We start from the raw sequence: 227,413 nt of genomic DNA, 5'->3' as shown, positions 1-227,413 counted from the left end.
CCAAGGACGCCGCCGAGCAACTGGGCCTGACCGCCAAGCGCCTCATCGCGCTGGGCCTGGTCGACAAGGTAGTGCGCGAACCCATCGGCGGCGCACACCGCAACCCGCGCCAGATGGCGGTGCGCCTCAAGGCCGTGCTGCTCAACGAACTCGATGCGCTGGAGCAGCTGCCGGTCGAGGAACTGCTGGCCAAGCGCTACGCGCGCCTGCGCGGCTACGGGGCGTACGAAGCCGCCTGAGCGGCCCGACCTTGCACCCCTTCGAAGCGCCGGCACGCCCGGCGCTTTTTCGTTGCCACGTGGGCTAGAGCGACTTCAGGAAATCCACCAGGGCGCGACGGTCGTCGGCGTTCATCGCTTCGAACCGCTGCTTCGCCGCAGTGCCCTGCCCGCCATGCCACAGCACGGCCTCCTCCAACGTGGCCGCGCGCCCGTCGTGCAGGTAGCGCACGGTCGGATCGATCGTCGCGGCCAGGCCTAGCCCCCACAGCGGCGCGGTACGCCACTCGCGTGCGGTGGCGCGGCCCTCGACATAGGTGTCCGCCAGTTCCGGCCCCATGTCGTGCAGCAGCAGGTCGGTGTACGGCCGGATGGTCTGGTAACGCAGCTCGACGAAGCGATGGTTCCCGGTGCGCAGTTCCGGCGCATGGCAGGTACCGCAACGCGCGGCTTCGAACATCTGTGCACCGCGCTTGACGCGCAGTTGGCGTGCACGCGCCTGGGCATCCTGTTCCAGCGGATTGTCGAAATCGCGCTTCGGCGGCACGCCCAGCAGGCTGAGGTAGAGCGTGGTCTGGTGGATGTCGGCGGCGGTCAGCTTCGCACCGCCGGTGTTCGCCTGCGCACACGCGACGCCTTCGCTGCCGCGCGCGCACTCCAGCGACGGCAGCAGTGGCGACCCCACGCCCATGTCGGTGTTGAAGGCCAGCGAGGTCTGTTGCTCCAGCGTGGCGGCGGCGCCCTTCCATCCGAAGCGACCCACGCGGCTCACGCCGGCATCGCGCGCATCGGCGACGATCTGCAGGCGGCCCGCGATGCCGTCCGGATCGCCCTGCTGCGCGAGCGCCAGGCGTTCCAGTTGCTGCTCGGGCACCGCTTCCAGCAGGCCCAAGCCGATCAACGACGGCGCCACGCGCACCGACAGCGCCGTCGGCAGCGCCAGCGGCTGACCCGCGCGATCGCGCAGGACGTAGTTCGGCCGGCGCAACACATAGCCCGTGCCGTCGGCGTAGCGGCCAGGCAGTTCGGTATGGCCGGCGAGCACCAGCTCCGCTTCGCGGCCATCGAGATTGGCGCCCGCCTCGCGGTAGGTGCCCTGCTGCAGGCGGAGGCCGAAGCGTGCGTCCGGTGCCTGCGTGCCGTTGCCTGCCATGCCGACGAACACGCCGAGCCGGTCCAGGGGCGCGCCGACCGCCGGGGAGCTGCGGCCGTTGCCCGTGTGGCAGTCCACGCAGCGGGTCTGAGAGAAGTGCGGCGCCGTCTTGCCGGCATGCGCAGTGAAGACCGTATTGCTCTCTTCGGAGTGCCGCCCGCTGGCGAACGACGTATGGATCAGCCTGCGTCCTTCGACCCATGACTGCATGTTGTAGCCGGCGATGTTGTGCGACGCCTGCTGCAGCATGCGGTACGGCTCGCTGGACGTGTCCTCGTGCAGCGTCATCCACGGGCCCGCGCTGAGCGCCTCGGCCGGCATGGCCAGCGAATCCAGCGGCCGCTGCACGCCGTAGCCCGGCCCACGGAACCACGACACCAGGCCGTGCGAACCCGCGCGGTACACCAGCGCCTCGGCGTAGTAATTGAAGCGGCCGATGACGTCGGGATCGCCGGCCAGGAAGATGCCCAGCTCGAACTCCACCAGGTCGCCCTTGCGCAGCGTGCGATGCGCGTCGTTGGCGGCGGTCCGGATCTCCTTCACCAGCACGAAGTCGTTGCCGGGCGTGCCAGCGGGGGGTGTGTAGTTGGCGTTCGGGTCCTGCCCGAGTTGCGCATAGCCGGGGATCGGTGTCTGCGCCGCCACGCCGCCGGGCAACCGCTTCATGCCGCCGTTGTCGGCATACAGCGCCACCGAAGTCGGCTCCAGCGGGTCTTCGCTGCGCCGCCCGATGTAGCCGTGGCGGAAGTTCGTCCCGTACCAGTAGTGCTGCGGCTTCACGACGATGGTCAGGATGCGTTGCTCGCCCGAGGTACCGGGCACGGCATCGTCGTGGATGATGATCTCGTGCGTCCGCCGCTCGAAGTAGTGCGGCGGGAACACCTGGTAGCTGTCGTCGACGATGGGTTCTCGCGCATGTCGATCCCGCACGCGACCGCCCACGTGGGTCACCAGGGTGCCGTCGTCCTGGGTGTACTGCACGGGAGCGGCATCGTCCGGCCATAGCAAGGGCTGGTACGTGGCCGAGGGCGGCACCGGCGGCGGAGGCGGCAGCATCGGGTGCGATCCGTTCTGCCGTACCGGTTGCGGCTCGCCGACGCCGAGGTGGAACTGCTGGGCGGGCGCGGCCACGCAAGCGAGCTGCTCGATGGAAACGCCCACGGCCGCCGAAGCACCGACGATGCCGAGGCACTTGCCGCTGTTGACGTTGACGATGCGGTAGCGGTCGCTTGTATCGATACGCTGCAGGCGGAATCGCTGTGCGCCGCTGCCGTTGTCGTCCCACTGCTGCACGATGACGTGGTCGGCCGCGGACGCGGCAGGGATGTCGGCGGACTTCTGCGTGTGCAGATTGCGCAGGCGGTACTGCCCGGTCGTGGTTTCGGCGATGTCGAAGAACTGCCGGCGCAACGTCGCATCGCAGGCCGACTGCACCAGCGGCGTGCCGTTGGCCACGTTCCCGTCGCGAACCTCGATGCACAGGCCGCTCAGCACGCTGGCGATCCGATAGCGACCGGATGGCACCGGGTCGACATCGATGTTCTGCGGCGGCGCGACCGCGATCGGCGCGTTGCCCGCGGCGATCTGCACAGAGGCTTGCGCAGGCACGAGCAGCGGACGGACGCGGCTCCAGAACGGCGCCTCTTCTTCCGCCGTCTCCGTCTGCACGGAACAGGCGACCAGCGAGACGGCAGCGGCCGCGGCGAACGCGCGGCATCGCCACGCACGGGCTAGGCGGGGGACTTGCATCGGGGACCAACTCCTTGGGACGCGTGGGGGACGTCGGCGGGGCCGCTGCCTCACTCCCCGAAGCAGCACGGCCCGCCATCCGAGGCAGGACGCGGCATCGTCGCAGAGCGCGTGCCCTGCCACTGTGACCTTCGCCGCACAACCCGTGCCGGGCCGACGCTGGCACACGCGACGCGGATGCCCGATGCTGGGCGCCTCTGCCACTGCCTCCGGCGCCCGCCTGCCCGCATGAGCCCTCTGATCCTGCTATCCCTCGCCCTGCAGATCGCCTGTTGCGTGCACGTGGTCCGCACCGGGCGACCGCTCTACTGGGTCTTCATCCTGCTGGTGTTCTCGTTCATCGCGGTGATCGTGTACTTCATCGCTGAGATCCTTCCGGACCTGCGCCACAACCCCTCGGCGCGCCGCACCGTCCGCAACGTGCGGAACCGGATCGATCCGGATCGGGACCGGCGCGATGCCGCCAAGCTGCTCAAGGCAGCGGACACACCGGAGAATCGCCGCCGCCTGGCGGAGGAAAGCCTGCGCAGCGGCGACTACGCGCATGCGAGTGAATTGTACGAACAGGCCTTGAAAGGCCTCTACGCCACCGACCCGGATCTGATGCTCGGACTGGCGAAGGCACAGTTCGGCCTGGGCGCTTCGCAGAAGGCGCGCGCCACGCTGGATGCGTTGATCGCCGCGAACCCCTCGTTCCGTTCCGCCGACGGGCACCTGTTGTACGCACGCACGGTGGAAGACACCGGCGATGCGACAGCCGCCATCCACGAGTACGAGGCTGTCGTGCAGGGCTATCCCGGTGAGGAAGCGCGCGCCCGGTTCGGCCTGCTGCTCAGGCGTGCCGGCGAAGACGGCCGCGCGCGCAACGTGTTCCAGGAGATCCTCGACCGCTCCGACGCCGCACCGCGCTATTACCGGCGCGAGCAGCAGGACTGGATCGAGCTGGCCAAGCGCGAACTGGCCGCGCTGGCGCGCTGACCGCCCGACGGGTGGTTGATCGGAATCAATGCAAGCGGCCGCGCCGCGCAGGATGATGCAGTCAACGGACGGCCCATCAGCCGCCCAAAGGGAGGACCGTCATGGACCTGCTTTCGTTGCCCTGGTGGCTGCTGCCCGTCGTGTTGTTCACCGTGCCGGTCCTGGTCGCGCTGGGCGTCAACCGATGGCGCTTCCACCGCACCGGCATCAGCCAGCACCTGGTGCTCGGGCTGTTCGTCGGCACCTGCTGGATCGCGGCGCTGATCGTGATCCTGCAGCAGCTGCGCTGAGGCCGGCTACGCGGCCTGGCGGTTGCCGGCCAGCGCATCTTTCTGGTCGCTGAGGTCTTCTTCGGCGCGCAGATACACCCGCATCAGCGCATCGTCCGCCGCGGTCGACGCCGCGGCACCGACCAGCAGCACCAGCCCCTGCCGCTGGCCGGCCTGGCGCGCCGCCGCGCGCAGGGCGTCGATCCGCGCGGCGACGTCGCCGCCCTGCAACAGGACGACGAACTCGGCACTGTCGGTCACCCGACTGACATGGTCGCCCCCGGCAGGGTGCAGGCAGGCGTCGAAGACGGGTTCCAGGCCCTGCAGGGTCTTCTCCAGCGTACGTTCGCCCAGCCTCCTTGCCGCTTCAGCCATGCCCTGCACCTCGATCAACGCCACGCTGTAGGCCTCGGTGGCGGCAGGTGGCGCATCGTTGCCACGCAATGCCACGAGCGCCTGGCTTTCGTGTTGTACGCGGTGCGCATCCAGCAGCATCGCGGTGATCCGCGCGAGCGCGCGCAGCGAGGTCTTCTGCTGGTTGTTCAAGCGACGCGGCTGGGTGTCGACCACGCAGACCGTGCCCAACGCCTCGCCGCTGCCGGCGACCAGCGGCATGCCGGCGTAGAACCGCGCCTTCACGTCGCCAGTGACGATCGGGAAGCCCGCAAAACGCGTGTCTTCGACGAGGTCCGGGATCTCCAGCAACTCCTCCGGTTGCCGGATCGCGTGGTCGCACACCGCGGTATCGCGCGTGGTCTCGTGTCCATCCAGTCCGATGCGCGCCTTGAACCACTGGCGCTCGCGATCGATCAGCGATACGACGGCGATGGGCGTGCCGCAGACGGCGGCGGCCAACGCGACCAGGTCGTCGTAGACCGTGCTGGGCAGTGTGTCGAGGGCGTGGTAGCGGTCCAGCGCATGCTGGCGGACGCGTTCGTGATCGGCAGTATCGGTCGGCTTCACGGAGGTTCCTGTGGGACGTCAGACACCATGTTCGCGGCGTGCCGGTTCAGATTCCGTCAACGCGCGCGCGAATTCCAACGGCCATCACAGAGTCCCCGCGCGCCCACCATGTGTCCAAGCCGCTGCACGCGGCACGCATCGCCGTTAGCATGCGCGCATGGACGCCGTATCCCCGTCGCTGGACCTGCTGCTTGCGCACGCGCCGGGCCGCGTGTGCGTGGCTTTCAGCGGCGGACTGGATTCCACGGTGCTGCTGCACCGGCTCGCCCACGACGCAGCGACCCGGGACCGGGGCCTGTCCGCACTGCATGTCCACCACGGCCTGATGGACGAAGCCGACGCCTGGGCCGGGCACTGCGCGGAGGTCTGCCGCGCGCTCGATGTGCCGTTGCGCATCGCGCGGGTCCGGGTGGATCGACGAGGCGAGGGCCCCGAGGCTGCCGCGCGCGTCGCCCGCCATGCGGCGTTCGTCGATGCGATGGCGGATGGCGACATCCTCGCCACCGCGCACCACCGCGACGACCAGGCCGAAACCTTCTTGCTCCGCGCCCTGCGCGCGTCCGGCCCGGATGGCCTGGCGGCGATGCGCCCGTGGCGCGTGTTCGGCCCCGGATGGCTGTGGCGGCCGCTGCTGGACACACCGCGCGGCGACCTGACGGCGTACGCACGCGCGCACGGGCTGGCGTGGATCGAGGACCCCAGCAACGCGCAGACCGATCTCGACCGCAACTTCCTCCGCCATGAGGTGCTGCCGCTGCTGGCGCGGCGCTGGCCGCACGCCGTCGCGTCCTTCGCGCGCAGCGCAACGCTGAGCGCGGATGCCGCCGACCTGCTGGCACAACACGATGCCCGACTGCTCGCGAATGCGGCCACGGCAGACCCCGCCGCACTGCGCATCGATGCCTTGTGCTCCTCGGATGCGGTCCAGCGCGCGCGCATCCTGCGCCGCTGGATCGCTGCGTTGTCCCTGCCGCCGTTGCCCGCCGAAGGTATTGCGCAGATCGAAGCCCAGCTGCTCGGGGCACGCGCGGATGCGCAGGCCACGTTCGCCTGGCAGGGCGCCATCGTGCGGCGTTGGCGCGATCTGCTGCATGCCGAATACCTGCGTCCCGCGTTGCCGGACGACTGGCAGGCCACCTGGGACGGCATCGCACCCTGCGCGCTGCCGGATGGCGGACGACTGACGCTGGAGGGGGACGGCACGGGCTTCGGCGCGCCGCTGACGCTCACGGCACGCCAGGGCGGCGAACGGATCACGCTGCCGGGACGCACGCATACGCACGCCCTGAAGGATGTACTCCAGTCGCTCGGTGTACCTCCCTGGGAACGGCGCCAGCTGCCGTTGCTGTGGCGCCGGGACGACCTGTGGGCTGCCGGCGATCTGGTGCTTTCGGCGGAAGGCGACGCGTGGCTTCGTACGCGTGGCGCCCGCCTCGCCTGGCAGCGCGGCTGACGCCCCGCGTTGACCTGGCCGGAGTCGATCCCCACACTTGCCGCATGGCCAAGAAGAACACCCCGGACGCCTCCCCCGTCGCCCACTTCGAGCAATCGCTGGACGAGTTGGAGAAGCTGGTCGACAAGATGGAACACGGCGACATGAGCCTGGAAGAATCGCTCGCCGCCTACGAACGTGGCGTGGGCCTCTACCGGCAGTGCCAGACCGCGCTGGAGCAGGCCGAACTGCGGGTGAGGCTGCTCAGCGATCCGGAGCAGCCCGAGAACGGCGAGCCCTTCGCCCCGGCACCCGATGGCCGCTGATCCCCGCTTCGCCGCCTGGGCGGCAGGCCTGGAAGACCACCTGGACCATGCGCTGCCGGCGGCGGATGCCACGCCACAGCGTCTGCACCAGGCGATGCGCCATGCCGTGCTGGGCGGTGGCAAGCGCATGCGCGCGTTGCTCGTCTACGCCAGCGGCACGCTGGTGGGCGCCGACGAAGCCACCCTGCACGCGCCCGCAGCAGCGGTGGAACTGATCCATGCGTATTCGCTGGTCCACGACGACCTGCCCGCGATGGACGATGACGACCTGCGCCGCGGCAAGCCCACCGTCCACGTCGCCTTCGACGAAGCCACTGCGATCCTGGCCGGCGATGCGCTGCAGACGCGCGCCTTCGAAGTGCTCGCCTCCGCGCCCGCCTCCGCCGTACTCCGCGTGAACTGGCTGGCGACGCTGGCGCAGGCGTCCGGCGCGGCCGGCATGTGCGGCGGGCAGGCATTGGACATCGACGCCACCGGAACGCAGCAGACGCTGGACGCCCTGCAGCGCATGCATGCGCTGAAGACCGGCGCGCTGATCCACGCATCCGTGCGGATGGGTGCGCTGGCAGGCAGCGCGGATACCGGAACGCTGGCGCGCCTGGACGACTTCGCCACCGCGTTGGGCCTGGCCTTCCAGGTGCGCGACGACATTCTCGATATCGAAGCCAGCTCGGAACAGCTCGGCAAGACCGCCGGCAAGGACCAGGCACAGGCCAAGGCCACCTACCCCGCACTGCTGGGCATGGAGGGCGCGAAGGCGAAACTGGAAGAACTCGCCACCACGATGCAGGCCGCGCTGGCGCCGTACGACGCGCGCGCCGATGCGTTGCGCGCGTTGGGCGAATTGACGGTGCAGCGCTCGCACTGACTGACGCCACGTAAGAAAAAAAGCCCGGCGATGCCGGGCTTTTTCGTGGGCGTTGCGCGAGCTTACTTGATCAGGCGCAGCGCGAACGGGTAGCGATACGCGACGCCTCCCTTGACCTTCAACGCCGCGATGATGCAGAGGATGAGTCCCGCCAGCCACAACGCCATGTAGAGCAGGCTACCCACCATCGCCAACTTGGGCGTCAACATGACCAGCACGAACGTCACCACCCACAGCGCGACAAACCCGATCGCCCATGTGATGGCCCAGTTGAGCGCCTCCGTCGTCTGGTCCTTGGCGAACGGCCCCTTCGTCTTGAATACGGCCCAGCCGACCGCCGCTCCGACGATACCCAGGAAAGCCGTAAGCAAGTAGGTGATCAACGCGGCACTGCGTTCTTCAGCTGAAACGTTGGAGTGGGACATGGAGTTCCTTGCGTGTGAGTTGGAAAGCGCGATGTCGTCGGGATGGATTCTCCATCCATGCCCCGCCGCGGCCGGGGATTCTATGGCACCGGTTTCCACTTGACACCTAACATTAAAAAAGCCCGGCAATGCCGGGCTTTTCCATGATCGGTACGCGTGACGCTTACTTGATCAGGCGCAGGGTGAACGGATAACGGTAGGCCTCGCCGTTGCTGGCCTTGATCGTGGCGATGATGGTGAGGACCAGCCACGCGATGCCCACCAGCACCATCAGGAAGAGGCCGATCACGACCAGCATCAGGATGGCGGAGATCACGAAGGCGATCGCCACGGTGATGTTGAAGTTGAGCGCTTCCTTGCCCTGGTCGTCGACGAAGGGCAGCGTGTCCTTCTTGATCAACCAGATCACCAGCGGGCCCAGCACGCTGCCGAACGGAATGATGACGCCGACGAGCGACGACAGGTGCGCGAAAAGCGCCCATTGCTTCTCTTCGGCGCTAGGGCTGCCCGACGGCGGCGGCGGTGCGGTGACGTTCTCGAATTCGCTCATGCAAGTTTCCCCGGAATGGATGCGGTGGTCGGGCCCCGCGGCTGCGCCGCAGGTGCCCCTCGGCAAGGATAACGGTAATCCGGGGCGGTTTCGGTCAGGGCGTTCCCCAACCCGCGCCCATCACTCACCTGCCACTGTCATCCGGCCGACCAGGACCGAGCCGATGGCCACGTGCGAGCGGCGGTCGACATCGGTGCCCACGGCCTCGATGCCCGCGAATATGTCCTTGAGGTTGCCGGCGATGGTGATGCCGTCGACCGGGTAGGCGATGGCGCCCGCCTCGACCCAGAAGCCGGCCGCGCCGCGCGAGTAGTCGCCGGTCACCCCATTCACGCCCTGCCCCATCAACTCGGTGACCAGCAGGCCGGTGCCCATGCCGGCGAGCAGTTCGTCGAACCCGCCCGCGTTTGCCTGCACCTGCAGGTTGTGGACGCCGCCGGCGTTGCCGGTGGTCTGCAGGCCCAGCTTGCGCGCCGAATAGCTCCCCAGCACGTAACGCTCCAGCACGCCGTTACGGATGATGTGCGAACGCCTCGTCGCCACGCCTTCCGCATCGAAAGCGGCCGAGCGCAGCCCATGCCGCATCAACGGCAGTTCTTCGATGGCGAACCAGTCCGGAAAGATCCGCTGGCCCACATGGTCCAGTAGGAAGCTGGCACGCCGGTACAGCGCACCACCGGACACGGCGCCAAGCAGATGGCCCACGAGCGAACGCGCGACCTCTGCGGAGAACAGCACCGGATGCTGGCCGGTGGCCAGCGAGCGTGGCTGCATGCGGGCCAGCGTGCGCTCGGCGGCCTTGCGGCCGATGACGTCCGGCGCCTCGAGCGCCAGGTGCGACAGCGCCGTGCTGTACCAGCCGTCGCGCTGCATGGCGTCGCCCTGCCCGGCGATCAGCGCGCAGCCGATGGTGTGCTGGGTTTCGCGCTCGCGACCGATGAACCCATGCGAGTTGGCGTACACGGACAGGCTTTCGCCGCTGCCGATCGAGGCACCGTCCGAGTTGGCGATGCGCGCGTCCAGGTCGCGGCCCGCAGTCTCGCAGGCGAGCGCCAGGTCCACGGCCTGGTCCATGTCCAGCGCCCACGGGTGCCACACGTCCAGGTCCGGGAACTCGCGCGCCATCAGCGCCGCGTCGGCCAGACCGGCAGCTTCGTCGTCCTCGGTGAAGCGCGCGATCGCGCAGGCTTGCGCCACCGTCGCCTCCAGGCTCTCTTCGCGCAGGTCGGCGGTGCTGGCGCTGCCCTTGCGCTGGCCGAAGTAGACGGTCACGCCGATGCCGCGGTCGCGGGTGGACTCCACCGTTTCCACGTCGCCCAACCGCACGTTGACGTTGAGGCCGGTCTCCTCGCTGCAGCTCACTTCGGCCTGGGTGGCGCCGGCCGCCTTCGCACGCGCCAGCAAGCGCTGGGAGAACGATTCCAGGCGTTCGAGCCTCGCGAGGCTGTCGTCGACGGGGGTCGGGAGGGTGGCGTTCAATGCTTTATCCTTGTGTCCTGTGATCCGCGCGGAGGCGCCGGATCGGTACCCTGGTCAGGCTCCCGCGCGATGCGGGAGCGAAAGAGAGGCTTCACCATGCGCGGACGCGACCCCGAAACCGGCGAATTCCTTGGCCCGAGCCGCACCCAGCAGCGGGGCGAAGCCCTGGAGATCCGCAGCCTGGCCGAGAAGCTGGTCGCGCTGCCGGCCGCGCAACTGGCGCGCCTGCCGATTCCCGAGGAGCTGATGCCGCATATCGTGGAAACGCAGCGCATCACCTCGCACATCGCCCACAAGCGCCAGCTGCAGTTCCTCGCCAAGCAGATGCGGCGCGAGGAAGACGAGGTGCTGGAAGCCATCCGCGATGCGATGGACGAAGGCGGCGAAGCCGCGCGCCGCGAGACGGCCCTGTTGCACCGTGCCGAACAGTGGCGCGACCGCCTGCTGTCCGGTGGCGACGACGCGCTGGCCGCGCTGCTGGAGGAATTCCCGACGGCGGACCGGCAGAAGCTTCGCCAGCTGGTGCGCAACGCCAATGACGAGCGCGCCAAGAACAAACCGCCGCGTGCGTTCCGCGAACTGTTCCGCGAGTTGCGTGAGCTGCTTGCCGAGGCGAGCGCGGTGCAGGACAGCGGCGAAGACGACGCGCATTAGCCCCTCTCCCGCCGGGAGAGGGGTTGGGGTGAGGGTGCGGCGGAGTCCGTGACGTGCGTGCCGCATGGACTCCGCCACGCCCTCATCCGCCCTGCGGGCACCCTCTCCCTGAAGGGGAAGGAGAGCATCGAACGGCTCACGCCTTCGTACCACCCACCGTCAAGCCTTCGATCAGCAACGACGGCTGGCCCACGCCCACCGGCACGCTCTGCCCGTCCTTGCCGCATACGCCCACACCGGCATCGAGCGCCAGGTCGTGGCCGACCATCTTCACCTTCTGCATCGTCTCGGGACCGTTGCCGATCAGCGTGGCGCCCTTCACTGGCGCGGTGATGCGGCCATCTTCGATCAGGTAGGCCTCGGTCGCCGAGAACACGTACTTGCCACTAGTGATGTCGACCTGGCCGCCGCCGAAGTTCACCGCGTACAGACCCTTCTTCACCGAGCGGATCATGTCCTCCGGATCGTGCTGCCCGGCCAGCATGTAGGTGTTGGTCATGCGCGGCATGGGCAGGTGCGCGAACGACTCGCGCCGACCGTTGCCGGTCGGGGCCACGCCCATCAGGCGCGCGTTGAGCGAATCCTGCATGTAGCCCACCAGCACGCCGTCCTCGATGAGCGTGGTGCAGTTCGTCGGCGTGCCTTCGTCGTCGATGTTGAGCGAACCACGACGACCCGGCAGCGTACCGTCGTCGACGATGGTGACGCCCTTCGACGCGACCTGCTCGCCGATACGCCCGGCATACACGCTGGTGCCCTTGCGATTGAAGTCGCCTTCCAGGCCGTGGCCCACGGCTTCGTGAAGCAGCACGCCGGGCCAGCCGCTGCCGAGCACCACCGGCATGATGCCGGCCGGTGCGTCGATCGCCTCCAGGTTCACCAGCGCCTGGCGCAACGCTTCGCGCGCGAGGTCTTCCGGCTTTCCGTCGGCGAACAGTTCCGCATAGCCGTAACGCCCGCCCATGCCGGCATAACCGGATTCGCGGCGCCCGTTCTGCTCCACGATCACCTGCACGTTGAGGCGCACCAACGGCCGCACGTCGGCGCCGAGCACGCCATCGCTGCGCGCCACCAGCACCGTATCGATGCCACCCGCCAGGCTGACCGTCACCTGCTTCACGCGCGGGTCGGCGGCACGCACGAAACGGTCCACCGCGCGCAGCGCTTCGACTTTGGCTTCATTGCCCATCGCGTCGATGGGGTCGTCGCTGGCATACAGCGCGCGGCCTTCGCTGCGCACCAGCGTGCGCGGTGCATGCGCGGCGCCGTCGCGGGCGATGGCGCGCGCCGATTTCGCCGCACCCAGCAGGGCCTGCGCATTGATGTCGTCGGAGTAGGCGAAGCCGGTCTTCTCGCCGGAGATCGCGCGCACGCCGACGCCCTGTTCGATGGAGTGGGCACCGTCTTTCACGATGCCGTCCTCGACCGTCCAGCTCTCGCGGCGCGCATGCTGGAAATAGAGGTCGCCGAAATCGACGCCGGGCCCCAGCAGGGTGCCGAACGCACGGTCCAGGCTGGACGAGGCCAGGCCGGCAGGCAGGAGGAGACGGGATTCGGCGAGAGCGATCGGCAGGGTCATGGACATCACAATGGGGGTGAGGGACGGCGACGGCAAGGACGGCCGCGCGTCGGGCCGGTTCAGGGTGCGCCGGCAGCGTCGGTGCGGTCGTCGTTGACGACGCGCGACTGCTCGCGGCCGACGACTTCGACCTTCGGCGATTTCCAGGGCCCGGTGACGCGGTAGGTCTTGGCACCCATTTCGGCCAGCGGCTTCTTCAACACCGCATTGGCCACCGCGCCCACCGCGGCACCGATCGGGCCACCGGCCACGGCACCCACGGCAGTGAGCACGTTGGCGGACTTGGGCTTCACGTCGACGGTCTGGTCGAAGCGTTCGCTGCGCAGGTCGGTATCGCCGCGGATCTGGATCTCGGCCGCGGGCCCGTCGATCACCAGGTTGTCGCTGCGCGCCAGGCCGCCGGCGATGCGGATGTCGCCATCGATGCGGTTGAACGCGAAGCCCTTGGAGAAGAAATCGCTGAAATCCAGCATCAGCCGGCGGCGCACTTCCGCCACGCTCAGCAGGCCCAGCACACGTCCCGCGCCCGGCTCCACTTCCAGCAAGTGGCCATCGCGCGCGGAAAGTTTCACGCTGCCTTCCAGCGAGGCCAGGCGGAATGCTGCCGGACTGCCGGGCCAGCCGGCCTGCGCGGTGATCTGCCCGTGGCCACCGCCGACGCGGTCGCCCAGTCCCAGGTCGTCAAGCAGCACGCCGAAGTTCTCGCTCTTCACGTCGGCGCTGAAGCGGGTGCGGGCCGCCTCGCCCAGGCCGGTCCACTGCCCGCTCACGTCGATGTGCTGGCCCGGTGAGCGCAGCTGCAGCTGGTCGATGTGCATGCCATCGGCCTGCTGGCGCGTACGCAGCTTGGCGGCACCGAGGCTCGCATCGCCGAAACGCAGGTCCTCGATGTCCAGCGACAGCGGTGGTATCCCGGCCGGATCGATATCGTCCGTCGCGCCTTGCGCGGCCGCAGCGGTGCCGCCGGTATCGGCGGCGGGCGCTTTTCGCCAGTGCACGCGGGCCAGCTTGCCGGCGATCGCCGCACCCTTCGCATCGGGCACGAGCAGTGCGCCGGACAGCGCGTCGCCATCCAGCGACACGGCCAGCGCCTGTTGCGCGGGCGCCAACTGCAGGCGTGTATCGGGGAACACCGAGCCGATCATCAGCAGGCGCTCGGCGGTGATGTCGATATGGCGCAGCGGCAGCGAGCCGCCTTCGCCGCCGCCCTTGGCCAGCGCAACCCACTCCATCGCATCCAGCGTGCCGGCGCGACCGGTGGCGATCAATCCGGACGCAGGCGCGGCGTCCTTCACCTCATCGCTGCCCAGCACCACGCGCACGCCGGTCTGGCCGTTGCTGGCGCGCGCGCGCAGTGCGAGCAGGTCGCCGAACGCCACGTCGATCTGCCCGCTGCCCATCGGCAGCGGCGCGCGCACCGTCGTCTGCAGCGGCGCCGTCGCCGCCTTGCGCAACGGTGCCGGCAGGCTCATCGCCGTGCCCACGAGGTCGGAGGTGAGGTTGAGCTGCGTGGGTGCTTCGGGCTTGCCCGTCGCAGTGCGCGGAATGTTCACGCCCACCGTCCACGACGAACGCCCGTCCATGTACGGCTTGAGCCAGGCCACTTCGGGCGCGCGGTCGAGCAGGCGGTCGGCGTCCACGACGGCGGTCAGGTCGGCTTCGAACGCCTGGTTGCGGTCGCGCGTGCCGCTGCCCGCGCGCAAGCCGAGCACGCCCGCCTGCCCGTCGTGCACGACCTGCAACGGTCCCGAGGCGAAGCCGCCGTCGTCGTAGCGCGCCTTGCCGCGGACGCTGTCGAACACCAGGTCCCAACGTTTCTCCGCCAGCTGCGCGCCCTTCAGCTCCACGGTGCCGGCGAGCTTCCTGCGCGCCTGCCCGTCGGCGTGCAGCGGTTGCAGCAGGTCGAACGTCGCCGCCACCGGACCTTTCGCCTGCAGGTGGTCGAGCGTGTCGCCGTAGGTCTTATGCAGCGGACTCTGCCGCAACATCGCGAGCAATTTGCCTGCGTCGGTGTCGGTGCGCGCGGTGATCTTCAGGTCGCCTGCGCCGAAATCGGCGATGCCTGCCTCGAAGGCGGGAATCGCGACCTCGGCCAGCACACCGCGGCCCTTCAACTGGAAGCCGTTGCCGATGAAGGCGATGTCGCCATGCACCTGTTCCACCTGCGGCCAGTCGTGCTGGAACTTGAACTGCCCGCCGTCGATATGCGCCACCGCTTCGAAACGGCCGTTCTGGCGGGTGAACGGCCAGTCGTCCAGATCGCCGGTCACGATCGCGCGGCCGTCGCGGACCGTGCCACCGACCAGCGCGCTGTTCAACCAGTCCACGGCCCCCTTGGACATCTTGTGGTGGATCCAGAAGCCTTTCGCCGCCGGCACCGGTGCATCGCCGAGATCGGCGGCCAGATCGATCCACGGCCGCGTGCCGTCGCCCTGGAACCACATGCCGCCACGCACATCGGCGGCGTAGTCCTTGCCCTGCACATGCAACGCGGGGGTGCCCACGCGCCAGCCCTGGCCTTCGCGCCAGCCCAGCAATTCGCCCTGCAGCCTGACGTCGTGCACCACCGCGAACCCGCTGGGCCAATCGAAGCGCATGCGCGACGCGGGGTCCAACTTCAGGCGGAAACCGGCCGCATCGCCATCGAAGTCGCCCGCGAGTCCGCTGAGCCCCGGCGCATCGCCGACGGCGGCGAAGGAGATGTCGCGCAGCGCGCCCTCGCCATGCACCACGCCATCGGGACGGCCCGCCAGCGCGAGCCGCGCGAGCCGTGCACCCGGCTTCGCCTGCACCAGCCAGCGGCGCAGGCCCGGATCGACCTTGTCGCTCAATCCCAGCACCGCGAACAACGGCGCGGCGTCCACTTCGTCGGCCAGCAGTGCGTACTGCGCGCCGCCGGCAAGCACCAGGCCATCCAGCGTCTGCACGGCCGGTGCACTGCCTGCGCGCAGGTGCGGCGCGTCGAGGCGCCAGCCACCCTGGACGAGTCGCCAGCGCATGCGACCTTCCAACTGATCGAACGCCACGCGCGTCGGCGTCGCGGAGGCCGGCAGCGGCGCACCCCGCAGGCCGACCTGGCGCAATTGCGCGTCGGCCGTCACCAGCACGACGCGATGCCGCCGCAATTCGGTCCACGCACGCACGCGGCCGTTGCCGCGCTCGGCCACCACGCCGGCGTAGCGCAGCAAGGGCGCCCAGGCGCCGATGTCATCGGCCACGACGTCGAGATAGGCGCGGCCATCCCCGGCCTTGCGATCGAAATCCACCGCGACGTTGAGCGGCGCCGCATCCTTGCGGATCCAGGCGCGCGTGCCCGCACGCACGCGGTCGCCCTGCACGCGCAGGCGAAGGTCGATGTCCGGCACCTGGATATCCCAGCCCAGCGACGGCGCCACGATGGCGAGCCGACCGTCGATCACTTGCAATTCGCCCAACCCTTCCAGGCTCTGCAACGGATCGTCGCCGGCCTGCTGCTGGCCCGGCAGACCGCGCACCGACCATTTGCCGTCGTCGCCGCGCTGCAGCGTCAACGCCAGCCCGCGCAACCTCAATTCGGTGAACGAACGCCCCGGCAGCAGCCCGCCGTACATCGACACCAGCACTTCCGCCTGGCCGATGCGCACGCCGGCGTCGCCTTCGCCCAGGCGCAGGCCGTCGAGCTGCAGCAGCGGCCCGCGTCGCGTCCACTGCGTCTTGACCGCATCGAAGGCCACCGGCCGGCCGGCCCGCTCACTGAGCCACGCGGCGATGCGATCCGGGTGGCGTTCGGCCAGCGGCAACACCTGGCTGGCGACGCCGAGCACCACGGCCATGCACACGAGCACGACCGCGATGCCGTAGACGGCACCCCGGCGGGCCAGGCGCAGGCGGCGGCGCAGCGGCGTGGGCATCAGGCGTGCGCCCCGCTCCGTGCGTCAGAGCAGCACGACATCGAACTGCTCCTGCAGATACTGTTCGTCCGCCTGGAAGCGTATCGACTTGCCGAGGAATTCCTCCAGCTCGGCCACCGCCGCCGATTCCTCGTCGGTGATCCGCGCCACCACTTTCGGCGACGCGATCACCAGCAGGCGGGCCGCCTCGAACTGGCGTACCGCGCGGGTGATCTCGCGGAAGATTTCGTAGGTGACGGTCTCGGCGGTCTTGATGCTGCCGCGACCGCTGCATTCCGGACACGGCTCGGACAACTGGCGCGCCAGGCTTTCCACCGTGCGCTTGCGCGTCATCTCCACCAGGCCCAACGGCGAGAACTCGTAAACCGTGGTCTTGGCATGGTCCTTCGCCAGCGACTTCTCCAGCGTGCGCAGCACCTGGCGACGATGCTCCGGATCGGTCATGTCGATGAAGTCGATGATGATGATGCCGCCCAGGTTGCGCAGCCGGAGCTGGCGCGCGACCGCCTGCGCAGCCTCCAGATTGGTGCGGTAGACGGTTTCCTCGAGGTTGCGCTGGCCGAGGAACGATCCGGTGTTCACGTCGACCGTCGTCATCGCCTCGGTCTGGTCGATCACCAGGTAACCGCCCGACTTCAACGGCACCTGCTTGTCCAGCGCGCGGCCGATCTCGTCCTCGACGCCGTACAGGTCGAAGATGGGGCGCTCGCCGGCATAGAGTTCGATGCGTTCGGCCAGCACCGGCATGTACTTGGCCACGAAGGCCTGCAGCCGCTCGTGGGTTTCTTTCGAATCGACCTTCACCTTCTCCACGTCCTTGCGGATCAGGTCGCGCACGGCGCGCAGCGGCAGGCTGAGGTCTTCGTAGAGGATGCTGCACGACGGCGATTCGCGGCCGCGGCGCTCGACCACGTTCCAGACGCGCGAGAGATACGCGATGTCCTCGGCGAGCGCTTCGGCCGGCTGGCCCTCGGCATTGGTGCGGATGATGTAGCCGTGGCCGCCGTGCAGACCGGCCAGTTCGGTGACGACCTGCTTGAGGCGATGGCGCTCGGCTTCGTCCTCGATGCGCGCGGACACGCCGATCACCTTGGATTGCGGCAGCAGCACCAGGTAGCGCGACGGGATGCTGATCTGCGTGGTCAGGCGCGCGCCCTTGCTGCCGATCGGGTCCTTCACCACCTGCACGACGATGTCCTGCCCGTCGCGCAGCAGGTCCATGATCGGCGCCGGCGGCGGCGCGGGCATCGGTGCGTCTTCGCCTTCGATCACGGCGCCGGGCGAGGACCGCACGATGTCGTTGGCGTGCAGGAATGCCGCGCGTTCCAGCCCGACTTCGACGAACGCGGCCTGCATGCCCGGCATCACCCGCTGCACCTTGCCCTTGTAGATGTTGCCCACCACGCCACGACGCCAGCCGCGCTCGATGTGCAGCTCCTGCAGCATGCCGTTTTCGATCACCGCGACGCGGGTCTCGCGCGGGGTGACGTTGACCAGGATTTCTTCCGACATCGGGGTCCTTCCCTCAGGCTGTAGCGTGGGCGGCGGTCGCCGACGACGGATGGATGCCGAATTCGCGCAGCAGCTTCGCGGTCTCGTGCAGGGGCAGGCCCATCACCGCCGAGTAGCTGCCCGCCAGGCGGGTGACGAACTGTTCGGCGCGCCCCTGGATACCGTAGGCGCCGGCCTTGCCCATCGCTTCGCCACTGGCGACGTAGGCCGCGATGTCGGCATCGTCCAACTCGGCGAAGCTGACGTCCGTGACGACCAGGGCCTGCGCTTCGCGGCCGGCACTGACCACCGACACCGCGGAGACGGCCTGGTGGGTACGGCCGGACAGCCGACGCAGCATGGCGGCGGCCTCCGCTTCGTCGGCAGGCTTGCCGAACACCTCGTCGCCCAGGATGACCTCGGTGTCCGCCCCCAGCACGACCGCGCCGGGCGTGGCCACGACCTTGAGCAGGCCGGCCCCCGCCTTCTCACGGGCGACGCGGCGCACGTAGTCGATGGCCGGTTCGCCAGGCTGGCGGTGCTCGGGGATGTCGAGGTCGATCCGGCCGAACGCGAGCCCCAGGCGGGTCAGCAGTTCGGCACGGCGCGGGGATTGGGAGGCCAGGTAGAGCATCGAAGAAGAATAACCCGCGGCACCTGACTGAATGGGTCCTGATGCGGGGCGGGAATCGCTAACCCTGCCGTAGATCACGACCCGTTCATGTCATCGTGAACACCCTTGCGCGTCGACAACGACCGGGTGCTCCATCACCCGAATCACGAAAAGGAGATCCCATGCGTCTGCCCCTGATCCGCCCCCTGCTGCTCGCCCTCACCCTGTCCCTGGGAACCACTGCCGCCATGACCAGCCACGCCCAGACCGCTCCCGCCTACGCGATCCCGTCCGACGGCACCCTGCTCAACGTGTCGGCGCAGGCCGAGGCCTCGCGCGTGCCGGACATCGCCACGATCTCCGCCGGCGTCGTCACCCAGGCCGTGGACGGCAATACCGCCATGCGCCAGAACAGCGAGCAGATGGCCAAGGTGGTCGCGGCCATCAAGGCCGCCGGCATCGCCGACAAGGACGTGCAGACCAGCGGGATCAGCCTCAACCCGCAGTACCGCTACGCCGAAAACGAAGCCCCGAAGATCACCGGCTACCAGGCCAACAACACGGTCAGCGTGAAGGTCCGCGACATCGCCAAGCTGGGCAAGGTACTGGACGCGCTGGCCGGCGTGGGCGCCAACCAGATCAACGGCCCGAGCTTCGAGATCGACAACCCGGAACCGGTCTACGACGAGGCCCGCCTGGCCGCGCTGAAGAAGGCCCAGGGCCGTGCCGAGACCTATGCGAAGTCGCTGGGCCTGAAGGTGCGCCGGATCGTCAGCATTTCCGAGGGCAGTGGCGGCTTCCGCCCGGTCCCGATGATGGCCATGGCCAAGATGGAAGCCCGCGACGCCAGCGGCGCGCCGCCGGTCTCGCCGGGCGAAACCACGGTCTCGGTCAACCTGGACGTGGTGTTCGAACTGGGCAAGTAAGGCCGGCCTCGCGGCACCCGCAGACGGCGCCCTCCGGGGCGCCGTTTTCGTTGCTGGCTGACCATCCCGGTCTACGCCCAAGGTCGAAGCCCTTCCCCCTTGCGGCCAACGTGCGGGGGAGTACAGTCTGGGCTTGCGGCGCGGGGACGTTGCAACCCCACTCTTCGCGGCCGAGCGTTGTTCCGTTCACAGCCCTCAGGAGGTGGATCATGGTTCGCGCACTACCCCACGGTTCCGACACCCGCATCGACATCGGCCGCATCGCCGCCATCGCGGCCGCCATCGCGGTCCACGCCGTCGCCCTCCTGATGCTGCTCGCGCCCATGGCCGCGCCGCAGCTGCAACCGGTCGTCAAACCCAAGATCGAGGTCCGCTGGATCCAGAAAGATCCGCCGCCTGAGATCGTCGAGATCAAGGAGCAGCAGGTCATCAAGCACGTCGAGCCGCAGCCGGTGACCACGCCGACGCCCACCACGATCACCCCGACGGTCGATACCTCCGTGATCGTCGAAGGCGGCAGCGAACCGGTCGTCGAGCAGTCCGTGGTCGACGCCGGTGACATCACCGGCCCGGTCGTGAGCGGTCCGCTGCCTTCGGCGACGCTGGAATACGTCCGCGCCACCTCGCCGCGGTATCCAAGCAACGAGTTGCGCAACGGCGTGCAGGGCACGGTGATGCTGCGCGTGCTGGTCGATGTCGATGGAGCGCCGGTCAGCGTGACCGTGGAGAGCAGCAGCGGCAACCGCAACCTGGACAAAGCGGCGCTCCAGCACGTGCTGAAGACCTGGCGCTTCAAGCCGGCCATGCAGAACGGGCAGGCGGTGCAGGCTTACGGTCTGGTACCGATCGCCTTCAGCCTGCAGTGATCCTTCGCGCATGAAGGAAAAAGCCCGCCGGAAGGCGGACTTTTTCTTGGGGTTCCCACAATGCACCACCGCATCAGGCGCGGTGATAGGGATGGTTCGCCAGCATCGCCGCCGCGCGGTAGACCTGTTCGGCCACCACTAGCCGCACCAGCATGTGCGGCAGCGTCAGCGGACTGAGCGACCATTTCTCGTGCGCCGCGGCGACCACATCGGGCGCATGGCCTTCCGGCCCGCCGATCAACAGCGCGATATCGCGCCCCAGTGTGCGCCAGTGCTCCAGCCGCTGCGCGAGCTGTTCCGACGAATAAGGCTTCCCGGTGACTTCCAGCGCGACGATGTGGGCGTTCTTCGGCAGCGCTGCGAGCACGCGCTTGCCTTCGTCCTCGATCGCGCGTTGCGGATCGCGGCCCTTGCCACGCAGGCCAGGCTCGATCTCGACCAGCTCGAACGGGAGCCAGTGCGACAACCGCTTCTGGTATTCGGCGAATCCCTGGGCGACCCAACTGGGCGCGCGCTCGCCGGTGGCGATGAGACGACATTTCATGGCGTCATGATAGCGGGCGCCGGAAACGACGAAGGCGCCCTCGGGCGCCTTCGCTTCAACGTTCGGTCGAACCGGTCAGAGACGCGATTCGTCGGCGGTCTCGACGTCTTCCGGCGGCTGGTCGCCGACCGTCCACAGGCGCTCCAGCGCGTAGAACTCGCGCACGCGGGGCAGCATGACGTGGACGATGACGTCGCCCAGGTCCACGAGCACCCATTCGGCCTCGCGCTCGCCTTCCACGCCCAGCGGCATGACATCCAGTTTCTTGGCGAACTTCACCACCTCGTCGGCGATCGACTTCACATGGCGCGTCGACGTGCCGGAAGCGATGACGAGGTAATCGGCGACGCTGGACTTGCCGCGCACGTCGATCTCAACGACATCCTTGGCTTTCAGCTCCTGGACCGCGGCGTGCACCGTGGCGAGCAGATCCGGCAGGGCCGGGGGCGGGCTGGGCAGGCGGGTCTTGATGACGTGGGCTTGGCTGGACAAAGGCTTGGTGGCTCCGGAGGTACGGCCGCGATTATAGCGGACCGGGCCCGGCCGCCTGGCCAAGGTAGAGCCTTTCGTCGGCGATGGCCTCCGCCACGCGCGCGGGCACGAGGTGCCGCCAGGCCTGCCCCGCCGCGATCCGGCGCCGGATTTCGGTGGCCGATTCGGGTTGCAGCGGGTGGCTCAGCCGGTAGACCAACCCGGCGGGTACGTCGCCCAGCACCTCAGGCGAGGACGTCCAGCGCGACGCCAGCACGTCGGCCAGCTCGCCCGGCAGATCCACATCCAACGGACTTCCCGGCCGGTCGGCGACGATGAAATGGGTGAGCCCGAACAACGTCCGCCACTCCCGCCACGTGGGCAACCCGAGCAGGCTGTCGGCCCCGATCAACAAGGCCAGCGGCACGGCGTCCCCCGACTCGGCGCGCAGTTCGCGCAGCGTGTCGATGGTGTAGGAGCGGGCTTCCGGCAGGCGTTCGGCCCGGAGGAGTTCACGACGATCCACGCGCAGGCCGGCTTCGTCCTGCACCGCGAGGTCGAGCAGTCGCGCGCGCTGCACGGCGCTCGCGCCCGGCGGGGCCCGGTGCGGCGGGTCCGCGGCGGGCATCAGGCGCACCGGCACGCTCAGTTCATCCCGCGCGGCGCGCGCGATGGCCAGGTGTCCGTTGTGGATGGGGTCGAACGTGCCGCCGTAGAAGAGCTGCAGCATCCCGCGCGCCCGTCAGGCCACCAGCAGGCGCACGGCCTTGGCCTCGGCGATGGCCAGCAACAGGCGCTCCAGCGCCACCCAGGCATCGCCGTCGCCGCGACCCTTCGCGGTGCGGTCGATCTTCGAGGCTTCGGCGACGAAGCGGTCCCAGCGTGCGGGCGAGGCATGCCGCTGCAGCGCGCGCTTGAACGGCGCCTGTTTCGCTTCCCAGATGCCCTGCGCCTTCATTTCGGCCGCGAGATTGCCGCCACCGGCCTGCACGCGCGCCAGCGAGGCGGTACGCAGCAGTTCCTTGACGATCATCGGCATCAGGCCGGCGACCACGTCGCCCTCGGCGCGCAGGCCGGCGAGGATGCGCGACACCTGTGCGCCCTGCCCGGCCAACACGGCGTCGGTCAGGCGGAACACGTCGTAGCGCGCGGCATTGGCGACCAGCGCCTCCATGCGGCCGGCATCCAGCGGCTGTCCGTCGCTGAGGAGCGCCAGCTTGTCGATCTCCTGCGCGGCCGCTAGCAGGTTGCCCTCGACGCGTTCGGCCAGCAGTTGCACGGCGTCGCGATCGGCACGCAGGCCCTTGCTGCGCAGGCGACTCTCGATCCAGCCCGGCAGCTCGTGCGGCTTGATGGCCCACGCCACCGCGACCACGCCGATGCGGGCGATGGCATCGCTCCACTTGCCCTGGTAGGCCTTGCCCCATTCGCCCGCCGTGATCAGCAGCACCACATCCGGCGGCGGGTTCGCGCAGAAGGCGCTGATGACCTCGGCGCCCTCCTTGCCTGGCTTGCCGCCCGGCAGGCGCACTTCCACCAGCCGGCGCGCACTGAACAGACTGGGTGCGTTGAAGCTCGCATCGAGCTGGCCCCAGTCGAAGTCGCGACCGTCGGCATCGAACACCTCGCGCTCGCCGATGCCCTGCGCCCTCGCTTGCGCGCGCACGGCGTCGGCGGCTTCCAGCACGCGCAGGATCTCGGGACCCGCGATCAGGTAGACCGGATGCAACGGCTCGGACGCGCCACGCGCGGCCAGCTGTTCCGGCTTGAGTTCCATCAGGGCGCCGCGGTCACCGGACCGGAACGCACCACGCCGTCCACGCGGCGCAGGATCGACGCCGCCATCTCGCGCCGGAGTTCTTCCGCCAGCACTTCGCGTTCGGTGGTCGTGCCGGTCGCGTCCTGTGGCGGCGACACGTAGTCGCGCGACAGTTCGACCACCTGCTGCGGCACCAGGTCGGTGCCGTCGGCCTTGCTGAAAGCGAATACCACCGCGTAGCGCAGGCTGAACTCCTGCGCACGGCCGAACTGGTCCACGGCGATGGGCAGGTCGCCCCAACGCTCGGACAGGATGCGCAACGTAGCCACCTGCTCATCCGCCGCGGTCGCGTCCTGTTCCTCGCCGATCTGAGCTGCCAGCGTGGCGCCGGCGGCCTGCAGGCCGCGCGAGAGACTGGTGACCAACGGACTGTAGGACGTCGAAGCGCCCACCACCCTGACCGGCCCCAGGTCTGCTGGCAGCGCGATCTGGTTGCGCAGGTGGAAGCCGCAACCGGCGAGCAGGACCAGGGCGGCGAGGAGCAACGGCAGGCGGAATCGGGTCATGGGCGAAGTCTGGACGAGGCCGTCATGGGCGGCAATAGCGTAGCCCGCCCGCAGGTGAACACGGAGGCAAGGCGCCGCCGGCGCCCGTCCTCAGCCCGCGACGATGTTGACGATCTTGCCCGGCACCACGATGACCTTGCGGATTGCCTGACCCTCAAGGAACTTGGCGGTGTTCGGCTCGGCCTTGGCCAGGGACTCGACCAGGTCGCGCGGTGCGTCCGCCGCCACGTCGATGGTGCCGCGCAACTTGCCGTTGACCTGCACGGCCAGCGTCACCGTGTCGCGCACCAGCGCATCGACATCGACCTGCGGGAACGGCTGGTCTTCGATCAGCGTCTCGACATGGCCCAGCGCCTGCCACAGCGCGTGGCTGGCGTGCGGGGTGATCGGGTTCAGCAGCAGCACCGCGGCCTCAAGCGCCTCCTGGCGCACGGCGCGGCCCTGCGGGGAGGCGTCGTCGAACTTGCCCAGCAGGTTGGACAACTCCATCACCGCCGCGATCGCCGTGTTGAAGCTGTGGCGCTTGCCGTAATCGTTGCCGACCTTGTCGATGGTTTCGTGGGTCTTGCGGCGCACGGCCTTCTGGTCGGCGCCCAACGCGGCCACGTCCAGGGCCGACGACGGACCATCGGCGGCATGCTTCTGCACCTGCGCCCACAGGCGGCGCAGGAAGCGCGCCATGCCTTCCACGCCGGCCTCGTTCCACTCCAGCGATTGCTCGGGCGGCGCAGCGAACATCGAGAACAGGCGGACGGTGTCCGCGCCGAACTTGTCGACCATCGATTGCGGGTCGACGCCGTTGTTCTTCGACTTCGACATCTTCTCGACCGCGCCGATCTTCACCGGCTGGCCGTCGGACTTCAGCGTGGCGCCGACCACGCGCGCCTTGTCGTCGCGCTGGACTTCCACGTCGATGGGGTTGATCCAGTCCTTCGAACCATCGGCGTTGTCGCGGTAGAACGTCTCGGCGATCACCATGCCCTGCGTCAGCAGGTTGGTCGCCGGCTCGTCGCTGTCCACCAGTCGGGCGTCGCGCAGGAGCTTGTGGTAGAAGCGGAAGTACATCAGGTGCAGGATCGCGTGCTCGATGCCGCCGATGTACTGGTCCACCGGCAACCAGTAGTTGCCGCGCTTGTCGACCATGTCCTTCGCGCCCGGCGAGGTGTAGCGCGCGTAGTACCAGCTCGACTCCATGAACGTGTCGAAGGTATCGGTCTCGCGCTCGGCGGCCGCGCCGCACTGCGGGCACTTCGTCTTGCGCCATTCTGGATCGGCCTTGATCGGCGACTTCACGCCGTCCAGGGTCACGTTCTCCGGCAGCACGACGGGCAGGTCCGAATCCGGCACCGGCACCGCGCCGCAGGCGTCGCAATAGATCACCGGGATCGGGCAGCCCCAGTAGCGCTGGCGGCTGACGCCCCAGTCGCGCAGGCGGTAGTTGACCCGGCGCTGGCCCTGGCCCTTGCGCTCGAAGCGCTCGGCCAGCGCCTCGAACGCGCCGCGGTAATCCAGGCCATCGAACTCGCCCGAGTTGACCAGTTCCAGGTCGTCGCGCGTCTTGTCGCTGTACCAGTCGCGCCACGTGGTGGCGTCGTAGGTCTTCTCTTCGTCGTTCTTCGGCGCCTTGAGCGCAATCACCTGGCGGATCGGCAGCGCGTACTTGGTGGCGAACTCGAAGTCGCGCTCGTCGTGCCCGGGCACGGCCATCACCGCGCCGGTGCCGTAGCCCATCAGCACGAAGTTGGCGACCCACACCGGGATCCTGTCGCCGGTGACCGGATGCACGGCCACCAGGCCGGTATCCATGCCGCGCTTTTCCTGGGTCTCCAGTTCCGCTTCGGACACGCCGCCCTGCTTGAGTTCGGCCAGGAACGCGGCAAGCACGGGATTCGATGCGGCGGCCTTCTGCGCCAGCGCGTGCTCGCCCGCGATCGACACGAAGGTCACGCCCATCAGCGTGTCGGGACGCGTGGTGAACACCGTCAGCGGCTCGTGGCCGTCGACGGCGAACTGGATCTCCAGGCCTTCCGACCGGCCGATCCAGTTGCGCTGCATGGTCTTGACGGCATCGGGCCAGCCCGGCAGGTCATCCAGGCCGTCGAGCAATTCCTGGGCGTAGTCGGTGATGCGCAGGAACCACTGCGGAATCTCGCGCTTCTCCACGACAGCACCAGAGCGCCATCCCTTGCCGTCGATCACCTGTTCGTTGGCCAGCACGGTCTGGTCGACCGGATCCCAGTTCACCACCGAGTTCTTGCGGTAGGCCAGGCCCTTGCGCAGCAGGCGCGTGAACATGCGCTGCTCATGCACGTAGTACTCCGGCCGGCAGGTCGCGAACTCGCGCGACCAGTCGATCGCGTAGCCCAGCGACTTCAGCTGGCTGCGCATATGGTCGATGTTGGCGTAGGTCCACTTGGCCGGCGCGGTCTTGTTCTTGATCGCGGCGTTCTCGGCCGGCAGGCCGAACGCGTCCCAGCCCATCGGCTGCAGCACGTTGTGGCCGGTCATGCGCTTGTAGCGGCTGATCACGTCGCCGATGGTGTAGTTGCGCACGTGGCCCATGTGCAGCGCACCCGACGGGTACGGCAGCATGGACAGGCAGTAATACTTCGGCTTGTCCGACCGCTCGTCGACCTCGAAGGCGCGCCGGGCCTCCCAGAAGGACTGGGCCTGGGACTCGACGGATTTCGGATCGTAGGAAACGGGTTCGGCGGCGGTGGACATGGTGGCGTGCGGCGACGGCTACGGCAAAGCCGCCAAGGGTACCGCAGCGCACCATGGCCCGCCATGGCACCGGTTAGCATGAGGGGGGTCGAAACCGGGGATTCCAGATGAACAGAACCGTCCTTGCCCTCGCCGTGGCCGCCTGCGGCTTGTCGGCCAGCCTGTCCGCCATCGCCGCCGCGCCCGCGACGCTGGCCCTGCATTGCGAACGGGTGTTCGACGCCCGCAGCGGCAAGGTGCTGGGCGAGCACACCATCCTGGTCCGCGACGGCCGGATCGCCGATGTCATTCCCGGCCGCGCCAAGCTGGCCGATGCCGAATCGATCGTCCTGGCGGATCACACCTGCACACCGGGCTGGACCGACCTGCACGTCCATCTGGACGGCGAATCCAGCCCGCAGAGCTATTCGGAGGGCTTCCGCCTGGATCCGGTGGATTTCGCCTATCGCTCGGTGGGCTACGCCGAAAAGACCCTGATGGCCGGCTTCACCAGCGTGCGCGACCTCGGGGGTGAGGTGACGCTGCATCTGCGCGACGCCGTGAACCAGGGCACGGTGAAGGGCCCGCGCATCTTCGCCGCGGGCACGTCGATCGCCACCACCGGCGGCCATGCCGACCCCACCAACGGCTTCAACACCCATCTGGCACACCTGATGGGCCCGCCCGGCCCGACCGAAGGCGTCATCAACTCGATCGACGACGCACGCCAGGCCGTGCGCCAGCGCTACAAGGACGGCAGCGACGTCATCAAGATCACCGCCACCGGCGGCGTGCTGAGCTACGCCAAGTCCGGCGACGCGCCGCAGTTCACCGTCGAGGAGGTGAAGGCCATCGTCGACACCGCGCGCGACTACGGCTTCCGCGTCGCGGCGCATGCGCACGGCAAGGAGGGCATGAAGCGCGCCATCCTCGGCGGCGTCACCAGCATCGAACATGGCACCTACATGGACGACGAGGTGATGCGGCTGATGAAGCAGCACGGCACCTGGTACGTGCCCACGATCTCGGCCGGCCGCTTCGTCGCCGAGAAGGCGAAGATCGACGGCTATTTCCCCGCCGTGGTGCGGCCGAAGGCGCAACGCATTGGCGCGCTGATCCAGGAAACCGCCGGCAAGGCCTACCGCAACGGCGTGAAGATCGCCTTCGGCACCGACATGGGCGTGGGGCCGCACGGCGACAACGCGCGCGAGTTCGTCTACATGGTCGAAGCAGGCATGCCTGCCGCCTACGCGCTGCAGGCGGCGACCATCCGCGCGGCAGAGGTGCTGGGCGTGGACGACCAGGGCGTGATCGAAGCCGGCAAGCGCGCGGACATCGTCGCCGTGCCGGGCAATCCGGTGGACGACATCAACGCCGTGCTGAAGGTCGATTTCGTGATGAAGGACGGCAAGGTCTATCGCCAGCCGTGAGCGGTCGCACGGCCTGGCAGCGGACTACCGTCTCCAGGCCGCCACGCACATCCACAGCAGCCACGCGGCATAACCCAGCCGCTGCGCGATGCCTGCCGGCATCAACGCGACCGCGATCAGCGCACTGAACAGCACGATCACGGCGGCGATCACGCTCGCCGTCACGGCGGGACGCCACCCGGTCCGCCCACGCATGCCGAAGGCGAACAGCACTGCGCCGGGCACGAACGCCACCCACCACAGCAGCCACGCCGTCGCATGCAGGCTGCTGGCGTGGTTGTGCAGGTCGCCGGGATCCAGCGGCAACACGCCCAGGCCGATGAAACCCAATGCGGACAGCAGCAGGAACTGCGCGCCCACGCGGGCAGGCCACCCTGTGCCGGCAGGCAGCCGATGGCGCAGGTCCAGCGCCACGAGGGCGGCGAGCGCGCCGGTCAGCATGAAGCCGAGCAGATTGAAGCCGAGCGCGTGCGGCACGCCTTTCGCGCCAAGGACCGCGACCGGGTGCCAGACCTGCGAGTAGCCGGACAGCGCCATTCCGAAACCGCACACCGCCGCGGCAAACACGATTGCCGCCGAAAGTCCGCTCCATCGCCATGCCCTGCTCATGCTTCCTCCCACCGGAACACCTGCTCGATCCCCACACCGAATGCCCGCGCAATGCGGAACGCCAGCTCCAACGACGGCGCATAGCGCCCGGCCTCCAGCGCGATGATGGTCTGCCGGGTCACCCCGCAGGCATCGGCGAGGGCCTGCTGGGTCATTTCGCCCCGTTCGAAACGCAGGCGACGGATGTCGTTGGCGACGGGCGTGCCGGTCATGCGGTCCCCCGCCGGTCGCGCCAGTACATCACCGCCGTCGCGACGTACTCGCACAGCCAGCCCCACATCAGCGCGAACACCAGCAGGTTCGCGATCATGAAAGGGGTCGCCCATGCCAGGCGCTCGACCGGCGAGAAGGCCAGCATCAGCGCCAGTCCGATGATGCAGGCGATCAGCGCACCCCGCCCCCAGCCGGCGGCCTGCTTTTCGATGTCGCGATCACGCTCGTCTTCCTGCACGCGCCCCTTCCAGCGCGCGCCGAGCACGCCGGACAGCACGCTCCACGCCACCAGCAACAGCACTAGGTTCCGGCCCACCGCCGAGGCATCCGGGTTTTCCCGCAAGGGCGCAGCGGAGAAGACATCCGCGTGGGCGAGGAAGTAGCCCGTCGCCGCCAGCATGAACGCCACGCCGATCCAGGCCCGCCATTCGCCCGGCGACAGTCCGCGCTCGGCTTCGCCCTGCGGCATCCGCGAGATGGCGTACAGCGCGGCCCATGCCACCAGCACCAGCGTCGCGGTGCCCGCCTTGCCCAGGTCGAACCCCATCAGGGTCGACGGACCCGCCAGCAGGGCCCAGAACGCAAGTAGCCCCACCACCAGCAATCCCAGCCATCCCCCACGCCGCCATGCCATGACGTATCCTCCACCGCACAATATGTAATTTATACATTACATTCAACCCAACTCATGTCAAGTGCTTTTTACATCTCCTTGTATCCTGCGTCCCGCGCCACCATGTGAACGCGACTCCCCGTAGCCACGAACCTGCCCGATGAGCGAGCTGCCCCACGTTTTCGACGCCACCACCGAGACCTTCGAGGCCGACGTCCTGCGCAAATCGCTGGACGTGCCGGTACTGGTGGATTTCTGGGCCACGTGGTGCGGCCCGTGCAAGACCCTGGGGCCGATCCTCGAGAAGCTCGCCGGCGAGTACAACGGCGCCTTCGTGCTGGCCAAGGTCGATGTCGACAAGGAGCAGCAGATCGCGGCCGCCTTCCAGATCCGTTCCGTCCCGACGGTCTTCCTGGTCCAGGGCGGGCAGATCGTGGATGGCTTTCCCGGCGCCCTGCCCGAAGGCCAGCTGCGCGAGTTCCTCGCGTCGCACGGCGTCGTGCCGGCCGAGGGCGGCCCGATCGAGGAAGAACTGGCACCCCTGGATCCCCAGGCCCAGGTCGCCGCGCTGCGCGAGGCCATCAGCGCCGAGCCCGACAAGGAAGAGCTCAAGCTGGACCTGGTGCTCGCGCTGCTGAAGACCGGCGAAGCCTCCGAGGCCGAGCGCCTGCTGGATGCGTTGCCGGCCAATCTCGCGACCGACGACCGCGCCGTGAAGGCGCGCGCGCGCTTGGGCTTCGCGGCGGCGCTGAAGGACGCGCCGTCGCCCGAGGCCCTTCGGAATGCCGTCCAGGCCGATCCGGACGACCTGCGCTCACGCCACCTGCTGGGCGTGCATGCACTGGTCGCTGGCGAGTCGGAACCAGCGCTCGAGCAGTTCCTCGAGATGCTGAAGCGCGATCGCACCTACGAGGAGGGGCTCGCCCGCAAGAGCCTGATCGACGCGTTTCGGGTGATCGAGGATGACGCCCTCGTCAGCCAGTACCGCCGGAAAATGTCCTCTCTGCTGTTCTGATCGCCGACACCTATCGTACCGACCCCTTGCACGCGCAGTACCCATGAAACCCACTACCCTGCGGCACGTCTTCAACGTCTGGCCGCCGTTCCTGCTCAGCGGCATCCACGTCACCGAAATGGCCCACGACTGGAGTTTCGCGCGCGTCGAACTGCGCATGCGGCCCTGGAATCGCAACTACGTGGGCACGCATTTCGGCGGCAGCCTGTTCGCCATGACCGATCCGTTCTGGATGATCCTGGCCAAGGAGCGCCTGGGACCGGATTACTACGTCTGGGACAAGGCCGCCGAGATCGAATTCGTGAAGCCCGGCAAGGGCACGCTGCACGCCGAATTCCGCCTGGACGAGCGCGTACTGCAGGAGATCCGTGCCGAAGCGGCCAACGGACAGAAGCACCTGCGCTGGATGCCCGCGGACGTCTTCAACGCCCAGAACGAAGTCGTCGCGCGCGTGCGCAAGCAGATCTACGTGCGCCTGAAGCCCGAGGCGCGGACGGCAGCCGGCTGAGCCCTGGACGGCGCCACGGCGTTCCATCGATGGCGCTACAGCCGCAGCCTCGCGGCGGCCTACAATAGACGCATGCCCCCCGACCATCCCCCGCACCGCGCCTCGGTGCAGAAACTCTTCATCACCGGCCTGCTGACCCTGCTGCCTATCTGGCTGACCTGGGTCGTCATCAAGTTCGTCTTCGTCCTCCTGTCGGACATCAGCAAGCCGTGGGTGGAGCCGCTGTCGCACCGCATCGCGGCGACGTTCCCGCAGTCGCTGGGCTGGTTCAACGGCCTGTGGGTGCAGAACACGATCGCGATGGTCGCCACGCTGTTCGTGATCCTGGCGGTTGGCGCGCTGACGCGCCGCGTCGTCGGGCAACGGCTGCTGCGCTGGTTCGAGGCGCTGATCGCGCGGGTGCCGCTGGCCAACGTCATCTATACCAGCGCACGCAAGCTGCTGGACATGCTGGAGACCAAGCCCGGCAGCACGCAGCGCGTGGTGCTGATCGACTTCCCTCACCGGGACATGAAATCGGTCGGCCTCGTCACCCGCGTGATGCGCGAGGAAGGCAGCGGTCGCGAACTGGCCGCGGTCTACGTTCCCACCACGCCGAATCCCACCTCCGGCTACCTGGAAATCGTGCCGGTCGAGCTGCTCACGCCGACCGATTGGACGGTGGACCAGGCGATGAGCTTCATCATCTCCGGCGGCGCCGTGGCGCCCGACGCGATGCCCTTCACCCGCGCAGGGGATCGCTGACCGATGAACGCACCGCGCACGCTGGACGATCGCGCGGTCCGTCTCTTCATCGTGCTGGCGGCGGTGTTCTGCGCGAACGCAGTGCTTGCCGAGTTCATCGGCGTCAAGATCTTCGCCCTGGAAGACACGCTCGGCATCGCGCCGCTGGAATGGAACCTGTTCGGCCAGACCGGCTCGCTCAGCTTCACGGCAGGCACGCTGCTGTGGCCGTTCGTGTTCATCCTGACCGACACCATCAACGAGTTCTTCGGCAAGCGCGGCGTGCGCTTCATCTCGTGGTTGGCGGTGGCGCTGATCGTCTATGGCTTTCTCTTCGCCTTCGCCGCCATCGCGCTGGCGCCGGCAGGCTGGTGGGTGGAGGCGGCGCAGGCGCAGGGCGTGCCGGACTACCAGAAGGCCTTCGCCGCGATTTTCGGCCAGGGCATGTGGACCATCGCCGGCTCGGTGGTGGCCTTCCTGGTCGGGCAGCTGATCGATGTCTCCGTGTTCCATCGCATCCGCGAGGCCACCGGCGAACGCTGGGTATGGCTGCGCGCCACCGGCTCCACCGCGATCTCGCAACTGGTGGACAGCTTCGTGGTGATCTACATCGCCTTCGTGCTGGGGCCGCAGAAGTGGCCGACATCCCTCTTCCTCGCCGTCAGCACGGTGAACTACGCCTACAAGATGCTGGCTGCCATCGCGTTGATCCCGCTGTTGTACCTGATGCGCCACGGTATCCGCCTCTACCTGGGGCGAGACCGCGAGCAGGCGCTGCGCGACGAAGCGGCGGCGGACTGACCCCCGCCACTTGCGCTAGGCTTCCTTCGCTCCATCACGGGGACGGCAATGAAGACCGCTTGGGCGCTGGGAGTGATGCTGATGGCGACGGGTGAAGCAGGCGCCGCATCGCGCGATGCCACGATAGACGCATGGATGCGCGACTACGGCGGCGACGCGCCGGGCGCATCGGTGCTGGTGCTGGAGAACGGGAAGCCCGCGTTCGAACGCAGCTACGGCATGGCCGAGCGCGAGACCGGCCGCCACGCCACGCCCGCCACGCAATACCGGCTCGCGTCCATCAGCAAGCAGTTCACCGCCGCATGCGTGCTGCTGCTCATGGAGGATGGTGTCCTCACGCTCGACGATCCAGTAAGGCGATGGTTGCCCACGTTGCCGGCGTCAGCGGACGCCGTGACGCTACGCCACCTGTTGAGCCACACCTCGGGGCTGATCGACTACGAAGACCTGATCCCCGACGGCCAAACCGGGCAGGTGCACGACGCCGACGTGCTGCGCCTGCTGGCGCGCGAGGATCGCCTCTACTTCGCGTCCGGCAGCGGTTACCGCTACAGCAACAGCGGCTATGCGCTGCTGGCCCTGGTGGTGGAACGCGCGTCGGGGAAACGCTTCGCCGAGTTCCTGCATGCGCGCGTGTTCTCGCCGCTCGGCATGACGCAGACGCTCGCGCGGGAGGACGATGGACCTGCCGTCGCATCGCGCGCGTACGGCTACAGCCTCGTGGATGGCCAATGGCGGAGAACGGACCAGAGCACGACGAGCGCCGTGCTCGGCGATGGCGGCATCTATTCCTCGCTCACCGATCTCGCGCGGTGGGATGCGGCGTGGTACGACGAACGGCTGTTGTCGGCGGCGTCACGTGCGCTGGCGGTGCGACCCGCTACCGCGACCACCGAAACGGACGTGGCGCACTATGGGTTCGGCTGGCGGCTGCAGGGCCGCATGCGCTGGCATTCCGGCGAGAGCATCGGCTTCCGCAACGTGTTGCTGCGGTTCCCGGATCGCCATCTCACCGTCGTCGTACTGACCAACCGCGACGGCCCTGAGCCTTACCCGCTCGCACGACGGATCGCAGCCCTGTGGGGTGCGGAGCCCTGATGCAGGACGCGTCTCACGATCAGGACTAATGTGACGTGAGAAAGGCTTCTCACCGGCCAGTGCAATGCAACGTTTCTTCTATAATTGTGACCGACGCAACACTTTTGTGACAGCGGGGGCAACGATGCAGAAGCGGACGATCCAACGGATGGGATGGCGGGCGGGAGCACTGGCGCTCCTGCTGGCCCTGGTATGCCCGGCGACAGCGCAGGACTGGACGTATCGCGTGCGTCCGGGCGACACGCTGTGGGACGTTGCGGGTGAATACCTCGCCCCCTCCGTGCCCTGGCAACGCCTGCAGGAGCACAACCGCGTCGCCGACCCCTATCGGCTCACGCCTGGAAGCACGCTCCGCATTCCGGTGCAATGGCTGCACCGCCAGCCAGCGCGCGCCAAAGTCGTCGCCGTCAACGGCGACGCCTCGACCCGGACCACGGCCGGCCGTGCCGCGCCGGTGACGGCCGGCATGTCGCTCGGCAGCGGGGCCGTGGTGGAGACGACACCGGAAGCCTCCCTCAGCCTGCAATTCGCGGACGGCTCGCGCCTGCTGCTGCTCGGCGACAGCGAGTTGCTGCTGGAGCGACTGACGCGTCTCGGGCGGTCCGGCATCGCCGACACGCGCCTGCGCCTGCAGCGCGGACGCATCGGCAATGACGTACGCCACCTGCGGGGCCCTGCGGCGAACTTCATCGTCGATACGCCCAGTGCGTCTTCAGCGGTGCGGGGCACGCAGTTCCGCGTTGAAGCCAATGCGGCAGGCACACAGACCGAGGTGCTGGAGGGACGGGTGGCGGTCAGTGCCGGGGCCCGCAGCGCACTGGTGCAGCGCGGCTATGGCACCGTGGTCGCGCATGATCAAACCGAAGTGACACCGGTTACCCTCCTCGGCGCACCGGATCTGTCCAGGCTCGTGCCGGCGCCGCAGGTGACGCGCGCCCCGCTGGCCTGGCCTGCCGTGGCGGGCGCGCGCCAGTACCGCGTCCAGATCAGCGAGCACCCGCGTTTCGACAGCCTGCGGCTGGACGTCGAGGTCGACACGCCCGACTACACGTTGCCGCCGCTCGAGGAAGGCAGCTACTACGTGCGCGTACGCGGCATCGATGCGCAAGGGCTGGAGGGCCGCGATGCCGTCGCGCACCTGCAAGTGGACGGCCTGCTCCAGCCGCCATACTCCATCGCCCCCGCGGCATCCAGCGTGGTCCGTACGCACGACGTGGCGCTGAGCTGGACGCGTGCACCGGGTGCGGCGGCCTACGACTATGAAGTCGCCGGCGCGGCAGGCTTCACCCAGCCGATCGCCCAGGCGCGCGTGAAAGACGCCACCACGGCCACCCTGGGCGCCATCCCGCCGGGCGACTACCACTGGCGCATCCGCAGCGTGGACCGCGCGGGCACGACGGGGCCTTTCGGCGACGCCATCGCCTTCACCCTGCGACCGATGGCCGAAGTCACCGCCATCGACAGGCATGCCGCCGAAGCCGGGAACACCCGGCAGGTGACGTTCCGCTGGCCCGCAGGCCAGCCGGGGCAGCGCTACCGCTTCCAGATGTCGCGGACCGCCGATTTCCGGGAAGTGACCGTGGACAAGACCGTCGGCGAGGCAGAAATCACCCTGCCCCGCCTGCGGAGCGGCATCTGGTACCTGCGTGCCCAGACCATCGACGTGGACGGCTTCGAAGGGCCTTTCCCCCGCCCGCAGGCGGTCGAAGTGCCCTGCCGCTTCTGCAGGATTGGCGCTGGGGCGGGGGCGTTGCTCATACTGCTCGCCTTGTGAGCACCCCTGCGCCCGCGACCAAATGGAAAGCCCGCCTGCTGACGGCGGTGGGCGCGGCCGCGCTCGCGGTGCTGGTGACGCTGTCGGGCCTGACGGCCACGCCGGACGCCTGGCTCTACGACCGGCTGGTGCGCGGAGCGGCGCCCGATGCGGATCCGCGCATCGTGGTGGTGGACATCGACCAGAAGAGCCTGGCCGAACTCGGTCGCTGGCCCTGGTCGCGACGCGTACACGCGCAGTTGATCGATCGCCTGCGCCTGGCGGAGACAAAGGGCATCGCCTTCAATGTGCTGCTGTCGGAGCCGGCGCTCTTCGATCCGGAAGGCGACGCTCTGCTGGCGCGCGCGATCGGCCGCAGCGGGCGGGTCGTGCTACCGGTGTTCGCGGAACCCGTGCAACGCAATGGCCCCAGCGTGGAGCTGATGCCGATCCCCGAGTTCGCCGCATCGGCGGCGTCGCTGGGCCACGCCGAAATGGCGCTGGAAGAGGACGGCGTCGCCCGCAGCGTCTACCTGCGCGCGGGCCTGGGATCCCCGCACTGGCCCGCCCTGGCCCTGGCGTTGCTGCAACTCGACCAGCCCAGTGGCGCCAGCACGGAACTGCCCGGGCGGCGCCTGGTGGCCACGGAGCTGCCCCCCGCATCGGACACCGACTGGGTGCGGGACCACGAAGTGCGCATTCCGTTCACGTCGCCGCCGAATGCCTTCCGGCATGTCTCCTACACCGACGTGCTCAACCAGCGTATACCGACCTCGCTGCTGCGCGGGAACTGGATCGTGGTCGGCGTGAACGCGACCGGCATGGGCCAGATCGCGCGCGCTCCCGGCCAGCCGCTCACCGCCAGCATGAGCGGCGCGGACTACCAGGCCAATCTCTTGAACATGCTGTTGAAGGATGCCGCCATCACGCCGATGGGCGAAGGCGGACAGGCCCTCCTGGCCGCCCTCCTGGCCGCCCTGCCGCTGCTGCTGTCGATACTCCCGGGCCTGCGTCGCGTATGGCTGCCGACCGTGTTGACCATGGTGGCGGCGCTGGTGCTCGCCGTGCTGTTGCTGCGGTACGGCCACACCTGGTTCTCGCCGGTGCCGGCGCTGCTGGTCTTGGCGTTGGGCGCATCCCTGTGGCTTTACCGGCTGCTGCGGCGCACGCACAAGCAGGCGCAATCCGATGCGTTGACCGGCCTGGCCAACCGCAACCGCTTCGACCAGGCGCTGGATCAGGAGCTACGCGTCGCTCGTCGCAGTGGCCAGCCGCTGTCGCTGCTCGTGATGGATATCGACCACTTCAAGCAGCTCAACGACAGCCAGGGCCACACGGCAGGCGACGCGGCGCTGAAGGCGCTCGGCCGCGTGCTGCGCAGCCGGGCACGTCGCCCGCGCGATCTGGTCGCGCGCCTGGGCGGCGACGAGTTCGCCGTGCTGCTGCCGGAAACTTCCGCACAGGCGGCGGCGACCATCGCGACCACGATCCATGTGGACCTGGCCAACCTGGGCCGCAAACCCCATGGCGCCAACGCGAGCGCGTCGCCGCCGTTCACGGCCAGCATCGGCATCCACACGTTCCAGTCCGGCGACGACCTGGGCCCGGAGGACGTCTTCGACCGCGCCGATGCCGCGCTCTACCGCGCCAAGCAGACCGGCCGGAACCGCAGCTTCAGCCATACCGGCGAGCACGAACCGGTCGGCGTCTCCGCCACGCGGATCTGAGCGACGCCGGCCTGCCGGCCTAGACGTCCACCACCATCCCGGGACGCGCCAGGTCCACCGGCGCACCGTGCCGCTCGCCGATCTCGCCCGCCAGTGCTTCACGCGCTTTGTCCTCGCCATGCACCAGCACGAGCGGGGGCGAAGGCTGGAACTGGCCATACCACTCCATCAACCCGCGCTGGTCGGTATGCGCCGACAGCCCGCCCACCGTGTGGCGCTGCGCGTTGACGCGATAGTCGCGGCCATGGATGCGGACCCACGCGGCACCATCCACCAACCGCCGGCCCAGCGTGCCTTCCGCCTGGTAGCCGACGAACACCACGTGCGCATTGCGGCGGCCGATGTTGTAGCGCAGGTGATGCTGGATGCGGCCCCCGTTCGCCATCCCGGAGCCGGCGATGATGATCGCGCCGTTCTCGACCTGGTTGATCGCCATCGACTGCTGGGTGGTCTCGGCGACATGCAGGTTCGGCAGGCGGAACGGATTGGGCGACTGCGACCAGACCCGGCGCGCATCCTCGTCGAACAGGCCATGGTGGCGCGCGTAGACGTTCACCACCTTCGCTGCCATCGGACTGTCGAGGAAGATCCGCCAACGTGCGAGCTTCCACGCATCCCAGTTGCGCGCGAACCAGTACAGCAATTCCTGCGTGCGGCCCACCGCGAACGCGGGGATGAGCACGTTGCCGCGGTCGCGCCAGGCATGCTCGAAGATATCGCCCAGTTCGCGCACGGTCTCCGGGCGGTCGCGATGGTTGCGGTCGCCGTAGGTGGATTCCATCAGCAGCAGGTCCGCCTGGCGCACCACGGCGGGGTCACGCAGGATCGGCGTGCCCTTCGGCCCGAGGTCGCCGGAGAACACCAGCTTGCGGCCGTCGGCCCAGAGTTCGACGATCGCCGAGCCCAGGATATGGCCGGCGTCGCGCAGGGCGATGTCCACACCCGGCACGATCGTCGTGCGCGTGTCGTACGGCAGCGGCTGCACCTGCTGCATCGCCTGCCGCACGTCTTCGGCAGCGAACAAAGGTTCGACGGGCGCGTCGCCCTTGCGCAGGTGTCGATTCGCGCGCTCGGCCTCGGACTCGGAAAGCGAGGCCGCATCCGCCAGCATGATCGGCATCAGTTCGGCGCTGGCCTGCTGGGTGTGGATCGGCCCCCGGAAGCCGCGCTTCACCAGCAGCGGCACGCGCCCGATGTGGTCGATGTGGGCGTGGCTCAGCACCAGCGCATCGAGCGTCGAGGGATCGAAGGGGAACGGCTCGGCGTTGCGCGCCTCCGCCTCCCGGCTGCCCTGGATCAGGCCGCAATCCAGCAGCACGCGCTTGCCCGCCGCTTCGACCAGGTGCATCGAGCCGGTGACCTCGCCGGCCGCGCCATGGAAATGGACCTGCATGGGTTCGCCCTCCTCCGCCTGACGGCGAGTATGCGGCCTGCCGGGGGGCGAAATCGGCCGTTTGGGCCCGCCCGATGGCGCAAGGCTGAAGGCGATGCGTCTACCACCGGTTTCCGGGTGTGCACCCATGACCTTCGACACACCTGCCCTCATCCGGGCAGGCGTAGAGTCCCCGCACGCCCCCGCCTGGGGGTTCCTTTTTTCCATTGCCCCTGCCCGGGGCCGGAGTAGACCGTGATTGCCCGCAAACCCCAGATCCTGATGCTTTCGCTCGCCGTGGCCGCCGCGCTGGCCGCGTGCGCCAAGAAGGAAGAGGCCGCCCCGGCCGCCGACACGGCCGCGAAGGCGCCTGACGCGCTGGAACTCAAGCTGGACGAAAGCACCCTGCCGGGCGTCAACCGTTTCCAGATCGGCGACCTCGACACCACCAAGAATGCCTGCGCCGACTTCGCCGGCTACGCCAACGGCAAGTGGCTGGCCGCCAATGCGATCCCGAGCGACCGCACCAGTTGGGGCGCCTTCGAGATGCTGGCCGAACGCTCCACCGCCGTGCAGAAGCAGTTGGCCGAGCAGGCCGCCGCGCACGCCGGCGCGACCGGTGTCGAGAAGATCGTCGGCGACCTGTGGTCCACCGGCATGGACGAGGCCAAGGTCAACGCGCAGGGCATCGAGCCGATCGTCCCCGTGCTGAAGACGATCGACGGCCTGCAGGACAAGGACGCCATCGTGGCGTACCTCAATGAATCCGCGGCCAAGGGCCAGGCGTTCCTGTTCGGCTTCGGCGCCGAAGCCGACTTCGACAAGCCCGACACCAACCTGGCCTACGCCTTCCAGGGCGGTCTGGGCCTGCCGGACAAGAATTTCTACTTCGACGCCGACAAGAAGGACATCCGCGACGCCTACGTGGCGCACATCGCCAAGGTCCTGGAGCTCTCCGGCGTGGCCACGGCTGACGCGCAGAAGCAGGCGGCCGACATCATGGCGTTCGAGACGCGCCTGGCGAAGGTGTCGAAGTCGCGCGAAGAAATGTCGCGTGACGTGTCGATCTACTACAACCCGGTGACGCTGGCCGACGCCGACAAGCTGACCCCGAACTTCTCGTGGACGAAGTTCTTCGAATCGCAGGGCGTGGCGCCGCAGGAGAAGTTCTCGCTGGCCGTGCCGGCGTTCCACCAGGAAGTCAGCAAGATGCTGGGCGACACCGACCCGGCCGCGTGGCGCGCCTACCTGCGCTTCCACACCATCGACGGCGCGTCGCCCTACCTGAGCGACGCCTTCGCCAACGAGAACTTCAATTTCTACGCCAAGACGCTGCGTGGCCAGAAGGAGATCGAACAGCGCTGGAAGCGCGTGCTCTCCACCATCGAAGGCCAGAGCGGCGAAGCGCTGGGCCAGATGTACGTGAAGGTCGCGTTCCCGGAAGAGTCCAAGGCCAAGATGGAGAAGCTGGTGGCCAACCTGGGCACGGCGTTGAAGGCGCGCATCCAGTCCCTGTCGTGGATGAGCGACGAGACCAAGGCCAAGGCGATGGAAAAGCAGGCCGCCTTCACCACCAAGATCGGCTACCCCGACAAGTGGCGCGACTGGACCGGCCTGTCCACCAGCCGCGACAGCTACATCGGCAACGTGTTGTCGGCGATGGAGTTCAACTACAAGTGGAACCTCGGCAAGATCGGCAAGCCGGTCGATCGCACCGAGTGGGGCATGCCGCCGCAGATGGTCAACGCGTACTACAACCCGCTGCAGAACGAGATCGTGTTCCCGGCCGCCATCCTGCAGCCGCCGTTCTTCGACCCGAACGCCACGGATGAAATGAACTACGGCGGCATCGGCGCGGTGATCGGCCACGAGATGACCCACGGCTACGACGACCAGGGCAGCCGCTTCGGTGCCACCGGCAAGTTCGAGAACTGGTGGAGCGCTGCCGATTCCAAGGGCTTCAAGGCGCTGACCGGCAAGCTGGTGGCGCAGTTCGACGGCTACCGCACCGCCGACGGCCAGAAGATCAACGGCAACCACACCCTGGGCGAGAACATCGCCGACCTGGGCGGCCTGGCCACGGCCTACGACGCGATGAAGGCGGCGGCGGGCAATACGCCGGACCCGAAGACCGACGGCCTGACCCGCGACCAGCGCTTCTTCCTCAACTGGGCCACCGTGTGGCGCCGCAACTTCACCCCGGAAGAACTGAAGAACCGCATCGCCACCGACGAGCACGCCCCGGCGCAGTTCCGCGCCATCGGCGCGCCGTCCAACCTGCCCACGTTCGCGGCGGCGTTCTCCTGCAAGGCGGGCGACGCGATGGTGCGTGGCGGCGACCAGCAGGTCGTGATCTGGTAAACGCAAATGTAAATTGCGGAACTGTGATTGTTCGAGCTAGTTTCTTCTAGTGGCAAGAAGCCACATTCAGGAGTACAAAATGAAGGAACTAAGCAAGAATGACGTCGAACTAGTTTGCGGAGCAAACATCGCAAGCTCACAAATCCGCACTGAAGTCAGATCGTCCATGGACAACAGAAGTGAGGGGGGCAACTCCTGTACGCCGGGCACATCCAGCTCTACAAACATGCCCTACTTCAACTTCGCGTGTACGTTACGTTGACTAACAAGAGGCCTGATTATTCAGGCCTCTTCTATTTTTGATTAGTGAATGTGCATTTCATCAATCTGCGAGAGCTGTGACAGGCTGCCAGAATATTCGCCACCTTGGTCGAAAGTTTTGTCGCTCGCAAAAGGCTTAACCCGGAGGTGCTTGCTAGAATCGCCCGACCCCTGAATCACGGAACCCCCCTGATGTCCCTCCCGCGCACCGCACTCGGCCGTCCCACCCTGATCGCTCTTGCCCTGGTCCTGGCCCTGGGCGCCCCGGACGCCGATGCGCAGCGCAAGAAGCGCGCCGCGCGTGCCCCCGCCGTCAGCGCGGAGTGCACCGACTTCTACACCGCCACGAATGCCGCCTGGTTGAAGAACCACCCCGTCCCCGCCGGCGAAGGCGGCGTGAGCGTGCTGGGCGCCTTCCGCGAGCGCACCCTGGAGCAGCAGCGCGCCCTGCTCGACGCGGCGATGAAGTCGCCGCAGGGCAACGTGCAGAAGCTGCTGGGCGACTTCTGGGCCAGCGGCCTGGACGAAGCCGCCGTGGAAGCCGATGGCGCCAAGCCCATCGCCCCGCTGCTGGACCGCATCAACGCCATCAAGAAGCCCAAGGACGTCGCGCCGGCCATCGCCGCGCTGCACCAGGTCGGTGTCCCGGTGGCGTTCAACTTCAGCCCGGACGTGGACCTGCAGGCGCTGGACCGCCACATCGGCTACTTCATGCAGGGCGGCCTGGGCCTGCCCGACCCCGCCTACTACACCCGCAGCGACGCCGACACCCGCGAGCTGCTGGGCCGTTACCGCGCCTATGTGAAGCAGGTGCTGGCCCTGACCGGCACGCCGGCCGCGAAGCTGGATGCCGAGTCCGCCCTGGTGATCGACCTCGAATCGCGCCTGGCCCAGGTGTCCAAGCCGATCGTCGACCTGCGCAGCCCGTTCGCCAACTACGCCCCCGTGCCGACCAAGGACCTGGGCAAGCAGTACCGCAACCTGCAACTCGATGCCTTCCTGAAAGCGCAGGGCGTGAACGACGACACCGTCTCGCTCGCCGATCCTGCCCTGTTCAAGCGCCTCGACGGTCTGGTCGCCAGCCTCAAGCCCGACCAGTGGAAGGCGTACCTGCGCTGGCGCGTGGGCGATGCGATGGCGCCGTACCTGGCCAAACCATTCCGCGACGCGGAGTTCGACTTCCGTGGCCGCGTGCTGCGTGGCGAGGCCGCGCCGGCCCCGCGCTGGCGCCAGGTGCTCGACGCCATCAACCTCGCCGCCGGCCCGATGCTGGGCAAGGAATACGCCGAGCGTTACGTGCCGTCCGACCACAAGCGCCGCGCCGAACAGATCGCCGGCCAGGTGCGTGATGCACTGGGCCGCGGCATCGAGCGCAGCAGCTGGTTGAGCGACACCGCCAAGGCCGAAGGCAAGGCGAAGCTGGACAAGCTGAAGATCGAAGTCAGCACGCCCAGGCGCGACCTCGACTACACCGTGCAGCCGATGGGTCGCGGCAGCTTCGGCGGCAACATCCTGATCGCGTCCACGTGGCGCCATCGCGAAGAGATGAAGCGCATCGGCAAGGGCAACGCCGACCGCCGCTGGGACGTGCTGCCGCAGCAACCGGCGCTGGCCTACGACCTGGCGCAGAACCGCCTGATCGTCACCGCTGCCGTCCTGCAGGAAGAGATCTTCGATGCGAAGCAGCCGGCGGCCGTGCAGTACGGCGCGTTCGGCGCACTGGTCGGCCACGAGCTGAGCCGCGGCTTCGACAGCAAGGGCCGCATGGTCGATGCGAAGGGCCAGCTGCGCGACTGGTGGAGCCCGGCCGACGTGGCGGCATGGAATGCCCTGGGCAGCAAGGTCGCCACGCAGTACGGCGCCTACGCCTATCCCGACCTGAAGAACGTCAAGGTCAATGGAGCGCTCACGCAGGACGAGAACCTCGCCGATCTCGCGGGCGTCGAGCTGGCGTGGGATGCGTTCGCGACCGCCGAACCGCAGGCCAGCGCCGCAGCGAAGCAGTCGTTCTACAAGGCCTGGGCCACGTTGTGGGCGCAGAACCTCTCGGAGACCGAGGCGGCGCAGCGTGCCGCCGTGGATGTGCATGCACCCGGCCAGTGGCGTGCCAACGGCCCGTTGACCCAGCAGCCGTCCTTCGCGCAGGCGTTCACCTGCAAGGCCGGCCAGCCGATGCAGGCCAACGAGGCCGAACAGATCCGCGTCTGGCGCTGAGTTCCGCCGTTAACCGCGGGACAAAAGAAAGGCGCGGAATTCCGCGCCTTTCTTCATCCACCGATCACTTGACGATACGCATGCGGGGCGGACCGCGCCGGCCGCGCCCGAATGGCGGCTGGCCGCGCCAGTAGCGGATCATCAGCCAGCCGAACACCATGCCGCCCAGGTGCGCGAAATGGGCCACGCCCGGTTGCAGGCCGGTGAACCCCATCAGCAGGGCGAGTACGGCGTAGATGATCACCAGGGTGCGCGCACGGATCGCCATCGGCAGCGGGAAAATGATCATGCGGTTGTCGGGGAACAGCATCCCGTACCCCAGCAACAGGCCGAACACACCGCCGGACGCACCCAGCGTGGGGTACGGCATGCCGCCGCTGCTCACCATCCACCAGCCGACGCCCAGCTGCAGCAGACCGGCGCCGACGATGCAGACCAGGTAATAGGTGAGGAAACGCTTCGCGCCCCAGGTCTGCTCCAGCGGACTGCCGAACATCCACAGCGCGAGCATGTTGAACGCCAGGTGCGCAACGCCCGACGGATCGTGCATGAAGCCGTAAGTCAGCAACTGCCATGGCATGAAGCCATACCCGACCGGCCTCAGTGCGAACAACGTCTCGAACGCCCCGCCCAGTAAGAGCTGCAGGAAGTAGACGGCGACATTGGCGATCAACAGGTTGCGGGTGACGGGAAGCAAACGGGGAAACATGGCGGTCCTCATGTCATATGCCGCCATGATACTTGTGTCACGTTAAGGCTGGCCGGGACCCCACAGCGCCTCGTCGAGGGTGTCGGCCTTGCGCGGACGCTTCACCCGCCCGTTCTCCACCTTCACGCCCTCCGCGCGCAGGCGCTGGCTCTGCTCGCGATACGCCCGCGAGCCTTCCGGGAATGCGATGCGCCCATCCGAGCGCAGCACGCGGTGCCAAGGCAGCCCAGGATCGTCGTTCTGGCTGAGGATGCGCGCTGCCAGCCGTGCCCGCCCGGGCAGGCCCGCGCGGTACGCGACTTCGCCATAGCCGGCCACCTGTCCGCGCGGGATCGCGCGGATCGCAGCCAGGATGCGGTCTTCGGGAGACTTGGCGCTCATGCCGGATTAGCATAGCGGCATCGGCAACACCGGAGCACGCCATGGAAAACTTCGAACAGGTTCGCGGCCACCTGAATTCTTCCGGCTACAAGGTCACCATGCACGATCCCTTCGTGGCCTGCGTGGAACTGTCGCTGGGCAACGGTAAACGGCACCAGGCGATCTTCCTGTCCGAACTGGGCAACGACGACGAGCGCGGCTACCTGCGCGTGAGCACCGTGATCGCACCGATGACCGGCATCGATGCCCGGCGCGCGCTGACATTCAACTGGCAGAGCAGCGTGGGCTACCTGGCCATCGGCGAACTCGACGGCGTGCCCTACCTGCAGCTGTGCGAGAACCGCCCTTACGAGAGCCTGAGCCCGGCGGAAGTGGACCGCCTGGTGCTGGAGATCGGTGGCCTGGGCGACAGCATGGAGCGCGCGCTTTCCGCGGAAGGCGACCTGCTGTAGGGCGCGCCGCGGCCCGCCATCGCGGACGCCAATGGAAAACGCCGGGCAAGCCCGGCGTTTTCTTTTTCAACGCATGCGCGGAGGCATCACGCCCAGCCGATCGACTCCAGCAAACGCAGCAGGCCGTAGGCAATACCGCCCGCCGCAGGAATCGTCAGCACCCATGCCCACAGGATGCGTTCGATGACGCTGAACTTCAGCGCGCGCGGGTTCTTCGCGAAGCCCACGCCCATGATGGCGGTGGAGATGCTGTGCGTGGTCGAGACCGGCATGCCGAAGTGCGCGGCCACGGTGAGGATCGTGGCCGAGCTGGTTTCCGCGGCGAAGCCGTTGATCGGGTGCAGCTTCACCATCTTGTGGCCCAGCGTCTTGATGATCTTCCAGCCACCCGACGCCGTGCCCAGCGCCATCACGATGGCGCAGGTGATGACGATCCACATCGCGATGTCCTGCTCGCCCGCGCTCCCGGGATGCAGGAACGCCAGCCAGCCCGGCAGGTTGTCCAGCGCACCGGTCGCTTCGGCGCCGAACAGGGTCAGCGCGATGATGCCCATGGTCTTCTGCGCGTCGTTGTGGCCGTGCGCGTACCCCATGTAGGCGGCCGACAGGATTTGCGCCTTGCCGAAGAACCTGTTGACGAAGTGCGGCCGCGCCAGGCGACCCAGCCAGCCACCCATGCGCGCCAGCAGGACGATCAGGCCCCACAGCGCCACCATCACCACGATGCCGAGCAGGAAACCCGCGACCGGCGAGGTGATCATCGGCAGCACGACCTTCCAGAGGATGCCCTTGTTCTGCGTCCAGTCGCCGGCCGCCTGCGACCAGATCAATGCGGCCCAGTCGTTGTGCGCGGCCGCGAGCGCGGCACCGCACAGGCCGCCGATCAGCGCGTGCGAGGACGAGGACGGCAGGCCCTTCCACCAGGTGATGAGGTTCCAGATGATGCCGCCCAGCAGGGCGCACAGGATCACCTGCGAGGTGACCTGCACCACGTTGGTATCGATCAGGCCCGAGGCGATCGTCTTGGCGACCGCGGTGCCGGTCAGCGCACCGATCAGGTTCATGCCGGCGGCCAGCATCACCGCCTGGCCCGGCGACAGCACCTTGGTGGCGACGACCGTGGCGATGGAGTTGGCGGTGTCGTGGAAGCCGTTGATGAACTCGAAGACGAGCGCGGCGAAGATCACCACCAGCACGAGGGTAAGCATGGGCGCGACCCGTCAGCTGTTCTTGAGGACGATCTGGTACGCCACCACGCCGGCCTCGCGGCAGCGGTCGATGGCCTTTTCCAGGATCTCGAAGAATTCCTTCAGCAGGAACATCTGCAGGTGGTCCAGGCGGCCGGAATAGATGTCGCGGTACAGCTCCAGCATCAGCCGGTCGGCTTCGTTCTCGATCGCGCGCAGCTTCTCGTTGAGCGAGGTCATGCGGTCGATGTTCATTTTCTTGATCTCGTGGACCATCTCCACGACGACCGACGCCGCCTGCTCCAGCATCGCCGCGCGCGGCGCGAAGTCGATGCCGTCCAGGTGCTGGATGGCCAGCGAATAGCGGTCGGCGAACTTCTCGACCTGCTTGGGGATCTTGTACAGCGCCGAACCCAGCGCCTCGATGTCCTCGCGCTCGATCGGGGTGATGAAGCTGTCCACCAGCGCCTTGCCGATCTTGTCCGAGGCCGCGCGCTCGCGCAGGCGCGCCAGCTTGAAGGCATCGAGCGCCGGCTGGCGGTCGGTGGCCTTCATCATGGTGTGCAGGGCCTTGGTGCTGTCGTGGGCGGCTTGGGCGGCCTCGTCCAACAGCGTGTAGAACTGCTGGCCGGAGCCGAAGATCGTCTGGAGGGAGAACATCGGGCGGTCCCACCGTCACGGGATGGACGGCTTCAGGGGCGGAATTATGACCGTTTCGTGACTCCGACGGACAGCCCGGCCTGCCCGCGACAAGGGTTTCCGAGGGCGCCATTAGCCAAACGTCTTGTTCAGCTTCGCGTCTCGTGCACGGGACCGTTTGCTAAACTCGCCCCGCGCCCCCTGGGGTGCACCCTATGGACGACGACCCTACCCCCCCCCACTGTCCCCCGCGACAGACCCCGCCCGCCCTGCCGGCCCTCCCCGCGTTGAACGGAGGCTCCCGTGCTTGAGCTGATCGTTGTTTTTGCCCTGGTGCTGTTGAACGGCTTCTTCGCCATGTCCGAGATGTCGGTCATGACTTCGCGCAAGAGCCGGCTCAAGCAGATGGCGCAGACCAGTCACCGCGCCCAGCGCGCACTGGACCTGTCCGAGAAGCCCGAAAGCTTCCTGTCCACGGTCCAGATCGGCATCACCCTGATCGGCGTTCTCACAGGCCTGTTCGGCGGCGAAGCCATCGGCATGGCCATCGCTGGCTGGCTGCAGGGCGTGTTCCCTTCACTTTCGGCCAGCTTCACCCTCGTCGGCGAGCCGCAGCCGTGGTCGGAGCTGATAGGCAAGACGCTTGCCGTGGCCCTGATCACCTTCCTCACGCTGATCTTCGGCGAGCTGGTGCCGAAACGACTGGCGATCACCGCGCCGGAAAAGATCGCCGGATTCGTCGCGGTGCCGATGGGCTGGCTGGCGAAGATCGCCTTCCCCTTCGTATGGCTGCTCTCACACAGCACGCGCTTGGTCCTGCGCCTGCTGGGTCTGGGCAACGACGAAGCGACCACCGTCAGCGAAGAAGAAATCCGCATGCTGGTCTCCGAGGGGCACGAGGCCGGCGTGATCGACGCCGACGAGCGCAACATGGTCAACCGTGTGCTGCGCCTGGGCGACCGCACCGCCGACAGCCTGATGACCCCGCGCAAGAAGATCGTCTGGCTGGATGCCGCTGCCTCCTACGAGGACAACCTGGAAACGATGCACGAGTCCGCGTTCTCGCGCTTCCCGGTCTATCGCGGCAGCGACCAGGACGTGGTCGGCGTGCTGGAGGTGAAGTCGCTGCTGCCGGCGCTTGGCGCGGCGAAGCCGGACCTCTTCATCAAGCTGCGCGAACCGCTGTTCGTCTCCGAGTCCACCCATGCGATGAAACTGCTGGAGATCTTCCGCGAAGAACAGCAGTCGCTGGCGTTGGTCGTGGACGAGTACGGCGAGATCCAGGGCCTGGTGACCCAGAGCGACCTGATGGGCGCCGTGGTCGGCCGTCTCCAGGCCGCCGAGCACAACATCGACGAGGCCCCGCTGGTGGTGGTCCGTGACGACGGGTCACTGCTGGTGGACGGCTCGCTGCCCAACGACGACCTGCGCGAACTGCTGGGCGGCGTGGCCCTGCCCGACGACGACGAGTACAACACCCTCGCCGGCATGATGATCGAGCGCTTCGGCCGTATTCCGCACGTTGGCGAGCAACTGGAATGGGCCGGCTGGCGTTTCGAAGTGGTCGATCTGGACGGCGCGCGCATCGACAAGCTGCTGCTGCAGAAGCTGCCGGAAACCGACGGCGAAGACCTGGCGGTCTGATATGGCCGCCGACGACGCGCCGCGACACACCAGCACCGCCACGCTGATCGACGGCTTCGCTGCCGGCGACCCCGACGAAGTCCTGCGCCTTGGCGACCTGCTGAAGGGTTTCGGCCCGGCGGCCTTCGGCATGCTGCTCTTCATCGGCGTGCTGCCGGCCTTCATCCCGGTGCCCGGCGTCGGCGGCGCGATCGGCGGACCGATGGTGATCCTCGTCGGCGTGCAATTGCTGTTGGGCATGCGCAAGGTCTGGCTGCCGGACTTCCTCGCCCGCCGCGGGCCGCATCGGAGCGCGATGATGCGCTTCCGCCAGCGCATGGCGCCGTGGCTGCGCCGCCTGGAGAAGCTGGTGCGTCCCCGCATGGCGGGCTTCCTCGACAACCGCATCGCCCTCAGCTTCACCGGGCTGCTGCTGGTGCTGCTGGGCATCCTGCTGGCGTTGCCCATCCCGTTCACCAACTACGTGTTCGGCTTCCTGTTGCTGCTGTTCGCGCTGGCGTTGCTGGAACGCGACGGCGCCCTGCTGCTGGTGGCATGGATCGCAGGCGGCATCGCCGTCGTGGTGTTCGGCTTCCTGTCCGGCAACCTGGTCGAATCGCTGGGCCGACTGGTCGATAGTTGGTTCTGACCCAAGCGTCGCGCTGTTGTGGGAGCGACGTAAGTCGCGAGCTTCTTCCCAGCGGCACGTCATCGCGACTCACGTCGCTCCTACAGAAAGCAGCCTCCGGTCAGGCGATCAGCTGCGAAAACTCCGCCGCCGTGACCGGGTAACCCAGCCAATAGCCCTGCGCCAGGTCGCAGCCGCGTTCGCGCAGCAGGTTGAACGGGCCTTCCTTCTCCACGCCCTCGGCCATCACAGGAATGCCGCTGCGTTCCCGCGACTCAAATGTGAGTTGTGCCTGCGGAAAAAAGCCACTAGCTTCGTCGCGTCTTTGAGACTGGCGGCATCGATCATCAAAGCAGGCTGCGACTGATCGCCATCGCATCGCGGCATCGTTGCCGCGAGAGAGGGATCCACTTCAACAAGCAGGGACGCACGATGCGGCACGAGCCATCGAGGGATCGATATGCTGGCACATGATGTCAGGAAGAAGAAGGCCGCCCGGTTCGCACCTTGGCTGTGCACGGCACTGCTGCTCAGCGCCTGCTTCAAGCTGCCGCCTCCGGCATCCCGGTCGAGCTACGACCTGGAGCAGTGGTTCCCCCGTAATCCCGAAGCCCAAGCGCTGGCCGTGGCCGCCGAGTTTGGCGAGGTGAACGAGATCCGGCGACTGATGAAGGACGAAGGCGTCGATCCGGACACGGTATTCAGCAAGGGCGGCACACCGCTGGTCGCGTGGCCCATCGTCACCGAGAACCCGCAGGGCCTGAAGGCGATGCTGGAGAACGGGGCTGATCCGAATGCACGCGAGTCAGAACCTTTTGAGGTTTATCGCGGGGAAGACGGTAGCGTCGGTATCTACTACCACGACAACGCGATGGTCTGGGCGGCGAAAGCCGACAACCCGATCTATCTCAAGCTGCTGCTGGATCATGGTGGCGATCCGAACACCCGCAACAGCAATGATGAAACGCTCCTGCTTCAAGCGCGCTTGATGGGCAACCAGTGGGAGAACGTGAAGTTGCTCATGGAGCGCGGCGCGGATGTGAACGCCAGAAGCCAGCAAAGAGCGTTTATCAACGAATATGCATCGCTTGGCGGCTTCATGCAGACGCACTGGTTACTGGAGCATGGCGCTGAGCCTGACCATTTCACGCTTGACCACGTGTTCTGGCATCCGGGCGACCCCAAGAATCCAGAGTGGCAGCGCCGTTGCCAGCAATGGTTGCTCCAGCATGGTCACAAACGGCCACCAATGCCGGAGCACTATCGCAGGATGCGCGAAGCCTTCGGCTTTCCGACCGAAGTAAAAGACATTCCTTTGCTATGACCGATAAGGAGCGACACCATGCGCACTGAGAAGGATCTTCAGTCCCAGCAACAGCTCTTGGCCGATCTACGGACCAGCAGCGACTCCCATGCGGCAGCGCTCGCACATACTTTGCAGGAGCGGTACTACCACGAGCAGATGGGAATGCTGAGCGAGGATGTATACGAGTCCGCGCGCGGCGAGGGCGAAGCACCTTTGGGCTGGGTACGCGCCAGCGAGAACCTGGCCTTGTTGCGCCAGCAGGTACCGGAGTTGGCAGAAGTTCCAGACATGCGTTTGCGCGAAATGCTCAAACCAAGGCAGTCCGGCTTCCGCGCCGAGATCTACCTCCCCGACCCCGCAGTACTGGGTCCCGGCTACAAGCCGACCGTGGTGTTCAAGGGCTCCAATGGCGAGGTGCTGCAAGTCGATGGCACACGACGCGAGACGGGGCCGGAGGATTTCGGCGCCAACAACTTCCCGCAGGCCATCGGCCTGAAGACCGACTACTACGACCGCGCGATGCGTTTGGCAGCAACACTCAAGGAACTGGGAATCTCTGCCGACTATGCCGGCCACTCGCTCGCCGGCGGAATGGCATCGGCCGCCGTCGCGGTCAGCGGCGAGCGTGCCACCACCTTCAACGCCGCCGGCCTGCATCCGGAGACCGCACGCCGGTTCCAGCAGGAAAACCCCGACGTCCGCCTGTACGACCCCCACCGCCGCATCGTCGCCTACCAGGTCCGCGGCGAAGTGCTCACCGACGGCTTGCAGAACAACGTCGAGCGCATGGACGTGGCCGAGCGCCGCGTGCTGGGCGCGGTGCTGAAGGAAACGGCCGACCTGGTGCAGGACGTCCCGCAACTGAAGCAGGCCGTCGCGCGGCAATTGCAATCGATGGACATGCCCGACCATGCGCGCCAGTCCATCACCCGGTTCGTCGACACCCTGGCCCAGGGCAACGCCGACCGGATGCTGGACGAACTGCCGCTGGCGGCGGGACAGGTGCGCCCGCTGGACGCCCGCATGTGGCACGACGGCCGGATCGTCGACCGCCCCGCGGAATTGCCGCTGGACCAGGTACTGGCCCTGGCGGGACCGACATTGCGCGCGGTGAGCGAAGTGCAGGCAGGCGCGCACCTGGGCCATGAGGCCGGCAAAGTGGCGCAGGCCGCCGGCCAGATCGCCCAGCGCAGCCTGGACGCCAGCGGCGACACGGTGCGCGCAGGTGGCGACAAGGCGTCCGACGCCTTCTCCGCGACGGCCGATGGCCTCCAGTGGGTGTCCTGCAAGACCGGCGAAGCCTTGGCCGACGCCTCCGCGAAAGCCCGCGTGGCGGCAGGCGTGGTGGATGCCAAGGCGGAGGCGCTGAAAGCCGACGTATCGATGGGCGTCCGCACCACCGGGGGCGTGTTCTGGCAAGGCGTCGCCAACCTCGCACCGGACGGCAGCCGACTGGAGCGGCTGGCCGATGCCCATGTGGACCAGGCCATCCAGGACAATCTGCGTACCGGACCCGCGGCCCAGGCCGCTTCGCATGCCGCACGCGAGGACGCCATCCGCGATGCGGCCACGACCCGCGCGGCCGGCGAGGATGTCTGCCAGCTTCTGGAGACCGTGCAGGTCACGGCCGACCGGACCCAGCGGGCTGCGATCGTGGCCACGACCGCGCAGGTGGATACGGCGCTGGACCGTACGGGCGATCAGGTGAAGGCTGCCTCCGACTATGCCCCCGCGGCGGGCGCGGCGCTCGGCGGCACGGCCGCCGCCCACGCCGCCCTGAACCCGCTGGCGAACCCCGCGGCGGCGCCAAAGCTCGCCGAACTGGCGCGGACAGTGCCCGAGCTGCTTGAACGCGCAACGCCGGCGGCAGCCGAGGCGACGGAGCGCCACCTGATGGCATCCACCGTCCTGCCGAGTCTGCAGAACGGCACCGACACGATGAAGCGCGAAGCGCGGCAATGGCTGGAGGCGCAACGAGAGGCGCCACAAGCCGCCAAGGGGCCGTTCGACGATCCCTACCTCAACCGGGCCTACGACGCCCTGATGGCCGGGAACAGCGACAGGCTCGACCACATCGCCCACGACTTCGCGAAATCCCCCGAAGGACAACGCCTCGCGCAATGGGGCGACGAACTGCTGGCGCAACAGCAGGCCATGGAACAAGCGCACTTGCACCAACAACGGCCGTTCTCGTCGCACCAGGACATGGCGATGAGCCGGTGACATGCCGGACGACGACAGGACTCAAGGGAGATGGACATGGAGAATCGGGAATCGGCGGCGGCCCAGGCAACGCTGGAACACACCGCCAAGGCCGCGTTGGCGCTGCTTTCGGAGATCTCGCAGCGTGGAGCCCGCATTGACGCTTCGGTCAACCAGCAGGTCCAGTCCCTGAAGCAGGAAGTCGGCCAGTTCCGCCGCGATGTCGCCAGCATCGTCGATGGCGCCGGCGCCCGGATCGCCAACGATGCCAGGGACGCGATGTCTCCCCTCGCGGTCGAACATGGCCGTGCCGTATCGGCCGCATCGGCGCGACTCAAGGAATCCGGAAGGATCGTATGGGTGTGGTTCGGCGCATCATCCCTGCTGCTGGGACTGGCGCTGTTGGCCGGCTGGGCCGTGCTGGGCTACTACCGACGCGAATTGGCGGCGGTACAGGACGAACTCCACCGCTACGAGGACGCGGTGCCTGTTGTCCAGGCCTTCTATGCGTCCGATGCCGTCCTCTGTGGCGGCCGCATCTGCTCGAACGAAGATCCCAAGGGACAACGCGTCGGCGACAAACGCCAGTACCGACAGGCGAAGCCGCGTCCATGATGCGATGCCGTCGTCCACCGAGCAGGCTTCAGTGGCCATGCGCATCGCAGCAGGCAGCCGGCCCCAAGGTGACACATCGACCTCGCGGGAATGGTCTCAGGCGATCAGCTGCGAAAACTCCGTCGCCGTGACCGGGTAACCCAGCCAGTAGCCCTGCGCCAGGTCGCAGCCGCGTTCGCGCAGCAGGTTGAACTGGCCTTCCTTCTCCACGCCTTCCGCCACCACGGTGATGCCCAGCGAATGCGCCATCGCGATGATCGCGGTGGTCAGCGCCAGGTCGTCGGGGTCGCGCAGCATATCGGCGATGAAGCTGCGGTCGATCTTCACGCCATCCACCGGCACGCGGCGCAGGTGGCTCAGGCCGGAGAAACCGGTGCCGAAGTCGTCCAGCCACACCTTCACGCCGGTGCGGTGCAGCGTGGCGAGCAGCGCGCTCGCGTGCGCTTCGTCGGCGATCACGGCCGTCTCGGTCAGCTCCAGGTGCAGGCGCGACGCCGGCAGGCCGGTGTCGCGCAGGCATTCGGCCACCACGTCGGGCAGGTCGCCGCTGCGCAGTTGGCGCGGCGATACATTCACCGAAACGAACAGCGGATCCATCGCGTCGCGATCGGTACTCCAACGCGAGGCCGCGGCGCACGCGGCACGCAGCACGCGCGGACCGATGCTCTCGATCAGCCCGCTCTGTTCGGCCACGTCGATGAAGACCGACGGCGCCACCATGCCCAGCTCCGGATGCTGCCAGCGCAGCAGCGCTTCGGCGCCCACGATGCGGCTGTCGGACAGGCGGAACACCGGCTGGTACATCAGGCTCAACTCGCCACGCTCCCAGGCGCCGCGCAGCTCCTGCTCCATCCGCACGCGGCGTTCCACCGCCTGGTCCATCGCGCGGCTGTAGAAGCGGTAACAGTTCTTGCCGGCCACCTTCGCCTGGTACATGGCGATGTCGCCGTTCTTCATCAGGGCCGTGGCGCCCGAGGCATCCTCGGGGAACAGGGTGATGCCGATCGACGTACCGAGGAACACCTGGCGCTCCTGCACGACGATCGGGCGACCGAGTTCGGCGACCAGTTTCTCTGCCAGCCGCGTGGCGCTGCCGCGCACGTCGCCGTCCTGGATCAGGATGACGAACTCGTCGCCGCCGAAGCGCGCGAGCAGCGCATCGTCGCCGCCCAGTTGTTCCACCGCGTCGCGGATGCGGTGCGCGAACTGCTGCAGCACTTCGTCGCCCGCTTCGTGGCCTAGGGTGTCGTTGACGCGCTTGAAGTCGTCGATGTCGGCGAACAGCAGCGCCAGTTGGCGCCCGGCGCCGCGCAGCATCATCAGCCGATGGTCCAGGCTCTCGCGGAACGCCAGCCGGTTGGTCAGACCGGTCAGCGAATCGGTGTACGCCATGCGGCGCACGTCGCGGTCGTGCCGGGCGATGCTGTCGCTCATGGTGCCGAACGCACGCACGAGCTCGCCGACTTCGTCCTGGCGAGCGCTGGCCATCCGCTCGCCGTTGTAGTTGCCCACCTCGATATCGTGCGCCGCCCGCGCCAGCTGCCGGACCGGCCGCACCAGCGTGCGTTGCACGTACACCATGGTCGCCACGCTGACGCCCGCCAGCGCCGCGAGCAGCAGCGCGATCCAGCCCAGATGGCGCGCGCCGAGCTCGTTCAGGCGCGCACGCGCGGCGTCGATCGCCTTTTCCTCGTAGGCGCGCACGGAAGCCACGGAATATCCCACGCGTACGCCACCGATGCGCTCGCTGCCGATCATGATCGGCTCGGACACATCGACGATCTGGGTGGACCATTGCGTGTGCATGGCACGGGCGTTGATCGCCTCGTAAGCCAGCGGATCGGTCATGGTCTGGCCGTAGACGGCGATGTCGGCGGTACCGTCGTGGATGATGCGGCCCTGGTTGTCGTACACCAGCACGTAGCTGACGTCGGGTTCCTTCTGCGCGGAACGCACCAGGCTGCCGACGGCATCCAGGTCGAAGTAGTAGAGCGGATTGGCCAGCGCATCCGCCAACTGGTCCACGGTGGCCTCGCCGTGCCGGCGCAGGCTGTCCTCGACCATGCCGTGCATCGCGTCGCGGCCGAGCTCGGCGACTTCCTTCTGCATCACCTTCTGCCGGTGCAGCAGGGTGGCGACCAGCGCGATGACCACCAGCAGCATGATCGCCATGGCGGCCAGGAAGCGCGCCTGCAGGCCGAAGCGCAGGGCCTTCATTCCACCTGCTCCCTGACGCGGGCGACGCCGCGGCGCAGGTTGTCCAGCGCCTCCTGGGAGGCAGGATCGACCGGCAGGAAGCGGGTCGTGCGGAAGAACACATTGAGCGCATCGCGCGCGGCCGGATCGTTGGCGGCTTCCAGCAGGACTTCGCGCAGGCGCGCCTCCACCCTGGGGTCGAGGTCGCCACGCACCATTTCCAACGCGCGCGGGAAATCCTGCGTTTCGTGGATCACGCGGAAGTCGCGACGGAAGGCCGGCGGCATGCGGCGCACATCGTCCCAGTCGAGGTTGCTCACCACGCCGGCATCGACCAGCCGCTTGTGCACCCAGGCCGCGATGTTGAGCTCGGAACGCGCGAACACGTAACCGACCGAATCGGCCGACGGGCGGTCCATCGGCGAAAGCAGGATCTCCAGCCGCTGACCGGCATCGAGCAGGGCCGTTGCCGGCGCGAAGTAGGCGCTGGTCGAGGCCGTGTTCTGGAAGGCGACCGTGCGCCCTTCCAGGTCATCGAGGCGCTCCAGCTCGCTGTCGCGCCGCACGAAGAACACGCCGTGGTAGCGGCTCACGCCGCCGCGCTCGGTCAACAGCAGCGGCCGGGCGCCGGCACGTTCCTGCAGGCGCATGCCCGTGCCCGCCGTCTCGGTGACCCAGTCCACGCGCCCGCGGCGCAGGTAGCTGGTCATCTGCTGGGTGTCGCGGGCCATCAGGATGCGGCCCTCGGTGATGCCCACGTCGCGCATCCGCGGGACCACGTAGTCCAGCAGCGGCTTGAGCTGCTCGTAATGAGCCTTCGGGTCGTCGCTGATGCGTCCCAGGACGAGGACGCGGTCGTCGCCGGCCGCACTGGCGGGCGCGATGGTGGCGGGAATCAGCGCTGCGCCGATCGCGGCCAGCGCCAGGCTGAACCAGGTTGTACGCAACGATAGGTGCCCGCCGAAACGATGGCGGCAGCCTATCGGAAATCGTGTGAGTTAGACAGCTGTCAGCCGCCCGCGCCGCCCGCCAGGCGGGCCATCCGCTGGGCGTCGGCCAGGATGCCGCGCAGCAGCCGGACCTCCTGCTCGTTCAGGGCCGCCTTGTGGAACAGCCGCCGGAGTTTGCGCATGGCCGAATCTGGGGTGCGGCCCTTGTGGAAGTCGATGGCGTCCAACGTGTCGCCCAACTGGGCATAGAAACCCTCCAGGTGCGCATGGCTGGCCGGCGCCTCGTCCGGCGCCGCATCGGCATCGGGAACGGCCTGCACCCGCCCCAGCAGGGCGATCCGCAGCTCGTAGGTCAGCACCTGGACGGCGGCCGCCAGATTCAGCGAGCTGTAGTCCGGATTGGCGGGGATATGCACCGCGGCCTGGCAGAGCTGGAGTTCCTCGTTGGTCAGGCCGGTGCGCTCGCGGCCGAACACCAGGGCGACCTCGGCCCCCGCCTCCACGCGCCCGACCGCCACCGCCGCCGCCTGCCGGGGTGCATGTTCCTCCAACTGGACGCGGCGGCTGCGGGCCGTGCACCCCATGACCAGGTGGCAGTCCGCTACCGCTTCGGCCAGCGTGGCCACCACGGGCGCGGCAGCCAGCACGTCGTCCGCCCCCGCCGCCCGCCGGAAGGCTTCGTCCGCCGGATAGTCCTCCGGCGCCACCAGCACCAGCCGGCCCAGCCCCATGGTCTTGAGCGCGCGGGCCGCCGCACCGATGTTGCCGGGGTGCTGCGTGCCCACCAGCACGACGCGGAGACGGGCGGCAAGCGCCGCAGGAACGGGATCGGTGACGGCGATATCGATGACAGAGGGGGGCGTGTTCATGGGGGCAAATGGTAAACTGCGCGGGCCGGCCTCTGCGCCGCGCTGCTCTTTTCCACTCGTTTGCCCCACCCTACGCCTGTCCGAGGTCCGTTCGCATGCAGAAGCCCGTCGTCACCGTCATGACCAAGGCCGCCCGCCTGGCAGGGAACGTGCTGTTGCGCAGCATCAACAAGCTGGACGCGCTGAACGTGGTGCAGAAAGAGCGGATGGATTACGCCAGCGAAGTGGACGCCGACGCCGAGAAGGTCATCATCAAGGAGTTGCGCCGGGCGTACCCGGACTACGGCTTCGTGGGCGAGGAAAGCGGCGCCCAGATCAACGGCCGCTACACCTTCGTGATCGATCCGCTGGACGGCACCAGCAACTACCTGCGCGGTTTCCCACACTACTGCGTGTCCATCGCGCTGGTGGACAACGGCGAACCCACCGACGCGGTGATCTTCGACCCGCTGCGCAACGACCTGTTCACCGCCAGCCGCGGTGCCGGCGCCCAGCTCAACGAGCGCCGCATCCGCGTGGCCGACCGCAAGGAACTGGCGGGCACCGTCATCACCACCGGCTTCCCCCCCCGCGAGCGCGCCCGTGCCGGCGCGCAGCTGGAATGCGTGCGCGAGTTGCTGGTGCATGCCGAAGACATCCGCCGCACCGGCTCCGCCGCCCTCGACCTGGCCTACGTGGCCTGCGGCCGTTCGGACGCCTATTTCGAAGCCGGCGTGAAGGACTGGGACATCGCCGCCGGCGTGTTGCTGGTGCGCGAAGCCGGCGGCAAGGTCTGCGATTTCCGCGGCGCCGCCCTGGGCAAGATCGACGGCCGCACCGCCCTGCCCCGCCAGATCGTGGCCGGCAACCTGAAGGTCGCCGAGGCGCTGCAGAAGACCATCGTCTCGTCGGGTTACGCGGCTTCGTTCAACGGTTGAAAGCCGCTAGCTTCAGGTGTGGGAGCGACGTAAGTCGCGAAGCGGAAATCCGGCCTCATCGTGGATGGCCGAGAAGATGCCCGCTGGCCCAGAACTGCGGGCAAGTCCACGGGAATCGGAAGGTTATTGATCGCGACTGACGTCGCTCCCACACCCCAAGCTCCAGCGTCTAAAAAAAGGCCGCGCAATGCGCGGCCTTTTCCTTGTCCCGTGCGGCGGAAGGCTTACGGGCGACGCGCCAGCGCCGCTTCGTCCTTCGCCTTGGGCATCAGGTCCTGCTTGGTGACCTTCAGGAAGCCGATGGTCAGCAGCGGGCAGGCCACGAAGATCGAGGAGATCGTGCCGATCACGATGCCGATCATCTGCGAGATCGCCATGCCTTCCAGCGAACCGCCGCCGTACAGGTACAGCGCCAGCACCGTCAGGAAGGCCACGAACGAGGTGATGATCGTGCGCGACAGGGTCTGGTTGACCGAGCGGTTCAGCACTTCCACCGGATCCACGCGCAGGCTGCGGAAATTCTCGCGCACGCGATCGAACACCACGATGGTGTCGTTGATCGAGAAGCCCATCACCGACAACAGGCCGGCCAGGATGGTCAGGTCGAACTCGCGGCCGGTCAGCGCGAAGAAGCCCGCGCAGATCAGCACGTCGTGCAGCGTGGTGACGATGGCGGCCACGGCGAACTTCCACTCGAAGCGGAAGCCGATGTAGATCAGGAAGCCGGCGACCACGAACAGCAGGGTGTACAGGCCGTTGAGGGCGAGTTCCTTGCCGATCTGCGGACCGACGAACTCGCTGCGCATGATGGTGGCGCTGTTGCCATCGCTGGACGCCAGCCGGACAACGTCCTGCGCGGTGCGGTTGGTGGCGTCTGCGTCGGCGGCTTCGGGCGCATCGGCGCCTTCCTCGCGCGGCTGCAGGCGCACCAGCAGGTCGCTGCCGGTACCGAAGGTCTGTACCTGGGCGCTGCCGTAGCCGGCGGACTCCAGGCGCGAGCGCACCTGGTCCACGTCCGGCGGATTCTGGAAGCGCAGTTCCACCACCGTGCCGCCGGTGAAATCCAGCGCGAAGTTGAAGCCCTTGAAGGCGATGGCGCCGATCGCGACGACCGCCAGGATCACGGCGACGGCGATGGACACCCAGCGCAGGCGCATGAAATCGATGCGGGTGTCGTTCGGGACGAGATGCAGGGGAAAGAGTTTCATGGTTCGTGTGCTCTCGTCAGATGGCCAGCGACTTCAGCTTGCGGCGGCGGCCGTAGATCAGCGTGGCCAGGCCGCGCGACACGGTGACCGCGGTGAACACCGAGGTCAGGATGCCGATCACCATGGTGATGGCGAAGCCCTTCAGCGGGCCGGTGCCGAACGCGTACAGCGCCACGCCGGCCAGCAGTGCGGTCATGTTGGAGTCGAAGATGGTGCCGGAGGCCTTTTCATAGCCCGTGGCGATCGACGCCAGTGGCGGCACGCCCGCCCTCAGCTCTTCGCGTATGCGCTCGTTGATCAGCACGTTCGCGTCGACCGACATGCCGATGGTCAGCGCCAGGCCGGCGAAGCCGGGCAGCGTCATGGTGGCGCCGAACAACGACATCACCGCGACCACCATCACCAGGTTCAGCAGCAGCGCCACGCAGGTGATCAGGCCGAACATCCGGTAGTAGACCAGGAAGAACGCCAGCGCGAAGACGAACGAGTAGACCACCGCCTTGGTGCCGCGGGCGACGTTCTCGGCGCCCAGGCTCGGGCCGACCACGCGTTCCTCGATGAAGTCCATCGGCGCGGCCAGCGAACCGGCGCGAAGCAGCTTGGCGAGGTTCTCGGCTTCGCTCTTCTCCAGGCCGGTGGTCTGGAAGTTCTTGCCGAAGACGCCGGCGATGCGGGTCGGAGACAGCGCTTCCTCGCGCACGCGCACGCTGCGCACTTCCTTGCCGTCGACGATGCTCACCGTCGGCACGCGCTCGATGTAGACGACGGACATCAGCTTGCCGACGTTGGCGCTGGTGTAGTCGAACATGCGCTGGCCGGCGATGTTGTTGAGGGTCACGTCCACGGCGGGCAGGCCGTTGTTGTCCACGCCGACGCGGGCGTTGACCATTTCATCGCCCGAGGCGAGCACGCGCTTGTTCAGCAGCACCGGGCCGGCGTTGTCGCGCAGCTGGAACACCTTGGCTTCCGGCGGGATGCGGCCGCTGGCGACGGCGTCGGCCGCGTTGCCTTCCACCACGGCGCGGAACTCCAGCGTCGCGGTCGCGCCGATCAGGCGCTTGGCTTCGGCGGTGTCCTGCACGCCGGGCAGCTGCACGACGACGCGGTCGTTGCCCTGGCGCTGGATGATGGGTTCGGACACGCCGATTTCGTTGACGCGGTTGCGCAGCGTGGTGAGGTTCTGCTCGATCGCCTCGCCGGCGATCTGGTCCAGCTCCGCCTGCGGCAGGCCGATGATGATCTGGTTGCCGCTGGTCTGGTACGACAGGCCGGTGCCCGGCAGCGCATTGGCGCTACCCCGCGCACTCAGCGTCGAAGCCAGCACCTTCTGCGCCGCGGCCGTGTCCTCGCCCTCGGCCAGCGTCACGACGATGCTGTTGTCGGCGCGGCGTTCGACGGCGGTGTAGCGCACGCTCTTGTCGCGCAGGGTGACGCGGGTGTCTTCCAGATAGCCTTCGATGCGCTTGTCGAGCGCGGCCTTCTGGTCGACCTGCAGCACGAAGTGCACGCCGCCCTGCAGGTCCAGGCCCTGCACCATCGGGCGGGCGCCGAAGTCGCCCATCCAGTCCGGCACGGTGGACGCCAGGTTCAGCGCGACCAGATAGTCCTCACCGAGCGCCTTGCGCAGCGCATCGTTGGCCTTGGTCTGCGCATCCAGGCCCGGCAGGCGCACCAGCATGCTGGCGGCTTCGGCCTCGACGGCCTTGGGCTGCACGCCCGCTGCCTTCAGCGCGGTATCCACGCGGCCGCGCAGGGCGGCGTCGATGGCGAAGCCGCGGTTGGCGGTGATCTGCACGGAGGGATCCTGCGGGTACAGGTTGGGCAGCGCATACAGCGCGCTCGCCAACACGACGATCAGGATCAGGGCGTATTTCCAGCGTGGGAATTCAAGCATCGGGGCGACCCGCACAGGCCCTTCCCGGGCATGCGCTCAGCAGTGGTTCGGAATGAAGCGGGAACCGTCCCGCCGCGCGGGCGACGGGACGGGATGGATCAGGCGGACTTCAGCGTGCCCTTCGGCAGCACGTTGCCCACCGCGGCCTTCTGGACGCGCACGCGCACGTTGTCGGCCACTTCGATGGTCACGAAGTTGTCGCCGATGTCGGTGACGGTGCCGGCGATGCCGCCGGAGGTGATGACCTCATCGCCCTTGGACAGCTTGTCCAGCATGGAGCGGTGCTCCTTGGCGCGCTTCATCTGCGGGCGGATCATCAGGAAGTACATGATGGCGATCAGCGCGATCGGCATCAGCAGGCCGAAGCCGCCCATGCCCTGCTGGGCCGGAGCGGCCTGGGCGAATGCGGGGGCAACGAAGAAATCAAGCAGATTCATGGACTTGTCCAGTCGGTATCAAAAGCAGCCGGGGATTATGCCACGCGCCGACGGGGGCCGTCCGGGCATCCCCTTGGCCCGGACTGGAAAAGACCGCCCCGGCGCCGGATGGTTCCCCGGCGGAGAGCGCGGCCAGCGTCAGGGGACCGGCGCGGCGACCCCGCGGGCGGCATAGAACCCGTCCCGGAACGCCTGGAACCGGCCTTCCGCGATGGCCGCCCGCATCTGCGCCATCACCTGCTGGTAGTACCAGAGGTTGTGCAGGGTGCCGAGCATCGGGGCCAGCATCTCGTTGCAGCGGTCCAGGTGGCGCAGGTAGCTGCGGGTGAAGCCGTTGCGGCAGGCGTAGCAGCCGCAGCCGGGTTCGATCGGCTGCAGGTCGTGCTCGTACTTCGAATTGCGGATGCGCACCGTGCCGAACGAGGTGAAATAGTGGCCGTTGCGCGCGTTGCGGGTCGGCATGACGCAGTCGAACATGTCCACGCCGCGGGCCACCGCCTCCACCAGGTCCTCGGGCCGGCCCACGCCCATCAGGTAGCGCGGCTGGTCCGCGGGCAGCTGCGGGCAGGTGTGCTCCAGCATCGCGTTGCGCTCGTCCTCGGTCTCGCCGACCGCCAGGCCGCCGATCGCGTAACCGTCGAAGCCGATGCCCTTCAGCCCGTCCGCCGAGCGCGAGCGCAGGTCGTGGTGCACCCCGCCCTGCACGATGCCGAACAGCGCGGCGTCGTTGCCTTCGTGGGCGCGCTTGGATCGCTCGGCCCAGCGCAGCGACAGCTCCATGGAGCGTTCGATCACGCGCTTGTCGACGGGCTTGCCGTCGATGTTCACCGGCGGGCACTCGTCGAAGATCATCACGATGTCGCTGTCCAGCACCTTCTGGATGCGCATGCTCTCTTCGGGACCGAGGAATACCTTCGCCCCGTCCACCGGCGAGGCGAACGTCACGCCCTGCTCGGTGATCTTGCGGCGGTGCGCCAGCGAGAACACCTGGAAGCCGCCGGAGTCGGTGAGGATCGGCTTGTTCCAGCGCGCGAACCCGTGCAGGCCGCCGTGCTCGCCGATGACCTCCAGCCCGGGCCGCAGGTACAGGTGGAACGTGTTGCCGAGGATGATCTCCGCACCGAGGTCCTCGACGTGTTCGGGCAGGATCCCTTTCACCGAACCGTACGTACCCACCGGCATGAAGGCCGGCGTTTCGATGGTGCCGCGCGGAAAGGTCAGCCGGCCCCGGCGGGCGGCGCCGTCGGTGGTCAGCAGGTCGAAGGAAAGCCGGCTCACGCGGCCACGTCCGGGAACAGCAGCATCGCGTCTCCATAAGAGAAGAACCGGTACTGCTCGCGCACCGCATGGGCGTAGGCGGCCAGGATCCGGTCCTTGCCGGCGAACGCGCTGACCAGCATCAGCAGCGTGCTTTCCGGCAGGTGGAAATTGGTGACCATCGCGTCGACGCTGCGGATGCGGTAGCCGGGGAAGATGAAGATCCGGGTCTCGCCGGCGAACGGCTGCAGTTCGCTGTCCCCGGCTTCTGTGCGGCGTGTCGCGGACTCCAGCGCGCGCACGACCGTGGTGCCCACCGCGACTACGCGGCCGCCACGCGCACGCGTCGCGCGCACCTGCTCGACCAGCGCCGCGCCCACGTTGAGCCATTCGCTGTGCATGTGGTGATCGTGGATGTTGTCCACGCGCATCGGCTGGAAGGTGCCGGCGCCGACGTGCAGCGTCACATGGCCGAACTCCACGCCTTGCTCGCGCAACGTGGCCAGCAGCGCATCGTCGAAGTGCAGGCCGGCGGTCGGTGCGGCGACCGCACCCAGTTCGCGCGCGAACACGGTCTGGTAGCGCTCGTCGTCGTCCTGCCCGGGGGCACGCTGGATGTAGGGCGGCAGCGGCAGGCGCCCTGCCTTCTGCAGCCAGCTCTCCAGCGCGCCGGGCACATGGAAGCGCAACTGGTAGAACTCGCCGTCGCGGCCGACGACTTCCGCCTCGCCGCCGGCATCGAGCTGGATGCGGCTGCCCGGCTTGGGGGATTTGCTGGCGCCGACCTGCGCGCGCGCCGCGTTGTCCGGCAGCAGGCGTTCGATCAGGATCTCGACCCGCCCGCCGCTTTCCTTCTGCCCGAACAGGCGCGCCGGGATGACGCGCGTGTCGTTGAACACCAGCAGATCACCGGGCTGCACCCATGCGGGCAGGTCGCGCACATGGCGATCCGCGAACGGCGCATCGCCCGGGGGCACGACCAGCAGCCGGCTGGCGGAACGCTCCGGCAGCGGTGCCTGGGCGATCAGCGCCTCGGGCAGCTCGAAATGGAAATCGGACTTCTTCACGGTCGGGGCCTTGCGGGGGCGTGCATTGTACGTGACCGGCCCGCGCGGCCCAGCGCCGCTCAGCGTTCGAACTTGGTCGACAGCACGATGGACGAGGTGGTGCGCTCGACGCCATCGAGCGCGCCGATGCGGTCGGTCAGCACGTCCATGTCGCCCACGCTGGGCACCGCGCCGACCGCGATCAGGTCGTGGCTGCCGCTGATCGAATGCAGTACCCGCAGTTCCGGCATCGCGCGCAGGGCGGCGACCACCGAGGTCATCTGCTTCGGATGCACCGCGATCATGATGTGGGCGCGCAGGTGGCTGCGGTCGTATTCGTCGTGGATGCGGACGGTGTAGCCGCTGATCACGCCTTCACGCTCCAGCCGCTCGATGCGGCTCTGCACCGTGGTCCGCGACAGGTTCAGCCGGCGGGCGATCTGGGCGGTGGAAGCGCGCGCGTTCTCACGGAGCACTGAGAGCAGTTGCTGGTCGGCGTCGGTGAGCTTCATGGGGCGGGTTCGTTTCGTCGAATCGACGAAATATCCATGAATTTCGCGCAGATCACAACTGTCAAGCGACGAGTTTATCCAGATAATAGGGGTTTGCCCTTCCTGCCGGAGCTATCCCATGGCCCTGACCGACGCCCTCGCCCCCCTGCGCGCCCATACGGGCCAGCGCCTGACCCTCGGCCTGGACGATGCCGCCGTTGAACGCCTGGCCAAGGGCCATCCGGACTTGGCCGCCGTGATCGAGGCCGCCGCCGCCGAACATGCGCGCCTGAAGGACGAGTTCGCCGAGCTGTTCGACCTGGACGAAACCGAGCAGCTGCGCGCCGTGCAGGCCGGCTACGTCAACTTCTATGCCGACGACGCGATCAACCCCTATATCGCGCTGGCCGCGCGTGGCCCGTGGGTGGTCACCCTCAACGGTGCGGTGCTGTACGACGCGGGCGGCTACGGCATGCTCGGCTTCGGCCACACCCCGGCGGCGGTGCTGGAGGCGATGGCCCGCCCGCAGGTGATGGCCAACATCATGACGCCCAGCCTGTCGCAGTTGCGCTTCGACCGTGCCCTGCGTAAGGAAATCGGCCATACGCGTGGCGGGTGCCCGTTCGCGAAGTTCCTGTGCCTGAATTCCGGTTCCGAATCCGTCGGCCTGGCCGCGCGCATCGCCGACATCAACAGCAAGCTGATGACCGACCCGGACGGTCGCCACGCCGGCCGCACCATCAAGCGCATCGTGGTGAAGGGCAGCTTCCACGGCCGCACCGAACGCCCGGCGCTGTACTCGGATTCCTCGCGCAAGTCCTACCAGCAGCACCTTGCCAGCTACCGCGGCGAGGATTCGGTCATCGCCATCCCGCCGTACGACGTGGACGCGCTGAAGCAGGCGTTCGCCGATGCCGAGAGCAAGGGCTGGTTCGTCGAAGCCGTGTTCCTGGAGCCGGTGATGGGCGAAGGCGACCCGGGCCGGTCCGTGCCGCCGGCGTTCTACGCCGCCGCCCGCGAGCTGACCCGCAGCCACGGCAGCCTGTTCCTGGTGGATTCGATCCAGGCCGGCCTGCGCGCGCACGGCGTGCTGTCGATCGTCGATTACCCCGGCTTCGAAGGCCTGGATGCGCCGGACATGGAGACCTACTCCAAGGCGCTCAACGCCGCGCAGTACCCGCTCTCGGTCCTCGCCGTGAACGAGCGTGCCGCCGGCCTGTACCGCAAGGGCGTGTACGGCAACACCATGACCACCAACCCGCGTGCGCTCGACGTGGCCTGCGCCACGCTGTCCCAGCTGACCCCGCAGGTGCGCGAGAACATCCGCAAGCGCGGCGTCGAAGCCGTGCAGAAGCTGCAGCAGTTGCAGGCGGAGCTCGGCGGCCTGATCACCAACGTGCAGGGCACCGGCCTGCTGTTCTCGTGCGAGCTGTCGCCGGCGTTCAAGTGCTACGGCACCGGTTCGACCGAGGAATGGTTGCGCCAGCAGGGTCTGAACGTCATCCATGGCGGCGCCAACTCGCTGCGATTCACCCCGCACTTCGCCATCGATGGCGAAGAGCTGAACCTGCTGGTCGGCATGGTGGGCAAGGCACTGCGTGAAGGCCCGCGCATCAGCCAGGCCGCGGCGGCCTGATCTCCAGGCCCCTCACGAAAAAGGCGAGCTGCGGCTCGCCTTTTTCTTTCTCGTAGAGCGGGCTTGGCCCGCCATCTGGATCCTGCTGGTGGGCCAAGGCCCGCCCTACGGTTGTGCGGTGAAACGCTCCAGCGATGCCTGGATCAGCGCCTTCGCTTCCGTCGCATCGCCATAGCCGTTGAGCTGCACCGGATTGCGCCCCTTCGGCAGGTCCTTGTAGACACGGAAGAACGCCTCGATGCGCTGGCGCTCGATCTCCGGCAGGTCGGCCAGATCGCGGATGCCCGCGTAGGTCGGATCGATCTTGTCGGTCGGCACGCCGATGATCTTCTCGTCGTGCTTGCCGTCATCGAGCATGCGCAGCACGCCGATCGGGCGGAACTTCACCAGCACGCCCGGATGCAGCGGCTCGCGCGTCAGCACCAGCGCGTCCAGCGGGTCGCCGTCGCCGGCCAGCGTGCGCGGCATCGACCCGTAGTTGGCCGGATACGCCACCGGCATCGACTGGAAACGATCCACGAAGACCAAACCTTCGTCGTTGATCTCGTACTTGGTGAAACTGCCCGCGGGAATCTCCACGGCCAACAGCACCTCGTCCGGCGCGGCCTTCGGCTGCTGGGCGAGGAACGGATGGCGGATGTGCGCTTCGCGCGCGGAAGCGCCCGCGCAGAGCGTAAGCAGGAACATCAGGCAGACAGAACGCATGGCAGGCCTCTTGGAGGAGGGGCTTCAGCCCCGACAGGATGCATTGATGGACACTGAGCAGTCGGGGCAGAAGCCCCTCCTACAGGAACCGGACTATTCCCAGCACCGGTCGGCGCGACCCTTCAGGGTCTCGGCGCGGCGGCAGGTACGTTCCTCGATGCGACCTTCCGCATGTTCGACGAGGTGCTTGCCAGCCGTACCGCTGTCGACGAGCTCGAAGGCGTCATAGAGACGACCGGTCGCCGTGCGCGCTTCGTAACGCAGGCGCGGGCCATCGAAGCGCAGCACCTGGAACAGTTGGGTGTCCTCGGCGACCGGCCGCATGGTCTTGCGCGCTTCGTCGGAAAGGCGGTACTGCTTGGCGCCGGTGACCGACACGACGAACACCGGCGTCGGCGCTTCGTTCTTCAAACGACCGTAGACGTGGTCGTGCCCCTGCAACACCAGGTCGACCTTGCGCTTGCGGATCACCGGCAGAAGATGCTGGCGCAGCAGGACGTTGTCGCGACCTTCGCGCGGAGAGAAGAACGGCTGATGGGTCAGCACGATGCTCCAGCGGTGCGGGTTGCCAGCAAGGACGTCATCCAACCAGGCGGCCTGCGCCTTCGCCGTGCCGAGGTCGAGCGCCGAGGTGCCATCGATCACCACCACGCGCACGTCCTGGTAGTCGAACCAGTACGTGGTCCGCTTCGCCTGCGCTACGCCGTTGCCCGGCAGCGCGAACGTCACCGGCCAGTGCGCGCCCAGCACGCGACGTTCCTGCGGCGTGTCTTCGAACTCTTCGAAGTATTCGTGGTTGCCCGGTGCCGGCGCGACCACCAGCGAGGTCGGCAGCACTTCGTTCGCTTCGAACCACTCGCCCCACTCGTTGTCGTCCTCGCCGTCACCGCCGCTGACCAGGTCGCCAGCGAACAGCGCCAGGCGCGCCTCCGGCGCCGCACGCATCGCCTCGCGGACCACTCGGGTCGTCAGGCTGACGTTCTTGTTCTGGGTATCGCCGAAGTACAGCAGCGTCAGCGGCGCCGTGACCACGGCCGCCGTGCGCGTGTGGTGCCAGGCGCTCCAGGTGCGATCGCCCTGCACGCGCCAGGCGTACAACGTGTCCGGCTGAAGGCCGGTGATATCCGCCCGATGGTGATGGGCTTCGCCGTTCTCGGTCTTCAACGGCGTACTGGTCGCCTTGATGCTTCGCGGCTCCCCCATGTCGGGCGAATCGCCAGCGACGACGATCTCCAGCGACGGTGCGCTGACGCGCGCATCCGTGCGCCAGGCCACCGAGAAGCCGGTGGCCGCATCCTGCGCGGGCGAGGCCACGATGCGATCCGGAAAGCCGCTCGGCGCATAGCGCACCACGCCCTGCGGTACGCGCGTATTGGGTTCGGGCTGGCGCGCCGTCGCATCCTGCGCGAGCGTCGTCGCGCAGATCCCCAGCAACAGCACGGCCAGCACCCACTTCATCCCCGCATCCCCTGCGTGCTTCATTCGGTACGGCACTCGGGCAGCGACAGCGCCTTGGCGATATCGCGCCAGTCGAACGCCGCGACCGCCTGGTCGTCGTCGACGGCATAGAACGCGCCCTGCGGGAAGCGTGCATCGGCGGTCTGGTCCAGCCAGACGCCGTCGGTGTTCGCGGTCTTGTTGCCGGCGAACGCCCCCTTGTACGCCAGCGTGGCGCGATCGAATACGTGGAACACGCTGCGATCCTTGAACTGGTCGGTGGCGATCCAGTAACCGGTGCCGCCGGCGCATTGGGCCAGCGCCATGCCCTCGGCCTGCGCCTTGAACAGGTCCGCGCCGATGTCGCGGCCGCGGTACTTGCCGTCCAGGCCGTACTCGCGCAGGCGCGTACCGACGGCGACGTCCTCTTCGGCCAGCAGCAGGCGGTCGTTCGCCGCATCGCCGAACACGGATTCCGCGATCCGGATCGCACCCGCCTCCCCGGTATCGCCGAAGGTGCCGGCGAGCGTGGCTTTCCAGCCGCCTTCGGCGCGCTGCAGGTGGTAACGCTTGAAGCGCTGGCCCAGCTCGGCGAGCGGCGGTGGCGCGTCCTCGTTCTGCGGCGACATGTAGTTGTCGCTGACGATCACCTCGTATGCGTCTTTCTGCGGACGCACCCACAGGCCATAAGGCTGCTTCAGCGCTTCGGTACCGAATGCCAGCAGCGGCGTGAAGTCGGGCAGCTGGAAGACCTGCACGCGCCGGTTGTCGCGCTCGACCACCAGCACCAGATCGTCGATCACCGCGATGCCGTTCGGCCGTTGCATCTGCCCCAACGCATTGCCCGGGCCCGAAACCGTGCGCAGCTGCTTGCCCGTGCTGCCGTCGTAGACGACCAGGCGGTGCGTGTCCTTCGCGGTGGCGATCAGCCAGCGGCTGCCATCGGCGGCACGCCAGCTGGCCGGCGAATCGACGTTTTCGGCCGGCGTGGCCGCGGTGATGAAGGCTTCAGGCACCACGACATGCGCGATCTTCGCTTCGCTGAGCAGGGGATCCTTCTCGACGTTTTCGTCCGGCTCCTTCTCGCGCGCCTGCCCGACGAGTGCTTCGACCGTCGGCGCGGAGGGTTTTCCACCGCAAGCGACAAGCAGGAAAGGAAGGGCGAGCAAGGCGAGACGTGGTTTCACTGGATTCCCCATGACATGAAGGCGTCAACAAACGGCCATGTTCTACGCAGGCGCCATGACACTTTCATGTCAGCGCACTGCACGTGGATACCTGTCACCGCACGGGAACCTCCGTGTCATGTTTCCGCCATGTGACGTGCTTACAAAGTGGCGTTTACTTTCGTCACGGGGACGACACACATGAAACGCAATGCCTTGGCCGCCTCGCTCGCGCAGGCGCTGTTCTGCGCTGCCCTGCTTCCGGCCAGCCTCGCCGCCACCGCACAGAACCAGGCACCGGACGCCGGCACCGCGGGTGATCCGAAGCAGTTGGACACCGTCGTGGTGCAGGCCGAGATCACCTACCGCGACCGCACCGACGACATCGCGCCCACCCTGGTCTACGACCTGGAGTACTTCCAGCGCTTCGAGCCGAACACCGTGGGCGACATGCTCAAGCGCGTGCCGGGCGTCGGCTTCGTCGGCTCGGACATCATGGAATACGACGGCGTGCAGCTGCGCGGCCTCGGCGGCGGTTACACGCAAGTGCTGATCAACGGCAAGAAGGTGCCGGGCGCCGGTGACGACCGCTCGTTCTATGTCGACCGGATCCCCGCGGAGATGGTGGACCACATCGAGATCAAGCGCAGCGCCAGCGCGAACCGCAGCGGCGACGCGATGGCCGGCGCGATCAACATCGTGCTGCGCGACGCCTATGAGTTCACCGGCAGCTACATCCGGGTCGGCGTGAACCGCTGGGACGACGGCGAGATCAACCCGACCTTCGGTGCCGTGACCTCGTTCGAAGCGCTCGGTGGCCGCCTGTTGGCCGGCATCAACGTGCAGGACCGTTACCGCGCGAAGTCCAAGCGTTCCGATCGCTTCACCGACAACACCCGGGAAGAGAAGGTCAGCTGGGAAGACCAGACCGAGGTCAAGGACGGTCGCGATTACTCGGCCAACCTGTCCTATACCGCGGATGTCGGCGAAACCGGCCGCTTCAGCATCGACGGCTTCTACGTCAAGACCGACCGCGACGTCACCGAAGTGTCCTTCGAAGAGGAACTGGACGACGACGAGACGGTCAACATCCGCGTGCCCGGCCTGGACCCGTACGACCAGAAGAACTACGGCGTCGGCGCCGAGTACAAGTTCGACATGGCCGGCGGCACCACCGCCGTGAGCGTGGACCATGCGCGCTTCGAGAACTCGCAGGCCACCACCGAGGGCGAACACGTCTACGTGAGCGGCGCGGAGAACTGGGACGACACCTGGAGCATCCCCGCCGACGCCGAGTGGGACGAAACCGTCTACGAAGCCGAGTCCGTGACCGCCAAGGACGCCGAGACCGGCTTCAGGCTGACCCATGCACGCCCGGTGGGCGGTGCCGAACTGGAATTCGGCGTGGACTACCGCACCAAGAAGCGTGAAGGCCTGGTGGTCAGCTATGAGTGGGAAGCGGACGACGATGGCCAGACGCCGGCCTCCCTGGCGGACTACGACCTGGACGGCAGCGTCGCGTCGGTGATCGAGGAAAAGCGCCTCGACCCGTACATCATGCTCAGCGGCAAGGGCGAAGCGTTCTCGTGGGAAGCGGGCCTGCGCTACGAGACCACCAAGTCCAAGGTGGAGTATCTCGAAGACGAAGAAAGCGAAGGCCGCGTCAGCAAGGACTACAACGAACTGCTGCCGTCGGTGAACCTGCGCTGGAACCTGGGCGATGCGGACCGCATCAGCCTGTCGCTGGCCAAGACCATCAAGCGCCCGAACTTCAACGAGCTGCTGCCGGCGCTGCTGGATGGCGAGTTCGGCGACAACGACTACATCGGCAACCCGGAACTCGATCCGGAGACCGCCAACGGCCTCGACCTCGGTTTCGAACACCGCCTCGGCCGCAAGGGTGTGGTCGGCCTGAATTTCTTCTATCGCGACGTCAAGGACCTCATCGAGATCGTCAACACCGGCGAGCCCAGCGAAGAGATGCAGGACACCTGGGCCGACATGATCGACGACGGCGACGCCGTCGATCTGGCGGATGCGATGGCGCAGGAGCCGGCGTCGAGCTGGTTGTACACCTCTTCCAATGTCGGCGACGGCAAGGTCTACGGTTTCGAGTTCGACGTGTCCACGCCGCTGTCCGCCTTCGGCCTGGAGAACACCGGCGTCTTCGCCAACTACTCGTGGGTGAAGTCGAAGGTGGACGACTTCCTCGGCGAGCGTCGCTTCAACGACCAGGCCAAGTCCGTCTACAACATCGGCTTCATCCAGGATCTGCCGACCCTGGGCGCCAGCTTCGGCGCGACCTACCGCAAGCAGGGCGATGCCTACACGCGCGTGCTGGGCGAAGAAGTGCTCATCCGCTACGGCGGCGAGCTGGACGTGTTCGTGGAGAAGCGCTTCGGCAAGAGCGTGTCGGTGCGCCTGAGCGCCAACAACCTGCTGGATGCGAGCAAGGACGAGTTCTTCGACAAGTTCAACACGCTGCAGGACCAGATCGACCGCGACTACGACGAGTACGAGCTTGAGACCGAAGAGGCAGGCCCGAGCTACCAGTTGGTCATGCGCTGGGCGTTCTGATCGACGGCGTCGCCACGCGCCGATCCAGGCAGGAAGCCGGCGCAAGCCGGCTTCCTGCTTTGTGGGACAACAGGGTTTGATGCAGACTTCCCGCATCGCCTGCTGCCCTGCCCCCGCCATGAAGACCGTCGAAGTCCGCCACCCCCTCGTACAGCACAAGATCGGCCTGTTGCGGAATGCCGGCCTCAACACCAAGGATTTCCGCGAACTGGTGACCGAGCTGGGCACGCTGCTGGCCTACGAGGCCACCGCCGACCTGGAACTGACGACCGAGACGATGGCGGGCTGGGCCGGTCCGGTGGCGGTGAAGAAGATCGCCGGCGCCAAGATCACCCTGGTGCCGATCCTGCGCGCCGGCCTGGGCATGTTGCCGGGCGTACTGGCGCTGATCCCCACTGCGCGCGTCAGCGTGGTCGGCCTGCAGCGCGACGAGGAAACGCTGCAGCCGGTGCCGTACTTCGAGAAGCTGACTGGACGGCTGGAGGAGCGTGATGCGCTGATCCTCGACCCGATGCTGGCCACCGGCGGCACGCTGATCGCCACGATCGACATGCTCAAGCGGGCCGGGGCGAAACGGATCAAGGGCATCTTCCTGGTCGCCGCCCCGGAAGGCCTGAAAGCGCTGGAAGCGGCGCACCCCGATGTCGAGGTCTACACCGCCGCCATCGACGAGCGCCTCAACGACAAGGGCTACATCCTGCCGGGCCTGGGCGATGCAGGCGACCGCATCTTCGGCACGCGGATCGGCTGACCGCCGCGCTCAACGGCGCAGCCAGCGCTCGGTCTGCGAATCCGGCGCGTCCAGCACACTCGCCGCGGCCGCATCGTCCAGCACTTCGGCGCGCAGGAACGCCGTGCCGACATCGCGGGCGCGGAGGTAGGCCGCTTCGGATTCATCGCCGACCAGGTTGTGCTCGCCACCGGCCAGCACCAGGGCGAACTTGTCGCCGGCCGGCGCGGTTTCCACCGGGTACAGATGGTCCTTCGCGTCGCTGACGAAGCCAGGCACGAAATCCCTGTCGCCGGTGACGATAAGCACCGGCACCGCGACGGACGCATAGGTGGTGGGCGTGACCAGGCCAGGAATCCTGCCCGGTGAGGAATACCCCACCACGGCCGTCACCGATGGATCGCGCAGCGGCGCCATGTCGGCCATCGCGCCGCCCAGTGCCAGTGAAATCAGCGTGCCGTAGCTGTGACCGGCGGCCGCGACCGGTACGGCTGGCCAATGCGCCGCCGCGTAGGCGCTGGCCGCCTTCATGTCGGACAGACGCTCCATGAAGCCCTGCTGCGGCGAGAACTTCTCGCGCTCCGGATACTTCATCGAGTCGACATGCAGCGGCGCGACCACCGCGAACCCCGCCTCGCGCCACGCCTGCAGCAAGGCGTCGTAACGCTCCGGCCAGGAACCATGGCCCGTGGAAAACAGCACCACGCCTCGCACCTGCGCCGGCTCCCACACGGCCAGCGTGGTGGCGCGTTCGGGCGACACCTGCAGGGGCACCGTGACAGTGGGGGCGGCGAAGGCGGCCTGCGCCATCGCCAACGACGTGAACGCCAGGGCAACGATGCTGCGGAAGGAGAAGCGCTTGTTCATGCCGGACCCCGTATGGAAGACGGGGCCAGTGTGCCGACGGAGCCGTGCCGCGACAGGAGCCGGTGGTCACCCGCAGCGGGTGCCGAAAGTCACTTCATGCAGCCAGCGGGCGCGCGTGCAGTTCGGCGACCTCGTGCGCGACGCCGAACCTGCCCTTCTCGTCCCGGGTCACCTGCGCCAGCGCGCAGCCCGGGTCGTGGGTGAAGAACAGATGGACGTTGCGCGCCAGCTTGTCTTCCAGGAAGGCGCGCTTCTCGTCGATCAGCAGTTCGGCATTGCGGTCGTAGCCCATGGTGATGGGCACATGCACCCAGGATCGGCCCGGAATCAGGTCGGCGCAGAACACCACGCCGCCATGCGGCTGGCCGTCGGTACCTGCCGCACCGATCACCTCCGCCAGCATCAGTCCCGGCGTGTGGCCATCGCTGAAGCTGAAACGGACCGCGCTGCCCAGCGCATCCGAGTACTCGCCCGAAACGAGTTCCAGTCGCCCACTGGCTTCCAGCAGCGGCTGCAACTCCGGGATGAAGCTGGCGCGATCGCGCGGGTGCGGCTTCAGCGCCCGCTGCCAGTGGTCGGCGCCGACGATGAAGGTCGCGTTGGGGAACAGCAGTTCCGGCGCACGTCCTTCCTGCCACGGCGCGAGCAGACCGCCGGCGTGGTCGAAGTGGAGATGACTGAGCACCACCACGTCGATGTCCTCGTGGGAGAAGCCCGCGTCGCGCAAAGAATCCAGCAGCACATGCCGTTCTTCCTGCACGCCGAATCGCGCGCGCATCTTCGGCTCGAAGAACGCGCCGATGCCGGTTTCGAACAACACCGTCTTGCCGTCGAGCGGCTGCACCAGCAGCGCGCGGCAGGCCAGCTCGATGCGGTTCTCGGCGTCGGGCGGCGACCACTTTTCCCACATGGCGCGCGGCGCGTTGCCGAACATCGCACCGCCATCGAGTTTCTGGGAATTGCCCAGCAGCGACCAGAGTTTCATGGGGCGATTCTACGCCCCGTTTCGCTGTGGGAGCGACGTCAGTCGCGACGATGCTCCCGGGCGACCTTTCGCGACTGACGTCGCTCCCACAACGTGGATTTCAGGGCCTGGCCGACTCGACCACCTTGGCCGCCCCGACCGGATTGCGCGGATCGCTGCCACCCATCAGCGTGTTGGTGGCCTTGTCCCACTCCACCGTCTGCAGGTTGCCCCAGACATGGCTGGAACCGCGGCCACCCTGCGCAGTGTTGCCTGCGACCTTGAACCGGTGGCCCATGGCTTCGAGCGTCTGTTGCGTGGCCGGGCTCAGCGCACCGGTCTCCATCTCGATCAGGTCCGGCATCCACTGGTGGTGGAAGCGCGGCAGCGCAGCGACCGCTTGCGGCTCCAGCCCGGCGTCATAGCCGAGGACACCCAACAGCACCATGGTGATGATGCGGCTGCCGCCCGGCGTGCCCAGCACGGCGACCTTGTCCGGCGATTCCAGGAAGGTCGGCGTCATCGAGCTGAGCATGCGCTTGCGCGGTTTCGGCGCATTCGCGTCGTAGCCCATCACGCCGAACGCATTCGGCGTGCCCGGCTTCAGCGCGAAATCGTCCATCTCGTTGTTCAGCAGCACGCCGGTACCGGGCGGCACCAGGCCCGAGCCGTACAACAGGTTGACGGTCTGGGTGCCGGCAACGCGGTTGCCTTCGGCATCGATGATGGAGAAGTGGGTGGTTTCTTCGTCCTCGAGCGGCGTCTGCAAGCCGGAGAGCAGATCGCTGGGCGTCGCCTTCTGCGGGTTGATCGTCGCGCGCAGCCCGGCCGCGTAGTACGGGCTGGTCAGCGTCTTCATCGGGATCTCGACGAAGTCCGGATCGCCCAGGTAGAAGGTACGGTCGCGGAAGGCGCGGCGCATCGATTCCACGACCAGGTGCGTGCGCTGCGCTTCGTCCAGCTTCGACAGGTCGTAGGCGTCGAGGATCTGCAGCATCTGCGTCAGCGCCACGCCACCGGACGACGGCGGTGGCGCGGTGGTCACCTGCCAGTCGTTGTACTTGAAGGTCAGCGGCTCGCGCTCGCGCACGGTGTAGCCGGCCAGTTCCTTCGCGGTCCACTGCCCACCTTCGGCCTTCACCCCGGCCAGCAGCAGCTTCGCGGTTTCGCCACGATAGAAACCATCGAAGCCCCGTGCGGCCAGGCGCTCCAGCGTGCGCGCCAGATCGGGCTGCCTGAAGACATCGCCCTCCTCGATCGGCTTCCCGCCCACCAGGTAGACGGCGCGCGTGCCCTTGTAGCGCTCCATGACGTCGCGACGCGCCTGGTAACCGCGCGCCATGCGCGCATAGACGGGAAAGCCCTCGCGTGCGGTACGGATCGCCGGTGCCAGCGAGGCTTTCAGCGGCAGCCGCCCGTACTTCTCCGCCAGATGCACGAAGGCGGCCGGCAGGCCCGGGATGCCAGCGGCCCACGGGCCGTTCTCGGCGCGATCCCGGTTGAAGTCGCCATTCGGCAACAGGTATTTGTCGGGCGTCGATGCGGCGGGCGCGGTTTCGCGCGCATCGATGAAGACGTCCTTGCCCGTCTTGCCATCGTGCAGCAGGAAGAATCCGCCGCCACCGAGGCCGGAACTGATCGGCTCCACCACGGAGAGCGTCGACGACACCGCGATGGCGGCATCGAACGCATTGCCCCCCTGCGCAATGACATCCAGGCCCGCCTGCGTGGCGAGCGCATGCGCGCTCGCGATGGCGGTGCCGGGGGGATGCGGGGAAGACGTGCGGGTGGCGTCGGCCGCCCATGCGGCGGGCGCAAAGGCGACGACGAACAGCAAGGCAAAAAGACGGCGTTGGATCACGATCGCTCCTGGTGCGAAAACCGGCACGAAGCGATGGCGCGTGGGCGATGCTCAGCCGGCCTGCAGCCGCAGCATCTTCGCCAGCAACGCTTCGTGGGTCTCAGGATACGCCGGATCGGGATCGATGCACTCGACGGGGCACACGACGACACATTGCGGTTCGTCATGATGGCCGACGCATTCGGTGCAACGCGCCGGGTCGATCACGTAGATCGTGTCGCCCATCGAGATGGCCTGGTTGGGACAGGCCGGCTCGCAGACATCACAGTTGACGCAGAGCTCGTTGATCTTGAGTGACATTTTCTTTCGTCATTCCCGCCTTCGCGGGGGCCGCCGTGCGGCGGCCACGCGCCGGGAGGTCACTTGGCTTCGACGAACAGGTATTCGGCGCCGCTCGGGGTTACCGCAGCCTTCACGCGCTCGCTGTCCTCGGTCTTGCCGATGAACAGGATGCGCACGCCCTTGAAGGTATCGGCCTGCACGCCGTCGAACGCGGCCACGGCCAGGTCGGCGATCTTGACGCTGGACGGCGAACCGAACGCGATCAGGTTGCCGCTGGTCACGCCGCGCGCCACGGCGCCCTTGGCCTGTTCCAGCTGGCGGCCGTACTTGGCTTCGAACTCCGGATCGGTTTCAGCCGGCAGGTAGTACACGTACGGGGTGTTGGTGATCGTGCCCATGTTGGCGTCGACGACCTTGCTCAGGTACTCCTTCCACGGGCCGTCTTCGCCGGTGGTCGGCGCGACCAGGGCGACTTCCGCCGGTTCGGCCGGGGCTTCTTCCTGCTTCTTGCACGCCGTGAACGGCAGCACGAGGCAGGCGGTGAGCAGCATGCGGGTTGCGATGTTCTTCATGGGTCTTCCCCCTCCTGTTGGATCTGTTGTCGGAATGCGGGCGCTCAGGCGCCCTTCTCGGTCTGCCATTGTGCCTTGAGCGCGGCGACCACCGCCGGCGGCACGAAACCGGACACGTCCCCGCCCAGGCGCGCGATCTCGCGGACCAGCGACGAGGAAATGAAGCCGTACTGCTCGGCCGGCGTCAGGAACAGCGTCTCCACCTCGGGAATCAGGTGCCGGTTCATGCTGGCCAGCTGGAACTCGTACTCGAAGTCGGACACGGCGCGCAGGCCGCGCAGCAGCACGCCGCCGCCCACGTCCTTCACAAAATGCGCGAGCAGGCCGTCGAAACCGCGCACTTCCACGTGCGGGTGCCGCGCCACGGCGTCGCGCGCCAACTCCACGCGCTGCGCCAGCGGCAGCGCCGGGCCTTTGCCGGGGCTCTCGGCCACACCGATGATCACCCGCTCGAACAGCGGCGCGGCCCGATCGATCAGGTCGATATGGCCATTGGTGATCGGGTCGAACGTGCCGGGATAAACGGCCGTCCGGGTGCGTGCCACAGTCATGCAGTCGTCGCCGGCGAATCGTCGGGCCGCAGTGTAACAGCGGCCTGCGCCCCGGGGGTGCGGTAGAGCGCGTAGCGGACGTCGCGGGTCTGGCCTTCGCGGTGCAGGGCCCAGCCCGGCGGCACCGCCGGGATCGTCCCCGCCGGCGCTTCCACGTAGACCCAGGCATCCGTCGCCAGCCGTGGCGAGAGCGCCGCCAGCGCGCGTTCCCACAGCCCGTCGGCGAACGGCGGATCGAGGAAGACCAGATCGAAACGGGCTGCCTCGCTGGACAACCAGACCAGTGCGTCCTGCGCCACCACCGTGGCCTCCGCCCCCAGCCGGCCGACGGCCTCGCGCAGTGCCCTCGCCAGATCAGGATCCCGCTCCACCAGGACGGCATGCGCCGCGCCACGAGACAGGGCTTCCAACCCCAGCGCGCCAGTGCCTGCGAACAGGTCCAGCACGCGCGCGCCCGGCAACACCGGCATCAGCCAGTTGAACAGCGTCTCGCGCACGCGGTCGCTGCTGGGTCGCAGACCCTGCCGGTCCGGCACCGCCAGTTTCGTGCCGCGCCAGCGCCCGCCGATGATCCGCACCTGGCCTGCGCCACGCGCGGCAGGGGCGGAAGGTGTCTGGCGCGGCGAAGAGGGCTTCCGGGGCATCGGCGGCATCGTGCGAGGGGCTTCGCATGATAGCGGCGGAGTCCCTTCCACCGGGCCAGGCCGGTTGAAAACCCCCGCCGAACCCATACACCTGTCCCATCGGCCGCACCGGCTGCCCACGCCCGATTCCATGGAGCAAGACCGCGATGACCGTTGAAGCGCACAAGGAAACACTGGGTTTCCAGGCCGAAGTGAAGCAGCTGCTCCAGCTGATGATCCACTCGCTGTACTCGAACAAGGAAATCTTCCTGCGCGAGCTGGTCTCCAACGCCGCCGATGCCGCCGACAAGCTGCGCTTCGAAGCGCTGAAGGAACCCGGCCTGCTCGAGGAAGACCCGACGCTGCGCATCCGCATCGGCTTCGATGCCGGCGCGCGCACCGTCACCATCGACGACAACGGCATCGGCATGAGCCGCGACGAAGCCATCGCCCACCTGGGCACGATCGCCAAGTCCGGCACGGGCGAATTCCTGCGCGCCCTGAGCGGCGACCAAAAGAAGGATGCGAACCTGATCGGCCAGTTCGGCGTGGGCTTCTACAGCGCCTTCATCGTGGCCGACCGCGTGGACGTGTACAGCCGCCGCGCCGGCCTGCCGGCCAGCGAAGGCGTGCACTGGGCCAGCGCTGGCGAAGGCGATTTCGAAGTCGCGACCGTCGACAAGCCCGAACGCGGCACGCGCATCGTGCTGCACCTGAAGGACGGCGAGGAAGGCTTCGCCGACGGCTGGAAGCTGCGCGGCATCGTCAAGAAGTACTCCGACCACGTCGGCCTGCCGATCGAGATGCCGAAAGAGCAGCATGGCGAGGACGCGCCGGCGACGATCGAATGGGAAGCCGTCAACAAGGCCAGCGCGCTGTGGACGCGTTCCAAGTCCGAGATCAAGGACGAGGAATACACCGAGTTCTACAAGCACATCGCCCACGACTTCACCGATCCGGTCGCGTGGAGCCACAACAAGGTCGAAGGAAAGCTGGAGTACACCTCGCTGCTGTACGTGCCGGGCCGCGCGCCGTTCGACCTGTACCACCGCGACGGCGCCAAGGGCCTGAAGCTGTACGTGCAGCGCGTCTTCATCATGGACCAGGCCGAGCAGTTCCTGCCGCTGTACCTGCGCTTCCTGCGCGGCGTGGTGGATTCGTCGGACCTGTCGCTCAATGTCTCGCGCGAAATCCTCCAGTCCGGCCCGGTCGTCGATTCGATGCGTGCGGCGCTCACCAAGCGCGCGCTCGACATGCTGGAGAAACTGGCGAAGGACAAGCCCGAGGACTACAAGGCGTTCTGGACGAATTTCGGCCAGGTGCTGAAGGAAGGCCCGGCCGAGGATTACGGCTATCGCGAGAAAGTTGCCGGCCTGCTGCGTTTCGCCTCCACCCGCGACGGTTCGGCCGACCCCTCGGTATCGCTCGCCGATTACGTGGGTCGCCTGCAGGACGGCCAGGACAAGCTGTACTACCTCACCGGCGAGTCGCATGTGCAGATCAAGGACAGCCCGCACCTGGAGATCTTCCGCAAGAAGGGTATCGAAGTGCTGCTGCTGACCGACCGCATGGACGAATGGATGATGGGCTACCTGACCGAGTTCGACGGCAAGTCGTTCGTCGACGTCGCCCGCGGCGACCTGGACCTGGGCGCGCTGGACAGCGAGGACGAGAAGAAGGCACAGGAAGACACCGCCAAGGCCAAGGAAGCGCTGACCGGCCGCCTGAAGACGGTGCTCGGCCTGGACGTGGCTGACGTGCGCGTCTCGCACCGCCTGACCGATTCCCCCGCGATCCTCGCCATGGGCCAGGGCGACCTGGGCGTACAGATGCGCCAGCTGCTGGAAGCCAGCGGCCAGCAGGTACCCGAGAGCAAGCCGGTGTTCGAGTTCAACCCGGAGCATCCGCTGATCGCCCGACTGGATGCCGAGACCGATGCCAACCGCTTCGCCAGCCTGACCCGCGTGCTGTTCGACCAGGCCGCACTGGCCGCAGGCGAGAGCCTCAAGGACCCGGCCGGCTACGTGAAACGCCTCAACGCACTACTGCTGGAGCTGTCCGCGTAGCCCGGGTAGAGCCAAAGGCGAAACCCGGGGACCCGCAGTCCCGCCAACACCATCGAAACCATCGCGCGGACAGCCCCGGGTTTCGCTGCGCTCTAAGGCGAAACCCGGGGACCCGCAGTCCCGCCAACACCATCGAAACCATCGCGCGGACAGCCCCGGGTTTCGCTGCGCTCTACCCGGGCTACGTGGGGTGATTCAGGCGTTCACGTCCAACAGGCTGCCCAGGGCTTGGTCCGCGATGTTCAACACGAAAAGGGGCACCAACATCGCCTCTTGGATCCGTAGCCCGGGTAGAGCCGAAGGCGAAACCCGGGGACCCGCAGTCCCGCCAACACCATCGACACCAACGCGCGGACAGCCCCGGGTTTCGCTGCGCTCTACCCGGGCTACGTGGGGCGGTTCAGGCGTTCACGTCCAACAGGCTGCCCAGGGCCTGGTCCGCGATGTTCAACACGAAAAGGGGCACCAACATCGCCTCTTGGATCCGTAGCCCGGGTAGAGCCAAAGGCGAAACCCGGGGACCCGCAGTCCCGCCAACACCATCGAAACCATCGCGCGGACAGCCCCGGGTTTCGCTGCGCTCTAGAGCCAAAGGCGAAACCCGGGGACCCGCAGTCCCGCCAACACCATCGAAACCATCGCGCGGACAGCCCCGGGTTTCGCTGCGCTCTACCCGGGCTACGTGGGGTGGTTCAAGCCTTGACGTCGAGCAGGCTGCCCAGCGTCTGGTCGGCGACTTTCAGGACGAACAGGTTGGCGCCGAACATCGTCCGGTACGACAGCATGGCGCCGATGTCCTCGACCGGTGCCGCGGGGTCGGCCTGGGCGCCGACCACCGTCGCGGACACCCCGTTGCCAGGACCGGCGGACAAGGCCACGCCCTGCCGCGCTGCATCCGGCGTGGCGAGGTTGGCGATGTTGTGCGCGGCGGCCTGCATGCCGAGCGAGGCGGCGCGCAGTCCCGAGGTGGCGATGCCGGCGATGGGGGTCATGCGATGACTCCGCAGGGTATCCAGCCTCGATATCGGCCGCGGTCGACCCCACTTTAGCCCGGCGTCCACGGCCCGCCGACGGACGGGTGGTAGCATGTCGCTCTCTTCGAGATACCCCCTGAAATGATCGGTTTTTTCCGCCGCAAGAAGCCTCAGGACGGCCCGGACGCCGCCCCGCCCCGCCCCAGCACCGAAGACCTCGCCGCCGCGCTTCCGCGCGCGCCGGGTGAATCGCTGTCGGACGCCGTCGAAGCGGATCAACCGACGCTCGCGTCGCCGGACGTGGCCACACCCGCACCTGAAGTCTCCGAGCCCGATGCCCTGCCCGCGGCCGCGGCCGGCAAGTCGGGCTGGCGCGACCGCCTGCGCCGCACCAGCGCCGCGCTCGGCCTGGCCGGCCTGTTCACGCGCAATCCGCGTCTGGACGACGACCTGCTGGACGAGATCGAAACCGCACTGCTGACCGCCGATGTGGGCGTACCCGCCACCACGGCGATCATCGAAGACCTGCGCAAGCGGATGAAGGAGCGCGAGTTCGCCGATGCGCAAGCGCTGCTGAAGGCGCTGCGCGCGGACCTGATCGCGCTGATCACGCCGGTCGCCAAGCCGCTGGCGATCGACGCCAGCCGCAAGCCCTTCGTCGTGCTGACCGTCGGCGTCAATGGCGTGGGCAAGACGACGACCATCGGCAAGCTCGCGCGCCGCTTCAAGCAGGATGGCCACAGCCTGATGCTGGCCGCCGGCGACACCTTCCGCGCCGCAGCCGTGGCGCAGTTGCAGACCTGGGGCGAACGCAACGGCGTGCCCGTGGTCGCGCAGGGCCAGGACGCGGATGCTGCGTCGGTGGCGTTCGACGCGTTGCAGTCGGCCAAGTCGCGCGGCTTCGACGTGCTGATCGCCGACACCGCCGGCCGCCTGCACACGCAGACCGGCCTGATGAACGAACTGGGCAAGATCCGTCGCGTGCTCGGCAAGATCGACGACACCGCACCGCACGAGGTGCTGATGGTGATCGACGGCACCACCGGGCAGAACGCGCTGTCGCAGCTGCGCCAGTTCCACGCCGCGGTCGGCGTCACCGGCCTGGTCGTCACCAAGCTCGACGGCACGGCCAAGGGCGGCGTGGTGTTCGCGCTGGCGCGCGAGTTCGGCATCCCGATCCGCTACGCCGGCATCGGCGAGCGCGTGGAGGACCTGCGTGTGTTCGACGCGGAATCCTTCGTGGATGCGCTGCTGCCGGAAGCGCTGGGTGGCGGCTGACATCGACCCGCTCCTCGTGGGAGCGACGTCAGTCGCGATCGGCCGCCACGATGGCGTCATCGCGACTGACGTCGCTCCCACTGGTCGCGGCGGATGAGCGACACCCCCTCTTTCCCGCAACGCCTGCTGGCGTGGTTCGACCGGCACGGCCGCCACGACCTGCCCTGGCAGCATCCGCGCACGCCGTACCGCGTGTGGCTGTCGGAAATCATGCTGCAGCAGACGCAGGTGGCCACGGTCATCCCGTATTTCCTGCGCTTCATCGACCGCTTCCCCACCCTGCGCGACCTGGCGACTGCCTCCACCGATGACGTGATGGCGCACTGGGCCGGGCTCGGCTATTACGCCCGCGCCCGCAATCTCCACGCCGCGGCGAAAGCCTGCGTCGCTGAGCAAGGTGGCGACCTGCCGCGCGATTTCGAGGCGCTGCACGCGCTGCCCGGCATCGGCCGCAGCACGGCGGGCGCGATCCTGGCGCAAGCCTGGAACGACCGCTTCCCCATCCTCGACGGCAACGTCAAGCGCGTGTTGACGCGCTTCCACGGCATCGCCGGCTGGCCAGCCCTGCCCGCGGTGGAAAAGCAGCTGTGGGCACTGGCCGACGAACACCTGCGCCACGTGCCGGACGGACGCCTGGCCGACTACACGCAGGCGCAGATGGATTTCGGTGCCACGCTGTGCACGCGCGCCAAACCGGCATGCGTGGTGTGCCCGGTGCAGGACGATTGCGTCGCACGCCGCGACGGACTCACGGCCGTGCTGCCCACCGCCAAGCCGTCGAAGGTGTTGCCCGAACGCGAGGCCGTCGCGCTATGGCTCGAGAACGCGGCCGGCGAGATCCTGCTGCAGCGGCGCCCGGAAACCGGCATCTGGGCCTCGCTGTGGACGCTGCCGCAGGCCGACACCGATGCCGGCATGCGCGACTGGTTCGCGCAGGAGATGAAAGGCAAGTACGACGCGGCGGAAGACCTGCCGGTGGTCGTGCACACCTTCAGCCACTATCGGCTGCACCTTCAGCCGTTGCGCCTGCGCAAGGTCGCCCTGCGCGACCGGGTGCGCGACAATGACGGTCTGCGCTGGGTGGCGCGAGGCGAACTCGCCACGTTGGGCCTGCCCGCGCCGATCCGCAAACTGCTAGGGAATTGACCGATGGCCCGCACCGTTTTCTGCCAGTACGAACACCGCGAAACGGAAGGCCTCGATTTCGTGCCCTATCCCGGTGAGCTGGGCAAACGCATCTTCGCGAATGTCGGCAAGCCTGCGTGGGCGGCGTGGCTGGCGCACCAGACCATGCTGATCAACGAGAACCGGCTGTCGCCGCGCGATCCCAAGCATCGCGCGTTCCTGGAGGCGGAACTGGAGAAGTTCCTGTTCGGCGGTGGCGCCGACAAGCCGGCGGGCTACGTCCCGACGCCGTAACCGGCGCCGACGCGCCGTCAGTTCTTCGTCTGGCGCTCGACCGCGGACGCCTCGCGCAATTCCTTCTCGCTGGCGCGCAGGGCCTTCACGTCCAAGGGACGGATGGTATCGATGCGGCAGGGAATCTTGATGCTGGACGTGCCCGGGCCTACCGGCAGGACGTCATCGAAGCGCGCGTTCACGCGATTGGCGAACTGCGTGATGCTGATCGCCGTCGCGTATTCCAGGTCCTGGCAGCGGCCGGCGAACTCCAGCAGGTAGGCCTCGTTCGGCTTGGTCCAGACGGCCAGCGCCGAATCGCCGATCGGGGCCCAGCCGTTGAGGTGGCCCAGATACCGGAAATCCTTGACCGGCTCGCCAGCATGGTCGCGGTAAAGGGCCAGTTTCTCGGCGGTGCCCAGTTTGCCGGTGGCGCAGCCTGCCAGCAGGGTGGCGGCCAGCAGGGCCAAGGGAATCATGGGTTTCATGGTCGGACTCCTGTCGTTCCGGGGCGGGCCCTCGATAACGCCGATGATGCGCCCGCGGTGGACAGGCGGCGCAGGGCAGTCCGCGACGCATTCAGCCCGGGTGCGGCTTGCCATCCCCCGCGCCGATCCGTATCATTTGCGGCCTTCGCACCGGCTCGGCCGTCCTGCGACAGATCCTGGCCTGGTAGCTCAGTTGGTAGAGCAGCGGATTGAAAATCCGCGTGTCGGTGGTTCGAATCCGCCCCGGGCCACCATATCGATTCCGGAAGGCCTGCAGCGATGCAGGCCTTTTTCGTGTTCGCCGGCCTCGCTCCGTTGCGCCTCGCTGCGGGCCCCGTCCGTCGCGGCGCGACCTCCTCCCACCCCGAGACATCCGGCCCCCATGTCCGAGCCTATCCGCCTTGCCAAGCGCGTTGCAGAACTGACCGGCTGCTCGCGCGCCGAAGCCGAGCATTACATCGAAGGCGGCTGGGTCAAGGTGGATGGCGAAACGGTAGAGGCGCCACAGCACCCCGTCACCACCGAGCGGGTGGACATCGATCCGGCGGCCGAACTCGGCGCGGGTGAGCCCGCCACGCTGCTGCTGCACAAGCCCGAAGGAATCGCCTGGCAGGATGCCGCTGCGCTGGCGGTGCCCGCCACGCACATGACGGACGACGACAGCGGCGTCCGTCCGTTGAAACGCCACCTCCACCGCCTCACCGCGCTGGTGCCGCTGGATACCGAGGCCAGCGGGCTGATGGTGCTCAGCCAGGATGGTCGCGTATGGCGCCGCCTGACCGAGGACTATGCGCAGGTCGAGCAGGAGTTCGTAGTGGAAGTCCGCGGCGAAACCGGCCCGTACACGCTCAGCCGCATCGGCCATGTGAGCACGTACCAGGGCACCGGGCTGGCGCCGTGCAAGGTCAGCTGGCAGAACGAGGTGCGGCTGCGATTCGCGATCAAGAACGTGCAACCCGGCGAGCTGCGCCATCGTTGCCGCGAAGGCGGGCTGGAGGTGGTGTCGATCCGCCGCCTGCGGATCGGCCGGGTCGCGCTGGCGAAAGTACCGGTGGGACAGTGGCGTTATCTGCCGGTGGGCGTGCGGTTCTAGGCCTTTCCCGCAAAGAACGCGGACAACGACCCTGCGTCGTTGGACGTGATTGGTCATCAGCACGTGGGCATGCACACGGCACTCGAACTTGAGCGCGGCTTCCCGTAGATCCTGCAGATAACGCGGGCAGTCCTCTTGCCGGAAGAAGCACGCCCGCCTGTCGTTCCCTCGCTGCACCACGTGCTGCGCAACTCCCGGCAAATCCAGGCGCTTCGTTCTTGGCATCTCCGTCCCTCCATGCTCTGGAGGGCATTGTGTGCGGCGACCTGCAAATCGAGAAGCAGCGGGGCGCGCGGCTGGAGGTCAGGAGTTGCCACTACGCATTGTCGGAAAATGCACTCTGACCCCTGTTTCCACTCCTGTTTCCGCCCCCCGTTTCCGGCCGGCGCTGTAGCCACCAACAAACTCACCAACAACAACCTTAACTATCAGCCCCGCTTATCACGAAGAAGCGCAACAGCAAGGATTCCGGCGACTGCTGGCAGCCAAACCACAACTGCGGTCAGGAGACTAAAGTCCGTGAAATATAGCGAGGCAACATTGGTCAACAATGTCCCGACAGCAATGAAGATGCTTTTGCTATCGCGTTGCTTGAACGCTTTCAAAGGAGCGGCCATGAACATCACATTCAAATAAGCACACACAAGCATAAGAGCGACGATCAGCACCGGTTCTTCGCCGTGTTTTAAGGCCAAAAACACAATCAGCAAAGTCAAGAGCGATGCCCACGCTACAAACCGATAGGCGCGCCTCATTTCTCATCCTCAATCCTGCGCTCTACATCTTTGACAACGGCTTGTCCTGCACCTGCCGCCACTACACCTGCTTGAGCTGACTTCTGCGCGACATCCTGTTTGAGCGCAGGTCCCGCAGACCGCGCTCTTTTCTGCTGAGCAGTCCTCGCGCCGGGTTTATCTCCTATGCGCTGAAGGCGGCCAGCTTGACGCTGCGCAACTTTGTGGCTCGCAGAGCCTGTGATTGCTTTGGCAGCCATGTCGCCACCGGCCTTCCCCAAAGCGACATCGGCCACCACTCCAAGAACTGTAACTTGCTCGCCCTTCGCAGCAGTAGAACCCGCGCTTATAGCCGCATCAACAACCATTCCTCCTATCTGCCCAAACTTACCAGCAAGCCCAACACCAAGCGCTCCGCTCCCCGCCGAAACAAGGAGACTTGTGCCGCTGATTTCCGTGCGAGCCCCCATCGCCATCTCGGTTAGTTGTATTGCCAAGTCAAGACCAAAGCCGATGGCTGCACCAGCACAGGAAGGGCAGCGTCCATCCGGGTCGGTGAACTTATACGGGTTGTTGAAGGCGTAGGCGTAGCGGTTGAAGAACCGGTAATCGCCCTTGTCATAAGCGGTCACCGGATCGACGCTGAGAAACACCCCCACCTGCGGATCATAATACCGCTGCTGCATATACGTCAGCCCGGTAGCCCCATCTTGCACATGCCCCGTGTAGCCGATGCCCTGGTAGTTCGGCTTGCCAATCACGGCGCCGTAAGGCTCGTAGTCATTGCGCTCGATGACAGTGCCGGCTTCATTCGTCACGGCCACCGGACTTCCAAGTGCATCCGTGTGCTGGTACTTTTTCGAGTACACGTTGGTGACGATACCGCGGTCACGGCTCGCAATGATGCTTCCTGCAAGGTAGATATGTTCGGTTGCCTTCTGAGCATTCGGGCGATAGTTCTCCTCATACATCAGCTGCCCGCCGTTGGCATACATCGACAGGATGCTCTGGGTGCTGGCCACTTCCCAGGCAAGCACCCGCCGGCCATGGCCGTCGTAACGATAATTTTCCTTGTTGACGATCGAGCGCAACCGATTGCCATAGTCGAACAGGTAAGCCTGACCGTTCTTGTTCGCCAGATTTCCCTGCACGTCGTAGTCCAGGCCAACAATACTTGCGTGTGCGCTGTTCTTGATATTGGTCAGGCGGTTCTGGGTATAGACGTACTCCGCATAGTCTTTGATACCCGCCAGCTTCCAGGACTTCATATTGTCCAGAGCGTCATAGGTGAAGCGATGCCAGTGGTCTCCGCCGAACATGGCTGAGCCCGCCGCGGTCAGGCGATCCAGTCCGTCGTACTCCATGAGCCGGTACTTCGGCGAGCTGCCCGGGATCATGTCGGGGACGTGATCGTAAATCTGGTTGACGTTGCCGTTGGCGTCGTAGCGGTAGCTGAAGTCCATCGCCAATCCACTTCCCGTGACCCTGTCGGGCAACTGACGCGCATTCTGCGTCATCGAGTGCGTCAGGCCATTAGCGTACGTGAACTGCTTCAGCGCGCCATTCGGATAGTAGGTAGCCCCATATGCATAGCTGTAGCCGGTCTGATCGCTGGCACGAGTCGCCTGCCCCAGCGCGTTGGGGCCGTAACTGATCACCAATCCCGTGGGATACGTCTGCGTGGACAAGCTACCGTTGCCGTCGTATCCGTAGCCCAAGCCCCACGTATACCAGCCCAACTGCGTGGAGCTCTCACCCGTCAGCAGGCGGCGCTTGTTGTAGACATAGTCGTTCTCGACCACACCCGCGTTCAGGCCATCGTTGTGCGTGGTGATCTTGCGAGGCAGGCCATCAGCCCAGTACTGCCACGTCTGGTTGCCGCTTCCTCCCGGGAAGGCAAGGTCTTGCAGGCGATTACGATTGTCGTAGGTACGATCGCTGCGCCTGGCTGCGACTGCAGTGGTCGTCCCGTTGCTCTCGCACGCCTGGCCCGCCGGCAAACCTGAAGCCGACCACTTGAGGTTGCCCGCGGTGTCGTACCCCATCAACGTCGTGCCGGTCTCCGGCTCCTGCGAGCGGCAAAGTTCCTGATAGTCGTTGTAACCATAGTGGCGATCCACGAACAGACTGCCATCCGCATTCCGCTTGCGGATGCGCTGGACCTTTCCGAACACATCGCGGTGGATTTCCGTTGCGGAGGTATCCGCTCCGGCCGACTGCGTTACCCCCGCAGGACTGTCGTAGCTGGGTTGATCGTATGCCTGGTACTCGGTGATCGTGGTGTAGTTGCGCGGATTGGTCACATGCGTCTGGAAGCCCGGCGCATAATTGGTTGTCGTGGTGAGTAGACCCAGTTCGCTGTCCTGGCTAGAGGCCGTCACCCGCCCGAGTGCGTCATATACGGTCCAAGCTCCCTTCGTCAGGTCGGTGATAGCCGAGGCACTGGCAACCGGATACGAGGAGAAGACCGCCCGACCGTCATGGTCGAAGGCCTGCCGCGTGAAACGGACGGTGCCAGGCTCACCCTCCTCCTGCACGAAGATCGGGCGCCATAGCGCATCGAAGTGCGTGATCTTCCGGTACGCGCCGCGCGTATGGACCTGCGCCCAGTGTCCCGCGGGAATTCCGAACTGCGCTGTTGTGGGAACGAAGTACAGAACTTCTTCGTTCCAAGCGGAGGCATCGCATACACCGGCCGTCGTCTCCGACGGATAGGTAACACGGGACAGCCGTCCCATCGCGTCATACTCATAACAGGTCTTGCTGCCTGCCGCGTTGGTGACCGAGGTTATCCATCCCTGCGGATTGACGATGGCGCTCTCCACCGCACTGTCGGCATACAGGATGTTGCGTGGGATGCCGCGATACCAATCCGTCAACGTGGCGACGTTGTTGTTGCCGTCCTTGACCGTCGCCAGCGTGCCGTCGGCATAGTAGGTAGAGGTCTGTATGAGCTTGCCAGACGTCGCGGCCGTACCGGGGCCGTACCTGCGCAAAGGAAGCGCAGTCACCGGGTCATAGTCGGTCTTGAACTCGACCACACCGGTGTTGGTGTTCGTGCTCGACACCTGTTGCCCCAACACCCAGCTGGTCAGATTGTCGTGGTAGACGATCTGATCGGTACGCGTGTAGGTCTGGGCTTGCGCCAGTTGCGGCGCCCAAGCAGCAATGGCCAGCAGGACGGCGACACCCAGTGTCGTCGGCGCACCAGTCCGATGATTCGCTACGGAAAGACTCTTCACTTCATTCTCCTTGTGAAGGCAATTCATGGGCTGGGCTGGCTCTTGCGCGTGACTTGTTTCGGACGGACCAGTACGTCGAACGTGTCCACCTGATAGATGAAGTCGCGCGCCTGCTGACGGGTCACCGAACGCTTCATGGGTCGGTTGTAATCCGAGCGCCCGCGAATGAACTCGTACGCCAGCGGCTGGCCCATCCAGTCCGGGAATGGCATGGACGCCATCTCGGAGGTCTGCACATAGGTGTTGTCCACCCGGCGTAGCAGGACGTTCTGGCCGTCACGCGCCTCCTGGCTCAGCAGCTGCGCCTCGTTGGCCAGCGCGTCGGTTCCATAGACCTCGATGGTGCTGGAGCCGTCGGGATCGGTCGTCGTCACCGTGCGCGTCCCGGCGACAGGCCAGCCCGGCGTCACCGCGTACGCATCGACGTGTTGATAGGTCCAGGCCTGACTGGGCACGCCAGGACCCACCATCGTCTTCGTCTTCAGCGCCAGCACATCCGACCGGTTGGGGATACGCGGCATATGGGACCAGAACGTCGTCGGGGAGGCCACGCCATTGGTCTCGACACCATTGATGTAGTCGCACTCCATCGTGGATCCATCCAGGTTGGTCCGCATAAGCCGTTTGTAGCCCAGCCTGAAAGTTCCCTGGATGCCGGCCGGGTGCGTCAAGACGATGTCGGCTTCGTCACCTTTGAGGCGACGCATCAACTGGCACGACATCGGATGATCGAAGGGGTTTGCGTCGGACAAGGGGACAAAGCGCGCCAGATTGACCATGGCCGAGGTGGAGAATGTCCAGGAGCTGCTATCAGGCAAGGTCACCGAGGACAGTAGTCCATCGGCATACGCGTACTGGAACACCTGGGACCCTGCCGTGACGGAGGCGATCCGGCCGTTGGCATAGGCGAGCGAGATACTGCGGCCGTCGCTGGCCGTAATGGAATTGAGATTCGCGCCACTCCACCCGTAGTTGACCCAGTTTCCGAATCTATCCTCGACCCGTGTCACGTACAGCCTGTAGTTCCGACGCACCAGGTCGGCGTGCGTTCTGAAGGTAATCCCATTCTGCAAAAGCATCGCAGCAGTACCGTGCAATGGCCGCTCTGGATAACTCACCATCCAGTTGAACCAGTACTTGGTTCCGTCAGGTGCGAGCCCCAGGAACCCCTCGCCCGCCTGCCCACTCGGCAGGGTCGACAGGCAACTGAAGTGCCATTGGCTGCGTGTCGTGAGAGGCGTCCAGCTGCCGGTCGGCATGGGCAACGGGCCACCTGCTGGCCGATGCAGCAACCCCTGCTCTCCGCTACCGGGGACGTTCAGACTGATGCCGTTCCAGAAGTTGTAGCTGGTGAAGTACACGTCGCCTATCGAGACATCCTTCGGACGAAACTGATTGAACGTCGCGGGAGACGAACAGCGCGCATTGGGTGTCGTGGTGTTCACAACCCATCCGGCTGTCTCGGAGTACATGCCTGTCAGGTAAGGCAGATCCAACTCCCACTCGCCGAACATGTAGCCGCGCCACAGGTTCTCGTCGTTCGGCTTTGACGGCGACTTGTTGCCATCCACGATCAGCCGGCGACGCACCGCGACTTCCAGCGCATTGTTGCCGGGCAGCGCCACGTCCGTCTGGCTGAAAGAGATGCCGCCCGTGTAGGCGCTGATCTCTTCTCCGAAAGCGTCAGGCCCCAGCGCACGCACGTTGATCGCGTGTTTCTGTGGGCCGATCACCTGTTCGCCGTAGCTGATCGAATCGATGGCCGACGCCGTTGGCATCGCGACAAGCAGAGCCATCCCGACCAGCATTGCACTGGCCATGCGCAACTGAAGCATCCTCTATCCCCTTATGACTGCCTTGTCGGCGACTACACCCCGATGCCGGCCCGATAACTCGAGCGGCGACAACTCGGCACTAGCGTACACATCAGTAGCGCTCTGACAAGAAGCCAACTCGAAGTAAATGCATGTAGGGCCTACTTGGCTCGCATCCCTGCCGCCATGTTCCCGCAGGGCCTACATAGACACAGGCACGCGCGCGGCATCACCGGCGAGAACATCACCGCCCGGCCCTACTCGCCCCCGAGCGTCGCCCGCTTGTTGAAGTGGTAGCCGATCAGCTTCCACGCGCCGGCCTCGTGCTGCAGCACCACGTTTTCCACGACGCTGACGTTGCCGGCCACGCTCCGGTACTCCACCACCACGTAGTCGCCCTTGGGCAGTCGTGCGTCGATCTTCGGCGTGAACTCGTAACCCGCGACCTCGCGCTTGTCGGGAAGGGTCGTGGCGCGCGCCATCTTCAGCGCGCTGGAGAAAACGAGCTTGCTCGTTGTTTCGTGCAGGCCATTCCCTGCGGTCGCCCAGACCTCATCATCCTTGCCGGCATCGATCAGGCGCAGGTATGCGCGCGCGCCCGCGTCCGCAGCCTGTTGGAGTTCGGGCGTGCCCGCACTCGTGTCCGGCAGCGCTTCCTGCTTGCCGCCTGTATCGAACGAGAAATTGCAGCCCGCCAGCGCCAACGCCACCAGCAATGCCGTGACCCAAGCTTTCATGCGCGTCGCCCCCTATCCCCAGGAACGCAGCTTACCCTACCCCGCGCTCTGTCTTTGGCCGCTTCCTCAAGACGTCGCGGGACGCGGGCGCGGCTTTGGAATATCCGCCTTCGGTGCGCGTCCCGAGCCGATCATCGCCACCGCACGCATCTCCACCACCGCACCCGGCGACAGCAACGCGGTGGTGCCTACCGCACTCCATGCGGGGTAGTGCGTGGGGAAGAACTCGTGATGGATCGGCGCGAAGCGCGCGAACTCGGCCTGGAAGCCCTGCGGATCGGTGGGGCCCGTGTGGAAGGTGGTCAGCTCGACCACATCGGCGTAGCTGGCGCCGGCATGCTCCAGTTCCTTGCCCAGTGCCACGAACATCCGCCGCACCTTCTCTTCGTAGGTGCCCGGACCCGCAGCCGGAATGCCGGACACGATGACCATGTCGCCCACCTTCACCACGGGTGTGTAGTGCCAGTCGTGGTACGCCGCCTCTTGGCCGGGACGGGCGAAGTGTTCGCGCGTAGGGGCTTCCTGCGCGAACGCAGGCAAGGTGGCGAGCGACAGCAGCAGGCAGGTCAGGCGCAGCGACATGGGTGGGCTCTCCGTGGGGGGAAGCGCGAGTCTTGCCGCCGCCCGCACGCCCGCCATGTCCCATCCGTCACGCCTGCCCCACCCCGTTCACGACCGGCGGACTGCCGTAGGGCCGGTCGGCCACGCTGCATTCCGGCTTGACGTCGTCTGCACACCTCCTGTCGCAAGGTCTGTGCAGCCCAAGCCGGAGCTTCCACGTTGGATATCGTGATGAAGAACGCCCAGCACGCCCTCCCCGAGCGTTTCGCCTGGCACTGCGGCCCGACGGGCTACGAACTGCACCTGGACGACGTCACCATCGCCGAAGTCCGGCCGCTCGACGCCGGACGGGTATTGCGCATGCTGGTGCAGGCCGGCGACATCGCGCCCTTCGAAATGACGGTGCGCTGCGAAGAACGCGCCATCGGCTGGGCGACGCAGTGGGCCCGACAGCGCGCCGGCATGTTGTGCCGGCACGTCGATCGCCAACGTGCTCAAGCGGCCGGCAGTACGCGGCCCTTGGATGTCGTTCCGTTCGCCGCCACCGCCTGACTCCGCCCTAAGGGTGCTTGGCCGCGCCGCGGCCCAGACCATCCAGGAACGCGACGCTGCGATCCATCGCCTGCTGGCCCGCTTCGTTATCGAGATTGAACTGGTACTCGTGGGCCAGTGCGGGGACGTAGTCCTTGGGAAAGAAGAGCGCATCCACGCGTACCCCCTTCGCACGCAGGGCGTCAGCGAGCGCGCGTGAATGCGGCTCCAGGGGATCCGCATTGCCGGCGCTGATGAAGGCCGGCGGGAATGCGGGAGTGACGTGCCGGACCACCGAGAACGTATCCAGCCGCGGATCCTCGCGGAAGTCCTTGCGTCCGGTGTAGGCCCACAGGACGGTACGCATGAAGCCTGCGAAGGGGCTCTCCCACTGGACCAGTTCCGTATCGTAGGGGCCGCAGAACAGCAGCACGCCCGCCACCTGCCCGGGCTGCAACGACGGCGACACCCCCACGCGCTGGGCGTGCGCAGGCGACGTGATGGCGTTGGCCGTTTCGGCAGCGATCTGCGCCCCCGCCGAGTCACCGGCCAGCACGATGCGTGACGTATCGATGTTCAACGCGCCGGCATGTTGTTGCAGATAGCCCAGCGCCGCATTGAGCTGGCGCGTGGGCGTGGGCCAGGTCGCGCCTGGCGCGATGCTGTAGTCCACGTTCACCACGACGAAACCACGCGCAGCGAGGATGTGCAGGTAATTGGCGATGTCCTCGCGCCGCCCGGAAACGAAGCCGCCACCATGCACCCACACCACGGTCGTCAGGCGCTGGGTGCTGCCCTGGACCTGGGGCGGGAAGTACACGTCCATCCATGCGTCGGGATCGCCCGCGTCGTAGCGGAGACCGCGCTGCTCGGTCACGCCCGCTGGCAAGTGCTTCCGGAGCGCGTCGCTGGCCTCCGCCGCACCCCGGTCGAAAACCCAGCGGATCGCCAGCACCGATGGCCATGGGCTGAGCTGGAAGGCGACCCAGATGCCCGCGCCGATGATGCCGATGACAACCAGCAACCGGATCGATCGGCGGCGCCACCGGCCGCTTCCGCCCTCCGTTTCCATGATCCGCCCCCCTCCGCTCGGCACCTGCCGACGATGTTCCTCCTTTGCGTGCCCCGCGCAAGGGGTGGCGTTGCGCAAAAGAAAAGCCACCGGGCGGAGAGTGGCCCGGTGGCTTTGGGGGGGTGCGCGCCGGCCTCTCTCCGGCGCGCACCGCACTCAGTGGCCGCTACCGGCGGCCAGCTTGTCCAGGTCGATGCCCTGCTTGCGCAGCGTACGTGTCGCGGCGATGGCATAGAACGCCAGGTAGGCGAAGCACGCCACGCCGACGATGAAGCTGTAGTGGATGCCGACCTTGTCGGCCAATGCACCCTGCAGCCAACTGACGATGCCGCCGCCCATGATCATCATGATCAGCAGGCTGCTGCCCTGGTTGGTCTTGTTGCCCAGGCCGGTGATGGCGAGCGTGAAGATGCACGGCCACATCGTGCTGCAGAACAGGCCCACGCTGATGAAGGCGACCACGCTGGTCCAGCCAGTCGTGAACATGCCAATCAGTTGCGCAGCGATACCGCACGCAGCGAAGTACAGCAGCATGCGTGCAGGATTCCCCTTGCTGGCCAGCGTCGCCACAATCATCAGCACGATCACCAGCGCGTAGCCGAAGAACTGCGAGGGATCATGGCCAGTGATGGCATTGACTGCCAGGAAGACACCAAAGGCCAGGTAAGGGAGGATGAGCATGAGCATCTTCTTGGCGCTATTGCTGACGTCGAACGCGCCGGCGGCACCACTCCAGCGCCCGATCATCAGACTGGCCCAATACAGCGACACGAAGGGCGCGATCATCGACGTCTCAAGGCCGAGACCGCCTTTCTCGGTCGGCAGCTCCAGATACGCAGGCAAGTTGTCGATCGTGGAGACCTCGACGCCGACATACAAAAAAATCGCGATCATGCCCATCACCAACTGCGGGTAGGAGAGCGCCGATTTCTTGTGGATCAGCTTAGCGCTGTCTTGCGCCTCGCTCTCGGACAGTTCCTCTAGATCGATATGGTTGGGAACGGATGAGAACTTCAGGAAGATTGCCACCACGATGAACGCAACACCCAATGTCAGGTAAGGCGTCTTGACGCTTTCGATGCTGGCTTCCGTGTTGCCGGCTGCGACCGAACCGAAGATGGCCACACTGACCAGCAGCGGACCAATCGTGGTACCGAAGTTGTTGATGCCGCCCGCCATCGTCAACCGTTGTGCGCCGGTTCGCGGATCGCCCATTACGATTGCCAGGGGATTCGCGGCGATCTGCTGAAGCGAGAAGCCGAGCCCGACGATAAACAAGCCCGAGAGCATCAGATTGAAAGACCCCGTGTTGGCGGCAGGGTAGAACAGCAGCGCGCCCAAGGCAGAGATCACAAGGCCGATGCATATGCCGTTCTTGTATCCGATGCGATTGAGCAAGTCGGTACCCATCGCTTTGGACACGGCGACGTAGATCAGCGAGCCCACGGTATAAGCGACGTAGAACGCCATCGCCACGTACATGCTCTGAGCCTGCGTGAGATCGAACGCCTTCTTGAAGACCGGGATCAGGATGCCGTTGCTGGCAGCAACGAAACCCCAGAAGAAGAACACGCTGATCAGCACGCCGAACTGCGACCATCGGGTGGGTTGGGTGGTCATGGATTGGTATGCCTGCTGGTATGGAATCCGGACGGAACGGCCAGCCTACGGAGCCGCCGCGCGATTGCAACTTGCACTGCGTCAGTGATGCCCCGCGGCCGTCCGGCCACGGGGCACACCGATGTCACTGGGCGCACTTCACCACGTCCGCCCCATCGGCGGCGCCGGCCACCACCTGGATGTCGGTGAAGGCAGCGGCGAACGGTGCGTCGGCGGTGATGCTGAAGGGTGTGTCGACGCCCGTCAGATCGGCGCCCAGCTTGCCGAAGCAGGCCAGCGGGACCTTGACGGTCTGCTTCTTGCCGACGGCAGCCCCGGAGAACGTCGCGGTCAGGTCGAGGCTCGCGCCGCAGTTCGCGCCGCAGCCCACGGTGAACTGCACCGGCTTGGTCGGCGCCTGTTTGACGATGACGTCGAACTGCACCACGCCGCGCGCGGTCGCCATCGCGGCCAGGTTGTTCTTCGACGGGTTGCGGGCGAAGAAGCGCGCGGGCGCCAGCCAGGTCACTTCCTTGGCATCCTGCTGCGTGTTGACCTGCACGGTGGCGATCTGCAGCGCCGGCTTGGCCTGCGGCCAGCGCTGGATGGCGTTCATGTCAGAACCCACCGCCTTCTCTTCATTGCCCGCAGCCATCTGCAGGGTGAAGGGTGCGATGTCGGACTGCTTGAAGATGCCCAGCGCGGTGGCCTCGCCACAGCTGGCCGCCGCATCCTCCGGCAGCTTGCCGACCGTCTTCGCGTCGCCGTAGCGCAGGCCACTGTCCAGCGCGAACTGCGGCGTGCTGTCCCCATTCGGACAGGCCACGGCGGGCCACGGGAACGTCAGCTTGCCACGGAAGTCGTGCGCGGCCTTGCCATCGGCGCCCGCCACCAGCACATCGGTAACGCCCTTGCCTTCCGTGCCCGGCAGCCATGCCGCAACGAAGCTGTTCGACAGGTTGATCAGGTCGTTGGCGTACAGCGCGCGCCCGGACAGGAACACCGTGACCACCGGCTTGCCCGTCGCCGCGGCGGTCTTCAGCACCGCGAGGTCTTCCGGATGACGACGGCTATGGGCCATCGAGTCGGAGGGCACGATATCGCCGTTCGTTTCCGCATACGGCGTTTCACCGATGGCGGCGACGATGACGTCGTAGCTGGCCGGATCCACGCCCTCGGCGCTCTCGCGCAGGATGACGTTGGCTTCTCCCAGTTGCTCGCGCAGGCCCGCCGCGATGCTGTCCGCGTTCGGGAAGTCGGCATTCGTGTTGTCGGTGCCCTGCCACGTGAGCGACCAGCCACCGGTCTGGTTGGAGATGCTGTCCGCGCTCTTGCCGACCAGCAGCACGCGCTGGCCCTTCTTCAGCGGCAGCGCTGCACCGTCGTTCTTCAGGAGCACCAGCGACTCGCGCGCGGCGCGGCGGGCCAGGTCGCGGTGCACCAGCGACTCCGGCTTGCCCGCGAACTGGCTCGCGGACGGCTTGTGCTCCCAAAGACGGGCGCGCAGCTTCACGCGGAGGATGCGGGTGACGGCGTCGTCGATGCGCGCCTGCGGGATCTCGCCCGACTTCACCTGCGCGATGGTGTTGGCGATGAAGGTCTTCCACTTGTCCGGCACCATCACCATGTCGATGCCGGCATTGATCGCCTGCGGGCAGCTGTCGTCGCTGCAGCCGGTCACCTGGCCGATGCCGTTCCAGTCGGAAACGACGAAGCCGTCGAAGCCCATCTTCTCCTTCAGCGCGACCGTCAGCAGGTCGCGCGTGCCATGCATCTTGCCGTAGTCCTTGCCGGCGGCGACGTCGTTCCAGCTGTTGAACGACGCCATCACCGTCTGCACGCCGGATTCGATGGCGCCGTAGTAACCCTGGCCATGGATGTTGATCATCTGCGACTGGGTGACCGTCGCATTGCCCTGGTCCTTGCCGCCATCGGTCGCACCGTCGCCGATGAAATGCTTGGCGGTGGCGACGACATTGCCGTCCTTGTCCAGCATGCCCTGCATGCCTTTCACGTACGCCGCGGCGTACTCGCGGATCAGCGCCGGCTGCGAGGAATAGCTTTCATACGTACGGCCCCAGCGCGCGTTCTGCGCGACGGCGACCGTCGGGGCGAACGTCCAGGTCACGCCGGTCGCGCGCGTGGACTGCCCCGTGGCCTCGGCGATGCGCTCGATCAGTTCGACGTCGTGCGCGGCACCCAGGCCGATGTTGTGCGGGAAGATGGTCGCACCGTACACATTGCTGTGGCCGTGCACGGCATCCGTACCCCAGATCACCGGCACCGGCATCTTCGCGTCGGTGGACATCGATGCGTCGTAATAGGCGTCCGCCAGCTTGACCCAATCCTCGACCGTGGCGTGCTTGTTCATCGCCGGCCAGGAACCGCCGCCATTGAGCACCGAACCGATGTAGTACTTGCGGACGTCGGCCGGGGTGATCGCCTTGATCTCCGGTTGCACCATCTGGCCGACCTTCTGCTCCAGCGTCATGCTGGCCAGGATCTCCGCCACGCGCGCTTCGATGGCAGGGTCCTGTTTGAAGCGGCTCTCCAGCGCCGGCCAGTCCTTCAATTCGGCCGTTGCATCGGCCGCTGCGGCGACCGGCTTGGTCTCGGCGTCCTTCTGCGCGGTACACGACAGGCACGCCAGCAGGCTGGCCCCCAGCAGGGTCATTCGGATCGGCTTCACGGGTATCTCCCTCAGTTTGGCGGCGCGCACGCGATCCCCGACAGGATCCGCGCCACATCGAAAAATCCGACGGGATGCGGGGGCATGCCCCGCATCCCGTCAGGTACTGCGGCGTTCAATCGCGACGCGCGGTCACAGCTTGTAGCGGAAGCCCAGCATGTACTGCCGGCCGTACTCCGTGTACTCCTCCGGGAACAGCAGCCCCGTACCCGTGCTTTCGCTGACTTCCGTGCGGAAGGGTTCGTTGGTCAGGTTGTTGACCTGCAACAGGACCGACAGGCCGCTCAACGCGCTCGTGTCCGGGAACTCGTAGCCGACCTGCATGTCCATCGTCCGCTCGCTCTTGGTGAAGCGGATCTGGCGCTGGCCGAACAGCGAGCTGTACTCACCCCGGTAAGCGTCGCGATAGCGCTGGCTCAGACGTGCCGAGAAACCGTGCTTCTCGTAGTACACGGTGGCATTGGCCACGATCTTCGACAGACCCGGGATGGTATCCGTGCTGGCGCCATTCTCCGGACCGTCGGGATCGATCGAGGACTCGGTGTACGACACGTTCAACAGCGCACCGAACCCGTCGAGCGATTCGTGGAAGGTATCGCCGGTGATCGCACCGCTGAGCTCCAGACCGCGCATGTAGCCGCCGCTGCCATTGGCCCAGGTGCTGTAGTTGCCGAAATCGGAAATCGGCGTCTGTCCGTCCGGGTCGTACGCGCTGAAATCCCAGTTGGGGAAATTCTTGCGGTAGATGTACGTCTCGAGGCTCTTGTGGAACGCGGCCAGGCTGACGTAGTTGCCTTCGCCGAAATAACGCTCGAAGGACAGGTCGTACGAGTTCGCGCGGTAGGGCTCCAGCGTGGGATTGCCACCGCTGCCCGACCACACGAACGGCGCGATCGTACTGACCGATGCGCTACTGTCCGCGCTGAGGTAGTTGATCGGCGGGCGCACCAGGGTCTTGGCCGCGCCGAAGCGGACCATCCAGCCGTCGCCGAAATCCAGCACCAGGTTCAGGCTGGGCAGGATGTCGCCGTAGCTGGCGCCCAGCGTCTGCGCGCCAACGACGGTGCTGTTGTTCGCATTGAAACCGGTGGACTGCTGGTCGGTGCGGATGTACTGGAAGCCGGCGTTGCCCCGCAGGCGCACGGTATCGGTCACATCCATGTCCAGATTGGCCTTGGCGTAGAACGTCCTGACCGTTTCTTCGACGATGAAGTCCTTGCGCAGGTCGTCGTTGCTCTCACTGACGTAGACGTCGTAGTAGCGATTGACCAGATCGCGGGGATTGAAGCTGAGGATGTCCCCCATGCCCACGAAGCCCAGCGACGTCGGCGAGTAGAGCAGGCTCGCGTCGACCAGGGTGGGCGTGCGCCCATCGGGAAGATCGGCGAAGAACACCGTCGCCACCTTCTCCTTGGTACGGCGGTTGTAGTTGAAGCCGACGTCGAAGCTGCGGAGGAAGTCGGATTCGACGGTGCGATTCAGCTCGACGCGACCGGCCTTGATGACGTCCTTCTGGAACGAATCCTCCAGGCGACCGTCATGGCCCCAGTTCTGCGGGTCCCACAGGTACACCGCATTGGGGTCGGCCATGTCGGGCAGGCCGTAGTGGTTGAAACCCGACACGGGCCGGATCGAGAAATCGATGCTCTGCCCGCCCAGCCGGCCCGCATACAGTTCCAGCGCCGACTGTTCGCGCTCGGCGCGCGAATAGCTCAGGTCGGTCTTCAACGTGTAGATCTCACCGAACTCGAACGTGTTGTTCCAGCCCGCCGAGAACAACTTGTCCTCGCGCACGTTGCTGTCGTTGCGGATGACGGGGCGTACGCCGTTCAACGTACCGCTGGTGACGACCGGATAGCCTTGGTAGTCGGTGGTCGTCGCGTTGCTGTACGACACACCACCACCCGGCGCCCAGGGATCGTTGCTCCACATCGCGCCGTGCATCACCTCGTCCTGGTCGAACTTGGAGTAGTACACGTCCAGGATGCTGTGGAAGCTGTCGTTCGGCTTGAACTCGAACACGCCCATGACGCCGTCGCGCGTCAGTTCGCGCGACTTGATCCAGCCTTCCGAACCCTGCAGCGCGATGGCATTGGCCGGACGGCCCGGCTGGGCCGGGTCGCCCCAGTCCACCGCGTCCATGTCCGCCCACCACCACGCCTTGTAGTGCTTTTCCTGGAACGGCGAGTTGATGCGGGCCACGCCAAGCGCGATGCCCACCGTGTCGTTGGCGAACTGGTCCACGTAGGACGCGCTCGCGCGATAGCCCTTGTCGTTTCCATCCTGGCTCAGCTTGCCGAAGGAATTGGCCTCGTACTGGCCGCTGAATACGATGCGGCGCTCGCTCAGGCTGAGCGGGCGGATGGTCTGCAGGTCCACCGTGCCGGAGAGACCCTGGCCGATCAATGCGGCATCGGGCGTCTTGTAGACGGTAACGGCATTGATCAGCTCGGCCGGGTACTGGTCGAACTCGACGCCGCGGCTGTCGCCGGTACTCACCTGCTCGCGCCCGTTCAGCAGCGTGCCGGCGAACTGCTCGGACATGCCGCGGATATTGATGACCTGCGAGCGGCCGTCGATGCGCTGCGTGGCGAGGCCCGGCAGGCGCGAGATGGAATCCGCGATGCTGATGTCGGGCAGCTTGCCGATGTCTTCGGCGGAAATCGCCTCGACGATCGAGGTGGATTCGCTCTTGGTTTCAACGGCGGTCGCGATGGCGGCGCGGATGCCGGTGACCTTCACGGTGTCGAGCGTCTCGACAGTCTGGTCGGAAGACGATGCCTGCGCGGCCTGCTGCGCCTGCGCCGCCATCGGGAGCGCGAGCGCCAGGCAGCACGCCATGGCCAGATGCTGTTTGCGCAGGACGCGGCGCGGCGCGCGCGGGGCAATGCCCGCAGTGTGATTCGAGTGCTGCATGTGGTCCCTCTCCGACCGTTGTTGACAGCGCTGTCATATACAAGCTCAAATGCAGTGTCAACAAATTCCTAACATCCCGCGAAGCAGCGCGCGCACAGGATTGAATTTGCTCGACGTGCGTCATTTCACATGAACTGTTTCGCTGCAATGCAGCACCCGCCAGCGCGGATTCCGGGAGGGATTCGCTGCATCGAATCCGCACCACGGGAGGCCCTTACCATGACGCGTTTTTTCCCCTTGCAGCGACGACTGCTGACCATCGGCATCGCCGTCTTCGCAGCGGCGTCGGTGTCGTCCGCGCATGCGCAGGACGTCTCCGTATGGATCACCACGGCCGACCATGCGACCGCATTGAAGCCGTCGGCTGCGGCGCGCTTCGCGAACGAGAAGGCCTCGAAACGGTCGATCGCCGTCGACGATGGGCAACGCTTCCAGGAGATGGTCGGTTTCGGCGCGTCGCTGACCGATTCCTCCGCCTGGCTGATCCAGCACAAGCTGGACGCGGGCCAGCGCGATGCGTTGCTGAAGGAGTTGTTCGGTCGCGAGGGCGACGGCCTGGGCTTGAGCTTCTCGCGCCTGACCATCGGCGCGTCGGACTTCTCGCGCCATCACTACAGCCTCGACGACGCGCCGGACGGCAAGCCGGATCCCGAACTGAAGCACTTCAGCATCGACGAGAACCGCGGCGACGTGATCCCGGTGGCGCGCGAGATGCTCGCCATCAATCCGCAACTGAAGATCATGGCGTCGCCGTGGAGCGCTCCGGGGTGGATGAAGGACAGCAACAGCCTGGTCAAGGGTCGCCTGCTGCCGCAGTACTACGACGCGTTCTCGCGCTATCTGCTGAAATACGTGGATGCGTACGCGGCCGAAGGCATTCCGATCTTCGCGCTGACCGTGCAGAACGAGCCCGACTACGAACCGACGGACTATCCGGGCATGCGCCTCAACGCGCCTGCGCGCGCGCGGTTGATCGGCGACCATCTGGGGCCGATGATCGCGCAGCGCGGCAGCGGGCCGTTGATCTTCGATTGGGACCACAACTGGGACAAGCCGGAGGAGCCGCTGGGCGTGCTGTCCGATCCCGTCGCCGGCAAGTATGTCGGCGCGGTGGCGTGGCACTGCTACGGCGGCGACGTGACGGCCCAGTCGCCGGTGCACGACGCCTTCCCCGACAAGGACGCCTACATGACCGAGTGTTCGGGCGGCGACTGGGAACCGGTACGCAGCGGCGGGCTACCGCTGCAAGCGAAGAACATCATCATCCGGAGCGCACGGAACTGGGCGCGCGGCGCGTTGTTCTGGAACCTGGCGCTGGACGAGAACAACGGTCCCTATGCCGGCGGCTGCCACACGTGTCGCGGCGTGGTGACCATCGATTCGCGCACGGGCGCCATCACCCGTACCGACGAGTACTACGCGCTGGCGCATGCCAGCCGGTTCGTGCGTCCCGGCGCGCACCGCATCGCCTCGACCGAGTCCGGCGGCGATCTGGACAACGTGGCCTTCCGCAACGCGGACGACGGCTCGCTGGTACTGCTCGTCACGAACTCCGCCAAGCAGGCGCGTCGGTTCTCGGTCGAGCAGGGCGGTGGTCGCTTCACGTACACGCTGCCTCCGCGCAGCCTGGCGACCTTCGTGTGGACGCCTGACGCAGCGCAGCAAGACTGAGCGGCCGCATCATCGGCCCCGGCCGTCGCCCGGGCCGCCATACGCCGTAGTATCCTGCCGCTTTCCATGATGGAGCCGCGGCATGATGCGTCGTATTCCCCTGCTGGGCCTGGTGCTGGCGTCGGTCCTGTTGGCCGGCTGCGGCAACGGCATGGTCCGGCGCGTGTCCGACCCCGCCATCAGCGTGCAGCAACTCACCGTGAAGGCGGACGGCCAATGGGTCGTGGAGCTGCGCCTGCAGAACTACAGCAGCATCCCGATGCGCTTCGATGCCGTGAAGGTCGAGGTGCAGGTGGGCGACCAGGCCGCCGGCACGCTGCAAGCGACGCCTGGGCTTTCGGTCGGCCCCGAGTCGGCGGATGTCGTCTCCGTCCCCTTCGCACCTCCGAGCGCAGCGCGCATCGTCGTCGCCGACGCACTCGCCGGGCGCCGTGCCCTGCCCTACACCTTGAAGGGCACCGCCAGCGCAGCCCCTGAAGACAAGAAGGTCCGCACCTTCGACGTCGATACCCGCAACACCCTCAATCCTGTTCCCGGCCTGGACGGCGTGCTGCGCTGAGCCGCACACCACCCCTTCCCCGCATCCCGAGATCCTGCATGAGCGCTTCCTACAAAGCCCCCCTCACCGACATCCGCTTCGCCCTGTACGACGTGCTGGGCGTCGAACCGCTGTTCCAGCGCCTGGGCTATCCCGACGCCACGCGCGACATCCTCGATGCGGTGCTGGACGAAGCCGCGCGCTTTTCCGAGACCGTGCTTGCCCCGCTCAACAGCGTGGGCGACGAGATCGGCAGCACGCTGGACAAGGCCACCGGCGAGGTGACCACGCCGCCGGGCTTCAAGGCCGCTTACGCGCAGTTCGTCGAGGGCGGCTGGACGGGCCTGACGGCTTCGCCGGACTTCGGCGGCCAGGGCCTGCCGCATACCATGGGCGTCCCGCTCAACGAGCTGGTCAACGCCAGCAACCTGGCCTGGGGCAATTTCCCGCTGCTGTCGCATGGCGCCGTGGAAGCGCTGAAGCACCACGGCGAAGCCTGGCAGCAGGAGGTTTTCCTGAAGCCGCTCGTCGAAGGCCGCTGGACCGGCACGATGTGCCTCACCGAACCGCACTGCGGTACCGATCTGGGCCTGCTGAAGACCAAGGCCGAACCCAATGCCGACGGCAGCTATGCGATCACCGGCACGAAGATCTTCATCACCGCGGGCGAGCACGACCTGACCGACAACATCGTGCACCTGGTGCTGGCGAAGCTGCCGGATGCGCCGCCAGGCGCGAAGGGCATCTCGCTGTTCGTCACGCCGAAGTTCAAGGTGGCGAAGGACGGCACCATCGGCGAGCGCAATGCGCTGTCGTGCGGCTCGATCGAGCACAAGATGGGCATCAAGGCATCGGTGACCTGCGTGATGAACTTCGATGGTGCCCAAGGCTACCTCGTGGGCCAGCCGCACAAGGGCCTGCAGGCGATGTTCACCATGATGAACACCGCGCGCCTGGGCGTGGGCCTGCAGGGCATCGGCCTCAGCGAGCGCGCCTACCAGAACGCGCTGCGCTACGCGCGCGAGCGCCTGCAGACGCGTTCGCTCAGCGGCCCGAAGTTTCCCGACAAACCGGCCGATCCGATCATCGTCCACCCCGACGTGCGCCGCATGCTGCTGACGATCAAATCGCTGATCGAGGGCAGTCGCTTGCTCGCATTGCATGCCGGCAGCCTGATCGACGTGGCCAACCACGCCGAAGACCCGGCGGAGCGCGAGCGCGCGGACACGCTGGTCAGCTTCCTCACCCCGATCTCGAAGGCGTGCCAGACCGAGTGGGGCATCGAGAACACCTACCACGCACTGCAGTGCTTCGGCGGCCACGGCTACATCCATGAGCACGGCATGGAACAGCTCGCGCGCGACGCACGTATCACGACCCTGTACGAAGGCACGACCGGCATCCAGGCGCTGGACCTGATGGGCCGCAAGACGGCGGCCACCCAGGCGGCAGGGCTGAAGCTGTTCCTCGCCGACGTGCATGTGTTCGTCCAGCAGCACAAGGACGACGCGACCCTGCGCGAGTTCATCGATCCGCTACAGCAGAAGGCCGCCGAATGGGCCGGCCTGACGAAGAAGGTGCTGGAGCGCGCGGCAACGAATCCGGAAGAGATCGGCGCAGCCAGCACCGACTACCTCTTCTATTCCGGCTACGTGGTGCTGGCGTACTGGTGGGCACGCAGCGTGGCCGCGGCCGATGCCTCCGCGCATGGCGATGCCTTCAAGCAGGCCAAGCGCGAAACCGCGCGGTTCTATTTCGCACGCATCCTGCCGCGCACGCTGGCGCATGCCGCCGCGATCGAATCCGGCGCGAACACACTGATGGCGATGGACGACGCGCGTTTCGGCGACTGACGCAGGATGCCGGAGGAGCGCAGGACATGCGCTCCTCCGACGAAATACGCGCGCGCTATACACATTTCGTCAACATTTGGGTATAACCTGCTTCTCCATGGAAGCAGACAGAGCTCAGCTTCACCTGGTCCAGGCCGGTTTCCCGCAACCACCGGCCCTACTCCCGTCGTCTCCGCGCCCCCACCCCGCCGCCCTCCGCCTGCTGTCGCTCGACGCGCACGGCCGTGTGCTCGACTGGATCAACTGGCAGGACGCTACCTGCCTGTATGCCCGGGGAGCGGTCGCCTGGACGCTCGGCGAACCCTGCCTGCACGTGCATGGCGGCCTGAGCCGATTGACGGGCGAGCAGAGCCTGATCGAGCTGCACCCTATCGTGGCTTCCCGTGGCCACGCAAAGGCGCATGCGCTGTCGCCCACGCCTACGCTGACCAATACCGCCCTGTTCGCCCGCGATGCGCACCTGTGCCTGTACTGCGGCCACGAATTCTCGCGCCCGCATCTCACCCGCGACCACGTGCTGCCCATCTCCAAGGGCGGCAGGGACGTGTGGGAGAACGTGGTGACGGCGTGCTTCCACTGCAATTCGCGCAAGAGCAACCGCACGCCGCAGCAGGCCCATATGCCGCTGCTGGCCGTGCCCTACCGGCCGAGCTGGATCGAGCACCTGATCCTGTCCAATCGCAACATCCTGGCCGACCAGATGGCGTTCCTGAAGGCGCAGCTACCGAAGAAGTCCAAGCTGTCGGCCTGATATCCGGCGCTGCGCCAGCCGGCGCACCCGCGCACTTTCCTGAACCCCGTACCCGGCTTCCGGCCGGCTTCACCCCTTTGCTTGCCCCGCTTCACACAAGAGGGGGAAAATAGCGGGCCAGACCAATACCAGCCCGATGATCGACGCCGCCCGCTACCCCCGCCTGTCCCGGATCCAGATTCCCGCCGACCTGCGCCAGTTCGACGAATCCGAACTGCCCGCCATCGCCGAGGAACTGCGCGGCTATCTGATCGAGTCGGTCGGCCGCAGCGGCGGCCACTTCGGCGCAGGGCTGGGGGTGATCGAACTGACGGTCGCACTGCACTACCTGTTCGAGACGCCCAACGACCGCCTGGTGTGGGACGTCGGCCACCAGTGCTATCCGCACAAGATCCTCACCGGCCGCCGCGAGACTATCCACACCGTCAAGCAGAAGGACGGCGTGGCGCCATTCCCGAAGCGCGAGGAAAGCGAGTACGACACGTTCGGCGTGGGCCACTCGTCCACCTCGATCTCGGCCGCGCTGGGCATGGCCATCGCGCTGGCGCAGCAGGGCGACGACCGCAAGGTGGTCGCCGTGATCGGTGATGGCGCGATGACGGCCGGCATGGCCTTCGAAGCGCTCAACCATGCCGGCGGCATGGAGCCCGAACCCAACCTGCTGGTGATCCTCAACGACAACCAGATGTCGATCTCCGAGAACGTCGGCGGTCTGACCAAGATGCTGGGCCGGCTCAGCAGCAGCCGCACGCTCAACGCGTTGCGCGAAGGCGGCAAGAAGCTGCTCGGCGACAAGAAGAAGCCGCCGGCCCGCTTCATGCGGCGCTGGGAAGAGCACTGGAAGGGCATGTTCGTGCCGTCCACGCTGTTCGAACAGATGGGCTTCCACTACACCGGGCCGATCGACGGACATGACGTCGAAGCCCTCGTCGGCGCGTTGAAGACGCTCAAGACGCTCAAGGGCCCGCAGTTGCTCCACATCCTGACCACCAAGGGCAAGGGCTACGAGCTCGCCGAGGGCGACCAGATCGGTTACCACGCGGTCGGTCCGTTCGATCCCGAGAAGGGCCTGGTCAGCAAGGGCGGCGCGAAGAAGCCGACCTACACGGACATCTTCAGCGATTGGCTGTGCGACATGGCCGCCGCCGAACCCAAATTGCTGGGCATCACCCCGGCCATGCGCGAAGGCTCGGGCCTGGTGCGCTTCAGCAAGGAATATCCCGAGCGCTACTTCGATGTCGCCATCGCAGAACAGCATGCGGTGACGCTGGCCGCGGGCATGGCCTGCGAGGGCAGCAAGCCGGTGGTCGCCATCTATTCGACGTTCCTGCAGCGCGGTTACGACCAGCTGGTGCATGACGTGGCCATCCAGCAGTTGGACGTGCTGTTCGCGATCGACCGCGGCGGCGTGGTCGGCCCCGACGGCGCTACGCACGCCGGCAACCTGGACCTGAGCTACCTGCGCTGCGTGCCGCACATGGTGGTGATGGCACCGGCGGACGAGAACGAGTGCCGGCAGATGTTGAGCACCGGCTACCACTTCAATGGCCCTGCCGCCGTGCGCTACCCGCGCGGCACCGGTCCCGGCGTGGCGCTCCAGTCAAACCTCGACACGCTGCCGATCGGCAAGGCCGACCTGCGTCTGCGCGGCACCCGCGTGGCGCTGCTCGCGTTCGGTTCGACCGCCGCCGCTGCCGAACAGGTGGGCCGCGAGCTGGGCCTGACCGTGGTGAACATGCGCTTCGTGAAGCCGCTGGACCGCGACCTGGTCCTTGAGTTGGCGAAGAGCCACCAGGGCTTCGTTACCCTCGAGGACAACGTGGTGATGGGCGGCGCGGGCTCCGGCGTGGCCGAGCTGCTCAATGCCGAAGGCATCGTGCTGCCCGTCCTGCACCTGGGCCTGCCTGACGAGTTCCAGCACCACGCCAGTCGCGAGGATCTGCTCGCCGAGGCCGGCATCGATGCCGCCGGCATCCGGGCCAGCGTACTGAAGCGCTGGCCCCAACTGGCCGCCGGCCAGCCACCGATGACGGCAGCGGGCTGACCGCCGCGCCGGTTCACTCCGGCGCTTCGATTTCGTAACCCTTGGCCTGCAGGGCCGTCAGGTAGCCGTCTGGCCTCACCAGGTCCCAGACGGAAATCGTGGCGAAGGTGATGCGGTTCTTGCGCAACGATGCCTCCGCGGTCTCCAGCCACTGGGCGCGCACGCGCGCTTCGACATCCCGAATGCCATGTTTGCGCGCAGTGTCGGTGTCGAACCATGCCGAGCTGCAGGCGGCGCGTTCGTCCGCCCGTGCGGTATTGCGGATCGCCGTCCAGTCGCCGACGGCCCATGCCCGCGCACTGGCGGCGGTTTGAGGCAGTTCGTGCTCGATCAGGTCCAGCGTCCTGCGGAAACACTCCAGGTCCTGCGGCTTCAATCCTTCCTTCCGGAAATCCGCCAGCGCACCCCGGGGATCCTCAAGCTTGATCGCCAGTTGGGTGGGGGTGCGCTTCATCCCGCGCGCCTTCAACACGTTGTCGACTACGGGGTTGATCACGCTCCCGGCGCCCTGCAGGCCGCTCTTCGAGAGCGCCTTGCCATAGAGCTCGTACACGGCAATCAGCGGACGCTTCTTCTCGATGCCTCCGTCGCGCCCGAGATAGCGCTGCTTCAGCGTGGACCAGCGTGCGTAGAGATCGGCGGGTAGCACGTCCTCGAGCTTTTCGCCGTCGGGATTCTTCGCCGCCTTCATGGCGGACGGCAACATGGTCATGATGCGGAAAAAGCCGACATCGGCGTTGACGGTGACGCCCGGTGAACCCAGCACCTCATCGGCGAGCTGCAGCGCCTGGGTCACTTCGTCCGAACGCCACGTCATGTTCTTCGGCAACGGCGACTGCGTGCCCAGCACGTACATCAGGTGATCGCCGTGGCGCACTTTCCACAGACCCGGACCGGGCTGTACGCCTGCGACGACCACGGCGTCCATCTCGATCACGCCGTCCTTGTCCGTCACAGTGGCCGCCTCCGGAGGCGACTCGGCCTCCTGCGCGCGGGCGGTGTTCACGATCAGCAACGACAGGCACAACATCCCGTAAAGCGGCAGGCGCATCCAGGCGACTCCATGCGAAAGATGCCGAGAGTGTGCCCGCGGACCGCGCGTGCCGGGCATGCCGGCGCGGTGCGCCGGGGGTATCCGTTCAGGCGACCTTGCCGCCCGCGTCGAGCAGGTGGCGGGCGACTTCGCTGCCCGCCTGCATCAGCTCGAACCCCTTCCATGAGAAGCCGGGCGACACCGAACAGTCGACCAGGGTGTAGTCGCCGAGCGAACGCGCGCTCTGCCAGATGCCGGCCGGGACCACCTGGTTGGCCTGGCCGCCGCGCGCGGAGGTGTCCAACTGGACCCGGGTCAAGGTGCGTTGCTCGGGATCGAACAGCGACAGCTCCATGGCCCCGCCTTCGCTCCAGTCCCAGACCTCGGTCGCATCGACACGGTGCCAACGGCTGGTCACCCCGGCCGGCAACAGGAACTTGATGGCGGTGAGCGTGGGCCGCTCGATGCCGTTGACTTCGGTGCGCTTGGCCGACTCGTAGATGCGCCGGAAGTAGCCGCCCTCGGGGTGCGGCATCAGCTGCAGCGTCTGTATCAGTTCGTCGGCGCGTGTCGGCATGCCGCGATCCTAACCAGCGCCTGTCCGTTTGTCTCGTGGAAGAACCCAAAAGCCCGCAATTGAGATCTCTTAACCGTCCACCCTTGGGCTCCAGCGTGTGGCTGCAGAACGCCATGGATCTGTCGCTCCTGAGCCTGCAGCGTCGTGAGGGCATCGTGGCCGCTCAGTTCGCACACGTGCGCGAAGCGGTGTGGCGGGTGGTGCCTCAGCAGACGGAGAACAGCAGCCAGGCCCGGCTCGAGATTGTCCCGACGCCAGACCTGCAGGCTGTCGTCGATCGCTGCCGAGACAAAGTGGTCTCACCCTACCTCATGCACCGCCTGCCGGAGGAGCAGAAGCCCCGTGGCCACCAGGCCGCCGCGCGGTCACATCCTACCCAAGTGCTGCCGGAACAGCTGACGCGCGAGTTCGCATCGATTCGGGACCGGCTGGAGCTAGGCGGCGATCACCCGCCAACTTTCCACGAGATCCGAAGCCTCGGCGCTGCGCCGTTGATGTCGGAGGCCGGCTGGACCAAGCAGCAGGTGCAGGAGCTGCTGGCGCACCAGGAAGTGTCCACGACCGAGATCTACCTCGAGGACCACGAGCTGCCGTGGACAAGGGTCACACCAGGCCTGAAGCTACCAAGCCAGCTCAGACAATTGCGATCGGCGGTGTCGAGGTCGCGACTTGATCTCGCTGCGTGATCTTCAAGGACAGTCCACGCAACTCCACGTCATCCACAACCGCGCGCATGCGCAACGTGCAAGGGCCGGTGAGCTCAAACGGAGATAGCACGATCTGGCCATGGATGACCGACATCAGGCTTTCGTCCGCGCCTTCCGGCGCTGCCGCCGGCATTGTCTCAGGGGGAAGATGTCCCACCACCAACTGCTCGTCGTCGCGTAGCAGGCGAAACGACACGCTGCTTGGCGGCTCATGCGCCGAGAAGATCACGCGCACGAAGACACAAAGCTTCGGCAGCGTTGCAGGAAAAGATTCCACTTGCATGCCGCCCGTGTAGCAGCCCACGAGCGAGATCTTGCCGTTGACCTCTTCTCGAATATCGTCACAGAAGATGCCACCAATCGATCTCTGGATCCTCACGAAGCAGCCTCAACGGAGTCGGCAACCTGCGGCATATACTCGTTTAATGTGTTCATGTCGACACCCAGTGCCGACGCTAGGCGACGGCAGGTCTGTAATGTTGGGCAGCTGTTTCCCTTCTCTATACGTGCGATATGAGGCTGTTGCATGCCGATAGCGCTAGCCAAGTCGGATTGCGACATGCCCCGACTCAAACGGAGGGACTTCAGGGACTTCACGCCCTCTGCTGCAGCACGATCCGCACGGCGCCGACGGCTGGCCTGCATGTCTTGCACCAGAGTCTCGTCACGCTCCGCCATCGATGCGATGAGAGAGTCAATCGATTGACCTGGGCCGTAGTCGACATCGCCGCGCAGCACAAAACGCACAACCTCACCTGAGGTCGCGGTCTGGGGTAGCTGGTCGCCAGCCCTAAAGGAGGGCGTAGGCGTCGAGAACTCTTCGAGTAATAGGGTGACTTGGCTCATAGTTGAAACGATCCCTGTGGACTACGGCGAGGATATGAATGGTGCGGCTGCGTGGAGCGAAGGCATAGATGTAACGGTACTGAATGCCCTCTCGTTCCAGGTCCCACAACTTCAGTCGCCAGAGGTTCCGTCCGGCTTGCTGCTGCGATTCGATCCGCGAAACGTCGATGTTTTCCAGCCAGTCTCCGTTTTCATAGCTGTGGCCATGGACCGTAAGGAGGTCGAGTTGATCCTGGTCATCATTAAGCTCCTGCAGGTAGGTCAGAAGATCGGCGCCGGTGTGGCGATCGGCGGCGCGAATTGCCTGGAGGTCGGCGGCAGCGTCGGGGTGGATTAACAGTTTGAACACTATACCTTCCGTGGTATGTCCTAGTAAACGCCACACCGCACAGTTTGCGGCCCCCGACAGCTGTGATTTGGATCACGTTTCACAAGATATTGATGCCATATCGCGCCCCAGGCCTCAAGCCTTGGGTGTCCAGATAGGGAGGAAATAGGGAGGAATAAGGAGGAAATGAAAAAGCGGCCACCGGATGAACCGATAAGCCGCTGAATTTCAAAGCTAATTTGGTCGGGGTAGCCGGATTTGAACCGACGACCACTTGTCCCCCAGACAAGTGCGCTACCAGGCTGCGCTATACCCCGGATGGGTCCGCCCTGAGGCGGGCGCTGATTATACCGGCATTGCCGCGCCCATTCCTAGGCGCGGGCGGCGCGCTCAGCGGCGCAACAACTGCAGGATTTCTTCCAGCTCCATGCGCACCTGGCGCACGATCTGGTGGCTCAACGCGGCTTCCTGCTTCGCGCCCTCGCCTTCCAGGCGCAGGCGGGCGCCGCCGATGGTGTAGCCCTGTTCGTACAGCAGGCTGCGGATCTGGCGCACCATCAGCACGTCGTGGCGCTGGTAGTAGCGGCGGTTGCCGCGGCGCTTGGCGGGCTCCAGGCTGGGGAACTCGGTCTCCCAGTACCGCAGCACATGCGGCTTCACGTCGCAGAGCTCGCTGACCTCACCGATGGTGAAGTAGCGCTTGGCCGGGATCGGCGGAAGCTCGCGGTTACTGCCCGGATCCAGCATACGTTTCCACCCGCTCCTTGAGTTTCTGGCCCGGCCGGAACGTCACGACGGTCCGGGCCGAGATCGGGATTTCCTCGCCGGTCTTCGGGTTGCGGCCGGGGCGCTGGTTCTTGCGGCGCAGGTCGAAGTTGCCGAAACCGGACAGCTTCACCTGGCGACCCTGTTCCAGGGCTTCGCGCAGGACGTCGAAGTAGGCGTCGACGAATTCCTTCGCCTCGCGCTTGTTCAGACCGACCTCGTCAAAGAGACGTTCGGCCATCTCCGCCTTCGTCAACGCCATGGATTACTGCTTCCCCGTTGCGGCCGTCGCCGGCCTTGCCACTGCCTTCAAACCATTCATCCGCGGATCCGGGCGCCATGCGCCTCACCGATCGCGGCCACCACCGTGGCCACTACCTGCTCCACGTCGCGGTCGGTCAGAGTGCGTGAGTTGTCCTGCAAAATCAAGCCCATAGCGAGACTCTTTTGTCCCGATTCGACCCCCTGCCCGACGTACCGGTCGAACAGCAGGATGTCCCGCAGCAGCGGGCCAGCCGCCGTGCGCACGGTGGCCGCGATGGCCGACCAGGGCACATCGTCGGCGGCGACGAACGCGAGGTCCCGGCGGACGGACGGGTAGCGCGACAGCTCGCCGGCACGCGACAACGCGCGGACGCTGAGCGGTGCGAGGTCCACTTCGAACGCGACCACGTCCGCATCCAGGTCCAGGGCGCGCTGCAGGCGCGGATGCAGTTGACCGATCCAACCGACCTTTTCGCCGTCACGGTAGACATCGGCCGAGCGACCGGGGTGGCCGTGCGGGGCATGCGATGGCCGGTACTCCAGCGTGGCGCCGGACAGTGCCGCAACCGTCTCGAGGTCGCCCTTCAGATCATGGAAATCGACCTTGCGCGCCGGTTCGCCCCATTGCTCGTTGACCGCATCGCCGATCACTGCAGCGGCCAGGCGGGTCGTCTCGCGCGGGGCCGCACCGGCCACCGCCTCGAACACGTTGCCGATCTCGAACAGGCGCACGCGGCCCGCCTGGCGGGCGGCATTGCGCTGCAGCGCGGCCACGACACCCGGCAGCAGCGCCGTCCGCATGATGGCCAGCTCGGCGCTCAACGGATTGGCCAGCGGCACCGCGCCTTCCGACTGCTGCCACTGCGCAAGCCACTGGGCGTCGACGAAGGCGAAGTTCACGGTTTCCAGGTAGTCGCGCGCGGCCAGTTGGCGCCGCACGACACCGGCTTCCACCCGCGTCTCGCTCGGTGAGGCGATGCGCGTGGCGCCACCGGGGAGCGTGGTGGGTACGCGGTCGTAGCCGTGGATGCGGGCGAGTTCTTCGATCAGGTCTTCTTCGATCGCGATATCGAAACGGCGCGTGGGCGCGACGACGCTCCAGCCCTCGGCGACCGCCGCAGCCTGCAGGCCCAGCGCACGGAGGATGCGCTCGACCTCGGCGTCCGCGATTTCCACGCCCAGCACGCGGGTGATGCGTGCACGGCGCAGGCGGATCGCCGTCGGCGCGGGCAGGTGCTCGGCATGTTCGACCACCGTCGTCGGGCCCGGCGTACCGCCGGCGACGTCGAGGATCAGGCGGGTCGCGTACTCGACGGCCACGCGCGGCAATTCGGGATCGACGCCGCGTTCGAAACGGTGGCCGGCATCGGTGTGCAGGCCGAGCTTGCGGCTGCGGCCGATGATGGCCGACGGAATCCAGTGCGCGGCTTCCAGGAAGACATTCGTCGTCGCGTCGGTCACGCGGGTGTCGAGGCCACCCATGATGCCGCCCAGGGCGACGGCGCGCGCGGCATGGCTGCCGCGGCTGTCGGCGACGACCAGGAAGTCGTCATCCAGCGAAACCGTACGGCCATCCAGCAGCTTGGCCTGCTCGCCGGCGCGCGCGGGGCGCACGACGACCGGGCCCTCCAGCGTGTCGCGGTCGAAGGCATGCATCGGCTGGCCCAGTTCGAGCATCACGTACTGGGTGACGTCCACCAGGAAACTGATCGGGCGCACGCCGCTGCGGCGAAGGCGCTCGGCCATCCACACCGGCGTGGGCGCCTGCGCGTTGACGCCTTCGATCACGCGACCAGCGAAGCGCGGCACCTTGGCGCCGGCCTCGAGCGCGATCTCCATCGTCACCGGGCTGTGCGCGGGCACCGGCGCGGCGTCCAGCGGCTTCACCTCGCTGCCCAGCGAGGCCGCCACGTCGTAGGCGATACCGCGCACGCTGAAGCAGTCGGCGCGGTTCGGCGTCAGCTTGATCTCGATGCTGGCATCGGGCAGGCCGAGGTAGTCGGCGACCGGCGTGCCGACCGGCGCATCGGCGGGCAGCTCGAGCAGGCCGGACGCATCGGCGTCGATGCCCAGCTCCTTCGCCGAGCACAGCATGCCGTTCGATTCCACGCCCCGCAGCTTGGCCGCCTTGATGGCGATGCCGCCGACGTTGGCGCCGACCATCGCCAGCGGCGCGATCAGACCCGGGCGCGCATTCGGCGCGCCGCAGACGATCTGTAACAGGCCGCCCTGCCCCGCATCCACCTGGCAGACCTGCAGGCGGTCGGCTTCGGGATGCTTGGCGCACTCGACGATGCGCGCGACCACCACGTTCGCCAGGCCATCGCCGAGCGCGGCGACCTCTTCGACCTCCAGGCCGATCGCCGTCAGCGTGGCCGCCAGCTCGTCTCGAGTGGCCTGGGTGGGAACGTGGCTGCGCAACCAGTTTTCAGAAAACTTCATCGTTCGTGATCCGTAGGGCGGGCCCGGGCCCGCCGTCTTCAAGAGTCGGGTGTCGTAATACCGCGGGGGCGCTACGCGAACTGCCGCAGGAACCGTACGTCGTTCTCGAAGAACGCGCGCAGGTCGTTGACGCCGTAGCGCAGCATCGCAAAGCGTTCGACGCCCAGCCCGAACGCGAAGCCGGTGTAGCGCTCCGGATCGATGCCGCAGTTGCGCAGCACGTTCGGGTGCACCATGCCGCAGCCCAGCACTTCCAGCCAGCGCGTGCTGCCGTCCGGCTGCTGCCAGGCGATGTCGACTTCCGCGCCGGGTTCGACGAACGGGAAGTAGCTCGGGCGGAAGCGCATCTCGAAGTCGCGCTCGAAGAAAGCGCGCACGAACTCGGCCAGCGTGCCCTTGAGGTCGGCGAACGTGGAGTGCTCGTCGACCAGCAGGCCTTCGACCTGGTGGAACATCGGCGAGTGCGTCTGGTCGCTGTCGCTGCGATACACCTTGCCCGCCGCGATCATGCGCAGCGGCGGTTGATGGGCATCCATGTAGCGCACCTGCACGCCCGAGGTGTGGGTGCGCAGCAGGCGACCGTCGCCGAAGTAGAACGTATCGTGCATGGCGCGCGCCGGATGGTGCGGCGGGAAGTTCAGCGCCTCGAAGTTGTGCCAGTCGTCCTCGATCTCCGGACCGTCGGCCAACTCGTAGCCCAGGCGGCCGAAGATGTCGGCGATGCGCTCCAGGGTGCGGCTGATGGGGTGCAGCCCGCCGCGCGTACCGTTGCGGCCCGGCAGGGTGATGTCGATGGTTTCGCCGGCCAGGCGCGCATCGAGTGCGGCGTCTTCCAGCACGGCCTTGCGGGCCGAGAGTGCGTCGCCGATGGCGTCGCGCGCGCGATTGATCGCTTCACCGGCGGCCTTGCGCTGGTCGGCAGGCAACGCGCCCAACTGCTTGAGCTGTGTCGTCACGCTGCCGCTCTTGCCGAGGAGGGCGACACGCAGTTGTTCCACCGCATCCGGCGACTGTGCCGCCGCGATGTCGGACAGGGCTTGCGTGGACAGGGATTCGATATCGCTCATCTGGTGGCAGGACCTCATGTCGTCATCCCGGCGAAAGCCGGGATCCATTTTGCCGTTGCACTTGCTTCACAGGCGGAACGTTGCGCGCGAAGATCAAGATGGATTCCGGCTCTCACCGGAATGACGGCAACCCAAAAAACAATGGGGAAGGACTCGCGCCCTTCCCCACGTGTTCCCGGCGGTGGATTGCCGGAGAGTGCTTTACGGTGGAGACGCGGCTTACGCCGCGAGTGCGCCCTTCGCCTTTTCAGCCAGAGCCGCAAAACCGGTCGCATCGTGCACGGCGATGTCCGCCAGCACCTTGCGGTCCAGGGTGATGCCAGCCTTCAGCAGGCCATTCATGAAACGGCTGTAGCTGAGACCGTTCAGACGGGCGGCCGCGTTGATACGCGTGATCCACAGCGAACGGAAGTTGCGCTTCTTCTGCTTGCGGCCGATGTAGGCGTACTGACCCGCCTTGATCACCGCCTGCTTGGCGACGCGGAACACCTTGCGGCGGGCGTTGTAATAACCCTTGGCCAGGTGGAGGACTTTCTTGTGACGGCGACGCGCCGTCACGCCACGCTTAACTCGTGCCATGTCTCAAATCCTCAGAGGTAGGGAAGCATGCGGTTCAAACGGCCGCTGTCCTCGGCGCGAATGATATTCGTCGCACGCAGGCCGCGCTTACGCTTGGTCGCTTTCTTGGTGAGGATGTGGCTACGGTTGGCGTGGCCAGCCTTGAACTTGCCGGATGCGGTCTTGCGAAAACGCTTCGCCGCCGCCCGGTGGGTCTTGATCTTGGGCATTGCTATGTCCTTGACGGGTTTATGTCACTGATCCGGGCGGCAGTCTGACGACCACGCTTTCCATCCATGCCCATATCGGCTTGTAAGTCGTTGATTCCAGAAGGGAACCCCCGACGGGTCCATCGGCTGCGAACAGCCTCCCGGCGTACCGGGCCGCGTATTATGCCCGCTGCCGTTTTTTCTTGCAAATCCGGCCACTTAGCCGGGGATGGCGACTACCGGAAACAGCAAAGGCGCCTCTCGGCGCCCCTCCTGCGGATCCTGCGCCCGGAGGCAGCCGGGATCACTTCTTCTTCGGCGCGATCATCATGACCATCTGGCGGCCTTCCAGGCGCGGACGGGACTCGATGACGATCTCGTCGCCCAGCTCGGCTTCGATGCGCGCGGCCATCTCGCGACCCAGCTCCTGGTGGCTCATTTCACGGCCACGGAAGCGGATGTTGACCTTGACCTTGTCGCCCTCTTCCAGGAAGCGGCGGATGTTGCGCATCTTGATCTGGTAGTCGCCCTCGTCGGTGACGGGACGGAACTTGAGTTCCTTGATCTCGACCTGCTTCTGCTTCTTCTTGGCCTCGTTGGCCTTCTTCTGCGCTTCGAACTTGAACTTGCCGAAGTCCATGATCTTGCAGACCGGCGGTTCGGCGTTGGGCTGGATCTCGACCAGGTCCAAGCCTTCGTCCTCCGCCTTGGCCAGGGCTTCGTCGCGCGTGAGCACGCCGATCATCTCGCCATCGGAACCGATCACGCGCACCCGCGGCACGCGGATCTCGTGGTTTTTGCGGTTTTGCTTGTTGTCAGGGATGCTGATGTTGCAGTCTCCAGGGATGAATGCGCCGGCCCGCGGGGGCCGGAATCAATTATTGCGCGGCGTGCTCGTTCCGCAAACGTTCGGCGAAGGCGGCAACGGACATCGTGCCCAGATCCTCGCCCGAACGCGTACGCACGGCGATGGCGCCATTTTCCTTCTCGCGGTCACCGACCACCAGCAGGTACGGCACCCGCTGCAGCGTGTGCTCGCGAATCTTATAGCCGATCTTCTCGTTCCGCAAATCCGCCGCGACCCGGAAGCCTTGATTTGCAAGGGTTTTCCGGACTTCGGCCACGTAATCGGCCTGGGCATCGGTGATATTCATCACCACGGCCTGCTGGGGAGCCAGCCAGGAGGGGAATGCACCAGCATGGTGCTCGATCAGGATGCCGATGAACCGCTCCATCGAGCCCACGATGGCCCGGTGCAGCATGACCGGCTGCTGGCGCTGGCTGTTCTCGTCCACGTACTCGGCGCCGAGGCGGCCGGGCATCATGAAGTCGACCTGCATCGTGCCCAGCTGCCAGGTACGGCCGATCGCGTCCTTCAGGTGGTACTCGATCTTCGGGCCGTAGAAGGCGCCCTCGCCCGGCAGCTCCTGCCACTCCACCCCGCAGCTGCGCAGGGCGGCGCGCAGGGCGGCCTCGGCCTTGTCCCAGGTGGCGTCGTCGCCCAGACGCGAGTCCGGACGCAGTGCGATCTTGATCTGGATGTCGTCGAAACCGAAGTCCGAGTACACCTTCAGCGCCTGCTGGTGGAACGCCGTGACCTCGGCCTCGATCTGGTCTTCCGTGCAGAAGATATGGCCGTCGTCCTGGGTGAAGCCGCGCACGCGCAGGATGCCGTGCAGCGCGCCCGACGGCTCGTTGCGATGGCAGGCGCCGAACTCGCCGTAGCGGATCGGCAGGTCGCGGTAGCTGTGCAGGCCCTGGTTGAACACCTGCACATGGCCCGGGCAGTTCATCGGCTTGACCGCGTAGGTACGGTTTTCCGACTCACTGAAGAACATGTTTTCCTTGTAGTTGTCCCAGTGGCCGGATTTCTTCCACAGGGCGACATCGAGGATCTGCGGGCAGCGCACTTCCTGGTACCCGCTGTCGCGGTAGACCTTGCGCATGTACTGCTCGACCACCTGCCAGATGGCCCAGCCCTTGGGGTGCCAGAACACCAGGCCCGGCGCCTCTTCCTGCAGGTGGAACAGCTCCTGCTGCTTGCCGATCTTGCGGTGGTCGCGCTTCTCGGCTTCCTCGACGCGCTGGATGTAGGCCTCGAGCTGCTTCTTGTCGGCCCAGGCGGTGCCGTAGATGCGTTGCAGCTGCTCGTTCTTGGCATCGCCACGCCAGTAGGCGCCGGAGATGCGGGTCAGCTTGAACGCCTTCAGGAAGCGCGTGTTCGGCACATGCGGGCCGCGGCACATGTCCACGTATTCCTGGTGGTAGTACAGGCCCATGGTCGCCACTTCGGGACCCATGTCCTCGATCAGGCGCAGCTTGTAGTCCTCGCCGCGCGCCTTGAAGACATCCACCACCTCGGCACGCGGCGTCACCTTCTTGATGACGTCGTAGTCCTGCGCGATCAGCTCCTGCATGCGCTGCTCGACCGCCGCCAGGTCTTCCGGCGTGAACGGGCGCTCGCTGTAGATGTCGTAGTAGAAGCCTTCGGCGATGACCGGGCCGATCACCATCTTCACGTCCGGGTACAGCTGCTTGACCGCGTGGCCGACCAGGTGCGCGCAGGAGTGGCGGATGATCTCCACGCCCTCCTCGTCCTTCGGCGTGATGATCCGCAGCGCGGCGTCATGGTCGATGACGTCGCTGGCATCGACCAGTACGCCATCGACGGCACCGGCGACGGTGGCCTTGGCCAGGCCGGCACCGATGGACTGGGCCACCTGCATGACGGAGACGGGGTTCTCGAACTCGCGGCGGCTGCCGTCGGGGAGCGTGATGGTGATCATCGGGTGCGGACTCGATTGGGAGGGGCGCCAGCGCGCAGGGCAGCCAGGCAGGGGGACTGACATGAAAAAAGCGCCGCAAGGGCGCCTACGGGATGCAGTGCCTCGGGCAATACCAGGTTCAGGCGGTGGTAGTGCTCATGTCGCACGCTCGGCCGGCGTTTCCGCGGGCCACCTCGTGAATGCGGATGGCGCGAAGGGAAGGCCCGGCTTGCCGGAATCCACGCTCTGGAAGCGTGGTGGGCGGTACAGGGTTCGAACCTGTGACCCCTACCATGTCAAGGTAGTGCTCTACCGCTGAGCTAACCGCCCGGTCTTGCCCTTTGCAGGGGCGCGAATTCTAGCCCGGAAGCGGGGTCGCCGACAACCGGGGGGCGGCACCCGGCGCCTCAACCGCCGAGGCTGGCGTCCTTCAGGCGCTGGATCTGGTCGCGCAGGCGCGCGGCATCCTCGAATTCCAGGTCGCGGGCGTGCTGGTACATCTGCTGCTCCAACAGCTTGATCCGGGCGACCGCCTTCGCCGGGTCCATCACGCCGTACTCGGCAGGCTCCTCGGCCACGCGGCGTCCCTTGCCCCGGCCCGTCTTGCCTTCGCTTGCGGCCTCACTGCGGGCGCCTTCCAGGATGTCCACGATCGGCCGCGCCACCGATTTCGGCGTGATGCCGTGCGCCTCGTTGTACTCCACCTGCTTCTCGCGGCGACGGCTGGTTTCGTCCATGGCGGCCTGCATCGAGCGGGTGATCCGGTCCGCGTACAGGATCGCCTTGCCGCGCAGGTTGCGCGCGGCGCGGCCGATGGTCTGGATCAGGGAGCCGGTCGACCGCAGGAAGCCCTCCTTGTCGGCGTCCAGGATCGCGACCAGCGAGACCTCCGGCATGTCCAGGCCTTCGCGCAGCAGGTTGATGCCCACCAGCACGTCGAACTTGCCCAGGCGCAGGTCGCGGATGATCTCGACGCGCTCCACCGTATCCACGTCCGAGTGCAGGTAACGCACCTTGATGCCGTGTTCGCCCAGGTATTCGGTGAGGTTCTCGGCCATCCGCTTGGTCAGTGTGGTGACCAGCACGCGATCGCCCCATCCCACCCGCTCATTGATCTGCGACAGCAGGTCGTCCACCTGCGTACCCACCGGGCGGATCTCCACTTCCGGATCGATCAGGCCGGTGGGGCGCACCACCAGTTCGACGATCTCGTCGTTGGATTCGCGCAGTTCGTAAGGCCCTGGCGTTGCCGACACGTAGATGCTGCGCGGCGAACGGGCCTCCCATTCCTCGAAGCGCAGCGGCCGGTTGTCCAGCGCAGACGGCAGGCGGAAGCCGAACTCCACCAGCGTTTCCTTGCGCGACCGGTCGCCTTTGTACATCGCGCCGATCTGCGGGATGGTCACGTGCGACTCGTCGATGACCAGCAGCGCATCGGCCGGCAGGTAATCGAACAAGGTCGGCGGCGGTTCGCCGGGGGCCTTGCCGGTCAGGTGGCGGGAGTAGTTCTCGATGCCTGAGCAGAACCCTACTTCCGCCATCATTTCCACGTCGAACTGGGTGCGTTGGGCCAGGCGCTGCGCCTCCACCAGCTTGTTCTGCGCATACAGCTGTTCCAGCCGATCCTTCAGCTCGACCTTGATGGTATCGATGGCGGCCAGCACGCGCTCGCGCGTCGTGGCGTAGTGCGTCTTCGGATAGACCGTGTAGCGCTGCAACTTGCGCAACGACTCCCCTGTGAGCGGATCGAACAGACTGAGCCCCTCGACTTCCCCGTCGAACAGCTCGATGCGCACGGCCTCCGCATCGCTTTCGGCCGGGTGCACGTCGATGATCTCCCCGCGCACGCGGAAGGTGCCGCGCTGCAGTTCGTACTCGTTGCGGGTGTACTGGAGCTGGGTCAGGTGGCGGATCAGGTCGCGCTGATCGATCCGCTCGCCCAGTGACAGGATCAGGCGCAGCGACAGATAGTCTTCCGGCGCGCCCAGGCCATAGATCGCGGACACCGTGGCCACCACCAGGGCGTCGGGCCGCGACAGCAGCGTCTTGGTCGCGGCCAACCGCATCTGCTCGATGTGCTCGTTGATCGAGCTGTCCTTCTCGATGAAGGTGTCGCTGGCCGGCACGTAGGCTTCCGGCTGGTAATAGTCGTAGTAGCTGACGAAATACTCGACCGCGTTGTGCGGAAAGAACGCCTTGAACTCCCCATACAGCTGCGCCGCCAGTGTCTTGTTCGGCGCCATCACCAGGGTCGGTTTCTGGATCCGCTGGACGACGTTGGCCACGGTGTAGGTCTTGCCCGAACCCGTCACGCCCAGCAGCGTCTGCTTGGCCACGCCCGCCTCGAAGTTCTCCACCAGCTTTTCGATGGCCTGCGGCTGGTCGCCGGCCGGGGAATAGGGTGAAACCAGCTGGAAACGGTCGGTCATTTCAGGTCGCCGGGGGGCCGACCGATGAGTATAGCGGCGCGATCGTGGTCGCTTCGCGGGCGATTTCCTACACGCGGGCAGGGACTGACCTGATGGCGCACGACTCGTGGCGAGCCGAGGCTGGACTTGCCGGATGAATCAAGGAGATACGCCATGGCAAGGATGCCAGTGTCAGCAGCCCAGCCCGCTCCACGCCAAGCCTGTGCCAGTCCACGTGGCTTCACGCTCATCGAGATGATCGTGACCATGTCGCTGATCGCAGTTCTTGCCGCACTCGCCGTCCCGTCTTTCCAGGCCCTATCCAAACGCAGCCGGGTCGACAGCACCTTGCATCTGCTGACCGCTCATTTCGCCTCCGCGCGCATCGCGGCGATCACGCACAACATCCCAGTCGTCATCTGCCCCAGTCGCGGAGACGGCGCATGCAGGCAGGACGGCGACTGGAGCGACCACTGGCTGACCTTCCGGGATCCGGACGGCAATCGCCAGCCCGACGAAACGATCGACCTGTACCGGAACGATCCTGCGCCCCGCAGCCCCAGGCTTCGCATCCTCTCCACGGCAGGAAGGCGCCAACTACGGTACCTGCCGACCGGCTACAGCTCCGGAAGCAACCTGACATTGCGGGTCTGTTACGACGGCGAAGTCAGCGGCCTGGTGGTTGTCAACAACGCCGGACGCGTACGCACCGCACGCCCCAGCGAACCAGAGCCTTGTGGCGATGTCACGGACAGCCTTTGAATTCAAGGTTTTGTGGAAGGCTCCCCGCAGGTCCGGCAAGGCACCCGCCCCGCTCCACCCGAATGACTTGCCCCGGCACGGAACCCGCCGCTACAATACGCGCCCCGCCCGAATAGCTCAGCCGGTTAGAGCACTTGACTGTTAATCAGGGGGTCGTTGGTTCGAGTCCAACTTCGGGCGCCAAGCACTACACGCACTCAGGCCGCGAGCGATCGCGGCCTTTGTCGTTTCGGGGCGCTGGAAACATATAGCGGCGGCGGCCTGCGAGGGCGGTGCTCGACCGCTGACCCCGCCTCACCGGCAGCCTAGCCGGCGCCGATGTCGAGGCACATGCGACGCCGACCTACGCCTGCAGTCCACGCGAGGAAGCGATGAACGGCAGGGCCCGGATCAGAGGCCCTGCCTCCATCGCCGCAACTCAGAAGCAGTTCGACGGCGTGGAGGAATACGAGCCCGACACGGACTTGGTACCACGCTCGTTGATGCTCAACGTGGCGCACTGCGTGTCGTTGCTGGCTTGCCCGCCCTGCGGCGTGGCCGCCAGCGTGTAGGTGGTGGCAGTGGGCCCGGCTGAAAACGCGAAGGTGTAATGGGTTCCCAGCTCGGTTGCGCACGCTGCGGCGGGCAGCGCGGCACCGGTATACCCCATGTTCGTCGAGTAATAGCGCTCCATGAACTGGGCCCGTTCGAGCAGGCATGCCGCCGCCGCAGATCGCCTGGTCTTCGTCACTTGCCCGGTGTAGCTCGGGTAGGCGATGGCCGCCAGTATGCCCACCACCGCAATGGCGATCATCAGCTCCATCAAGGTGAACCCTTCGCTCCGCTTTTTCATGTTGATTCCCTTGCTCATTCTGCTGGAACGAGTTCGCGCCAGTTCACGCGCGCCGGACGGCCACCCGCCGGTGGGGTGATCGCCTGGCTCGATGTGTTGCCTTCACCGCCATTCTCCGTCGAGAACGCACCCGTACCCACGGTCGCCAGCGCACTCGTCACGTTCGCTTCGGTTGGCATGCCGCCCGTGATCCCGATCGAACCAACGATCCCTTGGCCGACGTTTCCGCCGTTGGAGAAGTAGCTTCCCGACTCCGGGCTGGTGCCGGTGAACAGGTTTATCGCATTCAGGAAGCCGCTGCCGATGGAACTATTGCAGTCACTGCCCGTGGGAGGAACGATCGAAGAGACATACATCGCCGTACCGTAGATGGTAGGCGCGGACACCACACGTTCGGGAACAGGCAGATCGATGTACCAGCCCAACCTTCCGGCGGAGAGCGCCGAATAGTTCTCGAACCCTCGCGTCGCCGTACCTGAGTACGGGATGGAGCGCGCCTGGAGGCTGGCACGATTGGGAATCGTGCTTCCCTGGTCCTTGATGCCGTACAGGCTCTGCGTGGTCTGCGTGGCGACACCCGGCATATCGGTGCTGGAAATGAAACGCCCCGTGCCGAACCCCACGAAGATGGTGCCCGTGTTGTCGCGCCCCACGCCCAAGCCACCCGTAATCGGCTGAGCCGTGTTGGCACTGTCCACGGCCTGGAACAACCTCACTGCCGACGAGGGCGGCGAGTTGCCGGTGAAGTCCCAACGCCAGATATTGCCCTTGAGGTCGCCGCCGTAGACGGTATCGACCTTGTTGTCTCCGTCCAGATCGGCCATGCCCAGCGACATCAGTCCATTGCCGCCGCTGGCGTCTGCCACCAGGCGGGTCGTGGAGGTGATGCCACCGTTCGCATTCAGCTCATAGACGAACAGCGTGGCCGAGCCGTTCGGGCTTTCGATGCCGTTGGGGACGAAGGCGTACGTCTTGTCGCCGTTACCCTTGCGGATCAGCACACGCCCCAGCACGTAGCCCATGTTCGGCTCGGTGGTGGTGCCCTGTGTCGTTTCGTCCCACAGCACCTTGCTCGTCGTCATTGCCGCGGGCGCCGTGACGTCCAGCGCGAACACGCCGCGCCCACCACGACCCAGGGCGGCCACCAGGATGTTCTTGCTGTTGCCCTGGTTGGCCCGGCTGATCACGTCGATCTGGCCATCGACAAAATAACGGTGCTCGTAGGCCGTGGCGCTGAGGCTGGCCAGGGCGGTGTAATCGAGACCCTTCGGGACATAGGAGAACAGGACCTGGCCGCGCGTGGCGGAAGCACTATCGGCATTGATGGCATGCAACATGCCATCGTTCGCGCCGATGAAAACGGTCTTGGTGTCTTCCGAGTAGGCAGGCGACGAATTGACGATATCGCCGATCAGGCCCGTCCGCCGGCGCAAGGTGCCACCTGTCTGGCCGACCTCCTTCGTGCGATCGCCCCTCAGATACGCGATGTTCTCATCGGTGGTCGCTGCATCCGCCTGGCCGGTGCGCGCGGCGAGGTCGGAGGCTCCGGTCATCGTGTTGTTGAACAGGGACGCCGTACCCCCCTTCATGGTCAGTACGGTGCGGTTCCTGTAGTTGGTGTTGGCCTGGCCCGCCGAGAAGGTCTGCGACAGGATCCAATCGGGCGTCGTCGACACGCCCGTCAGCGCCGCGTTGAACGGACTGGCGACCAGGTCGCCGTTCCAGGTGCCGGAGGTGAAACCAGCGACGAACGTGAGCGTGGAGGTATCCGTCTTGGTCGAGCTGGACGCGATGTTGGAGCCGGACGCGCTGCGGGAGTCGATGGCCGACAGCGCACTCACCAACGCCTCGGCGAACCTGTCGCTATTGCTCGCGACCACGAACTTGCCGCGCCCATTGAGGGCGGCGTGCCAGAGGTCGTCGATACGCTTGGGACCTTCGCCGCCCGTGTTCGGATCGACATTCCACGGGGTCGGCGGCGCGAGGTTCGGATTCAGCGTGCCTTGCAGGCCGATCGAGACGCCGAACGTAACCATATGCTGCCAGTCGGCGGGGTCAGCGGCGCTGGTCAGCACGTTGTTCGCCATTCCGGTGCGAAGATCGGTACTCCAGTAGCGGTACGCCACGTCCGCCAGCGTGTCCGAGTAAGTATCGGGGTACTGCGGCGGATTGTTGTCGACGTCGCGACTGGCGGCGGCATCGGCATTGCCCACGCTGGTATAGCCAGCGTTGTCGTTCCAGTAACCGTCGGTGGTCAGGATCGCGAAATTCTGCCGGCAGGTCAGCATGCTGCCCGTGGAATTGACCTTCCAGGGGTTGTCCGTGGCGAAATAGCGCGCGGCGCGCTGCAACGCACCCTTGAGCGGCGTGCCGTCGTCAGCACCCGTTCCATGCAGCCTGCTGTAGAAATCGGTGCGGTTGCTACCCTCGAACAGGCCGCCGTTCGTCGCCCACGGGATGGGATAGGCGGGAACACTCCCGGCGGTGCCGATCGTCGCTCCCCCGGCATTGCGATTCCAGATGGTGTCGTAACCCACCCGGTAGTTCCTGCCGAGACGGCCGAATGCTTCGGAAGCACCGGCCTTGGCCATCTTGTTGCGGGTGCGGTGATACTGGTACCAGTTGGCGAAATTCTGCAGCTCGGCCTGCTGCAACACCGCGGTATTGCCGCTCGGCGTCATGTCGGACCACGTCTGGGCGGTTACCGTGTAACTGATATTGGAAACCGCCGTGTACGCATAGATCCGGAAACTGATCGTGGCACGAGGCGAATCGATCGTCACGCTCTCATTGTTGTTGTTGCCCGTGCTGCTTGTCTCGTTGTCCGAGCAATCGCTGCGCCTCGTATAGACATACAAGTCGCCATCGCCGCTACCACCAGAGGTTTCGATGGTCACGCTAGTGGCATTGTTGGTGTTGACGACAATGCAGCTGGACCAGTTCCTGTTGCCGATGGAGGCGATGGTCGTAGGCCCCAACAACGTCACGGCCGCGAGCTTCTGGACAACGCCTCCGCCGTAGCTCGTGGAGGAACTCGAACTGGTGATGCGGTATTTGTCGTAATTGCTGGTAGTCAGCCCCGGGTTGGCCACTCTGGGGACGTAGAAGTACGTCTTGCCAACGTTCGAACTCGACGTCAGGTCGATCGGGCTCGCTGTCGGGCTGGTCGCGCTGTCGGATACGGACCTGAAATTGGCCGCAGTCAGACGATCGGTGAGATCCATGCTGGCGGTACGCCACGGCAGATACGTCGTCGCCGGGTTGTAGTACAGCGAATTGTTGACGTAAGAGCGGTCCTTGACCGTGTCCGATGTACCGCTACTGGTATCCGTGTCCGCCCACATCCACGACCGCTCCATGGAGCCGGAGTCGTCGAGGATCAGCATGATGTTCGGCGGGATGGCGTTACCGCCCGTCAGCAACGGGTAATCCGGGAACGAGGTGGCTGCGTGGACGGGCAACCCGGCGAGCGTCGCCAGTGCGGTAAAACCGGTCACGGCAAGCGTCTGCAGCCAGGAAGGCTTGCGGGACGACATCGTCTTCTTCGTCTTCATGATGCGCTCCAATTAGCGCCGGTACAGCGACTGGAGAATCACCTCGCCGCCCGTGGGCGTCGTGGCGTAGGAGGTGATGCGATACACCGTTTGAGTCGTCCCCGCCGACGGCGGCGGCTTACCCAGATCGATACTGCCGGAGGCACCGGAGGACGCCGTGGTGACCTGGCCGAAATTCTCGATCACGAAACGCGGCGCCACGGTCGCCGATTCGCTGACCGACAACGCCGTTCCTGTCTGGTAACCGCCCGCGGTCGACCAGAAACTGGTGCCCGACCACGCGGGCTCGGCCGGAGGGGCGACCATCGCACAACGGCCTGCGCTGCACCCCGACGCGGGGAAGGTCACGGTACCGTCGCGCACGATGATTTCCGCTTGGCGCAACCCGGCTTCCGCCACCTGGAACGCCATGCTGCGTGACGCCGTGTTGGACGCCATGCGCTCCTGCATGATGGCCCCACGCATGGAAGCGATACCGAGGATGGTCACGATCAACAGCAACAGCAGGACGACCAACAGGGCGGCACCCGACTGCGCGGCTCGCGTCTGACCGAGGGAAGGAGGCGTCTTCATTGGATGTCCTGGTGGTTTCTGAGCACGACGTAGTCGTCCAAGGTCCGGGTCAACGGCGCATTGTCCGTCCCGGCCACGTCGCCCTGGGTCAGCGCCCCCTGGGCGGCTTGGAACGTCATCTGCACGCGTACCGCCGATACCGTGGCCCAGCCGCCCGCCGCAGTGACCGCAGCAGCATCCGAATAGCCAACGGCATTGCCGATCTTGTAGGTCAAGGTGAGCCCGTTCACGCCCTCGGCGATCTCGCTGCGCGTGCCGGCCACCGTGCGGTACAGCGAATTGCCACCACGGCCATTCGCCGCGACCGTCCACAGCGCGCTGCCGGGCACGACCACGTAAGCGGGCGACTGTCCGATCCCGCCGGGACACGCGGTGACATCGGCCGCCGTGCGCGCGACGCCGGCACCCAGCCAGAAGCAATAGCCGGGATTGGCATTGATGGCCGTGCAGCTCGCCGAGCCAAGCTTGGGACGCGTGAAGCTCGTCCCGCAGTTCGCCGATCCGGTATGACCGATGGTGGTTCCCCCGGATGTGATGCCGGTCGTGGAAAACACGATGGCGTAATCGTTGTTGCAGACCATCACCTGCTGCCCGTTGACCATGCCAGCGGTGGGCGTGCTCACCGTGATGACGTTGCCCGGACGCTTGTGCTCGTTGACGGCATTGGTGCCGTTGTTCGCCATGTACAGCGTGACTTCGTCCGATCCGTTGGCTCCCGTGCCGTCGACACCAAAGACGCCATCCGAGAACCGCGACCAGAACGTCAGATCCGGCGCCGCCAACTGGACGCCGAAGGTATCGGTATTGACCCCGCCAAGGCGGAGGCAGGGATTCGTCCCGGCCTCGCGGATGTCTCGCGCCAGGATCTCGAACGCGCTGCGTTGATTCTCCTGGATGCGGCCGACCGCCTCGGTCGCGCCATAAACCCGCTTGTTCGACAGGAACAGACTGCTCGCCGCGGCCACCACCAGCAGGCCCAGCAGCAAGGCGATCATCAGTTCGATCATCGTGAAGCCGCGCTGCGCGGCCGGATTCTGCCTCGGAACGTGCGTCATAGCTGGCTCGTGATGTTGATGCATGTCTTGTCCGAGGCGGGTGCCGGACACCCTCCGCCAGAACCGTTGCGATCGGTCCATTGGACGCCCACGCTGCAGGTCATGGTGTTGGCATTGCAAACCACCCGCCCCATGGCGTCGGGCGCCACGGTGGTCTTCAACCCGTCCAGCCAGCCCATCATCGTTCCAGCGCCACCGGTGCCATTGCCGTCGGCGTAGATATTGGTGTTGTAGGTGCCGAGGTTGGCGCGGTCGGCGCGGATGATGTCCATCATCGAATAGATCTGGATGGACGCCTGCGTGCGGCTTGCCGAACCCATCGAGTTCTTCAACGTCAGCGCCTGCAATGCGGCGACGCCGAGAACACCGATCGCCAGCACCAACACCGCGATCAATACTTCAATGAGCCCCACGCCACGCTGGCGTCTGGGTGCAACAAAGGCGGATGTGCGCTTCATCGTGACCTCAATTGTCTGCTGGCGCCGAGCAGCTGGATGTGGCAGCGCGTCTCGCCGTACTGATTCGGCCTACATTCGAACTCACGTCGATTCCATTGTTTCCGGTCAACTGCGCCACACAGAAACCAACGGCCCCGTTCGCGGTGCCTGCGGCATTCGTGCCCACGACGGAGAAGCCGCTGGGGAAGAACGTGAACCTGTTGTTGCCTGCCGAGAGGTTCGTACTGCTCCGCAGCGTGACCGCGCCGTGGAACGTCTGGTCCCGGAGGACCGTATTGACCCCGTTCTTGGTCATCACGGCGATCCAACGGTTGCCCAGCGTCGCCGTGCAGGTGCTTCCATCCGTACTCGGACACACCGCAACGCGCGCGCGGTTGCTGATCGCACTGGCCCGGGCGGTCTGCAACGTGACCGCCATCTCATTGGCCGCGGACGACAATCTGTTGCTGCGAATGAAGCTCGACAGGCTCGGCACCGCCAGCGTCAATACGATCGCAGCGACAGACATGGTGACTAACAGCTCGATCAGGGTGAATCCGCGCTCACGGCGCGCCCCCTCGAACTTTCGACTGCGTCGCAGCATGGCCCTCCCCCCCCTAGATGGCGGCAGCACACACCCTAGGGCAGTGGATGGCGGCGGCGCCAGCCACCCCCGATAAGCGGGCTATTCCCATGCGTGGACGGTTCAGCCCATTATTGGCGCTGTCCGGCGGAGACCGGGGCGACCGGAACTGGACCCTTGAAGAACCCCGGCAGAAGTCCTCTCGATGCGCTGTTCCGAGCCCCCGTACTGATCGCCGTACTCATGGCGGGCGAGGCGCTGGCGCTGATCATGGCCCTGGCGTGGGAGGCGACCGGTCCGCGGCTGGTCCAGTTCGGGCTCGCCTCACTGGGCATCCAATGGGTCTCGCTGGCCACCCTTTGCCTCCTTTATCTGCTGCGCCGGCCACTGGCCAGGCTCCCCCCGCCCTTGCTGGCGTGGCTGTGCCTGGCTTTCCTGCTCTGCATGACCTTGCTGGTCGCTTCCGCTGCGTGGAGCCTGCTCGAAATATCCACGAACGCGACGGAAGGCAGAACGTCTTTCGTGCTCAGGATGCTGGCGATCGCGGTCATTGTCGGGCTGCTGATGCTGCTCACGTACCAGAACTATTGGCATGCCAAGCAGCTGGCCGTGCGAGCCAAGCAGCTGGAGCTCGAAGCCCTGCAGGCCCGTATCCGGCCCCACTTCCTGTTCAACACGCTCAATACCGGCGCAGCGCTGGTCCACCAGCGACCCGAAGAGGCCGAACGATTGCTGCTGGACCTGTCCGACCTGTTCCGCGCCGCGCTGGCCGGGCCGCGCGAGATCAGCCTGGCGGATGAGTTGTCGCTGGTGCGCCGCTACCTGGAGATCGAGGGTTTGCGTTTCGGGCAGCGCCTGCGGGTCGAGTGGCAGCTGCCGGAGGTCATGCCGGCCCTGTCGGTCCCCGCCCTGTCGATCCAGCCCCTGGTCGAAAATGCGATCCGGCATGGCGTGGAGCCGGCGGCCAGCGGGGGCGACGTCAGTGTGGCCATCGCCGAGTCGGGCGGCATGGTGGAAATCAGGGTGGGCAATGCGCTGCCCACCGCGCCGGTGCGCCCCACGACGGGACACCAGGTGGGGCTCAACTCCGTCAGGGCACGCATCCAGGCGATGACCCAGGGGCTCGGCAGCGTGGAAACGCAGGCGAAAGACGGCCGCTACACCGCTGTCCTTCGCCTGCCGATGCCCTGATCGCTCAGGTCACCACGCGATAGCAGGGCTTGTACTCGCCCGCGATCTTCATGCGCCGCTGTTCGACGAAGGCACGCAGCAGCGCATCGAGGGCCTGCATCATGGCGCCGTCGCCGTGGATCTCGAACGGACCGAATTCCTCGATCCGACGCATGCCGTCTTCCTTCACGTTGCCCGCCACGATGCCGGAGAACGCTCGGCGCAGGTCGGCCGCCAGGTCGTGCACCGCACGGCCCGGACGCAGCTGCAGCGCAGCCATCGCTTCATGCGAAGGAATGAACGGCTGCTGGTAGTCCTCGGGAATCTGGACCGCCCAATTGAAGAAGAACGAATCCTTGTGCTCGATGCGGTACTCGCGCACGCGCCGGATACCGGCCACCATCTTCTTCGCGACCGCCACCGGATCACCGATGATGATCTCGTAACGCGCCGCTGCTTCATCGCCCAGCGTCAGCCGAATGAAACGGTCGATCTGCTCGAAGTAAGGCGCCGCGATGGTCGGGCCGGTGAGGATCAGCGGGAACGGCAGGTGCGCATTCTCCGGGTGGAGCAGGATGCCGAGCAGGTACAGGATTTCTTCCGCCGTGCCGACGCCGCCCGGGAACACCAGGATGCCATGGCCGATGCGGACGAAGGCCTCCAGGCGCTTCTCGATGTCCGGCATGATGACCAGGTGGTTGACGATGGGGTTCGGCGACTCGGCGGCGATGATGCCGGGCTCGGTCACACCGATGTAGCGGGTCTTCGCACGACGCTGCTTGGCGTGCGCGATCGTCGCGCCCTTCATCGGCCCCTTCATCGCGCCCGGGCCGCAGCCGGTGCAGATGTCCAGGCCACGCAGGCCGAGCTCGTAACCGACCTGCTTGGTATAGAGGTATTCGTCGCGCGAGATCGAATGGCCGCCCCAGCACACGACCAGGTTCGGATCGGTCGGCTTGAGGATGCGCGCATTGCGGAGCAGGCCGAACACCGCATTGGTGATGCCGGCCGACGATTCGAGGTCGGCCGCGTATTCCGGACCCAGTTCGATCGCGGTGTACGCCAGGTCGCGCACCACGGCGAACAACAACTCGGCCACGCCGCGGATGATCTCGCCATCGACGAAGGCCATCGCGGGCGCATTGATCAAGTCGATGCGCACGCCCCGGTCCTGCTGCAGGACCTGGATATCGAAGTCGGGGTAGAGATCGCGCGCGGCGCGCGGATCGTCCGAAGCGCTGCCACTGGTCAGCACGGCCAGCGCGCAGCGGCGCAGGAGTTCATGCATGCCACCGCTCGAGGCGTCACGCAGACGCGCCACTTCGGCGCGGGAAAGCACGTCCAGTCCGCCGCGCGGATAGATCCGCGCGTCCTGCACCGGCAACGCCCTCGATGCCGTTTCGCTCATGGTATTTCCTGTTTTCCGTCGTCAGGGGCGGGACTTTAGCGCAGTCCCGCGGGCAAGAGGAGCCCGCCCAAAAAAGAACGGCCGGGTTTCCCCGGCCGTTCGTACTTCGTATCGCTTGGGTATCGCAGGATCAGAACTCGTACTTCAGACCCACCTGCAGCGACCACTGCGAGACGCCGTTGGTCTGCTGGTCGGCATCGGTTGGCACGGCCAGTGCACTGGCCTGGCCGAACTCGGTGCCGCTGCGGTAACCGTAGACGTACTTGCCCTGGTACATGCCGATCATGCTGGCAACGGCGTTGTTGCCATTGAAACCGTAATCCAGGATGTGGCCCCAATCCTTGTTGATCAGGTTGCCGACGTTCTGGATGTCCAGCCAGATCTTCGACTTGTGGCCCTTGAAGAAGCCCGGCAGTTCCTGGCTGATGCGCACGTCGAACGTGTTCACCCAGCCGGCGCGGAAGCCGTTCTCGGGCGCGTAGGTGCCCTTGTAGCGGCTCAGGCCTTCCTGGGTTTCCAGCCACGACCAGAAGGCGGCTTCCATCGCTGCGTTCGGCGTGAACACGCCGGCCGAGGTCAGGCTGCCGAACAGCACGTCGCCAGGGCCTGCGGGCACGTAGAACAGGTCGTTGAAGGTGCGGCTGTCGCCGTTCGCGTCACCCGTGAAGATGTAGCTGTACGGACGGCCGCTGCGGCCTTCGTAGTACAGGCCGACCTGGGTGGCGTAGTCGCCGAAGAACTTGTGCGACCAGTTCAGGGCGCCGCTGAAGCGGTCCCGGATCTCGTAACGGGCGGTGGTGGCCTGCGGCTCGTTGATGTTGAAGCCGTACTGCGAACCGTAGCCGGAACCGGCGGTCGAGCTGGTCAGCGCGGAGACTTCTTCAGCGTTGGTGTAGGTGTAACCCAGGGTCCACGACCAATCGCTGTCGTTGCTGAAAGGCTTGTTCAACGACACGGTCAGCTGCTGGCCCTTGCCCTGGTCGGTGTTCTCGATCAGGAGCACGTCACCGAAGTAGGTATTGCGGCCGAAGCGCGCCTGCGCGGTGTTCGAGTTCCACAGGCCACCCGGTGCATTGGGGTTCCAGTACAGCGTGCGGCCGTCCGGACCGGTGAAGCCAGGACCCACGTTCAGCGTGCGATACACCAGGCCGCTCTTGACGTCGGTCAACAGCAGCTCGGCCGACGCGACGATGCCGTACCACGGCGTCTCCACGTCGAACGCCAGGTTGGCCTTCCACACGGACGGCAGCTCGAAGTCCTCGCCGATCACGTTGACGTTGCGCACGCCCGTGCCCGTGGCCGGGATCGAGGGGTTCAGGCCGTCGGCGGAGAACTGCACGCCGTTGTCGCAGAGGCCATCCGCATTGGCGTCGTTGCAGACCAGGTTCTGGTACGAGATGTAGTTCATGCCCGTGCTGCTGTAGGCATTGCCCACCCACACCTGCGGCGCGTCACCCTGGAACAGGCCGATGCCACCGCGCAGCTGCATGGAGCGCTCGCTGTCGAAGGTGTAGTTGAAGCCGAAGCGCGGCTGGATGATGTAGTCGCCGTTGTAGGTGTTGCTGTTGTCCAGGCCGAAGCCGCCGGTGTAACCGGTGCCGCAGGCCGCGTTCACCGTGCCGGGGGCGGCGGCGAAGCAGGCGTTGTACGGCGGGGCCGGGCTGGCGGTCGGCTTGTCGGCGCGCACGCCGAAGGTCAGCGTCAGGTTCGGCGTGACGTACCACGTATCCTGGATGAAGAGGCCCAGGTTCTTGTTCTTGTACTGCGCCGCGATCGCGTCCGGGTTGGTCGGATTGGTCTGCAGGTCGTAGTCGAAGTACTGGCCGCGGATCAGGTTGCCGAAGTTCGAGACACCACCCACCGACGGGACGTAGAAGCTGTAGTTGCCCCACGAGTCCTGCAGGAAGAAGTTGTAGATGTCGTTTTCGCTGTACTCGGCACCGAACTTGATGTCGTGGTCGCCCAGGGTCCAGGTGGCCGAACCGAAGTAGTTCCAGGTCTCGGTCAGCAGCGTGTTACCGGGCGAGCTGCGCTCGGTACCCAGGCGGATGAAGTCGCCCGACGTGATCGCGTTGCTGTTGTTCAGGTCGTCGAAGTACACCTGGATGGTCGGCGCGGTGGTCGGGCTGACGCGGATCGCCGAGTAGTCGCGGTACGACACCTTGAACTCGGTCGAGAACGTGTCGGTCCAGTCGCTGAACAGCTGGCCGACGTAGCTCTCGACGGTCTTCTCGTGCGAGAACCAGTTCGAGCTCAGGGCCAGCGTGCTGGCGCCGGAACCTTCCGGACGCACGCGGGTCTGCTCCAGCTTGCTGTAGCGGACGCTGGCGCGGTGCGCGTCGCTGATGTTCCAGTCCAGCTTCAGTGCGTACTCTTCCAGCTCGGTATCGCCGTTGCCGGAGGTCTCGCCCGGCTCGAAGCCCCAGATGTCGCGCGCGATGCGCTGCACTTCCGCAAGATCGGCGGCATCGAAATCACCGTCGGCGCGGATCAGCGGGGTGTTGCTCAGGTCCGGGCTGGGCTTGCCGCGCTTGTACTTTTCGTAGTTCGTGAAGAAGAACAGCTTGTCCTTCACCACCGGGCCACCCAGCGTGAAGCCGTAGGTTTCCTCTTCGGTGAACTCGCCGAACTCGGCATTGGTCACCGGGTGCTTGCCGAACCAGTCGCCATCGCGATAGCTGCCGTACACCGAACCGTGGAACTCGTTGGTGCCCGACTTGGTGACGGCGTTGACGTTGGCACCGGCGGCGCCGGCGATCGAGACGTCGTAGCTCGACAGGTTGATGTCGATGGCTTCGATGGCTTCCATCGAGACCGGCTGGCGCTGGGTCGGCATGTTGTTGCCTTCCAGACCGAAGGTGTCGCTGGCCGACACGCCGTCGATGGTGATCTTGTTGAAGCGCGGGTTCTGGCCACCGGCGGTGATGCTGCCCGAGGCGCGATCGGTGAAGGTCACGCGCGGATCGAGGCGCATGTAGTCCTGGATGTTGCCGTTGACCGACGGCAGCGACTGGATCGCGCGCTGGTCGACGCTGGTACCCGAACCCATCTTGGTGGCGCTGAACACTTCCGAGCCACCGCTGAAGCCCACGGCGGTGACGGTTTCCAGGGTGGTCAGGTCGCCGGTCAGGGCGGCATTGACGGTGTTCACCTGGTTGAGCGTCAGGTAGACGTTGTCTTCGGTCTTGGTGCCGGAACCCGACTTGGTGATGGTCACCTGGTAGGGACCGCCGACGCGCAGGCCGCGTGCGGTGTAGCGACCGCTCGCATCGGTCGTGGCGCGGCTGACCGTACCGGATTCGACGTGGGTGATGGTCACCTCGGCGCCGACGACGGGCTGGCCGCCATTGTCGGTGACCAGGCCGCCCACACCGGCCGAGGTGCTCTGCGCGAAGGCAGGCGCGGCGGCGAGTGCGACAACGAGGCCAAGGCTGAGCTTGGACAAGCGAAGACGACGGGATTGGTTCATCGGATAAACCTCGGTACGGGAGTGATGTGGCGAAGCTGGCTGACAGGACGTGCGGAACCGGCCGGCGAGGTCGGTTCAGAGGGCGTGCTAGGGGTTCCCATGGCCCACGCGGCGTCCGCGGAGGTTAATAACAGGTTAACACGATAGGACCATTTTGTGACCGCGGCATGACAATCTTCCGCGGTGCAACATGACAGTGGCGAAGCCCCGTGGTGCACCGTCGAGGTGCGCGTAGCCGCAGGGCGCTGGACGCCCTGCCGTCAGATGTTGGGGGGCGTCAGCTTCAGGTAGGTCCCGACCCCGTCCAGCACCATCTGGACGGAGATGGCGACAAGAAGCATGCCCATTAGCCGCTCGATCGCGGTCAGCACGCTGCGGCCCAGCCACTTGTAGAGCACGGTGGCGGAAATCAGGATCGCGGCGGTCGCCGCCCAGGCGATCAGCAGGGCCAGGCTCCAGTCCCCCAGCCGATCCGGCTCGGAGCTGCCCATCAGCATGACCGCCGCCATGCCCGAGGGGCCGGCAACCAGGGGGATCGCCAGCGGCACGATGAAGGGTTCGCCGCCGGGCGTTTCGCCCATCAGTCCCTCGGGACGCGGGAAGATCATCCGCACGCCGATCAGGAACAGCACGATGCCGCCGGCGATGGCCACCGACTCCTGCCGCAGGTGCATCAGCTCCAGCGCGTACTTGCCGCACCACAGGAACAGCATCAGCACCACCAGCGCGATCAGCAGTTCCCGGACCACCACGATGCGCTGCCGGCGCGTCGGCAACGGCTTCAGCACGCTGAGGAACACCGGGATGTTGCCGAGCGGATCGAGGATCAGGAACAGCAGCATCGCCGCCGACAGGATGGTCATGCGCGCACTTTCCAGACCTGGCCGCGGTGGGCGGCGCCGGAAGATGACAGCAGGGTGACACAGGCACCGGCGTAATCGGCCGCTTCACGGGCCTGCAGGTCGGTGTCGTCCGCGTAGGCGCGCGACCTCAAGCCGGTGCGCATCGGTCCCGGCTGCAGCGCGGAAACACGGATCGACGACGAGCCCAGTTCCGCATGCAGCATGCCCACCATCGCGGCCAGGCCATGCTCGGCGATGCCGTAGGCGCCCCAGTAGGGCTGGCCGACACGCTCCAGGTCGTCCAGTGCGAACACGAGCGCTGCATCCTGCGACTGCCGCAGCAGCGGCAGGCATGCCTGCGACAGCCACCACGGCGCCGTCAGGTTGACGTGGACCACCCGCGCGAACGCCGCAGGGTCGGTGTGCTCCAGCGGCGTCAGCCCCTTGAACTCGACGGCACAGTGCAGCACGCCATCGAGGCGCCCCAGTTCGGCCCGCAACCGGTCGGCCAATTCGGCGTAGTCGTCGGGCGTCGCGCCTTCCAGGTCCAGCGGATACAGCAGCGGCTCCGCGCCGGCCTGCGCGACCGCGTCGTACACGCGATTCAACTTCGGCACCTTGCGGCCCAGCAGCACCACGGTGGCGCCTGCCTGCGCGCAGGCGATCGCCGCCGCGCTCCCCAACCCGCCGTGCGCGCCACTGACCAGGATGACGCGCTGGTCCAGTCCGCGCGGCGCGCGGGTGGGCAATCCGATCAGGCTCACGGCGACAAGGCCTCGGCGACGATGCGCTGGAGTTCGCCGGACTCGTGCAGTTCGAGCGTGATGTCGCAGCCGCCGATCAGCTCGCCGTTGATGAAAAGTTGCGGGAACGTGGGCCAGTTCGAGAAGCGCGGCAGGTTGGCGCGGATCTCGGGCTCTTCCAGCACGTTGATCGTGTAGAGGTGTTCGGCGCCGGCTTCGCGCAACGCCTGCATGGCACGGCTGGAGAATCCGCACATCGGAAACTGTGGCGTGCCCTTCATGAAAAGGACGATCGGGTGGCCATCCACTTCGGCCTGGATGCGTTCCATCACCGGCATGCTGATTTCTCCTTCCTTGACGGTTTGGCAACCACCGTCGGGTACACTTTCGGTCCGCTCCGCAGGCCTCGCCGGCGGATTGCCCATTGTAAGCCCTCGCATCGCTCCGACGATGCCCGGCATGCCCCTTGACCCGCCTAGCATAAGGAACCGAGCCATGGCCATCGAACTGCCCCCCCTGCCCTACGACCGCACCGCCCTGGAGCCGCACATCTCCGGCGAGACCATCGACTTCCACTACGGCAAGCACCACAAGACCTACGTGGACAACCTCAACAAGCTGATCGAAGGCACCGAGCTGGCCGACGCGTCGCTGGAAGAGATCGTGCGCAAGTCGCAGGGCGGCATGTTCAACAACGCCGCACAGGTCTGGAACCACACGTTCTACTGGAACTGCCTCAAGCCCAACGGTGGCGGTGAGCCGACCGGCAAGCTGGCCGAACTGATCAACAAGACCTTCGGCGACTTCGCCAAGTTCAAGGAAGAGTTCACCAAGACCGCCATCGGCACCTTCGGTTCCGGCTGGGGCTGGCTGGTGCAGCGTCCGGACGGTTCGTTGGCGCTGGCCAGCACCTCCAACGCCGCCACCCCGCTGACGGGCGAGGACAAGCCGCTGCTGACGATCGACGTGTGGGAACACGCCTACTACATCGACTACCGCAACGCGCGCCCGAAGTACGTCGAGTCGTTCTGGGCCCTGGTCAACTGGGACTTCGTGGCCGGCAACCTGCGCTGATCGCACGGCCAGCGCGGTACGTTCGAACGGCCGGGGAAACCCGGCCGTTTTCTTTTCGCGACGCTGGCTGCCGGATGAATCGCGGCCACCATCGCGTCAACACAGGCAGCGATGCAGGCGTTCCCCGGGGCGTGGTCCCACCCCGAGGAGAACACCATGGCACTGCGTTATGGATTGGCTGGATCCCTGCTCACCGTCCTGCTGGCGCTATCGGCGAATGCCGACGCCGCACCGCGCGACCGCGACAACAACCCGCCCGGCCCCGTCGGCGGCCGCGGCACCAATTGGGAGAACCCGCCCGGATGGAAGGGCGGCCCGGGTACGTCGCCCGACCGGCGCTGGTACCGCCACGGCGGCAAGCGCTACGAGTTCGTCGTGGTGAAGAACGGCTACTACTTCAATCCGCAGTACGGGTACTGGCACCCGCGCTACGGCTTGTGGAATCAGGCGAAGCGCTGCTGGTTCGACCTGGACAACAATCCGCCGGGCCCGCGCGGCGGCCGCGGCACCAACTGGGAGAATCCGCCCGGCCCCAAGGGTGGACCGGGCGCGTCGCCGGACCGGTTCGGACGCTGCCGCTGACGCGTGGCAGCCCGCAATGGAGAACGGCCGGGTGACCCGGCCGTTCTTCGTTCCGATCGATGGCCGCCGACGTCAGGCGGTAAGGCGCGCGATGACCGGCGCGACCTGCGCCTGGCGTGCGAGGCCGACACCGATGCGCGCCAGCGCGTGGGCGAGCGCCTCCACATCGTCGGCGCGGACGGTGGCATGTCCCACCTTGCGTCCACCGCGCGGCTCCTTGCCATAGTCGTGCCAATGGCCGCCGGCTTCCTGCAGCACGGGCGCGGCGGCAGGCATCTCGCCGATCCAGTTCAACATGCAGGCGTGCCCCAGCACGCGCGTATCGCCCAGCGGCAGGCCCAGCACCGCACGCAAGTGGTTCTGGAACTGCGACGTTTCCGCACCCTCGATCGTCCAGTGACCCGAGTTGTGCACGCGCGGCGCCATCTCGTTGGCCAGCCATTGGCCATCGCGATGGAAGAGTTCCAGTGCGAACACGCCGACGTAATCCAGCGCTTCGGCCAGCTTGCGTGCATGTTCACGGGCAGCGTGCGCCAGTACCTCGTCGATGCGCACGGGCGCCAGGCTGGCCGACAGCACGCCGTCGACATGCCAGTTCTCGGTCAGCGGCCAGGTGCGGAATTCGCCATCACGGCCACGCACCGCCACCACCGACAGCTCGCGCTCGAACGGAATGAAGGCTTCCACGATCAGCCCGACCGTCGCCGCCTGCGCACCCAGCGCTTCCCACGCCGCATCGACGTCGTCGACCGACCGCAGGCGGAACTGGCCCTTGCCGTCGTAGCCCAGGCGGCGCGTCTTGAGGATGCACGCGCCCCCGAGGCGCTCCACTTCCTCCCGCAGTTGCTCGCGCGAGGCGACATCGGCGAACGCGCCCACCGGAATACCCAGCTCGCGGAACAGCGTCTTCTCGACCAGCCGGTCCTGCGCGACGGCGAGCGCGCGCGGATTCGGGAACACCGGCACGCGTTGCGCCAGCCACTCCGCGCTTTCCGCGGGCACGTTCTCGAAATCGAAGGTGGCCACATCGACCTTCGACGCGAATTCGGCGAGGGCCGCTTCGTCGCGGTAGTCGCCGACCAGCAACGGCGCGAACTGGCCTGCGCAGGCATCCGGCGCGGTGTCCATCACGAGGAAGCGCAGGCCCAGGGGCGCGCCCGACAGCGCCAGCATGCGTGCCAGTTGCCCGCCGCCGAGGATGCCGACCGTCGTCATAGCGGCTGGCGCGGGTCGTCGTGCGCCATCACGTCATCGGTCTGGCGCGCGCGGAACGCGGTCAGCGCCGCACCGATGGCGGGGTATTCCGGCGCGAGCAGCGCGGCGGCGAACAGGCCCGCGTTGGCGGCGCCCGCGTTGCCGATCGCGAACGTCGCCACCGGGATGCCGGCCGGCATCTGCACGATGGAGAGCAGCGAATCCATGCCGTTGAGCGCCTTCGACTGCACCGGCACGCCGAGCACCGGCACCGCGGTCTTCGCCGCGAGCATGCCCGGCAGGTGCGCCGCGCCGCCGGCGCCAGCGATGATCGCGCGCAGGCCGCGCGAGGCGGCTTCATCGGCGTACGAGAACAGCACGTCGGGCGTGCGGTGCGCCGAGACCACCTTCACCTCGTAGGGCACACCCAGCGCATCCAGTTTCTGCGCGGCGTGCTGCATGGTGTCCCAGTCGGAGCGGGAGCCCATCACGATGCCCACCACGGGGCTGGAAACGCTGGCGGTCATGGCCGTCCTCGGTCGCAAAGACGTATTCTACCCTCCTGACTGAACCACCGATCGAGTCCCGACCTCCATGGACCGCAAACTGCTGGACCTCCTGTGTTGCCCCACCACCCGCCAGCCGCTGGCCGTGCTCGATGCGCGCGGCCTGGACGCGTTGAACCGTGCGATCAGTGACGGGCAGGTCAGGCGTGCGGACGATACGGCCGTCACCGAACCGCTTCGCGAGGCGCTGCTCACGCACGATCGCAAGACGGTCTACCGGGTCGAAGACGGCATCCCCGTCCTGCTTGCCGAAGAGGCCATCGCCACCACCCAGGCAGGCGACTTCCCCGCCCGATGAACGAGCGCCCGACGCCCCCGCCGGAAGACGTGGTCCGCGCCGATGCGGCGCGCGCGCTGGCCGAGGACGTCGGCACCGGCGACGTCACCGCGGCGCTCTTGCCCGACACCACCGACATCGCCTACCTGCTCTGCAAGGAAGACGCCGTCATCGCCGGTCGCCCGTGGTTCGATGCCTGCCATCGCGCCCTCGACCCGGACGTCCGCATCGAGTGGCGCGTGCAGGAGGGCGACCGCGTTTCCGCCCGCACCGTGCTGGCCACCCTGTCCGGCCGCACGCGCGCCCTGGTCACGGCCGAACGCGCCGCGCTGAACTTCCTGCAGACGCTGTCGGGCACCGCGACCACCACCTCGACCTATGTCGATGCGGTGCGAGGCACGGGCTGCACGATCCTCGACACGCGCAAGACCCTGCCCGGCCTGCGCCTGGCGCAGAAGTACGCCGTGCTGTGCGGCGGAGGGCGCAATCACCGCATCGGCTTGTACGACGCCGTGATGCTGAAGGAGAACCACGTGCGCGCCGCGGGCTCGCTCACGGCGGCGATCCGCGCCGCACGCACCGCGCAACCGTCGTTGCCGCTGATCGTCGAGGTGGAGACGCTGGCGCAGCTGGATGAAGCGCTGTCCGAAGGCTGCGAACGCATCCTGATCGACGACTTCGATGCAGGCACCCGCCGCGAAGCCGTTCGGCGCGCGAAGGCCGCACCTTACGACGGTCGCATTCCGTTGGAAGTTTCAGGCGGCGTGGATATGTCGACACTCGCCGGCATCGCCGCAGACGGCGTGGATTTCGTCTCCATCGGCGGACTCACCAAACACGTCCGCGCCATCGACCTGTCGATGAAGCTCGGTCCCGCGCCATGAGCATGTCGCCGCTCAGCGCCCTCTTGTGGATGGTCGCGGCGGCGGCCGCCTTCGCCTACTGGAATGCCGCGCGTGCGGCCGCCGAGCGCGCAGGTGTGCTGGGTCGCAATGCCTGCAAGGCAGCCGGCGTGATCTGGCTCGACCAGAGCGTGCACGCCGCAGGACTACGCGTGTGCCGTGGCGAGGATGGATGGCTGGGTTTCGAGCGCAGCTTCCGCTTCGAGTACTCGCACGACGGCATCGACCGCCATGTCGGCCGCCTGGTGCTGCGCAAGGGCGAACTGGTGTCGTTCGTGGGGCCGGTCGTCCCGTCGGTCACACCGCTCGACCTGCACTGACCCCGCTGCGATCGCAGCGGGTTATTTCACCACGCGCAGGAACGGCGGGCGCTTGCCCGGCGCCGGCGGTGTCTGGTCGTCCGGCGGCGTATCGGGCGACGGCGGCTCATCGTCGCCGTCGTGTTCCGGGCCTGGCGCAACGTCATCAGGCAGTGCCATGCCCTGCCCCGTCTCGCGCGAATAGATCGCGAGCACGGCGCTGATCGGGACGTACACCGGATGGCTGACGCCACCGAAGCGCGCGGTGAAGCTCACCGCCTCGTTGTCGATCAGCAGCCGCACGACGGCGCGTTCGGCGATGTTGAGCACCACCTTGCCTTCCTTCACCGCGCTCATCGGCACCTGCACGCCGGCCTGCGTGGCATCCACGAGCAGGTGGGGCGTCATGCCGTTGTCCGCGATCCACTCGTTCAGCGCCCGCAGCAGGTACGGGCGGTGGCTGGTCATGCGGGAGGAGTCGTCGGTCATGGGGGTCTCTGAGGCCGATCGCGAAAGGCGTGCGCGCGAATCGGCCGGGCGTGATTCCGGTTAGGCCGGAATCTCGCGGAGCTTCTTCTCGGCGTCCGTCAGGCTGCGGATGAAGCCGGGGTTGCGGAAGATGCGGTTGCCGTAGTCCTCGATGGCCTTGCCGTCTTTCGGCAGTGGCACGTCCAGCGAGGGCAGGCGCCAGATGATCGGGGCCATCGCACAGTCGGCCAGGCTCATCTCGGGGTTGAGGAAGAACTTGCTCGCCTTGAACAGCGGCACCGAGGCGGTCAGCAATTCCTTCAAGCGCTTGCGGCCGGCTTCGGCCTGCTGCTTGTTGCCCAGCTGGATGGCCTGCACTTGCGGCACCCAGTCGTGCTCGATGCGCAGCATGGCCAAGCGCAGGCGCGCGCGGGACAGCGGATCGACCGGCATGAGCGGCGGATGCGGATAGCGTTCGTCCAGGTACTCGCTGACCACCGAGGCGGCGTAGAGCACCAGGTCGCGCTCCACCAGCGTGGGCACGGAATGGTAGGGATTGAGATCGATGAGGTCTTCGGGCGGGTTCTGCGGATCCACCGGTACCAGGTCGTAGTTCACGCCCTTGGCGGCGAGCACCAGCCGCACGCGGTGGCAGAGCACGTCATCGGTGGAGGAAAACAACGTCAGTGTATTGCGCATACGTGGGCTCGCAGCCATTCACGGCTCTCCGACGACCGGAATCCGCCGATCGCACCGACGCCACCGGCCCCTTGCCGAAGGTCGCCCCGGTCCCTGAGTGTGCAATCCCCGCCGGAAAAAGCCAAGCAACCCCACGCCCGGCCGACTCCGTCTACGGCGCGGGCACGAAGCCCGCACCGTGGCGGCGATATGGCGCCCTTAGTGGACGTCCTTCCAGTACTCCTGCTTCAGCAGGTAGGCCAGGAACGTCAGCGCTGCCAGGAACAGGATCACCCAGACGCCGATGCTCTGGCGCTTCAGGGCCGCCGGCTCGCCGACATACTCCAGGAAGTTGGTGATGTCGCGCGCGGTCTGGTCGAAGTCCTTCGCACTCTGGCGACCGGCCTGCGTCACCTTGAGGCTTTCGACGTGGCGCTCGCCCGTGGCCGGATCGGCCGGACCGAACTCCGCGTGCTGCAGGCCCTGCAGTTCCCACAGGGGGTTCGGCATGGAGGCGTTCGGGAACAGCTTGTTGTTCCAGCCCAGCGGACGCGATTCGTCGAGGTAGAACGACTTCAGGTACGTGTAGATCCAGTCGCTGCCACGCACGCGGGAGATGACGCTCAGGTCCGGCGGCATCTTGCCGAACCACTTCGTCGCCGGATCGTGCGGCATCGACACCTGGACCTGCTCGCCGAACTTGGCGCCGGTGAAGTTGAGGTTGTTCATCACCTCGTCTTCGGTCAGGCCCAGGTCTTCGGCCATGCGCGAATAGCGCATGTACTTCAGCGAGTGGCAGCCCGCGCAGTAGTTCATGTAGAGCTGCGCGCCGCGCTGCAGCGAGGCGCGGTCGCCCAGGTCGTTGCCGGCCTGCAACGTGGCGCCGCCTTCGGCGGCGAGCGCGGCGAACGAGATCAGCAACCCGCTGGCGAACACAGCTAGGCGAGAGGCGAAAGTCTTAGTCATGCGTCGTCACCCGCTCGGGCACTGGCTTGGTCTTGTCGATCTTGGTCCAGATCGGCATGGTCAGGAAGAACAGGAAGTAGAAGCCGGTCAGGAAGCGGCCGATGATGGTCTCCACCGGATCCGTACCCGGGCCCGCACCGATCTTGCCCAGCCACACGAAGCAGATCGCGAACACGCCCAGCAGCACCTTCGACAGCACGCCGCGGTAGCGGTACGACTTGACCTTCGCGCGGTCCAGCCACGGCACCAGGAACAGGATCGCGATCGCACCGAACATCACCAGCACGCCGCTCAGCTTGTGCGGCACCACGCGCAACATGGCGTAGTACGGCGTGTAGTACCACACCGGCTTGATGTGCGCGGGGGTCACCAGCCTGTTGGCCTCGGTGAAGTTGTCGTGCTCCAGGAACCAGCCGCCCATGGCGGGGGCGAAGAACACGATGAACGCCGCCAGGATCAGGAAGCCACCCACGTAGAAGCCGTCCTTGACCGTGTAGTACGGATGGAACGGCACGCCGTCGGCCGGCGCGGTCGGCGACCAGCGGTTGCCCTTCGGACCCTTCTTGATCTCGACGCCATCCGGGTTGTTCGAGCCCACTTCGTGCAGCGCGAAGATGTGCAGCACCACCAGCAGCAGCAGCACCAGCGGCAGCGCGATCACGTGCAGGGCGAAGAAGCGGTTCAGCGTGGCGTCGCCGGGCAGGTAGTCGCCCATGATCCACTCGGTCAGGCCGTTGCCGATCACGGGGATGGCACCGAACAGCGAGATGATCACCTTGGCGCCCCAGAACGACATCTGGCCCCACGGCAGCACGTAGCCCAGGAAGGCTTCGGCCATCAGTACCAGGTAGATCAGCATGCCGAGGATCCACACCAGCTCGCGCGGCTTCTGGTACGAGCCGTACATCAGGCCGCGGAACATGTGGATGTAGACGACGATGAAGAACAGCGAGGCGCCGGTGCTGTGCATGTAGCGGATCAGCCAGCCCCACTCCACGTCGCGCATGATGTACTCGACCGACGCGAAGGCTTCCGCGGCGCTCGGCTTGAAGTGCATCGTCAGGAAGATGCCGGTCAGGATCTGGTTGACCAGCACCACGATCGACAGCACGCCGAAGATGTACCAGATGTTGAAGTTCTTGGGCGCGTAGTACTCGCTCATGTGCTTGCGGTACACGGGCATGAAGCCCGGCGCGCGCGCGTTGAACCAGTCCATCAGGCCATCAGCGGTACGGGTGATGATGTTCGCCATGGCTTATGCGCCCCCCTTCGGGTCGACGCCGACGATGATCGTCGTGTCGTTCTCGTAGTAGTGCGGCGGCACCACGAGGTTGGTGGGCGCCGGGACGCCCTGGAACACACGGCCGGCCATGTCGAAGCGCGACTTGTGGCAGGGGCAGAAATAACCGCCCTTCCAGTTCGGGTCGTACGGCTCGGGCTTGATCTCGGCCGCCATCTCGGGCGAGCAGCCCAGGTGCGTGCACAAGCCGACCAGCACGGAGATATCCGGCTTGATCGACCGCGTCTCGCCGGTGATGTAGGCCGGCTGCTGGTCCTTGTTGGACGACTGCGGGTCGCGCAGGTTGCCGTCCAGCGTGGGCAGCGCGTCGAGCACGGCCTTGGAGCGCTTGACGATCCAGATCGGCTGCCCGCGCCATTCCAGGATCAGGCGCTGGCCTTCCTGCAGGCCGGTGATGTCGGCGGTCACCGGGGCACCGGCCAACTTGGCCCGGGCGCTCGGATTCCACGACTTGATAAAAGGTACAGCTGCAATACCGGCACCCACTGCACCCACCACAGCGGTGGTCGCAGTCAGGAACCGGCGTCGGCCCGTATTCACAGGCCCATTGACCCCATCGATGGCCATCCGGCACTCCGCAAAACAATCAGGTAGCTAAAAAGGCTGCCAAGGCCGCACCCCAACACCGGTGCGGGCCGCAAAAGACGGCAAAGTGTAACGGAAGGCTTAATCGGCCGACAACGGCTGCCTTGAAATCAAGGAGTTGCGCGCGCATCGGCGCGCTCCGAACGACTCAGCGCGCGGCAACGGCCTGGCGGTAGCGGTCGGCCAGCACGGCCACGCGCTCCACGTAGCGCTGGGTTTCCTTGTACGGCGGGACGCCGCCGTGGCGGTCTACCGCGCCTTCGCCGGCGTTGTAGCCCGCGGCGGCCAGGGTCAGGTTGCCGTTGAATCGCTTCAGCAGCCACGCCAGGTACTGGGTGCCGCCGCGGATGTTCTGGCCGGCGTTGTAGCTGTCGCTCACGCCGAACCGGCGCGCGGTGGCGGGCATCAGCTGCATCAGCCCCTGCGCACCGGCATGGGACAGGGCCAGCGGGTTGTAGGAGGACTCGGCATGCATGATCGCGCGGATCACCGCCTCTTCCACGCCGAATTCGCGCGCGGCGGCGGCTATCTCGGCCTGGTACGCGCCCGTATTCAGGCGCAGGCGACCGAAGTCCACGCTCGGATTGCCGCAGGCGAAGCAGGTTTCGATGTAGCTGTACTTGATCGTGCGCAGGCTGGCGACCTGGGTACTGCCGCGCGGGCGCGTGCTCGTGTAGTGGCGCACGCCGTCCTTGATGTAGGAGTAGACTTGGCCGCTGACCACGCGGCGCGGGCCGGTGGCGGGCGCGGGCGCAGGCGGCGCGGAGGCAGGAACCACTGCGCTGGCGGAATCGGAAAGCGCCGGGGTCACGGCGGCGCCCAGTGCCGGCGCGACAGGCGGCGGTGCGGCCGGACGCGACACGGTGGTGACCTGCGCGGGGCGGCTGCGATCCGGGGTGTAGCGACTGATCACTTCGCAGCTGGCGCCGCTGACGCGCTTGCTGACGTAGTTCGGCACACCGTCATCGCCGGTGCACTTGTACAGCGTGCCCGCGCTGGCCGGCAGTGCGGTCAACGCGGCCAGTGTGGCCAGAAGCGTCAGAGTCCCCCTCATGCCGCGCAGTGTCCCCAATTCGCCAGCGGTTGCCAAGTCCTTGTCCAACAAAGGTTTCCTCCAATCTGTGCGGCCGGTCGGAGTTCGAGGAGCCGGCGGCACGATGGCCCGGGATGGCCTGTTACCTACTATCAACGCCATCCGGGAGGGGTTCCGGCCGCCCCAGCGCGTAAACTACGCGGCCCTGCCCGCCCACCCGACTGGATTAAGCACCATGACCGGGACGCAAGCCCCCGACCTGCCGACCACGGCCGGCCCTGCCGTGACCGACCCCGCCCTCGTCCCCCTGCCCGTTGGCCGTGCGTGCACGCCCGACCAGGCGCGCGGCAAGCCCAGCGAAGGCTCGCCTTCGCGAGGAAAGCTTTTCATCAAGACCCACGGGTGCCAGATGAACGAGTACGACTCGGCCAAGATGGCCGACGTGCTCGCCGCCTCCGACGGCCTGGAGCTGACCGACAACCCCGAGGAAGCGGACGTGGTGCTGGTCAACACCTGCTCCATCCGCGAGAAGGCGCAGGAAAAGGTCTTCAGCCAGCTCGGCCGGTGGAAGGCCCTGAAGGCCGGCGGCCGCGACGTCATCATCGGTGTCGGCGGCTGCGTGGCCTCCCAGGAAGGCGAAGCGATCGTCAAGCGCGCACCCTACGTGGACCTGGTGTTCGGCCCGCAGACGCTGCACCGCCTGCCGGAGCTGATCCGCGCGCGCCGCGAGCAGAACAAGCCGCAGGTCGACATCAGCTTCCCCGAGATCGAAAAGTTCGACCGTCTGCCCGAGCCGCGCGCCGAAGGCCCGTCGGCGTTCGTGTCGATCATGGAAGGCTGCTCGAAGTACTGCTCGTTCTGCGTGGTGCCCTACACCCGCGGCACGGAAGTCAGCCGGCCGTTCGAGGACGTGCTGGTGGAAGTGGCGCAACTCGCCGCGCAGGGCGTGCGCGAGATCAACCTGCTCGGCCAGAACGTCAACGCCTATCGCGGCCGCTACGCGTCTGATGAAAGCGGGGGCGACGGCGAAGTCGCGGACCTGGGCCTGCTGATCCGCACCATCGCCGAGATCGATGGCGTGGGCCGCATCCGCTTCACCACCTCGCACCCGCTGGAGTTCAGCGACTCGCTGGTGGACGCGTACCGCGACGTGCCGCAGCTGGCCAACTTCCTGCACCTGCCGGTACAGGCGGGCAGCGACCGGGTGCTGTCGGCGATGAAGCGCGGCTACACCGCGCTGGAGTTCAAGCAGAAGATCCGCAAGCTCCGTGCCGTGCGGCCCGACATCTCGATCAGCTCGGATTTCATCGTCGGCTTCCCCGGCGAAACCGATGCCGATTTCGAGAAGACGATGAAGCTGCTCGAGGACGTCGGCTTCGACCAGAGCTTCAGCTTCATCTACTCGCGCCGCCCCGGCACGCCGGCCGCGGACCTGGAAGACGACACGCCGGACGCCGTGAAGCACGCGCGCCTGGAGCGACTGCAGCAGCACATCAATGCCCATGCCGCCGGCATCTCGCAGCGCATGGTCGGCACGGTGCAGTCGGTGCTGGTGGAAGGCCCGTCGAAAAAGAACCCGAACGAGCTGACCGGCAAGACCGAGAACATGCGCTCGGTGAACTTCCCCGGCCATCCGCGCCTGGTCGGCCAGTTCGTCGACGTGGCGATCACCGAGGCGCTGACCAACTCGCTGCGCGGCCGCATCGCCGACACCGACTGACGTCGCGTGTCAGCCGACGGCGGGCAGAGGCACGCCGTCGCGCTCGTTGTCCCAGATCATGTGGATGATCTTCCAGCCGTCCTCGCCCTTGTAGAGCTGGATGCTGTTGATGCCGCGGCGTTCCGCCACCGCATCGCCGGGTGCGTGGCGGGCCTCGTACGCGCTCCAGACGTGGGCGATGTTGCCGAACACGCGGATCTCCCGCCCGGTTTCGACTTCGAAGAAATCCATCTCCGCCAGCAGGGCGTCGGCGTTGGCGCGGTATTCCGCCAGCGAGAAGGACAGGCGCCACGGCGCACCCTGCGCGTCGACGCCGGTGCGTATCTGGCGGCAATCGGGATGGAAGACCTCGTCCTGCGTCGACCAGTCGCGCGGACCCGCCGGGCCCGAGATCATCGCGTACATAGCGTCCACCACCGCACCGATCGCTGCTTTGTCCATGCTCGCCCCTCTTGCCGGAAGAGCGCCAGCCTATCAGTCCAGCCGCTTGCGGAAGCGCAGGATGGCCGCCGTCATCATCACGGCGGTGAAGGCCAGCAGCGCGAGCACGTCCGGCCAAAGCTCCCACAGGCTGGCGCCGCGCAGCATCACGCCACGGATCAGGCGCAGGAAGTGGGTCAGCGGCAACGCCTCGGCGATCCACTGCACGACCTTCGGCATGCCGGCGAACGGAAACATGAAGCCCGACAGCAGGATCGACGGCAGGAAGATGAAGAACGTCATCTGCATCGCCTGGAACTGCGATTTCGCGCCGGTGGAGATCAGCAGGCCGAGCGTCAGGTTGGCCACGATCAGCAGGCAAGCAGCGATGTACACGTGCAGCAGGCTGCCGCCCAGCGGCACCTGGAACAGCCACATGCCCAGTGCCAGCACCACCGTGGTCTGCACGAAACCGATGGCGACGTAGGGCAGCACCTTGCCGATCATCAGTTCCGCGCTGCTGACGGGCGTGGCGATCAGCAGTTCCATGTTGCCGCGTTCGCGTTCGCGCACGATGGCCACGCCGGTGAACAGCACCATCGTCATCGTCAGGATCACGCCGATCAGCCCCGGCACGATGTTCACCGCCGAGCGCCGCTGCGGGTTGTAGAAGCCGACCACACTGATCGTGCGCGTCGCCAGCGAACTGCTGCTGCCCTCCAGCGGCATCTGCGCCAGCTGCGCCGCGGCGCTCTGCACGGCGTTGTCGCTGCCGTCGACGAAGATCTGCACCGCCTCGCGGCCCTCGGCCCGGCGCCGCACGTAGTCCGGCGGAATGACGATGCCGATGCTGATCTCGCCGCGCCGCATGGCCTCGACCAGTTCCTGCGGCGTCGCGGCCTCCTTCGTCGGCGTGACCACGCCGGTGGCGACGATATCCATCATCAGCGCGCGCGAGGCGGCCGTGCGCGACTGGTCGGCGATCCCGGCGGACAGGTCGCGCAGGTTGGTGTTGATCGCGTAGCCGAACAGCAGCAGCTGCATCACCGGGATGCCGACGATCATCGCCAGGGTGATGCGGTCGCGCCGCATCTGCCGCAACTCCTTCACCATCACGGCCATCAGGCGACGGAATTTCATGCGGCTTCCTCGCGCGCCGGCTGCCCGCGCGTGGCGGAGACGAAGACGTCCTCCAGGTTGGCCGGCGCCGCGGACACCTCCGCCCCGATCCCGGCCGCTCGGAGACTCTGCGCGATGCGGTCCGCGGCCTGTCCGTTCTCGGCCAGCAGCACGCGCAGCACGTTGCCGATCTGCGCCACGCTGATCACGCCAGGCAGGCCGACCAGCACCTTCTGCGCCTGGCGCGGCTCCGGCGCTTCCACCACCAGCGTGCGGCCGGCGAGTTCACCCGTCAGCGCATCGGGCGTGCCGTCCGCCACCAGCACGCCACGGTCGAGGATGGCGATGCGATGGCAGCGCTCGGCCTCGTCCATGTAGTGCGTGGAGACCAGCAGCGTGGTGCCGGCGTCGGCGAGCTCGAAGAGCTTTTCCCAGAAGTCGCGGCGCGATTCCGGATCCACCGCGCTGGTCGGTTCGTCGAGGAACAGCAATTCGGGCGAGTGGATCACCGCGCCCGCAAGCGCGAGGCGCTGCTTCTGTCCACCGCTCATCGTGCCGGCCAGTTGCTTCTGCCGGTCCTGGAAGTGGTACTGCTCGACCAGTTCATCGATGCGCCGCCGTGCCGGCGCGCGCGGGATGTCCTGCACGGCCGCCAGGAACTCGAGGTTCTCGCGGACGGTGAGGTCTTCGAACAGGGAGAACTTCTGGGTCATGTAGCCGATGCGCGTGCGCAGCGCCTCGGCTTGTTCCGGGATGCGCAGGCCCAGCACGTCGATGTCGCCCGCCGTCGGCGTCAGCAAGCCGCACAGCATGCGGATGGTGGTGGACTTGCCGGAGCCGTTCGGGCCGAGGAAGCCGTAGACGTTGCGCCGCGGCACGTCGAGGTCGACGTCGTTCACCGCGACCAGCGCACCGAAGCGCTTGGTCAGTCCGCGGACGCGGATCGCCAGTCCTTCGTCATTCGTCGCCATCGGACACCACCTGCAGCGGCGCACCCACCGGCAAGCCGGCGGCGTCCTGGCCCAGGCTGATTTCGGCGAGATAGCTCAAGCGTGCGGCGTCCTGGCCGGTCAGCGCGAAGTACGGGGTGAAGCTGGGTTCACTGCGGATCATCCGCACGCGGCCTTCGTGGGTCGCACCCTCGCCGTCCAGGCGCACACGCACCGTGTCGCCGACCTTCAGCCGGTTGCGCATCGCCTGCGGCAGGTACACGCGCGCATACGGCGCCTCGCCGACCAGCATCACCGCCAGCGGCGCGCCGACCGGCGCCTGGTCGCCCAGCTTGTACGGCAGGCTGTCGATGCGGCCCGCGCGCGGCGCGATGATGTTGAGCTTTTCCAGCGTCACCGCCTGCACGCGCGCTTGTGCGTCCGCCGATGCGACGGCGGCTTCGCCCTGCGCGACCTGTTCGGCGCGCGTGCCGTGTTCCAACTCCAGCAACGCGGCCTGCGCCAAGCGCACCTGGGCCTGCGCGCCCTGCGACGCCGCGCGCGCGCGATCCACCTCGGAAGCGGCGACCAGGCGCTGGCGCCCCAACGGTTGCAGGCGCGCGTAGTAAGCGTCCGCGTCCCGGACCTGCGCCTGCGCGGCTGCCAGGCTGGCGCGTGCCTGGGCGATGGTCTCGACGCGCGGGCCGGCGCGCAGTTCGGCCAGGACTTCGCGGCTCTGCGTGGCCTGCGCCTGCGCGGCGGCAAGTTGCGACTGGGTGCGCGCCAGTTCGAGCTGCAGCAACGGCGCACCTGCCGCCACCTGCTGCCCTTCGCGCACGTCGATGCGCACGATCTTCTCGGCGACCGGCGACGGCAGCGTCACCCGGTCCCATTCCAGCGTGCCCAGGGCCGCGGGTGCGTCGGCGGCGCAGCCCGCGATCGCAAGGATCGCGGCGGCCAGGGCACCGCGTTGCAGTTCATTTCGCATGGTCCAGCTCCAGTCCACGGTCCAGCAGCACCAGCGTGTGCCGGCGCAGGTCGTTGAAGTCGATGTCGTCGGCACCGAACAGCTGGCGCCAGATCGGCGCGCTCGCCATCGGGAACATGGTCAGCCCGATCAGCGACACCATCAGCAGGCGCGGATCGAGGTCCGGGTTGAGCTGCCCCGCCTGCTGCGCGGCGGCGAAGCGCCCGGCCATCATCTTCGGCAGCAGCGGGCCGACCTGGTTGATCATCATGTCGCGCAGTGCGCCGCCTTCGCACAGGATTTCGCGCACCCACAGCGTCGGCAGCCAGGGGTGCTGCTGGACCACGCCTGCGATGCCGTGCACGAACCCGGCGACCAGCGCGGCCACGTCGCCGTCGCCCGCCTGCAAGAGCGGCGCGCGCAGCTGGCCGATCACCGGCAACAACCGCTCCGCCACCACCGCTTCCTGCAGCTGCGCCTTGTCGCCGAAGTAGTAGTGCACTAGCGCCGGCGTTACCCCCGCTTCCGTGGCGATGTCGCGCAGCGAGGTGGCCGCAATGCCGCGACGGACGAAGCACGCCAGCGCCGCATCCAGCAGGGTGGCGCGCAGATCGGCGGTTTCGGCGGTCGGGCGGCGCCCGCGGGTGCGTTTGCGCGGCGTGGACGGAGAGGACGCCTTGCGGCCGCCGGTTCGCGTCGGGGGTGATGTCGTCGTCATAGCCATTATTTAATTTTGTGATTAATTAAATTTCAAGCCGATCCCGACGAACGGCGCCCGGCTGGCTGGTCCGGGGTGGTCGCGCTACCCTGCGCGCCCGCCTTGCGTTTGCCAGGATCGCCGCCATTTCCTCGGATAGCCCCCGCCTGTGGGTATTCACGCTGGAAGCCCGGCCGCGTGCCGACAGCCCGGACTTCGCCGAAGCCGGCGGCGCGTACGTCACCTGCTACCAGAAGCCCGGATTCGCCGACGACCCGATGCGACGCGCCTCCGAGTTCATCCGCGAACAGGGCTGGGTCGTCATCGCCGTCGAGGACGAGCCCGCCCAGATCGGACGTGACGAAGCGCCCAACATCGAGCACTTCGACCAGGCCCTCGTCGAGGACGAGGTCTACGTCTTCAACCAGTGGCCCGTCGACGATGCCGACGACCAGACGCGCCACTAGCCAACGAACCGAACCATCCCCTGCCCCATGACCGAACCCAGCAAACGCGAATTCACCCTGGAACCCGAGAACACCGAACGCCTGGCCAACCTCGCCGGCCCCTTCGACGCGCACCTGCGCCAGGTCGAATTGCGGCTGGGCGTGGAGATCGCCAACCGCGGCGCGGTCTTCCGCGTCACCGGCCCGGAGAAGGCCGTCGTCGCCACGGAAAAACTGCTGCATTCCCTGTACGAAGAAGCCGCCGGCGAGACCTTCGACAGCGAAGCCATCCACCTGCGGTTGAACGCCGCCAACGTGGAGCGCGTCGCCGAGGACGGCTATGAGCCGCAGGACGTGGCGATCAAGGTCAAGCGCGGCACCGTGCGCGGCCGTGGCGCCAACCAGGCCAAGTACCTGCACGCCATCGCCACCCACGACATCAACTTCGGCATCGGCCCAGCCGGCACCGGCAAGACGTTCCTGGCCGTCGCCAGCGCGGTGGAAGCACTGAACGAGTCGCGCGTGCAGCGCCTGATCCTGGTCCGCCCGGCGGTGGAGGCCGGCGAGAAGCTGGGCTTCCTGCCCGGCGACCTGTCGCAGAAGGTCGACCCGTACCTGCGCCCGCTGTACGACGCGCTGTACGAGATGCTGGGCGTGGAGAAAGTGGTCAAGCTGCTGGAGAAGAACGTCATCGAGATCGCGCCGCTGGCCTACATGCGCGGGCGCACGCTCAACGACGCGTTCGTCATCCTCGACGAAGCGCAGAACACCACCATCGAGCAGATGAAGATGTTCCTCACGCGCATCGGTTACGGCAGCACCGCCGTCGTCACCGGCGACCTGACCCAGGTGGACCTGCCGAAGCACCAGAAGTCCGGCCTGAAGGACGCGCTGGAAGTATTGCGCAACGTCGACGGCATCTCGTTCACCTTCTTCACCAGCCGCGACGTGGTGCGCCACCCGCTGGTCGCGAAGATCGTGCGGGCTTACGATGCACGCGACGGCAAGGACGCGGAAACCGGCCCGGCTGCATAACCCTTGCGTTCGGCGTCATCCCGGCGCGCGCCGGGATCCATGTTGAGCTTCCCCCTTGGCTTGCATTACCCCATCATCGAGCGACATCAGAATGGATTCCGGCTTCCGCCGGAATGACGAGCACCCAAGATGACCCAAGGCCCCGTCCGCCTCGAAGTCTCCGTGAACTACGCGTTGCCCCGCGCCGGCATTCCGTCGGCGGTGAGCTTCCGCAAGTGGGTGGCCGCTGCGCTGGCGGGCCGCATCCGCGAGGCCGACCTGGCCATCCGCATCGTCGACAGCAAGGAAGGCCGCGCGCTCAACCGCCATTACCGTGGCCGCGATTACGCCACCAACGTGCTGAGCTTCCCGGCCGAGATGGCCGAAGGCGTGAAGCTGCCCAAGGGCGTGAAGATGCCGCTGCTCGGCGACCTGGTGATCTGCGCACCGGTGGTCGCGCGCGAGGCCCGCGAGCAGAAGAAGCCGCTGGCCGCGCATTACGCCCACATGACCGTCCACGGCACCCTGCACCTGCTGGGCTGGGACCACGAGGACGACAAGGAAGCCGAGTGCATGGAGCAACTCGAGCGCGAGATCCTCGCCGACCTCGGCATCGACGACCCCTACGCGGAAGAATGACCATGCTGCGCTCCCTGTTGCTCGCGTCCTGCGTGGCGCTGGCCCTGCCCGTTTCCGCGCGCGCACAGGCCGCGACCGACCTCGCCTCGCTGATCGAATGCCGCGGCGACATCGCCGGCCTCAGCGCGCTCGCACCCGCACTGGAAGACCCGCTGAAGGCCGTCGCGCTCGGCTGGCAACCGCTGCCGCAGGCGAACATGTTCATGACCGAGTACCGGCTGGCGTCGCCGATCCGCGTGTTCGGCCACGACACCGGCCACATCGCCTTCTCGGGCGGCAGCGTGATGGCGATCCTGGACTTGCCCGATCCGCGTCCGCTGGCGAAGGAACTGGCGCTCGAGACCGCCATCGATACGCCGGCCAAGGCCATGTTCGGCAAGGAACTGCGCAGCGAGGAGACCCGCGATGCGACGAGCGGCAAAGTGCTGATCGAATCCGTCGTCCTCAACGTCAGCAACGTCGCCTCGCACCCGGGGAAGACGCTGGCGGGCTGCAGCTACAGCCTGGACCTGCCCGAGGACGCGCCCGAAGACGAGGCGCCGGCCGCGCCTGCAACCGTGACCCAACCGGGTTAGACTGGCCCCCACGCCCGACCGGGCGCACACCCCCACGAGATGTCAGAAGACGACAGTACCCACGCGCCGGATGGCTCCGACAAACCCTCGGAGAAACGGCGCACTTGGCTGGACCGCCTCAGTTCGGCGTTCTCCGGCGAACCCAGCACACGCGAAGACCTGGTGGCCCTCCTGCGCGACGCGCAGTCCGACGGCCTGATCGGCGGCGACACCCTGAAGATGATGGAAGGCGCCATCGACGTGGCCGACCTCACCGTGGGCGACGTCATGGTGTCGCGCTCCCAGATGGTGTCGCTGCCCGTCGAGGCGCGCTTCCTCGACCTGATGAAGCAGGTGGTCGAATCCGGCCACTCCCGCTTCCCGGTGCACGGCGAGAACAAGGACGAGATCCTCGGCATCCTGCTGGCGAAGGACCTGCTGCGCGGCGTGGTCGCCGACAACGGCCCCGGCAGCGTGCGCGAACTGCTGCGGCCCGCGGTACTGATCCCGGAGTCGAAGAAGCTCAACCTGCTGCTGAAGGAATTCCGCCTGTCGCGCAACCACATGGCGATCGTGGTGGACGAGTACGGCGGCGTTGCCGGCCTGGTGACGATCGAGGACGTGCTGGAACAGATCGTCGGCGAGATCGACGACGAGCACGACGAAGCCGAGGACGGTGCCGCACTGATCGCCGCGCAGGCCGATGGCCAGTTCGTGGTGGACGCGCTCACGCCGATCGCCGATTTCAACGAGCGCTTCGGTGCCGACTTCCCCGACGACGAGTACGACACCGTCGGCGGGCTGGTGACGGCCGCGATCGGCCACCTGCCGGAAACCGGCGAGGAGCTGACGCTGGGCCGCTTCATGTTCCGGGTGGCGCGCGCGGACGCGCGACGCGTGCACGCGTTCCACGTCGGAGTGCTAGCGGATGCGTAGCCTGGCCACGCGCCTGGCGCTGCTGGGCGTGTTCTGGCTGCTGGCGGCGACCGCCTGGGCGGCGCCGCGCATCGGCGTGGCGACCATGCAGCCGGGCGAGGTCTTCTTCGAGCGCTTCGGCCACAACGCCATCGTCGTGGTCGACCCCGCCAACGGCGACGCGATCTCGTACAACTTCGGTTTCTTCGACCCCTCGGAAGCCGACTTCGTCGGCAATTTCGCCCGCGGCCACATGATGTATTACCTGGTCGCGCTGCCGTTCGAGCAGGACCTGGCGCAGTACCGCGAGAGCGGGCGCGGCGTGTCGCTGCAATGGCTGGACATCACGCCCGGGCAGGCGCAGGCACTGGCCGATGCGCTGGCCGAGCGCGCGCGCCCCGAGAACGCGCGCTACCGCTACGACTACTTCACTTCCAACTGCTCCACGCAGGTGCGCGACGCGTTGGACGCGGCGCTCGGCGGTGGGCTGAAATCGCAGCTGGCCGGCCGCTCGCGCGGCAACACCTTCCGCAGCGAAGCGGTGCGCCTGGCCTCGCCGGCGACGTGGATGTGGCTGGGCTTCGACGTAGGCCTGGGGCCGTCGGCGGACAAGCCGATGTCGCGCTGGGAAGAAGCCTACGTGCCGATGCGCCTGGCCGACAGCCTGCGCGAGGCGAAGAACGCGGCGGGACGTCCGCTGGTGCAGTCCGAGATGCAATTGCTGCCGCACCGCATCGCGGCAGAACCCGCCGAGACGCCGCGCCGTTGGTGGCCGTGGCTCGCGGCCGGTGTCGCGGTCGCGCTGTTGATCGCCTTCGTGGGCCGTCGGAACGCGCGCGTGATCGCGGCGCTCGCGCTGCCGTTGTGGCTGGCGTGCTTCGTGGCGGGCGCGCTGCTGGTTTATCTGTGGGGCTTCACCGAGCACTGGGCCGCGTGGGCCAATCGCAACCTGCTGCTGTTGAACCCGCTGTGCGTGTTGCTGATACCCGGCGCAATTGCCGTGCTGCGCCGCCGCATCCCACCTGCGTGGTTCGGCTGGCTCACGGTCGTCGTCGCGGTGGGCGCGCTGGTCGCGTGGTTCCTGCACTGGCTGCCGCTGCGGCTGCAATACAACCAGTCGTGGATCGCGTTGTTGCTGCCGGTGCATCTGGCGCTTGCATACGTATTCATGCCCCGACGCTTGTCGCACTGAGTCCCGCCACGCACGATGCGGCCCTCTGCTTATCGCGAGGGTCGCATGTCCCGTTTCCTTCTTCCGCTCTTCGTCCTGCTGTCCAGCGCTGCCGCGCACGCGGCACCGGGACCGCGCGTCGCCTCGCCCGACGGCTCCATCGTGGTGGAGCTGTCCACCGACAACGACGGCCGGCCTGCGTATGCCGTCTCGCGCAAGGGCCAGCCGGTCATCGCCTCGTCGCGGCTCGGCTTCCTGCTGCTGGACGCGCCGAAGTTCGAACGCAACATCGAGATCGTGCAGCCGCGCACGCGTGCGTTCGACGAGACGTGGGAACAGCCCTGGGGCGAGCGCCGCTTCATCCGCAACCACTACAACGAACTGACGGTCACGCTGAAGGAGAAGGCCAAGCCCTTCCGCAGCTTCGACGTGGTGTTCCGCGTGTTCGACGACGGCGTCGGCTTCCGCTATCGCTTCCCGAAGCAGCCCGGCCTCGAACAGGTGAAGATCAGCGAGGAACTGACGGAGTTCTCGCTGGCCCGTGATGCGACCGCGTGGTGGATCCCCGCCGGCGAATGGAACCGCGAGGAATACCTGTACCACCGCACGCCGGTGCAGCAGGTCGGCGACGCGCAGACGCCGATCACCTTCAAGTTCGCGGACGGCACCCATCTGTCGATCCACGAAGCCGCGCTGGTCGACTACAGCGGCATGAACCTGACCCGCGTCGAGGACCGCAAACTGAAAGCGGACCTGACCCCCGGCATCGGCGAGGGCAAGGTGGTGCGTGCGGCACCATTCGACACGCCGTGGCGCACGCTGCTGCTGAGCGACGATGCCGCCGGGCTGGCGATGTCCGGCCTGACGCTCAACCTCAACGAACCCAATGCCCTTGGCGACGTGTCGTGGGTGAAACCGATGAAGTACGTCGGCGTGTGGTGGGAAATGCACCTGGAGCTGAAGAGCTGGGCCTCCGGCCCCAAGCACGGCGCCACCAACGAGAACGTCCGCAAGCACATCGATTTCGCCGCGAAGAACGGCTTCGGCGGGGTGCTCGTGGAAGGCTGGAACGTCGGCTGGGACGGCGACTGGTTCGGCAACGGCGAGGACTTCAGCTTCACGAAGTCGTATCCCGACTTCGACCTCGAAGCGCTCAGCCGCTACGCCCGTTCGAAGAACGTGGTGCTGATCGGCCACCACGAGACCTCGGGCAACGCCGCGCACTACGAGTCGCAACTCGATGCCGCGTTCGACCTGTACCAGCGCGTCGGCGTGCCTGCGGTGAAGACCGGCTATGTGGCCGATGCCAGCCAGGCCAAGGTCACCGGCACCGACGGCAAGCGCCACTACGCGTGGCACGAAGGCCAGGACATGGCGCGCCACCACATGAAGGTGGTGACCGAGGCGGCGAAGCGCCATATCGCCGTCAATCCGCACGAGCCGATCAAGGACAGCGGCCTGCGCCGCACGTATCCGAACTGGGTCACCCGTGAAGGCGCACGCGGCATGGAATTCAGCGCCTGGGGCCAACCCGGCAATCCGCCGGAACACGAAGCCAACCTCGTGTTCACCCGCCTGCTCGCCGGGCCGATGGACTACACGCCCGGCATCTTCGGCATGAAGACGCGCTCCACCGACGGCATCGCCACCACCTGGGCCAAGCAGCTTTCGCTGTATGTCGTCATCTACAGCCCGCTGCAGATGGCCGCCGACCTGCTGGAGAACTACGAGAAGAACCCGGCGCCGTTCCAGTTCATCAAGGACGTGCCGGTAGACTGGGACGACACGCGCGTGTTGAACGGTGAGGTCGGCGACTACGTGACCATCGCGCGCAAGGAGCGCGGCGGCCCCAACTGGTACCTCGGCGCACTGACCGACGAAGACGGCCGCACCCTGAGCGTGCCGCTGACCTTCCTCGACGAGGGTCGCCGCTACACCGCGCAGATCTACCGCGACGGCGACAAGGCGGACTGGAAGACCGCGCCGCAGGACATCGTGATCGAGGAGCGCAGCGTAACGCGCGGCGACACGATGACGCTGAAACTGGCGCCGGGTGGCGGCCAGGCGATCCGGTTCGTGGCCCAGTGAGGTGAACCTGGTGGTGGGAGCGACGTAAGTCGCGAACCGGGATCAGCGATGCGCTGGACCTGCCATCGCGACTGACGTCGCTCCCACAACAGCGGACCGGGCTTGTCGGATACGGCTCCGTGGCGCACGATTCACGCCATGAATGACGTCGCCAGCCCCACCGAAAAACCCGTCCTGCCCCAATGCGTCGTCAACTGCGTGGTCTACGACCAGGGTGGCAAACGGCGCGACATCGGTCTGGACGAAATCAGCGACGTCCTCGCGGTCGATGACGGCAGCTTCATCTGGGTGGGCCTGTACGAGCCGGCCGATGCGATCCTGGAGAAACTGCAGGAAGAGTTCTGCCTGCACGACCTCGCCGTCGAGGACGCGCAGAATGCCCACCAGCGCCCGAAGCTGGAGGCTTACGGCAACTCGCTGTTCGTGGCCGTGCATACGGCGCAGGTGGTGGACGACCGCATCAAGTTCGGCGAGACCCACGCCTTCCTCGGCCCGCGTTACCTGGTGACCGTGCGCCACGGTGCGTCGCTGTCGTACGCGCCGGTGCGCGAACGCGTGCAGCGCGAACCGGACCTGCTGGCGCTCGGCCCGTCGTATGGGCTGTACGCGGTACTCGACTACATCGTCGACAACTACCGGCCGATCATCGACCAGTTCAAACAGACGCTGGATACGCTGGAGAAGGACATCTTCGCCGACACCTATCGCCGGGTGACGGTGGTGAAGCTGTACGAACTGAAGCGCGAACTGACCCAGATGCGGCTGGCCGTGGCGCCGCTGCAGGATGTGCTCGCCCAGCTGACCCGCTCGCAGAGCGCGCTGATCCCAGAGGAAGTGCGGCTGTACTTCCGCGACGTGCAGGACCACGTGCTGCGCGTCAACGAATACACCGACACCTTGCGTGAAATGCTGACGACCGCGCTCAGCGTGAACCTCTCGCTGGTGACGCTGGCGCAGGGCGAGATCGTCAAGCGCCTGGGCGCCTGGGCCGCGCTGCTCGCCGCGCCGACCCTGATCACCAGCTGGTACGGCATGAACTTCGAGCACATGCCGGAACTCGGTGGTCGCTTCGCCTACCCCGTCCTGATCGCGGGCGTCGCGCTCGCCTGCTTCGGCCTGTACCGGCTGTTCAAGCGTTCGCGCTGGCTCTGAGCGCCCTACGCCATCGGATTGCGACCAAAGTCGAAGGCTGAATCGGTCATTACGGATTGACCGGCCTCCCGCATGGGGTGACCCTTGTCCGGACTTGTCGGAGGGTTCCCGAATGAATGGTTTTTCCAAGATCGGCTGGGCGGCGCTCGCGCTCCTCGGCGCAGGGTGTCTGGGCGTCGTGGCATTGCGCCAGGGCGAGCAGATCAGCGCGCTGTGGATCGTCGTGGCGGCGGTGTCCATCTACCTGGTGGCGTACCGCTACTACAGCCTGTACATCGCGAAGAACGTGATGGGGCTGGACCCGACCCGCGCGACCCCCGCGCACATCAACAACGACGGCCTGGACTACGTGCCCACCAACAAGCACGTGCTGTTCGGCCACCACTTCGCCGCGATTGCCGGCGCCGGCCCGCTGGTGGGCCCGGTGCTTGCGGCGCAGATGGGCTACCTGCCCGGCATGCTCTGGCTGATCGCCGGCGTGGTGCTCGCGGGCGCGGTGCAGGACTTCATGGTCCTGTTCATCTCCAGCCGCCGCAACGGCCGCTCGCTGGGCGACCTGGTCCGCGAGGAAATGGGCCAGGTGGCCGGCACCATCGCGCTGTTCGGCGCGTTCCTGATCATGATCATCATCCTGGCGGTGCTGGCGATGATCGTGGTGAAGGCGCTGGCCGAGAGCCCGTGGGGCATGTTCACGGTGATCGCCACGATGCCCATCGCGATCTTCATGGGCATTTACATGCGCTACATCCGCCCCGGCAAGATCGGCGAGATCTCGGTGGTGGGCATCATCCTGCTGTTGCTGGCCATCTGGTTCGGCGGCAAGGTCGGTGCGCATCCCACGTGGGGCCCGGCGTTCACCTTCACCGGCACCCAGATCACCTGGATGCTGATCGGCTACGGCTTCGTCGCCGCCGTGCTGCCCGTGTGGCTGCTGCTGGCGCCGCGCGACTACCTGTCGACCTTCCTCAAGATCGGCGTGATCGTCGCGCTGGCCATCGGCATCGTCATCGCCAGCCCGGAAGTGACCTCGCTGAAGATGCCGGCGCTGACCCAGTTCGCCAGCACCGGCGACGGCCCGGTGTGGAAGGGCGGCCTGTTCCCGTTCCTCTTCATCACCATCGCCTGCGGTGCGGTCTCGGGCTTCCATGCGCTGATCAGCTCGGGCACGTCGCCCAAGCTGCTGGCCAATGAAACCCACACCCGCTACATCGGCTACGGCGGCATGCTGATGGAATCGTTCGTCGCCATCATGGCGCTGGTCGCGGCCTCGATCATCGAACCGGGCGTCTACTTCGCCATGAACAGCCCCGCCGCCGCCATCGGTACGAGCGCGGTCGACGTGGCTGCGAAGGTCAGCAGCTGGGGCTTCGTGGTGACGCCGGAAATGCTGACGCAGACCGCGCACAACATCGGCGAAAGCACGATCATCTCGCGCGCCGGTGGCGCACCGACCCTGGCCGTGGGCATCGCGGTGATCCTGCACGACGCCCTGCCGGGCGGCGACGCGATGATGGCGTTCTGGTACCACTTCGCCATCCTGTTCGAAGCGCTCTTCATCCTGACCGCGGTGGATGCGGGCACGCGTGCCGGTCGTTTCATGCTGCAGGACCTGCTGGGCAACTTCATCCCGCCGCTGCGCAAGACGGATTCCTGGGGCGCCAACGTCATCGGCACCGCCGGCTGCGTCGCGCTGTGGGGTTACTTCCTGTATCAGGGCGTGGTCGATCCGCTGGGCGGCATCAACACCTTGTGGCCGCTGTTCGGCATCGCCAACCAGATGCTGGCCGGCATCGCGCTGATGCTGTGCACGGTGGTGCTGTTCAAGATGAAGCGCGACCGCTACGCCTGGGTCACTGTCGTCCCGGCGATCTGGCTGCTGATCTGCACGACGTATGCGGGTCTGATCAAGATCTTCGACAGCAATCCGGCGGTCGGCTTCGTCGCCCAGGCGAAGAAGTACCAGGCCGCCGTCGCCGACGGCCAGCTGCTCGGCGCCGCCAAGAGCATGAGCCAGATGCACCAGGTGGTGGTCAACAGCTACGTCAACACCGGCCTGACCGTCCTGTTCCTGTTCGTGGTGTTCAGCGTGCTGCTGTATGCGATCAAGGCGATCCTGAAGGCGCGCGCCAGCAGCGTGCGCACCGATCGCGAGTCGCCGTACATCGCGCTGACCGACGAACAGCAGAAGGCCTGGCTGTAAGCCATGGGCACGGAACTCGTTCCGATCTCGCACTTCGCCACGCACAAGCGCGTGTGGCGGAGGCTGGTGCAGACCGCGCGCCTGTGCTGTGGCATTCCGGACTACGACAACTACGTCCGGCACGTGCTGGAGAAGCACCCGGACCGCGAGCCGATGGACTACAAGACGTTCTTCCGCGAACGGCAGGAAGCGCGGTTCGGTGGCAGGAGCGGGTTCCGCTGTTGCTGATCGATTCCGTCAGACGAACAAAAAAGGGCGAAGCCAGTGGCTTCGCCCTTCTTGTTTGATCTCCTGTGGGAGCGACGTGAGTCGCGAACTGAAGCATCAGGATCGCGACTCACGTCGCTCCCACGAGGATCATGTTCTCAACCCTGCCCCGCCATCGCACGCAGGCCGACGCCGACCGCGTACGCCGCCACGGTACCCGTCGCATAACCCAACGCGCCCAACAATGCGCCCACCGGCGCGAGCGAGGGATGGAACACCGACGCCACCACCGGCGCCGAAGCCGGACCACCGATATTGCTCTGCGAGCCCATCGCGAAATAGAAGAAGGGCACGCGCAGCAGCTTGCCCAGCAGCGCCAGCAGCACGATGTGCACCAGGATCCAGATCACGCCCAATGCCAGCAGCCACGGCTTGTCGGCTAGCGAGCCGATGTCCATCTGCATGCCGATGCACGCGATGAGGATGTACAGGAACAGCGCGCCGATCTTCGACGCACCCGCACCGTCCAACGCGCGCGCGCGGGTCAGGCTCAGGCCCAGGCCGATCAGGGTGGACAGCACGACCACCCAGACGAACGGCTCGTGCAGGCTCACCTGCTTCGCCCATGCGAAGCCGCCAAACCAGGCCGACGCCGGTCCGGCAACGGCGTGCGCAAGGCCCACCGTACCGAAGGCGATCGCCAGGATCACCATCAGGTCCGTCAACGTGGTGACCCGCTCGTGCTGCTTCTGATAGGACGCCAGGCGTTCCTTGAGTTCCTCGATCGCACGCGTGTCCGCGCCCGTATGCGCATCGATGGCCTTCGCACGGTTCGCCAGGAAGATCAGCACGGCCATCCAGACATAGCCGACCGCGACGTCGATGACGACGAACTGGCCGAACGTGGTCTCGTCGACTTCGAAGACCTCCTTCATCGCCACCATGTTCGCGCCGCCGCCGATCCAGCTGCCCGCCAGCGCGGCCATGCCGCCCCAGGTGTCACCGGCCACGGTCTCCGGGTGCACCGCATCCATCACGCCGAAGGCCACGAACGCACCGATCATCACGCTGATCGACGCCGCCGCATACATCACCAGCAGCTTGGGCCCCAGTTTCAGCACGCCCTTCAGATCGATGGTCAGTGTCAGCAACACCAGCGCCGCCGGCAGCAGCACGCGGCTCGCCACCGGGTTGTAGAGCTTGCTGGCCGCGCCATCGATCAGGCCGACGCTGTTGAAGATGCCGGGGATGAAGTAGCACAGCAGCAACGCCGGCACGTAGGTGTAGAACTTCTTGAAGAAGCCTGTTTCGCGCGAGGATGTCCAGAACACCACGCCCAGCGTGGCGGCGATCAGGCCGAACAGGACGATGTCGTTCTGGATGAGCGCAGTGGAAGGTTCGGTGGCTTCGATCGCCATCGGCGGGGTTCTCCTTCAGTCAAAGAAAAAGGGCCGGCATGACCGGCCCTTTCGAGAAAGCGTCAGCGGCCGATGTGCTGCTTCAGCCACGCATTGACGGTGTCGTGCCACAGGATGCTGTTTTGCGGCTTGAGCACCCAGTGGTTCTCGTCCGGGAAGTACAGCAGCTTGGATTCGATGCCCTTGCGCTGCAGCGCGGTGAACGTGGACAGGCCCTGGTCCACCGGCACGCGGTAGTCCTTCTCCCCCTGCACCACCAGCATCGGCACGCGCCACTTGGCGATGTGGTTGACCGGGTTGAACTTCTCGATGTTCTTCGGCACGTCGTACGGGGTGCCGCCGTTCTCCCACTCGGTGAACCACAGCTCCTCGGTGACGTAGGCCATCGAGCGGATGTCGAACACGCCGTCGTGGTTGACCAGGCACTTCCACGGCTCGTTCCAGTTGCCGGCGATCCAGTTGATCATGTAGCCGCCGTAGCTGGCGCCCAGCGCGCACGCGTTCTTGCCGTCGAGGAAGGCGTACTGCTTCTGTGCCGCTGCCCAGCCCTTCTGCAGGTCTTCCAGCGGGCGGTCGCCCCAGTGCTGGCTGATCGCATCGGTGAAGGCCTGGCCGTAACCGGTCGAGCCGTGGAAATCGATCATCACCACCGCGTAGCCCTGGCCCGCGTAGGTCTGCGGGTTCCAGCGATAGCTCCAACCGTTGCCGAAGCTGCCCTGCGGGCCACCGTGGATCAGGAACGCCACCGGGTATTTCTTGCCTTCCACGTAGTCGTGCGGCTTGACCACGTAACCGTGCACGGTCTCGTTGTTCCAGCCCTTGAAGTTGAACTGTTCGAAGTCGCCAAAGCTGACATCGCCGAGGGCTTCTTGCGCACTCGGCGTGATCGCACGCAGCGGCGCGCCGGACAGCGTCGTCGTGAACAGCTGGTCGCCGCTCTTCAGCGTATTGCGGGTCAGCGCCAGCGTGTCGCCGGCGATGTCGAAGGCGGAGATGCTGCCTTCGCCCACGACCGACTTCACCGCGCCGCTGGCGACGTCGACGGCGAACAGCGGATGCTGGCCCACGTCCTGCGCCGTGGTGTAGATCGTCGCGCCGTCCTTCGACAGTGCGATGCCGTCGGCGGAGCGATCCCACGACGGCGCGATCTCGCGCACCTGCTTCGAGGCCAGGTCCATCGCCATCAGGCCGAAGCGGTCGGCCTCGAAACCCGGGCGCTTCATTGCGCGGTAGTACAGCGCGTTGCCGTCGGCGCTGAACACCGGGCCGGTGTCCCACGCGGGATTGGCGGCGGTCAGGTTGACCGGCGCGCTGCTGCCGTCGGCGGCGATCTTGTACAGGTCGAAGTTGGTCGACCACGCCTCGCCCTTGCCGGCGACGCGGACCGATGCCACCACCGAGGCGCCGTCCGGCGACCAGGTGTACTCATCGGCGCCGCCGAACGGCTTGGACGGTGCGTCGCCATCGAGGCTGTCCGTCAGCGAGGTGGCCGTGCTCACCGCCTTGGCCTTGGCGCCCGGCAACGCCGCCACGAACAGGCGACTGCGACGGCCATCGGCCCAGGTGTCCCAATGACGGACGAACAGGCCGTCGTAGACCACGCCGGTGCTCTTCTTCGCCGCGGTGGCGTCGAGCCTCTTCTGCGTGCAGGCGAAGTCCGCCTTGCAGTCGGCGAAGGTGTCGGCGCTGAACAGCACGCGCGTGCCATCCGGCGACAGTTTGTAGCTGGCGACGTCCAGCGCGAACGCCGTCAGCTGGCGTGGCGTGCCGCCGGCCAGCGGCAACGCGTAGAGCTGCTGGATGCCCGACTTGCCGCTGAGGAAGTAGACCGTCTTGCCATCGGGCGAGAACGCGGGCGAGTTGACGTTCCAGCCTTCGGGCGTGAGGCGCTTGGGCGGGCCCATGTCGCGCGTCAGCAGGTTGCGGACCCACAGGCTACTGCTGCCCTTGGTCACGTCGGCATCGACCACGCGCTTGGCGAACAGCACGGTGCTGCCGTCCGGCGACAACACGGGCGAGGAAACGCGATCCAGCTTCTGCAGGTCGCGCACGTCGAGGCCGCGCGCAGCGGCCAGCGACGGCAGCGCCGCCAGCAAGCAGAAGGGCAACAGGGCGGATTTGAGCTTCATCTAGGGCTCCGGCAACAGGGAAACCCCGATGTTAGGCGCTAAGCGCGCCGCGGCGCAAAGGCGTGAAGTCACGCCCTTGCGCCGTGTATTGGCTTAACGGGGGCCGGGTTCGGCGTCGCCCAGCGCCTTCGCCTTGGCGCCCGCGCGATAGAGCAGCCAGCCCACGATCGCCAGGATCACCAGGCCGACGATCTCGCCCTGCTGGAAGGCTTCCGGCAGCACCAGCACGTCGCGATCCTTGGACACGTAGATGGCGATGCCGACCGCGATGCCCATCAGCGCTTCACCAGTGATCAGGCCCGCAGCGAACAGGGTGCCGGGACGGTGGATGCGGTCGCGCGCTTCCTCGTCCTTCGTGCCGACCATGCCATGGCGCTTCTCGACCAGGTAGGCGAGCAGGCCGCCGAGGAAGATCGGCACCATCAGCTCCAGCGGCAGGTAGATGCCGATCGCGGCAGCCAGTACCGGCACGCGGAAGCTGCTGCCCTTGGCTTTCAGCGTCTCGTCGACGGCGATGATGATCGCGCCGATCACGCCGCCGATGATGATGATGTTCCAAGGCAATTCGCCGCCGAACAGGCCCTTTGCGACCGAGGCCATCAGCGTGGCCTGCGGCGCCGACAGCGGATTCGGATGCTCGGCCGTCGGCGCACCGATGCCGTAGGCCTCGGACAGGATGTTCAACACCGGCGCCATGATCAGCGCGCAGGAGAACGCGCCGATGCCCAGCATCAGTTGCTGCTTCCACGGGGTCGCGCCGACGATGTAACCGGCCTTGAGATCCTGCAGGTTGTCACCGCCCACGGCCGCCGCGCAGCACACCACCGCGCCGATCATGATCGCGGCGACCGCACCCAGCGGTGCGCCACCGGCGCCGACTGCCATGCGTCCACTTTCACCCAGCAGCAACAGCAGCACGAGCGAGGCGAACAGGATGGTGGCGATGGTGATGCCCGACACTGGGTTGTTCGACGAGCCCACCAGGCCGGCCAGGTAGGCCGACACCGAGACAAACAGGAAGCCGGCCACGATCATGATGATCGCCATCGGGATGCTGACATGCCACACGCCGACGATGGCCTGATAAAGCAGCAGCAGCGGAAGCACGAAGATGACAAGCGCCACCAGCATCCACTTCATCGGCAAATCGCGATCGGTCTCGGCTACCGCGGCGCCAGAACCAGCGCGCGCGGCAGCAATGCCGCTTTTCACGCCCGACAGCAGCGACTTGCGGAGCGAGAACAACGTCCAGATGCCACCAACGAGCATCGCGCCCACGCCCAGGTAGCGAATCTGCTTCGACCAGATCGCGCCGGCGATATCTTCGGGACCGGCACCGACCAGGCTCTGCGCCAGCGCAGGATCGGTACCCATGAAGAACATGTGGTACAGCGGGATGGCGATATGCCAGGACAGGATGCTGCCCGACAGCACCACGATGCCGATGTTCAGGCCCACGATGTAGCCCACGCCCAGCAATGCAGGCGACAGGTTGGTGCCCATGTAACCGAGATACTTGCCGAAGAAGCCCGCGCCCGCGGCGGTGTCCGGGATCAGGCGCATGCCGCTGTGCGCGGCCACCTTGAGCACGGCGCCGATGGCGGCGGAGAACGCCAGGATCTTCAGGCCCGGGCCCGGATTCTCACCGGCCTTGAGCACTTCGGCCGCGGCCTTGCCTTCGGGGAACGGCAGCGGCTCCTCGACGATCATCGAGCGGCGCAGCGGCACCGAGAACAACACGCCCAGCAGGCCGCCGAGGCCGGCGATCGCCAGCACCCAGGAATACTGGAAGTCCTGCCAGTAGCCCAGGATGATCAGCGCGGGGATCGTGAAGATCACGCCGGCCGCGATCGACGAACCGGCGGAGGCGCCGGTCTGCACGATGTTGTTCTCCAGGATCGTGCCGCCGCCCAGCAGGCGCAGCACGCCCATCGAAACGACGGCCGCCGGGATGGCGGTGGCCACGGTCAGGCCGGCGAACAGGCCCAGGTAGGCGTTGGCGGCCGACAGCACGACGGCCAGCACGATGGCCAGCACGACGGCGCGGAAGGTAAGTTGCGGGGTCCCCGAGCTCATTGCATGTTCCCGAATTGCGGAAAGCCGACACGCTAGCGTCCGCTGCCCGGCAAGTCCAGCCGGGACGCGCGCCGTCGCTATACTCGCCCCGGAATCCCCGCCGGAGCGGCCCTTGACCCCCCTCGCCCCCGCGGCCACCGGCCGCGACGACTTCCTGGGCCACCCCAAGGGGGTCTACGTCTGTTTCTTCACCGAGATGTGGGAGCGCTTCTCCTTCTACGGGATGAAGGCGCTGCTGCTGCTGTACCTGACCAAGTACCACCTGTTCGCCGACGGCGCGGGCTACGACCTGATCGGGGCCTACGGCGGACTGGTCTACTGCGTGCCGGTGATCGGCGGCGTGCTGGCCGACCGCTGGCTGGGCATGCGCAAGGCGGTGGTCTTCGGCGGATTGCTGCTGGTGGCCGGCCATGCGGGCATGGCGCTGGAAGGCGCGGCGGCGACGATGGACGCTGGCGTGGTCACCCGCGACGAAGGCGCACTGCGCACGATGTATGTGTCGTTGGCCCTGATCGTCATGGGCGTCGGCTTCCTGAAGCCCAACATCACCGGCATCGTCGGTCGGCTGTATCCGGCGGGCGATCCGCGCCGCGATGGCGGCTTCAGCCTGTTCTACGCCGGCATCAACCTCGGCGCCCTGCTCGCCTCGCTGGTGTGCGGGTATCTCGGCGAGACGCTGGGTTGGAAGTACGGTTTCGGTGCGGCCGGCATCGGCATGCTGCTGGGCCTGGCGATGTTCCTCTGGGGCCAGCGCTACCTGCACGGACATGCCGAACCTCCTTCGCCTGCGTCGTTGCGCGCAGTGGTGTTGGGTGTCCCGCGGGAATGGCTGATCTACCTCGGCGCCGCGCTGGGCGTGCTGCCCGTGGCCTGGCTGATGTGGGCGGCGGCCAACGGCGCCTTCGCGCTGGGCGGCGAATTCTCGCTGGCGCTCGCGCTGATGCTGCTGGTACTGGCCACGGTGCTGGCGTGGTTCCTCTGGTTCATCACCACGCAATGCACGCCGGTGCAGCGTCGCCAGATGCTGGCGCTGATGGCGCTGATCTTCATGTGCCTCGTGTTCTTCACCCTGTACGAGCAGACCTATGGCTCGTGGGTGATGTTCACCGACCGGATGCTGACGAAAGACCTGTTCCCGTCGCTGGTACAGCCGGCATCGGCGGTGGTCTGGTCGGACAGTTTTGCCGCGAACATCGCGCTCTTCCTCGGCAGCGCGCCGTGGTCCACCTGGGCGCTGGTGGCGATGCCGCTGTCGTTCGTGATCGCGTCGCGCTGGTCGGAGCAGAGCACGCGCCCCGGGCCTCCGCGCGCACTGTTCCTCGGCACGGCCGCACTGATGGTGGTGCTGGTGTTGCGTGATTCGCTGGTGCTGCCGCAGACGGCCGGCTCCCTGACCTACCTGGGTGCCATGTTCCTGGTGGTGCTGGCGCCGGTGTTCGCCTGGCTATGGGCCACGTTGGGACGCCGCGGCCTCGACCCCTCCAAGCCGTTGAAGGGCGCGCTGGGTCTGCTGTTCGGCGGCCTGTCCTTCATCCCGTTGGCCTTGGCCGCGCAACAGGTAGGCGACACGGGCGTGGTCGCGAGCGTGTGGTGGCTGGTGCTGGCCTACCTGTTGCTCGAGATCGGCGAGATGTGCCTCGCTCCGGTCAGCCTGGCCGCCGTCACCGAACTGTCGGTGCCGCGGGTGGTGAGCTCGATGATGGGCATGTGGCTGCTGGCCACTGCATTCTCGGAAACGCTTGCCGCACAGTTCGGCAAACTTGCAGCGATGGATGTTCCGGACGATGGCGCACTCGATATCGCGCGCGCCGCCACCGCCTTCGCCGACCTGTTCTGGCTGATGATGTGGATCGGCCTGGGGTGCGCCGTGATCGCCTTGCTGGCCTCGCCGTGGCTGCGGCGGGCGATGCGTACGACGGACTGATCCGCCTTGGGCATGGACGGGCGGCGGATGACCGCCCGTCCAGCAGGGGCTTCACTTCGCTGTCGCACCGCCCAGGTGGCGGCTGAAGAACGCCAGCAGTTTGGTGTAGTAGTCGCGCTGGTTCTCTTCCTTGTAGTAGCCGTGGCCCTCGGTGCGGTAATAGACCGCTTCCACCGGCACGCCGGCCGCCTTGAGCTTGCGCTCCATGATCTCGGTGTGTTCGACAGGCGCCACTTCGTCTTCCCCGCCGGCGGCGAGGAACACGGGCACCTTGATCCTGTTCGACATGTTGACGGGGGAAACAGCCGCGAGCGTCGATGGCTCGCCTACCCAGTCCCGCGACCAGAGCCCGAGGTTGCGGCTGTCGCTGGCATCCTGTTGCTGCATCATCGGCAGGTCATAGACACCCACGTTGCCGGCAGCGCAACGATAGAGGCCGGCCTCCTTCGCGGCGCCCATCAGTGCCGCATACGCACCGTAGCTTGCGCCGTAGATGCAGATCTTGCCCGGGTCGGCGATGCCTTCCTTGATCGCCCAGCGGGTGGCGTCCGTCAGGTCGTCCTGCATCGTGCCGCCCCATTGGCGCGCACCCACCTGCTGGAAGTTGCGACCATATCCGCCCGAGCCCCGGTAGTTGACCTGCAGCACCGCGTACCCCGCGGACGCCAGCAGTTGGACTTCGCTGTTGAAGCCCCATACGTCGCGAACGCCGTAAGGGCCACCATGCGGATGGATGATCAAGGGAAGGCCCTTGCCTGAGCTGCCCTTGGGCACGGTCAGGTAGCCATGCAACACCAGCCCGTCCCGCGCCTTGAGCTGGACCGGCGCCATGGGCGCGAGTTGCTCGGGGTCCACCCACTCGCGACGGCTGAGCAGGTAGTTCATTTTCTTCGCCGGCACATCGAACACATAGAAATCGCCGGGATTCACGTCTGAAGAGACCTCGACCAAGGCCAGAGTCCCGTCGCGCGTCATCGAGGTGATCTCGACGAACTCGCCTGGAAAGGCTTGCTGCAAACTGCGGAGCAGCCGGCCGTCGGCCTGCTCTTTGTCGAGCAGGGAGAACGTCGGCTTCCCATCAAAGAACACCGCGCCCATCGGGACGCCCTTGCCGTCGTGCGAACGCAGGATATCGGCAGGATCCACATTGGGATTGCGCAGCACCTCGGTCCGCTTGCCGCTGGCGACATCCAGCGCCACCATGGCATCTGATCCTTGCGCTTGCTCGACCCTCAGATAGGCGGTCTTCTGGTCGGCACTGAAACCGACCGGCACCTCGATGCGCTGCGACATGCGTTCATCGTTGATCAGATCCCATTCCTGGTGCTCGCCCGCACGGTAATAGAGCCGATTGACGTTCTCCGAGGTGATGCCGTAGGCGAACCGCACCGTGCCCGCACCGTCGCTGACGAACTCGGCCTCGGGTACCGGCGACCGGGCCAACAGGACGCGGCGCCCCGTGTAGACGTCCATCTTTTCGGCGCGCGTGTAGGTCAGGTCCCCGAATGGCCGCACCATCACGATGACGTTGCGGTCGTCTTCCGGCAACGTATCCACCAGATAACCCGCGACAGCCTCCACCTTCTTCTGCTGGATACGCGTACCCGGCCCTGCACCCTCGACCCGGTACCCCAACAGGTTCTCCTTGTTGGTGCCGTCCGCGCTCATCGCGAACAACTCGCCCGTCATTTGCGGCGAGTCCAGTGCACCAAATTTCTGCGCCACGGAAAACAGCACGCGCTCGGCGTTGACCCACCAGAAATCCGCGACATGGTTGTGCCGCCCCAGCGACATCGAGCCGGTGATGCGGATTTCCTGCCTGTCCAGCACCACGAGCGCGGTCCTGTCCTCCTGCTGCACCGTCGCAGCCAGGTACTTCCCGTCGGGCGACAACTTGATGTCGGTGAACGCATCCTTGCGGATGAATGCACCCACATCAATCGGCGCGCCTGCTTGGACCGCCGCGCTCACCGACGCCAGCGCGATGCAGATGCCCGTCAGCACGACCGTTGTGGCCGGACGATTCCAGTTCCCCATGTCGCCTCCCCAGGCGTTGTAGTGCCGCCATCCTTCCACAGCGTCCTCATGCATTCAATGCACATGCCGGACGCAAGATGAAGGCACCGCGCGCCAGCGGATTCAGCCGCCAAGCACCTGTTGCAGGCCGGCGCGCCATTCCGGCAGCGGATGCCCGAGCACCCGCTCGACCTTGCCCACGTCGAGGCGGGAATAGCCGGGCCGACGTGCACGCGTGGGATAGTCTGCGGTACCGATGGGAAGTACCCGGGGCGCCTTCGCGATCAGGCCTCGCTCGACAGCCGCTTCGAAAATCGCTTCCGCGAAGCCGTGCCAGCTGGTTTCGCCCCTGGGCGTCAGATGGAACGTGCCGGAAGGGTCGTCCTGCATGCGCAGCAACGCTGCCGTCACGTCCGCGATCAGCGCTGCCGGCGTGGGCGTACCCACCTGGTCGGCTACGACGCGCAGTTCGTCGCGGTCGGCGCCGAGCCGCAGCATCGTCTTCAAGAAATTGTGGCCATGCAGACCATAGACCCATGCGGTACGCAGGATCAGGTGGCGACCACCGGCAGCGCGGATCGCGTCCTCGCCGGCCAGCTTGCTGGTGCCATAGACACCAAGCGGCGCGGTGGGATCCTCTTCGCGGTAGGGCTGCGCGCCCTGCCCATCGAAGACGTAGTCCGTGGAGTAATGCACGAAGGGAATGCCATGCGCAGCGCAGGTCCGTGCAAGCATGCCGGGCGCTTCGGCGTTCGCGCGGAATGCCGCTTCGGCATCGTCTTCTGCCTTGTCCACCGCCGTGTAGGCGGCGGCATTGACGACGACGGAGGGGGCGATGCGCTCGACGAGCTCCGGCAGGGTCGCAGGGTGGTCGAAATCCGCCACCTCGCAAGACCCGCCGCCGGGCAACGCGCCGGACCGCGTCGTGGCGACGATCTCACCCAACGATCCCAGGCTGCGCCTCAATTCATGGCCGACCTGGCCATTGGCCCCGAACAGCAGGATGGTCATGGCGTATAGGCCGGGAGCCTCTCAGGCGCGACGTCGGACAGCAGCGGCGCGATGGCGTCCTTGGCGGACAACTGCGGGTCGGTCACCGGCCAGTCGATGCCGATGGCGGGATCGTCCCACCGCACACCAGCATCCGCCACCCTGTCGTACGTCGCCGTGCACAGATAACTGAACACTGCACGCTCCGAGAGCACGGCGAACCCATGCGCGAAACCTTCCGGAATCCAGAACTGCCGCTTGTTCTCCGCACTCAGCACGACGGCTGCCCATTGCCCGAAGCTTGGCGAACCCCGGCGGATGTCGACCGCCACGTCATAGACTTCGCCTTCCAGCACGCTGACCAGCTTGCCCTGCGGATTCGGCCACTGGTAGTGCAGGCCGCGCAGCACGCCGCGCGCCGAAGACGACACGTTGCTCTGGACGAACGCCGTCGGCAGACCCTGCTGGCCGTAGCGATCCGCGTTCCAGGTCTCGAAGAAGAAACCGCGCTCATCGCCGAACACCGCGGGCTCGACGACGACGCAACCCGGCAGCGAGGTTTCGATGACCTTCATCGCACGACCCCGCGTGCCGCGAGCGAAAGCAGGTACTGGCCGTAGCCATTCTTCGCCAGCGGCGCCGCCAGCCGTTCAACCTGCGCGGCGTCGATCCAGCCGTTCCCGAACGCGATTTCCTCGGGGCAGCAGACGCGGAGGCCCTGGCGCGCCTCGATCGTCTCGATGAAATTCGAGGCCTCGAGGAGCGACTGGTGCGTACCCGTATCGAGCCACGCATGCCCGCGCCCGAGCGGTTCCAGGTGCAGCGCGCCCGCGTCCAGGTAACGCCGATTGAGGTCGGTGATCTCCAGCTCTCCGCGTGCCGATGGCTTCAGGTCCGCCGCATAGTCGCTGGCAAGGCCGTCGTAGAAGTACAGGCCGGTGACTGCATAGTTGGAGCGCGGCTTCGCCGGCTTCTCTTCGATGCCCACGACGCGGCCATCCTTGTCGAATTCGGCCACGCCGTAGCGCTCGGGATCGTTGACCCAGTAGCCGAACACGGTCGCACCCTCGCCACGGGCATCCGCGCGCCGGAGCATCTCGGTGAAGCCGTGCCCATAGAAGATGTTGTCGCCCAGCACCAGGCAGCTCGGTTTCCCGCCGACGAACTCCTTGCCGATCAGGTAGGCCTGCGCCAATCCATCCGGACTCGGCTGCACGGCGTACTGGATGTCCATGCCCCACTGGGACCCGTCGCCCAGCAGCGCCTTGAACAAGGCCTGCTCGTGCGGCGTGTTGATGACCAGTACTTCCCGGATCCCCGCCAGCATCAGCACGCTGAGCGGGTAGTAGATCATCGGCTTGTCGTAGACCGGCAGGAGCTGCTTGCTGATCGCCTGCGTCAGCGGATAGAGGCGCGTACCCGAGCCGCCGGCCAGGATGATGCCCTTGCGTTGCGTCATCGCTGTCCCCTCAGGCGGCCGTGCCGATGCGTTCGAGACGGTAACTGCCGTCCAGCACGCGCTTCACCCACGCCTGGTTGGCCAGGTACCAGTCGACGGTCTCCGCGATGCCCTGCTCGAACGTGTACTCCGGCTCCCAGCCCAGTTCGTCGCGCAACTTGGACGCATCGATGGCATAGCGACGGTCGTGACCGGGGCGATCGGCCACGAACGTGATCTGGCTGCTGCGCGGCTTCCCGTCAGCGCGCGGCACGCGCGCATCGAGCAAGGCGCAGATCGCGTGGACCACCTCGAGGTTCTGCATTTCGGCATTGCCGCCGACGTTGTAGGTCTCGCCCACGCGCCCGTTCTCGAGGACCGTGCGGATCGCCTGGCAGTGGTCGCCCACGAACAACCAGTCACGGACGTTCTTGCCATCGCCGTAGACCGGCAGCGGCTCGCCGGCGAGCGCCCGCGCGATGATCAGCGGGATGAGCTTTTCGGGAAAATGGTACGGGCCGTAGTTGTTGGAGCAATTGGTCGTCAGGACCGGGAGGCCGTACGTGTGGTGGAAGGCACGCACCAGGTGATCGGAGGCGGCCTTCGAGGCGGAGTACGGCGAGTTCGGCGCGTAAGGCGTGGTCTCGGTGAACTTGCCGGTGTCGCCCAGCGAGCCGTAGACCTCGTCGGTGGACACGTGCAGGAAGCGGAACTGGTCGCGCGCGGCGCCTTCCAGGCCCTTCCAGTAATCCCGCACGGATTCCAGCAACCCGAGCGTGCCCACGACATTGGTCTGGATGAATGCGGAGGGACCGTCGATCGAACGGTCCACATGGCTCTCGGCGGCGAAATTCACCACCGCATCCGGACGGTGCTCGGCCAGCAGCCGGGCGACCAGCGCGCGGTCCCCGATGTCGCCCTCGACGAAGACATGCAGCGGGTTATCCTGGACCGTCGCCAGCGTGTCCCGGTTGCCCGCATATGTCAGGGCATCCAGGTTGACCACCTTCACGCCACGCGCGATCGCGCGCAGGACGAAATTGCCCCCGATGAAACCGGCTCCGCCGGTGACCAGCCATGTCGGCACGCTACTGCTCCTGTTGAATCAAGTTGATTGCACTATCCGGCCAAGCAACGCGGGATCAGAACGGAATGTCGTCGTCCGCGAAATCGTCCATCGGCGGCGCCTGCTGCGGTGCCGGGGCCTGGCGACGCTGCGGCTGGCCGCCGCCCTGGTTGCCGTAGTCCTGGCGCGGTGCGCGGGCCGGGCGATCACCGCCGCCTGCGCCACCGCCACCACCGCCCTCACGGCCGCCCAGCATCTGCATCTCGTCGGCGATGATGTCGGTGGAGTACTTCTCCTGACCGTCCTGGCCGGTGTACTTGTCGTAGCGGAGCGAGCCCTCGACGTACACCGAGCTGCCCTTGCGCAGGTATTCGCCGGCGATCTCGCCGAGCTTGCCGAAGAACACCACGCGGTGCCATTCGGTGCGCTCCTGCTGGTTGCCATCCTTGTCCTTGCGCACGCTGGTGGTCGCCAGGCTGATGCGGGTGATCGCCATGCCACCCTGGGTGTAGCGGGTTTCCGGGTCGTTGCCGAGGTTGCCGACCAGGATGACTTTATTGATGCCGCGGGCCATATCGATATCCGTTCAGGGATGCCCGCCGAGCGCGGGCAAAGACCAGTGGAGTATACCCGGGAGCCCCCCACCGTCGGCCGCTACCGCGGCCCCGCGTAGGAAATCGCCGCCCTCTAACGCCTATAATTCAGCCACTTCCCGAATCCTGTCCCCATGGCCGTCGTCGAATTCCCCCGCCCCGCGCTCGGCTTGGCCGACATCCAGTCGCTTGCCCGCGCCGACATGGGGGCGGTGGATGCCCTGATCCGGGCCCGCCTGGCGTCCGACGTGGTGCTGATCAACCAGATCGCCGACCACATCATCTCGGCAGGCGGCAAGCGCCTGCGGCCGATGCTGGTGGTCCTGGCCGGACAGGCCTGCGGGCCGACCACGCCGGATCACCACCAACTGGCGGCGATCGTCGAGTTCATCCACACCTCCACCCTGCTGCACGACGATGTGGTGGACGAATCCGACCTGCGTCGCGGCCGCAGCACGGCGAACGCCCTGTGGGGCAACGCGCCGAGCGTGCTGGTCGGCGACTTCCTGTATTCGCGCAGCTTCCAGCTGATGGTGGAACTCGACCGCATGGACGTGATGCGCCTGCTGGCCGACACGACCAACCGCATCGCCGAAGGCGAAGTGCTGCAGCTGCTGCATGTCCACAATCCCGATACCGACGAAGCCGCCTACCTGCGCGTGATCGAGCGCAAGACGGCCGTCCTGTTCGCCGCGGGCACGCAACTCGGCGCGATGGCATCGGGTGCCGATGCCGCCACGCAACGCCACCTCTACGACTACGGCATGGCCCTGGGTTACGCCTTCCAGATCGCCGACGACGTACTGGACTACACCGCCGATGCCGAGGCGCTGGGCAAGAACCTGGGCGACGACCTGGCCGAGGGCAAGGCCACGCTGCCGCTGATCCACGCCATCCGCCACTCGGATGCCGCCACGGCAGACCGTTTGCGCGCCATCGTGCAGGCGGGCGAAGCAGACGCGATGCCCGAAGTACTGGCGGCGATCCGCGCAACCGGCGGGCTGGACTACAGTCGCGAGCGCGCGCACCACTACGCGACGTTGGCCGAGCAGGCGCTCGACGCGCTGCCGGCATCCGACGCACTGGCGGCGCTACGCGGCCTCGCGCGCTACGCGGTCGAACGCGGGCACTGAACGCGCCCGCACCCGGTCACCGGGCGAATACGTCCCGGAAGAAGTCCGCCATCATCCGGTAGGCCCGCTTCGCCGAGGGTGCGTGATACACGCAGCCCGGCGGATTCTGTGCGTCGGATTCGGCGAAGCAGTGCACCGCGCCGCCGAAACTGACGAACTGCCAGTCGGCGCCCGCCTTGCGCATCTCGTCCTGGAACGCGGTGATTTCCGCGGCGGACACGTAGCTGTCATCGCCGCCGTTGAGCACCAGCACCGGCGACTTCACCGGGCCGGCCGCCGGCAGGTCGGTGGCAAGCCCGCCGTGCAGGCTGACGACACCCGACAGCGCATCGCCCGCGCGGACGAGCTCCAGTACCGTGCTGCCGCCGAAGCAGTAGCCGAATGCGCCGATGCGGGTCGCGTCGACCAGTGTCCCTGGTTGCTGCTTCAGCACCTCGACCGCCTTCTGCACGCGGGCACGCAATTTCGGCCGGTCCGCACGCATCGCCGTGGCGACGGGACCGGCCTCGGCATCGGTTTTCGGGCGGATGCCTTTGCCGTACACGTCGGCGACCAGCACCACGTAGTCGTCGCCGGCAACCAGGCGCGCCTTCTCGATCGCGGACGCATTCACGCCTTTCCAGTTCGGCACCATCACCAGGCCCGGCCGAGGTTGCTTCACCGCATCGTCGTAGACGAGGACGCCGGCGAACGTGTCGCCGCCGATCTTCCATTCAACGGGCTTGGCCACGGGCGCGGCCGACAGTACGGGCGACCACAGCAGGAACAGCAGGCAGGGCAACAGCAGTTTGCGGCGCATCGCGCGTCCTCCTCGGGGGATGGCCTGCGAGTGTACGCCCGCCGTGCTCACGCGATTTGAGGAGGCGTGCGGCCTCAGCCGGCACCCAGGCCGGGAATCGACGTGATCGCGTCAGGGTCGAAACCGGCGAGTTCCGCGAAGTTGCGGCCGCGCGCCACGTAGTCGCGGTACTGGCCGAAGCTCGGCGCGCCAGGCGACAGCAACACCACGCCCTCGTCGCCCAACGCCTCGCGTGCGGCGGCGATCGCCTCCGGCAACGTCTCCACGCCGATCAGCGTGAACCCCGCCTCACGTGCCACGGGCGCCAGCAACGCATGGATACGCGGGCCGTTGGCCCCCATCGTGATGATGGTGGCCGGCGCGTCCTCGCGCATGTGCGCCGCGAAATCGGACCAGTCCACGCCGCGGTCGTGCCCGCCCACCAGCAGCGCGATGCGCCGGCCGGCGAAGCACTCCAACGCCGCCAGCGTGGCATGCGGCGTGGTGCTGATCGAATCGTTGACCCAGGTGATGCCGTCGCGCGCGCCCATCGCCTGCAGGCGGTTGGGCAGCGGACGGAACGACTGCGCGTGCGCCACCAGCGGCAGCGCGTCGATGCCCCGCGCTTCCAGCGCCGTCAGCACGGCGCACAGGTTGCTGCGGTTGTGGCGCCCCGGCAGCGGCAATGGGCGGGTATCCATCACGAACACGTCGCCGCGGTACAGGTCGTCCTCGCGCAGATGCCAGCCGTCGGCGCGATTGAACCAGCGCACGTCGCTGTGCGGCAGGTCCAGCGCGGCCAGGCGCGGATCGGCGGCGTTGAGTACGGCGATGCGCGGGTGCGCACCGGTGACGAGCTTCAGCTTGTCCGCGATGTAGCGCGCTTCGCTGCCATGCCAGTCCAGATGCTCGGGGAACAGGTTCAGCACGATCGCCACGTCCGGGCGTGCGCCGCTGTCGGCGACATCGCCGGTCTGGTAGCTGGACAGCTCGATGGCCCATTCGTCCGGCACCGGCTGCGGATCCAGCACCTCCAGCATCGGCAGGCCGATATTGCCGGCCAGCACCGTGCGCCGCCCCGCCGCGCGCAGCAGGTGCGCCAGCAGCGAGGTGGTCGTGCTCTTGCCCTTGGTGCCGGTGACGCAGAACGTGTGCGCCACCACACCATCCTCACCGGCGTGTTCCGCGAACCACAATCCGGTGCCGCCGATGAAGCGCGTGCCGGCTCCGGACGCGGCGACGGCCACCGGCGTGTTCGGACTGATGCCAGGCGATTTGATGACGATGTCGAACGCCGACAGGCGTTCGGCGGTCGCCACGGTCTCCACTGCGAGCAGCGGATCGCCGAGTGCCGCGGCATCCGCTGCTTCCTGCGCGTTGCAGAACAGCGTCAACGGCAGCGACGGGAGCCGCGCGCGTACCGCGTGATGGGCGGCACGGCCTTCCCGCCCCCATCCCCACAGCGCGACACGCCGACCCTCAAGCTGCGAAATTCGCACGCAGGCGCTCCCACAGCGCAGCGGGGATGCGGTGCTCGCCGCCGATCTCCAGCAACGGGGCCACCATCAAATCCGCGGCATCGAGCTGCGGGCGGATCTCGTGGTTGAAGCGCGAGACGATCACGTCCTCGCGCCATTCCGGCCGGTCGCCCAGCGTCGCCATCGCCGCGCGCGATTCCTGGCCTTCGCCGACGCACTCGAACGGCTTGTGGTCCTGGTACTCCAGCAACGCGTCGAAGCCGCCCGTCTGGTTGGCGTCATCCAGCAGGTTGCGGCCGAAGATGCCGACCAGGCGCGGCTTGGGCATGAACGGCGCCAGCGCGAGGAATACGAAGTGGCACTTCGGGCACACCCCGCACCAACGGTTGGTGGGGCGCTCGCCGAGCAGATGGAAATTGCGGTTGCAGCTTGAGAAATGCGCGTCGTAATGATCGGTGCGGGCGAACTGCCGCGCCACCGCGAGCTCCGACAACGGACGCAGCAGCGAGTAGTACTGCAGGTCGGCGGCCACGTGCGACTGCACGTGCGCGCCGAACGCGCTCTCGAACGCCCAGCCCTTCGACCACTGGTGGTTCACCTCGCCGGTGCCCGGGATCATGCTGCCGTAGCTGGCCGAGCGCTCGTTCGAGAACACGACCTGGTCCACGCCGTGCAGCAGCGCCGCCAGCACCATGATCGCCGAGTTGATCGCGGTCACCGGGATGTGCCCGTTCCACGCGCCCTGGCGGTTGTACTCGAACAGCTCCGGCGCCAGCGCACGGCCGATATTGAGCGTCGCCAGGCCGGTGCGCGCCGCGCAGGCGGCGATCAGCTGCGAACCGCCGATCCAGGTGACGGTCTGCTCGATGCCGGCGCCTCGCAGCGCCTCGATGCTGACCAGCGAATCCTTGCCGCCGCCGATGGCGACGAGTGCGTGCTCGCGCAGTCCCGCCGACGGCGCGGGCGACGGCCCCTGGGCACCCACCGGGAAGCGCACGCGGCCGTGCAGGCTCAGACCGTTCCGGTAGGCGAACTCCCCCAGGCCGTGCACGTACACCTGCTCCATCAGCACGGCGGTGGCCGCGTCGATCGCGTAGCCGTCGATGCGGATCTCGTTCGGCACCGCGGCCTTGTAGTAGCTGACGCCGGTGATCAGGTGCAGCAGGCGCACCGCCTGCTCGACCGCCTGCGCACGCGTGGCGTCCAGCACGAAGGGCGCCCCCGGGACCGTCACCGTCTCGGTCAGCTCCGGACCGTCATCGAAGGCGTACACCAACCGCGCGACACCGGTCTCCGCATCGAAGGAACAGCGGACGAAACGGAAGGTGCGGATGCTGGATTTATCGAAATTGCTCATGCGGTACCCGGAATGACGACAGCGATCCGCCGCAGATAGCGGCGGCAGACGAAATATTCAAAGAAGAAGGCAGGGATGGCACCGAGCATGATCGCGAAACCCACCATCAACCCCGCGAACGCCGCTGCTTCTCGTAGCACCCCAGCCACGGAATAGCCATCGAACGAAGCCAGCGCCATCATGGCACTCGTCGACAGAACCGCATACGCCAGGAATGCCAACGCCACCACTCGTAATGTCATGCCCGCGGGTTGCCAAACCCGCTTCTCGATCCGCGATCGGCGCTCCTTCGATCCAACCACCGATGCAGCCAGGGCAGCGGACAGTGCCGCAGGCAGCGCGAACGCCAGGGTACTGATCGCGCCCTCACCACCCAGCACGCGTTTTGGGTCCCCCACAAACAGGAGTGCGGCCATTGCCAGCGCGAACGCGAGCAGACCACTGACCAGGACGAGCTCAGCGCGCGGATTCATGGTCCGTACCCGCTTCTATGATGGATTCCGCCGGCAACCCCCGCAGGTTGTAGTGGCTGGCCATCACGAATCCGTAAGCACCGGCATCGGAGAACAGCAGCACGTCGCCTTCGGCGGTCGCGGACGACAGCTTGCGGTGCTTGCCGAAGATGTCGCTCGATTCGCAGATCGGTCCGACCACGTCGAACGGCACCTGTTCCGCATCGTCCAGACGCGACAGGTTCGCCACGTCGTGCCAAGCGTCGTAGAGCGCGGGGCGCACCAGCGTGTGCATGCCGGCATCGCTGCCGACGCGGCGGATGCCCAGCTTCTCGACCACCTGGGTCACGTTCGCCAGCAGCGCGCCCGACTCGGCCACCAGGAAGCGACCGGGTTCGATCACCAACTGGTACGCCGGATAAGCGGCCTTGATCGCAGCCAGGCCTTCGCCCCAGGCCGCGAGGTCGAACGGCTCGTCGCCCTCGGCATAGGGAATCGGCAGGCCACCGCCGATGTCGATCGTCTCGATGGTGCCGATCTGGTCGGCCAGCCCGCCGAGCTCATCGGCGATCTGGTTCCAGTGCTGCGCGCTCTCCACGCCGCTGCCCAGGTGCGCGTGCAGGCCGACGATGCGCACGTCGATCGCGCGCGCCGCCGCGAGGAACGCCTCCAGCTTGGCCAGCGGCAGGCCGAACTTGGAGGTCTTGCCACCCGTCTTCACCTTGTCGTGGTGGCCGTCGCCGCGCCCCAGGTCGACGCGCAGCCACAGGCGGCGGCCGCGGAAGACCTCGGGCCAGTGCTGCAGCGCTTCGACGTTGTCGAGCGTGACGTTGATGCCGCGCTCCAGCGCGAATGCGTACTCCTCGCGCGGCGCGAAGCTCGGCGTGAACAGCACGCGCTCCATCGGCAGTGCCGGCGCGATATCGAACACACGCTCCAGCTCGCCGCGCGATACGCACTCCAGGCCGAACCCTTCCTCCACCAGCGCGCGCAGGATCGCCGGATGCGAATTGGCCTTGATGGCGAAGAAACGATGATCGACGGCCGTGATCGCGGCCAGCGCGCGGGCCCGGGCGCGGACGATATCGAGGTTGTAGACGTAACGCGGCGTGCCAGCCTGCGCCAGCGACAAAAGCTGTTCCCGCGCGGCCGGCGCGCTCCACCAGCGCACGCCGCGATGGCGGACGGCACCGTTGATCTCGCGCCAGCTGGGGCCGAACACGCTGGCCTCCTCGACCGGCATGGCACCGCTGTCGATCAGCGCCTCGTGCAGCAACGGCAGCATGCCCTCGGCATCCGCCTCGTCGATCACGAAGGTCAGGTTGAGGTCGTTGGACGACTGCGAGATCAGGTGCACGCGCTCGCGACCGAACATCGCCCACACATCGGACAGCTTGTGCAGCAGCGAGCGCATGCCACGACCGACCAGGGTGATGGCCGTGCACGGCGCGATCACCTTCACCCGGCAGATCTCCGCGAGGTCGGCCGACAGCGCGGCCAGCACATCGGTGTTGACCAGGTTCTCGCTGGGGTCCAGCGACACGGTGACGTTGGTCTCCGACGAACCGATCAGGTCCACCGACAGCCCGTGCTTCTTGAAGCGCGCGAACACGTCGGCGAGGAAGCCGACCTGCTGCCACATGCCGATACCTTCCATCGACACCAGCACGATGCCGTTGCGGCGGCTGATCGCCTTCACGCCCGGCACGGTCAGGGCGTTCCCGTCGATGGTGGTGCCGGGCAGCTCCGGCCGCTCGGTGTCGAGGATGGCCATCGCCACGCCGGCATCGCGGCACGGCTTGATCGAACGCGGGTGCAGCACCTTGGCGCCGGTGGTGGCGATTTCCTGCGCTTCGTAATAATCCAGCCGCGTCAGCAGGCGCGCATCCGGCACTTCGCGCGGATTGGCACTGAACATGCCGGGCACGTCGGTCCAGATCTCCACGCGCTGCGCGCCGAGCAGCGCGCCAAAGTAGGCGGCAGACGTATCCGAGCCGCCGCGGCCGAGGATGGCGGTGCCGCCGTCGGCATGCCGTGAGATGAAGCCCTGCGTCAGCAGCAGCGCAGAGGGCTGCCCCGCGAATGCGCGACGCCAGTCCTGGTCCGGTGCGGTGTTGCACGACACCGACAGCCGCTGCGCCCACGGGCTCTGGTTCGGCAGGAAGTTCGCCTGCAGCCAGTGCCGCGCATCGACCCAGCCGAAATCCAGCCCTTGCGCGCGCAAATAGGCCGCGCCCAGCGTTGACGACAGCAGTTCGCCCTGCCCCAACACCTCGGCCTGCCAGTCGAGCGCGCGGCCCGCGGCGCGTGGATCGGTCAGCAGGCCACGCAGCGCGGCCAGGCGATCGCCGAGCACGGCATCGGCGTCCAGCTCCAGTTCTTCCAGGAATTCGCGGTGGCGCTGTTCCAGCTTCGCCACGCGTTCCGCGCTGTCGGCCGCGCCGTCGGCGATGGCGGTCAGCTCGTTGGTGACGCCGGACAAGGCCGACACCACGACCAGCACACGCGCGCCTTGTTCGTCCGCCCGCTGTTTCGCCAGTTTCCCGATGGTGTTCCAGCGATGGCGACGCGACACCGAGGTGCCGCCGAACTTGAGGACGATCCAACGATCAGACGCGGGAGTGGCAGAAGGCATGGATAGAATGAGGAGGAATGCCCGAACCCTTCGGGCGTGAACCGTCGATTCTAGCCGAAGCCCCCGCGCGCGACCGGACCGTACCGCATGCAACGAACTACCCACCGCTACCTGCAGGTCGACGTCTTCGCCGACCGCCCCGGTGCGGGCAATCCGCTGGGCGTCGTACTGGACGCCGCCGCGTGGGACACCGAGCGCATGCAGGCGTTCGCGGGATGGACCAACCTGTCGGAAACGATCTTTTTCCTGCCCCCGACCACGCCCGACGCCAGCTACCGCATCCGCATCTTCACCCCGCGCCAGGAACTCCCGTTCGCCGGCCACCCCAGCGTGGGTGCGGCCTGGGTAGCGCTGCATACGGGCCTGATACCCGCATCCGACCGGCTGGTGCAGGAATGCGCAGCCGGCCTGCTGCCGGTGCGGGTGGAAGGCGACGGGTTGCAACGCACGATCCATCTGCGTGCACCGCGGGCGTACCCGATGGAGGTCACGCCCGACCCGCCGGAACGTGACACGACACTTGCGTCGCTACCCACGGCAGGGCTGCCCGCGGCGCTGTGGAACAACGGCCCCGCCTGGTGGCTGGTGGAACTCCGCGACGCGGCCGCGGTACGCGCCCTGGAGCCGGACCTTCCGGCAATCGCCGCGCTGACACAGGCCACGGGTGCGATCGGGCTGGCCGTCTTCGGCCGCGCCAGCGCGCAGGACGACCACGATCTGGCGGTGCGCGCGTTCTGCCCCGCCGACAACATCCCGGAAGACCCGGTCACCGGCAGCGTCAACGCCTGCATCGCCGCCGCGCTGACTGCCGCCGGTGTGCTGCCCGGCACCGCGGGTCGCTATCTCGCCAGTCAGGGCCGCGAGCTGGGTCGCGATGGTCGCGTCCATCTGGAGGTGGATGGCGAGGACGAGGTCTGGATCGGCGGTCAGGTGCAGTGGGTCATCGACGGCCAGGTGACTTGGTAAGCTGCGCGGCCCCCACGCGACAACGCCCCCATGACCCTCCGCCGCTACGTCCAGCTGGACGTGTTCGCCGACCGCCCCGGCGCGGGCAATCCGCTGGCCGTCGTCCTCGATGCTGCCGGCCTTGACGATGCCGCCATGCAGGCCATTGCCCGCTGGACGCGCCTGCCGGAAACGACGTTCGTCTTCGCGCCCACCCAGCCGGGCGCCAGTTATGCCGTCCGCATGTTCAGCCCGCGCCGCGAAGTGCCGTTCGCCGGCCACCCCAGCGTCGGCACCGCGCATGTGGTGCTGGAGGCGGGCCTGGCCGCGCCGGCCGACGGCCTGCTGATGCAGGAAGGCGTCGTCGGTGTGTTGCCGTTGCGTGTCGATGGCGACGGCGCGGACCGCACGATCGCCGTGCGCACGCCGCGCGCGACGGTGGTGAAGGAAGGCGATCCCACGGATGACGGCCTGCTGCGCGCCGCCCTCGAGGGACTGGCGCCGGGCACCCTGCCCCCCGCGCTCGTCGACGGCGGCCGCCGCTGGTGGTTGACCGAGGTGCGCGACGAAGATGCGCTCCGCGGCGCCTCGCCGGACTGGAACGCGATCAGTGCGTTGGCGCGCGCCACCGAGAGCATGGGCGTGTGCGCGTATGCGCGTACACCGGGCCGCGACTACGACCTGGCTGTGCGTGCGTTCGTCGGTGCGCCGGCCGCGTTCGAGGACGCGGCTTCGGGCGCCGCCAATGCAACGCTGGCCGCGTGGCTGGCATCGCGCGATGCGCTGCCCGGTCACGGAGGCCGCTACGTCGTCAGCCAGGGCCGCGAAGTCGGCTACGACGCGCGCCTGCAGCTGCACGTGGACGCCGCAGGCGATGTCTGGTCCGGCGGCCACGTGCGTACCATCGTGACCGGCCAGATCGACTGGTAGCGATGGCGGCTTCTTGTGGGAGCGACGTCAGTCGCGAAGGCGCATCGTTCGAATGCGCGAGAGGCAACCAGTCGTCGTGAGCTATCGCGACTGACGTCGCTCCCACAAGAGCCAGACGGCTTTACTCCGCCTCGTACACCGCCTTGCCATCCACCCAGGTCGAGCGGACGTGCAACCCGTCGAGCTGCTCGCCCGGCACCGCCAGCGGATCCTCGTCGAGGATGACGAAATCCGCACGCAAGCCGGGAGCGAGCTTGCCCACCTCCGCCTCGTCATGCGCCGCCCATGCCGCGTCGGCGGTGAAGCCGCGCAATGCTTCGGCCGCACTCAGGCGCTGATCGGGCATCCACCCGCCTTCGGGGGCGTCGTGCCCGTCCTGGCGCGTCACCGCGGCGTGCAGGCCGCGGCGCGGATCGACCGATTCCACCGGAAAGTCCGATCCCAATGCCAGCTTCGCCCCGCTCGCCTGCAGGCGCTGCCACGCATAAGCGCCCTTGATACGTGCCGGCCCCAGCCGGTCCTGCGCCCACGGCATGTCCGAGGTCGCATGCGTGGGCTGCATCGAAGCGATCACGCCCAGGGCGGCGAACCGCGGGAACTCCTCCGGCGCCACCACCTGCGCGTGTTCGATCCGCCAGCGGTGGTCGGTCTTCGCCGCATCGCCCAGCACACGGGCATACGCATCCAGCACCAGCCGGTTGCCACGGTCGCCGATCGCATGCGTCGCCACCTGCACATGGCAGCCGCGCGCCTTGCGCATCGCCGCTTCCAGCGCCGCCGGCTCGGTTACCAGCAAACCACGGTTGCCCGGGTCGTCGCTGTAATCCTCCAGCAGGGCGGCGCCGCGGCTACCCAGGGCGCCGTCGGCATACAACTTCACACCGCGCATCTGCAAACGGCCACCCGCGTGGCGGTACAGGCCCTGCGCGCACAGGTCCGCCAGCGCATCGCCATTGCCATCGGCGTACGTGTCGATGCGCAACGGCAGTCGGCCTTCGTCCGCGAACTGCTTCATCAGCGCCAGATCCTCGCGCGACACGCCCATGTCGTGCACCCCGGTCAGACCATTGCGCACGGCCGCCTGCGTGGCTTTCTCCAACGCCTGCCGGCGGTATGCCGCATCGGGCGCCGGCACCACCGCATTGACGAGCGACATGGCCGCATCGACGAAGACGCCGCTCGGCCGTCCACCCACACGCTCGATACGTCCGCCATCGGGTTGCCAGTCGCCGGTCAACGGGCGCGACGCACGTGCCGCGGCCGCGCGCAACGCCGCGCTGTTGGCCCAGCCGGCATGACCGTCGACACGTTCGAGCCACACAGGCCGATCGGGAAAGGCAGCATCCAGATCGGCGGCGGTCGGAAAGGTCTTTTCGGGCCAGTCGTTCTGGTCCCAGCCGCTGCCCAGCAGCCACGCATTGGCGGGCAGCTGCTTCTCGTATTCGCGCAGCCGCGCGATCACGTCGGCCTTGTCGCGCGCATCCACCAGGCCCGCGCGCATCAGCGCGTAGCCCAGCCCCATCACGTGGCCGTGCGCATCGATCAGGCCGGGAATGACGGTCTTGTCGGGGGCGTCCACACGGCGCGCATCGGGATAACGCGTGCGCAGTTCATCCGCACCGCCGACCGCGAGGATGCGGCCCTGCGCATCCCAGGCGATCGCCTGCGCGACCGGGTGTGCCGGATCGGACGTGTGCACGCGCCCTGCGGTCAGCACGTGGACCTGCGCCTGGGCCAGGCCCGCGACGACCACGCATCCCACACCGAATCCCGTCAACCACGCCAGACGCCGCATGCCGCTCTCCCGTATCGGTCCAGGGCGCGACTATGCGCAATGGCGTCGTGCACGGCAATAAAAAGAGGGGCCTTGCGGCCCCTCGGTTGCGGCATACCCCTGTCCTGCGACGCTGCGTCCGCAAAAGAACCGGTGCGAAGGCTTACTCGGGACGGACATCCACGCGGATGCGGATGCGGTCGCCGGGATGATGGTCGGTGCGGGTGTGGTAGGTACGGTTGCCGTACTCGTAAGTCACGTCGTATCCACTGACGCGACCGTCGCCGTAATAGTCATCGCCGTAACGGCTGTTGCCGGCAGGCACCGGGTCGCAGACGCGCACCTGTCCCCGCTGCACGCGACGCTCGCGCTGCGCGTTGTCGTAGATCGAGCGCCCGGCCATGCCGCCCACCATCGAGCCGACCGCGGTACCGACATAGCGACCGCTGCCGTCGCCGACCTTGCTGCCCAGCACCGCACCGGCGATGCCGCCGATCACGGTCGCGACGGTACGGCCCGATTCGGTGCTGCGGTCGGGATAGCGGCGGTCGCCGTAGTAGCCGTCATCGCCGTAACGGTCATCGTTGTAACCGTCGTTGCGGTAGCCATCGCGGTAGGTATCGCGCGCGTAGACGTCGTCGGCGTCGCGGTAGTAGCAGCGCTGGCCCGTCGTCGTGTTGGCATAGCCGTCATTGCGGCCGTAGCCGTTGTCGATGACCGGGTCGACGCGTACCACGCGGGCGTAGTCGTAATAGGGTTCGTCGCCGTAACGGTCCGTCGTGCCGTAGTAGCGCGTGGATTGCGCGGATGCCACGCCGGAGGCGAGCAGGCCGATGGCCAGCACGGTGGCGGATAAGCGCTTCATGTCGGGTACTCCCCCACGCCGGATTGGCGTGCTGGCATGCTCGGCCGATGCGGGTGAAACATGGCTGAACTCAGCCGGCTTTGGCAGCCCGGTTTAGCCATTCGACAGCTTGCGCGGCGATGCCGGCGGCTTCGCGCCCGAGCAACGGCCCGACATGCGAGCCTGAAACCGTTTGCAGCACCTCCGCGCCCCAGGCCCCGGCCATGGCCCGCGTGACCGCAGGCGGCACGTCCTCGTCATGCCCGGACACCACGCACACCATCGGGCATGCCGGGCGCACCACCGCGACGCCACGCTGGGCGTCGCGCAGGACGGCACCGGATTCGTCTCGCCAGTGGCGGAACGCGAACAGCGCCGTCGCGTCATCGCCCCCCGGCAACGCCCTGCGCGTGCCGGACAGCCGCGCATCGCGCCGCCACGGCACCACGTCGGGCCAGTCGCGCGCTGGCAGTCCGGCGTGCCAGGGCACGGGAGGCAATGGATTCACCATCACCAGCGCGTCCGCGCCGTCGGCCGCGCCCAGCGCCAGCAATCCGCCCAGGCTCGCACCGACCAGCACGCGCGGCCGCGGCAACGCCGCGAACGACGCGCGCACCTGGGCCTGGTAATCCTCGAGACGCGTCGCCGCCCATCCGTCGCGCACGGGCATGAGGTCGGGGGCCGCCACCTGGAAGCCCGCCGACTCGAACACGCCACGCCATACGTTCCACTCCCAGCCGCCACCGCCCGCGCCGTGCACGAGCAAGGCGGCCCGCGCGCCCGTCAAAGCAGGGTCGCTTCCAGCGACACCGGCACCGACAGCGCGCGCGAGATCACGCACCCGGCCTTGGCCTGCTGGGCGATCTCCTCGAACTGCGCCGCACTGATCCCCGGCACGCTCGCCGAGACGGTCAGCTTGATCGCGGTGATCGTCGGGCCCGGGTCCATGCCCGGCTCCATCGTCGCCTCGGCGCGCGTCTGCAGCTTGTCGGGCGTGAAGCCGGCCTTGCCGAGCACCGCCGACAGCGCCATGGTGAAGCAGCCCGCGTGGGCGACCGCCAACAGTTCTTCCGGGTTGGTGCCCTTCTCGTCGCCGAAGCGGGTCTTGAACGAATAGTTCTGGCCTTCGAACAGGCCGCTCTGCGGCGTGCTCAGGCTGCCCTTGCCGGACTGCAGATCGCCAGCCCACACCGCATCCGCGTAACGCTTCAAAGCCATGGTCGTGCTCCTCGGGTCAGGGGAAGCGAAGGGTACACCGACGGATGTTCATGCCATGTACCGCAGTGCGACTTGACCCCTCCCCCGCGCGCGCGGATGCTGGCCGCCCGCCATGACCGCCCGCCGAGCGCACGCTCACGGGACGCGCTCAGCCCGGACAGCCATGACGGCCCTTCGACCCAACCTACGGGAGGAACGGCCTCATGTCGTACAGCACACAACAGATCCGCAACGTGGCCCTGGCAGGCCACCCCGGCGCCGGCAAAACAACGCTCTTCGAAGCCCTGCTGCATGCCGGCGGCGCCCTCCAGGTGGCAGGCACCATCGAACGCGGCACCACGGTCTCCGACCACGACCCGATGGAACGAACGCGCGGCCACTCCATCGATACCGCCATCGCCAGCACCGACCACGGCGGCATGCACGTCAACCTGATCGACACGCCCGGCTATCCGGAATTCCGCGGCCCGGCCCTGTCGGCGTTCTCCGCGGTGGAAACCGCGTTGATCGTGGTCGATGCCGACAGCGGCGTCGCCCATGGCACGCGGCGGCTGATGGATCGCGCCGCCCAGCGCAACCTGTGCCGCGCCATCGTCATCAACAAGATCGACCACGAGGGCGCCGACTGCGCCGGTGTGCTGGCCGCGTTGCGCGAGGAGTTCGGCGCCGAGTTGCTGCCACTCAACCTGCCTGCCGACGGCGGCAAGGCGGTCATCGACTGCTTCTGGCAATCGACCGGCACATCGGACCTGGGCGATGTGGCCGACTGGCACCAGAAGATCATCGACCAGGTGGTCGAGATCAACGAAACGGTGATGGAGCACTACCTCGACCTGGGCGAAGGCGGCCTGTCCGGCGAAGAGCTGCACGACGCCTTCGAGCAATGCCTGCGCGAAGGCCACCTGGTGCCGGTGTGCTTCGCTTCGGCGCGCACGGGCGTCGGGGTCAAGGAACTGCTGGACGTGGCCGAACGCCTGTTCCCGAACCCGGCCGAGGCCAATCCGCCGCCTTTCATGAAGCTCAACGGCAGCGGCCCGCAACCCGTCGAGGCGGTTCCCGACCCCCGCGCGCACGTCATCGCCGACGTCTTCAAGATCGTCAACGATCCGTTCGTCGGCAAGCTGGGCGTCTTCCGCGTCTACCAGGGCACGCTGAAGAAGGACACGCAGCTGTTCGTCGACGATGGCAAGAAGCCGTTCAAGGTCGGCCACCTGTTCAAGCTCAAGGGCAAGGACCATGTGGAAGTGGACCAGGCCATTCCCGGCGACATCGCGGCGGTAGCCAAGGTCGAGGACCTGCATTTCGACGCCGTGCTCCACGACAGCCACGACGAAGACCACATCCACCTGGCACCGATCGATTTCCCCAGGCCGATGTTCGGCCTGGCGATCGAAGCGGCCAGCAAGGGCCAGGAGCAGAAGCTGTCGACCGCGCTGCACAAGCTGTCCGAAGAGGATCCCGCGTTCGTCGTGGACCACCAGCCGGAATTGAACGAGACCGTCATCCGCGGGCTGTCCGACCTCCACCTGCGGGTGATGCTGGAGCGCCTGAAGGAGCGCCACGGCGTGGAGGTGAAGACGCGCCCGCCGCGCATCGCCTATCGCGAGACGATCGGCGCCAAGGCCGAAGGCCACCACCGGCACAAGAAGCAGACCGGCGGCGCGGGGCAGTTCGGCGAGGTGTTCCTGCGGGTGGAGCCGCTGCCGCGCGGCAGCGGGTTCCAGTTCGCCGACGAAGTGAAGGGCGGCACGATCCCGGGCCAGTTCATGCCGGCCGTGGAAAAGGGTGTGCGCCAGGCGCTGGGCGCAGGCGTGCTGGCCGGTTATCCGATCCAGGACGTGCGCGTGACGGTGTACGACGGCAAGCACCATCCCGTGGACAGCAAGGAAGTGGCCTTCGTCGCGGCGGGCAAGAAAGCCTTCCTCGACGCCGTCGCCAAGGCCCGCCCGCAGGTCCTGGAGCCGGTCGTGGACCTGGAAGTCGCGGTCCCGGAAGCCCAGGTGGGCGACATCACCGGCGGCCTGGCAGGCAAGCGCGCGCGCATCAACGGCACCGACGCGGTGCGTGGCGAGATCGTGGTGAGGGCGCAGGTGCCGCTGGCGGAGCTGGACGGCTATGCGGCCGAGCTCAAGTCGATGACCGCGGGACAAGGGCGTTACAGCCTGGACTTCAGCCATTACGAGCCGGTGCCGCCGAACGTGCAGCAGAAACTGGCGGACGCCTACAAGCCGCGGCACGACGAAGAGTGAGTTGTGCGGGTGCGGCATCCGGTCGCGGACACGCGCCGGATGCCGCCTCCGGCGCACATCCGCACCGGGAATAAGGGCATTCCACGCGGTGATTTCAGCCACTTCGGGCGCCGGATCGAAAAAAAACCGAAAAAAAGCCGCTTTCGATGCCAATCGCTCTTGGCGGCGCGAATGCTTTGCCCTACATTTCGCTTGCCGATGCGATCGGCCCGATTACCCAACCACTCGACCGTAGAGACAGGACACATGGCAAAGAGCACCAAGAAGGCCGCGCCGAAGAAGGCCGCCAAGAAAGCTGCACCGAAGGCCGCCGCCAAGCCGGCCGCGCCGAAGCCGATCAAGGAAGCGCTGAGCAAGTCGGGCCTCGTCGCCCACATCGCCGAAGCGACCGCCGTCGCCGCCAAGGACGTCCGCGCCGTGCTGGCCTCGCTGGAAAGCGCCGTCCACGCCTCCGTCAACAAGAAGGGCGCTGGTTCCTTCACGCTGCCGGGCCTGCTGAAGATCAGCGCCGTCAACGTGCCGGCCAAGCCGAAGCGCAAGGGCATCAACCCGTTCACCAAGGAAGAGCAGTGGTTCGCCGCCAAGCCCGCCTCGGTGAAGGTGAAGGTGCGTCCGCTGAAGAAGCTGAAGGACGCTGCCGCCTGATAGGCGCGCGCCAAGGTTGCACCGGATCGGGACGGCATTGCCGTCCCGATTTTTTTGGCGCTCGCCGGCCTGGCATCGACCACTCGGGCGAGGTAAAGCCGATCTTCGCGGCAGCCTCCGGGCGCACTGCGGCGCGCAGTGCTTGCCGGCGCTTCCCTTGCTGCGCGGCGCCCCCTTGTGATGGCGCACTCCCGCCCGCAGGTCTGTCCTTGTCCCTTTCGATACAGGCAGGCGTTGCATGAAGATCCAGGGTTTCCTCGACCATCTGCTCAAATCCTCCAGCGGCAGCGGCAGCGTGCTCAACGCCGACTTCGGCAAGGGCGCGATCACCGGCGGCGCGCTTGGCCTGCTGCTTGGCAAGAACAAGACCTCGCGCAAGCTGGCCACCTACGGCGGGCTGGCGGCGGTCGGGGTGATGGCGTATCGCGCCTACAGCGACTACAAGCAACAGCAGGGCGGTTTCGCCGCCGGCGCGGGCCCGCAGACGGTGGACCGCCTGCCGCCGCCTCAGGCGGAGCTGCACAGCCAGGCGATCCTGAAGGCACTGGTGGCGGCCGCGAAGGCGGACGGCCACATCGACGCGCGCGAACGCGAGGTGATCGAAGGCGAGTTCTCGCGCATCGGCACCGACACCGAACTGCAGCAGTGGCTGCACGCCGAACTGGAAAAGCCGCTGGACCCGTCCGAAGTCGCGCGCGCCGGCAGCACCCCGGAAATCGCCTCGGAGATGTACCTGGCCAGCCTGATGGTGGTCGACGAGCAGAACTTCATGGAGCGCGCCTACCTGGACGAGTTGGCGAAGCAGCTTCGGCTGGAGCCGTCGCTGAAAGCGCAGCTTGAGCGCCAACTGGCGCAACCGCAGCCGCCCCCGCTGCCCTGACCGATGCGCCCTGCCGCGCGACGGTTGCGCCGCCTGGCGTGGACGCTGCTGTGGCTGGCGGCGCTGGCCGTGCTGCTCGCGTGGGCGTGGGGCCAGCCGTTCATGGCCTCGCCGCGCATGCTCTGGGATATCGCGCGCGCGCCGTCGCCCGTGTCGCTCCCCGTACCGGTGGAGGGCGTGCGTGCGAAACAGATCGCCGATACCTTCGGCGCACCGCGCGGCACCGACCGCACGCACCAGGGCGTGGACATCTTCGCGACGCGCGGTACCCCCATCCGCAGCGCCACCCGCGGCGTCGTGGTCGACGTCAGCGACGGCGGACTGGGAGGTCGGCAGGTGTGGGTGCTGGGCCCGGGCCGCGAACGGCACTACTACGCGCACCTCGACGACTGGGCGCCCGGCCTGTCCGCCGGCCAGGCGATCCAGGCCGGTGATGTCCTGGGCTTCGTCGGGACGACGGGCAACGCGCGCGGGACGCCGCCGCACCTGCATTACGGCATCTACGGAGCACAGGGCGCCTACGATCCCCTGCCGCTGTTCCGGGCGGGCGCCGCCTCCACGTCCGCTCGCTGAACCACGCCGCCGAGCGGAACAGTCCGTCACGGCATGCCCCCTCGTTCCCCCGCCGGCACGGACCTATCTTGGCCATGGTCCCCACCGCGCCGCCGGCGCACGCCCCCATGCCCAACGATACCCACCGCTACCGCATCACCGTCACGCCCATCGAAGACGATGGCCTCCAATGCAATGGCCGTTGCACCATCGAGTTCGAACACGCCTGCCATGACGACTGGATGCGCATCCTCGAAAACATCCAGCGCCAGCGCGGCTTCAGCGGCGACGAGCGCGCCGCGCTGATCGTCGGCACCAAGCTGCTGAGCGGCCTCATGCTCGACCACCGCAAGGATGCCGACGACCTGTTCGCGCCGCTGCGCCCGCACATGGGCGAGTTCATCCGGACGTTGAAAGAACGCACCCGCGACGCCCGCTGAAACGAGCGTGGCGCGGTAAGCTGCGGCCATGAAAGCCCGTCATGCCGACTACGCCAGGGTACTCGAGGACATTCCCAACATCGGGCCGTCCATCGCCGGTGACCTGCGCGGCATCGGCATCACCGCGCCGCAGGCATTGGCCCACCAGGACCCGTACGCGCTGTACGAACAGGTGAATGCCGCCACCGGCCAGCGCCACGATCCCTGCCTGTGCGACTGCTTCATCGCCGCGGTGCGCTTCATGGAAGGCGGCCCCGCCACGCCGTGGTGGCATTACACGGCCGAACGCAAGCAGCATTTCGCGCGGCACGCCGGCATCGCCGGTTAGGGTCCGGACAGGCGCGCCCGGCTATGGTGCGCCGACGTCTTCCGGAGCCCGCCATGCGCAGTAACCGACGCCACTTCCTGACCGCCACCCTCGTCGCGGGCGCCGCGCTCGTACTGGCGGGCTGCAGCACGCTCAACGCGGTCACCGGCCTGCTGGGCAACCAGATCAACTTCACCCAGCCGCAGTTGCAGCGCTACCTCAACCAGAGCTTCCCGCGCGAGTTCGACAAACTCGGCGGCCTGGTCTCGGCCACGCTGACCAACCCGCGCCTGAGCATTCCCTCCGGCGACAACCGGTTGCGGCTGGATTTCGACATCGGCGTCAGCGCACTCGGCGCGCGCGACGTCAGCCGCGGGCATTTCGCGCTGGCCAGCCGGCTGCGCTACAACCCCGCCACCCAGGGCCTGCACCTGGACAACCCGGAGATCCTGTCCGTGGACGTGCCCGGCGCCGGATCGCTGATGTCCGGCGGCACCCGCCAACTGGTCAACACGGTGCTGCAGGAGTACGCGCGCAACGAGCCGGTCTACAAGATCGACAGCGATGTGCTGCGCCGCCTGCCGGCCAGCAAGCGGATCGGCAATCCCCAGATCGAGGATGGCCGCGTGGTCATCCCGCTGCAGTGAGAGGTGTCGCGATGTTGAAACCCTTCCTGGCCCGCCTGGCCTTGCTCGTCTTCATCGCCGTACCGCCGCTGGCGTCGGCAGCCACGCCCTCGGTGCTGCGCTTCGATGCGGGGCAGTTGCAGGCGGCGGCGCGCGCGGGCTTCCCGGTGGAGGAATCACTGCTGGAAGGCTTCGCCTCACTGACGCTGAGCGACCCCGACATCCGCATCCCGACGCCGGGCGAACGCGTCCAGTTGCAGATGGACTACGACATCGCGCTGGCGACCGGCGAACGCCTGGAGTACGGCAACGTGGTCGTCAGCAGCGGTCTGCGCTACGACCCAACGACGCGCGGCCTGCACCTGGTGGACCCGCAGTTGGAGCACCTGGGCACCGGCGCCGGTGGACGTGGCCTGCCTGGCGGATCGCGCGAGGTGCTGCAGGACCTGATCCGCGAGTACGCCCGCACCCGGCCGCTCTACCAGCTGAGCGCCGACGACCTGGCCCAGGTGCCGGGGACGCTGACGGCCGATTCGCTGCGCATCCGCGACGGCCACGTCGAGCTGACGTTGGACGCCGCCGCGCGCTGACGCATCGCGACGGCGCACCCTCACAGTTCGAAGCGGTAGCTCAGCTTCACGACCAGCTGTTCGTCGTTGCGCAGGCTGAAGCTGTCGCGCAGCGCGTCGTCGGTGCCGTCCGTGCCGGCCAATTGTTCATAACCACCGCGGGCGTACACCACGTACAGGTAGGACAGCGGTGCGAGTTCGTAGCGGTAACGCACCTGGAAACCGAGGTTGCGCACGCTGAAGTCCTCGACCGTATCGCTGGCCGCAACCGCGTGCCCGGCGGCATCGAAGCGCCACGCATCGTGCGCACGCGCACTGATGGCGATCGCCTCCAGCTTCACGCGCAGTTCCTGGCGATTGTCGATGTTCCAGTCCAGGCCGGCGCGTAGCTTGGTCTCGCGGCCGTCGAACGCACCCACCAGGTCGCCCTGCGCCGCGCCCTGCCAGATCAGCCAGTCGGGGCGACGCACCACGTTCAAGCCGGCATTGACGCTGAAGGCGTCGTTGATGAAATACGTGGCGCCGTACCAGAACGCCGAGCCCAGCTTGCGGTTGCCCGCCAGCCCGCCGCCGAAGGCCTCGACTTCGACCTCGTGCGCCCAGTTGCCCTTGCGCGGGCGCTCGTATTCGAAATACGCATTCATGTTCGCCGGCAGGCGCACGATGCCGTTGCCGCGCAGCAGCGTGTCGTTGAGGCCGGCGCTGTTGACGTTGATCTGGGCGTATTCGTAACTGCCGTCGCGCAGCTGGCCTTCGCGGCTCATCCGGAACTGGTCGTTGAGCTTCTCGCCATGATTGTTGTGGCTGCTGCTCACGCGCCAGCGCCAGTCCTTGGACGAATAGCGCGACGCATCAGGCAGGTCGGTGAACCGCTTGCGCGCTTCCCAGTGCAGGTAGTTGGTGCTGTTGCGCGACAGGTAACCGAAATCGTTGAGTTGCAGATCGTTGCCGAAATGCATGGCGATCCACTGCTGGCGCCAGCCACGGTCCATCTCGTAGTCGGCCCAGACGGTCGCGCCGTAATCCTGCACGGTGTCGCCGGCCTGCTCGATGCGGCTGCCCAGCAGGCGCGTGCGGATGTTCCAGCGCGGCGTCGGCCGCCAGTTGTGGTCCACGCCGAGCACGGTGGCTTCGCGGTCGCGGGCATCGTCGTCCACGCGGGTCAGCATCGCGCCCAGGTTCTGCCGTTCGAAATCGCGCACCAGTCGCAGCGCGTGGTAGCTGCGTCCGCTGGTGCCGTCCTCATCGGCGGAGAACAGGCCGTAGTTGGCCTGGCCCAGGCTGCCGTTCAACTTGACCGCTGCGGTGATGTCGCCGGTGCTGCCCACGCGGCGCGTGTAGAGCTGCTGGCTGTCGTCGGAGGGCGTGGTCAGCTCGAAGATGCCCTGGTTCTCGGTGAAGAACGGGCGCTTGTCGCTGATGAAGGTCTCGGTGGCGCTGAAATTCACCACCAGGTCGTCCGCTTCCACCTGGCCGAAATCGGGATTGACGGTGGCCGACAACTGGAAGCGTCCGTTGGGCTTCCAGAAAATGTCCGCGCCGCCGTTGAAATCGCTGCCGCCGCCGACGTTGTCGTACAGGCCCGAGACGTAAGGCGTGATTGCCAGCAGCGACTGGTCGTACCGCGCGACGGTGATCGGCGCGAAATCCGACAGGAAGCGCGGACGCTCGAAGCTCGCCTGCGGCCACGCCATGCGCTCGCCGGTGGAGCCGATCACGCGCGCGAGGAACACCTTCAGCGTGCGCTGGCCGTCGGTACCGTCGCGCATCGGCGCGGTGTGCCACGGGATCAGCAGTTCGACCGACCAGCCCTGCTCGTCCTCGGTCACCGCATACCGCCACTGGCCGTCCCAGTCGTCGCTGAACTGGTTCTCGTTGGTGATGATTTCGTCGGCGATGCCGCCGGTGGAGCTGACGGTGAAGGCATAACCGGTGCGTCCGTCGCCATCGAAATCGATGAAGGCGTTGACGCGGTCGACCTGCGCGTCGAAATCGCGCTGCACTTTCTGCCGCGTGCGCGGCACGCCGGCCGGCTGGGTGTTGCGGAACGCGATCGCCAGGCCCTCGGGCGTGGCCAGCACCCAGGCTTCGGTGGCGAGCGAGCCCGGCTCGCCGGTCAGCGGCTGGGTCTTGCGGAAGTCGCTGACGTGCCGCGCGTCCTGCCATTCGGCAGGATCGATGCGGCCGTCGATCTCGACGGCCTGGGCCACGGTGCACGGCAGGGCCAGCGCGAGCAGGCCGGCGAATCGGGTGAGGGTCATGGCGTTCGGGTGGTGGTCCGGTGCGCGCACGTTATCGACGCGGGGCGGATGCCACACCTGCCTTCGGTCATTTCAACCTTTCGGCATCCTGCGGCATCCGTGCCTGGGAGAGATCAGCGCCCTTTCTTGGGCTGCAGCATGGTGCCCGTGCATTTCTTGCTGCCGCAGCGGCAGGCCCAGATCTTCTTCAGGCGCGCGGTGTGCGGCTCATCCAGGGTGATGCCGTAGTTGTAGGTCAGTTCCTCGCCCGGCTTGATGGCGCGGATCGCCTCGATGAAGACCTTGTCCTTCTTGCGGTTCTTGCCGTCGTGCTCCTCGATCACCGCCTCGCAGTTCGGGTCGCAGCTGTGGTTGATCCAGCGCGCCTTGTTGCCCTTGTGGTTGGCGTCGATGACGTAATCGTCGTTGAGCGTGAACAGGAAGGTGTGGCCGGAGTCCACGTCGCCGGCGTCGTCGGCATCGACTTCGTCGTGCGTGCGCCGCTTGCCCTTGTATTCCACCACCCGCTCGCCCTTCTTGATCGGGGCGATGGCGAACACGCCGTTGCCGTGGATGTCGGATTGGCGGGCTTCGATCTTGCGGGGCATGCGGGGGTCCGGCGGAAGGGAGGAAGGGGGATTCTCGCCCATGCGCATGGCGTTTCCCAACTTTCCCTCGCCTGAACGCTTCGGTGGCGGCGCGTGGCCGGTCCGTGCAGGACGGCGCGTTCGATGCCCGTTCCCCTTATTGCGACCACCACCATGCGCGCCAGCCCGCTCCTGCTCGCCACCGCCCTGTGCCTCACCCTGTCCGCCTGCCAGCCTGCGCAAACGCCGACGACGGCCAGCCTTCCGCCACCCGCGCCCAACGACGCCGACCTGCTCGCCCGCGGCGAATACCTGGTGCGGACCACCGGCTGCAACGACTGCCACACCCCGGGCTATGCCGAATCCGGCGGCACGACCGACAAGGCCGGCTGGCTGGTGGGCTCGCCGATGGGCTTCCATGGTCCGTGGGGCACCACCTACCCGAGCAACCTGCGGCTGCGCATGCAGCAACTCACCGAAGCGCAGTGGCTGGAGTACAGCGCCAACCTGCGCACCCGCCCGATGATGCCGGACTTCGCCGTGCGCGCGATGACGGAGGAAGACCGTCGCGCGATCTACCGCTTCGTGCATTCGCTCGGCGCCGCCGGCCAACCCGCACCCGAGGCGCTGCCGCCTGGCCAGACGCCGCCGGCGCCTTACCTCGGCCTGGTGCTGCCGACGCCGCCGGCGGACGCGCCTGCCGCCCATTGAGGTCCCGCGGCCGCCTCACCAGGGGAACAGGCGGCCGTTGAACATCCAGAACAGGCCCAGTGCCAGGCCGAACACGGTCCAGAACAGCTGGCCCAGCCCGCGGAACAGCTTCACCGCCAGGTAGACGCCGCCGATGGCGAGCAGCACGCGCCAGAGGAAGCCTTGATCCAGGCCGCTGGCGGACGCAGTGGAACCGGAAGAGGCATGGGTGGTGTTCATGAGGGCGATCCTGGAAGGGACTGTCCGGGAGTGGACGGGGCCCATGTTCCCGATCTGCGGGCCGCCGCATCAGTCGCGGGCGTCAGCCATCGCGGGTGACAACCGTCAGCTGGCGCGCCTCGCCTGAACGGGGAAAACCCCGGGGTTTGAGCCGGGCGGCATGAAAGCGTACAATTTCGGTACGTTTTCAGAGTCCCTCCCCCCATGCTTCGCGTCACCAAGCTGACCGACTACGCCACCGTGGTCCTGACCGTGCTCGCCGCCAGGCCGGGCGAGGTCCTCAGTGCCTCCGACCTGGCCGAGCACTCCGGCCTGGAAACCCCGACCGTGAGCAAGGTGCTCAAGCCGCTGGCGCAGGCCGGCCTGGTGGAAGGCCTGCGTGGCGTGCACGGCGGCTACCGCCTGAGCCGCGACGCGGCCGAGATCAGCCTGGTGGAGATCGTCGAGGCCATGGAAGGGCCGTTGGCCATGACCGAATGCAGCCAGAGCGAAAGCCAGTGCGGCATCGCCCACCAATGCGGCGCGCGCGCCAACTGGCGGCTGATCAACGACGTGGTGGCCGACGCCCTGCGCGGCTTCACCCTCGCCCAGATGATCGCCCCTCCCCCCTCTTCCGACGACGTGCGCAGGCGACCCATCGCCGTGCAGGTCGCCACCCGTTGAACCGTAGGCAGCCCGATGGCCACCGAGAACGCTGAAATCCTGGAACAGCTGGGACGTCGCTACGACGCCGGCTTCATCACCGACATCGAATCCGATTCGTTGCCGCCGGGCCTGGACGAGGACGTCGTCCGCGCCCTGTCGGCGAAGAAGAACGAGCCGGAGTGGATGACCGAATGGCGCCTGGCCGCCTATCGCCACTGGCTGACGATGCAGGCCCCGCACTGGGCCAAGCTGAAGATCGGCCCGATCGATTTCCAGGCCATCAGCTACTACAGCGCGCCGAAGGCGAAGTACGCCTCGCTGGACGAAGTGCCGCAGGAGCTGCTGGACACCTACGACAAGCTGGGCGTGCCGCTGCACGAGCGCGCCAAGCTCGCCGGCGTGGCGGTGGACGCGGTGTTCGATTCCGTCTCCGTCGGCACCACCTTCCGCAAGGAACTGGCCGAGAAGGGCGTGATCTTCTGCTCGATGTCCGAGGCCATCCACGAACACCCCGAGCTGGTGAAGCAGTACCTGGGCAGCGTGGTGCCGGTGGGCGACAACTACTTCGCCGCGCTCAACTCTGCGGTGTTTTCCGACGGCAGCTTCGTGTTCATTCCCAAGGGCGTGCGCTGCCCGATGGAGCTGAGCACCTACTTCCGCATCAACGCCGGCCACACCGGCCAGTTCGAGCGCACGCTGATCATCTGCGAGGACAAGGCCTACGTGTCCTACCTGGAGGGCTGCACCGCGCCGATGCGCGACGAGAACCAGCTGCATGCCGCGGTGGTGGAGCTGGTCGCGCTGGAAGACGCCGAGATCAAGTACTCGACGGTGCAGAACTGGTACCCGGGCGACGAGGAAGGCCGTGGCGGCATCTACAACTTCGTCACCAAGCGCGCCGAATGCCGGGGCGACCGCAGCAAGGTGACCTGGACGCAGGTGGAGACCGGCTCGGCGATCACCTGGAAGTACCCGTCCTGCGTGCTGCTGGGCGACGACTCCGTGGGCGAGTTCCACTCGGTCGCGCTGACCCACCACCGCCAGCAGGCCGACACCGGCACCAAGATGATCCACGTGGGCAAGCGCACCAAGTCCAAGATCGTCAGCAAGGGCATCAGCGCCGGCCGCGGCCAGAACACCTACCGCGGCCTGGTGAAGGTGGACCGCAACGCCGACGGCGCGCGCAACTACACCCAGTGCGACAGCCTGCTGATCGGCAAGAAGTGCGGCGCGCATACCTTCCCCTACATCGAAGTGAAGAACCCCACCGCGACGCTGGAGCACGAGGCCACCACCTCGAAGATCAGCGACGACCAGCTGTTCTACTGCCGCGCGCGCGGCATCGGCCAGGAAGACGCGGTCTCGATGATCGTCGACGGCTTCTGCAAGCAGGTCTTCCGCGAACTGCCGATGGAATTCGCGGTGGAAGCGAAGAAGCTGCTGGAAGTGTCGCTGGAAGGCAGCGTCGGGTAACGGCCACTCCCTTCTCCCGCCGGGAGAAGGTGGCGCGAAGCGCCGGATGCGGGTGCGACGGAATCGGACGGGTTCACCCCCACGATTCCACCGGACCCTCACCCCAACCCCTCTCCCAGTGGGAAAGGGGCTCAAGAAATCAAACGGGAAACGCACCATGTTGAAGATCGACAACCTCCACGCCAGCGTCGCCGGCAAGGACATCCTCAAGGGCCTCTCGCTGGAGGTGAAGCCGGGCGAAGTGCACGCCATCATGGGCCCCAACGGCGCCGGCAAGTCCACGCTGGGCAACATCCTGGCCGGCCGCGAGGGCTATGAGGTCACCGCCGGCAGCGTCGAGTTCGACGGCAGGCCGTTGCTGGAACTGGACCCGGAAGAACGCGCCGCCGCCGGCGTGTTCCTGGCGTTCCAGTACCCGGTCGAGATCCCGGGCGTGAACAACACCTACTTCCTGCGCGCGGCGCTCAATGCCCAGCGCAAGGCGCGCGGCGAGTCGGAACTGGATTCGATGCAGTTCCTCAAGCTGGTGCGCGAGAAGCTGGCCGTGCTGCACCTGAAGGACGAGCTGCTGCATCGTGGCGTCAACGAAGGTTTCAGCGGCGGCGAGAAGAAACGCAACGAGATCTTCCAGCTCGCCGTGCTGGAGCCGAAGCTGGCGATCCTCGACGAGACCGACAGCGGCCTGGACATCGACGCGCTGAAGAACGTCGCCGATGGCGTCAACGCGCTGCGCTCGCCGGACCGCGCCTTCCTGGTCATCACCCATTACCAGCGCCTGCTCGACTACATCAAGCCGGACGTGGTGCACGTGCTGGCCGGCGGCCGTATCGTCGAGACCGGCGGCCCGGAACTGGCGCTGGAACTCGAACAGCACGGCTACGCCTGGATCAAGGACCGGGTCGCCCCGGAGCAGGCCGCCTGATGAGCGCGCTGCTCGACTCCCTGTCCGCCGGCTTCAGCGGCGACGCCGCGCGCCGCGCGGTGCTCGACGAGGCGCTGCGCGACGGCCTGCCCGGCCCGCGTACCGAAGCGTGGAAGTACACCTCGCTGCGCCAGCTGGAGCGTCGCAGCTTCGCTGCCGTCGATGCGTTGCCGTCGCTGGACCCGATGCTGCTGGCCGACATCCCGGCGCCGCGCGCGGTGTTCGTCAACGGCCGCTACTCGGTGGCGCTGTCGCTGACCACCGATTTGCCGGACGGCGTCAGCCTGCAGCTGCTGTCCGAGGCGCTCGCCGATGGCGGTGATGCGGCGCGCTTCCTGCAGCGCCGCTTCGAGCGCACCGACGAAGTCTTCGCCCGGCTCAACGCCGCATTGGCGACCGAAGGCCTGCTGCTGCGCGCCGAAGCCGATGTGCGCAGCGAGCAGCCCTTGCACCTGGTCTTCATCGGCACCGACGACGGCGCCGATCGCGCCTGGCACCTGCGCAACCTGATCGAACTGCGCGCGGGCGCGTCGCTGACGGTGGTGGAGCACCACCTCGCCGCCACGCCACACGCGCACTTCATCAACGCGCTCAGCCACGTGCATCTCGCTGCCGGCGCCACGCTGTCGCACGCCCGTGTGCAGACGGACAGCGACCGCGCCACCACACTGCTCCGCACAGACGCAGTACTCGCACGCGACGCCGATTACCGGCGCGTTGACCTGGAACTGGGCGGCGCATTGTCCCGCCATGAACTCAACGTGCGCCTGGAAGGCGACAACGCCCGTCTGGCGGCGAACGGCGTGCTGCTGGCTGGTGGACGACGCCACGTCGACACCCGCTTGGGCATCGACCACATCGGTCGCGACACCGCATGCGAACTGACCTGGCGCGGACTCGGCGCCGGACGCGGGCGCGCGGTATTCCATGGCGGCATCCTGATCCGCGAAGGCGCCGACGGTACCGACGCCGCGCTGTCGAACAAGAACCTGCTGCTGTCGGACAATGCCGAAATCGACACCCAGCCGGTGCTCGAAATCCACGCCGACGAAGTGAAGGCCGCCCATGGCGCCACCGTCGGCCAGTTGGATGCCAACGCCCTGTTCTACCTGCGCTCGCGCGGGCTGACCCAGCCGGAAGCGCGGCAACTGCTGACGACCGCGTTCTGCCGCGAGCCGCTGGGCGTGATCGAGGACGCCGGCGTGCGCGATGCATTGCTCGCCCGCGTGGACGCCGCGCTGGCGGCAGTGGAGGCGGGATGAACCGCGAGGTCCTGGCCGATGCCGGCACCGCCATCGATTGGGCACGCGTCCGCGAGGACTTCCCCCTGCTCGCGCGACAGGTCAACGGCAAGCCGCTCATCTACCTGGACAGCGCCAACACCGGCCAGAAGCCGGTGTCGGTGATCCGGACGACCGACGACTTCTACCGGCAGCACAACGCCAACGTCAGCCGCGCCGTGCATACCCTGGGCACCGAGGCGACCGAAGCTTACGAAGGCGCGCGCAAGACGCTGGCCCGTTTCCTCAACGTGCGTGCGGACGAACTGGTGCTGTGCAGCGGCACCACGTTCGCGATCAACCTGGTGGCGTACTCGTGGGCGCTGCCGCGCCTGAAGGCCGGCGACACGATCCTGGTGTCGCGCATGGAGCACCACGCCAACATCGTGCCGTGGCAGCTGGTCGCGCAGCGCACCGGCGCGGCCCTCAAGGTCGCGGAGATCCACGCCGACGGCACGCTCGACCTGGATGCCCTGTACGCAGCGATGACCGGCGACGTGAAGCTGCTGGCCATCACCCACACCTCCAACGTATTGGGCACCGTCAATCCGGTTCGCGAGATCTGTCGCGAGGCACGCAAACGTGGGATCACGACGGTGGTCGATGGTTCGCAGGCCGTGCCGCATCGCGCGGTTGATGTCGCTGCGATCGGCTGCGATTTCTACGCGTTGACCGGCCACAAGATGTGCGGCCCCACCGGGACCGGCGCGCTGTGGGCGCGCAAGGAACATCTGAACGCCATGCCGCCCTTCATCGGCGGCGGCGAGATGATCAAGGAAGTCAGCTTCGACGGCACCGTGTTCAACGATCCGCCGCACAAGTTCGAAGCCGGCACGCCCAACATCGCGGGTTTCATCGGGCTGGGCGCAGCCGTGGACTACCTGGATGTGTTGGGCATGGCGAACGTCGAAGCCCGCGAAGCCGAGCTGCTCGCGCACGCCACCGAGGAGCTGGACCGGATCGAGGGCCTGCGCATCTTCGGCCGCGCGCCCGAGAAGGCGGCAGTGATCTCGTTCCTGATCGAAGGGGCGCACGCCCACGACCTGGCCACGCTACTGGACCTGGAGGGCGTCGCCGTCCGCTCCGGCCAGCACTGCGCGCACCCGCTGCTGCAGTTCTTCGGCGTCGCCGCCACCCTGCGGGCCTCGTTCGCGTTCTACAACTCGCACGAGGATGTCGAGCGCTTCATCGCGGCCCTGAAGAAAGCGCGCAGCCTGCTGGCCTGACGCTGGGGTAAAAGGGGTTGCCGCCCTACAATGGGCGGCATGGATACCCTGACCTTCCGCTCCGCCGTCCCCGCCGACATTCCGGCCCTCGTCGCCTTGGTGACCTCCGCCTACCGCGGTGATGTCAGCAAGCAGGGCTGGACCACCGAAGCCGACATGCTCGACGGCCAGCGCATCGATCCGGACGTACTCGCCCGCGACATCGAACGCGACCGTAGCCGCATCCTGCTGGCCGAGCGCGACGGCGTGCTGCTGGCCTGTGCGCACGTGGCGGAGGACGAGGGCGCGGGGTATTTCGGCATGTTCTCCGTGCGGCCCGACCTGCAGGGCGGTGGCGTGGGCAAGGCCATGCTGGCGGAAGCCGAGCGCGTGGCGCGCGACGAGTGGCGGTTGCCCGCGATGCGGATGACAGTGATCGACATCCGCGACGAACTGATCGCGTTCTATGTCCGCCGCGGCTATGTGCGCACGGGCATCAAGAAGCCCTTTCCCTATGGCGACGAGCGCTTCGGCATCCCCAAGCGCGACGACCTGCGCTTCGAGATCCTGGAAAAGCCACTGGCGGGGGCCATCGCGTGAGCGAGGCCTGGACCTTCGTCTGCGCCACCGGTGAGCTGCTGCCCGGCGAGCTGAAGACGGTATTCGACGAAGTCACCGGAACGCCCATCGTCGTGCTGAACCACGATGGCGACCTGTACGCACTGGAGGACAAGTGCAGCCATGAGGATTTCGAGCTGTCCTCCGGCCACTTCGATCCCGCCGAGGCCAGCATCGAATGCGTCCTGCACGGGGCCCGCTTCGACGTCCGCGACGGTCGCGCCCTCTGCGCCCCGGCCTACTCGCCGGTGGCCAAGTTCCCGGTCCGGCTGGAGCACGGCGGTATCTGGACCCGGGACGACCGGGACTGAGTCCGGATTGTAAATATTCTGTTGTAATCGCAAATCATTCTCATTATCCTGTCGCACCCTGCGGCAGATCGTCGCAGCCCGCCCCTCCGAGGCCCCGGTGCCGCGCGTCCCCCGCCCAGTCCTGCCGACCGTCATCTGCCTGCTCCTGGCATGCATGATGGTGCTCGCGGGCGCGCTCAACGCCGCCCCCTTGCAGACGGCCGCCGGCATCGCCGCCCCCGTGGCCGCGCCCCCGGCGAATGAAGACCTCGCGCTGACCGCAAGCGACGGCGAAGCAGACCACGCCGCCGTGCCGACACCGGCCGAATCCGAACCGGCGGCAGGCGGCGCGCGCGCCCTCGCGTCGCGATGCCCCATCGACGGGCGATACCTCGCCGCGTCCACGGACAACGGTCCGCCCGCACGATCCCCCGCCTATCGCGGCTGCGGCCCTCCCCGCTGATCGCGTATCGACGCTGCGCACCTTCGCGCGATGCCCGATTTTTCCTGCTCGCAGAACACTGCGCGCACGCTCCGAACCCATCTCTCAATCTGCCCCGTAGCCTTCGCCACCGGGTCATCCGCTCAAGCACACAAGGATGCCTATGAACTTCCGTCCCTCTCCCCTGACCGCCGCCCTGTTGATGGCGATCACTGCCCCTGCAATCGCCGCACCCGGTGGCGACATGCCGGCCGACGCCGCCATGCAGGCCAAGGAACTGGACACCGTCGAGGTGCACGGTGAGCGCGTCCAGAAAGCCAGCTCGCCGAAGTACACCGAAGACCTCGTCGACACGCCGCAGACGATCACCGTGGTGACGAGCGAAGTGATGGCGCAGCAGAACCTGCTGGGCCTGCGCGACGTGCTGAGCACGCTGCCGGGCATCACCTTCGGCGCTGGCGAAGGCGGCGGCGGTTACGGCGACAGCATCAACCTGCGCGGCTTCACCGCCAGCAGCGACATCACCACGGACGGCGTTCGCGACAGCGCGCAATACACCCGTTCCGACAATTTCAACCTGGATTCGATCGAACTCGTCAACGGCGCCAACTCGGCGATGTCCGGTGCGGGCTCGGTCGGCGGCAACATCAACCTGGTCAGCAAGGTGGCGCGCGAAGGCGACTTCAGCACGTTCACCGTGGGTGCGGGCACGGACAAGTACGGCCGCGTGACCGCCGACAGCAATCATGACTTCGAGAACGGCATCGCCGTTCGCCTGAATGCGATGGTCCACCAGAACGACGTGCCGGGCCGCGACCACGAGAGCTTCCAACGTTGGGGCTTCGCGCCCTCGATCGTGTTCGGCCTCGGCTCGGACACGCGCGTCACCCTGAGCTACCTGCATCAGAGCGACGACAACCTGCCCCAGTACGGCGTGCCGTACGCGCTCAATCCGTTCAACGATGGCCCGCTCCCGGGCGTCGATCGCGAGAGCTACTTCGGGTACCGCAACATCTCCGAACAGCAGATCGACATCGACATGCTCACGGGCCTGTTCGAGCACGACTTCAACGACCAGGTCTCGGTGCGCAGCCTCGCCCGCCTGCAGAAGGTCGATCAGCTGAGCAATGTCACCGCGCTGCAAGGCGCATGGTGCCTGGACAACGGCACCAACCCGTACACCGGCGCGAGCTGCTCACCCGCGGGCATGTGGAATCCGAACTCGGGACCGCGCGGCTTCGTGCGCGACACGAGCAACTTCATGGCCATCAGCCAGACGGACCTGACGGCACGATTCGCCACCGGCTCCATCGAACACGCGCTTGTCGCGGGCGTGGCGTTCGCCAAGGAAGATTTCGACCTGGATACCGGCAGCGTCTTCAATACTTCGACCGGCACCTCCGTCACCGCGTTCCCGCTGGTCGACATCAACAACCCGTACAACGTCTGGACGGGGCCCGTGAATTACTACGCCACGTCGAGGACCAAGGGCTCGCTGAACAACCAGGCCGTCTACCTGTTCGACACCCTCAACTTCACGCCGCAGTTCTCGCTCAATCTCGGCGCCCGTTACGAGCGCAACGAAGGCGACACGATCACGTGGACGGCCTCCACCGCGGCCGCGACGCGAGGCCAGTACCTGACCGCCCCCTCGCCGTCGGCGGGCAACAGCGACAACCTGTTCTCGTATCGTGCGGGCCTGGTATACAAGCCGGCAGAGAACGGCTCCATCTACCTCGCCTATGCCAACAGCAAGACGCCGTCGAAGGCATCGGTCAACGGCTCCTGCACGCTGACCAGCGCGACGGGCGGCGCCAACTGCTCGGTCGATCCGGAAACCGCGGTGAATGTCGAACTGGGAACGAAGTGGGACCTGTTCGGCACCCGCCTCGCACTGACCGCCGCGATCTTCCGCAATGAACGCCAGAACTATCGCGTCGCCGACCCGGATCCGCTCAACTTCACCGGCGAGCAGTCGCTGGATGGCAAGGCACGCGTGGACGGTATCGCCCTGGGTGCAGCAGGCAACATCACCCGCGAGTGGTCGCTGTTCGCCAACTACACGTACCTGGACAGCGAAGTGCTGCACGGCGTGTCGAAGTTCTGCGCGGCCAACCCTGGCGCGGCGAATTGCGGCAACACCGCACTCTTTCCCGATCCGCTCAAGGGCAACCCGCTGACCAATACGCCGAAGCACTCCATGAGCCTCTGGAGCACCTACCAGTTGAACGACTGGACCTTCGGCTACGGCGCAACGTACCAGGGCAGCTTCTACACGCAGAACAGCAATCTGCTTGGCGATCTTGACCCCTACAAGACCGAAGCCTACTGGGTGCATCGCGCGATGGTGGGCTACCGCGTCAACGACAGCCTGAGCCTGCAGCTCAACCTCAACAACCTGTTCGACGAGGAGTACTACACGCGCATCCGCAACAACGTCACGCTGACCAGTGGCGTGATTACGGCGGGCAACGGTTGGGCGACGCCCGGCGAGGGCCGTTCGGCCGTCCTGACGGCCACGCTCAAGTTCTGAGGCCATCGGCCCGGCTGTACGCACTCCACACCCCGCCCATGCACAATGGGCGGGGTTTTCTTTTCGAGGTGAACCGACATGCTGCTGGCGATTCCGGATGTCCTGACCCCCGCGCAGGTCGCGCAGGCACGGGCGCGGCTGGATGCCGCCGATTGGGCGGACGGCCGCATCACCGCGGGCTACCAGTCGGCCAAGGCCAAGGACAACGCGCAGCTGCCGGAGGATTCGCCGGCGGCGCGTGACGTCGGCGCACTGATCCTGGACGCGCTCTCGCGCAACAGCACTTTCTTCTCGGCGGCGCTGCCCAAGCGCATCTATCCGCCGCTGTTCAATCGCTACGACGGCGGCCAGTCGTTCGGCTACCACGTCGACAATGCGATCCGCTACGACCGCAGCCGCGGCGGCGTGGATCCCGTGCGCACGGATCTTTCCGCCACGCTCTTCCTGAGTGCGCCCGAGGACTACGACGGCGGCGAACTGATCATCGAGGACACCTTCGGCACGCAGAGCGTGAAGCTGCCGGCCGGCCACATGGTGCTCTACCCCGGCACGAGCCTGCACAGGGTGACGCCAGTGACGCGCGGCGCGCGGGTGGCTTCGTTCTTCTGGCTGCAAAGCATGGTGCGCGATGATGGCCACCGCCGGTTGATGTTCGAACTGGATGTGTCCATCCGTCGCCTGACCGCCGATGTGCCCGAGCACCCTGCGCTGGTGCAACTGACGGGCGTGTACCACAACCTCCTCAGACAGTGGGCAGAGACCTGAGCGGAGCAAACAAGAGTCAACCTCGTTTGCACTTGATAAGTATTCTCATCTAGAATGTCCGTTACGGCCGCCGGTATGGCGTGCCCACGGGGACATTCTTGAAACAGCCGCCTGACAAGCCGATCGACCTGCACCAGGGCATGGCGCATTCGCCATGGCGCTGGACAGTGGGCTGGGCGGTCCTGGTGGTCGCCCTGGCGGTTCTGCTGGGCGCGCGCTTCTCTGCCGCCCCCGGCTCCGCAAGAGACGTTGTTGCGGAAGCGGCCACCACGCCGGCTTTCGTCTTTCACGACATCCGCCATCCGGGCGAACCGTGCGAAGAGCAGCATCGCGAGACGCCGGCCAAGAAAGCGCGACTGACGACACTCAAGGTGTTGACCGAGCGCGCAGCGTCACCGCCGCAGGGCATCGCATTCCATCTGCAGGCTTCACCACTGCTGCCGGACACCGGCTCGCAGGCGGCCCTGCCGAGCCTGAAGGCCCAGGGCGCTCCACGCCGACCCGACCCCTCGCTGAGCCTCCATCACGGACAGGCGCCTCCGGCCGCCTGATCCACGCGCGCGACCGTTCAACGGCCGCCCCTGCCCTTCGCTTCCAACAGCCTCGCATCCGCGCAACGGCTGCCCCTTTCTTTCATCCCATCCGACAGATCCCATGAACGTCATCCGTACGTCCGTGCGCGCGCCCTTGCGCCGCAACCGCCTTGCCCTCGCCTTGCTGACCCTCGCGACCGCGCCTGCCGTCGCCCAGACCGCCCCGGATGCGTCCGGCGCCAATACGCTCGACACCGTGGTGGTGACCGCGTCGGGCTTCGAACAGAAGATCACCGACGCGCCCGCCAGCATCAGCGTGATCACGCGCGAAGAACTGGCCAAGCGGCCCTACATGAGCCTGTTGGACGCCGTACGCGACCTCGAGGGCGTGGACGTGGGCGAAACGCGCGACAAGACCGGCCAGGGCACGATCTCCATGCGCGGCATGGGCTCGGACTACACGCTGATCCTGGTCAACGGAAAGCGCCAGAACAACCATGGCGATATCTACCCGAACAACTTCGGCGGCAACCAGTTCAACCATATCCCGCCGCTGGACGCGATCGAACGCATCGAAGTGATCCGCGGCCCGATGTCCACGCTCTACGGCGCGGATGCGATGGGCGGCGTGATCAACGTGATCACCAAGAAGAACCTGGACGCCTGGAGTGCTTCGGCCACGATCGGCCGCACCTTCGAAACCGACGATCAGTTCGGTGACGATGCCACGCTGGATTTCTACGTGACCGGGCCGCTGGTGCGTGGCGTGCTGGACTTCAGTGCGCGCGGCAGCTGGTACGAGCGCGATGCCTCGAACCCGGTGTACGCGCCGGTGACCGATCCGGCGGGCGTCACCCACACGCGCCCCCTGGGCTTCGGCGGCGGCGGCAAGACGGTGGACAACACCAACAAGGCCGGCGGCTTCAGCCTGGACTGGACGTTGTCGGACAACCAGACACTGACGTTCGACTACGACACCTCGCGCCAGGAATACGACAACAGCACCAAGATCAATGACTCGGGCGCCGAGGAATACCCGGTCGGCACGGTCGACAGCATCGCGAGCATCTGGTCCGCAGGCAACGCGTGCCTGGGCGCCGCGGGCACGAACGCCAGTACCTGCGCGGCCAATGGCGGCACGTGGGGACGGCGCGCGAATCCGCGCGTGGGCTATGGCCCGACCCAGGAATTCACCCGTGAAAGCTGGTCGCTCACGCACGAGGGCACGTGGGCCTTCGGCAACAGCCTGGTCTCGCTGGCCCACATCGCCACCAACAACGACGGCCGCACGCTGCCCTTCACCGTGGCCGAACGCGAGCAACTGCTCGCGATGATCGATGGCACGGGCGCCTATGCCGGCATGAGCCTGGCCGATCGGCGTGCGTTGGCGGAATCGACCTTCCTGCCACGACCCAAGCGCACCCTGGAAAGCCGGCAGTACACGCTGGACGCCAAGGTGGACATGCCGTGGCAGTGGCGTGGCGACCACACCCTGGTACTGGGTACGCAGGTGATCCGCGGCGAACTGGAGGACGGCGTGTTCGGCATGGAAGCCGGTACCTCCAGCGCCGTACAGGAGCACAACATGTACTCGCTGTTCGCGGAAGACACCTGGCGCGTCACCGAACCGCTGGCGATCACCGCCGGCCTGCGCTACGACGACCATGAAGTATTCGGCGACCACCTCAGCCCGCGCCTGTACGGTGTGTACACCGTGACTGATCAATGGACGGTCAAGGGCGGCATCAGCACCGGCTTCAAGACGCCGAAGACGACCCAGTTGTACGACGGCATCATCGGCTTCGGCGGGCAGGGCACGACGCCGTTGTTCGGCAATCCCGACCTGCAGCCGGAAACCAGCACCAGCACGGAACTGGCCCTGTACTGGCAGCACCCCGACGGGCATGGCTTCAACGCCACCGTGTTCCGCAACGAATTCGACGACAAGCTCTCCACCGAGAGCTGCGGCGTGGCCCTCGCCCTGGCCTGCCCGACCGGCGAATACGCCGAACTCGGCTACGTCAGCGGCAGCGTGCCGGTGAACATCGACGAGGCCGTGGTGCAGGGCGCCGAGCTGGCCGGACGCTGGCAGATCAGCGAGCGCTTCGGCTTCCGGGCCAACTACACCTATACCGACAGCGAACAGAAGAGCGGGCCCTCCCGCGGCCTGCCGCTGGGCAACAGCGCCAAGCACATGGCCAACGCCACGCTCGATTGGCAGACCACCGACAGGTTCAACCTGTTCCTGAGCGCGGAAGTCCGCTCCAAGCGCTATCGCGGCGTGGATGCCGTCACGGGTGCCCCGCAGTACTGGAAGGACTATGAAGTGTTCCACCTCGGCGCCGGGTACAAGGCCACCGACTGGCTCACCATCAATGCCCGTATCAACAACCTGCTCGATCGCGACTTCACCAGCTACGAGTACGCGTTCGTCGACAACAACGATGGCACCTACACGCTCTCGGCCCAGGACGACTACAACAACAAGGACAAGGCCCGCAGCGTCTGGCTGAGCTTCAACGTCAACTTCTGACGTCCTGGTGCGTTCCCCTCCCGGCCGGGAGGGGAATGCCTTTCAATTGAGAGCCATTCTCATCTGTGATGTAATGGCCCTCCTGCCCGCACGCCTTCGAGACACCGTTTGTCGCCACCCGCCTCCCCTGCCCTGCAACAGCAACGCCGTGGCTTCTGGCTGCGCACGCTGCACCAGTGGCACTGGATCAGCTCGGCAGTCTGCCTGGTGGGGATGCTGCTGTTCACGATCACCGGCATCACGCTCAACCACGCCGCGCGTATCGAGGCCAAGCCCGACGTCAGCAACCGCACGGCGACCGTACCTGCACCGGTGCTCGCGGCGCTGGGCGATAGACAGGAAGGCAACGCACCGCTCCCCCCGCCTGTCGCGGACTGGCTGGAAGACGAGCTCTCGATCGCCATCGGTGCGCGGCCGGCGGAATGGTCCGATGTCGAGGTCTACCTCTCCATGCCCGGCCCGGGTACCGATGCCTGGCTGAGCATCGATCGCGAAACCGGCGCGGTGGAGTTCGAGCGCACGAACCGCGGCTGGATCTCGTATTTCAACGACCTGCACAAGGGACGCAATGCGGGGACCGCGTGGAGCTGGTTCCTGGACATCTTCGCGGTCGCCTGCCTGGTGTTCTGCATCACCGGCCTGTTCCTGCTCTACCTGCACGGGCGGCAGCGCCGCATGACCTGGCCGATGGTCGGCCTGGGCCTGCTGATACCGCTGCTGATCGCCCTGCTCTTCATCCATTGATCCCCTTCCACGAACCCACGAGTGACCGCATGTCGAAGATCGCCGTCCACACCACGCTGACCATCGCGCTCAGCGGCCTGCTGGCCACGCCGGCCTACGCCGCCACCCTGGACATCAATGTCGAAGTCCCCAAGCTCAACGTCGCCGAGTACCACCGTCCGTACGTGGCGATCTGGGTCGAGGGCGCGGACCAGAAGGTCGCCGCCAACCTGTCGGTCTGGTACCAGCAGCGCGATACCGCCGAAGGCCACGGCACCAAGTGGCTGCCCGACATGCGGCAGTGGTGGCGCAAGTCCGGCCGCACGCTGAAGGTGCCGGTGGACGGCGTGACGGGCCCCACCAAACCGGTGGGCAAGCACGCGCTGAGCTTCACCGACAAGCAGCCCGAACTGGCCAAGCTCGCGCCGGGCGAATACACCCTCGTGGTCGAAGCCGCGCGCGAAGTCGGCGGCCGCGAACTGCTGAAGATCCCCTTCAGCTGGCCGGCCAAGAAGCCGCCCCAGACCGGCAAGGCGCAGGGCACCACCGAACTCGGTGCCGTCACCCTGACCGTCAAGCCCTGATTCCCTTCCACGTACGCAGGAGATTCCGATGAAGCGTTCCCTCGCCGTGGCCATTGCCCTGGCCTCCGTCATTCCCGCCAGCGCCCTGGCGCACAAGGCCTGGATGATGCCGTCGCAGACGGTCATCGCCGGCACCAACCCGTGGATCACGGTGGACGCCGCCGTGTCCAACGACCTGTTCTATTTCAACCATGTGCCCCTGCGCACCGAAGGCCTGGTCATCACCGCGCCGGACGGCAGCACCGCGGAGGCGCAGAACCTCGCCACCGGCAAGTACCGCACCGTGTTCGACGTCGAACTGAAGCAGCAGGGCACCTACCGCATCGCGACCGTCAACAAGGGCCTGATGGTCCGTTGGGAGGGCGCGGACGGCAAGCCGGCCGGGCTGCGTGGCGCCAAGCCCGAAGACCTCGCCACCAAGGTGCCGAAGGACGCGAAGAACCTGCAGGTCTCGCAATCGGTCGGTCGTATCGAAACCTTCGTGACCAACGGTTCGCCGAGCGACACCGCGCTGAAGGCGACGGGTGAAGGGCTCGAACTGGTTCCGGTGACGCATCCGAACGATCTGTTCGCCGGTGAAGCGGCGAAGTTCAAGATGCTGGTCGATGGCAAGCCGGCCGCCGGGCTCGAATTCGAGATCACGCGTGGTGGCACCCGTTATCGCAACGCGCAGGACGAGATCAAGGTCACCACCGACGCCAACGGCGAATTCAGCGTGACCTGGCCGGAAGCCGGCATGTACTGGCTGGAAACCGGCACGGAAGACACCAAGACCACGATCCCGCAGGCCAAGCAGCGCCGCCTGAGCTACGTGGCCACGCTGGAAGTGCTGCCGCAGTAAACCGCACCATGCCGCCGGACACGGTCCGGCGGCGTCCCGGCATGAACGCGCCCCTCCCCGCTTTCCCCGCACCGACCGTGCCCTCGCAAGCCCTGCATGGCCAGACGATGGGCACCACCTGGTCCGTGCGCTTCCACGCACGTGCACGCATGGACCTGCATGCCCTGCATGACGCCGTGCAAGCGCGGCTGGATCGCGTGGTCGCGCAGATGAGTACCTGGGAGCCGGATTCCGACATCAGCCGCTTCAATCGCGCGGATGCGGACACATGGTTCCCGTTGCCGGACGACTTCACCGCCGTACTCGCTGCGGCGCTGGACATCGCCGCACGCAGCGATGGCGCCTTCGATCCCACCGTGTCGCCGCTGGTCGCGGCCTGGGGCTTCGGCGCGCACGCCGACGCCCGGGAACGACCGACCGACATGGCGCTCGCGCAGGCTCGAGCCCGCGTCGGGTGGGAGCAGCTGTCCTTCGATCCGGGCGCCCATCGCGTGTTCCAGCGCGGTGGCGTCACCCTGGACCTCTCGGCCATCGCCAAGGGCTACGGCGTCGACCTGGTGGCCTCGCTGCTGCGCCAACGCGGCATCGAAAGCGCCCTCGTCGAAGTCGGCGGCGAGCTCTACGGCTACGGCCACAAGACCGACGGACAACCCTGGCGCGTCCTGGTGGAATCGTCTCCCGACGAAGAAGCCGACAGCGAGGGATTGGAACCCCGCGTGCTACGGCTGGAAGGCGTGGCGGTCGCGACATCGGGCGACCGCTGGCACGCCTACGAACATGACGGGACCCGCTACTCGCACACCATCGATCCGCGCACCGGCGTACCGGTCCACGACGTCGCGGCCGCCGTCACCGTCGTCGCGGAGACCGCCATGCACGCCGATGCCTGGGCAACGGCACTGACGGTGATGGGCATCGACGCGGGCCTGGCGCATGCATCCAAGCTCGGCCTGGCCGCACGCTTCCTAGAGCGGACGCCCGAAGGTCTGGTAGAGCGCACGACCGCCGCCTTCGAACGGCATCTCGACACATGAGTCAGCCGTCCGCTGGATCCAATTTTCGCGCGCGTGCGGGCAATGGCCTCGTGCTGCTTGCGCTCGCCGCCGCGGGCGGATTCATGGCGTCGTGGCAAGGGGGCGATTGGTGGGTGGCGACGCCTGCGACAGGTCGGTGGGCCGCGGCGGGCGCGGCGCTGGTCGCTTATGCCGGACTGACGGCAGGATGGTTGTGGTTTTCGCATCGCCGGGATCGCGCGACCTCCCCCGGCGCTGCCGTGCCGCGTGGCGCGACATGGGTCGTGCACGCCAGCCAGACCGGCTTCGCCATCGAACTCGCGGACCTGACCGCGGCATCGCTGCGCAAGGCCGGCATGCAGGTGCAACGCGCGGCACTTGAGCACCTGGATGGCGAACGGCTGGCCAACATCGAACAGGCATTGTTCGTCGTCAGCACCACCGGCGAAGGCGATCCGCCGGACCCGGCGCTGGGTTTCGTGCGATCGGTGATGGGACGATCCGCGACGCTCGCCAATCTGCGCTACGCGGTTCTCGCGCTGGGCGACCGGGAATACCAGCAGTTCTGCGCGTTCGGCCATCAACTCGACGATTGGCTGCGTCGGCACGCCGCACAACCCCTGTTCGATCTCGTGGAAGTCGACAACGCCGACGACGGCGCACTCCGCCACTGGCAGCATCACCTGGCCCAGATCAGCGGCGGCACCGACCTGCCCGATTGGGATGCGCCCCGATACACGACGTGGACGCTGGTCGAGCGCCAGCAACTCAATCCTGGCAGCATCGGCGGCGGCGCTTTCCACATCGCCCTTGCTCCTCCCCCTGGAACAACGCCGGATTGGGCGGCCGGCGACATCGTCGAGATCGGTCCACGGCATGCCCGCGCAGACGTCGATGCCCGCCTCGCGTCGCTCGGTCTTTCTCCCGAGGCGCGTGTGACGTGGCAAGACGAGGCCTGCACGCTCGCAGACGTGGTCGCGCGCAGCCAATGGCCGTCGGCCCCGCTGCTTCCACGCGGCACCACCGCGCAAGCGCTGGCCGATGTCGCGATGCTGTTGCCGCATCGCGAGTATTCGATCGCCTCGATCCCGAACGATGGCGCGATGCATCTTCTCGTGCGCCTGATGACGCGTGATGACGGTTCACCGGGGTTGGGAAGCGGTTGGCTCTGCCGGCATGCTGCGCCGGGTGATGGCATCGCGCTGCGCGTCCGCCGCAACCCCAACTTCCACGCACCACCCGCAGACGTGCCGATGATCCTGATCGGCAACGGCACCGGACTGGCGGGCCTGCGCGCGCATCTGCGCGCTCGCGAGCTCGAGGGCGCCCACCGCAACTGGCTGCTGTTCGGCGAACGGCAACGTGCGCACGACCATTTCCACCGCGAGGAGCTCGAGCAGTGGCGTGCGAGCGGGCACCTGGAGCGTATGGATCTCGTGTTCTCGCGTGACGGTGGACCGCACCGCTACGTCCAGCATGCGCTGCTCGCAGCGGCGCCCGTGCTGCGCGAATGGATCGCGGCGGGCGCCGCGCTCTACGTGTGCGGCAGCCTTGAGGGCATGGCCCCGGGCGTGGACGAGGTGTTGCGCGATGCGCTGGGCGACGCGCAGGTCGAAGATCTGCTGGCCACGAGTCGTTATCGCCGGGACGTCTACTGACCGGCCGTCAGGGCGAAGCATCGTCGGCCGTCAGCGCTTCGATACGGATGGCAAGCAGTTCGCCTCCACCATGCAATGCGTAACGCCTGCGGCCTTCCGTCGAAACGAGCACTGCGGTATCCCCGCTCCACAGCGCCGGCAGATCGTCCGCCACGTCGAACTCGGCCTGACCGGCGAGCAAATGGATAGCCCAGGTAACGCCGGGCTCGGCGAAGAAAAGCATCGGACCGACCAGTGGGCGGTGGAACAGTTCCGCCCGCACCGCGTCGCGCCGCCACATCAGGTTGAAGTCGTGGGTCAGGCCGTCGACGAGCTCACCCATCACCGCATCTTCGCCACGGAAACGGACACGCCCGTGCGGGGGTGGCAGCTCGACGCATTGGCCGTCATCGAAGCGCAGACGAAGTCCGTTTCCGCGTAGCAGCAGCAATTCTCGATCAACGCCGGGAAACGACGAGAACGCCGCATCGCGTTCGATCTCCGCGATCGACAGCCGCCAATGCCAGGCGTCGCCATCGGGAACCCGCACGATCTCACGCGTCCAGCCCAGGCCGTTCTTCCACCGTTCGCGCCGGTACTCATTCGCTGGAATGACGTGCGATCTCTCGAACATGGAGCCCCCGAAGACGAAGCGCGATTCTAGCGCTATCGGAATCGCCACCCATGCCGACAGGACGCCCTCCGAAAAGCACATCGCCCGGGAACGCGTCATGCGTGCCCGGGCGATGCTTACTTCCGTGTCGGCTCCTGCCTGACGCCAGGCTCCTGCCTGGCCCTAGCGCGTCCATCGCGCGAAAGGTACGTCCTTGTCGGCATCCTGCCTGTTTCCCCTGGCGTCCTGCCCCTGCGCATGGCGCTCCACGTCCTGTGGGGCGCCTCAGCGCGGGAATTGATCAGCGCCTGGCGACCGGCTTCGGCTTGGCGGCGCTGGCGGCGGCGGCAGGCTTGGCCTGCGCGACACCTGCCCGCAATTCGATGCGATCCCGGTTCTGTTCCACCGTGCTCAGCCCGATGCCCTTCACCATCGCCAGTTCCTCGGCGCTCTTGAACGGGCCGTTGGCTTTCCGGTACTCGACGATGGCGGCCGCCTTGGCCGGCCCCACCCCGATGAGCACGCGGTCCAGCGCGGCGGCGTCGGCCGTATTGATGTTGACCTTCTCCGCCGCCAGCGCCGGTAGGGCCAGCAACAGCGACAGCACGAGGATCTTGGCAAACTGGACGAACGACTTCATGACGACTCTCCTTGTGACGTTGGACTCTCCATGGATGACGGATGCGTCGCCGTATCCGCCATGTTCCCGTCGCCTGCGACGGTGTAGAGAGTCTCCAGCGCCCACGGCATTCAAGGTATCGCCCTGTCACGCGCGGGTCTGCCCGTAAACCCCGCGCCGCCGTGTAGGAAAAGTCCTACCCGCCAGGGGGCGTAGAATGGGCGGTCACCGCATCCAGTACCCGGAGTTGCCATGGATACCGCCAAAGTCGACCGCTACGTTGCCGAAAAATGGGATGACGAGATCGTCCCGCAGCTGGTCGAGTACATCCGCATCCCGAACAAGTCGCCGATGTTCGACAAGGACTGGGTGGCCAACGGGTACATGGAGCAGGCGGTACAGCTGATGGAACGCTGGGCGAAGGCCCAATCGGTTCCCGGCATGCAGGTGGAGGTGGTGCGGCTGGAAGGCCGCACGCCGCTGATCTTCATCGAGATCCCGGCCAGCGGCCCGGAAACCGGCGCCGACACGGTGCTGCTGTATGGCCACCTGGACAAGCAGCCGGAGATGACCGGCTGGGACGACGACCTGGGCCCCTGGGTGCCGGTGATCAAGGGCGACAAGCTGTACGGGCGTGGCGGTGCGGACGACGGATACGCCATCTTCGGTTCGCTGGCCGCCATCCAGGCGCTGCAGGCGCAGGGCGTGCCGCACGCGCGCTGCGTGGTGCTGATCGAAGCATGCGAGGAATCCGGCAGCTACGACCTCCCCGCCTACGTCGACCACCTCGCCGACCGCATCGGCAAGCCCTCGCTGGTGGTCTGCCTGGATTCCGGGTGCGGCAATTACGAACAACTGTGGTGCACGACGTCGCTGCGCGGCCTGGCCGGCGGCAACTTCACCGTCAAGGTGCTCGAGGAAGGCGTGCACTCCGGCGATGCCTCGGGCGTCGTGCCCTCCAGCTTCCGTCTGCTCCGCCAGTTGCTGTCGCGGCTGGAGGACGAGACGACCGGCCGGATCCTGCCCGAAGGCCTCCGGGTGGAGATTCCCGCGGACCGTCAGGCGCAGGCGCAGGAAGCTGCCCGCGTGCTGGATACGGCCGTGTTCGACAAGTTCCCGTTCCTGCCCGGCATGACGCCGATGGCGGAAGAACTGGCGGAACTGGTGCTCAACCGCACCTGGCGGCCCGCGCTGTCGGTGACCGGCGTGGACGGCATGCCTCCGCTGTCGTCGGCGGGCAACGTGCTGCGTCCTTACACCGCGGTGAAGCTCTCGCTGCGGCTGCCGCCGACCCTGGAAGGCAAGCAGGCCGGCCAGTTGCTCAAGGATCTGCTGGAGAAGGATCCACCCAACGGCGCGCAGGTCAGTCTGGAACTGGAAAAAGCCAGCACGGGCTGGAATGCGCCGGCGATGTCGCCGTGGCTGGAGCAGGCGATCGATGCCTCGAGCCGCGAGTTCTTCGGCAAACCCGCGATGTACATGGGCGAAGGCGGCACGATCCCGTTCATGGGCATGCTGGGCGAGAAATTCCCCGGCGCGCAGTTCATGATCACCGGCGTGCTGGGTCCGCACTCCAACGCACATGGCCCGAACGAGTTCCTGCACATCCCGATGGGCAAGAAGGTCACGGCCTGCGTGGCGCGCGTGGTGGCCGAACACCACGCGGCCAGCGTGCGTGGCGAAACCACGGGCGTGGCCGCCGTGGCGGGTGGCGAGCAGCACGGCGACCACGGCTGCTGCTGACCCGCACGCGCACGAAACCCGTCAGGGGAGACGCCGGGGAGACCCGGCGTTTCTGTTTCCGGCGCCGGGGATGGCCCATCCACCCGACGGCCTGCTAGGCTCGCATCGCCCCACACCTTCCCAACCGGAGCGATTCGATGGAACAGATCTTTGGTGGCGGTATTCTCTGGACCTTGCTCATCGGCTTCCTGGCCGGCCTGCTCGCACGCGCACTGAAACCCGGCGACGACAAGCTCGGCTTCTTCATGACCATCCTGCTGGGCATCGCAGGCGCGCTGCTGGCGAGATTCCTTGGCGGTGCGCTTGGCTGGTACGGCCCGGGCGAGCCCACCGGGTTCATCGCGTCGGTGATCGGCGCCATCCTGCTGCTGGTGATCTACGGCTTCGTGCGCAAGAAGAAGTAATCCGGAAACGAAAGGCCCCGCTCGCGCGGGGCCTTTTTTTTCGGGCGCCGCCTGCCAGGGCGGGCGATCACTGGCTACGGCCGTACACGTCCTCGAACCGCACGATGTCGTCCTCGCCCAGGTAGCTGCCCGACTGCACTTCGATCAGCTCCAGCGGCACCTTGCCCGGATTCTCGAGGCGATGCTTCACGCCCAGCGGGATGTAGGTACTCTCGTTCTCCGAAAGCAACAGGGTTTCATCCCCGCGCGTGACCTTGGCGGTGCCGCTGACCACGATCCAGTGTTCGGCGCGATGATGGTGCATCTGCAGGCTCAACGCGGCGCCCGGCTTGACCTTGATGCGCTTCACCTGGTGGCGCCCGCCGTTGTCGACCGAGTCGTAGCTGCCCCACGGGCGATGCACTTCACGGTGCAGGACGGCCTGGCTGCGCTGTTCTTCCTTCAGGCGCGCCACGACCTGCTTGACGTCCTGCACGCGATCCTTGCGCGCGACCAGCACCGCGTCGTCGGTCTCGACCACCACGATGTCGTCCACGCCGACCAGTGCGACCAGTCTCTGCGCATAGGCGTAGCTGTTGCGGCTGTCGACGGCGATCACGTCGCCGTGGTGCGCATTGCCATCCTCGTCGCGCTCGGCCACGTCCCACAGGGCCGACCAGCTGCCCACGTCGTTCCACCCGATGTCCACCGGCAGCACCATCGCATCCGCGGTCTTCTCCATCACCGCGTAGTCGATGGAGTCCGACGGGCAGACGACGAACGCGTCCTTGTCGAGGCGAACGAAATCACCGTCATGCCGTGCGGCCGCATGCGCTGCGCGCACCGCTTCGACGATGTCGGGGCGGAAACGCGCGAGTTCTTCGATATACCGGCTGGCGCGGAACAGGAACATGCCGCTGTTCCAGTAGTAGCCACCCGCGTCGAGGTAGGACCGGGCGGTGGCGGCGTCGGGCTTCTCGACGAAGCGCGAGACCTTGCGCAACCCGTCGCCGGCTTCGGCCTGGATGTAGCCGAACCCCGTCTCGGGCGCATCGGGCACGATGCCGAAGGTCACCAGCGCGCCCGCTCCCGCCGCCGTCGATGCCTCGCGCACGGCGCGCTGGAAGCCGGCCACGTCTCGGACGACATGGTCGGAAGGCAATACCAGCAGCAACGGATCGGCTCCGCCCGCCATCGCCTGGAGCGCTGCCGCCGCGATCGCCGGTGCCGTATTGCGGCCGACCGGCTCCAGCAGGATCGCCGGCACCGGCGCGCCCACCTGACGCAGTTGTTCCGCGACCAGGAACCGGTGTTCCTCATTGGCGACGACGATCGGCGCAAGATCGGCCAAGGCTTCGACGCGCCGCCAAGTGGCCTGCACCATGGTCTCGTCGCCGGCGAGGGGCAGGAACTGCTTGGGATACGCCTCGCGCGAGAGTGGCCACAGGCGCGTGCCGGAGCCGCCGGAAAGCAGCACAGGTTGGAGTTTGGCCATGCAAGCCTCGCAAGTCGGTAGGGCGCCAGTTTACCCTGTAGGTCTTTATCGCCTGTGCCTTACCGCAACCGCATGAACCCTACGATTCAGGACCCCTCCGGGCGCGGCGCCCAGCGCCTGGACTGGGCGCGCGGTGCGCTCGGCGACCCATACGCGCAGCTCGAACGCGCGTCGATGGATGCCGGCTTCCGCAGCTATTGGCGCAGCCTGGGCGATGGCCCCGGGCGCATCGTGATGGACTCGCCTCCGGGCCTGGAAGACGTGCGCCCCTGGCTGGCCATGCGCGAGCTTCTGGCAAGCGGCGGCGTGCGCGTGCCCGAGGTGCTGGCCATCGACATCGAGCACGGCTTCCTGCTGCTGGAAGACCTGGGCGGCCCAACGCTCGCGCACGTCATCAGCGACGACAATGCCGACACCTGGTTCGATGCCGCCCTTGAGCAGCTGCTGCGCCTGCAGGCGATCGCGCCGCCGGAGGGCATGGGCGAGTTCGGCGAAGCGCTGCTGCAGCGCGACGCGGGCTTGTTCGACGAATGGTTCCTGCGTCGCCACCTGGGGTTGACGCTGGATTGCGGCGAAGCCGAGGGGTTGGAACTGGCGCAACGCCGCCTGATGGACAACGCGCTGACGCAGGCGCGCGTGCTGACCCATCGCGACTTCATGCCGCGCAATCTGATGCCGGTCACGCCCGGGCCGGCGGTGCTGGATTTCCAGGACTGCGTGCGCGGGCCGATCGCCTACGACGCGATGAGCCTGTTCAAGGACGCGTTCCTGAGCTGGCCGCTGGAACGCGTCGATGGCTGGCTGGCTCGCTACCACGCGCGCGCCACGCGCGCAGGCCTGCCCGTGCCGGAACTGAAGGTTTTCCTGCGCGACGCGGACTGGATGGGCATCCAGCGGCATCTGAAGATCCTCGGCATCTTCTCGCGCCTGCACTATCGCGACGGCAAGACCCGGTACCTGCCGGACGTGCCGCGCTTCATCCGCTATCTCGACGAAGTGCTGCCGCGCTATCCGGAGCTGGAGGGGCTGCGCACCTTGCTTGATGTCCGCATCAAGCCCGTCCTGCACGCCCGCGGTGAGATCGCATGAAGGCCCTGGTCTTCGCAGCGGGCCTTGGCGAGCGCATGCGGCCGCTGACCGACCACACACCGAAGCCGCTGATCGAGGCCGGCGGCAAGCCGCTGATCGTCTGGCACCTGGAAAAGCTGGCGGCGCTCGGCGTACAGGACGTCGTCGTCAATACCAGCTGGCTGGCCGACCTCTTCCCGTCGACACTCGGCGATGGCGAGCGCTGGGGCCTGCGGATCCACTACCTTTACGAAGGCGACACGCCGCTCGAGACCGGCGGCGGCATGCTCAACGCGCGCGCGCTGCTGGGCGAGGCGCCATTCCTGCTCGTCAACGGCGACATCTGGACCGACTTCGACTTCGCCCGGCTGCCACGCGAGCCCCGCGGGCTGGCGCATCTGGCACTGGTGGATCCGCCCGCCTTCGCGCCGCGCGGGGATTTCGCGCTCGACGCAACGGGCGCGCTGCACCGCGAAGGCGAGCACCGGCTCACCTATGCAGGCCTGGGCATCTACCGTCCCGCCCTGCTCGACGACTGGCAACGGCACGCTGCCGCCCAGGTCCGCGACACCGCGGCGGGAAAGCCACGGTTCCCGCTGCTGCCGTTGCTGCATGCCGGCATGGCGGATGGCCGCATCACGGGGGAGCGCCTGTTGGGGCGCTGGACCGATGTCGGCACGCCGGAGCGCCTGGCGGACCTGAACCGGGAGCTCGCGCCCTAGCGTCCACGGGTGCGACGGAAGACGTCCTTCGCACGTACTGTGGGGTGTATGGATGCCCGTGTCCCCGACCACGCCCCCGCCACGGAAGCGCACCTGCTCCGGCAGGCCCGGCGTGGCGACCAGGCGGCTTTCGAATCGCTGTACCACGACCATGCGCGCGCAGTGCACGCATTGGCGCTGCGGCTGACGGGCAACGCTGCGGAAGCGGAGGACATCGCGCAGGAGACCTTCCTGCGGATGTTCGGTTTCCTGTCGGGCCTGCGCGAAGACACACCGCTGCGGCCCTGGCTGAAACGCGTGGCCGCCAACCTGGCCATCGATCGCCTGCGCCGGCACCATCGCGCCGACACGGAAACGGATCTCGCCACGCTGGCGGACGAGACCCACGCATCACCGGCCGACGCCGTCGATGCGGACGCCCTGTTGCGACGGTTGCCTCCCCTCGCCCGTACTGTCGTATGGCTGCACGAAATGGAGGGCTGGTCGCACGAGGACCTCGCCCGCCGCTTCGGACGCACGCCCAGCTGGTCCAAGTCGCTGCTCTCGCGCTCACTCGCGCGACTGCGCGAGGACCTCGAACCCCATGGAGCTCCCTCCCATGACCGCTGAATCGATCCAGGCGCGCCTGGCCGCCCTCCCGGAGCCGGATCTGCCGCCAGCCCTATGGCCACGCATCCACCTCGCCCGTGTGCGCCAGCACGAACGGCGCAGGCGCATCGTCGTGGGCTGCATGGCGGTGTTGGCCGTGGTCGCGCTGCCTTTCGTCTACACGCGCGTCGCCGCCCCTCCGGCTGCCGCGCCAGACGTATTCGCCGCCGCGCCGCGCGCACCGGTGCATGAAGAGCCGCTGCGCGTTGTCGACCGCGAGCTGCAGCACGCCTACGAACGCGGCGCCAGCGAGCAGGAACTGCAATGGCTCTGGCAGCGACGCCAGGCGCTGGCACGTAGCGGCAGCGCCGCCCTTCCCCAACCCATCGAAATCTGAGGCGATTGCCATGGATACTCCCCGCATTCCCACGCGCGCCTTGTTGGCCGCGGCCCTGATCGTTGGCGCGGCTGCGAGCAGCCACGCGCAATCGACCCGCGAACTGGATGCCGCCCTGCTGCAAATGTCGGAGCGCGGCGACCTCAAGGACGCCGGCGCTCCCCAGGTGATCCAGAAGCCGGCGCAGGTCCGGTACGAACTCGGTGCGGTGGTCGATGTACGTACCGCGCAGCGATCCGGCTTGCCGGTCATGGCATTGACGCCCGATGGACCGGCCGCGCGCATCGGGTTGAAAGTCGGCGACCGGCTGGTCGCGCTCAACGGCGTGCGGCTGGATGGCGCCTCACCGCCGGCGCCGCTGCTGGAGCAGGCCATGCAGCGAGGCGAAGGACGCGTGGTCGCCGACGTACTGCGCGGCAGCACGCCCACGAAGCTCAGCGGTTCGGCAGGAGTGGTGGCCGTGCCGGCGTACCGCATCGAGATCGGCGCGGACGCCAAGGGTGCATGCGGGTTCGTGAGTGCACGGGCAGGCGCGGTCCCCAAGAGCCGCGACGTGTTCCGTGCCGACATCACCACGGTGGATGGACGCAGCACGCCGCTCGAGCCGGTCAACCGCCACCGTCTCGCGGTCGGTCGGCACGTGCTGGTCGTGCGCGAACTGATCGACACCAATCGTCTGAGTTCTGCGCAGTTGGTGCAGATAGACAGGATGAAGCGCTTCGCGTTGGCGAAGGCGTACAAGCCGCTGGTGGTCGACATCAAGCCGAACACGA

At 67.0% G+C, this 227,413-nt stretch carries 210 protein-coding genes, 4 tRNA genes and 2 pseudogenes (2 of these 216 only partly in view); 98 read left to right on the top strand and 118 right to left on the bottom strand.

The window, feature by feature from the left end; translation table 11 throughout:
- A protein-coding gene (locus tag ASD72_RS02145; RefSeq protein WP_056878307.1) for an acetyl-CoA carboxylase carboxyltransferase subunit alpha crosses the window boundary here: on the top strand, window positions 1-239 show its end. Its footprint begins 721 nt before the window's first position; 239 of the gene's 960 nt are visible here — the last part of the coding sequence; its start codon lies off the left edge, out of view; its stop codon occupies window positions 237-239.
- Between the two features lie 64 nt (window positions 240-303).
- On the opposite strand, the gene ASD72_RS02140 is transcribed toward ASD72_RS02145, so the two are convergent.
- Window positions 304-3,120 (bottom strand): di-heme oxidoredictase family protein, encoded by a 2,817-nt coding sequence (locus ASD72_RS02140; RefSeq protein ID WP_081420077.1) that lies wholly within the window; start codon window positions 3,118-3,120, stop codon window positions 304-306.
- A gap of 228 nt (window positions 3,121-3,348) precedes the next feature.
- Between ASD72_RS02140 and ASD72_RS02135 the strand changes: the two genes are divergently transcribed.
- Window positions 3,349-4,098, top strand: coding sequence for a tetratricopeptide repeat protein (locus tag ASD72_RS02135; RefSeq protein ID WP_056878305.1), 750 nt, complete (start codon window positions 3,349-3,351; stop codon window positions 4,096-4,098).
- 101 nt (window positions 4,099-4,199) lie between these two features.
- A complete protein-coding gene (locus ASD72_RS02130) occupies window positions 4,200-4,388 on the top strand; it encodes a hypothetical protein (protein ID WP_056878304.1) in 189 nt (62 codons plus the stop codon).
- A 6-nt stretch (window positions 4,389-4,394) separates the two neighbouring features.
- Here the strand turns inward: ASD72_RS02130 and ASD72_RS02125 are convergent, their stop codons facing one another.
- Window positions 4,395-5,330, bottom strand: a complete 936-nt coding sequence (locus ASD72_RS02125) for a GAF domain-containing protein (RefSeq protein WP_056878303.1) — start codon at window positions 5,328-5,330, stop codon at window positions 4,395-4,397.
- 157 nt (window positions 5,331-5,487) lie between these two features.
- On the opposite strand from ASD72_RS02125, the gene tilS reads away from it, so the two are divergent.
- From tilS to ASD72_RS02110, 3 genes are read left to right on the top strand one after another with little or no spacing between them, the layout of a single operon-like run.
- A complete protein-coding gene (tilS, locus tag ASD72_RS02120) occupies window positions 5,488-6,783 on the top strand; it encodes a tRNA lysidine(34) synthetase TilS (RefSeq protein ID WP_056878302.1) in 1,296 nt (431 codons plus the stop codon).
- A gap of 44 nt (window positions 6,784-6,827) precedes the next feature.
- Window positions 6,828-7,088 carry an exodeoxyribonuclease VII small subunit gene (locus tag ASD72_RS02115; RefSeq protein ID WP_056878301.1) on the top strand — a complete coding sequence of 87 codons (261 nt, stop codon included), beginning with the start codon at window positions 6,828-6,830 and terminating at the stop codon, window positions 7,086-7,088.
- The gene (locus tag ASD72_RS02110) at window positions 7,078-7,956 is read left to right on the top strand and encodes a farnesyl diphosphate synthase (protein WP_056878300.1); all 879 of its coding nucleotides are present in this window, start codon (window positions 7,078-7,080) and stop codon (window positions 7,954-7,956) included. The genes ASD72_RS02115 and ASD72_RS02110 overlap by 11 nt, the downstream gene beginning before the upstream one ends.
- 62 nt (window positions 7,957-8,018) lie before the next feature.
- Here ASD72_RS02110 and ASD72_RS02105 read toward each other — a convergent pair whose 3' ends face one another.
- The 3 genes from ASD72_RS02105 to pmbA form a co-directional block, all read right to left on the bottom strand.
- The gene (locus tag ASD72_RS02105; protein WP_081420076.1) at window positions 8,019-8,381 is read right to left on the bottom strand and encodes a DUF4870 domain-containing protein; all 363 of its coding nucleotides are present in this window, start codon (window positions 8,379-8,381) and stop codon (window positions 8,019-8,021) included.
- Between the two features lie 163 nt (window positions 8,382-8,544).
- Complete coding sequence (locus ASD72_RS02100) at window positions 8,545-8,931, bottom strand: DUF4870 domain-containing protein (RefSeq protein ID WP_056878298.1); 387 nt, start codon at window positions 8,929-8,931, stop codon at window positions 8,545-8,547.
- Between the two features lie 120 nt (window positions 8,932-9,051).
- Window positions 9,052-10,410 (bottom strand): metalloprotease PmbA, encoded by a 1,359-nt coding sequence (gene pmbA, locus ASD72_RS02095; RefSeq protein WP_056878297.1) that lies wholly within the window; start codon window positions 10,408-10,410, stop codon window positions 9,052-9,054.
- Between the two features lie 96 nt (window positions 10,411-10,506).
- On the opposite strand from pmbA, the gene yjgA reads away from it, so the two are divergent.
- Window positions 10,507-11,064 carry a ribosome biogenesis factor YjgA gene (yjgA, locus tag ASD72_RS02090; protein WP_056878296.1) on the top strand — a complete coding sequence of 186 codons (558 nt, stop codon included), beginning with the start codon at window positions 10,507-10,509 and terminating at the stop codon, window positions 11,062-11,064.
- Window positions 11,065-11,200: 136 nt separating this feature from the next.
- On the opposite strand, the gene tldD is transcribed toward yjgA, so the two are convergent.
- Genes tldD through ASD72_RS02070 form a run of 4 tightly spaced genes read right to left on the bottom strand, consistent with a single transcriptional unit; the run spans window position 11,201 to window position 18,658 of the window.
- Window positions 11,201-12,643, bottom strand: coding sequence for a metalloprotease TldD (gene tldD, locus ASD72_RS02085; protein WP_056878485.1), 1,443 nt, complete (start codon window positions 12,641-12,643; stop codon window positions 11,201-11,203).
- 59 nt (window positions 12,644-12,702) lie between these two features.
- On the bottom strand, window positions 12,703-16,533 hold the full coding sequence (locus ASD72_RS02080; protein ID WP_056878295.1) for a YhdP family protein: 3,831 nt from the start codon (window positions 16,531-16,533) through the stop codon (window positions 12,703-12,705).
- Between the two features lie 24 nt (window positions 16,534-16,557).
- Window positions 16,558-18,045, bottom strand: coding sequence for a ribonuclease G (gene rng, locus ASD72_RS02075; RefSeq protein ID WP_056878294.1), 1,488 nt, complete (start codon window positions 18,043-18,045; stop codon window positions 16,558-16,560).
- A gap of 13 nt (window positions 18,046-18,058) precedes the next feature.
- Window positions 18,059-18,658, bottom strand: a complete 600-nt coding sequence (locus tag ASD72_RS02070; RefSeq protein ID WP_056878293.1) for a Maf family nucleotide pyrophosphatase — start codon at window positions 18,656-18,658, stop codon at window positions 18,059-18,061.
- A 161-nt stretch (window positions 18,659-18,819) separates the two neighbouring features.
- On the opposite strand from ASD72_RS02070, the gene ASD72_RS02065 reads away from it, so the two are divergent.
- Window positions 18,820-19,563, top strand: coding sequence for an SIMPL domain-containing protein (locus ASD72_RS02065; protein ID WP_056878292.1), 744 nt, complete (start codon window positions 18,820-18,822; stop codon window positions 19,561-19,563).
- Window positions 19,564-19,772: 209 nt separating this feature from the next.
- Window positions 19,773-20,429, top strand: a complete 657-nt coding sequence (locus ASD72_RS02060) for an energy transducer TonB (protein ID WP_056878291.1) — start codon at window positions 19,773-19,775, stop codon at window positions 20,427-20,429.
- 73 nt (window positions 20,430-20,502) lie between these two features.
- On the opposite strand, the gene rlmH is transcribed toward ASD72_RS02060, so the two are convergent.
- The 6 genes from rlmH to leuS form a co-directional block, all read right to left on the bottom strand.
- Entirely contained in the window at window positions 20,503-20,973 is a 471-nt protein-coding gene (gene rlmH / locus ASD72_RS02055; RefSeq protein ID WP_056878290.1) for a 23S rRNA (pseudouridine(1915)-N(3))-methyltransferase RlmH, read from the bottom strand.
- 75 nt (window positions 20,974-21,048) lie between these two features.
- Window positions 21,049-21,465: a ribosome silencing factor gene (gene rsfS, locus ASD72_RS02050; protein ID WP_056878289.1), complete on the bottom strand. Its 417-nt coding sequence runs from the start codon at window positions 21,463-21,465 to the stop codon at window positions 21,049-21,051.
- A 31-nt stretch (window positions 21,466-21,496) separates the two neighbouring features.
- Entirely contained in the window at window positions 21,497-22,174 is a 678-nt protein-coding gene (nadD, locus tag ASD72_RS02045) for a nicotinate-nucleotide adenylyltransferase (RefSeq protein ID WP_056878288.1), read from the bottom strand.
- A 12-nt stretch (window positions 22,175-22,186) separates the two neighbouring features.
- Window positions 22,187-23,221 (bottom strand): DNA polymerase III subunit delta, encoded by a 1,035-nt coding sequence (holA, locus tag ASD72_RS02040; RefSeq protein WP_056878287.1) that lies wholly within the window; start codon window positions 23,219-23,221, stop codon window positions 22,187-22,189.
- The gene (gene lptE, locus ASD72_RS02035) at window positions 23,221-23,769 is read right to left on the bottom strand and encodes an LPS assembly lipoprotein LptE (protein ID WP_056878286.1); all 549 of its coding nucleotides are present in this window, start codon (window positions 23,767-23,769) and stop codon (window positions 23,221-23,223) included. The genes holA and lptE overlap by 1 nt, the downstream gene beginning before the upstream one ends.
- 90 nt (window positions 23,770-23,859) lie before the next feature.
- On the bottom strand, window positions 23,860-26,493 hold the full coding sequence (leuS, locus tag ASD72_RS02030; RefSeq protein WP_056878285.1) for a leucine--tRNA ligase: 2,634 nt from the start codon (window positions 26,491-26,493) through the stop codon (window positions 23,860-23,862).
- Between the two features lie 107 nt (window positions 26,494-26,600).
- On the opposite strand from leuS, the gene ASD72_RS02025 reads away from it, so the two are divergent.
- Window positions 26,601-27,902, top strand: coding sequence for an amidohydrolase family protein (locus ASD72_RS02025; RefSeq protein WP_056878284.1), 1,302 nt, complete (start codon window positions 26,601-26,603; stop codon window positions 27,900-27,902).
- Window positions 27,903-27,926: 24 nt separating this feature from the next.
- Here ASD72_RS02025 and ASD72_RS02020 read toward each other — a convergent pair whose 3' ends face one another.
- From ASD72_RS02020 to ASD72_RS02010, 3 genes are read right to left on the bottom strand one after another with little or no spacing between them, the layout of a single operon-like run.
- Window positions 27,927-28,511, bottom strand: a complete 585-nt coding sequence (locus ASD72_RS02020; protein WP_056878283.1) for a DUF998 domain-containing protein — start codon at window positions 28,509-28,511, stop codon at window positions 27,927-27,929.
- Complete coding sequence (locus ASD72_RS02015) at window positions 28,508-28,723, bottom strand: helix-turn-helix transcriptional regulator (protein ID WP_056878282.1); 216 nt, start codon at window positions 28,721-28,723, stop codon at window positions 28,508-28,510. Before ASD72_RS02015 ends, ASD72_RS02020 begins: the two co-directional genes overlap by 4 nt.
- Window positions 28,720-29,358 (bottom strand): hypothetical protein, encoded by a 639-nt coding sequence (locus ASD72_RS02010; protein WP_155944418.1) that lies wholly within the window; start codon window positions 29,356-29,358, stop codon window positions 28,720-28,722. The genes ASD72_RS02015 and ASD72_RS02010 overlap by 4 nt, the downstream gene beginning before the upstream one ends.
- A 139-nt stretch (window positions 29,359-29,497) precedes the next feature.
- Between ASD72_RS02010 and trxA the strand changes: the two genes are divergently transcribed.
- From trxA to ASD72_RS01975, 7 genes are all read left to right on the top strand, one after another.
- Window positions 29,498-30,352, top strand: a complete 855-nt coding sequence (trxA, locus tag ASD72_RS02005; RefSeq protein ID WP_056878280.1) for a thioredoxin — start codon at window positions 29,498-29,500, stop codon at window positions 30,350-30,352.
- A 43-nt stretch (window positions 30,353-30,395) separates the two neighbouring features.
- Entirely contained in the window at window positions 30,396-30,860 is a 465-nt protein-coding gene (locus tag ASD72_RS02000) for a DUF4442 domain-containing protein (protein ID WP_056878279.1), read from the top strand.
- A 72-nt stretch (window positions 30,861-30,932) separates the two neighbouring features.
- Complete coding sequence (locus ASD72_RS01995) at window positions 30,933-31,604, top strand: DUF502 domain-containing protein (RefSeq protein WP_056878278.1); 672 nt, start codon at window positions 30,933-30,935, stop codon at window positions 31,602-31,604.
- A gap of 3 nt (window positions 31,605-31,607) precedes the next feature.
- Complete coding sequence (locus tag ASD72_RS01990) at window positions 31,608-32,384, top strand: queuosine precursor transporter (protein WP_056878277.1); 777 nt, start codon at window positions 31,608-31,610, stop codon at window positions 32,382-32,384.
- A gap of 75 nt (window positions 32,385-32,459) precedes the next feature.
- Window positions 32,460-33,482 (top strand): serine hydrolase domain-containing protein, encoded by a 1,023-nt coding sequence (locus tag ASD72_RS01985; protein ID WP_235577916.1) that lies wholly within the window; start codon window positions 32,460-32,462, stop codon window positions 33,480-33,482.
- A gap of 124 nt (window positions 33,483-33,606) precedes the next feature.
- Window positions 33,607-35,256 (top strand): FecR domain-containing protein, encoded by a 1,650-nt coding sequence (locus ASD72_RS01980; protein WP_162250334.1) that lies wholly within the window; start codon window positions 33,607-33,609, stop codon window positions 35,254-35,256.
- Complete coding sequence (locus ASD72_RS01975; protein WP_056878274.1) at window positions 35,253-36,962, top strand: CHASE2 domain-containing protein; 1,710 nt, start codon at window positions 35,253-35,255, stop codon at window positions 36,960-36,962. The genes ASD72_RS01980 and ASD72_RS01975 overlap by 4 nt, the downstream gene beginning before the upstream one ends.
- Before the next feature lie 19 nt (window positions 36,963-36,981).
- Here the strand turns inward: ASD72_RS01975 and ASD72_RS01970 are convergent, their stop codons facing one another.
- Window positions 36,982-38,355 carry an MBL fold metallo-hydrolase gene (locus ASD72_RS01970; RefSeq protein ID WP_056878273.1) on the bottom strand — a complete coding sequence of 458 codons (1,374 nt, stop codon included), beginning with the start codon at window positions 38,353-38,355 and terminating at the stop codon, window positions 36,982-36,984.
- Window positions 38,356-38,613: 258 nt separating this feature from the next.
- On the opposite strand from ASD72_RS01970, the gene ASD72_RS01965 reads away from it, so the two are divergent.
- Entirely contained in the window at window positions 38,614-40,695 is a 2,082-nt protein-coding gene (locus tag ASD72_RS01965) for a M13-type metalloendopeptidase (protein WP_056878484.1), read from the top strand.
- Window positions 40,696-41,148: 453 nt separating this feature from the next.
- Window positions 41,149-43,170 (top strand): M13 family metallopeptidase, encoded by a 2,022-nt coding sequence (locus ASD72_RS01960; RefSeq protein ID WP_056878272.1) that lies wholly within the window; start codon window positions 41,149-41,151, stop codon window positions 43,168-43,170.
- Window positions 43,171-43,234: 64 nt separating this feature from the next.
- Here ASD72_RS01960 and ASD72_RS01955 read toward each other — a convergent pair whose 3' ends face one another.
- Entirely contained in the window at window positions 43,235-43,879 is a 645-nt protein-coding gene (locus ASD72_RS01955) for a rhomboid family intramembrane serine protease (RefSeq protein WP_056878271.1), read from the bottom strand.
- Between the two features lie 42 nt (window positions 43,880-43,921).
- Window positions 43,922-44,260: an MGMT family protein gene (locus tag ASD72_RS01950; RefSeq protein ID WP_056878270.1), complete on the bottom strand. Its 339-nt coding sequence runs from the start codon at window positions 44,258-44,260 to the stop codon at window positions 43,922-43,924.
- A 41-nt stretch (window positions 44,261-44,301) separates the two neighbouring features.
- On the opposite strand from ASD72_RS01950, the gene ASD72_RS01945 reads away from it, so the two are divergent.
- Window positions 44,302-44,712 carry a hypothetical protein gene (locus ASD72_RS01945; protein ID WP_056878269.1) on the top strand — a complete coding sequence of 137 codons (411 nt, stop codon included), beginning with the start codon at window positions 44,302-44,304 and terminating at the stop codon, window positions 44,710-44,712.
- Window positions 44,713-44,798: 86 nt separating this feature from the next.
- Here the strand turns inward: ASD72_RS01945 and ASD72_RS01940 are convergent, their stop codons facing one another.
- Window positions 44,799-45,920: an inorganic phosphate transporter gene (locus ASD72_RS01940; protein ID WP_056878268.1), complete on the bottom strand. Its 1,122-nt coding sequence runs from the start codon at window positions 45,918-45,920 to the stop codon at window positions 44,799-44,801.
- Between the two features lie 12 nt (window positions 45,921-45,932).
- Window positions 45,933-46,559: a DUF47 family protein gene (locus tag ASD72_RS01935; protein ID WP_056878267.1), complete on the bottom strand. Its 627-nt coding sequence runs from the start codon at window positions 46,557-46,559 to the stop codon at window positions 45,933-45,935.
- A gap of 282 nt (window positions 46,560-46,841) precedes the next feature.
- On the opposite strand from ASD72_RS01935, the gene ASD72_RS01930 reads away from it, so the two are divergent.
- Window positions 46,842-48,182: a hemolysin family protein gene (locus ASD72_RS01930; protein WP_056878266.1), complete on the top strand. Its 1,341-nt coding sequence runs from the start codon at window positions 46,842-46,844 to the stop codon at window positions 48,180-48,182.
- Between the two features lies 1 nt (window position 48,183).
- Window positions 48,184-48,810 (top strand): exopolysaccharide biosynthesis protein, encoded by a 627-nt coding sequence (locus ASD72_RS01925; RefSeq protein WP_056878265.1) that lies wholly within the window; start codon window positions 48,184-48,186, stop codon window positions 48,808-48,810.
- A 100-nt stretch (window positions 48,811-48,910) separates the two neighbouring features.
- On the opposite strand, the gene ASD72_RS21625 is transcribed toward ASD72_RS01925, so the two are convergent.
- Window positions 48,911-49,036, bottom strand: a complete 126-nt coding sequence (locus ASD72_RS21625) for a hypothetical protein (RefSeq protein WP_255357625.1) — start codon at window positions 49,034-49,036, stop codon at window positions 48,911-48,913.
- Between the two features lie 213 nt (window positions 49,037-49,249).
- Between ASD72_RS21625 and ASD72_RS01920 the strand changes: the two genes are divergently transcribed.
- The 3 genes from ASD72_RS01920 to ASD72_RS21360 are packed head-to-tail and all read left to right on the top strand — an operon-like array spanning window position 49,250 to window position 52,912.
- Window positions 49,250-50,113 (top strand): ankyrin repeat domain-containing protein, encoded by an 864-nt coding sequence (locus tag ASD72_RS01920; protein WP_235577905.1) that lies wholly within the window; start codon window positions 49,250-49,252, stop codon window positions 50,111-50,113.
- An 18-nt stretch (window positions 50,114-50,131) separates the two neighbouring features.
- On the top strand, window positions 50,132-52,318 hold the full coding sequence (locus tag ASD72_RS01915; RefSeq protein WP_155944417.1) for a phospholipase: 2,187 nt from the start codon (window positions 50,132-50,134) through the stop codon (window positions 52,316-52,318).
- A gap of 36 nt (window positions 52,319-52,354) precedes the next feature.
- The gene (locus tag ASD72_RS21360) at window positions 52,355-52,912 is read left to right on the top strand and encodes a hypothetical protein (protein WP_235577904.1); all 558 of its coding nucleotides are present in this window, start codon (window positions 52,355-52,357) and stop codon (window positions 52,910-52,912) included.
- Window positions 52,913-53,008: 96 nt separating this feature from the next.
- On the opposite strand, the gene ASD72_RS01905 is transcribed toward ASD72_RS21360, so the two are convergent.
- The 3 genes from ASD72_RS01905 to ASD72_RS01895 form a co-directional block, all read right to left on the bottom strand.
- On the bottom strand, window positions 53,009-55,129 hold the full coding sequence (locus ASD72_RS01905) for a GGDEF domain-containing phosphodiesterase (RefSeq protein WP_056878263.1): 2,121 nt from the start codon (window positions 55,127-55,129) through the stop codon (window positions 53,009-53,011).
- Complete coding sequence (locus ASD72_RS01900) at window positions 55,126-56,007, bottom strand: phosphate/phosphite/phosphonate ABC transporter substrate-binding protein (RefSeq protein WP_081420098.1); 882 nt, start codon at window positions 56,005-56,007, stop codon at window positions 55,126-55,128. The genes ASD72_RS01905 and ASD72_RS01900 overlap by 4 nt, the downstream gene beginning before the upstream one ends.
- 110 nt (window positions 56,008-56,117) lie before the next feature.
- Window positions 56,118-56,927 (bottom strand): RNA methyltransferase, encoded by an 810-nt coding sequence (locus ASD72_RS01895; protein ID WP_056878262.1) that lies wholly within the window; start codon window positions 56,925-56,927, stop codon window positions 56,118-56,120.
- 95 nt (window positions 56,928-57,022) lie between these two features.
- Here ASD72_RS01895 and ASD72_RS01890 point away from each other — a divergent pair, with 95 nt between their 5' ends.
- Window positions 57,023-57,844 carry an inositol monophosphatase family protein gene (locus tag ASD72_RS01890; protein WP_056878261.1) on the top strand — a complete coding sequence of 274 codons (822 nt, stop codon included), beginning with the start codon at window positions 57,023-57,025 and terminating at the stop codon, window positions 57,842-57,844.
- Between the two features lie 224 nt (window positions 57,845-58,068).
- On the opposite strand, the gene secF is transcribed toward ASD72_RS01890, so the two are convergent.
- From secF to ASD72_RS01860, 6 genes are all read right to left on the bottom strand, one after another.
- Complete coding sequence (gene secF, locus ASD72_RS01885; RefSeq protein WP_056878260.1) at window positions 58,069-59,052, bottom strand: protein translocase subunit SecF; 984 nt, start codon at window positions 59,050-59,052, stop codon at window positions 58,069-58,071.
- Window positions 59,053-59,068: 16 nt separating this feature from the next.
- Window positions 59,069-60,946 (bottom strand): protein translocase subunit SecD, encoded by a 1,878-nt coding sequence (secD, locus tag ASD72_RS01880; RefSeq protein WP_056878259.1) that lies wholly within the window; start codon window positions 60,944-60,946, stop codon window positions 59,069-59,071.
- A gap of 98 nt (window positions 60,947-61,044) precedes the next feature.
- Window positions 61,045-61,383 (bottom strand): preprotein translocase subunit YajC, encoded by a 339-nt coding sequence (gene yajC, locus ASD72_RS01875; RefSeq protein ID WP_056878258.1) that lies wholly within the window; start codon window positions 61,381-61,383, stop codon window positions 61,045-61,047.
- A 138-nt stretch (window positions 61,384-61,521) separates the two neighbouring features.
- A complete protein-coding gene (tgt, locus tag ASD72_RS01870; RefSeq protein WP_056878257.1) occupies window positions 61,522-62,661 on the bottom strand; it encodes a tRNA guanosine(34) transglycosylase Tgt in 1,140 nt (379 codons plus the stop codon).
- Window positions 62,658-63,707: a tRNA preQ1(34) S-adenosylmethionine ribosyltransferase-isomerase QueA gene (gene queA, locus ASD72_RS01865; RefSeq protein ID WP_056878256.1), complete on the bottom strand. Its 1,050-nt coding sequence runs from the start codon at window positions 63,705-63,707 to the stop codon at window positions 62,658-62,660. The genes tgt and queA overlap by 4 nt, the downstream gene beginning before the upstream one ends.
- 59 nt (window positions 63,708-63,766) lie before the next feature.
- Complete coding sequence (locus ASD72_RS01860) at window positions 63,767-64,198, bottom strand: Lrp/AsnC family transcriptional regulator (RefSeq protein WP_056878255.1); 432 nt, start codon at window positions 64,196-64,198, stop codon at window positions 63,767-63,769.
- A 118-nt stretch (window positions 64,199-64,316) separates the two neighbouring features.
- Between ASD72_RS01860 and ASD72_RS01855 the strand changes: the two genes are divergently transcribed.
- Entirely contained in the window at window positions 64,317-65,813 is a 1,497-nt protein-coding gene (locus ASD72_RS01855) for an aminotransferase class III-fold pyridoxal phosphate-dependent enzyme (RefSeq protein ID WP_056878254.1), read from the top strand.
- Window positions 65,814-65,918: 105 nt separating this feature from the next.
- Here ASD72_RS01855 and ASD72_RS01850 read toward each other — a convergent pair whose 3' ends face one another.
- From ASD72_RS01850 to ASD72_RS01840, 3 genes and pseudogenes are all read right to left on the bottom strand, one after another.
- A complete protein-coding gene (locus ASD72_RS01850; RefSeq protein WP_235577915.1) occupies window positions 65,919-66,500 on the bottom strand; it encodes an inorganic diphosphatase in 582 nt (193 codons plus the stop codon).
- Between the two features lie 111 nt (window positions 66,501-66,611).
- Window positions 66,612-68,000: a metallophosphoesterase family protein gene (locus ASD72_RS01845; protein WP_235577903.1), complete on the bottom strand. Its 1,389-nt coding sequence runs from the start codon at window positions 67,998-68,000 to the stop codon at window positions 66,612-66,614.
- Window positions 67,997-69,037: pseudogene (locus ASD72_RS01840) on the bottom strand (phytase); the annotation flags it as partial. The gene ASD72_RS01845 and the pseudogene ASD72_RS01840, both read right to left, overlap by 4 nt.
- A 285-nt stretch (window positions 69,038-69,322) precedes the next feature.
- Between ASD72_RS01840 and ASD72_RS01835 the strand changes: the two are divergent.
- Both ASD72_RS01835 and upp read left to right on the top strand, forming a co-directional pair.
- Window positions 69,323-71,698: a TonB-dependent receptor gene (locus ASD72_RS01835; RefSeq protein ID WP_056878251.1), complete on the top strand. Its 2,376-nt coding sequence runs from the start codon at window positions 69,323-69,325 to the stop codon at window positions 71,696-71,698.
- A gap of 118 nt (window positions 71,699-71,816) precedes the next feature.
- Window positions 71,817-72,449, top strand: coding sequence for a uracil phosphoribosyltransferase (gene upp, locus ASD72_RS01830; protein ID WP_056878250.1), 633 nt, complete (start codon window positions 71,817-71,819; stop codon window positions 72,447-72,449).
- Between the two features lie 9 nt (window positions 72,450-72,458).
- Here the strand turns inward: upp and ASD72_RS01825 are convergent, their stop codons facing one another.
- From ASD72_RS01825 to rsmD, 7 genes are all read right to left on the bottom strand, one after another.
- Complete coding sequence (locus ASD72_RS01825; protein ID WP_056878249.1) at window positions 72,459-73,295, bottom strand: alpha/beta hydrolase; 837 nt, start codon at window positions 73,293-73,295, stop codon at window positions 72,459-72,461.
- A 94-nt stretch (window positions 73,296-73,389) separates the two neighbouring features.
- Window positions 73,390-74,280 (bottom strand): MBL fold metallo-hydrolase, encoded by an 891-nt coding sequence (locus ASD72_RS01820; RefSeq protein WP_056878248.1) that lies wholly within the window; start codon window positions 74,278-74,280, stop codon window positions 73,390-73,392.
- A 100-nt stretch (window positions 74,281-74,380) separates the two neighbouring features.
- Window positions 74,381-76,120 carry a gamma-glutamyltransferase gene (gene ggt / locus ASD72_RS01815; protein ID WP_235577901.1) on the bottom strand — a complete coding sequence of 580 codons (1,740 nt, stop codon included), beginning with the start codon at window positions 76,118-76,120 and terminating at the stop codon, window positions 74,381-74,383.
- Between the two features lie 51 nt (window positions 76,121-76,171).
- Window positions 76,172-76,420: a YfhL family 4Fe-4S dicluster ferredoxin gene (locus ASD72_RS01810; protein ID WP_056878246.1), complete on the bottom strand. Its 249-nt coding sequence runs from the start codon at window positions 76,418-76,420 to the stop codon at window positions 76,172-76,174.
- 59 nt (window positions 76,421-76,479) lie between these two features.
- Entirely contained in the window at window positions 76,480-76,974 is a 495-nt protein-coding gene (locus ASD72_RS01805; protein ID WP_056878245.1) for a hypothetical protein, read from the bottom strand.
- Window positions 76,975-77,018: 44 nt separating this feature from the next.
- A complete protein-coding gene (gene coaD / locus ASD72_RS01800) occupies window positions 77,019-77,525 on the bottom strand; it encodes a pantetheine-phosphate adenylyltransferase (protein WP_056878244.1) in 507 nt (168 codons plus the stop codon).
- Complete coding sequence (gene rsmD, locus ASD72_RS01795) at window positions 77,522-78,169, bottom strand: 16S rRNA (guanine(966)-N(2))-methyltransferase RsmD (RefSeq protein ID WP_056878480.1); 648 nt, start codon at window positions 78,167-78,169, stop codon at window positions 77,522-77,524. Before rsmD ends, coaD begins: the two co-directional genes overlap by 4 nt.
- A 146-nt stretch (window positions 78,170-78,315) precedes the next feature.
- Between rsmD and htpG the strand changes: the two genes are divergently transcribed.
- A complete protein-coding gene (htpG, locus tag ASD72_RS01790) occupies window positions 78,316-80,214 on the top strand; it encodes a molecular chaperone HtpG (protein WP_056878243.1) in 1,899 nt (632 codons plus the stop codon).
- 692 nt (window positions 80,215-80,906) lie between these two features.
- Here the strand turns inward: htpG and ASD72_RS01785 are convergent.
- Entirely contained in the window at window positions 80,907-81,206 is a 300-nt protein-coding gene (locus tag ASD72_RS01785) for a hypothetical protein (RefSeq protein WP_056878242.1), read from the bottom strand.
- A gap of 270 nt (window positions 81,207-81,476) precedes the next feature.
- Here ASD72_RS01785 and ftsY point away from each other — a divergent pair.
- The 3 genes and pseudogenes from ftsY to ASD72_RS01770 all read left to right on the top strand — a co-directional run.
- Window positions 81,477-82,466 (top strand): annotated as a pseudogene (ftsY, locus tag ASD72_RS01780) (signal recognition particle-docking protein FtsY); the annotation flags it as partial.
- A 93-nt stretch (window positions 82,467-82,559) separates the two neighbouring features.
- Window positions 82,560-83,612 carry an A/G-specific adenine glycosylase gene (mutY, locus tag ASD72_RS01775; RefSeq protein WP_056878240.1) on the top strand — a complete coding sequence of 351 codons (1,053 nt, stop codon included), beginning with the start codon at window positions 82,560-82,562 and terminating at the stop codon, window positions 83,610-83,612.
- Between the two features lie 3 nt (window positions 83,613-83,615).
- On the top strand, window positions 83,616-83,885 hold the full coding sequence (locus tag ASD72_RS01770; protein WP_056878239.1) for an oxidative damage protection protein: 270 nt from the start codon (window positions 83,616-83,618) through the stop codon (window positions 83,883-83,885).
- Window positions 83,886-83,902: 17 nt separating this feature from the next.
- On the opposite strand, the gene ASD72_RS01765 is transcribed toward ASD72_RS01770, so the two are convergent.
- A complete protein-coding gene (locus ASD72_RS01765; RefSeq protein WP_056878238.1) occupies window positions 83,903-84,352 on the bottom strand; it encodes a DUF6491 family protein in 450 nt (149 codons plus the stop codon).
- 178 nt (window positions 84,353-84,530) lie between these two features.
- Between ASD72_RS01765 and ASD72_RS01760 the strand changes: the two genes are divergently transcribed.
- Both ASD72_RS01760 and ASD72_RS01755 read left to right on the top strand, forming a co-directional pair.
- Window positions 84,531-84,606: transfer RNA gene (locus ASD72_RS01760), tRNA-Phe, on the top strand.
- 128 nt (window positions 84,607-84,734) lie between these two features.
- Window positions 84,735-85,445 (top strand): rRNA pseudouridine synthase, encoded by a 711-nt coding sequence (locus tag ASD72_RS01755; RefSeq protein WP_056878237.1) that lies wholly within the window; start codon window positions 84,735-84,737, stop codon window positions 85,443-85,445.
- 428 nt (window positions 85,446-85,873) lie between these two features.
- Here the strand turns inward: ASD72_RS01755 and ASD72_RS01750 are convergent, their stop codons facing one another.
- From ASD72_RS01750 to ASD72_RS01730, 5 genes are all read right to left on the bottom strand, one after another.
- Window positions 85,874-86,200 carry a hypothetical protein gene (locus ASD72_RS01750; RefSeq protein ID WP_056878236.1) on the bottom strand — a complete coding sequence of 109 codons (327 nt, stop codon included), beginning with the start codon at window positions 86,198-86,200 and terminating at the stop codon, window positions 85,874-85,876.
- Window positions 86,197-89,421, bottom strand: a complete 3,225-nt coding sequence (locus tag ASD72_RS01745) for an RHS repeat-associated core domain-containing protein (protein WP_162250333.1) — start codon at window positions 89,419-89,421, stop codon at window positions 86,197-86,199. The genes ASD72_RS01750 and ASD72_RS01745 overlap by 4 nt, the downstream gene beginning before the upstream one ends.
- A gap of 23 nt (window positions 89,422-89,444) precedes the next feature.
- On the bottom strand, window positions 89,445-91,256 hold the full coding sequence (locus tag ASD72_RS01740) for a hypothetical protein (protein ID WP_155944416.1): 1,812 nt from the start codon (window positions 91,254-91,256) through the stop codon (window positions 89,445-89,447).
- A 236-nt stretch (window positions 91,257-91,492) separates the two neighbouring features.
- Window positions 91,493-91,972 (bottom strand): DUF4019 domain-containing protein, encoded by a 480-nt coding sequence (locus ASD72_RS01735; protein ID WP_056878233.1) that lies wholly within the window; start codon window positions 91,970-91,972, stop codon window positions 91,493-91,495.
- A gap of 66 nt (window positions 91,973-92,038) precedes the next feature.
- Complete coding sequence (locus ASD72_RS01730; RefSeq protein WP_056878232.1) at window positions 92,039-92,554, bottom strand: Rid family hydrolase; 516 nt, start codon at window positions 92,552-92,554, stop codon at window positions 92,039-92,041.
- Between the two features lie 210 nt (window positions 92,555-92,764).
- Here ASD72_RS01730 and ASD72_RS01725 point away from each other — a divergent pair, with 210 nt between their 5' ends.
- Entirely contained in the window at window positions 92,765-93,085 is a 321-nt protein-coding gene (locus ASD72_RS01725; protein ID WP_155944415.1) for a hypothetical protein, read from the top strand.
- A gap of 7 nt (window positions 93,086-93,092) precedes the next feature.
- Here ASD72_RS01725 and ASD72_RS01720 read toward each other — a convergent pair whose 3' ends face one another.
- The 4 genes from ASD72_RS01720 to ASD72_RS01705 form a co-directional block, all read right to left on the bottom strand.
- On the bottom strand, window positions 93,093-94,088 hold the full coding sequence (locus ASD72_RS01720; RefSeq protein ID WP_200948795.1) for an alpha/beta hydrolase: 996 nt from the start codon (window positions 94,086-94,088) through the stop codon (window positions 93,093-93,095).
- A 204-nt stretch (window positions 94,089-94,292) separates the two neighbouring features.
- Entirely contained in the window at window positions 94,293-95,756 is a 1,464-nt protein-coding gene (locus ASD72_RS01715) for an MFS transporter (RefSeq protein WP_056878229.1), read from the bottom strand.
- A gap of 124 nt (window positions 95,757-95,880) precedes the next feature.
- Window positions 95,881-98,424, bottom strand: a complete 2,544-nt coding sequence (locus ASD72_RS01710; RefSeq protein ID WP_235577900.1) for a glycoside hydrolase family 3 protein — start codon at window positions 98,422-98,424, stop codon at window positions 95,881-95,883.
- Between the two features lie 132 nt (window positions 98,425-98,556).
- Window positions 98,557-101,340 carry a TonB-dependent receptor gene (locus ASD72_RS01705; protein WP_056878227.1) on the bottom strand — a complete coding sequence of 928 codons (2,784 nt, stop codon included), beginning with the start codon at window positions 101,338-101,340 and terminating at the stop codon, window positions 98,557-98,559.
- A gap of 219 nt (window positions 101,341-101,559) precedes the next feature.
- Between ASD72_RS01705 and ASD72_RS01700 the strand changes: the two genes are divergently transcribed.
- The 5 genes from ASD72_RS01700 to dxs all read left to right on the top strand — a co-directional run bounded on the left by ASD72_RS01700 (window position 101,560) and on the right by dxs (window position 108,197).
- Entirely contained in the window at window positions 101,560-103,011 is a 1,452-nt protein-coding gene (locus ASD72_RS01700; protein WP_056878226.1) for a glycoside hydrolase family 30 beta sandwich domain-containing protein, read from the top strand.
- 85 nt (window positions 103,012-103,096) lie between these two features.
- Window positions 103,097-103,570, top strand: coding sequence for an LEA type 2 family protein (locus tag ASD72_RS01695; RefSeq protein ID WP_056878479.1), 474 nt, complete (start codon window positions 103,097-103,099; stop codon window positions 103,568-103,570).
- A gap of 38 nt (window positions 103,571-103,608) precedes the next feature.
- Complete coding sequence (locus tag ASD72_RS01690; protein ID WP_056878225.1) at window positions 103,609-105,402, top strand: acyl-CoA dehydrogenase C-terminal domain-containing protein; 1,794 nt, start codon at window positions 103,609-103,611, stop codon at window positions 105,400-105,402.
- Window positions 105,403-105,499: 97 nt separating this feature from the next.
- Window positions 105,500-106,153: an HNH endonuclease gene (locus ASD72_RS01685; RefSeq protein WP_081420072.1), complete on the top strand. Its 654-nt coding sequence runs from the start codon at window positions 105,500-105,502 to the stop codon at window positions 106,151-106,153.
- A 136-nt stretch (window positions 106,154-106,289) separates the two neighbouring features.
- A complete protein-coding gene (gene dxs, locus ASD72_RS01680) occupies window positions 106,290-108,197 on the top strand; it encodes a 1-deoxy-D-xylulose-5-phosphate synthase (RefSeq protein WP_056878223.1) in 1,908 nt (635 codons plus the stop codon).
- 13 nt (window positions 108,198-108,210) lie between these two features.
- Here the strand turns inward: dxs and ASD72_RS01675 are convergent, their stop codons facing one another.
- Together ASD72_RS01675 and ASD72_RS01670 are read right to left on the bottom strand one after the other, a co-directional pair.
- Window positions 108,211-109,248, bottom strand: a complete 1,038-nt coding sequence (locus tag ASD72_RS01675) for a TraB/GumN family protein (protein ID WP_056878222.1) — start codon at window positions 109,246-109,248, stop codon at window positions 108,211-108,213.
- Between the two features lie 88 nt (window positions 109,249-109,336).
- Entirely contained in the window at window positions 109,337-109,807 is a 471-nt protein-coding gene (locus ASD72_RS01670; RefSeq protein ID WP_056878221.1) for a cupin domain-containing protein, read from the bottom strand.
- A 35-nt stretch (window positions 109,808-109,842) separates the two neighbouring features.
- Between ASD72_RS01670 and ASD72_RS01665 the strand changes: the two genes are divergently transcribed.
- A complete protein-coding gene (locus tag ASD72_RS01665; protein WP_343123676.1) occupies window positions 109,843-110,493 on the top strand; it encodes a tyrosine-type recombinase/integrase in 651 nt (216 codons plus the stop codon).
- Here the strand turns inward: ASD72_RS01665 and ASD72_RS01660 are convergent.
- The 14 genes from ASD72_RS01660 to uvrB form a co-directional block, all read right to left on the bottom strand.
- Window positions 110,441-110,893, bottom strand: a complete 453-nt coding sequence (locus ASD72_RS01660) for a hypothetical protein (protein WP_056878220.1) — start codon at window positions 110,891-110,893, stop codon at window positions 110,441-110,443. The two genes, ASD72_RS01665 and ASD72_RS01660, sit on opposite strands and share 53 nt — an antisense overlap.
- A complete protein-coding gene (locus ASD72_RS21270; RefSeq protein ID WP_200948794.1) occupies window positions 110,890-111,360 on the bottom strand; it encodes a helix-turn-helix transcriptional regulator in 471 nt (156 codons plus the stop codon). The genes ASD72_RS01660 and ASD72_RS21270 overlap by 4 nt, the downstream gene beginning before the upstream one ends.
- On the bottom strand, window positions 111,305-111,709 hold the full coding sequence (locus tag ASD72_RS20760; protein WP_155944413.1) for a hypothetical protein: 405 nt from the start codon (window positions 111,707-111,709) through the stop codon (window positions 111,305-111,307). The genes ASD72_RS21270 and ASD72_RS20760 overlap by 56 nt, the downstream gene beginning before the upstream one ends.
- A 219-nt stretch (window positions 111,710-111,928) precedes the next feature.
- Window positions 111,929-112,005 (bottom strand) — tRNA-Pro (locus ASD72_RS01645).
- A gap of 73 nt (window positions 112,006-112,078) precedes the next feature.
- Window positions 112,079-112,435 carry a MerR family transcriptional regulator gene (locus ASD72_RS01640; protein ID WP_056878218.1) on the bottom strand — a complete coding sequence of 119 codons (357 nt, stop codon included), beginning with the start codon at window positions 112,433-112,435 and terminating at the stop codon, window positions 112,079-112,081.
- Window positions 112,416-112,715 carry an integration host factor subunit alpha gene (locus ASD72_RS01635; protein ID WP_055936063.1) on the bottom strand — a complete coding sequence of 100 codons (300 nt, stop codon included), beginning with the start codon at window positions 112,713-112,715 and terminating at the stop codon, window positions 112,416-112,418. Before ASD72_RS01635 ends, ASD72_RS01640 begins: the two co-directional genes overlap by 20 nt.
- 56 nt (window positions 112,716-112,771) lie before the next feature.
- Window positions 112,772-115,159 (bottom strand): phenylalanine--tRNA ligase subunit beta, encoded by a 2,388-nt coding sequence (gene pheT / locus ASD72_RS01630; RefSeq protein WP_056878217.1) that lies wholly within the window; start codon window positions 115,157-115,159, stop codon window positions 112,772-112,774.
- 71 nt (window positions 115,160-115,230) lie between these two features.
- The gene (gene pheS / locus ASD72_RS01625; protein ID WP_056878216.1) at window positions 115,231-116,226 is read right to left on the bottom strand and encodes a phenylalanine--tRNA ligase subunit alpha; all 996 of its coding nucleotides are present in this window, start codon (window positions 116,224-116,226) and stop codon (window positions 115,231-115,233) included.
- Window positions 116,227-116,445: 219 nt separating this feature from the next.
- Window positions 116,446-116,805, bottom strand: coding sequence for a 50S ribosomal protein L20 (gene rplT / locus ASD72_RS01620; protein WP_056878215.1), 360 nt, complete (start codon window positions 116,803-116,805; stop codon window positions 116,446-116,448).
- 11 nt (window positions 116,806-116,816) lie between these two features.
- Window positions 116,817-117,014 (bottom strand): 50S ribosomal protein L35, encoded by a 198-nt coding sequence (gene rpmI / locus ASD72_RS01615; RefSeq protein WP_014160066.1) that lies wholly within the window; start codon window positions 117,012-117,014, stop codon window positions 116,817-116,819.
- Between the two features lie 283 nt (window positions 117,015-117,297).
- Window positions 117,298-117,822: a translation initiation factor IF-3 gene (gene infC / locus ASD72_RS01610; protein ID WP_233210880.1), complete on the bottom strand. Its 525-nt coding sequence runs from the start codon at window positions 117,820-117,822 to the stop codon at window positions 117,298-117,300.
- 49 nt (window positions 117,823-117,871) lie between these two features.
- Window positions 117,872-119,779 (bottom strand): threonine--tRNA ligase, encoded by a 1,908-nt coding sequence (gene thrS, locus ASD72_RS01605; protein WP_056878213.1) that lies wholly within the window; start codon window positions 119,777-119,779, stop codon window positions 117,872-117,874.
- A 234-nt stretch (window positions 119,780-120,013) separates the two neighbouring features.
- A tRNA-Val gene (locus ASD72_RS01600) sits at window positions 120,014-120,088 on the bottom strand.
- Between the two features lie 77 nt (window positions 120,089-120,165).
- Complete coding sequence (gene uvrB, locus ASD72_RS01595) at window positions 120,166-122,187, bottom strand: excinuclease ABC subunit UvrB (protein ID WP_056878212.1); 2,022 nt, start codon at window positions 122,185-122,187, stop codon at window positions 120,166-120,168.
- 153 nt (window positions 122,188-122,340) lie between these two features.
- Here uvrB and ASD72_RS01590 point away from each other — a divergent pair, with 153 nt between their 5' ends.
- Together ASD72_RS01590 and ASD72_RS01585 are read left to right on the top strand one after the other, a co-directional pair.
- Complete coding sequence (locus tag ASD72_RS01590; RefSeq protein ID WP_081420070.1) at window positions 122,341-122,928, top strand: Tfp pilus assembly protein FimT/FimU; 588 nt, start codon at window positions 122,341-122,343, stop codon at window positions 122,926-122,928.
- 106 nt (window positions 122,929-123,034) lie between these two features.
- Window positions 123,035-123,111 (top strand) — tRNA-Asn (locus tag ASD72_RS01585).
- A gap of 235 nt (window positions 123,112-123,346) precedes the next feature.
- Here the strand turns inward: ASD72_RS01585 and ASD72_RS01580 are convergent.
- From ASD72_RS01580 to ASD72_RS20370, 6 genes are read right to left on the bottom strand one after another with little or no spacing between them, the layout of a single operon-like run.
- Window positions 123,347-123,778, bottom strand: coding sequence for a type IV pilin protein (locus ASD72_RS01580; RefSeq protein ID WP_304437821.1), 432 nt, complete (start codon window positions 123,776-123,778; stop codon window positions 123,347-123,349).
- Window positions 123,775-127,314, bottom strand: a complete 3,540-nt coding sequence (locus ASD72_RS01575; RefSeq protein WP_155944412.1) for a PilC/PilY family type IV pilus protein — start codon at window positions 127,312-127,314, stop codon at window positions 123,775-123,777. The genes ASD72_RS01580 and ASD72_RS01575 overlap by 4 nt, the downstream gene beginning before the upstream one ends.
- A 12-nt stretch (window positions 127,315-127,326) precedes the next feature.
- The gene (locus ASD72_RS01570) at window positions 127,327-127,887 is read right to left on the bottom strand and encodes a PilX N-terminal domain-containing pilus assembly protein (protein WP_056878209.1); all 561 of its coding nucleotides are present in this window, start codon (window positions 127,885-127,887) and stop codon (window positions 127,327-127,329) included.
- Window positions 127,884-128,942: a prepilin-type N-terminal cleavage/methylation domain-containing protein gene (locus ASD72_RS01565; protein ID WP_056878208.1), complete on the bottom strand. Its 1,059-nt coding sequence runs from the start codon at window positions 128,940-128,942 to the stop codon at window positions 127,884-127,886. The genes ASD72_RS01570 and ASD72_RS01565 overlap by 4 nt, the downstream gene beginning before the upstream one ends.
- Window positions 128,939-129,400 (bottom strand): type IV pilus modification protein PilV, encoded by a 462-nt coding sequence (gene pilV / locus ASD72_RS01560; RefSeq protein WP_081420068.1) that lies wholly within the window; start codon window positions 129,398-129,400, stop codon window positions 128,939-128,941. The genes ASD72_RS01565 and pilV overlap by 4 nt, the downstream gene beginning before the upstream one ends.
- 7 nt (window positions 129,401-129,407) lie before the next feature.
- On the bottom strand, window positions 129,408-129,983 hold the full coding sequence (locus tag ASD72_RS20370; protein ID WP_081420093.1) for a GspH/FimT family pseudopilin: 576 nt from the start codon (window positions 129,981-129,983) through the stop codon (window positions 129,408-129,410).
- A gap of 156 nt (window positions 129,984-130,139) precedes the next feature.
- Here ASD72_RS20370 and ASD72_RS01550 point away from each other — a divergent pair, with 156 nt between their 5' ends.
- Window positions 130,140-131,153 carry a histidine kinase gene (locus ASD72_RS01550; protein ID WP_056878205.1) on the top strand — a complete coding sequence of 338 codons (1,014 nt, stop codon included), beginning with the start codon at window positions 130,140-130,142 and terminating at the stop codon, window positions 131,151-131,153.
- A gap of 4 nt (window positions 131,154-131,157) precedes the next feature.
- Here ASD72_RS01550 and ppnN read toward each other — a convergent pair whose 3' ends face one another.
- From ppnN to grxD, 5 genes are all read right to left on the bottom strand, one after another.
- A complete protein-coding gene (ppnN, locus tag ASD72_RS01545; protein WP_056878204.1) occupies window positions 131,158-132,540 on the bottom strand; it encodes a nucleotide 5'-monophosphate nucleosidase PpnN in 1,383 nt (460 codons plus the stop codon).
- A gap of 130 nt (window positions 132,541-132,670) precedes the next feature.
- Entirely contained in the window at window positions 132,671-136,009 is a 3,339-nt protein-coding gene (locus ASD72_RS01540) for a TonB-dependent receptor (protein WP_155944411.1), read from the bottom strand.
- 260 nt (window positions 136,010-136,269) lie between these two features.
- Complete coding sequence (locus ASD72_RS01535) at window positions 136,270-136,872, bottom strand: YhgN family NAAT transporter (RefSeq protein ID WP_056878202.1); 603 nt, start codon at window positions 136,870-136,872, stop codon at window positions 136,270-136,272.
- On the bottom strand, window positions 136,869-137,615 hold the full coding sequence (locus ASD72_RS01530) for an SDR family NAD(P)-dependent oxidoreductase (protein WP_081420066.1): 747 nt from the start codon (window positions 137,613-137,615) through the stop codon (window positions 136,869-136,871). Before ASD72_RS01530 ends, ASD72_RS01535 begins: the two co-directional genes overlap by 4 nt.
- A complete protein-coding gene (gene grxD, locus ASD72_RS01525) occupies window positions 137,612-137,932 on the bottom strand; it encodes a Grx4 family monothiol glutaredoxin (protein ID WP_056878201.1) in 321 nt (106 codons plus the stop codon). The genes ASD72_RS01530 and grxD overlap by 4 nt, the downstream gene beginning before the upstream one ends.
- 157 nt (window positions 137,933-138,089) lie before the next feature.
- On the opposite strand from grxD, the gene ASD72_RS01520 reads away from it, so the two are divergent.
- Window positions 138,090-138,668: a Fe-Mn family superoxide dismutase gene (locus ASD72_RS01520; RefSeq protein WP_056878200.1), complete on the top strand. Its 579-nt coding sequence runs from the start codon at window positions 138,090-138,092 to the stop codon at window positions 138,666-138,668.
- A 156-nt stretch (window positions 138,669-138,824) separates the two neighbouring features.
- Window positions 138,825-139,250, top strand: a complete 426-nt coding sequence (locus tag ASD72_RS01515; RefSeq protein WP_056878474.1) for a hypothetical protein — start codon at window positions 138,825-138,827, stop codon at window positions 139,248-139,250.
- Between the two features lie 72 nt (window positions 139,251-139,322).
- Here the strand turns inward: ASD72_RS01515 and ASD72_RS01510 are convergent, their stop codons facing one another.
- The gene (locus ASD72_RS01510; RefSeq protein WP_056878199.1) at window positions 139,323-140,465 is read right to left on the bottom strand and encodes a 5-(carboxyamino)imidazole ribonucleotide synthase; all 1,143 of its coding nucleotides are present in this window, start codon (window positions 140,463-140,465) and stop codon (window positions 139,323-139,325) included.
- Window positions 140,462-140,971 (bottom strand): 5-(carboxyamino)imidazole ribonucleotide mutase, encoded by a 510-nt coding sequence (gene purE, locus ASD72_RS01505; protein WP_056878198.1) that lies wholly within the window; start codon window positions 140,969-140,971, stop codon window positions 140,462-140,464. Before purE ends, ASD72_RS01510 begins: the two co-directional genes overlap by 4 nt.
- A gap of 67 nt (window positions 140,972-141,038) precedes the next feature.
- Between purE and ASD72_RS01500 the strand changes: the two genes are divergently transcribed.
- The 3 genes from ASD72_RS01500 to ASD72_RS01490 are packed head-to-tail and all read left to right on the top strand — an operon-like array spanning window position 141,039 to window position 142,509.
- Window positions 141,039-141,308, top strand: a complete 270-nt coding sequence (locus ASD72_RS01500; protein ID WP_056878197.1) for a Trm112 family protein — start codon at window positions 141,039-141,041, stop codon at window positions 141,306-141,308.
- A complete protein-coding gene (gene nadC / locus ASD72_RS01495; protein WP_056878196.1) occupies window positions 141,305-142,171 on the top strand; it encodes a carboxylating nicotinate-nucleotide diphosphorylase in 867 nt (288 codons plus the stop codon). Before ASD72_RS01500 ends, nadC begins: the two co-directional genes overlap by 4 nt.
- Window positions 142,168-142,509, top strand: a complete 342-nt coding sequence (locus ASD72_RS01490; RefSeq protein WP_056878195.1) for a DUF3301 domain-containing protein — start codon at window positions 142,168-142,170, stop codon at window positions 142,507-142,509. Before nadC ends, ASD72_RS01490 begins: the two co-directional genes overlap by 4 nt.
- A gap of 21 nt (window positions 142,510-142,530) precedes the next feature.
- Here the strand turns inward: ASD72_RS01490 and ASD72_RS01485 are convergent, their stop codons facing one another.
- The 6 genes from ASD72_RS01485 to ASD72_RS01460 all read right to left on the bottom strand — a co-directional run bounded on the left by ASD72_RS01485 (window position 142,531) and on the right by ASD72_RS01460 (window position 147,548).
- On the bottom strand, window positions 142,531-142,977 hold the full coding sequence (locus tag ASD72_RS01485) for a ClpXP protease specificity-enhancing factor (RefSeq protein ID WP_056878194.1): 447 nt from the start codon (window positions 142,975-142,977) through the stop codon (window positions 142,531-142,533).
- Between the two features lie 60 nt (window positions 142,978-143,037).
- A complete protein-coding gene (locus tag ASD72_RS01480; protein ID WP_056878193.1) occupies window positions 143,038-143,673 on the bottom strand; it encodes a glutathione S-transferase N-terminal domain-containing protein in 636 nt (211 codons plus the stop codon).
- A gap of 180 nt (window positions 143,674-143,853) precedes the next feature.
- Entirely contained in the window at window positions 143,854-144,600 is a 747-nt protein-coding gene (locus ASD72_RS01475; RefSeq protein WP_056878192.1) for a cytochrome c1, read from the bottom strand.
- Window positions 144,593-145,852 (bottom strand): cytochrome bc complex cytochrome b subunit, encoded by a 1,260-nt coding sequence (locus tag ASD72_RS01470; protein WP_056878191.1) that lies wholly within the window; start codon window positions 145,850-145,852, stop codon window positions 144,593-144,595. The genes ASD72_RS01475 and ASD72_RS01470 overlap by 8 nt, the downstream gene beginning before the upstream one ends.
- A 3-nt stretch (window positions 145,853-145,855) precedes the next feature.
- The gene (gene petA / locus ASD72_RS01465; RefSeq protein ID WP_056878190.1) at window positions 145,856-146,467 is read right to left on the bottom strand and encodes a ubiquinol-cytochrome c reductase iron-sulfur subunit; all 612 of its coding nucleotides are present in this window, start codon (window positions 146,465-146,467) and stop codon (window positions 145,856-145,858) included.
- A gap of 166 nt (window positions 146,468-146,633) precedes the next feature.
- A complete protein-coding gene (locus ASD72_RS01460) occupies window positions 146,634-147,548 on the bottom strand; it encodes a lytic transglycosylase domain-containing protein (RefSeq protein ID WP_056878473.1) in 915 nt (304 codons plus the stop codon).
- Window positions 147,549-147,753: 205 nt separating this feature from the next.
- Between ASD72_RS01460 and miaB the strand changes: the two genes are divergently transcribed.
- The gene (miaB, locus tag ASD72_RS01455) at window positions 147,754-149,238 is read left to right on the top strand and encodes a tRNA (N6-isopentenyl adenosine(37)-C2)-methylthiotransferase MiaB (RefSeq protein WP_056878189.1); all 1,485 of its coding nucleotides are present in this window, start codon (window positions 147,754-147,756) and stop codon (window positions 149,236-149,238) included.
- Window positions 149,239-149,247: 9 nt separating this feature from the next.
- On the opposite strand, the gene ASD72_RS01450 is transcribed toward miaB, so the two are convergent.
- The 5 genes from ASD72_RS01450 to ASD72_RS01430 are packed head-to-tail and all read right to left on the bottom strand — an operon-like array spanning window position 149,248 to window position 153,397.
- A complete protein-coding gene (locus ASD72_RS01450; RefSeq protein WP_056878188.1) occupies window positions 149,248-149,679 on the bottom strand; it encodes a hypothetical protein in 432 nt (143 codons plus the stop codon).
- A 33-nt stretch (window positions 149,680-149,712) separates the two neighbouring features.
- Window positions 149,713-150,798 (bottom strand): ABC transporter permease, encoded by a 1,086-nt coding sequence (locus ASD72_RS01445; protein WP_056878187.1) that lies wholly within the window; start codon window positions 150,796-150,798, stop codon window positions 149,713-149,715.
- Window positions 150,795-151,721: an ABC transporter ATP-binding protein gene (locus ASD72_RS01440; RefSeq protein ID WP_155944431.1), complete on the bottom strand. Its 927-nt coding sequence runs from the start codon at window positions 151,719-151,721 to the stop codon at window positions 150,795-150,797. Before ASD72_RS01440 ends, ASD72_RS01445 begins: the two co-directional genes overlap by 4 nt.
- A 13-nt stretch (window positions 151,722-151,734) precedes the next feature.
- Window positions 151,735-152,694, bottom strand: a complete 960-nt coding sequence (locus tag ASD72_RS01435; protein ID WP_056878185.1) for an HlyD family efflux transporter periplasmic adaptor subunit — start codon at window positions 152,692-152,694, stop codon at window positions 151,735-151,737.
- Window positions 152,684-153,397, bottom strand: coding sequence for a TetR/AcrR family transcriptional regulator (locus ASD72_RS01430; protein ID WP_235577899.1), 714 nt, complete (start codon window positions 153,395-153,397; stop codon window positions 152,684-152,686). Before ASD72_RS01430 ends, ASD72_RS01435 begins: the two co-directional genes overlap by 11 nt.
- 251 nt (window positions 153,398-153,648) lie before the next feature.
- On the opposite strand from ASD72_RS01430, the gene ASD72_RS01425 reads away from it, so the two are divergent.
- The 10 genes from ASD72_RS01425 to ASD72_RS01380 all read left to right on the top strand — a co-directional run bounded on the left by ASD72_RS01425 (window position 153,649) and on the right by ASD72_RS01380 (window position 163,777).
- On the top strand, window positions 153,649-153,837 hold the full coding sequence (locus tag ASD72_RS01425; RefSeq protein ID WP_056878184.1) for a hypothetical protein: 189 nt from the start codon (window positions 153,649-153,651) through the stop codon (window positions 153,835-153,837).
- Window positions 153,838-153,864: 27 nt separating this feature from the next.
- On the top strand, window positions 153,865-154,851 hold the full coding sequence (locus tag ASD72_RS01420; RefSeq protein ID WP_056878183.1) for a PhoH family protein: 987 nt from the start codon (window positions 153,865-153,867) through the stop codon (window positions 154,849-154,851).
- A 129-nt stretch (window positions 154,852-154,980) separates the two neighbouring features.
- Window positions 154,981-155,469 (top strand): rRNA maturation RNase YbeY, encoded by a 489-nt coding sequence (gene ybeY, locus ASD72_RS01415; RefSeq protein ID WP_056878182.1) that lies wholly within the window; start codon window positions 154,981-154,983, stop codon window positions 155,467-155,469.
- Window positions 155,470-155,471: 2 nt separating this feature from the next.
- Window positions 155,472-156,044 carry a hypothetical protein gene (locus tag ASD72_RS01410; protein WP_155944409.1) on the top strand — a complete coding sequence of 191 codons (573 nt, stop codon included), beginning with the start codon at window positions 155,472-155,474 and terminating at the stop codon, window positions 156,042-156,044.
- Window positions 156,045-156,083: 39 nt separating this feature from the next.
- Complete coding sequence (locus ASD72_RS01405; RefSeq protein ID WP_056878181.1) at window positions 156,084-156,959, top strand: transporter associated domain-containing protein; 876 nt, start codon at window positions 156,084-156,086, stop codon at window positions 156,957-156,959.
- Complete coding sequence (locus tag ASD72_RS01400; protein ID WP_081420064.1) at window positions 156,952-158,130, top strand: DUF4105 domain-containing protein; 1,179 nt, start codon at window positions 156,952-156,954, stop codon at window positions 158,128-158,130. Before ASD72_RS01405 ends, ASD72_RS01400 begins: the two co-directional genes overlap by 8 nt.
- A 45-nt stretch (window positions 158,131-158,175) precedes the next feature.
- The gene (locus ASD72_RS01395; protein ID WP_235577898.1) at window positions 158,176-160,197 is read left to right on the top strand and encodes a glycoside hydrolase family 97 protein; all 2,022 of its coding nucleotides are present in this window, start codon (window positions 158,176-158,178) and stop codon (window positions 160,195-160,197) included.
- Window positions 160,198-160,335: 138 nt separating this feature from the next.
- A complete protein-coding gene (corA, locus tag ASD72_RS01390; RefSeq protein WP_056878179.1) occupies window positions 160,336-161,349 on the top strand; it encodes a magnesium/cobalt transporter CorA in 1,014 nt (337 codons plus the stop codon).
- A 112-nt stretch (window positions 161,350-161,461) separates the two neighbouring features.
- Entirely contained in the window at window positions 161,462-163,549 is a 2,088-nt protein-coding gene (locus tag ASD72_RS01385) for a carbon starvation CstA family protein (protein ID WP_056878178.1), read from the top strand.
- A 3-nt stretch (window positions 163,550-163,552) separates the two neighbouring features.
- Window positions 163,553-163,777 (top strand): CstA-like transporter-associated (seleno)protein, encoded by a 225-nt coding sequence (locus ASD72_RS01380; RefSeq protein ID WP_056878177.1) that lies wholly within the window; start codon window positions 163,553-163,555, stop codon window positions 163,775-163,777.
- A gap of 137 nt (window positions 163,778-163,914) precedes the next feature.
- Here the strand turns inward: ASD72_RS01380 and ASD72_RS01375 are convergent, their stop codons facing one another.
- The 3 genes from ASD72_RS01375 to ASD72_RS01365 form a co-directional block, all read right to left on the bottom strand.
- Window positions 163,915-165,174 carry a DUF819 family protein gene (locus ASD72_RS01375; RefSeq protein WP_056878176.1) on the bottom strand — a complete coding sequence of 420 codons (1,260 nt, stop codon included), beginning with the start codon at window positions 165,172-165,174 and terminating at the stop codon, window positions 163,915-163,917.
- Between the two features lie 62 nt (window positions 165,175-165,236).
- A complete protein-coding gene (locus ASD72_RS01370; RefSeq protein ID WP_056878175.1) occupies window positions 165,237-167,303 on the bottom strand; it encodes a S9 family peptidase in 2,067 nt (688 codons plus the stop codon).
- 93 nt (window positions 167,304-167,396) lie between these two features.
- Entirely contained in the window at window positions 167,397-169,379 is a 1,983-nt protein-coding gene (locus tag ASD72_RS01365) for an oligopeptide transporter, OPT family (RefSeq protein ID WP_056878174.1), read from the bottom strand.
- A gap of 112 nt (window positions 169,380-169,491) precedes the next feature.
- On the opposite strand from ASD72_RS01365, the gene ASD72_RS01360 reads away from it, so the two are divergent.
- The gene (locus ASD72_RS01360) at window positions 169,492-171,303 is read left to right on the top strand and encodes an oligopeptide:H+ symporter (RefSeq protein ID WP_056878173.1); all 1,812 of its coding nucleotides are present in this window, start codon (window positions 169,492-169,494) and stop codon (window positions 171,301-171,303) included.
- A 51-nt stretch (window positions 171,304-171,354) separates the two neighbouring features.
- On the opposite strand, the gene ASD72_RS01355 is transcribed toward ASD72_RS01360, so the two are convergent.
- Genes ASD72_RS01355 through ssb form a run of 6 tightly spaced genes read right to left on the bottom strand, consistent with a single transcriptional unit; the run spans window position 171,355 to window position 177,387 of the window.
- Entirely contained in the window at window positions 171,355-173,394 is a 2,040-nt protein-coding gene (locus ASD72_RS01355; protein ID WP_235577897.1) for a S9 family peptidase, read from the bottom strand.
- A gap of 48 nt (window positions 173,395-173,442) precedes the next feature.
- Complete coding sequence (gene rfbD, locus ASD72_RS01350) at window positions 173,443-174,330, bottom strand: dTDP-4-dehydrorhamnose reductase (protein WP_056878172.1); 888 nt, start codon at window positions 174,328-174,330, stop codon at window positions 173,443-173,445.
- Window positions 174,327-174,884 (bottom strand): dTDP-4-dehydrorhamnose 3,5-epimerase, encoded by a 558-nt coding sequence (rfbC, locus tag ASD72_RS01345; protein WP_056878171.1) that lies wholly within the window; start codon window positions 174,882-174,884, stop codon window positions 174,327-174,329. The genes rfbD and rfbC overlap by 4 nt, the downstream gene beginning before the upstream one ends.
- The gene (gene rfbA / locus ASD72_RS01340) at window positions 174,881-175,768 is read right to left on the bottom strand and encodes a glucose-1-phosphate thymidylyltransferase RfbA (RefSeq protein ID WP_056878170.1); all 888 of its coding nucleotides are present in this window, start codon (window positions 175,766-175,768) and stop codon (window positions 174,881-174,883) included. The genes rfbC and rfbA overlap by 4 nt, the downstream gene beginning before the upstream one ends.
- A 10-nt stretch (window positions 175,769-175,778) precedes the next feature.
- A complete protein-coding gene (gene rfbB, locus ASD72_RS01335; RefSeq protein WP_056878169.1) occupies window positions 175,779-176,834 on the bottom strand; it encodes a dTDP-glucose 4,6-dehydratase in 1,056 nt (351 codons plus the stop codon).
- Window positions 176,835-176,889: 55 nt separating this feature from the next.
- Window positions 176,890-177,387: a single-stranded DNA-binding protein gene (ssb, locus tag ASD72_RS01330; protein WP_056878168.1), complete on the bottom strand. Its 498-nt coding sequence runs from the start codon at window positions 177,385-177,387 to the stop codon at window positions 176,890-176,892.
- Window positions 177,388-177,540: 153 nt separating this feature from the next.
- On the opposite strand from ssb, the gene ASD72_RS01325 reads away from it, so the two are divergent.
- Entirely contained in the window at window positions 177,541-178,539 is a 999-nt protein-coding gene (locus ASD72_RS01325) for a polyprenyl synthetase family protein (RefSeq protein ID WP_056878167.1), read from the top strand.
- A gap of 16 nt (window positions 178,540-178,555) precedes the next feature.
- Here ASD72_RS01325 and ASD72_RS01320 read toward each other — a convergent pair whose 3' ends face one another.
- The 5 genes from ASD72_RS01320 to ASD72_RS01300 all read right to left on the bottom strand — a co-directional run bounded on the left by ASD72_RS01320 (window position 178,556) and on the right by ASD72_RS01300 (window position 185,239).
- Window positions 178,556-179,338, bottom strand: coding sequence for a dienelactone hydrolase family protein (locus ASD72_RS01320; RefSeq protein ID WP_056878166.1), 783 nt, complete (start codon window positions 179,336-179,338; stop codon window positions 178,556-178,558).
- Between the two features lie 74 nt (window positions 179,339-179,412).
- Window positions 179,413-180,816: a UDP-N-acetylmuramoyl-L-alanine--D-glutamate ligase gene (gene murD, locus ASD72_RS01315; protein ID WP_056878165.1), complete on the bottom strand. Its 1,404-nt coding sequence runs from the start codon at window positions 180,814-180,816 to the stop codon at window positions 179,413-179,415.
- Window positions 180,797-182,152 carry a UDP-N-acetyl-alpha-D-muramoyl-L-alanyl-L-glutamate epimerase gene (murL, locus tag ASD72_RS01310; protein ID WP_056878164.1) on the bottom strand — a complete coding sequence of 452 codons (1,356 nt, stop codon included), beginning with the start codon at window positions 182,150-182,152 and terminating at the stop codon, window positions 180,797-180,799. Before murL ends, murD begins: the two co-directional genes overlap by 20 nt.
- The gene (locus ASD72_RS01305; protein ID WP_056878163.1) at window positions 182,149-182,625 is read right to left on the bottom strand and encodes a hypothetical protein; all 477 of its coding nucleotides are present in this window, start codon (window positions 182,623-182,625) and stop codon (window positions 182,149-182,151) included. Before ASD72_RS01305 ends, murL begins: the two co-directional genes overlap by 4 nt.
- Window positions 182,609-185,239 (bottom strand): bifunctional aspartate kinase/diaminopimelate decarboxylase, encoded by a 2,631-nt coding sequence (locus ASD72_RS01300; RefSeq protein ID WP_056878162.1) that lies wholly within the window; start codon window positions 185,237-185,239, stop codon window positions 182,609-182,611. The genes ASD72_RS01305 and ASD72_RS01300 overlap by 17 nt, the downstream gene beginning before the upstream one ends.
- A gap of 87 nt (window positions 185,240-185,326) precedes the next feature.
- On the opposite strand from ASD72_RS01300, the gene ASD72_RS01295 reads away from it, so the two are divergent.
- Window positions 185,327-186,205 carry a PhzF family phenazine biosynthesis protein gene (locus tag ASD72_RS01295; protein ID WP_056878161.1) on the top strand — a complete coding sequence of 293 codons (879 nt, stop codon included), beginning with the start codon at window positions 185,327-185,329 and terminating at the stop codon, window positions 186,203-186,205.
- 30 nt (window positions 186,206-186,235) lie between these two features.
- Window positions 186,236-187,114 (top strand): PhzF family phenazine biosynthesis protein, encoded by an 879-nt coding sequence (locus tag ASD72_RS01290; RefSeq protein ID WP_056878160.1) that lies wholly within the window; start codon window positions 186,236-186,238, stop codon window positions 187,112-187,114.
- Window positions 187,115-187,235: 121 nt separating this feature from the next.
- Here ASD72_RS01290 and ASD72_RS01285 read toward each other — a convergent pair whose 3' ends face one another.
- The 4 genes from ASD72_RS01285 to ASD72_RS01270 all read right to left on the bottom strand — a co-directional run bounded on the left by ASD72_RS01285 (window position 187,236) and on the right by ASD72_RS01270 (window position 190,950).
- Window positions 187,236-188,909 (bottom strand): amidohydrolase, encoded by a 1,674-nt coding sequence (locus tag ASD72_RS01285; protein WP_056878159.1) that lies wholly within the window; start codon window positions 188,907-188,909, stop codon window positions 187,236-187,238.
- A gap of 142 nt (window positions 188,910-189,051) precedes the next feature.
- Window positions 189,052-189,753: a glycine zipper 2TM domain-containing protein gene (locus ASD72_RS01280; protein WP_056878158.1), complete on the bottom strand. Its 702-nt coding sequence runs from the start codon at window positions 189,751-189,753 to the stop codon at window positions 189,052-189,054.
- A 70-nt stretch (window positions 189,754-189,823) separates the two neighbouring features.
- Window positions 189,824-190,519 carry an alpha/beta fold hydrolase gene (locus tag ASD72_RS01275; RefSeq protein WP_162250330.1) on the bottom strand — a complete coding sequence of 232 codons (696 nt, stop codon included), beginning with the start codon at window positions 190,517-190,519 and terminating at the stop codon, window positions 189,824-189,826.
- Complete coding sequence (locus ASD72_RS01270) at window positions 190,516-190,950, bottom strand: OsmC family protein (protein WP_056878156.1); 435 nt, start codon at window positions 190,948-190,950, stop codon at window positions 190,516-190,518. Before ASD72_RS01270 ends, ASD72_RS01275 begins: the two co-directional genes overlap by 4 nt.
- A gap of 203 nt (window positions 190,951-191,153) precedes the next feature.
- Here ASD72_RS01270 and fusA point away from each other — a divergent pair, with 203 nt between their 5' ends.
- The 8 genes from fusA to ASD72_RS01230 all read left to right on the top strand — a co-directional run bounded on the left by fusA (window position 191,154) and on the right by ASD72_RS01230 (window position 197,239).
- Complete coding sequence (fusA, locus tag ASD72_RS01265) at window positions 191,154-193,199, top strand: elongation factor G (protein ID WP_056878155.1); 2,046 nt, start codon at window positions 191,154-191,156, stop codon at window positions 193,197-193,199.
- 246 nt (window positions 193,200-193,445) lie between these two features.
- Window positions 193,446-193,844 carry an HU family DNA-binding protein gene (locus ASD72_RS01260; RefSeq protein ID WP_056878154.1) on the top strand — a complete coding sequence of 133 codons (399 nt, stop codon included), beginning with the start codon at window positions 193,446-193,448 and terminating at the stop codon, window positions 193,842-193,844.
- Between the two features lie 238 nt (window positions 193,845-194,082).
- Entirely contained in the window at window positions 194,083-194,724 is a 642-nt protein-coding gene (locus ASD72_RS01255; protein WP_056878153.1) for a tellurite resistance TerB family protein, read from the top strand.
- A 3-nt stretch (window positions 194,725-194,727) separates the two neighbouring features.
- Window positions 194,728-195,297 carry a M23 family metallopeptidase gene (locus ASD72_RS01250; RefSeq protein ID WP_056878152.1) on the top strand — a complete coding sequence of 190 codons (570 nt, stop codon included), beginning with the start codon at window positions 194,728-194,730 and terminating at the stop codon, window positions 195,295-195,297.
- Window positions 195,298-195,404: 107 nt separating this feature from the next.
- Window positions 195,405-195,716 (top strand): DUF3861 domain-containing protein, encoded by a 312-nt coding sequence (locus tag ASD72_RS01245; protein ID WP_056878469.1) that lies wholly within the window; start codon window positions 195,405-195,407, stop codon window positions 195,714-195,716.
- Window positions 195,717-195,744: 28 nt separating this feature from the next.
- Window positions 195,745-196,044, top strand: a complete 300-nt coding sequence (locus ASD72_RS01240) for a helix-hairpin-helix domain-containing protein (RefSeq protein ID WP_056878151.1) — start codon at window positions 195,745-195,747, stop codon at window positions 196,042-196,044.
- Between the two features lie 53 nt (window positions 196,045-196,097).
- Entirely contained in the window at window positions 196,098-196,670 is a 573-nt protein-coding gene (locus ASD72_RS01235) for a DUF1439 domain-containing protein (RefSeq protein ID WP_056878150.1), read from the top strand.
- An 11-nt stretch (window positions 196,671-196,681) separates the two neighbouring features.
- Window positions 196,682-197,239 carry a DUF1439 domain-containing protein gene (locus ASD72_RS01230; RefSeq protein ID WP_056878149.1) on the top strand — a complete coding sequence of 186 codons (558 nt, stop codon included), beginning with the start codon at window positions 196,682-196,684 and terminating at the stop codon, window positions 197,237-197,239.
- Window positions 197,240-197,259: 20 nt separating this feature from the next.
- On the opposite strand, the gene ASD72_RS01225 is transcribed toward ASD72_RS01230, so the two are convergent.
- Both ASD72_RS01225 and ASD72_RS01220 read right to left on the bottom strand, forming a co-directional pair.
- Window positions 197,260-199,479: a DUF5916 domain-containing protein gene (locus ASD72_RS01225; RefSeq protein WP_056878468.1), complete on the bottom strand. Its 2,220-nt coding sequence runs from the start codon at window positions 199,477-199,479 to the stop codon at window positions 197,260-197,262.
- Window positions 199,480-199,592: 113 nt separating this feature from the next.
- On the bottom strand, window positions 199,593-200,066 hold the full coding sequence (locus ASD72_RS01220; RefSeq protein ID WP_056878148.1) for an SET domain-containing protein-lysine N-methyltransferase: 474 nt from the start codon (window positions 200,064-200,066) through the stop codon (window positions 199,593-199,595).
- A gap of 123 nt (window positions 200,067-200,189) precedes the next feature.
- On the opposite strand from ASD72_RS01220, the gene ASD72_RS01215 reads away from it, so the two are divergent.
- Window positions 200,190-200,756 (top strand): c-type cytochrome, encoded by a 567-nt coding sequence (locus ASD72_RS01215; protein WP_155944408.1) that lies wholly within the window; start codon window positions 200,190-200,192, stop codon window positions 200,754-200,756.
- A gap of 15 nt (window positions 200,757-200,771) precedes the next feature.
- Here the strand turns inward: ASD72_RS01215 and ASD72_RS01210 are convergent, their stop codons facing one another.
- Window positions 200,772-200,975: a hypothetical protein gene (locus tag ASD72_RS01210; RefSeq protein WP_056878146.1), complete on the bottom strand. Its 204-nt coding sequence runs from the start codon at window positions 200,973-200,975 to the stop codon at window positions 200,772-200,774.
- A gap of 204 nt (window positions 200,976-201,179) precedes the next feature.
- Here ASD72_RS01210 and ASD72_RS01205 point away from each other — a divergent pair, with 204 nt between their 5' ends.
- From ASD72_RS01205 to ASD72_RS01125, 17 genes are all read left to right on the top strand, one after another.
- Window positions 201,180-201,638, top strand: coding sequence for an SUF system Fe-S cluster assembly regulator (locus tag ASD72_RS01205; RefSeq protein ID WP_056878145.1), 459 nt, complete (start codon window positions 201,180-201,182; stop codon window positions 201,636-201,638).
- 15 nt (window positions 201,639-201,653) lie between these two features.
- Window positions 201,654-203,093 carry a Fe-S cluster assembly protein SufB gene (gene sufB / locus ASD72_RS01200; RefSeq protein WP_056878144.1) on the top strand — a complete coding sequence of 480 codons (1,440 nt, stop codon included), beginning with the start codon at window positions 201,654-201,656 and terminating at the stop codon, window positions 203,091-203,093.
- 157 nt (window positions 203,094-203,250) lie between these two features.
- The gene (sufC, locus tag ASD72_RS01195; RefSeq protein WP_056878143.1) at window positions 203,251-204,015 is read left to right on the top strand and encodes a Fe-S cluster assembly ATPase SufC; all 765 of its coding nucleotides are present in this window, start codon (window positions 203,251-203,253) and stop codon (window positions 204,013-204,015) included.
- A complete protein-coding gene (sufD, locus tag ASD72_RS01190) occupies window positions 204,015-205,277 on the top strand; it encodes a Fe-S cluster assembly protein SufD (protein ID WP_056878142.1) in 1,263 nt (420 codons plus the stop codon). The genes sufC and sufD overlap by 1 nt, the downstream gene beginning before the upstream one ends.
- A complete protein-coding gene (locus tag ASD72_RS01185; protein WP_056878141.1) occupies window positions 205,274-206,521 on the top strand; it encodes a cysteine desulfurase in 1,248 nt (415 codons plus the stop codon). The genes sufD and ASD72_RS01185 overlap by 4 nt, the downstream gene beginning before the upstream one ends.
- 39 nt (window positions 206,522-206,560) lie before the next feature.
- The gene (locus tag ASD72_RS01180; RefSeq protein ID WP_056878467.1) at window positions 206,561-207,100 is read left to right on the top strand and encodes a GNAT family N-acetyltransferase; all 540 of its coding nucleotides are present in this window, start codon (window positions 206,561-206,563) and stop codon (window positions 207,098-207,100) included.
- Window positions 207,097-207,429: a non-heme iron oxygenase ferredoxin subunit gene (locus ASD72_RS01175; RefSeq protein ID WP_056878140.1), complete on the top strand. Its 333-nt coding sequence runs from the start codon at window positions 207,097-207,099 to the stop codon at window positions 207,427-207,429. Before ASD72_RS01180 ends, ASD72_RS01175 begins: the two co-directional genes overlap by 4 nt.
- Window positions 207,430-207,583: 154 nt before the next feature.
- Window positions 207,584-207,871: a hypothetical protein gene (locus ASD72_RS01170; protein WP_056878139.1), complete on the top strand. Its 288-nt coding sequence runs from the start codon at window positions 207,584-207,586 to the stop codon at window positions 207,869-207,871.
- Window positions 207,872-208,013: 142 nt separating this feature from the next.
- Window positions 208,014-210,383, top strand: coding sequence for a TonB-dependent receptor (locus ASD72_RS01165; RefSeq protein ID WP_056878138.1), 2,370 nt, complete (start codon window positions 208,014-208,016; stop codon window positions 210,381-210,383).
- A 78-nt stretch (window positions 210,384-210,461) separates the two neighbouring features.
- Window positions 210,462-211,148 carry a Fe2+-dependent dioxygenase gene (locus ASD72_RS01160; protein ID WP_056878137.1) on the top strand — a complete coding sequence of 229 codons (687 nt, stop codon included), beginning with the start codon at window positions 210,462-210,464 and terminating at the stop codon, window positions 211,146-211,148.
- A gap of 98 nt (window positions 211,149-211,246) precedes the next feature.
- Window positions 211,247-211,699, top strand: coding sequence for a hypothetical protein (locus tag ASD72_RS01155; protein ID WP_056878136.1), 453 nt, complete (start codon window positions 211,247-211,249; stop codon window positions 211,697-211,699).
- A 103-nt stretch (window positions 211,700-211,802) separates the two neighbouring features.
- Window positions 211,803-214,214: a TonB-dependent receptor gene (locus tag ASD72_RS01150; RefSeq protein ID WP_056878135.1), complete on the top strand. Its 2,412-nt coding sequence runs from the start codon at window positions 211,803-211,805 to the stop codon at window positions 214,212-214,214.
- A gap of 108 nt (window positions 214,215-214,322) precedes the next feature.
- Window positions 214,323-214,958, top strand: coding sequence for a PepSY-associated TM helix domain-containing protein (locus ASD72_RS01145; RefSeq protein WP_056878134.1), 636 nt, complete (start codon window positions 214,323-214,325; stop codon window positions 214,956-214,958).
- A 29-nt stretch (window positions 214,959-214,987) separates the two neighbouring features.
- A complete protein-coding gene (locus tag ASD72_RS01140; RefSeq protein WP_056878133.1) occupies window positions 214,988-215,521 on the top strand; it encodes a DUF2271 domain-containing protein in 534 nt (177 codons plus the stop codon).
- 28 nt (window positions 215,522-215,549) lie between these two features.
- Window positions 215,550-216,362 carry a DUF4198 domain-containing protein gene (locus ASD72_RS01135; RefSeq protein ID WP_056878132.1) on the top strand — a complete coding sequence of 271 codons (813 nt, stop codon included), beginning with the start codon at window positions 215,550-215,552 and terminating at the stop codon, window positions 216,360-216,362.
- A gap of 107 nt (window positions 216,363-216,469) precedes the next feature.
- On the top strand, window positions 216,470-217,396 hold the full coding sequence (locus tag ASD72_RS01130) for an FAD:protein FMN transferase (RefSeq protein ID WP_056878466.1): 927 nt from the start codon (window positions 216,470-216,472) through the stop codon (window positions 217,394-217,396).
- Window positions 217,393-219,033, top strand: coding sequence for a sulfite reductase subunit alpha (locus ASD72_RS01125; RefSeq protein WP_056878131.1), 1,641 nt, complete (start codon window positions 217,393-217,395; stop codon window positions 219,031-219,033). The genes ASD72_RS01130 and ASD72_RS01125 overlap by 4 nt, the downstream gene beginning before the upstream one ends.
- Before the next feature lie 7 nt (window positions 219,034-219,040).
- Here ASD72_RS01125 and ASD72_RS01120 read toward each other — a convergent pair whose 3' ends face one another.
- Together ASD72_RS01120 and ASD72_RS01115 are read right to left on the bottom strand one after the other, a co-directional pair.
- Window positions 219,041-219,646: a HutD family protein gene (locus ASD72_RS01120; protein WP_056878130.1), complete on the bottom strand. Its 606-nt coding sequence runs from the start codon at window positions 219,644-219,646 to the stop codon at window positions 219,041-219,043.
- 280 nt (window positions 219,647-219,926) lie between these two features.
- Window positions 219,927-220,265: a helix-hairpin-helix domain-containing protein gene (locus tag ASD72_RS01115; protein ID WP_056878129.1), complete on the bottom strand. Its 339-nt coding sequence runs from the start codon at window positions 220,263-220,265 to the stop codon at window positions 219,927-219,929.
- Between the two features lie 231 nt (window positions 220,266-220,496).
- Between ASD72_RS01115 and ASD72_RS01110 the strand changes: the two genes are divergently transcribed.
- Window positions 220,497-221,987: a M20 family metallopeptidase gene (locus ASD72_RS01110; RefSeq protein WP_056878128.1), complete on the top strand. Its 1,491-nt coding sequence runs from the start codon at window positions 220,497-220,499 to the stop codon at window positions 221,985-221,987.
- A 137-nt stretch (window positions 221,988-222,124) separates the two neighbouring features.
- Entirely contained in the window at window positions 222,125-222,391 is a 267-nt protein-coding gene (locus tag ASD72_RS01105) for a GlsB/YeaQ/YmgE family stress response membrane protein (RefSeq protein WP_056878127.1), read from the top strand.
- 67 nt (window positions 222,392-222,458) lie between these two features.
- Here ASD72_RS01105 and ASD72_RS01100 read toward each other — a convergent pair whose 3' ends face one another.
- Window positions 222,459-223,865: a mannose-1-phosphate guanylyltransferase/mannose-6-phosphate isomerase gene (locus tag ASD72_RS01100; RefSeq protein WP_056878126.1), complete on the bottom strand. Its 1,407-nt coding sequence runs from the start codon at window positions 223,863-223,865 to the stop codon at window positions 222,459-222,461.
- A 72-nt stretch (window positions 223,866-223,937) separates the two neighbouring features.
- Here ASD72_RS01100 and ASD72_RS01095 point away from each other — a divergent pair, with 72 nt between their 5' ends.
- The 5 genes in view from ASD72_RS01095 to ASD72_RS01075 are tightly spaced (at most 48 nt apart) and all read left to right on the top strand, a layout consistent with a single transcriptional unit that may run on beyond the window.
- Complete coding sequence (locus tag ASD72_RS01095; RefSeq protein WP_056878125.1) at window positions 223,938-224,954, top strand: phosphotransferase; 1,017 nt, start codon at window positions 223,938-223,940, stop codon at window positions 224,952-224,954.
- Window positions 224,951-225,655, top strand: coding sequence for an N-acetylmuramate alpha-1-phosphate uridylyltransferase MurU (gene murU / locus ASD72_RS01090; RefSeq protein ID WP_056878124.1), 705 nt, complete (start codon window positions 224,951-224,953; stop codon window positions 225,653-225,655). Before ASD72_RS01095 ends, murU begins: the two co-directional genes overlap by 4 nt.
- Window positions 225,656-225,703: 48 nt before the next feature.
- The gene (locus ASD72_RS01085) at window positions 225,704-226,264 is read left to right on the top strand and encodes an RNA polymerase sigma factor (RefSeq protein WP_056878123.1); all 561 of its coding nucleotides are present in this window, start codon (window positions 225,704-225,706) and stop codon (window positions 226,262-226,264) included.
- Complete coding sequence (locus ASD72_RS01080) at window positions 226,254-226,640, top strand: hypothetical protein (RefSeq protein ID WP_056878122.1); 387 nt, start codon at window positions 226,254-226,256, stop codon at window positions 226,638-226,640. The genes ASD72_RS01085 and ASD72_RS01080 overlap by 11 nt, the downstream gene beginning before the upstream one ends.
- Before the next feature lie 10 nt (window positions 226,641-226,650).
- Window positions 226,651-227,413, top strand: partial view of a PDZ domain-containing protein gene (locus ASD72_RS01075; RefSeq protein ID WP_056878121.1) — the 5' portion only. Its footprint extends 113 nt past the window's final position; the window shows 763 of its 876 coding nt (coding positions 1-763); the start codon lies at window positions 226,651-226,653; the stop codon falls past the right edge of the window.

Source organism: Pseudoxanthomonas sp. Root630 (assembly GCF_001427585.1).
Taxonomy (GTDB): domain Bacteria; phylum Pseudomonadota; class Gammaproteobacteria; order Xanthomonadales; family Xanthomonadaceae; genus Pseudoxanthomonas_A.
Note: the sequence above shows the minus strand (reverse complement) of the source record. Positions and strands in the feature narration are given on the sequence as shown.

Bases quoted from the DNA above. Each gene is read 5' to 3' on its own strand.
- ASD72_RS02140 (WP_081420077.1), bottom strand. From the start codon at position 3,120: ATGCAAGTCCCCCGCCTAGCCCGTGCGTGGCGATGCCGCGCGTTCGCC.
- ASD72_RS02135 (WP_056878305.1), top strand. From the start codon at position 3,349: ATGAGCCCTCTGATCCTGCTATCCCTCGCCCTGCAGATCGCCTGTTGC.
- ASD72_RS02130 (WP_056878304.1), top strand. From the start codon at position 4,200: ATGGACCTGCTTTCGTTGCCCTGGTGGCTGCTGCCCGTCGTGTTGTTC.
- tilS (WP_056878302.1), top strand. From the start codon at position 5,488: ATGGACGCCGTATCCCCGTCGCTGGACCTGCTGCTTGCGCACGCGCCG.
- ASD72_RS02115 (WP_056878301.1), top strand. From the start codon at position 6,828: ATGGCCAAGAAGAACACCCCGGACGCCTCCCCCGTCGCCCACTTCGAG.
- ASD72_RS02110 (WP_056878300.1), top strand. From the start codon at position 7,078: ATGGCCGCTGATCCCCGCTTCGCCGCCTGGGCGGCAGGCCTGGAAGAC.
- ASD72_RS02105 (WP_081420076.1), bottom strand. From the start codon at position 8,381: ATGTCCCACTCCAACGTTTCAGCTGAAGAACGCAGTGCCGCGTTGATC.
- ASD72_RS02100 (WP_056878298.1), bottom strand. From the start codon at position 8,931: ATGAGCGAATTCGAGAACGTCACCGCACCGCCGCCGCCGTCGGGCAGC.
- yjgA (WP_056878296.1), top strand. From the start codon at position 10,507: ATGCGCGGACGCGACCCCGAAACCGGCGAATTCCTTGGCCCGAGCCGC.
- tldD (WP_056878485.1), bottom strand. From the start codon at position 12,643: ATGACCCTGCCGATCGCTCTCGCCGAATCCCGTCTCCTCCTGCCTGCC.
- ASD72_RS02080 (WP_056878295.1), bottom strand. From the start codon at position 16,533: ATGCCCACGCCGCTGCGCCGCCGCCTGCGCCTGGCCCGCCGGGGTGCC.
- rng (WP_056878294.1), bottom strand. From the start codon at position 18,045: ATGTCGGAAGAAATCCTGGTCAACGTCACCCCGCGCGAGACCCGCGTC.
- ASD72_RS02070 (WP_056878293.1), bottom strand. From the start codon at position 18,658: ATGCTCTACCTGGCCTCCCAATCCCCGCGCCGTGCCGAACTGCTGACC.
- ASD72_RS02065 (WP_056878292.1), top strand. From the start codon at position 18,820: ATGCGTCTGCCCCTGATCCGCCCCCTGCTGCTCGCCCTCACCCTGTCC.
- ASD72_RS02060 (WP_056878291.1), top strand. From the start codon at position 19,773: ATGGTTCGCGCACTACCCCACGGTTCCGACACCCGCATCGACATCGGC.
- rlmH (WP_056878290.1), bottom strand. From the start codon at position 20,973: ATGAAATGTCGTCTCATCGCCACCGGCGAGCGCGCGCCCAGTTGGGTC.
- nadD (WP_056878288.1), bottom strand. From the start codon at position 22,174: ATGCTGCAGCTCTTCTACGGCGGCACGTTCGACCCCATCCACAACGGA.
- holA (WP_056878287.1), bottom strand. From the start codon at position 23,221: ATGGAACTCAAGCCGGAACAGCTGGCCGCGCGTGGCGCGTCCGAGCCG.
- lptE (WP_056878286.1), bottom strand. From the start codon at position 23,769: ATGACCCGATTCCGCCTGCCGTTGCTCCTCGCCGCCCTGGTCCTGCTC.
- leuS (WP_056878285.1), bottom strand. From the start codon at position 26,493: ATGTCCACCGCCGCCGAACCCGTTTCCTACGATCCGAAATCCGTCGAG.
- ASD72_RS02025 (WP_056878284.1), top strand. From the start codon at position 26,601: ATGAACAGAACCGTCCTTGCCCTCGCCGTGGCCGCCTGCGGCTTGTCG.
- ASD72_RS02020 (WP_056878283.1), bottom strand. From the start codon at position 28,511: ATGAGCAGGGCATGGCGATGGAGCGGACTTTCGGCGGCAATCGTGTTT.
- ASD72_RS02015 (WP_056878282.1), bottom strand. From the start codon at position 28,723: ATGACCGGCACGCCCGTCGCCAACGACATCCGTCGCCTGCGTTTCGAA.
- ASD72_RS02010 (WP_155944418.1), bottom strand. From the start codon at position 29,358: ATGGCATGGCGGCGTGGGGGATGGCTGGGATTGCTGGTGGTGGGGCTA.
- trxA (WP_056878280.1), top strand. From the start codon at position 29,498: ATGAGCGAGCTGCCCCACGTTTTCGACGCCACCACCGAGACCTTCGAG.
- ASD72_RS02000 (WP_056878279.1), top strand. From the start codon at position 30,396: ATGAAACCCACTACCCTGCGGCACGTCTTCAACGTCTGGCCGCCGTTC.
- ASD72_RS01995 (WP_056878278.1), top strand. From the start codon at position 30,933: ATGCCCCCCGACCATCCCCCGCACCGCGCCTCGGTGCAGAAACTCTTC.
- ASD72_RS01990 (WP_056878277.1), top strand. From the start codon at position 31,608: ATGAACGCACCGCGCACGCTGGACGATCGCGCGGTCCGTCTCTTCATC.
- ASD72_RS01985 (WP_235577916.1), top strand. From the start codon at position 32,460: ATGCTGATGGCGACGGGTGAAGCAGGCGCCGCATCGCGCGATGCCACG.
- ASD72_RS01980 (WP_162250334.1), top strand. From the start codon at position 33,607: ATGCAGAAGCGGACGATCCAACGGATGGGATGGCGGGCGGGAGCACTG.
- ASD72_RS01970 (WP_056878273.1), bottom strand. From the start codon at position 38,355: ATGCAGGTCCATTTCCATGGCGCGGCCGGCGAGGTCACCGGCTCGATG.
- ASD72_RS01960 (WP_056878272.1), top strand. From the start codon at position 41,149: ATGTCCCTCCCGCGCACCGCACTCGGCCGTCCCACCCTGATCGCTCTT.
- ASD72_RS01955 (WP_056878271.1), bottom strand. From the start codon at position 43,879: ATGTTTCCCCGTTTGCTTCCCGTCACCCGCAACCTGTTGATCGCCAAT.
- ASD72_RS01950 (WP_056878270.1), bottom strand. From the start codon at position 44,260: ATGAGCGCCAAGTCTCCCGAAGACCGCATCCTGGCTGCGATCCGCGCG.
- ASD72_RS01945 (WP_056878269.1), top strand. From the start codon at position 44,302: ATGGAAAACTTCGAACAGGTTCGCGGCCACCTGAATTCTTCCGGCTAC.
- ASD72_RS01940 (WP_056878268.1), bottom strand. From the start codon at position 45,920: ATGCTTACCCTCGTGCTGGTGGTGATCTTCGCCGCGCTCGTCTTCGAG.
- ASD72_RS01935 (WP_056878267.1), bottom strand. From the start codon at position 46,559: ATGTTCTCCCTCCAGACGATCTTCGGCTCCGGCCAGCAGTTCTACACG.
- ASD72_RS01925 (WP_056878265.1), top strand. From the start codon at position 48,184: ATGGCCGCCGACGACGCGCCGCGACACACCAGCACCGCCACGCTGATC.
- ASD72_RS21625 (WP_255357625.1), bottom strand. From the start codon at position 49,036: ATGGCCGAGGGCGTGGAGAAGGAAGGCCCGTTCAACCTGCTGCGCGAA.
- ASD72_RS01920 (WP_235577905.1), top strand. From the start codon at position 49,250: ATGCTGGCACATGATGTCAGGAAGAAGAAGGCCGCCCGGTTCGCACCT.
- ASD72_RS01915 (WP_155944417.1), top strand. From the start codon at position 50,132: ATGCGCACTGAGAAGGATCTTCAGTCCCAGCAACAGCTCTTGGCCGAT.
- ASD72_RS21360 (WP_235577904.1), top strand. From the start codon at position 52,355: ATGGAGAATCGGGAATCGGCGGCGGCCCAGGCAACGCTGGAACACACC.
- ASD72_RS01905 (WP_056878263.1), bottom strand. From the start codon at position 55,129: ATGAAGGCCCTGCGCTTCGGCCTGCAGGCGCGCTTCCTGGCCGCCATG.
- ASD72_RS01895 (WP_056878262.1), bottom strand. From the start codon at position 56,927: ATGAACACGCCCCCCTCTGTCATCGATATCGCCGTCACCGATCCCGTT.
- ASD72_RS01890 (WP_056878261.1), top strand. From the start codon at position 57,023: ATGCAGAAGCCCGTCGTCACCGTCATGACCAAGGCCGCCCGCCTGGCA.
- secF (WP_056878260.1), bottom strand. From the start codon at position 59,052: ATGAAACTCTTTCCCCTGCATCTCGTCCCGAACGACACCCGCATCGAT.
- secD (WP_056878259.1), bottom strand. From the start codon at position 60,946: ATGCTTGAATTCCCACGCTGGAAATACGCCCTGATCCTGATCGTCGTG.
- yajC (WP_056878258.1), bottom strand. From the start codon at position 61,383: ATGAATCTGCTTGATTTCTTCGTTGCCCCCGCATTCGCCCAGGCCGCT.
- ASD72_RS01860 (WP_056878255.1), bottom strand. From the start codon at position 64,198: ATGAAGCTCACCGACGCCGACCAGCAACTGCTCTCAGTGCTCCGTGAG.
- ASD72_RS01855 (WP_056878254.1), top strand. From the start codon at position 64,317: ATGGCCCTGACCGACGCCCTCGCCCCCCTGCGCGCCCATACGGGCCAG.
- ASD72_RS01850 (WP_235577915.1), bottom strand. From the start codon at position 66,500: ATGTTCCTGCTTACGCTCTGCGCGGGCGCTTCCGCGCGCGAAGCGCAC.
- ASD72_RS01845 (WP_235577903.1), bottom strand. From the start codon at position 68,000: ATGAAGCACGCAGGGGATGCGGGGATGAAGTGGGTGCTGGCCGTGCTG.
- ASD72_RS01835 (WP_056878251.1), top strand. From the start codon at position 69,323: ATGAAACGCAATGCCTTGGCCGCCTCGCTCGCGCAGGCGCTGTTCTGC.
- upp (WP_056878250.1), top strand. From the start codon at position 71,817: ATGAAGACCGTCGAAGTCCGCCACCCCCTCGTACAGCACAAGATCGGC.
- ASD72_RS01825 (WP_056878249.1), bottom strand. From the start codon at position 73,295: ATGAACAAGCGCTTCTCCTTCCGCAGCATCGTTGCCCTGGCGTTCACG.
- ASD72_RS01820 (WP_056878248.1), bottom strand. From the start codon at position 74,280: ATGAAACTCTGGTCGCTGCTGGGCAATTCCCAGAAACTCGATGGCGGT.
- ASD72_RS01810 (WP_056878246.1), bottom strand. From the start codon at position 76,420: ATGTCACTCAAGATCAACGAGCTCTGCGTCAACTGTGATGTCTGCGAG.
- ASD72_RS01805 (WP_056878245.1), bottom strand. From the start codon at position 76,974: ATGAAGAACATCGCAACCCGCATGCTGCTCACCGCCTGCCTCGTGCTG.
- coaD (WP_056878244.1), bottom strand. From the start codon at position 77,525: ATGACTGTGGCACGCACCCGGACGGCCGTTTATCCCGGCACGTTCGAC.
- rsmD (WP_056878480.1), bottom strand. From the start codon at position 78,169: ATGCCCCGGAAGCCCTCTTCGCCGCGCCAGACACCTTCCGCCCCTGCC.
- htpG (WP_056878243.1), top strand. From the start codon at position 78,316: ATGACCGTTGAAGCGCACAAGGAAACACTGGGTTTCCAGGCCGAAGTG.
- ASD72_RS01785 (WP_056878242.1), bottom strand. From the start codon at position 81,206: ATGACCCCCATCGCCGGCATCGCCACCTCGGGACTGCGCGCCGCCTCG.
- mutY (WP_056878240.1), top strand. From the start codon at position 82,560: ATGAGCGACACCCCCTCTTTCCCGCAACGCCTGCTGGCGTGGTTCGAC.
- ASD72_RS01770 (WP_056878239.1), top strand. From the start codon at position 83,616: ATGGCCCGCACCGTTTTCTGCCAGTACGAACACCGCGAAACGGAAGGC.
- ASD72_RS01765 (WP_056878238.1), bottom strand. From the start codon at position 84,352: ATGAAACCCATGATTCCCTTGGCCCTGCTGGCCGCCACCCTGCTGGCA.
- ASD72_RS01755 (WP_056878237.1), top strand. From the start codon at position 84,735: ATGTCCGAGCCTATCCGCCTTGCCAAGCGCGTTGCAGAACTGACCGGC.
- ASD72_RS01750 (WP_056878236.1), bottom strand. From the start codon at position 86,200: ATGAGGCGCGCCTATCGGTTTGTAGCGTGGGCATCGCTCTTGACTTTG.
- ASD72_RS01740 (WP_155944416.1), bottom strand. From the start codon at position 91,256: ATGCTTCAGTTGCGCATGGCCAGTGCAATGCTGGTCGGGATGGCTCTG.
- ASD72_RS01735 (WP_056878233.1), bottom strand. From the start codon at position 91,972: ATGAAAGCTTGGGTCACGGCATTGCTGGTGGCGTTGGCGCTGGCGGGC.
- ASD72_RS01730 (WP_056878232.1), bottom strand. From the start codon at position 92,554: ATGTCGCTGCGCCTGACCTGCCTGCTGCTGTCGCTCGCCACCTTGCCT.
- ASD72_RS01725 (WP_155944415.1), top strand. From the start codon at position 92,765: ATGAAGAACGCCCAGCACGCCCTCCCCGAGCGTTTCGCCTGGCACTGC.
- ASD72_RS01715 (WP_056878229.1), bottom strand. From the start codon at position 95,756: ATGACCACCCAACCCACCCGATGGTCGCAGTTCGGCGTGCTGATCAGC.
- ASD72_RS01705 (WP_056878227.1), bottom strand. From the start codon at position 101,340: ATGCAGCACTCGAATCACACTGCGGGCATTGCCCCGCGCGCGCCGCGC.
- ASD72_RS01700 (WP_056878226.1), top strand. From the start codon at position 101,560: ATGACGCGTTTTTTCCCCTTGCAGCGACGACTGCTGACCATCGGCATC.
- ASD72_RS01695 (WP_056878479.1), top strand. From the start codon at position 103,097: ATGCGTCGTATTCCCCTGCTGGGCCTGGTGCTGGCGTCGGTCCTGTTG.
- ASD72_RS01690 (WP_056878225.1), top strand. From the start codon at position 103,609: ATGAGCGCTTCCTACAAAGCCCCCCTCACCGACATCCGCTTCGCCCTG.
- ASD72_RS01685 (WP_081420072.1), top strand. From the start codon at position 105,500: ATGGAAGCAGACAGAGCTCAGCTTCACCTGGTCCAGGCCGGTTTCCCG.
- dxs (WP_056878223.1), top strand. From the start codon at position 106,290: ATGATCGACGCCGCCCGCTACCCCCGCCTGTCCCGGATCCAGATTCCC.
- ASD72_RS01675 (WP_056878222.1), bottom strand. From the start codon at position 109,248: ATGCGCCTGCCGCTTTACGGGATGTTGTGCCTGTCGTTGCTGATCGTG.
- ASD72_RS01670 (WP_056878221.1), bottom strand. From the start codon at position 109,807: ATGCCGACACGCGCCGACGAACTGATACAGACGCTGCAGCTGATGCCG.
- ASD72_RS21270 (WP_200948794.1), bottom strand. From the start codon at position 111,360: ATGAGCCAAGTCACCCTATTACTCGAAGAGTTCTCGACGCCTACGCCC.
- ASD72_RS01640 (WP_056878218.1), bottom strand. From the start codon at position 112,435: ATGCTGGATCCGGGCAGTAACCGCGAGCTTCCGCCGATCCCGGCCAAG.
- ASD72_RS01635 (WP_055936063.1), bottom strand. From the start codon at position 112,715: ATGGCGTTGACGAAGGCGGAGATGGCCGAACGTCTCTTTGACGAGGTC.
- pheT (WP_056878217.1), bottom strand. From the start codon at position 115,159: ATGAAGTTTTCTGAAAACTGGTTGCGCAGCCACGTTCCCACCCAGGCC.
- pheS (WP_056878216.1), bottom strand. From the start codon at position 116,226: ATGAGCGATATCGAATCCCTGTCCACGCAAGCCCTGTCCGACATCGCG.
- rplT (WP_056878215.1), bottom strand. From the start codon at position 116,805: ATGGCACGAGTTAAGCGTGGCGTGACGGCGCGTCGCCGTCACAAGAAA.
- rpmI (WP_014160066.1), bottom strand. From the start codon at position 117,014: ATGCCCAAGATCAAGACCCACCGGGCGGCGGCGAAGCGTTTTCGCAAG.
- thrS (WP_056878213.1), bottom strand. From the start codon at position 119,779: ATGATCACCATCACGCTCCCCGACGGCAGCCGCCGCGAGTTCGAGAAC.
- uvrB (WP_056878212.1), bottom strand. From the start codon at position 122,187: ATGACCGACCGTTTCCAGCTGGTTTCACCCTATTCCCCGGCCGGCGAC.
- ASD72_RS01590 (WP_081420070.1), top strand. From the start codon at position 122,341: ATGGCAAGGATGCCAGTGTCAGCAGCCCAGCCCGCTCCACGCCAAGCC.
- ASD72_RS01580 (WP_304437821.1), bottom strand. From the start codon at position 123,778: ATGAGCAAGGGAATCAACATGAAAAAGCGGAGCGAAGGGTTCACCTTG.
- ASD72_RS01575 (WP_155944412.1), bottom strand. From the start codon at position 127,314: ATGAAGACGAAGAAGACGATGTCGTCCCGCAAGCCTTCCTGGCTGCAG.
- ASD72_RS01570 (WP_056878209.1), bottom strand. From the start codon at position 127,887: ATGAAGACGCCTCCTTCCCTCGGTCAGACGCGAGCCGCGCAGTCGGGT.
- ASD72_RS01565 (WP_056878208.1), bottom strand. From the start codon at position 128,942: ATGACGCACGTTCCGAGGCAGAATCCGGCCGCGCAGCGCGGCTTCACG.
- pilV (WP_081420068.1), bottom strand. From the start codon at position 129,400: ATGAAGCGCACATCCGCCTTTGTTGCACCCAGACGCCAGCGTGGCGTG.
- ASD72_RS20370 (WP_081420093.1), bottom strand. From the start codon at position 129,983: ATGCTGCGACGCAGTCGAAAGTTCGAGGGGGCGCGCCGTGAGCGCGGA.
- ppnN (WP_056878204.1), bottom strand. From the start codon at position 132,540: ATGAGCGAAACGGCATCGAGGGCGTTGCCGGTGCAGGACGCGCGGATC.
- ASD72_RS01540 (WP_155944411.1), bottom strand. From the start codon at position 136,009: ATGAACCAATCCCGTCGTCTTCGCTTGTCCAAGCTCAGCCTTGGCCTC.
- ASD72_RS01535 (WP_056878202.1), bottom strand. From the start codon at position 136,872: ATGACCATCCTGTCGGCGGCGATGCTGCTGTTCCTGATCCTCGATCCG.
- grxD (WP_056878201.1), bottom strand. From the start codon at position 137,932: ATGCCGGTGATGGAACGCATCCAGGCCGAAGTGGATGGCCACCCGATC.
- ASD72_RS01520 (WP_056878200.1), top strand. From the start codon at position 138,090: ATGGCCATCGAACTGCCCCCCCTGCCCTACGACCGCACCGCCCTGGAG.
- ASD72_RS01515 (WP_056878474.1), top strand. From the start codon at position 138,825: ATGGCACTGCGTTATGGATTGGCTGGATCCCTGCTCACCGTCCTGCTG.
- ASD72_RS01510 (WP_056878199.1), bottom strand. From the start codon at position 140,465: ATGACGACGGTCGGCATCCTCGGCGGCGGGCAACTGGCACGCATGCTG.
- purE (WP_056878198.1), bottom strand. From the start codon at position 140,971: ATGACCGCCAGCGTTTCCAGCCCCGTGGTGGGCATCGTGATGGGCTCC.
- ASD72_RS01500 (WP_056878197.1), top strand. From the start codon at position 141,039: ATGGACCGCAAACTGCTGGACCTCCTGTGTTGCCCCACCACCCGCCAG.
- nadC (WP_056878196.1), top strand. From the start codon at position 141,305: ATGAACGAGCGCCCGACGCCCCCGCCGGAAGACGTGGTCCGCGCCGAT.
- ASD72_RS01490 (WP_056878195.1), top strand. From the start codon at position 142,168: ATGAGCATGTCGCCGCTCAGCGCCCTCTTGTGGATGGTCGCGGCGGCG.
- ASD72_RS01485 (WP_056878194.1), bottom strand. From the start codon at position 142,977: ATGACCGACGACTCCTCCCGCATGACCAGCCACCGCCCGTACCTGCTG.
- ASD72_RS01480 (WP_056878193.1), bottom strand. From the start codon at position 143,673: ATGGCTGCGAGCCCACGTATGCGCAATACACTGACGTTGTTTTCCTCC.
- ASD72_RS01475 (WP_056878192.1), bottom strand. From the start codon at position 144,600: ATGACTAAGACTTTCGCCTCTCGCCTAGCTGTGTTCGCCAGCGGGTTG.
- ASD72_RS01470 (WP_056878191.1), bottom strand. From the start codon at position 145,852: ATGGCGAACATCATCACCCGTACCGCTGATGGCCTGATGGACTGGTTC.
- petA (WP_056878190.1), bottom strand. From the start codon at position 146,467: ATGGCCATCGATGGGGTCAATGGGCCTGTGAATACGGGCCGACGCCGG.
- miaB (WP_056878189.1), top strand. From the start codon at position 147,754: ATGACCGGGACGCAAGCCCCCGACCTGCCGACCACGGCCGGCCCTGCC.
- ASD72_RS01450 (WP_056878188.1), bottom strand. From the start codon at position 149,679: ATGGACAAAGCAGCGATCGGTGCGGTGGTGGACGCTATGTACGCGATG.
- ASD72_RS01445 (WP_056878187.1), bottom strand. From the start codon at position 150,798: ATGAAATTCCGTCGCCTGATGGCCGTGATGGTGAAGGAGTTGCGGCAG.
- ASD72_RS01435 (WP_056878185.1), bottom strand. From the start codon at position 152,694: ATGCGAAATGAACTGCAACGCGGTGCCCTGGCCGCCGCGATCCTTGCG.
- ASD72_RS01430 (WP_235577899.1), bottom strand. From the start codon at position 153,397: ATGGCTATGACGACGACATCACCCCCGACGCGAACCGGCGGCCGCAAG.
- ASD72_RS01425 (WP_056878184.1), top strand. From the start codon at position 153,649: ATGCGACGCGCCTCCGAGTTCATCCGCGAACAGGGCTGGGTCGTCATC.
- ASD72_RS01420 (WP_056878183.1), top strand. From the start codon at position 153,865: ATGACCGAACCCAGCAAACGCGAATTCACCCTGGAACCCGAGAACACC.
- ybeY (WP_056878182.1), top strand. From the start codon at position 154,981: ATGACCCAAGGCCCCGTCCGCCTCGAAGTCTCCGTGAACTACGCGTTG.
- ASD72_RS01410 (WP_155944409.1), top strand. From the start codon at position 155,472: ATGCTGCGCTCCCTGTTGCTCGCGTCCTGCGTGGCGCTGGCCCTGCCC.
- ASD72_RS01405 (WP_056878181.1), top strand. From the start codon at position 156,084: ATGTCAGAAGACGACAGTACCCACGCGCCGGATGGCTCCGACAAACCC.
- ASD72_RS01400 (WP_081420064.1), top strand. From the start codon at position 156,952: ATGCGTAGCCTGGCCACGCGCCTGGCGCTGCTGGGCGTGTTCTGGCTG.
- ASD72_RS01395 (WP_235577898.1), top strand. From the start codon at position 158,176: ATGTCCCGTTTCCTTCTTCCGCTCTTCGTCCTGCTGTCCAGCGCTGCC.
- corA (WP_056878179.1), top strand. From the start codon at position 160,336: ATGAATGACGTCGCCAGCCCCACCGAAAAACCCGTCCTGCCCCAATGC.
- ASD72_RS01385 (WP_056878178.1), top strand. From the start codon at position 161,462: ATGAATGGTTTTTCCAAGATCGGCTGGGCGGCGCTCGCGCTCCTCGGC.
- ASD72_RS01380 (WP_056878177.1), top strand. From the start codon at position 163,553: ATGGGCACGGAACTCGTTCCGATCTCGCACTTCGCCACGCACAAGCGC.
- ASD72_RS01375 (WP_056878176.1), bottom strand. From the start codon at position 165,174: ATGGCGATCGAAGCCACCGAACCTTCCACTGCGCTCATCCAGAACGAC.
- ASD72_RS01370 (WP_056878175.1), bottom strand. From the start codon at position 167,303: ATGAAGCTCAAATCCGCCCTGTTGCCCTTCTGCTTGCTGGCGGCGCTG.
- ASD72_RS01365 (WP_056878174.1), bottom strand. From the start codon at position 169,379: ATGAGCTCGGGGACCCCGCAACTTACCTTCCGCGCCGTCGTGCTGGCC.
- ASD72_RS01355 (WP_235577897.1), bottom strand. From the start codon at position 173,394: ATGCATGAGGACGCTGTGGAAGGATGGCGGCACTACAACGCCTGGGGA.
- rfbD (WP_056878172.1), bottom strand. From the start codon at position 174,330: ATGACCATCCTGCTGTTCGGGGCCAATGGCCAGGTCGGCCATGAATTG.
- rfbC (WP_056878171.1), bottom strand. From the start codon at position 174,884: ATGAAGGTCATCGAAACCTCGCTGCCGGGTTGCGTCGTCGTCGAGCCC.
- rfbA (WP_056878170.1), bottom strand. From the start codon at position 175,768: ATGACGCAACGCAAGGGCATCATCCTGGCCGGCGGCTCGGGTACGCGC.
- ssb (WP_056878168.1), bottom strand. From the start codon at position 177,387: ATGGCCCGCGGCATCAATAAAGTCATCCTGGTCGGCAACCTCGGCAAC.
- ASD72_RS01325 (WP_056878167.1), top strand. From the start codon at position 177,541: ATGGCCGTCGTCGAATTCCCCCGCCCCGCGCTCGGCTTGGCCGACATC.
- ASD72_RS01320 (WP_056878166.1), bottom strand. From the start codon at position 179,338: ATGCGCCGCAAACTGCTGTTGCCCTGCCTGCTGTTCCTGCTGTGGTCG.
- murL (WP_056878164.1), bottom strand. From the start codon at position 182,152: ATGAGCAATTTCGATAAATCCAGCATCCGCACCTTCCGTTTCGTCCGC.
- ASD72_RS01305 (WP_056878163.1), bottom strand. From the start codon at position 182,625: ATGAATCCGCGCGCTGAGCTCGTCCTGGTCAGTGGTCTGCTCGCGTTC.
- ASD72_RS01300 (WP_056878162.1), bottom strand. From the start codon at position 185,239: ATGCCTTCTGCCACTCCCGCGTCTGATCGTTGGATCGTCCTCAAGTTC.
- ASD72_RS01295 (WP_056878161.1), top strand. From the start codon at position 185,327: ATGCAACGAACTACCCACCGCTACCTGCAGGTCGACGTCTTCGCCGAC.
- ASD72_RS01290 (WP_056878160.1), top strand. From the start codon at position 186,236: ATGACCCTCCGCCGCTACGTCCAGCTGGACGTGTTCGCCGACCGCCCC.
- ASD72_RS01285 (WP_056878159.1), bottom strand. From the start codon at position 188,909: ATGCGGCGTCTGGCGTGGTTGACGGGATTCGGTGTGGGATGCGTGGTC.
- ASD72_RS01280 (WP_056878158.1), bottom strand. From the start codon at position 189,753: ATGAAGCGCTTATCCGCCACCGTGCTGGCCATCGGCCTGCTCGCCTCC.
- ASD72_RS01270 (WP_056878156.1), bottom strand. From the start codon at position 190,950: ATGGCTTTGAAGCGTTACGCGGATGCGGTGTGGGCTGGCGATCTGCAG.
- fusA (WP_056878155.1), top strand. From the start codon at position 191,154: ATGTCGTACAGCACACAACAGATCCGCAACGTGGCCCTGGCAGGCCAC.
- ASD72_RS01260 (WP_056878154.1), top strand. From the start codon at position 193,446: ATGGCAAAGAGCACCAAGAAGGCCGCGCCGAAGAAGGCCGCCAAGAAA.
- ASD72_RS01255 (WP_056878153.1), top strand. From the start codon at position 194,083: ATGAAGATCCAGGGTTTCCTCGACCATCTGCTCAAATCCTCCAGCGGC.
- ASD72_RS01250 (WP_056878152.1), top strand. From the start codon at position 194,728: ATGCGCCCTGCCGCGCGACGGTTGCGCCGCCTGGCGTGGACGCTGCTG.
- ASD72_RS01245 (WP_056878469.1), top strand. From the start codon at position 195,405: ATGCCCAACGATACCCACCGCTACCGCATCACCGTCACGCCCATCGAA.
- ASD72_RS01240 (WP_056878151.1), top strand. From the start codon at position 195,745: ATGAAAGCCCGTCATGCCGACTACGCCAGGGTACTCGAGGACATTCCC.
- ASD72_RS01235 (WP_056878150.1), top strand. From the start codon at position 196,098: ATGCGCAGTAACCGACGCCACTTCCTGACCGCCACCCTCGTCGCGGGC.
- ASD72_RS01230 (WP_056878149.1), top strand. From the start codon at position 196,682: ATGTTGAAACCCTTCCTGGCCCGCCTGGCCTTGCTCGTCTTCATCGCC.
- ASD72_RS01225 (WP_056878468.1), bottom strand. From the start codon at position 199,479: ATGACCCTCACCCGATTCGCCGGCCTGCTCGCGCTGGCCCTGCCGTGC.
- ASD72_RS01220 (WP_056878148.1), bottom strand. From the start codon at position 200,066: ATGCCCCGCAAGATCGAAGCCCGCCAATCCGACATCCACGGCAACGGC.
- ASD72_RS01215 (WP_155944408.1), top strand. From the start codon at position 200,190: ATGCCCGTTCCCCTTATTGCGACCACCACCATGCGCGCCAGCCCGCTC.
- ASD72_RS01210 (WP_056878146.1), bottom strand. From the start codon at position 200,975: ATGAACACCACCCATGCCTCTTCCGGTTCCACTGCGTCCGCCAGCGGC.
- ASD72_RS01205 (WP_056878145.1), top strand. From the start codon at position 201,180: ATGCTTCGCGTCACCAAGCTGACCGACTACGCCACCGTGGTCCTGACC.
- sufB (WP_056878144.1), top strand. From the start codon at position 201,654: ATGGCCACCGAGAACGCTGAAATCCTGGAACAGCTGGGACGTCGCTAC.
- sufC (WP_056878143.1), top strand. From the start codon at position 203,251: ATGTTGAAGATCGACAACCTCCACGCCAGCGTCGCCGGCAAGGACATC.
- sufD (WP_056878142.1), top strand. From the start codon at position 204,015: ATGAGCGCGCTGCTCGACTCCCTGTCCGCCGGCTTCAGCGGCGACGCC.
- ASD72_RS01185 (WP_056878141.1), top strand. From the start codon at position 205,274: ATGAACCGCGAGGTCCTGGCCGATGCCGGCACCGCCATCGATTGGGCA.
- ASD72_RS01180 (WP_056878467.1), top strand. From the start codon at position 206,561: ATGGATACCCTGACCTTCCGCTCCGCCGTCCCCGCCGACATTCCGGCC.
- ASD72_RS01170 (WP_056878139.1), top strand. From the start codon at position 207,584: ATGATGGTGCTCGCGGGCGCGCTCAACGCCGCCCCCTTGCAGACGGCC.
- ASD72_RS01165 (WP_056878138.1), top strand. From the start codon at position 208,014: ATGAACTTCCGTCCCTCTCCCCTGACCGCCGCCCTGTTGATGGCGATC.
- ASD72_RS01160 (WP_056878137.1), top strand. From the start codon at position 210,462: ATGCTGCTGGCGATTCCGGATGTCCTGACCCCCGCGCAGGTCGCGCAG.
- ASD72_RS01150 (WP_056878135.1), top strand. From the start codon at position 211,803: ATGAACGTCATCCGTACGTCCGTGCGCGCGCCCTTGCGCCGCAACCGC.
- ASD72_RS01140 (WP_056878133.1), top strand. From the start codon at position 214,988: ATGTCGAAGATCGCCGTCCACACCACGCTGACCATCGCGCTCAGCGGC.
- ASD72_RS01135 (WP_056878132.1), top strand. From the start codon at position 215,550: ATGAAGCGTTCCCTCGCCGTGGCCATTGCCCTGGCCTCCGTCATTCCC.
- ASD72_RS01130 (WP_056878466.1), top strand. From the start codon at position 216,470: ATGGGCACCACCTGGTCCGTGCGCTTCCACGCACGTGCACGCATGGAC.
- ASD72_RS01125 (WP_056878131.1), top strand. From the start codon at position 217,393: ATGAGTCAGCCGTCCGCTGGATCCAATTTTCGCGCGCGTGCGGGCAAT.
- ASD72_RS01120 (WP_056878130.1), bottom strand. From the start codon at position 219,646: ATGTTCGAGAGATCGCACGTCATTCCAGCGAATGAGTACCGGCGCGAA.
- ASD72_RS01115 (WP_056878129.1), bottom strand. From the start codon at position 220,265: ATGAAGTCGTTCGTCCAGTTTGCCAAGATCCTCGTGCTGTCGCTGTTG.
- ASD72_RS01110 (WP_056878128.1), top strand. From the start codon at position 220,497: ATGGATACCGCCAAAGTCGACCGCTACGTTGCCGAAAAATGGGATGAC.
- ASD72_RS01105 (WP_056878127.1), top strand. From the start codon at position 222,125: ATGGAACAGATCTTTGGTGGCGGTATTCTCTGGACCTTGCTCATCGGC.
- ASD72_RS01100 (WP_056878126.1), bottom strand. From the start codon at position 223,865: ATGGCCAAACTCCAACCTGTGCTGCTTTCCGGCGGCTCCGGCACGCGC.
- ASD72_RS01095 (WP_056878125.1), top strand. From the start codon at position 223,938: ATGAACCCTACGATTCAGGACCCCTCCGGGCGCGGCGCCCAGCGCCTG.
- murU (WP_056878124.1), top strand. From the start codon at position 224,951: ATGAAGGCCCTGGTCTTCGCAGCGGGCCTTGGCGAGCGCATGCGGCCG.
- ASD72_RS01085 (WP_056878123.1), top strand. From the start codon at position 225,704: ATGGATGCCCGTGTCCCCGACCACGCCCCCGCCACGGAAGCGCACCTG.
- ASD72_RS01080 (WP_056878122.1), top strand. From the start codon at position 226,254: ATGACCGCTGAATCGATCCAGGCGCGCCTGGCCGCCCTCCCGGAGCCG.